The organism is Actinosynnema sp. ALI-1.44, assembly GCF_001984155.1.
GTDB lineage: Bacteria > Actinomycetota > Actinomycetes > Mycobacteriales > Pseudonocardiaceae > Kibdelosporangium.
In genome coordinates, this window is record NZ_MTQO01000037.1 from 56,107 (window position 1) to 238,642 (window position 182,536).

182 protein-coding genes and 3 pseudogenes (1 of these 185 cut by a window edge) are annotated in these 182,536 nt (G+C 68.3%); 109 read left to right on the top strand and 76 right to left on the bottom strand.

Going from position 1 to position 182,536, the window contains the following annotated elements; genetic code table 11:
* Positions 1 to 376, bottom strand: the start of a protein-coding gene (locus ALI144C_RS10770; RefSeq protein ID WP_076986912.1) for an MFS transporter. 863 nt of this gene lie to the left of the window's left edge; the window shows 376 of its 1,239 coding nt (coding positions 1-376); it begins with the start codon at positions 374 to 376; the stop codon falls past the left edge of the window.
* Positions 373 to 960: a winged helix-turn-helix domain-containing protein gene (locus ALI144C_RS10775; RefSeq protein WP_076986913.1), complete on the bottom strand. Its 588-nt coding sequence runs from the start codon at positions 958 to 960 to the stop codon at positions 373 to 375. Before ALI144C_RS10775 ends, ALI144C_RS10770 begins: the two co-directional genes overlap by 4 nt.
* A 747-nt stretch (positions 961 to 1,707) precedes the next feature.
* Here ALI144C_RS10775 and ALI144C_RS10780 point away from each other — a divergent pair.
* The gene (locus ALI144C_RS10780) at positions 1,708 to 2,538 is read left to right on the top strand and encodes a TetR/AcrR family transcriptional regulator (RefSeq protein WP_076986914.1); all 831 of its coding nucleotides are present in this window, start codon (positions 1,708 to 1,710) and stop codon (positions 2,536 to 2,538) included.
* Here the strand turns inward: ALI144C_RS10780 and ALI144C_RS10785 are convergent.
* Positions 2,492 to 3,418, bottom strand: coding sequence for an NAD-dependent epimerase/dehydratase family protein (locus ALI144C_RS10785; protein WP_202818919.1), 927 nt, complete (start codon positions 3,416 to 3,418; stop codon positions 2,492 to 2,494). The two genes, ALI144C_RS10780 and ALI144C_RS10785, sit on opposite strands and share 47 nt — an antisense overlap.
* Before the next feature lie 55 nt (positions 3,419 to 3,473).
* On the opposite strand from ALI144C_RS10785, the gene ALI144C_RS10790 reads away from it, so the two are divergent.
* Positions 3,474 to 4,043, top strand: a complete 570-nt coding sequence (locus tag ALI144C_RS10790) for a TetR/AcrR family transcriptional regulator (RefSeq protein ID WP_076986916.1) — start codon at positions 3,474 to 3,476, stop codon at positions 4,041 to 4,043.
* A 53-nt stretch (positions 4,044 to 4,096) separates the two neighbouring features.
* Here the strand turns inward: ALI144C_RS10790 and ALI144C_RS10795 are convergent, their stop codons facing one another.
* Genes ALI144C_RS10795 through ALI144C_RS10820 form a run of 6 tightly spaced genes read right to left on the bottom strand, consistent with a single transcriptional unit; the run spans position 4,097 to position 13,346 of the window.
* On the bottom strand, positions 4,097 to 7,915 hold the full coding sequence (locus tag ALI144C_RS10795) for a ThuA domain-containing protein (protein ID WP_143230567.1): 3,819 nt from the start codon (positions 7,913 to 7,915) through the stop codon (positions 4,097 to 4,099).
* A 9-nt stretch (positions 7,916 to 7,924) separates the two neighbouring features.
* Complete coding sequence (locus ALI144C_RS10800; protein WP_076986918.1) at positions 7,925 to 8,764, bottom strand: sugar phosphate isomerase/epimerase family protein; 840 nt, start codon at positions 8,762 to 8,764, stop codon at positions 7,925 to 7,927.
* 4 nt (positions 8,765 to 8,768) lie between these two features.
* Complete coding sequence (locus ALI144C_RS10805; RefSeq protein WP_076986919.1) at positions 8,769 to 9,923, bottom strand: substrate-binding domain-containing protein; 1,155 nt, start codon at positions 9,921 to 9,923, stop codon at positions 8,769 to 8,771.
* Complete coding sequence (locus ALI144C_RS10810) at positions 9,920 to 10,891, bottom strand: ABC transporter permease (protein WP_076986920.1); 972 nt, start codon at positions 10,889 to 10,891, stop codon at positions 9,920 to 9,922. Before ALI144C_RS10810 ends, ALI144C_RS10805 begins: the two co-directional genes overlap by 4 nt.
* Positions 10,888 to 11,889 (bottom strand): ABC transporter permease, encoded by a 1,002-nt coding sequence (locus ALI144C_RS10815; protein ID WP_076986921.1) that lies wholly within the window; start codon positions 11,887 to 11,889, stop codon positions 10,888 to 10,890. Before ALI144C_RS10815 ends, ALI144C_RS10810 begins: the two co-directional genes overlap by 4 nt.
* The gene (locus ALI144C_RS10820) at positions 11,886 to 13,346 is read right to left on the bottom strand and encodes a sugar ABC transporter ATP-binding protein (protein WP_076986922.1); all 1,461 of its coding nucleotides are present in this window, start codon (positions 13,344 to 13,346) and stop codon (positions 11,886 to 11,888) included. Before ALI144C_RS10820 ends, ALI144C_RS10815 begins: the two co-directional genes overlap by 4 nt.
* 238 nt (positions 13,347 to 13,584) lie before the next feature.
* Between ALI144C_RS10820 and ALI144C_RS10825 the strand changes: the two genes are divergently transcribed.
* The gene (locus tag ALI144C_RS10825) at positions 13,585 to 16,569 is read left to right on the top strand and encodes an AfsR/SARP family transcriptional regulator (RefSeq protein ID WP_143230568.1); all 2,985 of its coding nucleotides are present in this window, start codon (positions 13,585 to 13,587) and stop codon (positions 16,567 to 16,569) included.
* Here ALI144C_RS10825 and ALI144C_RS10830 read toward each other — a convergent pair.
* The 8 genes from ALI144C_RS10830 to ALI144C_RS10865 are packed head-to-tail and all read right to left on the bottom strand — an operon-like array spanning position 16,566 to position 24,127.
* Complete coding sequence (locus ALI144C_RS10830) at positions 16,566 to 17,042, bottom strand: hypothetical protein (protein WP_076986924.1); 477 nt, start codon at positions 17,040 to 17,042, stop codon at positions 16,566 to 16,568. The two genes, ALI144C_RS10825 and ALI144C_RS10830, sit on opposite strands and share 4 nt — an antisense overlap.
* Before the next feature lie 13 nt (positions 17,043 to 17,055).
* Positions 17,056 to 17,916 (bottom strand): STM4011 family radical SAM protein, encoded by an 861-nt coding sequence (locus ALI144C_RS10835; protein WP_237774101.1) that lies wholly within the window; start codon positions 17,914 to 17,916, stop codon positions 17,056 to 17,058.
* 14 nt (positions 17,917 to 17,930) lie between these two features.
* A complete protein-coding gene (locus ALI144C_RS10840) occupies positions 17,931 to 19,214 on the bottom strand; it encodes an STM4012 family radical SAM protein (RefSeq protein WP_076986925.1) in 1,284 nt (427 codons plus the stop codon).
* Positions 19,211 to 20,026: an STM4013/SEN3800 family hydrolase gene (locus tag ALI144C_RS10845; protein WP_076986926.1), complete on the bottom strand. Its 816-nt coding sequence runs from the start codon at positions 20,024 to 20,026 to the stop codon at positions 19,211 to 19,213. Before ALI144C_RS10845 ends, ALI144C_RS10840 begins: the two co-directional genes overlap by 4 nt.
* The gene (locus ALI144C_RS10850; protein ID WP_076986927.1) at positions 20,023 to 21,120 is read right to left on the bottom strand and encodes an STM4014 family protein; all 1,098 of its coding nucleotides are present in this window, start codon (positions 21,118 to 21,120) and stop codon (positions 20,023 to 20,025) included. The genes ALI144C_RS10845 and ALI144C_RS10850 overlap by 4 nt, the downstream gene beginning before the upstream one ends.
* Complete coding sequence (locus ALI144C_RS10855; protein ID WP_076986928.1) at positions 21,117 to 22,052, bottom strand: STM4015 family protein; 936 nt, start codon at positions 22,050 to 22,052, stop codon at positions 21,117 to 21,119. Before ALI144C_RS10855 ends, ALI144C_RS10850 begins: the two co-directional genes overlap by 4 nt.
* A gap of 36 nt (positions 22,053 to 22,088) precedes the next feature.
* On the bottom strand, positions 22,089 to 23,000 hold the full coding sequence (locus tag ALI144C_RS10860; RefSeq protein WP_076986929.1) for a cobalamin-binding protein: 912 nt from the start codon (positions 22,998 to 23,000) through the stop codon (positions 22,089 to 22,091).
* The gene (locus ALI144C_RS10865) at positions 22,997 to 24,127 is read right to left on the bottom strand and encodes a metallophosphoesterase (RefSeq protein ID WP_330359579.1); all 1,131 of its coding nucleotides are present in this window, start codon (positions 24,125 to 24,127) and stop codon (positions 22,997 to 22,999) included. Before ALI144C_RS10865 ends, ALI144C_RS10860 begins: the two co-directional genes overlap by 4 nt.
* Positions 24,128 to 24,361: 234 nt before the next feature.
* On the opposite strand from ALI144C_RS10865, the gene ALI144C_RS10870 reads away from it, so the two are divergent.
* On the top strand, positions 24,362 to 25,030 hold the full coding sequence (locus ALI144C_RS10870) for an LppU/SCO3897 family protein (RefSeq protein ID WP_076986930.1): 669 nt from the start codon (positions 24,362 to 24,364) through the stop codon (positions 25,028 to 25,030).
* Positions 25,031 to 25,087: 57 nt separating this feature from the next.
* Here ALI144C_RS10870 and ALI144C_RS10875 read toward each other — a convergent pair whose 3' ends face one another.
* The 3 genes from ALI144C_RS10875 to ALI144C_RS10885 all read right to left on the bottom strand — a co-directional run bounded on the left by ALI144C_RS10875 (position 25,088) and on the right by ALI144C_RS10885 (position 29,373).
* Complete coding sequence (locus ALI144C_RS10875; RefSeq protein ID WP_076986931.1) at positions 25,088 to 26,476, bottom strand: hypothetical protein; 1,389 nt, start codon at positions 26,474 to 26,476, stop codon at positions 25,088 to 25,090.
* A gap of 30 nt (positions 26,477 to 26,506) precedes the next feature.
* A complete protein-coding gene (locus ALI144C_RS10880; RefSeq protein ID WP_076987069.1) occupies positions 26,507 to 27,100 on the bottom strand; it encodes a TIGR03086 family metal-binding protein in 594 nt (197 codons plus the stop codon).
* A 293-nt stretch (positions 27,101 to 27,393) separates the two neighbouring features.
* Positions 27,394 to 29,373 (bottom strand): amino acid transporter, encoded by a 1,980-nt coding sequence (locus tag ALI144C_RS10885; protein WP_076986932.1) that lies wholly within the window; start codon positions 29,371 to 29,373, stop codon positions 27,394 to 27,396.
* Positions 29,374 to 29,695: 322 nt separating this feature from the next.
* Here ALI144C_RS10885 and ALI144C_RS10890 point away from each other — a divergent pair, with 322 nt between their 5' ends.
* Genes ALI144C_RS10890 through ALI144C_RS10920 form a run of 7 tightly spaced genes read left to right on the top strand, consistent with a single transcriptional unit; the run spans position 29,696 to position 37,614 of the window.
* Positions 29,696 to 30,706, top strand: a complete 1,011-nt coding sequence (locus tag ALI144C_RS10890; RefSeq protein ID WP_202818921.1) for an ABC transporter permease — start codon at positions 29,696 to 29,698, stop codon at positions 30,704 to 30,706.
* A gap of 35 nt (positions 30,707 to 30,741) precedes the next feature.
* Entirely contained in the window at positions 30,742 to 32,511 is a 1,770-nt protein-coding gene (locus tag ALI144C_RS10895) for an ABC transporter substrate-binding protein (RefSeq protein WP_076986933.1), read from the top strand.
* A gap of 59 nt (positions 32,512 to 32,570) precedes the next feature.
* Positions 32,571 to 33,554 carry an ABC transporter permease gene (locus ALI144C_RS10900; RefSeq protein WP_076986934.1) on the top strand — a complete coding sequence of 328 codons (984 nt, stop codon included), beginning with the start codon at positions 32,571 to 32,573 and terminating at the stop codon, positions 33,552 to 33,554.
* Positions 33,551 to 34,567, top strand: a complete 1,017-nt coding sequence (locus ALI144C_RS10905) for an ABC transporter ATP-binding protein (RefSeq protein ID WP_076986935.1) — start codon at positions 33,551 to 33,553, stop codon at positions 34,565 to 34,567. Before ALI144C_RS10900 ends, ALI144C_RS10905 begins: the two co-directional genes overlap by 4 nt.
* A gap of 7 nt (positions 34,568 to 34,574) precedes the next feature.
* On the top strand, positions 34,575 to 35,600 hold the full coding sequence (locus tag ALI144C_RS10910; RefSeq protein ID WP_076986936.1) for an ABC transporter ATP-binding protein: 1,026 nt from the start codon (positions 34,575 to 34,577) through the stop codon (positions 35,598 to 35,600).
* Positions 35,601 to 35,650: 50 nt separating this feature from the next.
* Positions 35,651 to 37,189: an amidase gene (locus ALI144C_RS10915; protein WP_076986937.1), complete on the top strand. Its 1,539-nt coding sequence runs from the start codon at positions 35,651 to 35,653 to the stop codon at positions 37,187 to 37,189.
* Positions 37,190 to 37,233: 44 nt separating this feature from the next.
* Entirely contained in the window at positions 37,234 to 37,614 is a 381-nt protein-coding gene (locus ALI144C_RS10920) for a hypothetical protein (protein WP_083752925.1), read from the top strand.
* 156 nt (positions 37,615 to 37,770) lie between these two features.
* On the opposite strand, the gene ALI144C_RS10925 is transcribed toward ALI144C_RS10920, so the two are convergent.
* Entirely contained in the window at positions 37,771 to 38,154 is a 384-nt protein-coding gene (locus ALI144C_RS10925) for a GntR family transcriptional regulator (protein ID WP_076986938.1), read from the bottom strand.
* The gene (locus ALI144C_RS10930; protein WP_076986939.1) at positions 38,151 to 39,047 is read right to left on the bottom strand and encodes a hypothetical protein; all 897 of its coding nucleotides are present in this window, start codon (positions 39,045 to 39,047) and stop codon (positions 38,151 to 38,153) included. Before ALI144C_RS10930 ends, ALI144C_RS10925 begins: the two co-directional genes overlap by 4 nt.
* A gap of 78 nt (positions 39,048 to 39,125) precedes the next feature.
* On the opposite strand from ALI144C_RS10930, the gene ALI144C_RS10935 reads away from it, so the two are divergent.
* From ALI144C_RS10935 to ALI144C_RS10950, 4 genes are all read left to right on the top strand, one after another.
* Positions 39,126 to 39,887, top strand: a complete 762-nt coding sequence (locus ALI144C_RS10935) for an ArsR/SmtB family transcription factor (RefSeq protein ID WP_076986940.1) — start codon at positions 39,126 to 39,128, stop codon at positions 39,885 to 39,887.
* A gap of 171 nt (positions 39,888 to 40,058) precedes the next feature.
* On the top strand, positions 40,059 to 41,987 hold the full coding sequence (locus ALI144C_RS10940; protein WP_083752926.1) for a hypothetical protein: 1,929 nt from the start codon (positions 40,059 to 40,061) through the stop codon (positions 41,985 to 41,987).
* Positions 41,987 to 43,030: a right-handed parallel beta-helix repeat-containing protein gene (locus ALI144C_RS10945; protein WP_076986941.1), complete on the top strand. Its 1,044-nt coding sequence runs from the start codon at positions 41,987 to 41,989 to the stop codon at positions 43,028 to 43,030. The genes ALI144C_RS10940 and ALI144C_RS10945 overlap by 1 nt, the downstream gene beginning before the upstream one ends.
* Before the next feature lie 85 nt (positions 43,031 to 43,115).
* Positions 43,116 to 43,865 carry an SIR2 family NAD-dependent protein deacylase gene (locus ALI144C_RS10950; RefSeq protein ID WP_076986942.1) on the top strand — a complete coding sequence of 250 codons (750 nt, stop codon included), beginning with the start codon at positions 43,116 to 43,118 and terminating at the stop codon, positions 43,863 to 43,865.
* 151 nt (positions 43,866 to 44,016) lie between these two features.
* On the opposite strand, the gene ALI144C_RS10955 is transcribed toward ALI144C_RS10950, so the two are convergent.
* Entirely contained in the window at positions 44,017 to 45,102 is a 1,086-nt protein-coding gene (locus ALI144C_RS10955; protein WP_076986943.1) for a damage-control phosphatase ARMT1 family protein, read from the bottom strand.
* Between the two features lie 112 nt (positions 45,103 to 45,214).
* On the opposite strand from ALI144C_RS10955, the gene ALI144C_RS10960 reads away from it, so the two are divergent.
* From ALI144C_RS10960 to ALI144C_RS10970, 3 genes are read left to right on the top strand one after another with little or no spacing between them, the layout of a single operon-like run.
* Complete coding sequence (locus ALI144C_RS10960; protein ID WP_076986944.1) at positions 45,215 to 45,814, top strand: DUF1989 domain-containing protein; 600 nt, start codon at positions 45,215 to 45,217, stop codon at positions 45,812 to 45,814.
* A complete protein-coding gene (locus tag ALI144C_RS10965; protein ID WP_237774089.1) occupies positions 45,811 to 46,932 on the top strand; it encodes an NADH:flavin oxidoreductase in 1,122 nt (373 codons plus the stop codon). Before ALI144C_RS10960 ends, ALI144C_RS10965 begins: the two co-directional genes overlap by 4 nt.
* Entirely contained in the window at positions 46,929 to 47,783 is an 855-nt protein-coding gene (locus ALI144C_RS10970; RefSeq protein ID WP_076986945.1) for a polysaccharide deacetylase family protein, read from the top strand. The genes ALI144C_RS10965 and ALI144C_RS10970 overlap by 4 nt, the downstream gene beginning before the upstream one ends.
* Positions 47,784 to 47,792: 9 nt before the next feature.
* Here the strand turns inward: ALI144C_RS10970 and ALI144C_RS10975 are convergent, their stop codons facing one another.
* Entirely contained in the window at positions 47,793 to 49,352 is a 1,560-nt protein-coding gene (locus tag ALI144C_RS10975) for a PucR family transcriptional regulator (RefSeq protein ID WP_076986946.1), read from the bottom strand.
* 146 nt (positions 49,353 to 49,498) lie between these two features.
* Between ALI144C_RS10975 and ALI144C_RS10980 the strand changes: the two genes are divergently transcribed.
* The 12 genes from ALI144C_RS10980 (at position 49,499) to ALI144C_RS11035 (ending at position 61,245) form a co-directional block, all read left to right on the top strand.
* On the top strand, positions 49,499 to 49,774 hold the full coding sequence (locus ALI144C_RS10980; protein ID WP_076986947.1) for a hypothetical protein: 276 nt from the start codon (positions 49,499 to 49,501) through the stop codon (positions 49,772 to 49,774).
* Complete coding sequence (locus ALI144C_RS10985) at positions 49,761 to 51,170, top strand: sensor histidine kinase (protein WP_076987074.1); 1,410 nt, start codon at positions 49,761 to 49,763, stop codon at positions 51,168 to 51,170. Before ALI144C_RS10980 ends, ALI144C_RS10985 begins: the two co-directional genes overlap by 14 nt.
* The gene (locus ALI144C_RS10990; protein WP_076986948.1) at positions 51,167 to 51,826 is read left to right on the top strand and encodes a response regulator transcription factor; all 660 of its coding nucleotides are present in this window, start codon (positions 51,167 to 51,169) and stop codon (positions 51,824 to 51,826) included. The genes ALI144C_RS10985 and ALI144C_RS10990 overlap by 4 nt, the downstream gene beginning before the upstream one ends.
* Positions 51,827 to 51,886: 60 nt before the next feature.
* Positions 51,887 to 53,188 (top strand): SLC13 family permease, encoded by a 1,302-nt coding sequence (locus tag ALI144C_RS10995; protein WP_076986949.1) that lies wholly within the window; start codon positions 51,887 to 51,889, stop codon positions 53,186 to 53,188.
* On the top strand, positions 53,185 to 54,336 hold the full coding sequence (locus ALI144C_RS11000; RefSeq protein ID WP_076986950.1) for a glycerate kinase family protein: 1,152 nt from the start codon (positions 53,185 to 53,187) through the stop codon (positions 54,334 to 54,336). Before ALI144C_RS10995 ends, ALI144C_RS11000 begins: the two co-directional genes overlap by 4 nt.
* Positions 54,337 to 54,503: 167 nt before the next feature.
* Positions 54,504 to 55,232 (top strand): class I SAM-dependent methyltransferase, encoded by a 729-nt coding sequence (locus ALI144C_RS11005; RefSeq protein WP_076986951.1) that lies wholly within the window; start codon positions 54,504 to 54,506, stop codon positions 55,230 to 55,232.
* A complete protein-coding gene (locus ALI144C_RS11010; RefSeq protein ID WP_237774090.1) occupies positions 55,225 to 56,265 on the top strand; it encodes a FecCD family ABC transporter permease in 1,041 nt (346 codons plus the stop codon). The genes ALI144C_RS11005 and ALI144C_RS11010 overlap by 8 nt, the downstream gene beginning before the upstream one ends.
* Positions 56,265 to 57,038 carry an ABC transporter ATP-binding protein gene (locus tag ALI144C_RS11015; protein ID WP_076986953.1) on the top strand — a complete coding sequence of 258 codons (774 nt, stop codon included), beginning with the start codon at positions 56,265 to 56,267 and terminating at the stop codon, positions 57,036 to 57,038. Before ALI144C_RS11010 ends, ALI144C_RS11015 begins: the two co-directional genes overlap by 1 nt.
* Entirely contained in the window at positions 57,035 to 58,015 is a 981-nt protein-coding gene (locus ALI144C_RS11020; RefSeq protein WP_076986954.1) for an ABC transporter substrate-binding protein, read from the top strand. The genes ALI144C_RS11015 and ALI144C_RS11020 overlap by 4 nt, the downstream gene beginning before the upstream one ends.
* Entirely contained in the window at positions 58,012 to 59,058 is a 1,047-nt protein-coding gene (locus ALI144C_RS11025) for a cysteine synthase family protein (RefSeq protein WP_076986955.1), read from the top strand. The genes ALI144C_RS11020 and ALI144C_RS11025 overlap by 4 nt, the downstream gene beginning before the upstream one ends.
* A 214-nt stretch (positions 59,059 to 59,272) precedes the next feature.
* The gene (locus tag ALI144C_RS11030; protein WP_237774103.1) at positions 59,273 to 60,457 is read left to right on the top strand and encodes an ATP-grasp domain-containing protein; all 1,185 of its coding nucleotides are present in this window, start codon (positions 59,273 to 59,275) and stop codon (positions 60,455 to 60,457) included.
* Between the two features lie 5 nt (positions 60,458 to 60,462).
* Positions 60,463 to 61,245, top strand: coding sequence for an alpha/beta hydrolase family protein (locus ALI144C_RS11035; protein WP_076987076.1), 783 nt, complete (start codon positions 60,463 to 60,465; stop codon positions 61,243 to 61,245).
* On the opposite strand, the gene ALI144C_RS11040 is transcribed toward ALI144C_RS11035, so the two are convergent.
* Positions 61,217 to 62,389, bottom strand: coding sequence for an MFS transporter (locus ALI144C_RS11040; RefSeq protein WP_193441169.1), 1,173 nt, complete (start codon positions 62,387 to 62,389; stop codon positions 61,217 to 61,219). The genes ALI144C_RS11035 and ALI144C_RS11040 overlap by 29 nt on opposite strands.
* A gap of 95 nt (positions 62,390 to 62,484) precedes the next feature.
* Between ALI144C_RS11040 and ALI144C_RS11045 the strand changes: the two genes are divergently transcribed.
* Positions 62,485 to 63,006 carry an Lrp/AsnC family transcriptional regulator gene (locus ALI144C_RS11045; protein ID WP_076986957.1) on the top strand — a complete coding sequence of 174 codons (522 nt, stop codon included), beginning with the start codon at positions 62,485 to 62,487 and terminating at the stop codon, positions 63,004 to 63,006.
* Positions 63,007 to 63,010: 4 nt separating this feature from the next.
* Here the strand turns inward: ALI144C_RS11045 and ALI144C_RS57345 are convergent, their stop codons facing one another.
* Entirely contained in the window at positions 63,011 to 63,580 is a 570-nt protein-coding gene (locus tag ALI144C_RS57345; protein WP_083752927.1) for a CGNR zinc finger domain-containing protein, read from the bottom strand.
* Positions 63,581 to 64,149: 569 nt separating this feature from the next.
* A complete protein-coding gene (locus tag ALI144C_RS11055; protein ID WP_076986959.1) occupies positions 64,150 to 64,362 on the bottom strand; it encodes an LPXTG cell wall anchor domain-containing protein in 213 nt (70 codons plus the stop codon).
* A 62-nt stretch (positions 64,363 to 64,424) separates the two neighbouring features.
* Between ALI144C_RS11055 and ALI144C_RS11060 the strand changes: the two genes are divergently transcribed.
* The gene (locus tag ALI144C_RS11060; RefSeq protein WP_143230571.1) at positions 64,425 to 64,658 is read left to right on the top strand and encodes a hypothetical protein; all 234 of its coding nucleotides are present in this window, start codon (positions 64,425 to 64,427) and stop codon (positions 64,656 to 64,658) included.
* On the opposite strand, the gene ALI144C_RS11065 is transcribed toward ALI144C_RS11060, so the two are convergent.
* The gene (locus tag ALI144C_RS11065) at positions 64,655 to 64,846 is read right to left on the bottom strand and encodes a hypothetical protein (RefSeq protein ID WP_076986961.1); all 192 of its coding nucleotides are present in this window, start codon (positions 64,844 to 64,846) and stop codon (positions 64,655 to 64,657) included. The two genes, ALI144C_RS11060 and ALI144C_RS11065, sit on opposite strands and share 4 nt — an antisense overlap.
* A 181-nt stretch (positions 64,847 to 65,027) precedes the next feature.
* On the opposite strand from ALI144C_RS11065, the gene ALI144C_RS11070 reads away from it, so the two are divergent.
* Positions 65,028 to 65,576: a TetR/AcrR family transcriptional regulator gene (locus ALI144C_RS11070; RefSeq protein WP_076986962.1), complete on the top strand. Its 549-nt coding sequence runs from the start codon at positions 65,028 to 65,030 to the stop codon at positions 65,574 to 65,576.
* A complete protein-coding gene (locus ALI144C_RS11075) occupies positions 65,573 to 66,736 on the top strand; it encodes an FAD-dependent oxidoreductase (protein ID WP_076986963.1) in 1,164 nt (387 codons plus the stop codon). The genes ALI144C_RS11070 and ALI144C_RS11075 overlap by 4 nt, the downstream gene beginning before the upstream one ends.
* Before the next feature lie 10 nt (positions 66,737 to 66,746).
* Here the strand turns inward: ALI144C_RS11075 and ALI144C_RS11080 are convergent, their stop codons facing one another.
* Together ALI144C_RS11080 and ALI144C_RS11085 are read right to left on the bottom strand one after the other, a co-directional pair.
* Positions 66,747 to 67,382: a response regulator gene (locus ALI144C_RS11080; RefSeq protein ID WP_076986964.1), complete on the bottom strand. Its 636-nt coding sequence runs from the start codon at positions 67,380 to 67,382 to the stop codon at positions 66,747 to 66,749.
* Positions 67,379 to 68,506: a sensor histidine kinase gene (locus ALI144C_RS11085; RefSeq protein ID WP_076987077.1), complete on the bottom strand. Its 1,128-nt coding sequence runs from the start codon at positions 68,504 to 68,506 to the stop codon at positions 67,379 to 67,381. Before ALI144C_RS11085 ends, ALI144C_RS11080 begins: the two co-directional genes overlap by 4 nt.
* Positions 68,507 to 68,747: 241 nt before the next feature.
* On the opposite strand from ALI144C_RS11085, the gene ALI144C_RS11090 reads away from it, so the two are divergent.
* Positions 68,748 to 69,392: a right-handed parallel beta-helix repeat-containing protein gene (locus ALI144C_RS11090; RefSeq protein ID WP_168211227.1), complete on the top strand. Its 645-nt coding sequence runs from the start codon at positions 68,748 to 68,750 to the stop codon at positions 69,390 to 69,392.
* Here ALI144C_RS11090 and ALI144C_RS11095 read toward each other — a convergent pair.
* Positions 69,327 to 69,992: a CDP-alcohol phosphatidyltransferase family protein gene (locus tag ALI144C_RS11095; protein ID WP_237774091.1), complete on the bottom strand. Its 666-nt coding sequence runs from the start codon at positions 69,990 to 69,992 to the stop codon at positions 69,327 to 69,329. The genes ALI144C_RS11090 and ALI144C_RS11095 overlap by 66 nt on opposite strands.
* A 72-nt stretch (positions 69,993 to 70,064) precedes the next feature.
* On the opposite strand from ALI144C_RS11095, the gene ALI144C_RS11100 reads away from it, so the two are divergent.
* The 6 genes from ALI144C_RS11100 to ribA are packed head-to-tail and all read left to right on the top strand — an operon-like array spanning position 70,065 to position 74,875.
* Positions 70,065 to 71,033: a zinc-dependent alcohol dehydrogenase gene (locus ALI144C_RS11100; protein ID WP_076986966.1), complete on the top strand. Its 969-nt coding sequence runs from the start codon at positions 70,065 to 70,067 to the stop codon at positions 71,031 to 71,033.
* A 30-nt stretch (positions 71,034 to 71,063) separates the two neighbouring features.
* Positions 71,064 to 71,498 carry a 6-pyruvoyl trahydropterin synthase family protein gene (locus ALI144C_RS54260; protein ID WP_076986967.1) on the top strand — a complete coding sequence of 145 codons (435 nt, stop codon included), beginning with the start codon at positions 71,064 to 71,066 and terminating at the stop codon, positions 71,496 to 71,498.
* Positions 71,489 to 72,547, top strand: a complete 1,059-nt coding sequence (locus tag ALI144C_RS11110) for a glycosyltransferase family 4 protein (protein ID WP_076987079.1) — start codon at positions 71,489 to 71,491, stop codon at positions 72,545 to 72,547. Before ALI144C_RS54260 ends, ALI144C_RS11110 begins: the two co-directional genes overlap by 10 nt.
* Positions 72,535 to 73,341, top strand: a complete 807-nt coding sequence (locus ALI144C_RS11115; RefSeq protein ID WP_202818922.1) for a methyltransferase domain-containing protein — start codon at positions 72,535 to 72,537, stop codon at positions 73,339 to 73,341. Before ALI144C_RS11110 ends, ALI144C_RS11115 begins: the two co-directional genes overlap by 13 nt.
* Positions 73,338 to 74,255 carry a lysylphosphatidylglycerol synthase transmembrane domain-containing protein gene (locus ALI144C_RS11120; protein WP_076986968.1) on the top strand — a complete coding sequence of 306 codons (918 nt, stop codon included), beginning with the start codon at positions 73,338 to 73,340 and terminating at the stop codon, positions 74,253 to 74,255. Before ALI144C_RS11115 ends, ALI144C_RS11120 begins: the two co-directional genes overlap by 4 nt.
* On the top strand, positions 74,252 to 74,875 hold the full coding sequence (gene ribA / locus ALI144C_RS11125; protein WP_076986969.1) for a GTP cyclohydrolase II: 624 nt from the start codon (positions 74,252 to 74,254) through the stop codon (positions 74,873 to 74,875). The genes ALI144C_RS11120 and ribA overlap by 4 nt, the downstream gene beginning before the upstream one ends.
* A 34-nt stretch (positions 74,876 to 74,909) precedes the next feature.
* Here the strand turns inward: ribA and ALI144C_RS11130 are convergent, their stop codons facing one another.
* Positions 74,910 to 75,593 carry a creatininase family protein gene (locus ALI144C_RS11130; protein ID WP_076987081.1) on the bottom strand — a complete coding sequence of 228 codons (684 nt, stop codon included), beginning with the start codon at positions 75,591 to 75,593 and terminating at the stop codon, positions 74,910 to 74,912.
* A gap of 25 nt (positions 75,594 to 75,618) precedes the next feature.
* Here ALI144C_RS11130 and ALI144C_RS11135 point away from each other — a divergent pair, with 25 nt between their 5' ends.
* Positions 75,619 to 76,524 carry a nucleoside hydrolase gene (locus ALI144C_RS11135; RefSeq protein ID WP_076986970.1) on the top strand — a complete coding sequence of 302 codons (906 nt, stop codon included), beginning with the start codon at positions 75,619 to 75,621 and terminating at the stop codon, positions 76,522 to 76,524.
* Here the strand turns inward: ALI144C_RS11135 and pdxR are convergent.
* Positions 76,493 to 77,986 carry a MocR-like pyridoxine biosynthesis transcription factor PdxR gene (gene pdxR / locus ALI144C_RS11140; protein WP_076986971.1) on the bottom strand — a complete coding sequence of 498 codons (1,494 nt, stop codon included), beginning with the start codon at positions 77,984 to 77,986 and terminating at the stop codon, positions 76,493 to 76,495. The genes ALI144C_RS11135 and pdxR overlap by 32 nt on opposite strands.
* 29 nt (positions 77,987 to 78,015) lie before the next feature.
* Between pdxR and ALI144C_RS11145 the strand changes: the two genes are divergently transcribed.
* Entirely contained in the window at positions 78,016 to 78,630 is a 615-nt protein-coding gene (locus tag ALI144C_RS11145; RefSeq protein ID WP_076986972.1) for a LysE family translocator, read from the top strand.
* Positions 78,631 to 78,632: 2 nt separating this feature from the next.
* Here the strand turns inward: ALI144C_RS11145 and ALI144C_RS11150 are convergent, their stop codons facing one another.
* Positions 78,633 to 79,226 (bottom strand): DJ-1/PfpI family protein, encoded by a 594-nt coding sequence (locus ALI144C_RS11150; RefSeq protein ID WP_237774092.1) that lies wholly within the window; start codon positions 79,224 to 79,226, stop codon positions 78,633 to 78,635.
* Between the two features lie 94 nt (positions 79,227 to 79,320).
* Positions 79,321 to 80,490, bottom strand: coding sequence for a cytochrome P450 (locus tag ALI144C_RS11155; RefSeq protein ID WP_076986974.1), 1,170 nt, complete (start codon positions 80,488 to 80,490; stop codon positions 79,321 to 79,323).
* A gap of 89 nt (positions 80,491 to 80,579) precedes the next feature.
* Here ALI144C_RS11155 and ALI144C_RS11160 point away from each other — a divergent pair, with 89 nt between their 5' ends.
* Positions 80,580 to 81,233 (top strand): TetR/AcrR family transcriptional regulator, encoded by a 654-nt coding sequence (locus ALI144C_RS11160; protein ID WP_076986975.1) that lies wholly within the window; start codon positions 80,580 to 80,582, stop codon positions 81,231 to 81,233.
* Here the strand turns inward: ALI144C_RS11160 and ALI144C_RS11165 are convergent.
* A complete protein-coding gene (locus ALI144C_RS11165) occupies positions 81,178 to 82,788 on the bottom strand; it encodes an AMP-binding protein (RefSeq protein ID WP_076987082.1) in 1,611 nt (536 codons plus the stop codon). The genes ALI144C_RS11160 and ALI144C_RS11165 overlap by 56 nt on opposite strands.
* Positions 82,789 to 82,955: 167 nt before the next feature.
* On the opposite strand from ALI144C_RS11165, the gene ALI144C_RS11170 reads away from it, so the two are divergent.
* A complete protein-coding gene (locus ALI144C_RS11170) occupies positions 82,956 to 83,759 on the top strand; it encodes a putative protein N(5)-glutamine methyltransferase (RefSeq protein ID WP_237774093.1) in 804 nt (267 codons plus the stop codon).
* 93 nt (positions 83,760 to 83,852) lie between these two features.
* On the opposite strand, the gene ALI144C_RS11175 is transcribed toward ALI144C_RS11170, so the two are convergent.
* Positions 83,853 to 84,569, bottom strand: coding sequence for a class I SAM-dependent DNA methyltransferase (locus ALI144C_RS11175; RefSeq protein WP_076987084.1), 717 nt, complete (start codon positions 84,567 to 84,569; stop codon positions 83,853 to 83,855).
* A 41-nt stretch (positions 84,570 to 84,610) separates the two neighbouring features.
* A complete protein-coding gene (locus ALI144C_RS11180) occupies positions 84,611 to 85,258 on the bottom strand; it encodes an RraA family protein (RefSeq protein ID WP_076986976.1) in 648 nt (215 codons plus the stop codon).
* A gap of 71 nt (positions 85,259 to 85,329) precedes the next feature.
* Between ALI144C_RS11180 and ALI144C_RS11185 the strand changes: the two genes are divergently transcribed.
* Positions 85,330 to 86,481 (top strand): metallophosphoesterase, encoded by a 1,152-nt coding sequence (locus ALI144C_RS11185; RefSeq protein ID WP_076986977.1) that lies wholly within the window; start codon positions 85,330 to 85,332, stop codon positions 86,479 to 86,481.
* 22 nt (positions 86,482 to 86,503) lie between these two features.
* Here the strand turns inward: ALI144C_RS11185 and ALI144C_RS11190 are convergent.
* A pseudogene (locus ALI144C_RS11190) lies at positions 86,504 to 86,844 on the bottom strand (F420-dependent methylene-tetrahydromethanopterin reductase); the annotation flags it as partial.
* A 160-nt stretch (positions 86,845 to 87,004) separates the two neighbouring features.
* Here ALI144C_RS11190 and ALI144C_RS11195 point away from each other — a divergent pair.
* Positions 87,005 to 88,120 carry a sulfite oxidase gene (locus ALI144C_RS11195; RefSeq protein ID WP_237774094.1) on the top strand — a complete coding sequence of 372 codons (1,116 nt, stop codon included), beginning with the start codon at positions 87,005 to 87,007 and terminating at the stop codon, positions 88,118 to 88,120.
* Here ALI144C_RS11195 and ALI144C_RS11200 read toward each other — a convergent pair.
* Positions 88,107 to 88,631 (bottom strand): NUDIX domain-containing protein, encoded by a 525-nt coding sequence (locus ALI144C_RS11200; RefSeq protein ID WP_076986980.1) that lies wholly within the window; start codon positions 88,629 to 88,631, stop codon positions 88,107 to 88,109. The genes ALI144C_RS11195 and ALI144C_RS11200 overlap by 14 nt on opposite strands.
* A gap of 98 nt (positions 88,632 to 88,729) precedes the next feature.
* Between ALI144C_RS11200 and ALI144C_RS11205 the strand changes: the two genes are divergently transcribed.
* On the top strand, positions 88,730 to 89,551 hold the full coding sequence (locus ALI144C_RS11205) for a patatin-like phospholipase family protein (RefSeq protein ID WP_193441171.1): 822 nt from the start codon (positions 88,730 to 88,732) through the stop codon (positions 89,549 to 89,551).
* Here ALI144C_RS11205 and ALI144C_RS11210 read toward each other — a convergent pair.
* On the bottom strand, positions 89,548 to 90,681 hold the full coding sequence (locus tag ALI144C_RS11210) for a 4-hydroxybenzoate 3-monooxygenase (protein WP_076986981.1): 1,134 nt from the start codon (positions 90,679 to 90,681) through the stop codon (positions 89,548 to 89,550). The genes ALI144C_RS11205 and ALI144C_RS11210 overlap by 4 nt on opposite strands.
* Positions 90,682 to 90,768: 87 nt before the next feature.
* Here ALI144C_RS11210 and ALI144C_RS11215 point away from each other — a divergent pair, with 87 nt between their 5' ends.
* Together ALI144C_RS11215 and ALI144C_RS11220 are read left to right on the top strand one after the other, a co-directional pair.
* The gene (locus ALI144C_RS11215) at positions 90,769 to 91,347 is read left to right on the top strand and encodes a winged helix-turn-helix domain-containing protein (RefSeq protein ID WP_083752934.1); all 579 of its coding nucleotides are present in this window, start codon (positions 90,769 to 90,771) and stop codon (positions 91,345 to 91,347) included.
* Positions 91,344 to 92,039 carry an SRPBCC domain-containing protein gene (locus ALI144C_RS11220; protein WP_076986982.1) on the top strand — a complete coding sequence of 232 codons (696 nt, stop codon included), beginning with the start codon at positions 91,344 to 91,346 and terminating at the stop codon, positions 92,037 to 92,039. Before ALI144C_RS11215 ends, ALI144C_RS11220 begins: the two co-directional genes overlap by 4 nt.
* Before the next feature lie 9 nt (positions 92,040 to 92,048).
* Here ALI144C_RS11220 and ALI144C_RS11225 read toward each other — a convergent pair whose 3' ends face one another.
* A complete protein-coding gene (locus ALI144C_RS11225; protein WP_083752935.1) occupies positions 92,049 to 92,330 on the bottom strand; it encodes a hypothetical protein in 282 nt (93 codons plus the stop codon).
* A 170-nt stretch (positions 92,331 to 92,500) separates the two neighbouring features.
* Between ALI144C_RS11225 and ALI144C_RS11230 the strand changes: the two genes are divergently transcribed.
* Entirely contained in the window at positions 92,501 to 93,709 is a 1,209-nt protein-coding gene (locus ALI144C_RS11230; protein WP_143230572.1) for an MFS transporter, read from the top strand.
* On the opposite strand, the gene ALI144C_RS11235 is transcribed toward ALI144C_RS11230, so the two are convergent.
* Complete coding sequence (locus tag ALI144C_RS11235; protein ID WP_076986985.1) at positions 93,678 to 94,643, bottom strand: D-2-hydroxyacid dehydrogenase; 966 nt, start codon at positions 94,641 to 94,643, stop codon at positions 93,678 to 93,680. The genes ALI144C_RS11230 and ALI144C_RS11235 overlap by 32 nt on opposite strands.
* Positions 94,644 to 94,678: 35 nt before the next feature.
* Between ALI144C_RS11235 and aroQ the strand changes: the two genes are divergently transcribed.
* Positions 94,679 to 95,266 carry a gamma subclass chorismate mutase AroQ gene (gene aroQ, locus ALI144C_RS11240; protein ID WP_076986986.1) on the top strand — a complete coding sequence of 196 codons (588 nt, stop codon included), beginning with the start codon at positions 94,679 to 94,681 and terminating at the stop codon, positions 95,264 to 95,266.
* A 5-nt stretch (positions 95,267 to 95,271) separates the two neighbouring features.
* Here aroQ and ALI144C_RS11245 read toward each other — a convergent pair whose 3' ends face one another.
* Entirely contained in the window at positions 95,272 to 95,703 is a 432-nt protein-coding gene (locus ALI144C_RS11245; protein WP_076986987.1) for a cupin, read from the bottom strand.
* A gap of 382 nt (positions 95,704 to 96,085) precedes the next feature.
* On the opposite strand from ALI144C_RS11245, the gene ALI144C_RS11250 reads away from it, so the two are divergent.
* The 3 genes from ALI144C_RS11250 to ALI144C_RS11260 all read left to right on the top strand — a co-directional run bounded on the left by ALI144C_RS11250 (position 96,086) and on the right by ALI144C_RS11260 (position 97,645).
* The gene (locus tag ALI144C_RS11250; RefSeq protein ID WP_076986988.1) at positions 96,086 to 96,346 is read left to right on the top strand and encodes a LuxR C-terminal-related transcriptional regulator; all 261 of its coding nucleotides are present in this window, start codon (positions 96,086 to 96,088) and stop codon (positions 96,344 to 96,346) included.
* An 85-nt stretch (positions 96,347 to 96,431) separates the two neighbouring features.
* On the top strand, positions 96,432 to 96,746 hold the full coding sequence (locus ALI144C_RS11255; RefSeq protein WP_143230573.1) for a hypothetical protein: 315 nt from the start codon (positions 96,432 to 96,434) through the stop codon (positions 96,744 to 96,746).
* Positions 96,747 to 96,793: 47 nt separating this feature from the next.
* Positions 96,794 to 97,645 carry an LLM class F420-dependent oxidoreductase gene (locus tag ALI144C_RS11260; RefSeq protein WP_076986990.1) on the top strand — a complete coding sequence of 284 codons (852 nt, stop codon included), beginning with the start codon at positions 96,794 to 96,796 and terminating at the stop codon, positions 97,643 to 97,645.
* Positions 97,646 to 97,785: 140 nt separating this feature from the next.
* Here the strand turns inward: ALI144C_RS11260 and ALI144C_RS11265 are convergent, their stop codons facing one another.
* Both ALI144C_RS11265 and ALI144C_RS11270 read right to left on the bottom strand, forming a co-directional pair.
* On the bottom strand, positions 97,786 to 99,159 hold the full coding sequence (locus tag ALI144C_RS11265; RefSeq protein ID WP_076986991.1) for an aspartate aminotransferase family protein: 1,374 nt from the start codon (positions 99,157 to 99,159) through the stop codon (positions 97,786 to 97,788).
* Positions 99,160 to 99,268: 109 nt separating this feature from the next.
* A complete protein-coding gene (locus ALI144C_RS11270; RefSeq protein WP_076986992.1) occupies positions 99,269 to 99,763 on the bottom strand; it encodes an Lrp/AsnC family transcriptional regulator in 495 nt (164 codons plus the stop codon).
* Positions 99,764 to 99,917: 154 nt separating this feature from the next.
* Between ALI144C_RS11270 and ALI144C_RS11275 the strand changes: the two genes are divergently transcribed.
* The 3 genes from ALI144C_RS11275 to ALI144C_RS11285 all read left to right on the top strand — a co-directional run bounded on the left by ALI144C_RS11275 (position 99,918) and on the right by ALI144C_RS11285 (position 103,822).
* Positions 99,918 to 101,297, top strand: a complete 1,380-nt coding sequence (locus ALI144C_RS11275) for an APC family permease (RefSeq protein ID WP_076987087.1) — start codon at positions 99,918 to 99,920, stop codon at positions 101,295 to 101,297.
* Positions 101,294 to 102,742 carry an aminobutyraldehyde dehydrogenase gene (locus ALI144C_RS11280; RefSeq protein ID WP_143230574.1) on the top strand — a complete coding sequence of 483 codons (1,449 nt, stop codon included), beginning with the start codon at positions 101,294 to 101,296 and terminating at the stop codon, positions 102,740 to 102,742. The genes ALI144C_RS11275 and ALI144C_RS11280 overlap by 4 nt, the downstream gene beginning before the upstream one ends.
* Positions 102,743 to 102,997: 255 nt before the next feature.
* Positions 102,998 to 103,822: a lipase family protein gene (locus ALI144C_RS11285; protein ID WP_193441172.1), complete on the top strand. Its 825-nt coding sequence runs from the start codon at positions 102,998 to 103,000 to the stop codon at positions 103,820 to 103,822.
* Here the strand turns inward: ALI144C_RS11285 and ALI144C_RS11290 are convergent.
* Positions 103,819 to 104,967, bottom strand: a complete 1,149-nt coding sequence (locus tag ALI144C_RS11290; protein ID WP_076986993.1) for a trans-sulfuration enzyme family protein — start codon at positions 104,965 to 104,967, stop codon at positions 103,819 to 103,821. The genes ALI144C_RS11285 and ALI144C_RS11290 overlap by 4 nt on opposite strands.
* Before the next feature lie 60 nt (positions 104,968 to 105,027).
* Here ALI144C_RS11290 and yczR point away from each other — a divergent pair, with 60 nt between their 5' ends.
* Entirely contained in the window at positions 105,028 to 106,443 is a 1,416-nt protein-coding gene (gene yczR / locus ALI144C_RS11295) for a MocR-like transcription factor YczR (protein WP_076986994.1), read from the top strand.
* Here yczR and ALI144C_RS57350 read toward each other — a convergent pair.
* On the bottom strand, positions 106,424 to 109,402 hold the full coding sequence (locus ALI144C_RS57350; RefSeq protein WP_076986995.1) for a glycoside hydrolase family 2 TIM barrel-domain containing protein: 2,979 nt from the start codon (positions 109,400 to 109,402) through the stop codon (positions 106,424 to 106,426). The genes yczR and ALI144C_RS57350 overlap by 20 nt on opposite strands.
* 139 nt (positions 109,403 to 109,541) lie before the next feature.
* Positions 109,542 to 110,531 (bottom strand): LacI family DNA-binding transcriptional regulator, encoded by a 990-nt coding sequence (locus ALI144C_RS11305; protein WP_143230575.1) that lies wholly within the window; start codon positions 110,529 to 110,531, stop codon positions 109,542 to 109,544.
* A 151-nt stretch (positions 110,532 to 110,682) separates the two neighbouring features.
* Between ALI144C_RS11305 and ALI144C_RS11310 the strand changes: the two genes are divergently transcribed.
* The 7 genes from ALI144C_RS11310 to ALI144C_RS11335 all read left to right on the top strand — a co-directional run bounded on the left by ALI144C_RS11310 (position 110,683) and on the right by ALI144C_RS11335 (position 115,961).
* Positions 110,683 to 111,231, top strand: coding sequence for a hypothetical protein (locus ALI144C_RS11310; RefSeq protein ID WP_143230591.1), 549 nt, complete (start codon positions 110,683 to 110,685; stop codon positions 111,229 to 111,231).
* Positions 111,228 to 111,350, top strand: a complete 123-nt coding sequence (locus ALI144C_RS58380) for a hypothetical protein (protein ID WP_269086668.1) — start codon at positions 111,228 to 111,230, stop codon at positions 111,348 to 111,350. The genes ALI144C_RS11310 and ALI144C_RS58380 overlap by 4 nt, the downstream gene beginning before the upstream one ends.
* A 30-nt stretch (positions 111,351 to 111,380) precedes the next feature.
* Positions 111,381 to 111,782, top strand: coding sequence for a fibronectin type III domain-containing protein (locus ALI144C_RS11315; RefSeq protein ID WP_083752937.1), 402 nt, complete (start codon positions 111,381 to 111,383; stop codon positions 111,780 to 111,782).
* Positions 111,783 to 111,794: 12 nt separating this feature from the next.
* Complete coding sequence (locus tag ALI144C_RS11320; protein WP_076986996.1) at positions 111,795 to 112,193, top strand: hypothetical protein; 399 nt, start codon at positions 111,795 to 111,797, stop codon at positions 112,191 to 112,193.
* 597 nt (positions 112,194 to 112,790) lie between these two features.
* The gene (locus ALI144C_RS11325) at positions 112,791 to 113,963 is read left to right on the top strand and encodes an MFS transporter (RefSeq protein WP_202818923.1); all 1,173 of its coding nucleotides are present in this window, start codon (positions 112,791 to 112,793) and stop codon (positions 113,961 to 113,963) included.
* Between the two features lie 11 nt (positions 113,964 to 113,974).
* Positions 113,975 to 114,862: a LysR family transcriptional regulator gene (locus ALI144C_RS11330; protein ID WP_076986998.1), complete on the top strand. Its 888-nt coding sequence runs from the start codon at positions 113,975 to 113,977 to the stop codon at positions 114,860 to 114,862.
* Positions 114,863 to 114,905: 43 nt separating this feature from the next.
* Positions 114,906 to 115,961, top strand: coding sequence for a tartrate dehydrogenase (locus ALI144C_RS11335; protein WP_076986999.1), 1,056 nt, complete (start codon positions 114,906 to 114,908; stop codon positions 115,959 to 115,961).
* Between the two features lie 5 nt (positions 115,962 to 115,966).
* On the opposite strand, the gene ALI144C_RS11340 is transcribed toward ALI144C_RS11335, so the two are convergent.
* Positions 115,967 to 116,320, bottom strand: a complete 354-nt coding sequence (locus ALI144C_RS11340) for a YybH family protein (RefSeq protein WP_076987000.1) — start codon at positions 116,318 to 116,320, stop codon at positions 115,967 to 115,969.
* Between the two features lie 70 nt (positions 116,321 to 116,390).
* On the opposite strand from ALI144C_RS11340, the gene ALI144C_RS11345 reads away from it, so the two are divergent.
* On the top strand, positions 116,391 to 117,263 hold the full coding sequence (locus ALI144C_RS11345) for a LysR family transcriptional regulator (protein ID WP_076987001.1): 873 nt from the start codon (positions 116,391 to 116,393) through the stop codon (positions 117,261 to 117,263).
* A 48-nt stretch (positions 117,264 to 117,311) separates the two neighbouring features.
* Here the strand turns inward: ALI144C_RS11345 and ALI144C_RS11350 are convergent, their stop codons facing one another.
* Positions 117,312 to 119,132, bottom strand: a complete 1,821-nt coding sequence (locus ALI144C_RS11350) for a M64 family metallopeptidase (RefSeq protein WP_076987002.1) — start codon at positions 119,130 to 119,132, stop codon at positions 117,312 to 117,314.
* Between the two features lie 112 nt (positions 119,133 to 119,244).
* Between ALI144C_RS11350 and ALI144C_RS11355 the strand changes: the two genes are divergently transcribed.
* On the top strand, positions 119,245 to 119,844 hold the full coding sequence (locus ALI144C_RS11355) for a TetR/AcrR family transcriptional regulator (protein WP_168211228.1): 600 nt from the start codon (positions 119,245 to 119,247) through the stop codon (positions 119,842 to 119,844).
* A gap of 237 nt (positions 119,845 to 120,081) precedes the next feature.
* Here the strand turns inward: ALI144C_RS11355 and ALI144C_RS11360 are convergent, their stop codons facing one another.
* Together ALI144C_RS11360 and ALI144C_RS11365 are read right to left on the bottom strand one after the other, a co-directional pair.
* Positions 120,082 to 121,074, bottom strand: a complete 993-nt coding sequence (locus tag ALI144C_RS11360) for a LacI family DNA-binding transcriptional regulator (protein WP_076987004.1) — start codon at positions 121,072 to 121,074, stop codon at positions 120,082 to 120,084.
* 39 nt (positions 121,075 to 121,113) lie between these two features.
* Positions 121,114 to 121,752: a winged helix-turn-helix transcriptional regulator gene (locus ALI144C_RS11365; RefSeq protein ID WP_193441173.1), complete on the bottom strand. Its 639-nt coding sequence runs from the start codon at positions 121,750 to 121,752 to the stop codon at positions 121,114 to 121,116.
* 65 nt (positions 121,753 to 121,817) lie between these two features.
* Between ALI144C_RS11365 and ALI144C_RS11370 the strand changes: the two genes are divergently transcribed.
* Positions 121,818 to 122,507 carry an alpha/beta hydrolase gene (locus ALI144C_RS11370; RefSeq protein WP_076987005.1) on the top strand — a complete coding sequence of 230 codons (690 nt, stop codon included), beginning with the start codon at positions 121,818 to 121,820 and terminating at the stop codon, positions 122,505 to 122,507.
* Here ALI144C_RS11370 and ALI144C_RS11375 read toward each other — a convergent pair.
* Both ALI144C_RS11375 and ALI144C_RS11380 read right to left on the bottom strand, forming a co-directional pair.
* Positions 122,496 to 123,131 carry a YidC/Oxa1 family membrane protein insertase gene (locus ALI144C_RS11375; protein WP_076987006.1) on the bottom strand — a complete coding sequence of 212 codons (636 nt, stop codon included), beginning with the start codon at positions 123,129 to 123,131 and terminating at the stop codon, positions 122,496 to 122,498. The genes ALI144C_RS11370 and ALI144C_RS11375 overlap by 12 nt on opposite strands.
* A 68-nt stretch (positions 123,132 to 123,199) precedes the next feature.
* A complete protein-coding gene (locus ALI144C_RS11380; RefSeq protein ID WP_076987007.1) occupies positions 123,200 to 123,484 on the bottom strand; it encodes a DUF6412 domain-containing protein in 285 nt (94 codons plus the stop codon).
* 104 nt (positions 123,485 to 123,588) lie between these two features.
* On the opposite strand from ALI144C_RS11380, the gene ALI144C_RS11385 reads away from it, so the two are divergent.
* The gene (locus ALI144C_RS11385; RefSeq protein WP_076987093.1) at positions 123,589 to 124,062 is read left to right on the top strand and encodes a PaaI family thioesterase; all 474 of its coding nucleotides are present in this window, start codon (positions 123,589 to 123,591) and stop codon (positions 124,060 to 124,062) included.
* Here the strand turns inward: ALI144C_RS11385 and ALI144C_RS11390 are convergent.
* Positions 124,039 to 124,704, bottom strand: a complete 666-nt coding sequence (locus ALI144C_RS11390) for a TetR/AcrR family transcriptional regulator (RefSeq protein ID WP_076987008.1) — start codon at positions 124,702 to 124,704, stop codon at positions 124,039 to 124,041. The genes ALI144C_RS11385 and ALI144C_RS11390 overlap by 24 nt on opposite strands.
* A 97-nt stretch (positions 124,705 to 124,801) precedes the next feature.
* Between ALI144C_RS11390 and ALI144C_RS11395 the strand changes: the two genes are divergently transcribed.
* Entirely contained in the window at positions 124,802 to 125,470 is a 669-nt protein-coding gene (locus tag ALI144C_RS11395; protein ID WP_076987009.1) for a DUF998 domain-containing protein, read from the top strand.
* Positions 125,471 to 125,475: 5 nt separating this feature from the next.
* Positions 125,476 to 126,255, top strand: coding sequence for an alpha/beta fold hydrolase (locus ALI144C_RS11400; RefSeq protein WP_076987095.1), 780 nt, complete (start codon positions 125,476 to 125,478; stop codon positions 126,253 to 126,255).
* On the opposite strand, the gene ALI144C_RS11405 is transcribed toward ALI144C_RS11400, so the two are convergent.
* Positions 126,230 to 127,669 carry a carboxylesterase/lipase family protein gene (locus ALI144C_RS11405; protein WP_076987094.1) on the bottom strand — a complete coding sequence of 480 codons (1,440 nt, stop codon included), beginning with the start codon at positions 127,667 to 127,669 and terminating at the stop codon, positions 126,230 to 126,232. The genes ALI144C_RS11400 and ALI144C_RS11405 overlap by 26 nt on opposite strands.
* Before the next feature lie 109 nt (positions 127,670 to 127,778).
* Here ALI144C_RS11405 and ALI144C_RS11410 point away from each other — a divergent pair, with 109 nt between their 5' ends.
* The 7 genes from ALI144C_RS11410 to ALI144C_RS11440 all read left to right on the top strand — a co-directional run bounded on the left by ALI144C_RS11410 (position 127,779) and on the right by ALI144C_RS11440 (position 135,437).
* Positions 127,779 to 128,297 (top strand): DinB family protein, encoded by a 519-nt coding sequence (locus tag ALI144C_RS11410; protein ID WP_076987010.1) that lies wholly within the window; start codon positions 127,779 to 127,781, stop codon positions 128,295 to 128,297.
* A 27-nt stretch (positions 128,298 to 128,324) separates the two neighbouring features.
* Positions 128,325 to 129,788 (top strand): FAD-dependent oxidoreductase, encoded by a 1,464-nt coding sequence (locus ALI144C_RS11415; RefSeq protein ID WP_076987011.1) that lies wholly within the window; start codon positions 128,325 to 128,327, stop codon positions 129,786 to 129,788.
* Between the two features lie 29 nt (positions 129,789 to 129,817).
* The gene (locus ALI144C_RS11420) at positions 129,818 to 131,272 is read left to right on the top strand and encodes an aminotransferase class I/II-fold pyridoxal phosphate-dependent enzyme (RefSeq protein WP_076987012.1); all 1,455 of its coding nucleotides are present in this window, start codon (positions 129,818 to 129,820) and stop codon (positions 131,270 to 131,272) included.
* Positions 131,273 to 131,417: 145 nt separating this feature from the next.
* Positions 131,418 to 132,233, top strand: coding sequence for a hydroxypyruvate isomerase family protein (locus ALI144C_RS11425; RefSeq protein WP_076987013.1), 816 nt, complete (start codon positions 131,418 to 131,420; stop codon positions 132,231 to 132,233).
* A 13-nt stretch (positions 132,234 to 132,246) separates the two neighbouring features.
* Positions 132,247 to 133,125, top strand: a complete 879-nt coding sequence (locus tag ALI144C_RS11430; protein ID WP_076987014.1) for a 2-hydroxy-3-oxopropionate reductase — start codon at positions 132,247 to 132,249, stop codon at positions 133,123 to 133,125.
* 47 nt (positions 133,126 to 133,172) lie between these two features.
* The gene (gene gcl, locus ALI144C_RS11435; RefSeq protein WP_441297549.1) at positions 133,173 to 134,870 is read left to right on the top strand and encodes a glyoxylate carboligase; all 1,698 of its coding nucleotides are present in this window, start codon (positions 133,173 to 133,175) and stop codon (positions 134,868 to 134,870) included.
* Between the two features lie 225 nt (positions 134,871 to 135,095).
* Entirely contained in the window at positions 135,096 to 135,437 is a 342-nt protein-coding gene (locus ALI144C_RS11440; protein ID WP_076987016.1) for a hypothetical protein, read from the top strand.
* On the opposite strand, the gene ALI144C_RS11445 is transcribed toward ALI144C_RS11440, so the two are convergent.
* Together ALI144C_RS11445 and ALI144C_RS11450 are read right to left on the bottom strand one after the other, a co-directional pair.
* Positions 135,414 to 136,874 (bottom strand): amidohydrolase family protein, encoded by a 1,461-nt coding sequence (locus ALI144C_RS11445; RefSeq protein ID WP_143230577.1) that lies wholly within the window; start codon positions 136,872 to 136,874, stop codon positions 135,414 to 135,416. The genes ALI144C_RS11440 and ALI144C_RS11445 overlap by 24 nt on opposite strands.
* Positions 136,875 to 136,995: 121 nt before the next feature.
* Positions 136,996 to 137,436, bottom strand: a complete 441-nt coding sequence (locus tag ALI144C_RS11450; RefSeq protein ID WP_076987017.1) for a MarR family winged helix-turn-helix transcriptional regulator — start codon at positions 137,434 to 137,436, stop codon at positions 136,996 to 136,998.
* A gap of 91 nt (positions 137,437 to 137,527) precedes the next feature.
* Between ALI144C_RS11450 and ALI144C_RS11455 the strand changes: the two genes are divergently transcribed.
* Complete coding sequence (locus tag ALI144C_RS11455) at positions 137,528 to 137,935, top strand: nuclear transport factor 2 family protein (RefSeq protein WP_076987018.1); 408 nt, start codon at positions 137,528 to 137,530, stop codon at positions 137,933 to 137,935.
* A 54-nt stretch (positions 137,936 to 137,989) separates the two neighbouring features.
* Here the strand turns inward: ALI144C_RS11455 and ALI144C_RS11460 are convergent, their stop codons facing one another.
* Together ALI144C_RS11460 and ALI144C_RS11465 are read right to left on the bottom strand one after the other, a co-directional pair.
* On the bottom strand, positions 137,990 to 138,346 hold the full coding sequence (locus ALI144C_RS11460; RefSeq protein ID WP_083752956.1) for a YciI family protein: 357 nt from the start codon (positions 138,344 to 138,346) through the stop codon (positions 137,990 to 137,992).
* 77 nt (positions 138,347 to 138,423) lie between these two features.
* Complete coding sequence (locus ALI144C_RS11465) at positions 138,424 to 139,308, bottom strand: DMT family transporter (RefSeq protein ID WP_076987020.1); 885 nt, start codon at positions 139,306 to 139,308, stop codon at positions 138,424 to 138,426.
* 217 nt (positions 139,309 to 139,525) lie between these two features.
* Between ALI144C_RS11465 and ALI144C_RS11470 the strand changes: the two genes are divergently transcribed.
* The 11 genes from ALI144C_RS11470 to ALI144C_RS11520 are packed head-to-tail and all read left to right on the top strand — an operon-like array spanning position 139,526 to position 148,006.
* A complete protein-coding gene (locus tag ALI144C_RS11470) occupies positions 139,526 to 139,942 on the top strand; it encodes an NADH-quinone oxidoreductase subunit A (RefSeq protein ID WP_237774097.1) in 417 nt (138 codons plus the stop codon).
* Positions 139,939 to 140,466 (top strand): NADH-quinone oxidoreductase subunit B, encoded by a 528-nt coding sequence (locus ALI144C_RS11475; protein ID WP_330359580.1) that lies wholly within the window; start codon positions 139,939 to 139,941, stop codon positions 140,464 to 140,466. Before ALI144C_RS11470 ends, ALI144C_RS11475 begins: the two co-directional genes overlap by 4 nt.
* Positions 140,463 to 140,948 carry an NADH-quinone oxidoreductase subunit C gene (locus ALI144C_RS11480; RefSeq protein ID WP_076987021.1) on the top strand — a complete coding sequence of 162 codons (486 nt, stop codon included), beginning with the start codon at positions 140,463 to 140,465 and terminating at the stop codon, positions 140,946 to 140,948. Before ALI144C_RS11475 ends, ALI144C_RS11480 begins: the two co-directional genes overlap by 4 nt.
* Positions 140,945 to 141,904 (top strand): complex I subunit 1/NuoH family protein, encoded by a 960-nt coding sequence (locus ALI144C_RS11485; protein WP_076987022.1) that lies wholly within the window; start codon positions 140,945 to 140,947, stop codon positions 141,902 to 141,904. The genes ALI144C_RS11480 and ALI144C_RS11485 overlap by 4 nt, the downstream gene beginning before the upstream one ends.
* On the top strand, positions 141,901 to 142,359 hold the full coding sequence (locus ALI144C_RS11490; protein ID WP_083752943.1) for a NuoI/complex I 23 kDa subunit family protein: 459 nt from the start codon (positions 141,901 to 141,903) through the stop codon (positions 142,357 to 142,359). The genes ALI144C_RS11485 and ALI144C_RS11490 overlap by 4 nt, the downstream gene beginning before the upstream one ends.
* A complete protein-coding gene (locus tag ALI144C_RS11495) occupies positions 142,356 to 142,880 on the top strand; it encodes an NADH-quinone oxidoreductase subunit J family protein (RefSeq protein WP_076987023.1) in 525 nt (174 codons plus the stop codon). Before ALI144C_RS11490 ends, ALI144C_RS11495 begins: the two co-directional genes overlap by 4 nt.
* Positions 142,880 to 143,194, top strand: coding sequence for an NADH-quinone oxidoreductase subunit NuoK (nuoK, locus tag ALI144C_RS11500; RefSeq protein WP_076987024.1), 315 nt, complete (start codon positions 142,880 to 142,882; stop codon positions 143,192 to 143,194). Before ALI144C_RS11495 ends, nuoK begins: the two co-directional genes overlap by 1 nt.
* Complete coding sequence (locus ALI144C_RS11505; protein WP_076987025.1) at positions 143,191 to 144,873, top strand: NADH-quinone oxidoreductase subunit 5 family protein; 1,683 nt, start codon at positions 143,191 to 143,193, stop codon at positions 144,871 to 144,873. Before nuoK ends, ALI144C_RS11505 begins: the two co-directional genes overlap by 4 nt.
* Positions 144,870 to 146,357 carry a complex I subunit 4 family protein gene (locus ALI144C_RS11510; protein ID WP_076987026.1) on the top strand — a complete coding sequence of 496 codons (1,488 nt, stop codon included), beginning with the start codon at positions 144,870 to 144,872 and terminating at the stop codon, positions 146,355 to 146,357. The genes ALI144C_RS11505 and ALI144C_RS11510 overlap by 4 nt, the downstream gene beginning before the upstream one ends.
* On the top strand, positions 146,357 to 147,802 hold the full coding sequence (locus tag ALI144C_RS11515) for an NADH-quinone oxidoreductase subunit N (RefSeq protein ID WP_076987027.1): 1,446 nt from the start codon (positions 146,357 to 146,359) through the stop codon (positions 147,800 to 147,802). The genes ALI144C_RS11510 and ALI144C_RS11515 overlap by 1 nt, the downstream gene beginning before the upstream one ends.
* Before the next feature lie 15 nt (positions 147,803 to 147,817).
* Entirely contained in the window at positions 147,818 to 148,006 is a 189-nt protein-coding gene (locus ALI144C_RS11520) for a hypothetical protein (RefSeq protein WP_202818924.1), read from the top strand.
* A gap of 73 nt (positions 148,007 to 148,079) precedes the next feature.
* On the opposite strand, the gene ALI144C_RS11525 is transcribed toward ALI144C_RS11520, so the two are convergent.
* The 4 genes from ALI144C_RS11525 to ALI144C_RS11540 form a co-directional block, all read right to left on the bottom strand.
* The gene (locus tag ALI144C_RS11525) at positions 148,080 to 148,307 is read right to left on the bottom strand and encodes an AbrB/MazE/SpoVT family DNA-binding domain-containing protein (RefSeq protein ID WP_076987029.1); all 228 of its coding nucleotides are present in this window, start codon (positions 148,305 to 148,307) and stop codon (positions 148,080 to 148,082) included.
* 131 nt (positions 148,308 to 148,438) lie between these two features.
* Positions 148,439 to 149,785 (bottom strand): S8 family serine peptidase, encoded by a 1,347-nt coding sequence (locus tag ALI144C_RS11530; RefSeq protein ID WP_202818925.1) that lies wholly within the window; start codon positions 149,783 to 149,785, stop codon positions 148,439 to 148,441.
* Positions 149,786 to 149,912: 127 nt separating this feature from the next.
* Positions 149,913 to 151,061, bottom strand: coding sequence for an NADH-quinone oxidoreductase subunit D (locus tag ALI144C_RS11535; protein WP_076987031.1), 1,149 nt, complete (start codon positions 151,059 to 151,061; stop codon positions 149,913 to 149,915).
* On the bottom strand, positions 151,058 to 151,996 hold the full coding sequence (locus ALI144C_RS11540) for an SAM-dependent methyltransferase (RefSeq protein WP_076987032.1): 939 nt from the start codon (positions 151,994 to 151,996) through the stop codon (positions 151,058 to 151,060). Before ALI144C_RS11540 ends, ALI144C_RS11535 begins: the two co-directional genes overlap by 4 nt.
* A gap of 116 nt (positions 151,997 to 152,112) precedes the next feature.
* Here ALI144C_RS11540 and ALI144C_RS11545 point away from each other — a divergent pair, with 116 nt between their 5' ends.
* Positions 152,113 to 152,301 (top strand): hypothetical protein, encoded by a 189-nt coding sequence (locus ALI144C_RS11545; protein WP_143230578.1) that lies wholly within the window; start codon positions 152,113 to 152,115, stop codon positions 152,299 to 152,301.
* 218 nt (positions 152,302 to 152,519) lie between these two features.
* On the opposite strand, the pseudogene ALI144C_RS58655 reads toward ALI144C_RS11545, so the two are convergent.
* Both ALI144C_RS58655 and ALI144C_RS11555 read right to left on the bottom strand, forming a co-directional pair.
* Positions 152,520 to 152,576 (bottom strand): annotated as a pseudogene (locus ALI144C_RS58655) (hypothetical protein); the annotation flags it as partial.
* A 21-nt stretch (positions 152,577 to 152,597) separates the two neighbouring features.
* Positions 152,598 to 153,677 carry a M20 family metallopeptidase gene (locus tag ALI144C_RS11555; RefSeq protein ID WP_076987034.1) on the bottom strand — a complete coding sequence of 360 codons (1,080 nt, stop codon included), beginning with the start codon at positions 153,675 to 153,677 and terminating at the stop codon, positions 152,598 to 152,600.
* A gap of 92 nt (positions 153,678 to 153,769) precedes the next feature.
* Here ALI144C_RS11555 and ALI144C_RS11560 point away from each other — a divergent pair, with 92 nt between their 5' ends.
* Entirely contained in the window at positions 153,770 to 154,111 is a 342-nt protein-coding gene (locus tag ALI144C_RS11560; protein ID WP_083752945.1) for a helix-turn-helix domain-containing protein, read from the top strand.
* Between the two features lie 50 nt (positions 154,112 to 154,161).
* Positions 154,162 to 154,623 carry a VOC family protein gene (locus ALI144C_RS11565; protein WP_076987036.1) on the top strand — a complete coding sequence of 154 codons (462 nt, stop codon included), beginning with the start codon at positions 154,162 to 154,164 and terminating at the stop codon, positions 154,621 to 154,623.
* A 115-nt stretch (positions 154,624 to 154,738) separates the two neighbouring features.
* On the opposite strand, the gene ALI144C_RS11570 is transcribed toward ALI144C_RS11565, so the two are convergent.
* The 3 genes from ALI144C_RS11570 to ALI144C_RS57360 all read right to left on the bottom strand — a co-directional run bounded on the left by ALI144C_RS11570 (position 154,739) and on the right by ALI144C_RS57360 (position 159,515).
* Positions 154,739 to 156,772, bottom strand: a complete 2,034-nt coding sequence (locus tag ALI144C_RS11570) for an NHL domain-containing protein (protein WP_168211229.1) — start codon at positions 156,770 to 156,772, stop codon at positions 154,739 to 154,741.
* Positions 156,773 to 156,926: 154 nt separating this feature from the next.
* Positions 156,927 to 158,477, bottom strand: a complete 1,551-nt coding sequence (locus ALI144C_RS11575) for a DUF4331 domain-containing protein (protein WP_076987038.1) — start codon at positions 158,475 to 158,477, stop codon at positions 156,927 to 156,929.
* Positions 158,478 to 158,561: 84 nt separating this feature from the next.
* Positions 158,562 to 159,515, bottom strand: a complete 954-nt coding sequence (locus ALI144C_RS57360) for a hypothetical protein (protein WP_237774098.1) — start codon at positions 159,513 to 159,515, stop codon at positions 158,562 to 158,564.
* Between the two features lie 80 nt (positions 159,516 to 159,595).
* Here ALI144C_RS57360 and ALI144C_RS11585 point away from each other — a divergent pair, with 80 nt between their 5' ends.
* Genes ALI144C_RS11585 through ALI144C_RS11595 form a run of 3 tightly spaced genes read left to right on the top strand, consistent with a single transcriptional unit; the run spans position 159,596 to position 162,787 of the window.
* Positions 159,596 to 160,402 (top strand): hypothetical protein, encoded by an 807-nt coding sequence (locus tag ALI144C_RS11585; RefSeq protein WP_237774099.1) that lies wholly within the window; start codon positions 159,596 to 159,598, stop codon positions 160,400 to 160,402.
* Positions 160,399 to 162,168, top strand: coding sequence for a serine/threonine-protein kinase (locus ALI144C_RS11590; protein ID WP_076987040.1), 1,770 nt, complete (start codon positions 160,399 to 160,401; stop codon positions 162,166 to 162,168). The genes ALI144C_RS11585 and ALI144C_RS11590 overlap by 4 nt, the downstream gene beginning before the upstream one ends.
* Entirely contained in the window at positions 162,101 to 162,787 is a 687-nt protein-coding gene (locus ALI144C_RS11595) for a hypothetical protein (RefSeq protein WP_143230579.1), read from the top strand. Before ALI144C_RS11590 ends, ALI144C_RS11595 begins: the two co-directional genes overlap by 68 nt.
* Before the next feature lie 14 nt (positions 162,788 to 162,801).
* On the opposite strand, the gene ALI144C_RS11600 is transcribed toward ALI144C_RS11595, so the two are convergent.
* Entirely contained in the window at positions 162,802 to 163,716 is a 915-nt protein-coding gene (locus ALI144C_RS11600; protein ID WP_076987042.1) for a sensor histidine kinase, read from the bottom strand.
* Positions 163,717 to 163,857: 141 nt separating this feature from the next.
* Here ALI144C_RS11600 and ALI144C_RS11605 point away from each other — a divergent pair, with 141 nt between their 5' ends.
* Positions 163,858 to 164,463 carry a GNAT family N-acetyltransferase gene (locus ALI144C_RS11605; RefSeq protein WP_076987043.1) on the top strand — a complete coding sequence of 202 codons (606 nt, stop codon included), beginning with the start codon at positions 163,858 to 163,860 and terminating at the stop codon, positions 164,461 to 164,463.
* A 90-nt stretch (positions 164,464 to 164,553) separates the two neighbouring features.
* Here the strand turns inward: ALI144C_RS11605 and ALI144C_RS11610 are convergent, their stop codons facing one another.
* The gene (locus tag ALI144C_RS11610) at positions 164,554 to 165,528 is read right to left on the bottom strand and encodes a ketopantoate reductase family protein (protein WP_076987044.1); all 975 of its coding nucleotides are present in this window, start codon (positions 165,526 to 165,528) and stop codon (positions 164,554 to 164,556) included.
* Positions 165,529 to 165,633: 105 nt separating this feature from the next.
* On the opposite strand from ALI144C_RS11610, the gene ALI144C_RS11615 reads away from it, so the two are divergent.
* From ALI144C_RS11615 to ALI144C_RS11650, 8 genes are all read left to right on the top strand, one after another.
* Complete coding sequence (locus ALI144C_RS11615) at positions 165,634 to 167,322, top strand: SelB domain-containing protein (RefSeq protein WP_076987045.1); 1,689 nt, start codon at positions 165,634 to 165,636, stop codon at positions 167,320 to 167,322.
* Entirely contained in the window at positions 167,319 to 167,585 is a 267-nt protein-coding gene (locus ALI144C_RS11620; RefSeq protein WP_076987046.1) for a DUF6457 domain-containing protein, read from the top strand. Before ALI144C_RS11615 ends, ALI144C_RS11620 begins: the two co-directional genes overlap by 4 nt.
* An 82-nt stretch (positions 167,586 to 167,667) precedes the next feature.
* Positions 167,668 to 169,401 carry a thiamine pyrophosphate-binding protein gene (locus tag ALI144C_RS11625; protein ID WP_083752948.1) on the top strand — a complete coding sequence of 578 codons (1,734 nt, stop codon included), beginning with the start codon at positions 167,668 to 167,670 and terminating at the stop codon, positions 169,399 to 169,401.
* Between the two features lie 13 nt (positions 169,402 to 169,414).
* Entirely contained in the window at positions 169,415 to 170,644 is a 1,230-nt protein-coding gene (gene frc / locus ALI144C_RS11630) for a formyl-CoA transferase (protein WP_076987047.1), read from the top strand.
* Between the two features lie 4 nt (positions 170,645 to 170,648).
* Positions 170,649 to 172,778: an acetate--CoA ligase family protein gene (locus ALI144C_RS11635; protein WP_076987048.1), complete on the top strand. Its 2,130-nt coding sequence runs from the start codon at positions 170,649 to 170,651 to the stop codon at positions 172,776 to 172,778.
* Between the two features lie 184 nt (positions 172,779 to 172,962).
* Positions 172,963 to 174,369 (top strand): Nramp family divalent metal transporter, encoded by a 1,407-nt coding sequence (locus tag ALI144C_RS11640; RefSeq protein ID WP_143230580.1) that lies wholly within the window; start codon positions 172,963 to 172,965, stop codon positions 174,367 to 174,369.
* Complete coding sequence (locus ALI144C_RS11645) at positions 174,369 to 174,920, top strand: hypothetical protein (protein WP_076987050.1); 552 nt, start codon at positions 174,369 to 174,371, stop codon at positions 174,918 to 174,920. Before ALI144C_RS11640 ends, ALI144C_RS11645 begins: the two co-directional genes overlap by 1 nt.
* Positions 174,917 to 175,903 carry a TerC family protein gene (locus ALI144C_RS11650; RefSeq protein WP_330359581.1) on the top strand — a complete coding sequence of 329 codons (987 nt, stop codon included), beginning with the start codon at positions 174,917 to 174,919 and terminating at the stop codon, positions 175,901 to 175,903. The genes ALI144C_RS11645 and ALI144C_RS11650 overlap by 4 nt, the downstream gene beginning before the upstream one ends.
* A 32-nt stretch (positions 175,904 to 175,935) precedes the next feature.
* Here the strand turns inward: ALI144C_RS11650 and ALI144C_RS11655 are convergent, their stop codons facing one another.
* Both ALI144C_RS11655 and ALI144C_RS11660 read right to left on the bottom strand, forming a co-directional pair.
* Complete coding sequence (locus ALI144C_RS11655; RefSeq protein WP_076987052.1) at positions 175,936 to 176,121, bottom strand: hypothetical protein; 186 nt, start codon at positions 176,119 to 176,121, stop codon at positions 175,936 to 175,938.
* Positions 176,122 to 176,446: 325 nt separating this feature from the next.
* Positions 176,447 to 176,776, bottom strand: a complete 330-nt coding sequence (locus tag ALI144C_RS11660; protein ID WP_143230581.1) for a hypothetical protein — start codon at positions 176,774 to 176,776, stop codon at positions 176,447 to 176,449.
* Between the two features lie 708 nt (positions 176,777 to 177,484).
* On the opposite strand from ALI144C_RS11660, the gene ALI144C_RS11665 reads away from it, so the two are divergent.
* Entirely contained in the window at positions 177,485 to 178,843 is a 1,359-nt protein-coding gene (locus tag ALI144C_RS11665) for an OFA family MFS transporter (protein WP_076987054.1), read from the top strand.
* Positions 178,844 to 178,905: 62 nt separating this feature from the next.
* Here ALI144C_RS11665 and ALI144C_RS11670 read toward each other — a convergent pair whose 3' ends face one another.
* Positions 178,906 to 179,658, bottom strand: a complete 753-nt coding sequence (locus ALI144C_RS11670) for a GntR family transcriptional regulator (RefSeq protein ID WP_076987055.1) — start codon at positions 179,656 to 179,658, stop codon at positions 178,906 to 178,908.
* The gene (locus ALI144C_RS11675; RefSeq protein WP_076987056.1) at positions 179,655 to 180,998 is read right to left on the bottom strand and encodes an OFA family MFS transporter; all 1,344 of its coding nucleotides are present in this window, start codon (positions 180,996 to 180,998) and stop codon (positions 179,655 to 179,657) included. The genes ALI144C_RS11670 and ALI144C_RS11675 overlap by 4 nt, the downstream gene beginning before the upstream one ends.
* A gap of 49 nt (positions 180,999 to 181,047) precedes the next feature.
* Here ALI144C_RS11675 and sucC point away from each other — a divergent pair, with 49 nt between their 5' ends.
* Together sucC and ALI144C_RS11685 are read left to right on the top strand one after the other, a co-directional pair.
* A complete protein-coding gene (sucC, locus tag ALI144C_RS11680) occupies positions 181,048 to 182,169 on the top strand; it encodes an ADP-forming succinate--CoA ligase subunit beta (RefSeq protein WP_076987057.1) in 1,122 nt (373 codons plus the stop codon).
* Position 182,170: 1 nt separating this feature from the next.
* A pseudogene (locus tag ALI144C_RS11685) lies at positions 182,171 to 182,536 on the top strand (succinate--CoA ligase subunit alpha); the annotation flags it as partial.

Sequence of the window (182,536 nt, forward strand, 5' to 3'; positions counted from 1 at the left end):
CGATCCGTTCGCCGCGGACGATCTGGGGGATCAGGGCGGTCCGCGCGGGTTCGAACATGGTCGCCGCCGACGACTGCGCCACCATCACCGCGTAGATCAGCCAGACCTGGTCGTGCAGCAGCAGCGGCACGGCGGTCAGCGCCTGGCCCGCGCACACCAGGGACAGCGTCCGGCCCCGGTCCCAGCGGTCGGCGACGTATCCCGCCACCGGGCTCAGCAGGATCATCGGCAGGACGCCCGCGGCCATCGCCAGCGCGGTCGACCCGGCCGATCCGGTGGCCCGGTAGATGTACACGGGCAACGCGATCTGCAGCATCCACTCGGCGATCTCCGAGAACAGGCTCGCAGTCCACAGCCGGGCGAACGCCCTGGTCACGAGCTCGGCTTTCCGTCGGCCTCGATCCTGGGGAACGCGCGCCAGCTCGCGTGCACCGGCCGGGCGTCCGGTGGTGCGTCCGTCCTGATCGTCGTCACGTAGGGCCGGAGCAGATCGTCGACGGCCTTGGTCAGCTCGGCGAGCTCGGCCGAGTTGACCCGCAACGAGTAGGTGCTCATGCCGGACGCCGTCTGCCATTCCGGCTCAAGCGTTTCGACCGTGTCGACGAACCGCTGTGTCAGGGCTTGGTCGCCCGCCACGTTCGCACCGAGGACGGCGAGCTGTGCGGCCTGGGTCGCCGGGTCCGGGCTGAACTCCTCGAACTCAAGGCCCACCTGCGTGGCACGCCACGGCTTGTCGCGGCTGTTGTCGCCGTCCGCGCGTTCGACCAGGCCGAACCCTGCCAGCTGGCGCAGGTGCCAGCTGCAGTTGGAAGCCGTCGAGCCGACCGCGGTGGCGCATTCGCTCGCCGTTCGCGGCCCGACCGCCATCAGATAGGTCAGCAGCTCCGCGCGCAGGGGATGGGCCAGTGCACGCATCAGCTCGGCGTCGCGGACTCGCATCCGGGCTGGCAACTCGGTCATGGCACCTCCAACGTGAAAGGACTCTTTCGAAAGGATCCTTTCAAGTGGGGGTCAAGTCAAGAGACGCCGAGCAGTCGAAGGGCGGCGGTCGCGGCGGCCGCGCCCGAAGCGTCGGCCCGGCGAGCCGGAAGGCGAACGTGCCCACGCGTCCCGGAGAACCGTCAGATTGCCGCCGACACCGTCGACTGGAACTCCTCGATCCTGATGTCCGGTTCGAGCCGTGCCCATTCGGATCGCGTCGCCTCGACGACCTCGGCGACTCGCGGAAGTAGGCGAATTCGACATCGACACGGTCGCCGTCCGCGACGGCGCGCGTGGTGTCGGAATGGCCGGCTTTCCGCTTGCCACCGGTCAGTGCCTCGGGTCCGGTTGCGCCGTTCTTGACAGTTGTTGGACGTGCCCGGAGGAGGCCGGAAATTCACGTATTGCCCTGTTGCTATGTCTCACTCGCTCGGCGGTACGGCATTCGGGCGTTGCGGTGGCACCGTCGAATGGCTGGGCAGAGTCGAGCAAGGGAGTAACGACATGAACCATTGCGGGTGCAGTTCGTGTAGCGGTCCTGGGTGCGGCTGCTGCGGAAGCTGCTGACTGGCAGTTCTGACAGGGCAGTTCTGACAGGGCAGTTCTGACAAACACTGAGCCCTCGTTCCGTGCCGTGCGCGGTGCGAGGGCTTGCTATCGGCCTGGCTCGGCGGTGCGGTGATCGGCCTGCTAACCTCTTACGGTGTAATGGGTTAGGAGTGTCGAGTGGTCGTCTACGCCGGTCAGGGCGAGAACAAGCGGACCATGGCCTTGTTGTGGCGTGCGCACGGGGCGGTGCAGGACGCCGACAAAGTGAGCCCGGGGCCGAAGCAGGGCCTGAGTGTCGACGAGATCGTCGACGCGGCCGTCGAACTCGCCGACGCGGAGGGCATGAACGCGGTGTCGATGCGCACCGTGGGCAAGGTGCTCGGCCGTAGCGGCATGGCGCTCTACACCTATGTGCCCAGCAAGGGTGAACTCGTCGACCTCATGTACGACCGTGCGCTCGGCGAGCTGCCGACGCGGTACGACGTGTCCCAAGGATGGCGGTCGGCCGTCGTGGCCTGGGCGGACGACTACTGGGCGTTCTTCCTGCGCCACCCCTGGGTCCTACAGGTCTCGTCGGCGCGGCCGGTGCTGGGGCCCAACGAGTTCGCCTCGATGGACACGGTGGTCCGGCTGTTCGACGGCGTCGAGTTGCCCGCGTTGCTGCTGCGCCGGATCGTCGGCACGCTGGCCAACTTCGTGCGCGGTTGCGTGCAGACGATCGCGGAGTCCCGGCAGGCACCCGGCGCCACCGGGATCTCCGACGAGGAGTGGTGGTACGCCCGGTCCGCGGCGCTGGCAGCGGTCGTCCCCGACTTCGCCCAGCGCTACTCCGCGCTGATCCGGCTGGAGACCGAAGGCGCGACGCCACCGGACGACGACTGCACGCCCTACATGGAACGGGAGAGCACCGAGCAGTTCAAAGCCGGGCTCGAGGTGCTGCTCGACGGGATCGACGCCTCGATCACGAAGGCAGCAGCGAGCGCCGCGGGTTCTGCCGGTGCCACCTGAGTGATGCGGCGATGCCCTCGCGCAGGTCCGACGCGGTGCCGCCGAACTGGGACGTGAACCTGGTCGAGTCCACTATGAACGGCTGCTCGAACTGGTAGAGGACCTGGTTGCCGTGCCGGGCCACTGTGGACACCAGGCCGAGCGCTTTCGCCGCGGTCGTCGGCATCGCGCGTACGGCCGCGCGCCCGGCGAGCTCGGCGAACCGCCGTGCGGTGGTGGGTTCGCTGGACGGTACGTGCCAGACCTCGCCCCACGCGTCCGGCTCGCCCGCCAGCGTGATCATGGTGGTGGCGAAGTCGTCGATGTAGGTCGGCGTGATGGGCAGGTCCGGGTCGCCGAACCAGATCGGCCGCTTGCCCGCGAACATCGTCGACCCGAACAGCGACTCCACCTTGGGCCCGTACAGCTCCCCGGCGCGGGCGATCGCGACACGCACGTCGCCGCGGTGGTGGGCCGCGAGCGTCATCTCCGCCAGCCAGGCGCGGATCAACCCGAGGTGTGCCACGGGCCGGTACGGCATGTCCTCGGTCATCGGCCGGTCGACCCTGCCGTACATCCACGTGTCGTCGGCGAACACCAGCACGGCACCAGCCGTGCCCGCGGCGCTGATCAACGCCTGCTGGACCCGCGGGTACAGCTCGAGCCACTCCGGCAGCGGCGGCCGGACGCAGTGGTAGACGGCCGTCGCTCCCGCGCAGATCTCCGTCATCTGATCGGCGTCGCTCGCGTTGGCCCTGATGAATTCGACACCGTTGAGCTCCACGTCCGGTAGGCCCACGCGCCCGCTCCGGTTGACCGCGCGGACCTTCTCGCCGCGCCGCAGCAGCTCCCTGACCAGGACCGAGCCCGTGGCGCCGGTCGCGCCCACTACAACGTGCATGATCCCCACCTCCGTTTCGCTACACTACCGTAGCGGAATCTGGAGAGGAGCGCGGATGGCGAGACCACCGGACAAGGACCTCGACGACGCGATCAGCCGCGCGACACTGCGGCTGCTCGGTCAGGTCGGCTTCGGCCGCCTGAGCATCGCGGCCGTCGCCACCAGTGCGAACACCGCAAGGACGTCGGTGTACCGGCGATGGCCGGACAAGGAGGCCCTCGTGCTCGCCGCCGTCCGGCACGAGTTCGCCACACCGCACGCCACGATCGACACGGGCACCCTCCGCGACGACCTGCTGGCCCAGGCCCGTGCGCTCGCCGAACGTCTCGGGCAGCACGCCGGGGTGCTGTCCGGGCTGCTGACCGCGATCAGGGACAACGGCGAGCTGGGCCGTCTGGTCCGGGCAGGCATCGTCGAACGGGACCGGGAGATCATGACCGGCGCGATCGACCGGGCGATCGCCCGGGGCGAGTTGCGCGGACCCGTCGACGAGATCGTGACCAGCGTGCCGATGTCGCTGCTGTTCGCCAGGATCGTGCTGCTGGACGAACCGCTGGACGAGCCGTACCTGATCCGCATGGTGGACACGGTCGTCATGCCGTTGTTCCCGCTGTGTCGTGAGTAGCTGTCGTGAGTGGAACCGGGGTCAGAACCCCGGCAACCACTCACGACCGCCATTCATGACCGCCATTGCTCGGCCAGCGCCCGCGCGTCCCGGTCGAGCAACGTGGACACGGGCCTGTCGGCGATGGTCAGCCGGACATCGATCCGGAACGCCGTCATCGCCACCGACGCCGCCCGTTTCTGGCCCGACACAGCCAGTTTCTCCGCCTGGTCGACCAACGGGACGAGGTCGTCCGCCCGGCTGGGCGCGAACCGCCGGACCAACGTCCGCAGATCCGCCGCGGACGTCCCGACGCTGAAAGCGATCCGGTACAACGACGTGCGCCCGGCCTTGTCCACCGCGGTGATCTCGGCGGAGTGCCCGCCCAACGCCAGCGCGTGCAGCGAAAGCTTCCCTTGCGGGAGAGGGGCTCCGTCGAGAGTCACCGAGCTGGACGCCAGCCCGGAACCCGCGTCGGTGGCGTTCCACGCGATGTCGAGCTGGCCGGAGGACCCGTACACGCCACTCGGATCGATCCCGGTCAGCGACAGCACGGGCGGTGCCGTGTCCACCTTGAACTCGGTGACGCGCTCGGCCTCCACGTTGCCCGAGATGTCCGTCGACCGGTACCGGACGACGTGTGTCCCGTCGGACACCGTGAACGGCGCGGTGTAAGCCGTCCACGCCCCACCGTCCACACTGTACTCAGTCGACGCCACGGCGGAGTCGTCGGTCGCGGCGAGCGTGACCGTGGGCGTGGTGACGTACCAGCCGTCCTTGCCGTCGGGCGTGCCAGCGGACAGCGCTGTCGCCGGGGCCTGCCGGTCGACGACTCCGTTGCCCACGAACGTCATCGAGTCCAGGTCGAACGGGCTCGGCCGGTCGCCGCGGAACACCATGAACAGCTCGGTCGTCCCGGTGGGCTTGGTCAGGTTCACCGGCGGGAGGAGCACGTAGTTGTCCCAGCCGCCCGTGGTGGGCACCGGCACGGTCGTCATCAGCTGACCCGTGGCCGAACCGGCCCGCAGTTCCACCGAGCCGCCGCCGGTCGGCGACGAGACCCGCAGCCTGACCAGGTCGATCCCGGTGAAGTTGACCGGCTTGAAGGAGATCCAGTCACCGTCGGAGATGTCGCCGATCCGCCGCCCCGACTCCGCGCCGGACTGCGACACGATCCGGATACCGGACGAGCCGTTGAAGTACTCGGCCTGCTTGTGCTTGGGCTGCAACACATGTGCCACGCGTGACGTCAACGGCGGCACGCCATGGCTGCCGTTGTCGGTGTACGAGGCGTCCAGCGAGTAGAAGATGTTCGCGTCCGCGTGCCCGGAGTCGAGCACAGTCGGGAACGACCCCTGGCACGCCTTGATCGGATCCGTCGGGTGGGCGTGCGAGTCGTGCCCGAGCGCCGGGCTGACCGTGACACGCGAGCAGTCGATCCGGCCGTCCTCCGGGTCGGTCACCTTGATGTCGAACGGAACCCGGTCGCCGAAGTCGAAGAACCCGCCGTTGACCGGCCGTGTGATCGCCACGGACGGAGCCGTGTTCCCGACCGACACGGTCACGTTGGTCGACCCGGATTTCCCAGTCGCGTCCGTGACCACCAAGTGCACGTTGTACGCGCCACGCGTGGTGAACGTGTGCGTCGGGTTGGCCTCGGTCGACGTGGCGCCGTCACCGAACGTCCACGCGTACTTGATCGGCGTGCCTTCCGGATCCGACGACCCCGCGCTGGAGAACTTCACCTGCAACGGCACACCACCGGACGACGGGGTCGCCGACGCCTGCACGACCGGGCGGCGGTTGCCCTGGTTGTAGTCGATCCGGTAGAGCCCGGAATCGGGGTTGTCACGGCCGTAGCCCTCGCCCCACTCAAGCAGGTACATCGCGCCGTCCGGGCCGAACCGCATGTCCATCGGCGCGAACAGCCGCTGGCTGGTCAGCCACGGGTCGATCTTGAGCAGCTTGCCCTGCGCGTCCATGCCGAAGTTGAAGATCCGGTTGCGGGCCCACTCGTAGAAGAACGGCTTCCCGTCGTAGTACTGCGGGAACTTGCGCTCCGACTGCAGGTTCGGGTCGAACCGGTACACCGGCCCGGCCATCGGCGCGCCGCCACCCGTGGCCAGCTCGGGGAACTCCGGTGAGGCACCATAGCCGTACCAGACGTCCGCCGCGCGCGCCGCGGGCAGATCAATCAGGCCGGTGTTGTTGGGCGAGTCGTTGCGCAACGCGGCGCAGTCGAACTTCGCGCCGGAGGTGTTCGTGGCGAAGTTGAAGTCGTTGTACGGGATGTTGTTGGCCACGCAGTACGGCCAGCCGTAGAAGCCGGGGGAGCGGATGACGTTCCACTCCACCTTGCCGTCCGGGCCCCGGGTGGGGTTGCTCGCCTGCGCGTCGGGCCCGTAGTCCGCCATGTAGATCGCGCCGTCGGTGTCCACGGAGAACCGGAACGGGTTGCGGAACCCCATCGCGTAGATCTCCGGCCGCGTCTTCGCGGTGCCGGGGGCGAACATGTTGCCGGCCGGGACGGTGTACCCACCGGCGGCTTCGGGGTGGATCCGGAGGATCTTGCCGCGCAGGTCGTTGGTGTTGGCCGCGGTCTTCTGCGCGTCGAACAGGTCACGGCCCGCGCGCTCGTCGATCGGTGCGTAACCGCTGGACTGGAACGGGTTCGTGTCGTCACCGACGCCGACGTAGAGGTTGCCGCCCGGCCCGAACGTCAGATACCCGCCGGTGTGCCCCGGCTCCTCTTGTCGTGACGCGGGCACCTCGATGATCTTCACCTCGGACGCGGGGTCGATGTGGTTTCCGTGCGCGGTGAACCGCGAGACCCGGTTGATCTCGGCGCTGCCCGGCGGTGAGTAGTTGATGTAGAGCCAGTGGTTGGTGGCGAACGCGGGATCGACCGTGATACCGATGATCCCGTCCTCGCCGCCGGAGTACACCGGCAGCTCCAGCGCGACCGGCGTGGTCCCGGTCGTCGGGTCGTACACCTTGATCTGCCCGAGGATTTCGGTGTAGTACACCCGGCCGTCCGGTGCGACCGTCAACGCGGTCGGCGCCTTGGTGTTGGTGTCCAGCGGCACCTTCTCGAACGCGCTGTCCACAGTGGCCGAACAGTCCGACGGGACCGCCTTCGCCGCGGTCTTCACCCCGCCGAGCAGGTGCTGGGCGAACAACGGCTCGCTGTACGCGCCCTGCGGGTGGCCCATCGCGGTGGACCAGACCTTGGCGAGCCCGACGTCACGGCACCACGAGATCGGGTGGTCGGCGCCCATCTTGTCCGGCCCGGGGTTGTAGGTGGTCTCGTCCGCGGTCACCAGGACGTGTGCTTTGCCGCGGATGTTCTTGTCGAAGTTGTACCACTCCTCGGCGCGCTGCCAGCGGTCCGGCAGATGGGCGGTCGAGGCGTGCTGGTGGTCGGCGACCTTCGCGGTGCCCTGCAGGACACCGGGGGAGTGGGTCGGCATGTGCGCACCGGCGTTCACCAGGTCGTCCCACCACGGGAACGTGTCCTCGATGCCCATGTCGGTGGCGTTGTGGACCGCCGCGATGCCACCTCCGTTGGCCACGTACTTCTGCACGGCCTGGCGCTGCGCGTCGGTGTCCCACACCATGCCCGAGGTCTGGAACATGATCACGACCTGGAACCCGGCCAGGTTCGCGTCGTTGAAGACCGTGGCGTCCTCGGTGTGCACGAGCTCGAAGTTGTTGTCGGCGGCGAGTTTCTTGAACAACTCGACACCGGCGGGGATCGAGTCGTGCCGGTAGCCGACGGTCTTGGTGAACAGCAGGGCACGAAAGGCCGGTGCCAGTTGTGCCTGCGCCAAGGCTGGCAGCAGGCCGAGGACCAGCAGCACCGCGGTGAGCACCGCGGTCATACGTCTGCGCATGTGGCTTCCTTACAGGGATTTGAGGAACGCGAGGCCGTCGGCGGCCAAGTCGTCCTGGCTGACGGCAAGCGGGCGCCAGATCGACGCGGCCTTGGCGATGCTCGCGTTGTGCGCGGTGAACGATTCGATGCACAACGGACCGTCGTATCCGGCGTCGTCGAGCGCGGCGATCATGGCGGGCCAGTCCAGGTGGTCGCGTCCCGGTGTGCCGCGGTCGTTCGCGCACACCTGGACGTGGGCGATCCGGCCCGTCGCGGACCTGATCGCCGCCGGGATGTCGGCCTCTTCGATGTTCTGGTGGTAGAAGTCCAGCGCGACACCGCAGGCGGGCAAGCCGTCCAACGCGGCGAGCGTCTGGCCGACGGTGTTGAGCATGCTCGTCTCGTACCGGTTGAGCGGTTCGACCGCGACGGTCACGCCCGCTTGGCGCGCGTACTCCAGCACGGGCGTGAGGTTCTCCCGCAGTTCGGCGATGTCGTTCGCGCGCTCGCCCTCGGTCGCCCGCCACGTCCGGCCGACCGACGTGTACGCCGGGCCCGCGATCACCGCGGCCCCGACCTGGGTGGCGACGTCCACACAGGACCGCAGGTAGTCCTGTGTGGACGTCACCGTACCGGCGTCGGCTCTGACGAGCTCACGCCCCGGCGACATGACGAGCACGACGGACGCGACCAGGCCGAGATCGGCCAGCAGTGCCCTCGCCGCGTCCGGTGCCCAGTCGCCGGGGTTCTCCACCGGCATCTCGATCGTGTCGAAGCCCCACCCGGCGATCCTCGGCGCGAGCTCCCGAAGTGCCCCGTCGTCGAGTGGTGACGTCCACACCCACGTGTTCACCCCGATCCTCCGCATCGGGTCACTTCCACTTGCCGGGGTAGCCCGGCATCTGCTGGCAGCCGCACAACGCGTAGTGCAACGGCGGCATGCCCTGGCCGCGGTACGAGTCCAGCGTGGTGTCCGTGATCACCGGCTGCGGCAGGATCCACTCCTTGGGCACCTGCTCGCCCTTGAGCACCTTCACCGCAGCGATCACCGGTGTGCGCCACTGGTAGGTCGGGTACGTCGGGGCCTGAGCGGTCAGCTTCTCGCCGCGCCACTTGTCCAGGAACTGCTGCTGGTCCTCGCCGGAGATCGCGGGCAGCGGCTTGCCCGCGTCCTCGAAGGCCTCCAGCACCGGGACCGCCGCTGTGCCGTCGTCCATCCAGATCCCGTTGATGTCGCCGCGCTGCAGGTAGTCCGAGACGATGCTCTTGGCCTTGGCGCCGTCGTTGCCGGTGAACTCCACCCCGGCGACGGTGACGCCCTTGGCTGCCAGGATCCGCTGGCCCGCAGCCCACCGGTGTTCGAGCACGTCGACACCGGGCAGCACCCGCAGTGCCAGAACTTTGCCGCCCTGGCCCACTTTCCCGGCCAGGAACTCGGCCGCGGTCGCGCCGAACGCGTAGCCGCCGATCGGGTGGATGAACGTGACCGGGCACTTGGTGTTCACGCCGCGGTCGAAGACGATCACCGGGATTCCCTTGGCGCACGCGGCCTCCACAGCCGGAGTCAGCGTCGCCGTCGTGTTCGGTGAGACGATCAACGCGCTGCAGCCGCCCGAGGTCAGCTGCTGGATGTCGCTGATCTGCTTGTCGTCCTTGGCTTCCGCGTCCAGTACGGTGAACTTGCCGATCTCCGGGTGCAGGGTGGCCTCGACCTGCATGGTCTTCCAGCCGACCTGCCGCCACGGGTTGTCGACCGACGCGTTGGCGAAGCAGATCTCGTACGGTCCCGGCTTGGCGAACCTGGCGGTGTCGGCCATCTCCGGGTTCAGCGCCTGTTCCCACGGCTTGTCCGCGGGCCCGACGGGTTTCGCGTCCCGCAGCGCCAGTTGCCGGTCGTACTCGGCCTGGTCGAAGAACTCCGACGTGGCGGGCGCGCCGGACGAGCCGGGCGGTGCGGCATCCGGCAGGTCCGTGGAGCACCCGGCCAGGACGAGAAGAGCGAAGCCGGCGGCGAGCAAGCGTTTCAAGCTCTCTTCCTCCTCCAGTCGATCGCGGCGTATGCCACCGCCGCGATGATGATCACGCCCTGCACGGTGGATTCCAGCCCACCGGACACACCGAGCAGGTTGAGCAAGGAGAACAACGACTCCAAGGTCAGCGCCCCGGCCATGGCCGCGACCACGGATCCACGGCCGCCGCCGAGCACCACGCCGCCGAGCACGACCGCGGTGATGACCCGGAACTCCAGGCCGTCCCCGACCTGCGCGGACACCCCGGCGAACCCGCCGAGCAGGATCGCCGCGACCGCGGCGGACAACCCGGACAGCACGAACGCGAGCGTGCGCAGGCGTTCGACCCGTCCGCCGCCGAGCCACACCGCGGTCTCGTTGTCGCCGACCGCGACCAGCGTGCGCCCGGTCGGGCCGCGCATGAACACCACGGCCATGGTGACGAGCACCGCCAACACGACCACGGACCACGGCACCTGGCCGATCACCGGCACGCCGTCGATGCCTTGCCTGCCGATGGTCCGGAACGAGTCGGACAACGCGCCGCGCGGTGCGCCGCCGGTCCAGAGGAACACCGCGCCGTCGAGCACCAGCAGCATGCCCAGCGTCACGATGAACGACGGGACCAGCAGCCGGGTGGTGATCACCCCGTTGACCAGGCCGACCACCGCCCCGATGAGCAGCAGCACCAGGATCACCCAGCCGGTCGCGGAGTCGTCGCCGTCGATCAGCCGGGCCGCGATCACCACCTCGGCCGTGACCAACGACCCGACCGACAGGTCGAACCCACCGCTGACGATCACGAAGTACTGCCCGATCGCCAGGATCATCAACGGCGCCGCACGCTTGAGCAACGCCAGATACCCGGCGGGTTGCTGGTACGCCGTACCCACGAAGGCAAGCGCCACAAGCAAAACAGCGAGCACCACGAGCACGGGAACGGTCCCTGGTGCGAACCTGGTTCGGCGGGCCTGAGTACGGGTCACCGGGCCCTCCTCGCGAGCTGGCTGCGCGCGTACAGGGCGACCGCGACGATCAGGACCGCGCCACGGACGACGTCCTTGAGGAACGGCGTCACGCCGAGGTCGTCGAAGACGGTGTCGAGTGTGGCGAGGATCAGGACTCCGCCGATGGTCCCCGCCACACCGCCTCGACCGCCGGACAGCAGCGTGCCGCCGAGCACCACCGCCGCGATCGACTCGAGGTCGTAGCCGCCGTCCGCGCCGACGAGGGGCGCGCCCGAGCCGAGCCTGCTCACCAGGAACAACGCCGCCAACCCGGCCATCACCGAGCACAGCACGTGCGTCATGACGATCGTGCGCCCGGTCCGGATTCCCGACAGGCGCGCCACTTCGGCGTCCCCGCCGACGGCGTAGACGTGGTAGCCGCCCTTGGTCCTGGTGAGGTACCACCACACGGCGACGGCGATCACGAGCATGACCACTGTGGACAGCGGGACCGGGCCGATCCGGTCGTACCCCAGGTGCTGGAAGCCGCGCGGGACCGAACCGGCAGGCCCGGTGTACGTGTTCTCCAGGTAGCCCCGGATGATCAACGCGACGCCGAGGGTGGCGATGAACGCGTTGACCTTCAGCGCGGTGATCACCAGACCGTTGACCAGGCCGACCAGGGCGGCGAACCCGACGGTGAGCAGCACGGCTGGCACGACCATGCCGGGGTCACCGGCCATGGTCTCGGCCGCGATCAGCGAGCACAGCCCGATCAGGTACGCAGGCGAGAGGTCGAGAGAACCGGTCAGGATCACCATCGTCTGGCCGATCGCGACCAGCCCCAGCACGGTGCTGCGGGTCAGGATGTTGAGGATGCCGCCGTGGTCGAGCAGAACCCCGCCACGCATGGCGACCAGGACACTGCCGACCACCAGCAGGACGACGAGAGCCAGGTAGACCATCAGCGTCGGCGTCACCCGGCCCCTGCTGGTGGCGTTGTGCCGCACCGGTTGTGCTGCCTGGGTCGCCGTCATGCGCCGCTCCCGGTGGCCAGCGCCATCACGGCTTCCTCGGACGAGCCCGCGGGCAGTTCCCCGGCCAGGTGCCCGTCGCGCATGACCAGGATCCGGTCGCTCATCCCGATCAGCTCGGGCAGTTCGCTGGAGATCATCAGGATCGCCACACCGGAGCAGGCCAGTTCGCGTAGCAGCTCGTAGACGCCCCGCTTGGCGCCGACGTCGATCCCGCGCGTCGGTTCGTCGGCGACCAGGACCTTCGGCGCGACCGCGAGCCACTTGGCCAGCACGACTTTCTGCTGGTTGCCGCCGGACAGGAAACGCACCTCCTGGCCGGTGCGCCCGGCCGCCAGACCGACCGAACCCAGCAGCCGGTCGACGTCGATGCGGCTACGACCGAACACGGCGTTGCGCACCAGCATCGTGTTGTCGCGGACGGTCTGCCGCAGTGCGAGCCCCTCGCCCTTGCGGTCCTCGGTCACGTGCGCGATGCCGTGCCGGATCGCCGCGCGCGGCGAACGGATGCGCACCGGGCGGTCGTCCACCTCGACCTCGCCCCTGGTCAACGGGTCGACGCCGGTCAGCGCGCGGGCCACGGCGGAGCGGCCCGCGCCCTGCAGCCCCGCGAGCCCGACTATCTCCCCGGCGGCCAGGTCGATCGTGATGTCACGCAGGCGTTCGTTCCCGCCGCCGCGGACGGACACCCGGACCGGGCCCCGCGTCTTGGCCCGGTCCGGGAACATCGCGTCCAACGGCCTGCCGACCATGGCCCGGACCAGTTGGTCCGGCGTCATCTCGGTCGTGGCGGCCGATGTGACGAGCGCGCCGTCCTTGAGCACGGTGATGCGCTGGCTGAGGTCGAAGACCTCGCGCATCCGGTGCGAGACGTACAACACCGCGATTCCGTCCGCACGCAGCCGGCCAACCAGGTCGTAGAGCAGTTCGACCTCGTGTTCGGCCAGCGCGGCGGTCGGTTCGTCCATGGCGATCACGCGCGCGTCCATGGACAGCGCCTTGACGATCTCCACGACCTGCTGCTGTGCCACCGGCAACCGGCGGACCGGGGTCCGCGGCGTGATCCCGCGCTCGCCGAGCCGGTCGAGCAGGTCCGCGGTGGCTGCTTGCATCCGCGCCCGGTCGACGTGCCCCCGGCGGACCGGTTCCCGGCCGAGGTAGACGTTCTCGGCCACGCTCCGGTCCGGCAGCAGCGTCATTTCCTGGTGCACGATCGCGATTCCCGCGCGCTGGGCGTGCACCGGCGACGCGAACGACACCAGTTGTCCATTGAGGACGATCGTGCCGGTGTCGGGGCGGTGCGCGCCCGCGAGGATCTTCATCAGGGTCGACTTGCCCGCGCCGTTCTCGCCGACGAGCGCGTGCACCTCACCCGCGTGCAGTTCGAGGTCGATGTCCTTGAGCGCGTCGACGCCAAGGAACCGCTTGTTGATCCCGTTCATCCGGACGATCGGCGCCATTGCCCACCTCGGTTCCCGACGGTCTTACCCCAACCGAGTGACTACGTGATCGCTCACAGTCATGATCGGGAACCTAACCGAGCACTTACGCATGCGTCAAACGAAAGTTCTGTCAAGTTCGACAAAACTGACCAAGGTCCCTCGAATGCACTAGTGGTCACGACAGGCTGCCGGTCGTGACGACCGGCCCCGTTAAGGTGTTTCGAAATGTCCTGCGGCGGGGGTCTGGGGAGGTGCCGTGGAGTTTCGGCTACTGGGGCCGGTGCGGGCGATCAGCGACGGCAAGCAGATCGACCTCGGCGTGCGCAAACAGAGATTCGTGCTGGCGATGATGTTGCTGGACGCCAACAAACTGGTGCCCGCCGAGCGGCTGGTCGAGCTGACGTGGCCCGACGAGGCCCCGCGCAGCGCACGAGGGGTCATCCACACGCATATCAGCAGGCTGCGGTCGGTGCTCAACGCGGCGGACGCCGAACGGCACGGTGTCGCGTTGATCAGCAACGGCCCGGGATACGTGCTCAGGTGCGACCCGAAGAGCATCGACATCAACAGGTTCATGGACCTGTGCACGACCGCACGCGGCTGCCAGGACGACGAGGACCGCATCCGAATCCTGGACGAGGCGCTGGCCCTGTGGGACGGCCCGGCGCTGGCGTCGGTCGCCGCCGAGGAGGTTCGGACCAGGCTGACCCGGCACCTCGACGAGGCCAGGCTGCTGGCCATGGAGGAGCGCATCGACGCCCACCTGCGGCTCGGACGGCACGCCGAGGTGATCCACGAGCTCACCGAACTCGAAGCCGAGCACCCGTACCGCCAGCAGATCGTGGCACAGTTGATGCTCGCGCTGCACCGCAGCGACCGCGGCCCGGACGCGCTCAGCGCGTACCAGAAGCTCTACCACCGGCTGGACGCCGAACTCGGCGTGGAACCCGCGCCCGCGTTGCGTGACCTGCAGACCAGGATCCTGCGTGACGACCCGGCGTTGAACCTCAGCCCACGCGAGAAACTCAAAGCAGGTCCACGCCAACTGCCGCCCGACGTCGACCACTACATCGGCAGACGACAGCACGTCGAACAGATCTGCCAACTGCTCACCCCGCACGACGGCGGCGTGCTGCCCGTTGTCGCGATCACCGGCAAACCCGGACTGGGCAAGACCGCCCTCGCGGTCCGCGCCGGGCGGCGGGTGGCGGGCGAGTTCCCCGACGGCCAGCTGTTCATCGACCTGCAGGGAAACGGGCCGCGCCCGCGTGGCCCGAGCGAAGTCCTCGCCAGGTTCCTGCGCGACCTCGGCGTGGACGGCGCCGACGTGCCAGCCACACTGGAGGAACGGGTCGGCTTGTTCCGCGACCGCACGGCAGGGCGGCGAATCCTTGTCGTTCTGGACAACGCGGCGACCGAGCAGCAGGTCAGGTCGCTGATCCCCGGCAACTCCGAATGCGCCGTGCTGATCACGAGCAGGCGCAGGCTGACAGGTCTGGACATGCGCAGACTCGTCGACCTCGACGTGCTCAACCAGGTCGACGCGCTGGCGTTACTGGCCGATCTGGTCGGCGACGGCAGGCTGGTAGCCGCCGACCCGAGCGTGCGCAGGATCGTCGAACTGTGCGGCGGGCTGCCGTTGGCGTTGCGGATCGTGGGTACCAAACTGCGCTCCCGGTCACACCTGACGGCCGCGGCCCTCGCCGCGCGCCTGGAGGACGAGCGGACCAGGCTCGACGAGTTGGTCGGCGGCGACAGGGAGATCCGCGCCAGCTTCCTGCTCAGCTACGACAGCCTCGACGCCGACCACCAGCGCGCGTTCCGGCTGCTGGCGCTGATGCCCGACAACGGCCTGCCACCGTGGGCGGCCGCGGCCGTGCTCGACGTGGACTTCCGCACCTCGGAACGGCTCGTCGAAGACCTCGTCGACGTCAACCTGCTCGAAGCCACCCCCGGCCGGTACCGTTACCACGACCTGCTCCGCCTGTACGCACAGGAAAAGCTTGCGACCGACGACGAACGCGACGCCGCGCGGACCAGGATGGTCAACGCCTACCTGAGCCTGGGCAAGCGCGCCGACGCGCTGCTGGAGTTCGGCGGGCTCTACCAGTTCGACGCGCCACCGTTCACAGTGGACGCCCCCGGCGTGCTCGACGAGCTCGACCGGGCACCGGCGGCCTGGCTCGACCAGGAACACCCGGCGATCCTGGAAGCCATCGAGCACGCCGCCGCCAACGACCACCACGACCTGACCTACCACCTGGCGGCGACCGTCGCGGCGTTCCTCGAACTGCGGGCGCAATGGGCGGACCTCAAACGCGTCGCGGAACTGAGCCTCGCCGCGGCCCGCAAGTCCGGCAGCCCGTACTGGAAGGCCTACGCGCTGTTCGCCGTCGGTCTCGCGGCAAGGGAGACAAGGGACTTCCGCAACGCCGAGGAGTACTTCCGGGCCGGACTGGAAATCCTCCCGCAGGCCAACGACCCGCTGCTCGAAGTGGTCACCCTGCTCTCGGTCGGTGTGGCCCAACGGCTGCAGGGGCGGTGGAACGACGCGGCACGGTACTTCGACGGATGCCTGTCGGTGCTGGACGCCCTGGACACACCCCGCTGGCGGGCCTACACACTCCGCGAGTCCGGGGTGCTCGACCGCTACCGCGGTGAATGGGACCGTGCCGAGGAACGGCTGCGCGCGGCGGTGGACACCTTCGAACGCCTCGGTGACCGGCGCTGGATCGGTGCGACACTGCGTGAGCTCGGCATCGTGCGGCGCGGAGTCGGCGACCTCGAAGGCTCCCTCGAAGTGCTGATCAGAAGCCGGGACGCGCTGCGCGGCGCGGGCGACCTGCGCCGGGAAGGCGCGGCGCTGCGCTGCCTCGCCGAAACCCACCGTGCCCTCGGCGCGCTGGCGGAGGCCCAAGCATGCGCCGAACGCGGACTCGACGTCCTCGAACTGACGCTGGACTCCCACGGCCTGGCGTGCACCCAGGTGGTCCTCGCCGAGATCCTGATGGACGTCGACGACCTCGAAACAGCCGGAAAGTACCTGGACAAGGGCTACGCCGCACTGAGCGTCAGCGGCGACCCCCGGTGGCACGGCAAGGCGTTGATCACCCGGGGCCGCTACCTGGTGGCGTCCGGCGACGCGAACGGAGCCCAGGCAGCCTGGGACACCGCCCGGCAGATGCTGTCCGAGCTGGGCGCGGTCGAAGCCGAACACGTCGGTGAGCTCCTGGGACGTTAACGCCCGCCACGCGTTGACGGTGGACCCTGAGGTGGCAGCCAGCCCTGCTGCGTGGTCTGTGGCTGCGCTTGCTGGGGCTGTTCTGGGTGCGGCCAGCCTTGTTGCGTGGTCTGTGGTTGTCCTTGCTGGGCCTGTCCCTGCTGGGGCCACGGGGCTGCGGTGGCTGCCGGGGCCTGAGGAGCACCTGTCCTGCGGTTGCGCAGGCCGATCCGCAGGTTCTGGAACCCGATCACCGTGATCAGCACGCCGAAGCCGATGCCGATGAAGGTCCCGATCTTCTCCGATGTGCGGGTCTCGTCGATGCTGTCCTCGGAGACGACTGTGCCGCTGCGGTTTTCCCGGACGCAGATGTCGCCGTCGGTCATCGTCTTGCCGCCACAGCTGACCTTGTCGTCGAGCAGGGCGAAGGTCGCTGCCACGACGAACAGGACACCGAGCGCCAGCGCGACGCACGACCATACGATTCGCTTCACCCGGCCGATGCTGTCAGCGGACCCTTTCGGTTTTCTTCCAGTCACGTTCAAGGGGGATCCGCTCCAGGATGCCACCCGCGAACACGTCGTACAGACCAGTTGGTTCCAGGTGGACATAGCCGATGTGGCAGTCACACGTGGACATCGGGCACGGCCGGGGCTTGAGGGCGGCACGGAACGAACCGTCGTACAGGTTGCCGATGGTCCGCGGGACGAAATGGCATCGCCGGACCGTCCCGTCGCCGAGCACTGAGACGACAGTGTCCCCCGTGCGGCACGGCAGGCCCCTGCTGACGTGGGGGTGCCTGCTGTAGTGGAACAGCGGGTCGACGGACTGCCACTCGGCGGCCTGCTCGTCGGTGTACTCGTGGCCTTCGGCGGCGTTGACCCACAGGTAGACGCTGTCCGGCAGCGCCGCCCGCAACTCGCGGGCCTCGGCGAGGTGCTCCGGGACGCCGACGATCCCCACGCTGAACCGGGCGCCCAGCCGCGTCAACTCCGCGCATTGGCCGAGGAAACGGTCCCGCGTGACCTGGGTGGGGTGGTAGGTCACCCAGAACGCCACTGTGTCCAGGTCGCAGTCGGCGACCCAGGTCAGCCTGCAGCTGAGGTTGGTCTGGATCGCCACCCGCCGGACGTGCGGCATCCGGCTGAGGCTGACCATCGCGTCGCGGTACCAGGACCGCACCAGGCCCTCGCCCCACGGCGTGAACAACACCGACAGTTCGTCCGAGGTGTTCTCCCCGGCCCAGCCGGTGAACCGTTGTAACGCGGCGCGATCCGCGCGCAGCTGTTGGGTGCTGTCCCGCCTCTTCGCGAACGGGCAGTACGCGCAGTCATAGTCACAGGAAGCCAACGGGCCGCGGTAAAGCATGGTCAAGTGCACGGTCACCTCCGGTCGTACGCGGCCATGGCCGCACGGACAGCCGGGGAGAACAGCGACGGGCCGATCGCGTCCGACCAGGCGAGACCTTCAGGCGTCAGCCGTAGGCGGCCCTCGGTATCGGCGAGCCAGCCGCGATCAGCCAGCACGGCCAGCTCAGGGAAGTCCGCCGTGACGTCCGCGCCGAAACGTTTGCGGTACAGCGCTTTCTCCAGACCGTCGGCCTGGAGGACGGACTGCAGCAGATGCCGTCGTCGTTGTTCGGCGTCGTCGAGCCGGACACCCACCTCGGCCATGGCGAAGTCCGCGATCGGCCGTGACACGTAGTCGTCGATGATCCCGCGCACAGCGCGAGGGCCGACCGCGTAGTCGAACGAGTAGTGCATTCCCCTTGTGTACGAACGCGCCCCGCAGCCCAGCCCGACCATGCCGTCCGACTGGCACGAGTAGTCGTCCCCGCCCAGCGACGGCGCGTCCGCCCGCCGGAACATGCGCATGGACTGCTGTTCGTAGCCCGCGGCCAGCAGATGGTCCCGGCCCAGCCGGTACAGCCGCATCCGCTGCTCGTCCCACTCCTGCGGGGTTTCCCGTCCGGCGAGGCCCGTCAACGGACGAACGTACAACGGGTACAGGTAAAGCTCCTCCGGCCGCCACGCGAGCGCGGCGTCGATGGACGCCAGCCAACTGCCGTCGGTCTGACCTGTGATGCCGTAGATCAGGTCGATGTTGAGCACGGGGACACCGGCGGCCCTGATCGCGTCCAGCGCCGTCTCCACCACGACCCGCTTCTGCGGGCGCACCGCTGCTTTGGCCTCGTTGTCGTCGAAACTCTGTACGCCGCAACTGATTCGCGTGGCGCCGCGTTCGGCCAGCACCGCGAGCCGGTCCGGTGTCGCGGTGTCCGGTGACGTCTCGACCGAGAACGGGATCCCGGGCAGGTCGACGATGTCCAGCAGGCGTTCCAGCTCGCCCGCGGTCAGGTACGTCGGCGTGCCGCCGCCGATCGCCGCCTGGACGAACGTGGCCCGGCCGTCCAGCTCCGCGCGGACAGCGGACGCCTGCCGCTCCAACGCGTCGAGGTACCGGGTGACCAGTTCGGCGGGCGCCCCTGTCCGCGTGAACAGGTTGCAGAAGCCGCAGCGGATCTCGCAGAACGGGATGTGCACATAGTGGAACAGTGCGTCCCGTGGCTCGCCCGCCCAGATGTCCCGCAGCCGGGGGCGCGGGTCCAACGGGCGGTACGCGGTTTTGTGCGGGTACGCGTACACGTAGTCCTGGTAGGGGGTCATGTGGAGTCCTCCACCACGAACTGCGCGTACGGCACCGTCCAGACGACCTCATGTCCCAGCCGGTGCCCGGTGTAGCCGTCTTCGCCGTAGGCGGTGCCGTGGTCGGAGCAGACGATCACGAAACTCGGCCTGCGCAGCGCGTCGAACAGCCGGGCCAGTTCGGCGTCGACGTACTCCAGCGCCGCGGCGTGACTGGCCAGGGTGTCGCCGTCCGCGGCGGACGCACCGGACAGGTGGAACCAGTTGGGCTGGTGCAGGGCGGACACGTTGAGGAACAGGAACAACCGCTGGTCCCGCGGCTGCCCGGCGATGATCTCCCGCGCCTTGTCCACTTGGGATCGTGTGGAGTGCGGCGCTGTCACGCCGAACTCCGGTGACCAATGGCTCTCCGCGAACATGCCGGGCAGGACGGACCCCAGCGCGCCCTGGTTGGTGAAGAACCCGACACCCCCGAGGCACACCGTGTGGTACCCCGCGTTGGCCAAACCGCCGACCATGTCCGGCGCGTCGTACACCCAGGTGCCGTCCGCTGTGCTCTCGCTGCCCGAGAACCGGGCGGCGAACAGCCGGGAATGCGGCCCCTGGCTCGCCGGTGTCGGCAGGAACCCCGCGAACATCGCAGCGTGCGAGGCGAACGTGAAGCTGCCCGGCGCGTGCCGCCGCTCCCACCGGCCACCCGGGATCAGCCCGGCCAGCACCGGCGTCCTGCCCTGCTCGGCAAGGGACTGCGCCACGTCGTAGCGCAACGTGTCGAGCGTGATCATGACCAGGTCGTGGCTGCCCACGACGGCGTTCATGTCGACCTTGCTCACAGGCGATCCGATGTCCTCGGCACGGCCAAGTCCACCCAGTCCGCGCAGGCGGCGATCTGGGCCTCGTACGTGCTCATCCCCGCCGCCGGACCGTCGGGCAGGCCGGTGAGCCGCGGCAGCAGGTCGCCGAAGGCGTTCACCTCGCCGACCACGTGCCGCCGCCATCCCAGTCCCGGCAACAGATCCACCCCCACCATCAGCGTGCGGCCGAACTGCGCCGCCGCTTTCTCGCACGTGTCCAGCCATTCCCGCCACCGGGCCGCGCCGATGACCGCGCGCAGTTCCGCCACGTCGACCCGCGCACCGCCCAGGTGCAGGTTCGTGATCGGATGGCTGCTGGCGCGCGCGACCGCGTGCGTCGCCTTGCCCGCGATCACCACCACACGCAGGTCGACGCTGCGCCCGCCGAGCGATGCCTTGGGAAACCAGCGTTCCACGTGCACCGGGTCGGCACACAGCCGATCGATCAACGCCGCCGCCTGCTCGTCGCGATAGGTCTGCACACGCAGGCTGTTCATCAGGCCGTCCGGCGTCACCGCGACCGACGTCGTCGCCGCCACCCGCGAGCCCACCGCGGTCAGTGCGACCACACCGGACGCGGACGAACCGTGCGCGGGTTTGACGAACACCTTGCTCCAGCGCCGTTCCCGCATCTGCTCGCGTAACGACTCGTAGCCGTCGACATCGCCGATGGTCGGCGGCACCGGACAGCCCGCCCTCGTCAGCACCTCGTGGCAGCGCCGCTTGTCGAACATGACGGCTATGTCTTCGAGGTCGTTGAGCAGCCGCGCGCCCGGCGTTCCCGCCACGGTTTCGCCCAGTCGCCGCAGGCCCCCGGTGAACCCCTCGTACCAGGCGCCACTGCCGTCCGCACGGTACGGATGGGCCAACGACCCGCGTAACAGCCGGTCCACGTGCTCGTCCTCGCCGGGCGAGTCGACCCGGACGAGCGAATCGGTCGGGACCGCGCACGTCCCGGCCAGGATCTCCCGCCAGGCCACCACTTTCGCGGGCGGCAACCCGGCGGAGCGGACCGCGTCGGCGAACATCGCCACCCGCCGGTTGCCGGGATTGCCGACGACGACGAACTTCATTCCGAGATCGCCGTGTAGTAGTAGGGTTCCGAGTCGCCGTCGTAGCGGTCGGGCTGCTGGACATCGTCCACATTGACCTCCACCCCGGCGCCACCGAGCGCCGAGACCAGCTCGGCGGACATCTCCTCGGACAGGAAGTGGTGGTGCAGATCGAGACTCTTCAAGTGGGTCAGGGAGAGCAGGTGCCGCGCGCCTTTGTCGGTGAGGATGCCCATCGACAGGTCGAGCGTCTCCACCTGCCGCACGATGGCGGACTCGGCGACCAGTTCGCAGATCTCGTCCTGCCTGTCGCTGTTCTGCAGACCGAGCACACGCAGACTGGCGAACTTCCCGCCGTCCAGCAACGGCCGCAGGTCCTCGCGCTGCCAGTCGCCGCCGTACTCGTCCACACCGAGCCACAGCCGCAGATCCCGCAACGCCGGCAGCTCCGACCGGGACACCCCGCTCACCACGCCACGCGGCAGGCCGCCGGTCTCGATGCGCAGGATTTCCAAAGCGCTGTGCCGCACCGGTTCCAGCTCAAGACCGTCGCCGCCGCGGACACCGAGCTCGGTCAGCTTCGGCAGCGCGGTGAGCAGCGGCGTGATGTCGCTCTGCTGGATCCACGAGATCTCGTTCTCCTCCATCACCATGTCGCCGAGGAAGATCCCGGTCAGCGCGGGCAGCCGGTCCTTCGCGGCCAGGATGTGGTCGATCACCTGGTTCGACCGGTCGTCGTCACCGGGCTCACCCCACTGGCCGACGACGAGGGCCGTCACCGCCGACGTGTCCACTGTGGTGAGAAAGCGGTCCCAGAGTTCGGCGAACGTCTCATCGCCGTCCCACGGCTCGATCGCCAGGCGCCACGCCACCGGGCCGGTCGGCGGCTGCTCGGCGGGGAACGCCACCACCGGCAAGCCGTGGAACGTGGTGAGGTGTTCGTGGATGGTCATCGCTGGCCCCTCGGTGATCGACTGTTGCTGGGAGCATCATGCACCCGGCCACCGACACTTTTCGCGCGTGCCCGCTGACCAGCCGATATCCGTGTCGTGCAGCAGAGCGGAGATGATCTCGGCGCCGCGCACGACCCGGGGACCCGGCCGGTTGAAGTAGGCGGGCCCGTCCAGGACCCACACGGCACCGTCCCGCACGGCGGGGATGTCGGCCCACCCCGGTCGGCCGGTCAGCGCGTGCATCTCGGCCCTGGTCCGCTCCGGCGGGAAACCGCACGGCAGCACAAGCAGCACGTCAGGCTGGGCGTCCACCACCACCTGCCACTCGACCGGACTGGTGTGCTCACCGGGGGAGGCGAGCAGCGGAACGCCACCGGCGTGGGTGATCTGCTCGGGAACCCAATGACCGGCGGGCCACACCGGGTCCAGCCACTCGATCGCGGCCACCCGCGGTCTCGGCCGCCCGGCGACCCGCGCACGCAGGTGCTCCAGCCGTGCACGCAGGGACTGGACCTGCTCGGCGGCGACGTAGGCGACACCCAGGATCTCACCGACCTGAGCGACGCACGCCAGGATCTCGTCGACAGTCCGTGGTTCGAGGCTGACCACCCGCGGGCCGACGTCCAGTACCCGCACGGCGTCCGACACCTGGCGGTACGACAGTGCGCACACGTCGCACAAGTCCTGCGTCAGCACGAGATCCGGCGACAGTTCGGCCAGCAGACCGGTGTCCAGCCCGTACAGCGACGAACCGTGGTGAGCACCGCCGACAGCCGCGAAATTCTCCTTGCTGGTCAACGAATTGTCCACGCCGCTCGCGGTCACGACCGGCACGGCGGCGACCTCGCGCGGCCAGTCGCACTCGTGCGTCCGGCCGACCAGATCCGGTGTCCGGCCGAGGACGTGCACGATGTCGGTGGCGGCGGGCAGCAGCGAGACGATCCTCATCCGGCCGCCCGCAACGTGATGACGGTGATCTCGCTCGGCGCGAAGATCCGGAACGGCGGACCCCAGAACCCGGTGCCGCGCGTGGTGTACAGCATGGTCCGCGAACCGTGCCGGGACAGGCCGTGCACCGCGCCTTGGTCGAGCCGGACCAGGTAGTGGAACGGCCAGATCTGGCCGCCGTGGGTGTGGCCGGATATCTGCAGGTCCACCCGGTCGACGGCCTGCCTGATCTGCTTGGGCTGGTGCGCGAGCAGAACGACCGGCAGGTCCGGGTCCGCGCCGTCCAGCGCGGCGACGAGGTCGGCGCCGTGACCGTCCACGCCGGAGGCCTTCGCGGTCGCGTCGTCCACACCCGCCAGCACGAGCCGGGCCGAGCCGCGTTCGACGACGATGTGCCGGTTGTGCAGGGGTTCCCAGCCGAGATCGGCCATGTGGTCCAGCCAGGCCTGCGCTTCGCTGAAGTACTCGTGGTTGCCGGTGATGTAGGCCTTCGCCAGCCGGGCGCGAACGGTGCCCAGCGGAGCGGCTTGGTCCTTGCGGCGGGCAGGCGAGCCGTCGGCGACGTCACCGACGTGGCAGACGATGTCCGGGTCGAGCGCGTTCACCGCGTCCGCGACCGCTGCGGACCAGCGCGCCCGGTCAAGCGGGCCGTAGTGCGTGTCCGAGATGACGACGATCTTCGTGTCGGCCAGATCGCCACCCAGGCCGCGGATCGGGACATCGGTGTGCCTGATCCGCGGGAGCCGCGTCGCCTCGTGGAAACCCCACGCCAGCAGGCCCACCGCGGCGACGGCGACGAATCCGGCGACGATCCGGGACCGCAGCGGGTCCGCCACACCGAGCAGGACGACGCCGAGCAGTTGGCCGAGCACGGACCAGCACAGCAGGACCCAGATCGCGCCGAGGGTCGTGTCCCCGATCCGTGCCGCCCAGTCCCGGCCGTGCCTGCTGTGGCCCAGGTACATCATCACCGGGAACGACACGAGTGCGGCGACGAACAACACGGTCCCCACCGCGGTCACGGCGCCGGGCCAGTCCGGCCCCGGTCCGAACAAGGTCAGCCACGGCACCCCGAACATGACCGACAACAGGGCGACCAGGACCAGTATCCGGACGATTCTTCGCACGATGACAACGATATCCGCGTGGGGAGTCAGCGGGTGACCGTCGCCGTCGGCGGCTCTCACCTGCGGTGACCGCGACACCGATTCTTAACGCGTTCGAGTCCGGGAAGGTATGGACACTCGACTATCGCATTCGGACAGTCACCCCGGTGACGGCGCCGTATCCGGTTGGTCTACTGTTCGCTCGCTACAACCGCCCAGGGGGGTCCTGGCGCCGACAAGAGGGGAACTGTCCGTATGACCAATGATCCGAACGCCCAGCCTGGCCAGCCCGCGCCGATGATGCCACCTCCCGGGCAGGGCGCGCCGTTGCCGCCGCCGTCCGGCCAGCCAGGCGCGCAGTTCCCGCCGCCCGGACAGCCCGGTGCCCCGTTGCCGCCTCCGGAGCCGAAAAAGAAGGGCTTCCCCAAGTGGGCGATCAGCCTCATCGTGCTGATCGTGATCGGTGGTGGCATCTACGCCTTCAGCTACTTCTCCAACGACGCGGCGCAGGCCAAGGCCGGTGAGTGCGCCAAGGTGTCGGGCACCAAGTCGAAGCCGGACTACAAGACGGTCGGCTGCGACTCGGCCGAGGTCACGCACGTCGTCGGCAAGGCGCTTGGCAAGACGTCGGACTCGTGTGGTGCGACCGAGAAGTACGACGAGTTCACGCTGACCGGCCGCGGCCCGGACACGAAGCTCTGCCTGATGCCCAAGTGGGGCGAGGGTGACTGCCGCAAGGCCGACGAGGCGACCGTCGACTACCCGAAGGTCGACTGCGCGTCGGCGAAGGGTGACAGCAACGTCGTGAAGATCGTGAAGGTCATCTCCGGCCCTTCGGCTGAGGAGTCGCAGTGCCCGAAGGAGACCGGCCCGGTGTTGTTCCCCGAGCCGAAGACCGTTTACTGCGTCGGCCCAGCCGAGTAAGCGAGCCAGCAAGAACCACTGCCAGCTGACGCCCTCCGGTGAAGCCACCGGAGGGCGTCAGCGTTGTTTGAGGTACAACACGGCGGGGCCGCTGAACGGCGGCGTGAACTGCGTACCGGGGTCCGCCCGCAGATCCGACACGGCCGTGGTCCGGTTCGTCTTCGGGTCGAACCACTGCCCCTCGTACGCGCCCGGCGTGACGCTGATGGTGAACTGCTTTCCCGGGGTGAACACCAGGAACTCCCGTGAACCGGCGAGGCAGTACCCGGTCGAGCACAATTCCGGCTGCGGCTTGGCCGTCCTGAGGTCCATCGAGGCCGCCCATGCCCGGACGTTGCCGAGGTTGGCCCTGATCGAGACCTGGGTGCTGTCGTCCATCTGGCCACCGATGCCGTACGCGCCGTCGTACGGGTCCATGTAGATCGGGTTCTCGCCGCGGATGAACGACCGCCACGGCCACGTGCTGTCGCCGCACAGGCCGCACAGGTGGTCGGTGTCCGACAGCACGACCTTGGTCCCGTCGTTGACCGGCGGGTTGTCGATGTCGCCGTTCGGGGAGATCCAGTCGGCGGGGGACGAGCGCAGGTCGGTGTTGTCGCCGCCGGGGTACGCCGACGTCATTCCGATCGGGTGAACCTTGCCGCGGCTGCGTTCGTACGCCCGGACGACCTCGATCATGTGGTACTGCCACTGAACCGAGGCACCGGGGGATTCGTTGGAGATCTCGTACAGGACGTTGTCCAGGTCGCCGACCGTGTCGACGACCTTGCGCGCGTAGGCCTCCTGGCGCGCGGTGACCGCGGGGACGGCCAGCGTGTGCGTTTCCTCGCCGCTGTTGTTGCCGTTCAGGTCGCCGTCGATCCCGTTGACGTTGTTGTCCTTGTTGAACGGGTGACCGCGCCACGGGTTGTTCTCGCAGAACTGCCCCTTGCAGGATTCGATGCTCCAGCCGTTGAACAGCATCACCGAGACGTAGATCCCGCGCTTGCCTGCCTGCCCGACCCGGTCCCGCATCCGCGCGAAGTAGTCGGGGTCGAACGCGTCGAGGTCGAACTTCGGTTGCCTGTCCGCGCTGCCGGTCCGCACATACGGCATGGGCGCGGTGAAGTAGTCGTCACTGCGGATCTCGTTGGAGTACCGCGCCTGTTCCCAGGTCCACAGCCGGAAGAAGTTGTGGTTGTTGCGTTGCAGGAAGTCCAGGTAGCCCGGGTAGTCGAAGGCGGGTGGCGGGTTCGACGGGCCCGTGTCCTGGAGGTTCTGCCAGGTGTGTGCGCCGGTCAGCAGCACCGGGCGGCCGTCGGGTGTCGCGAAGTACCTCGGGTTGTCCACGCTGCGCCGCAGCGGGCCGATGGCGCTCGCCGGTGTCGATGGCACGGCGGGCGACTCGCCCACGAGCATCACTCCGATCAGGACAAGGCAGAGCAGGAGCGGGACAAACCGGACCATGGCGTGAACAGTAGCCACACGCGTGTCAACTCACGGTGATCGACGCGTCCAGCGCGGGTCACGGCCGATGAACCCCAGAAGCCGGTCCTGCAGCGAGGCGCTCGCGTCCACCGGCACCTCGGGGCCGAAGACCTCGATGCCGGGGCCGAACGCCCCCGGCGTGCGGAACTGGGCCATCGTCTCGGCCGGGACGGCGGTGTTCGCCGCCCACAGCCGCTCGACCTCGGCCTGGTCCATCGTCGCGTCGCGGCCGAGTGCCATGGCCAGGTCCCAGCCGTGCAGGATCAGGTCGTCGGTGAGGACCTGGTCGACGTGCTGGGCCGCCGTCATCGTCCCGGTGGGTGTGCGGCACTCGGTCGCCGCGGCTTCGGGATCGTCGAGCAGGGCCGTCACGTCCGCACGCGCCGCGCGGAAGGCGCCGAGCGCGTCGGCGGGCGGTGGCGTCAGTGTCCGGTCGAGTGGCGTGAGCATGGCGCCGTGCATCATGATGACGTGATCGACCACGTCACGTGCCGTCCACTTCGCACACGGTGACGGATCGTTCCACTGGTCCGGCCGTGCGGCCGCCACGGTGCGTTCGAAGGAATCGGCGTGCCTGCGATAGCGGTCGGCGATGGCGTTCACGGGCATGACCGTAACCAAAACGTGTGTCGGTAGATAGACAGTGTGACTCCCGCGCCCGAAGGGTAATCATGGGCATGCCGGGGAGGAGAGAGCCATGACGAGGTCGCGATGACAAGTCATTCCAGGCGATTCGCACGCCGCTGCCGCGAGCATTTCGCGGACGGTCAGCCACAACAGAGCGTCAGCGCGGCAGCCGACACCCAGGACGCCGCCGAGGCGCCCGCGCAGCCCGCACCTGAGGAAGCAACCGCACCTCCGGGGGACTGACCCCGGGAGTGACCCGGCCGGCTCGGTCAGCCGACGTGGACGCGTGGCCTGCGGGCGGTCTCGGGTTCGGCCGTGCGCAGGATCTCCCGGACGACCGGGGGAGTGTCGCCCTGCCCGAGGATCAGGTAGCGGAACAGGTGCCCCAGCGGGCTGCCCTCCGACCACTCGAAGTAGCAGTGCGGCAGCACACCGGTCGAGTCGCGCAGCGCCAGCAGGATCGCCGCGATGGCGTTGGGCACCGCGGTGCTCTGCACCCGCAGGATCCGGTGGCCGCCGATCTCGACGCCGTGCACGTGCAGCACACCGCTGAATTCGGACGGGTCGGTGACCTCGATCTCGAGGAAAATCACGTCCGAGGCGCCGGGCACCCGATTGAGCCCGCGTTGTTCGTGTTCTTTGGCCAGGTACTCGGCGTTGTCCCCGGCCTGTTTCTTGTTGGCGATGATGTCGAGCTGGCCGTTGTGCGCGAGAGAATCCGTGACGAATCCGCGGGCGGTGTCGTCGAATTCGATGTGGTCAGCGCGCAGTTCAGTGGTGCGCGTCACCCTGGACACCAGCGAGACGATCACGATTCCGGCGATGAACGCGGCCGAAATCGCGATGCCATCGGGTTTCTCGATGACGTTCTCGACCAGTGCGTACAACAGCACCAGCGTCAGCACGGTGAACCCGGCGGTGGCCAGACCCTGCCGTTTCTTGAGCGCGGAGATCGTCACCGCGAACGCACCGGAGACCATCATCGCCAGAATGCCCGTCGCGTACGCGCCCGCCTGCGCGTTCACGTCCGCGCCGAACACGATCGTGATCAGGATACTGATCACCGTGTAGACGATCACGACCGGGCGGACCGCGCGGCCCCAGTCCGGCGCCATGCCGTAGGACGGCAGGTAACGCGGCACGATGTTGATCAGGCCGGCCATCGCCGACGCGCCCGCGAACCACAGGATCAGGATGCTGCTGACGTCGTAGACCGTGCCGAACACCTCACCGAGCTGCTCGTGCGCGAGGTACGCCAAGGCGCGGCCGTTGGCCTCGCCACCCGGCTGGAACTTCTCCGCCGGGATCAACACGGTGGTGATGAAACTGGTCGCCACCAGGTACACCGACATGATCAGCGCGGCGACGGTGAGCAGCTTGCGGGTGTTGCGGATCCGCGATTCGAGCTGCTCCCGCGGCGTTTCGCCCTTCGCGGCGACCAGCGGCATCATGCTCACGCCGGTCTCGAAGCCGGAAAGCCCCAGCACCAGCATGGGGAACGCCAGCACGGCGGGCCCTGCGATGTCGAAGAAGCCGCTGCCGCCCTCGGTCAGCCGCTCGACCCAGCGCGACATCCACTCCGGGTGCGAGAACACGTCGACAAGGCCGAAGCCCGTGATCACCGCGTTGAGCCCGAGGAAGATCGCGACGAGCGGGATGGCGACGCCGACCGCCTCGCTGAAGCCGAGCAGGAACACGCCGCCGAGCACCAGCAGCAGCACGGATGTGACCAGGACCTCCTGGCCGTGCAGGAAACCGGGGGAGATCGGGTTCTCGAGCAGGTGCACCGTGGCGTCGGCCGAGGACAGGGTGATGGTCACGATCCAGGACGTGGCAACGAAACCGAGCAGGACGAGGACGAAGATCTTGCCGCGCCAGAACGGCAGCAGGTCCTCGAGCATCGCGACGGAGCCCTGGCCGTTCGGGCTTTCCCGCGCCACCCTGCGGTACATCGGCAGCATGCCCAGCAGGGTCAGCGCCACGATCAGCAGTGTGGCCAGCGGCGAGAGCGCGCCTGCCGCCAGCGCGGCGATAGCGGGCAAATAGGACAAGGTGGAGAAGTAGTCGACGCCTGTCAGGCACATCACCTTCCACCACGCCTGTGGTTTGGCGTGATTTTCGCCGCTTTCCGGGCCGACCGGGCCGACCCGGTGTTCCAGCAGCCATCGGCCGAGGGGTTTCTTCGGTCGCGTCTCGGCTGCCGGACTTGCCACCTTCGCCGGGATCGCGTACTCGAAATCGCTGGTCATGTGGCGTTTCTCCTGGCTGGGGATCCACGGTCGCTGGCCGCGTCAGGATGCCGTACGGGCGCTCGCCGCCTGTTCTCAGGTCGTCCGTTCACAGTGGACGAAGCCGGTGTGAACGAGCCGGAAGCATGCGAACGCGTGTATGGGTCGCGCCAATTTGGACACCGACTGTGCTCGATCGGGTACTGTCCGGGCTATTTCCCTCGAATCGAACAATCGTGGCCCGTTCGTGACTTGACGCCCGTGGCCGGGTCGCTTGACGATGCCAAGGGGCGGGCCGTAAATTTCCGCCGAATCTTTCGACTTAATGGATATCGGGGGGCACGTGGCCGACCTGGTTCAGGCCGAGCTGACGACGGCAGACGCTTCGTCTGTCCCGACTGGTAGGAGCAAACCCCCGGTCGGCAGGTCGCCAGGACAGCTGGCATGGCGTCGTTTCCGCAGGGACAAGACCGGAGTGATCTCCGGCTGTGTCGTTCTTTTCTTCTTCCTGGTCGGCCTCGGCGCGCCGCTGATCTCGCTGCTCTACGGAAAAGACCCGGACACGCAGTACGGCCTCGAGCGGCCGGGCCTGCTCAGCGACACCGGAATTCCCATGAAGCCCAACGGGGGCATCGACGGCGAATTCTGGCTCGGCCTCGAGCCCAAGCTCGGCCGGGACGTGCTCATGCAGCTGGTCTACGGCATCCGGACCTCGCTGCTGATCGCGCTCGTCGTGGTCTTCATCGTCACCGCGATCGGCGTGATCATCGGCATCACCGCCGGTTACCTCGGTGGCAAGGCCGACTACTTCATCGGCCGGGTGATCGACACGCTGCTGGCGATCCCGTCGACCCTGTTCTTCCTGGCGTTCACGCCGATCGCGCTGGCGCTGTTCATCGCCCCGGGCAAGGAGGCGCCTGCCTGGCTACGGGCCACCGCGCTGATCCTCGTGCTGTCGGTGTTCGGCTGGACCAGGGCGGCCCGGCTGCTGCGCGGCCAGGTGCTCTCGCTGCGTGAACGCGAGTTCATCGACGCCGCCCGCGTGTCCGGTGCCAGCTCGCGCCGGATCGTGCTCAAGGAGCTGCTGCCCAACCTCGTCACGCCGATCCTCGTCGTGGTCACCCTGGACGTGCCCGCCATGGTCACCACCGAGGCCGCGCTGTCCTACCTCGGCGTCGGCATGGTCGAGCCGACCCCCGACTGGGGCCGGATGATCCACACCGGCGGCGACTACATCCAGACCGTGCCGACCTACCTGGTGTTCCCCGGTCTGGCGCTGCTGATCTTCGTCCTCGCGTTCAACCTGCTGGGGGACTCCGTGAGGGACGCGCTCGATCCGAAGTCGCACCGCTGAACCGGGTACCGGGTGCATCGAGAACAGGGAGATGAATGTTGAAACGCAAACCGATCCTCGTGGCGTCCGCATTCGCCACGAGCGCGGTCTTGATCGCGTCCGGGTGCAGTGCGGGTGGCCAGAACGCCGGCAGTGACCCCAACCGGGCACAGGCCGAGGTCGCCAAGGTGTCGATCGACAAGGACGGCTCGCTGTCCAAGGGCCCGGCGCCGGAGATCAAGGACTCGCGCAAGGGCGGCAACGTCAACATCCTGTGGCGCCAGGACCTGGCCCACTACGACCCCGCCGTGTCGCAGTCCTCGCCGGACAACACCGTGCTCGAGATGATCTCCCGCCGGCTGACCCACTACCGCATCGAGGGCGACAAGACCACGCTGGTCGGCGACCTCGCCACCAACGCCGGTGAGTCCACCGACGGCGGCAAGACGTGGAAGTACACCCTCAAGGACGGGATCAAGTACTCCGACGGCACGCCGATCGTCGCCAAGGACGTCAAGTACGCCGTGGCCCGGTCGTTCTCGACGCTGTACGCCCGCGGCTTCCCGTACATCCAGACCTGGCTGGCCGACAGCGAGAACTTCGCCAAGGTCTACCCGGGTCCGTACGAGGGCGGCGAGCTCTCCAACGACAAGGTCGAGGTCCAGGGCGACAAGACCATCATCTTCAAGTTCTCCCAGCCGCGACCGGACTTCCCGTTCGCGGCCGCGCTCGGCGCGACCGCCCCGGTGCCGCAGGCCAAGGACACCAAGGAGGCGATGGACCAGGCTCCGATCACGTCCGGTCCGTACAAGATCGGCTCGCACGAGCCGGACAAGAGCCTCAAGCTGGTCCGCAACGAGAACTGGGACCCGTCGACCGACTCGATCCGCCACCAGTACGTCGACAGCTTCACCTTCCAGTTCGGCCCGCAGGTCGGCGAGGTGACCGACCGGCTGGCCGCGTCGGCGGGTGACGACAAGAACAGCGCCAGCATCTACCAGGCCGTCGCACCTGAGCGCTTCGAGCAGGTCATGAACGACCCGAAGATCAAGCAGCAGATCATCGACAAGCCGACCGCCCAGGTCGACCTGTACGCGATCAACACCACCCGCGTCACCGACCTCAACGTCCGCAAGGCGCTGCTGGTCGCGTTCCCCAAGGAGCAGGCGCGGCTGCAGAAGGGCGGCCCGTACCAGGGCGACTTCGCGACCACCCTCGGCTCGCCGAGCACGCTGGGCTGGAAGAAGTACGACCTGCCCGGTGTCACCGACGTCGACCCGAAGGGCGACCCGGAGAAGGCCAAGAAGATCCTGACCGACGCTGGCAAGCTCGGCTACTCGATCTCGCTGGGCTACAACCAGACGCCGACCAGCGAGAAGGAAGCGCTGGCGATCGCGGAGGGCCTGACCAAGGCCGGGTTCAAGGTCGAGAAGATCCCGATGCAGCCCAAGACCTTCAACGACACCCGCGACAAGATCAACAACAACCTGGACTTCTACTGGTCCGCGTGGGCGGCCGACTGGCCGACCGGCGTCACGGTGTACCCGGAGCTGTTCGACGGCCGCAAGGTCGCCGACGGCAGGCCGAACAACACCCACTTCAACAACGCGGACGTCAACGCCGACATCGACCGGATCCTCAAGATCACGGACTCGACCGAGCAGGGCGCTGAGTTCAACAAGCTGGACAAGAAGATCATGGAGAGCGTGCCCGCGGTGCCGTACGTGTACCCCCGCAGGCAGCTCATGTTCGGCACCAACGTGGGTGGCGCGTCGTTCGACGTCCACACCGTGATGAACCTGACCAACCTGTTCCTGAAGTCCTGACACCGTAAGGGGGACGGGCCGCGAGGCCCGTCCCCCTCCCCGTTGGAGAAGCCCGTTCGATGCTGGCCTTCCTTGTCCGCAGGGTGATCGGTGCGCTGCTGATCCTTTTGGTGATCAGCGCCATCACGTTCCTGCTCTTCTTCGCCGTACCCGGCAACGAGGTCGCGGCACTGTCCTGCGGAAAGTCCTGTACGCCCGCGTTGATCGACGAGATCAAGCGCGGCCTCGGCCTCGACCAACCGATCTGGCAGCAATACCTGACCTATCTCGGCGGGATCTTCGGCGGTCGCATGATCGGCGACAAGATGTGCGAGGCGCCGTGCTTCGGCTATTCGTTCGTCAACCGTCAGCCGGTGTTCGACACGGTCGTCGACCGCCTGCCGGTCACGCTGTCGCTGGCCATCGGCGCGGTCGTGCTGTTCCTGATCTTCGGCGTCGGCCTCGGCATGCTGGCCGCGCTGCGCAAGGGCAAAGCCGCCGACAAGATCGCCATGGGTTTCGCCCTCGTCGGCGGGTCCATGCAGATCTACGTCCTGGCCCCGTTCTTCCTGTACATCTTCGTGTACAGCTCGGACCTGCTGCCGCGGCCGCACTACGTCTCGTTCTTCGACAGTCCGCTGGACTGGGCGGGCGGGTTGATCCTGCCGTGGATCTGCCTCGCGTTGATCCACACCGCCTACTACGCGCGGTTGACGCGATCGTCCATGGTGGACGTGCTCAACGAGGACTTCATCCGCACGGTCAGGGCCAAGGGTCTGAGCACGCGCGAGGTGTACGTCAAGCACGCCTTCCGCGGCGCGATGACCCCGATCGCGACGATCCTCGGCCTGGACATCGCGACCCTGTTCGCGGGCGCGATCATCACCGAGACGTCGTTCAGCCTGGTCGGTGTCGGCCAGTTGGCGGTGAACTCGGTGCTCGCGTCCGACCTGCCGATGATGATGGGCGTGGTGATGCTGGCCTCGTCGGCGGTCGTGGTCGCCAACATCATCGTCGACGTGGTGTACGCCGCCATCGACCCGCGAATCAAGGTGACCGCATGACCATCCTGTCCGTACGCGACCTCAAGGTCCACTTCTCCACGGAAGACGGCGTGGTCAAGGCCGTCGACGGGCTGTCGTTCGATCTCGCCAAGGGCAAGACGCTGGGCATCGTCGGCGAGTCCGGCTCCGGCAAGAGCGTGTCGAACCTGGCGATCCTCGGTCTGCACAACCCGAAGACCACCACGATCGGCGGCGAGATCCGGTTCAACGACCAGCAGTTGGTCGGGGCGAGCGAGAAGGCCATGCAGAAACTGCGTGGCAACGGCATCTCGATGATCTTCCAGGACCCGCTGACCTCGCTGTCGCCGTACTACACGGTCGGCGAGCAGATCGCCGAGACCTACCGCAGGCACACGGGTGCCACCAAGAAGAAGGCGTGGGCCCGCGCGGTCGAGATGCTCAAGAAGGTCGGCATCCCGCAGCCCGAGCGCCGTGCCAAGCAGTACCCGCACGAGTTCTCCGGCGGTATGCGGCAGCGCGCGATGATCGCGATCGCGTTGTGCTGCGACCCGGCGCTGCTGATCGCCGACGAGCCGACCACCGCGCTGGACGTCACCGTGCAGGCCCAGATCCTGGACCTGCTGCGGGAACTGCAGTCCGAGTTCGAGACGGCGATCATCCTGATCACCCACGACATGGGCGTGGTCGCGCAGATGGCCGACGACGTGCTCGTGATGTACGCGGGCCGCGCGGTGGAACGCGGAACCGTCCGCGAAGTGCTCAAGACCCCGGAACACCCGTACAGCTGGGGCCTGCTGTCGTCGATCCCGCACCTGGGTGGCGATGTGGACGTGCCGCTTGTGCCCGTCCGCGGCACGCCACCCAGCCTGATCGATCCGCCGACCGGCTGCCCGTTCAACCCGCGTTGCGACTACCGCGACCGCGTGCCGGACAGCCGGTGCACCACCGAACGGCCGCTCCTGGCACCCGCGGACGGGCACGGGTCCGCGTGCCACCTCGCCGCGGCGGACAAGAAGCTCATCCGTACCGACGAGCTGCAACGACTGGGCTGAACGACACATGACCGAAGTAGCTGCTCCCACCAAAGAACTGCTCACCGCGAGTGGGCTCCAGATGCACTTCCCCGTCCGCGCGACCGGCCTGTTCAGCCGCAAAGCCGGTGTGGTGCAGGCGGTCGACGGGATCGACCTGACCGTGCACGAAGGCGAGTCGTTCGGCCTGGTCGGCGAGTCCGGCTGCGGCAAGTCGACGACCGGGCGGCTGATCGCCCGGCTGCTCGAACCCACCGGCGGCTCGATCACATACGACGGCAAGGACATCACGCACGCCACGCGCAAGCAGCTGGCACCCATCCGGACCGAGATCCAGATGATCTTCCAGGACCCGTACTCGTCGCTGAACCCGCGGCACACGGTCGGGTCGATCATCGCGGGGCCGATGGAGGTCAACGGGATCAACCCGCCGGGCGGCAGGCAGAAGCGCGTCCAGGAACTGCTGGAGACCGTCGGCCTGAACCCCGAGCACTACAACCGCTACCCGCACGAGTTCTCGGGCGGCCAGCGGCAACGGATCGGGATCGCCCGCGCGCTGGCGTTGCAGCCCAAGCTGATCGTCGCCGACGAGCCGGTGTCCGCCTTGGACGTCTCGATCCAGGCGCAGGTGGTGAACCTGCTGCAGCGGCTGCAGCGGGAACTGGGCATCGCGTTCGTCTTCATCGCGCACGACCTCGCGGTGGTCCGGCACTTCTCGCAGCGCATCGCGGTGATGTACCTCGGCAAGATCGTCGAGATCGCCGACCGCGCCGACCTCTACAACAACCCGCACCACCCGTACACCCACGCGTTGCTCTCGTCGGTGCCGGACGCGGATCCCGACAGCGAGAAGCACCGGGAGCGGATCAGGCTGACCGGTGACGTGCCGTCGCCGATCAACCCGCCGTCCGGCTGCCGGTTCCGCACCCGCTGCTGGAAGGCCCAGGACATCTGCGCCTCGGAGGAACCGCCGTTGGTGCAGCTCAGCGGCGCGACCGAGGGGCACAGGGCGGCGTGCCACTTCCCCGAGGCGCGCCAGGTGATGCCTGAGTAGCGACGAAGGTCGGGTTGACCCGATCAGGCCAGGGGGAGTGGGGTGCTCGTATGCGCCTGCCACTTGTACTGCTCGCCACGGCCGCGCTGGTCGCCGGACCGGTACCAGCGTCGGCCTCGTCGTCGGTGGATCTCGACGGGTCGACCATCCCGGATCTGCAGCGCCAGATGGACCGAGGGCGGCTGACGGCCGTCGCCCTGACCAAGGCCTACCTGAACCGGATCAAGGCGGTCGACGGGAAGATCCGTTCGGTCCTGGTGCTCAACGACCGCGCCGTCGCCGAGGCCGCGGCCAGTGACGCACGCAGGCGTGCGGGCCGCGAGCTGGGCCCGCTCGACGGCATTCCCGTGCTGCTGAAGGACAATGTCGACACCCGGGCGATGCCGACGACGGCGGGGTCGCGGGCGTTGCGGTCCAAGCCCGCCGCCGACGCGCATCTGGTCGACCGGCTCTACCGGGGCGGCGCGGTGGTCCTCGGCAAGGTCAACCTGTCGGAGTGGGCGAACTTCCGCTCGACCCGCTCGTCGTCGGGCTGGTCGGGTGTCGGCGGGCAGACCGCGAATCCCTTCGTGCTGGACCGGAATCCGTGCGGCTCGTCGTCCGGCTCCGGAGCGGCGATCGCCGCGAGCCTGGCACAGGTGGCGATCGGGACCGAGACGGACGGGTCGATCGTGTGCCCGTCCGGTGCGAACGGGATCGTCGGGCACAAACCGACACTGGGCCTCGTCAGCCGGTCCGGCGTGGTGCCGATCTCGGCGGAGCAGGACACCGCGGGCCCGATGACCAGGCACGTCGTCGACTCGGCGATCACGCTGGCGGTCATCCAGGGCCGTGACCCGTCGGACGCCGCGACCGGGGACATCCCGGCGAACCAGCCACGTGACTACGCGGCGTCGTTGAAGCCGGATGCGTTGCGGGGAGCAAGGATCGGTGTCTGGCGATTGTCCGGAGCGGACACAGCTGTCGACCGGGTCGTGTCGGACGCGGTGCGGACGTTGCGGGCGCGCGGTGCGACCGTGGTCGATGTCGACCTGCCGTTCCAGAACGAGATCGGGCAGAACGAGTTCGCGGCACTGGTCACGGAGTTCAAGCGCGACCTACAGGCCTACCTGGCCAAACGCCCCGGCGGGCCGGACACGTTCGACGAGCTGATCGCGTTCAACCGGCAGGATCCCGTGGAACTGTCCAAGTTCGGCCAGGAGATCTTCGAGCAGGCAGCGGTCGCCCCACCGACCACGGATCCCACGTACGTCAAGCAGCGCACCACGGCGACCACGCTCGCCCGCCGCTCGATCGACGAAACCCTGGCCACACACCGGCTCGACGCGATCATGGCACCGACGAACAGCCCGGCGTGGAAGACCGACTACGCCGCTGGTGACGCGTTCGTGCTCGGCTCGTCGGGACCGGCGGCGGTGTCCGGCTACCCGAACATCTCGGTTCCGGCGGGGTTCGCGGGGCCGCTGCCGATCGGTGTGTCGTTCTTCGCGGGCCGCTGGTCGGACGCGAAAGTCCTCGCATTGGGAGCGGCTTTCGAACGAGCGGCCGACGCGCGCAAGGCTCCCCGGTTCATCCCGACCATCGGCTGAACCGGTGATGATCCGACGGCAAGTGCTGTCGCTACGCTGTCGGAGTGGGGCAACGCAAGGGTGCGCGCGTGCTGCTTGTCGAACAGGCGACGTACCGGTGGACCGTGTCCCATACCCACCGCGCGGACGACGGCTCGCCGACATACCACGACTGCACTGAGCACCTGACGATTCGTCGCGACGGCGACCCAGGGCGGCTGGAGATCGTCTTCGCCGTCGGCCCGGGAAAGTCGGTGGCCGACCCGGTGCACTCGGGCGGCGTGAAACGCGGTGACGACTACCTGAACCTGCACCGGCCAGGCGTGGTGCGGGCACTGCTCGACGAGGCGATCGACCGGGGCTGGTTGCCTGCCGAGCCTGGCCGGTGTGAGCTCGACGGATGGGCTCTGGTCGACTCCGTGCTCGCTCGGTTGGCCGAACAATGAACACCGCGGAGCTCGGGTGAGGGCACCGGTAGTTCGGCTGCTGTTGTCATTCGTAGTGCCCTTTCTGTTCGCTCGATCCGGTGATCCACTCTCCCGCGCGGCTTCTTCGCGACTACATTCCTCGTTGCGGCAGATCCAGTCTCCCGGCTCATCTCGTCAAGTAGGCCAGGTCTGCTGCTCCCACGCCTGACTGACAGCCGCGATCGCGTCGTCGAGTGTCACGCCAAGGGTCTTTGCCTGATCGGCGAACTGGGACGCGGCGGTGGTCAGCGCGGTACCGGGCTCGACGGGTTCACCGGGAACCGCTGCGACGACAGTGCCCTTCCGTCGGGCTGTCCGCAGCACGCCGGAGCCTTCCAGTTCGCGGTAGACACGGGCGACCGTTCCGGCGGACAGGCCGAGGTCGTTGGCCAGTTGCCGGATGGTCGGAAGTGGTGTGCCGAGCGCGAGTTCGCCGGACCGGATCAACCCGACGAGCTGGTCGCGAACCTGCCGCCATGGCGGGACGCCGTTGTCCGGGTCGACCAGGATCCGCGTCACGGGTCGGTTCGCGCTCTCCGGACGAACGGCATCCTCGTGTCCGGGTTGGCCACCCAGATCCACCCGGCGATGCCGAGGATCAGCATCGGCACCGTGATCGACTCGAGCCAACCGGTCCCCGCCAGCCACGAGGGCATGGGCTCGGGCCAGTGGATGTCACGGATGTGGATGAGCTTGTTGTTGGCCTGCTGGACGCACATCGACATCCACGCGATGCCGATCCCCACGGCGACTCGCGCGGTACGGGTGCGCAGCGCGGCGTCAACGCTCGGATCGGTGCCGGAGCCCCGGTAGACCGCGAGCCACACGATGCCCAGCACGGCCGCGGTCGCCAGGAACACAGCGACGAGGACCAGCAGCCAGTCGGAGTTGTCGAGGACGCGGTTCGCGTCCGCGACGTTCGTCACGATGCCGTCGGCTGTCCGCCAGGAACCGCCGGGCGGGTACTTGTCGACCACTCCCGTACCCCAGTGCTTGCCGATGCCCTCGGCGACAGCGAGCAGCACCGCGAACCCGGCGAGTACGAGCATGGCGACGACTGCCCAGCGTGGCACGAGATCGCTCCACGTCCGCCGGGTGAGCGTGGCGGTGCGCGGTCCGCGGCTTGGTCGGAGCATCGCGAGGATCTCGCCGAGCAGCAGCGCGGTGATCAACGCAGGCAACGGGTTGTTGTCACCCAACGTGATCAGCGACGCGGCGAGGAAGAGCGGCGGGTAGAGCACTCGCCGGTGCAGCAGGTACCTCCTGGCGAGCAGGCCCTGCTGTTCGGTCGGGTCGCCGACACCCCATCGCTTGAGGAAGCGCTGGCCGACTTTCACGGTCGGCCACAGGATGACCAGCAGAACAAGGCCGCTGAGTCCGTACGCCAGGACGTTCCACCAGTCCAGGTTCATCACGCGCCCCTTTGTATCGAGTGCTTGGTACAAAGTAGCACGGTTGACATGCAGGTGTTTACCTGCGTAACTTGACGTGTGGACAAGGTTTTCAAGGCCCTGGCCGACGAGACGCGACGGCACCTGCTGGACAGGCTGCACGAGCAGAACGGGCAGACGCTGGGGGAGTTGTGCGACCGGCTGGACATGGCGCGCCAGTCGGTCACGCAGCACCTGGCGGTGCTGGAGGCCGCGAACCTGATCAACACTGTGCGCCGCGGCCGGGAGAAGCTGCACTACCTCAACCCGGTGCCGTTGCAGGAGATCCAGGAGCGGTGGATCGACAAGTTCGAGCGCCCGCGCCTGCGTGTGCTCAGCGCTGTCAAACAACGAGCTGAGGAAAAGATGAGCGACAAGCCGAGTTTCGTGTATGTCACCTACATCGAGAGCACGCCGGAGAAGGTGTGGGAGGCGATCACCGACGCCGACCTGAGCGCGCAGTACTGGGGGCACCGCAACGTCTCCGACTGGCAGGCCGGGTCCATCTGGGAACACCAGCGGCTCGACGATGCCGTCGCGGACGTGACCGGTGTCGTCGAGGAATGCACGCCACCGCGCCGCCTGGCCTTCACGTGGGTCGATCCCGCCAAGCCGGACGAGACCTCGAAGGTCACGTTCGACATCCAGCGCTACGGTGAGGTCGTCCGACTGACCGTCACGCACGAGGACTTCGTCGACGAGGCGCAGCAGCGCGCCGCGGCGGCGGGTTGGGCGGCGGTGCTGTCGAACCTCAAGTCCTTCATGGAGACCGGCAAGCCGTTGTCCCTGCCGCCGTGGCGTGCCCAAACCGGCAAAGAATAGCGTACGCGCACTTTGTGAACCGGTCAGCACTTTCCTTACCTATTTCACGTACGTGGAAAGGAAACGCATTTCATTGACGACGTGCCGTCTGGTGGGCTACAACAGGTACACCTCGGGTGTGAGTGCCGCCGCACATCTGCCGTCCCTGCCCCGCCGCCACCGGAGGGTTTCATGTCGTGGAAACATCGCGGTTTCCTCGCGCTCGCGGTGAGCTCGGTGCTCACTGCGAGCGCGACGGTCCTACCGTCTCCAGTTGTCCGTGCCGCGCCCGGCGCTGGTGCTTTGACCAGCCTTGATCTGTCGCCAGGAAATCGGCGGGCCGCTGTGTCCGGTCTTTACGACTGGTCGAAAGCCGGATACCGGGGCGGTATGAACCTGCCCGGTGCCGGTGACATCAATTCCAACCAGACCTGTCAGATCACGCCGCAGGAGTTGAGCAGTCAGTACAATGTCAAACCCGATGACGGCGCGGATGATTCCGCTGGTCTGCAGGCCGCGATCGACGCGATCAAGTCGTCGTGTTCGGGTTCGGCGAGCTATACCGAACTCAGCCTGATCACGCTGCCCGCGGGCGAGTTGATTGTCAGCCACGAGGTGCACGTGGACGCCGACTACCTGGTGATCCGCGGTGCGGGGACGACCGCGACGAAAGTCGTGTACCGGCCGGATTCGAACACCCTGTACGACACGCTGACCGAGGACAAGTCGGACTGGGACGAGGACGGGATGACCTCGGGCAGCGGCAAGGGCGGCTGGTTGTGGCCGGGGCGAGGGTTGTTCCGGGTGCAGTCGCGTGGTGTGCACTCGAGCTACCAGAGCGACTACTCGTCCGCGCCCGCCAACCGCAAGGACATCTTCGAGGGCACGGTGAACGTGCACTGGAAGTCCGGCGTCAAACTGCGCGCCAAGGCCGGTGACACCGGGTTCTCCGCCCGTATCGGCGACCGCGTGGTGCACCTGGCGTCCAGTGGTTCGATCACCTCGTTGACCGCGGGCTCGCTGGTCAACATCCGCGCGGCGAACACGCGGAAGTTCTACGCCGAGCAGCAGGCCCTGCCGACGACGTTCCCGTTGCTGAACATGCACATGCGCCAGCAGATCTTCACCATCGCGTCGGTGAACACCTCGCAGCGCACGATCACGCTGGACAAGCCGCTCGAGTTCGACGTGCCGGTGAACTCGACGTCGGACGGTTCGGCCGCGATCGGCGGCGCGACCTACGACTCGAAGGCGGCACCGCTGGTCGACCCGGTTGTGGGCGTGGGGTTCGAGAACTTCGGCTTCACGCAGGACATGCCGAACCTGACCAAGGCCGAGGCGATCGACAACTACGGCAACATGGACCCGCGCGCCGAGATGCACGGCATCGTGTTCAAGTGGGCGGCGAACTCCTGGGTCCGCGGCATGAAGGCCGAGATGACCGGATCGCACCCGATCGTCACCGAGGAGGCCAAGAACCTGCAGATCGTGAACAACGAGCTGGACGGTTCGTGGAACAAGGGCAAGGGCGGCAACGGCTACTTCCGCGGTTCACGCGTGTGGGACTCGGTGTACGCGGGCAACACGTCCCGCAACCTGCGGCACTTCACGTTCCAGTGGTCGGCGTCGGGCAACGTCGTGGTCGGCAACGACTTCGACTCGGACCTGAACCTGCACGGCGGCTGGGAGCGCAACAACCTGTTCGAGCTCAACACCGTGAAGGTCGACTACGGCCACCGCTCGGGCAACTGCCGCGCCAACTGCGGTGACGAGGGCGGCGGCGGGCCGGACGACTCGAACTGGTTCCCGATCTGGTGGGGCGCGGGCAAGAAGGCGGTGAAGTGGTCCGGCGCGTCGGGCTACCGCAACGTGTTCTTCAACAACACCATGACCAAGCAGGTGGCCACCAACGGCCCGTTCCAGGAGTACTACCCGGACAAGCAGCGGATCTACGTCTTCGGCTGGAACGGCAGCGCCTACAAGCACCTGGACATCGGCGGCGCCCCGATCGCGGACTGGGCGAAGAACGAACAGCGCGACTACACCGGTGGTCACGGTGTCGACGCGACCAAGACCGACAGCGCGAAGTCGCTGTTCCTCAAGTCCGTGGGAGGCAAGTGATGAAGGGCGGGATCCTCGTCGCGGCGGCCGCGTTCACCGCGCTGGTGGTCACGCCGCAGGCGGCGACAGCGGCCCCTGTGGACGTTTCGACTGCCGCGCAGCTCCAGGCGGCGCTGGCCGGTGCCACACCGGGCACGGTGATCAGGATGGCGCCGGGCACGTACCGCGGTTCGTTCGTGTCGCAGAAGGTCGGGACGTCGTCGCAGCCGATCACGTTGACCGGCCCGGCGAACGCCGTGCTGATCAACGACGGCCCGAGCGGGCAGGCGCCGTCCTGCCCGGTCCCGACCGCGGGCTGGGACTCCGGTTACGGCCTGTGGCTCTACGGCGCGCCGTACTGGAAGCTGACCGGTTTCACGGTGGCGGAGTCCAAGAAAGGCATCGTCCTGGACAACTCCCACCACACCACGGTCGACGGGGTCACCGTGCACCACGTCGACGAGGAAGCCGTGCACTTCCGGCGTTCGTCGGCCGACAGCGTGATCCGCGACTCGAAGATCACCGACACCGGCCTGGTGCAGAAGGGGTACGGCGAGGGCGTCTACATCGGATCGGCGAACTCCAACTGGGGCTGCCACGGCAACTCCGGCGGCGTCGACAGGTCCGACCGGGTGCAGGTGCTCGACAACACGATCGGGCCGAACATCGCGGCGGAACCGATCGACGTGAAGGAAGGCACGCAGTCGGGCGTGATCCGCGGCAACACGTTCAACGGCCAGGGCATCACCGGCCAGAACTCCGCGGACTCGTGGATCGACGTGAAAGGCGTCGGATACCTGATCGAGAACAACACAGGCACCTTCGCCAAGCCCGGCACGTTCGCCAACGGCTACGAGACCCACAACCCGAGCACGTCGCCGTCGTTCCCGAACGGCTGCGGAAACACGTGGCGTGGCAACAATTCCGACCTCGGTGGCGTCGGCGGGTACGCGATCAGGATCACCTCGACGTCGAAGTGCAAGGACCGCCCGAACGTGGTCCACGCGTCGAACACCGTCACCAGGGCGACGAAGGGACTGACGAACGTCCCGGTCACACCCTGACGGCGGCCCGTGAGCGGCCCGGCCGGGCCGCTCACGGGTGTTCGGCGTGCCGCAAATCGATAGCCAGGTTCCCTATGCTCGACGCATGGAATGGGCAAGGGGCGTGACAAGGGTGTCGGTGCTGACCGGCGCAGGCATCTCCACGGACTCGGGAATCCCGGACTTCCGCGGACCGGACGGTGTGTGGACGAAGAACCCGCGGATGGCTGACCTCTTCACCTACCGCAACTACATGGCTGACCGGGCGGTGCGCGAGCAGTTCTGGGCGGCTTACAGCGGTCACACGGCATGGACGGCGGAGCCGAACGCGGCCCACCGCGCTCTGGCCGACCTCGACCGCGAAGGCCTGGCGGTCCGAGTCCTGACGCAGAACATCGACGGACTGCACCAGCGCGGAGGAATGCCGGACCGAAAGGTCCTGGAACTGCACGGCTCCATGCACAAGACGGTCTGCGTGGGCTGCGACGCGTCCCAGCCGAGCGAGAAGGTGCTCGCGCGGGTCGCGGCGGGGGAGAAGGACCCGGCCTGCCAGGACTGCGGCGGCATCCTCAAACTCGGCGTGATCCTGTTCGGACAGTACCTCGACGCGGCGGTGTTCTCGAAGGCGGAGGCAATCGCCGCGGCGAGCCAGTTGTTCATCGCGATCGGCAGCACGCTCGAAGTCGAACCAGCGGCGTCGCTGTGCCGGGTGGCCGTCGACGCCGGTGCTCGACTGGTGGTCGTCAACCGCGATCCGACGCCGTATGACCACCTCGCCGACGAGGTGATCACGGAGCCGATCGGGACGGCTGTTCCGAGAATCTGCCGGGCCGTGCTGGACGGCCGCACCAGCTGAGCTCAGTGAGGTCGAGCACAGCCGGGCGCCTGTCGCGAATGAGGATGTCCTTCGGGGCATCCCTTGCCGTGCGGGCCGCGTGCGGGAGTCGCATGCCGGTAAGGTGGCTTGAGTTCCGAGGGGTGCAACACCCTTTCTGAGCTGGGGCGGTTCAGGGCTGGTACATCTGGATCGAGGCGTAGGTCCCCGTGGTCTGCCAGCCGGGTTCGCGGTCTCGGCCGTCCGCGCCGACGACGACCTCGGACTTCAGGATCCGCAGTGCCACGGCGGGTCCGGGCAGGTACGACACGGCACGGTGGAACGGGGTCGACGGGTCCCAGTAGCAGTCGCCGACCAGCCGCCGGTAGTTCAGGTCCCCCTTGAACACGGTCACCCCGCGCCCGAGTTCCCCGGCGAGGTCGGCTGGCATGTCGTGGAAGGACAGCGGGGCGCAGTGGAACGGGTGGGTGCGGATTCGCAGCCGTCCGTCCGCCGCGGCCTCGTGCAGCCTGCGCCCGGAGTCGCCGGGCAGGTCCCGCAGCCGCCGCAGGCAGTCCCCGACGTCGGTCAAGGTCGCGTCGGAGACGAAGTACGGGTACGGCTTCGCGTGCAGCGTGACCGAGCTGGCCAGTCCGCCGGTCAGCAGGTGATCGGCGAACACCAAGTCGGACAGCAACTCCCTGCCCGCATTGTCCAGGACGAACGTCACGGGGACGGGCCCGCCGCGGTGGAAGAACTCGCGCACGGCCCCGCTGTCGTCGGCGACCAGCTGGTCGTGGACCGCGGCCGTGTCCCCGGCGACGAGCTGGAACCCCAGGTCCGCTCGATTGCCGTACAGCGACGCCATCAACGCGGCGTCGAAGTCGAGCCGCTCGGTCAGCCAGCCGTATTCGGCGTCCAGTGTGGACGAACGCAGCTCCGCGGTCTTGAAGGGCCCGAACGGGTCCACGCCGGTCTCGAAGTAGCCGACCGCGCCGAGCAGCAGCCGGTAGAAGTAGCTCTCCGCCCACAGGAACGGCGCCTTCGCCCACGACGTGCCGAAGTGGCGCCGGTCCCAGCCCAGCCACGTGTCCCGGTCGAACGCGTCGTCGGCCAGCGAGATCGTGCCCTTCTGCGTCTCGGTCAGCAACGCCTCCAGTGCCGCGCGCTCGGCGGGACCGTACGGATGGGCGTCCATCAGCCGCCGGAACAGCTCGGGATGCCGCTGGTGGAAGACCTGGTGGGCGAACGGGCTCTCGAGCGTGATGACCGATGGCACTCGGCAAGCCTATTCCGTGGGGAACGCCTATGGAGGATCCTCCAGTCGATCGCGTTATTCGTGGAGGATCCTCCATAGGTGTTGTACTCGGTGTAGTGGTGAACTGAGTGGCATGGAGCTGACAAAAGTTCACGTCCCCGCCCGCGAGGGCCGGGCCGTGCGGGTCGCCGCCGGACAGCTCGTCCGGGTGAGCACCCCGGAGGGAGCGCAGGTCAGCGACTTCTTCGCCTTCTGCGCGGCAGACACGACCGAACACCTCAGCGCCGCGCACACCCGCGGTCACACCAGTCGCTTGTTCCCCAGGTTGGGCGAAGCGTTCGTCACCGACCGTAGGCGGCCGATCCTCACGTTGGTCGACGACACCTCGCCAGGCCGTCACGACATGCTGATCGCCGCCTGCGACCCCGCTCGCTACGAACTGCTCGGGTACGAGGGGTGGCACGCGTCCTGCGCGGAGAACCTGCGGTCGGTCATGCGCGAGTTGGGTGTGGGCGTCACCACGGTGCCGCAGCCGGTGAACTTCTTCATGGACATCCCGGTGACCCTGCAGGACGTGATCGAATGGCGGTCGTCGCCCGCCGCGCCCGATGCCGCCGTGACGCTGCAGGCCGAGATGGACTGCCTGGTGGCGGTGTCCGCCTGCCCGCAGGACCTGGTCGACATCAACGGCATGCGACCCGGCCCGCTCGAGATCGAAATCCTGGACAAGTGAAGCGAGACACCGCGATGAACACGATCCACCCCGCACTGACACCGACCCGCATCGGGGCCAACGAACTGGCCTCGCGGTACGCGGTCGCCCCGATGACCAGGGTCTCGGCGACCCCCGGCGGCGTCCCGACCGAGGAAATGGCCCGGTACTACAAGGAGTTCGCCGAGGGCGGCTTCCCGCTGGTGATCACCGAGGGCACGTACATAGACACCCTGCACAGCCAGTCCTACCTCAACCAGCCCGGCCTGGCCACCGCCGAGCACGTCGCAGGCTGGCGGACGGTGACCGCGGGCGTCCATGCCGCAGGAGCGGTGATGGTCGCACAGCTCATGCACGCCGGGGCGCTGTCGCAGGGCAACCCGCACACCGCCGAACGCATCGGGCCGTCCGCGATCCGGCCTCGCGGGGTGATGATGCCGGAGTACCACGGCAGCGGTCCGTGGCCGGTACCCCGCGAGATGACCACACAGGACATCGACGACGTGGTGGCCGGATTCGCCGCCGCCGCGAGGAACGCCGTCGCCGCGGGGTTCGACGGCGTCGAGATCCACGCGGCCAACGGTTACCTCCTGGACCAGTTCATCACCGACTACACCAACCAGCGCACGGACGAGTACGGGGGCCCGATGGCCAACCGGGTCCGGCTGACCGCGCGGGTCCTCGATGCCGTCAAGTCCACGGGTGTCCTTGTCGGAGTCCGGCTGTCGCAGACGAAGGTCAACGACTTCACCTACCGCTGGCCGGAGGGCGAACGCGACGCCGAGACGATCTACGCGGCCCTCACGGCGGCCGACTACCTGCACATCGCCAGCGAAGGGCGCAACTGGCTGGACACCGCCACGTTGGCCGGCGGCAGGACCGTGACCAGCATCGCCCGTGAGGTCACCGGTCTGCCTGTGATCGTCAACGGCGGCATGCACGACCCGGTGCTGGCCGCGAAGGTGCTCGACGGCGGTCATGCCGACGTGCTGTCCGTGGCCAGGGGCGCGCTCGTCAACCCCGACCTGCCACGCCGGGTCGCCGCGAACGCCGAGCTGGAACGGTTCGAGCACCGCATGCTTGACCCCATGGTCACCATCGCCAACGTGCGCCGGTGGAAGGAGAGCAGGCAGGGATGACACCACCAGGATGGCGGGGTGGGGCGGCCGCGGTGGCCACCCTCACCTTCGACGTGGACGCGGAAAGCCCGGTCCTCGCGGAAGGTGCCCGGTTCGCGCACCACCTGTCGACGATGTCACACCAGGCCTACGGGCCGGAGGTGGGCGTGCCGCGCATCCTCGACCTGCTCGACGACCTGGCCGTGCCCGCGACGTTCTTCGTCCCCGGCTGGGTGGCCAGGCGGTACCCGGGCCTCTCCTCCTCCATTGTGGAGCGCGGCCACGAGGTCGCGCACCACTCGTACGCCCACAAGGCACCTACAGCGATGACCGAACGGGAGGAACGGGACGACTTCGCCATGGCGATGGACGTCTTCACCTCGCAGGGCATCGAGATCCTCGGCTACCGCGCGGCGATGTGGGGCGCGCGGTGGCAGACACCGGAGCTGGTCGCCGAGCACGGACTGCTGTACGACTCGTCGCTGATGGCCGACGACCGCCCGTACAGGATCCTGACCGCCCGCGGGGAGATCGCCGAACTACCGGTGCACTGGTCACTCGACGACTGGGAGCAGTACGCCTTCCTGCCGGAACCGCACATCGGCTCGGTCATCGAGTCCCCGCTGAAGGTGCTGGAGATGTGGCGTGCGGAGCTGGACGGGATGCGCCACTACGGCTGCCTGTTCAACCTGTGCTGCCACCCTTTCCTGTCCGGGCGGCCGGGCAGGATCATGGCGTTGCGGCGGCTGGTCGAGTACGCGCTGGAGTGCGGCGACGTCGCGTTCATGCGGTGTGGTGACCTCGCGCGTGCCGTGCTGGATGATCAGACGCTGGACGCTCGCCCCTTGCCCGAGCCGCCGAGCTATCCGTAGCGCCCGTGGCTATCTGTAGTACTCGGATGCTGCCAGTGCCAGGAAGAGATCGACCCGGTCCTCCGTGCGCGCGACGTCCCGGCCGGTCAGTTCCGTGACCTTGAGCAGCCGGTTGCGCAGCGTGTTGACGTGGATGAACAACGCCTCCGCGGTCGCGGCCCACTGTCCGCCGTTGTCCAGGAACGCCCGCACTGTGCGCAGGAGCTCACCGTCGCGGTGCTCGTCGTGCCTTCTCAGTGGCGCGAGGACGACGTCGGCGAAGTCCCGCACCGTGTCCGCGTCGTGCAGGCCGAGCAGGAGCCGGTGTGTGCCCAGTTCCGCGAACGTGGCCACGTCGAGTTTGCCGTTGCGGTTCCGCAGTACACGGCAGGCGTCCCGGGAACGCACCAGGGGCTGTTTCAACGCGGCGGAGTTCTCCGCTGTGCCGCCGATGCCGACCGCTGTGCGGCGGTTGGCGAAGCGGTACTCGATCGCGTCCGCCAGTTGTACCGCCAGCTCTCGCAGGTCCGCGTCGGTGTGGCGGGACGGCAGCACGGCCACGACGTCACTCGTGCCGCCTGCCACGGCCGCCGGTGTGTTCTTGGCCAGGAAGAACTCCGCCACCGCTTCGGCCATGCCGGGCAGGGTCGGTTCGTCCTCGCCCGCGAAGGCGAGCGCGTACACCGCGAGCGGGCCGTCGGGGTCCACACCGAACGCGCGGAGCCTGCCGGGAACCTCCGCGGCACGGTGCTGCCCGGAGAGGATCATGTCGAGCAGTTCGCTGGCGAAGCGCAGTTCTATCGCGTGCACCGCCTGCTGTTTGGCGACCTCCAGGCTGAGGAACCTGGCCGCCTGGTCCAGCGCGTCCCGTTCGGCACGCGTGAGTTCCCCGGACGGTCGCAGGCACAGCAGGGCCGCGTCCACTTCGCCGACCGCGCCGACGAGGAAGACACTGGCCTTGTCGGCGCCGAGGTCGATCTCCAGTGGCGGCGGGTGGCCGTTCAGCCGTTCGGCGACGACACGCAGGTGCTCCCTGCTCGGCTCGGCCCCCGCGGCGGCGAGCAGGCGGCCGGTGCGGTCGACGACGGCCAGCGGCAGTTCGTGGTCACGGCGAAGGACCTCCAGCACCCCGAAAGCACCCGCGCCCTGCGTCAACGCGTTCGCGAGCTCGTCACCCCGGCGCACCATGTCCACCAGCGACGACTGGCGAGCCTCGGCGTAGTGCCGGGCCGCGGCGCGTGTGACGGCGGTGAACGGCACCTTCGCGGAGATCTCCAGCAGCGGCAGGTCCAGCAGCTCGCACATGTCGATCATCACCTTCGGCGTGCGGGGCGACTGATCCCGCAGTCCGAACACGATTCCGGCGCCACCGGCGCGGGCCACGTTCTCCACGAAGTCCATCGCGTCGGCGTTCGGCAGCCACATCCCGTTGGTGAGCACCAGTTCGCGTTCACGCAGATACGGCGACGGGTCCGGCAGTTCCGTGTTGTGCACCCACACCACGTTCTCGTCCAGCGCCTGCGGGCTGCCTTCGACGAGCAGGCGCAGCTCGAGTTCGGGGTCGTCGAGCAGAGCACGAATGGTGAGCACGCCCTGACCGTATACGGGCGTCACAGACGCCGGGCAACACCCCGGCGCGGGCTGTTGAACTGCGGGTTTGCCGTTGTCCGACGATGATGAAAATGTTCTCATCTTGATCTCATCGAGGGATCACCCCCGGGACGCAAGGTAGGCGCATGGCGCGGATCAGGAGCATCGTGGCGGTGATCGCCGTCCTGGCGCTGCCGGGTCTCGCCGCGCTCACCGGATTGATGCTCGCGCCGGCCGCGCCGCCGCCGAACGTGCCCTCCGTCGTGCGGATCGGTGAGTCGAACACGCCTCGTCCGGCGACATCGGCACCACCCACGACCCGGACGACCTCAGCGCCGCCGCAACTGCCCCCGCCCCCGCCCGTCGACGACAGTGATGACGGTGACGACGGGCCGGACGGAGCCGACGATGACGACGGGTAGCAGGCTGCCCGCCCGCGTGCGGATCATGGGCTGGCTCGTGCTGCTGATGCTGTCGGTGCTGACCACCGTTGTCCTCGTGGTGCGCGAATACCAGCTCCAGGAGATCGACGACCGGGTCAACCGGTCGCTGGAGCAGGACGCCGAGGAGTTCCGGATCTTCGCGGCCACCGGCGTGAACCCGGTGAACGGCCGGGTCTACGACCACCGGCACGAACTGCTCGAAGCCCACCTGCGCGGCCAGTACACCGACACGGCCGAAGTGCTGATCGGTGTGCGTGTGCGCGACGGTGTGCTCACCAAGCAGGCGCAGGGGCAGCCGTCGTCGACCGCGGTCCCGATCGGCAACGACCTGTTGTGGTCCATCGTCCGCGACACAGCCGTCGTCGGCACGTCGGCGACGCCCGGTGGCACCATGCGATGGGTGAAAGTCGGTGTGCTGGCACCCGGCGAACCGCCCGATGCCCAACCCAGCGCGTGGCTGGTCGCCGGGTACTTCATGGACCAGATCCGGGCAGGCGTCACGTCGACACTGCGCACGCTGATCGTGGTGAGCGCGATCGGTCTCGTCCTCACCGCGGGGGTGGCGTGGCTGGTCGCGGGCTGGATCCTCGCGCCCGTGCGGACAGTGCGCGCGGCCGCCGCCGACCTGACCGAGCACGACCTGACCAAACGCATCCCCGTGCAGGGGCGTGACGACATCGCCGCGCTCGCCGAACAGTTCAACGCCATGCTCGACCGGCTGGAACACGCCTTCACCACCCGGCAGCGGTTCCTCGACGACGCCGGCCACGAACTGCGCACCCCCATCACCATCGTCCGCGGCCACCTCGAGCTGATGGGCGACGACCCGGCGGAACGCGCCGAGGTGGTCAGGCTGTGCACGGACGAGCTCGACCGGATGGCCCGGATGGTGGACGACCTGCTGTTGCTGGCCAAGACCGAGCAGGCGGACTTCGTCCGGTTCGCTCCGGCGTCCGTGCCGGAACTGACCAGCGACATCGACGCCAAGGTGCGGGCCATGGCCGACCGGCGCTGGGTGCTGGAGTCGATCGGCGAGGGCGAGGCGGTCCTGGACGAGCACCGGGTCACCCAGGCCATGGTGCAACTGGCCCAGAACGCCGTGCAGCACACGCGACCCGGCGACGAGATCCGCATCGGCTCGGCGATGACCGGCACCCGGCTGGACTTCTGGGTGGCCGACACCGGCCACGGCGTCGACGAAACCGAGATCGACCGGATCTTCGACCGGTTCGCCCGTGGTGCCGACAGCACGCGGGACGGTGCCGGACTGGGCCTTGCCATCGTCAAGGCCATCGTCGACGCACACCACGGCACGGTCACCGTACGACCGACGCCGGGCGGTGGCGCGACTTTCCGATTGGAGCTGCCGAGATGAGCCGGATCCTGATCGCCGAGGACGAGCAGCGGATCGCCTCGTTCGTCGACAAAGGACTGCGGGCCAACGGTTACAGCACGGTGATCGTCGCCGACGGGGACGCCGCGCTCGCCACCGCGATCACCGGCGACTTCGACCTGGTCGTGCTCGACCTCGGCCTGCCGAGGCGGGACGGCTTCGACGTGCTGCGGGGAATGCGCAAGGCGAACGTGCTGACCCCCGTGATCATCCTGACCGCCCGGGATTCGTTGCGCGACACCGTCGCCGGTCTGGAAGGCGGTGCGGACGACTACATGACCAAGCCGTTCCGGTTCGAGGAACTCCTGGCCAGAGTGCGACTCCGGCTGCGCACAGGGGACCGCACGCCGGAGCTGACCGTGCTCAACCACGGCGACCTTTCCCTGGATCTGCGCACAAGGCGCGTGACCACCAAACAGTCCACAGAGGACCTCACGGCGCGCGAGTTCGCGTTGCTGGAGCTGTTCCTGCGGCACCCGGGCCAGGTGCTGACCCGGGAACAGATCCTATCGCACGTCTGGGGATACGACTTCGACCCCGGATCCAACGTCGTCGACGTGTACGTGCGGACGTTGCGCCGCAAGATCGGTGCGGAGCACATCGAGACCGTCCGGGGAATGGGTTACCGGCTGTCCTGATGAAGATCCTCTCATCCGCCTGTCATCTGGGCTTCAGCGCCGCTGTGCACAGTGGACTGCATGACAGGCACGGCAGTCCTCACGCTGGTGATCTTCGGCGTCACCGTTGCCGCGTGGATGGTCGGCAGGCTTGACGACACGTTCGTCGGCCTGGTGGCAGCGCTCACGTTGGTGCTCGCCGGGGTCATCCACCGTGACGACCTGTTCGGGGCGCTGGGCGGCGACACGATCTGGTTGCTGATCGCCGCGTTCGTGATCGCACAGGGGCTTGCGGCGACAGGACTACCCGAGCGGGTCGGGGCCGCGCTGATCGCGCGGGCGAGATCGGTCCGTCAACTCGCGCACCTGGTCACGGCGGGTCTTGTGCTGACCGCTCTCGCGGTTCCGGCGACGTCAGGACGCGCGGCGTTGGCGTTGCCCGTGTTCATGGCACTGGCCGAGGCGTTGAAGGAGCGGCCCGCGGTGGTCAGGGCGCTGGCGCTGCTGATGCCGTCGGTGATCCTGCTGTCGGCCATCGCCACCCTGATCGGCGCGGGCGCCCACCTGATCACCAGCCAACTGCTCACCGGCCTGACCGGTACGGGGATCGGGTTCGGCCAGTGGCTGCTGCTCGGCCTGCCGTTCGCGGTCATCAGCTCGCACCTGGGTGCCGAACTCGTCGTCCTGCTGATGACCAGGCGGGAGCACCGCCGCGCGGCGCTGCCGCCCGTGCACCTGAACAAGCAGCCGTTCACCGGTGCGCAGAAGCGGGTCACGGTCGTGCTCACGGTGGTGATCGCGTTGTGGTGCACCGGTCTCCTGAATCCCGCACTGGTCGCCCTCGTCGGCGCGGTCGTGATCACCTCGCCGAAGGTCGGCACGATCGGGATGAGCGCCGCCCTGGCGAAGGTCCCGTGGTCGCTGCTGCTGTTCATGGCGAGCACGGCCGTGATCGGCACCGCACTGTCCCACTCGGGCGCCGCGCAGTGGCTCGGACACGCCGCTTTCGGCGGCGCGGCGGGCAACGCGATGCTGCTGCTGATCACGGTCGTGGTCGTGAGCGCCGCCGCGCACCTGGTGCTGCAGTCGCGGTCGGCCCGGTCCGCCGTCCTCGTCCCGCTGGTCGTCCCGGTGGCCGTGGCGACCGGTCTCAACCCGGCGGCGCTGGCGTTCGCGTCCACCGCGGCGGCCGGGTTCTGCCACACCCTGCCGTCCTCGGCGAAACCGGTCGCGATGTTCGCGACCGCCGAGGACGTCCCCACATACCGCAAACGCGACCTGGTCAGGCTTTCGCTGGTGCTCGGACCGTTGATCGCCGCACTGGTCGTCGCGTTCGCGGTGTTCGTCTGGCCGGTGTTCGGCCTTCCGATGGAGGTGTCATGAGGTTCACCGTCGCTCCCAGCGGTTTCAAGGAATCACTGGACGCACCCGCGGTCGCGGCGGCGATCGCCCGTGGCATCCGGCGTGTCGTGCCCGGCGCCGTGGTCGACGAGGTCCCGCTCGTCGACGGGGGCGAGGGCTCGGCCAAGGGACTCGCCGCCGCACGCGGTGGACAGGTCGTGCCGGTGACAGTGACCGGGCCGGTCGGGACGCCCGTGGAGTCACACATCGCACTCCTCGGCGAACACACGGCCGCGCTCGACATGGCCGCCGCGGCAGGACTCCGTCTGGTGCCCGGAACACACCGCGACCCAGGGCTGACCACGACGTATGGCGTCGGCGAGCTCATCACGGCCGCGCTGGACCACGGCGCGCGCACGATCCTGATCGGCTGTGGCGACTCCGGCACCTGCGACGGGGGAGCGGGTGCGCTGGAGGCGCTCGGTGCCCGGATCTTGGACGCCGACGCCCAGCCCATCGGCAGGCGCGGCGGATACGCGCTGCGCTCGGCGGCCAAACTGGACACCTCCGCGATGGACCCCCGGCTCGCTCGCACCGAGATCGTCGCCGCCGTGAACCCGCACAACCTGCTGACGAGCGTCGCTGCCGTGTTCGGGCCGCAGAAGGGCGCAACGCCGCCACAGGTCGACGCCCTGTCGGACGGAATGGACCGCTGGGCAGGCGTCCTCGCCGGGCACTGCGGTCTGGACCTGCGCACACTGCCCGGCAGCGGGGCGTCGGGAGGGCTGGGCGCCGGGCTGGCCGGAGCGCTCGGCGCCGCGCTGACACCCCGGTTCGACGTACTGCTCGACCACACCGGACTGGACGCGCGACTGGCCGAAGCGGACCTGGTGATCACCGCGGAAGGCGCCATCGACCACCAGACACCCCACGGCAAGATCCCCGCCGAAGTGGCCGTCCGCGCCAAACGACACGGCAAACCGGTGATCGCGCTGGCCGGGACGATCGGCGACGGCGCCCGGCACACCTATGACATCGGCATCGACGCCTACGCCGGGATCCTGCCCGCCCCGGTGGCCCTCGCGGAGGCCATCGACCACGCGGCCGAACTGCTCACCGACGCGACCGAGCGAACCCTCCGCCTGATCCTCCTCGGCGCGGCTATGCGCCCCGCCCCATGTCGTGAGTGATGGGCAGGGCCAGAACCCCGATAACCGCTCACGACACCTGGGGGTGTCCGGATGGTGGACACCGGGTCGCGTCGGGCTGGGAATTTCGGTGGGTTGGGAACCAGTCGGCCTTCGCGTCCGACTTGTACACCGGAATCAGTCTGGCGAGCGCGGGAGGCTCCGGCGGGATGCGGTGGTACGAGAACGACGATCTGTGGTCGGGCTTTGCCGAGGCGATGTTCCCGCCGCGCCGGGGTGCGGAAGCGGCCGAACTGGTCGACACCTCGCCGCTGCTGCGGTTCCAGCCCGGTGCGCGGGTGCTTGACCTGTGCTGCGGGCCTGGGTTGTGGTTGGCTCCGCTGGCCCGTCGCGGGTATCGGGTCACCGGTGTCGACCTGAGCCAGGCGATGCTCGCGCAGGCCAAGGCCGCGTGCCCGGACGCGGACCTGGTCTGCGAGGACATGCTGGAGTTCCGCCGACCCGGGCAGTTCGACGTGGCGCTCAACGTGTTCACCAGCTTCGGCTATCTCGCCGACGCGGGGGACAACCTGCAGGTGCTGCGCAACGCGTACACGTCGCTGGCACCAGGGGGTCAGCTGATCGTCGACGTGATGGGCAAGGAGGTGCTCGCCGGGTGGATCGGCAGGCCCAAGACCGTCGACGTCGACGGCGGCTACGTCGTGATGCGCGACACCGTCCTCGATGACTGGACGCGGTTGCGCACCGACTGGACACTGGTGCGTGGCGACACCGCACGGCACGCCGTGATCGAGTGTTTCCTGTACAGCGCGGCCGAGTTGAGGGAGTTGTTCCGGCAGGCGGGATTCCAGGACGTCGAGTGCTTCGGTGACTTCGACGGCGGCTCGTACGACAACCACTCGAAGCGGTTGATCGTTCGTGGCTACCGGCGTGGCTGAGCGGGTCCGGCTGGTCCCGGTCCTGCTGACGCTGTCCGTGGCGCTCGTGGTGTCCGTCGCCGCGGGCATCGCGCTCGGTTCGTCCGTCATCCCCATCGGCGACGTGCTGCGCTACCTCGGTGCCGCGTTGACCGGCGGCACGATCACCTCGGACGAGCTGTCCGGCTACACCATCGTGTGGGAGGTCCGGACCCCTCGGGTGCTGCTCGCGGTTCTGGTCGGAGCCGGTCTGAGCGTGGTCGGCGTGGTGATCCAGGCGTTGGTGCGCAACGCTTTGGCTGACCCGTTCGTGCTGGGTATCTCGTCGGGGGCGTCCGTCGGCGCGACCGCGGTCGTGGTGTTCGGCGTGTTCGCCAGCCTGGGCGTGTACGCGTTGTCCGCGGCGGCTTTCCTGGGTGCCCTGGGTGCTTCTGTACTGGTCTACATCGCGGCCATGAGCAAGGCCGGGCTGACGCCGCTGCGGCTCGTGTTGACCGGAATCGCCCTGGCGTACGGCTTTCAAGCCGTCATGAGCGTGCTTGTGTTCCTCGCGCCGGACGGCCAGGCGGCGCGCACCGTGCTGTTCTGGCTGATGGGCAGCCTCGGCGGGGCGAACTGGGGATCGCTGCCGATCGCGGCGGTCGCCGTGCTGCTCGCGATGGTCGTGCTGCTGCGCAACAGCAGGCCGTTGGACGTTCTCGCGATGGGCGACGAGACCGCGGCGAGCCTCGGCGTCGACGCGGTCCGGCTGCGGCGGTGGCTGTTCGTGCTCACCGCGGCGGTGACCGGGCTGCTGGTCGCGGTCAGCGGGGCGGTCGGGTTCGTCGGCCTCGTCATGCCCCACCTGGTGCGGATCGTGGTCGGGTCGGGGCATCGGCGGGTGCTGGCGGTCGCGCCGCTCGCCGGTGCGGTGTTCATGGTCTGGACCGACCTGGTGGCACGGACCCTCGTCGCGCCGGAGGAACTGCCGCTCGGCGTGATCACGGCGGTGATCGGGGTCCCGGTGTTCATCACGTTGATGCGCCGCCGCGGCTACCTCTTCGGAGGTCGTTGATGGACGTCGCGCTCACCGGTGTCTCGGTCGACATCGCGGGCAAGTCGCTGATCAGGGACCTGCACCTGGAGGCCGACTCCGGGCAGGTGGTCGGACTCGTCGGCCCGAACGGCAGCGGCAAGTCCACCGCGCTGCGGTGCGTCTACCGCGCGCTGACGCCCAGTGCCGGGGCGGTGTACCTGGACGGCACGGACGTGGCCACGTTGACCTTGCGGGACAACGCGAAACACGTCGCCGCGTTGACGCAGGACAACCGCACGGACCTTGATTTCACGGTGTCCGAGGTGGTGGCACTCGGCCGGACACCGCACCTGCGGGGAAACCAGCCGTTGTCGGCCAAGGAACACGACCTGTGCCGTGAAGCGATGGACCAGACGGATGTGCTGCACCTCCAGGACCGCAGCGTCCTGACGCTGTCCGGTGGCGAACGGCAACGCGTGTTCATCGCCAGGGCTCTGGTCCAGGAGCCCAGGGTGCTGGTCCTCGACGAACCGACCAACCACCTGGACGTGCGCCACCAGGTGGAGCTGTTGTCGTTCCTCGGCAAATCCGGGCTGACGGTGCTCGTCGCCATTCACGACCTGAACCTCGCCGCTGCCGCGTGCGACCGCCTCGGCGTGCTCGCCGGAGGTGAACTGGTGGCCGCCGGGGCCCCGATCGACGTGCTCACACCAGACCTTGTCCGCAGGGTGTTCGGCGTGGACGCGACCGTCGTCGCCCACCCGCGGACCGGTGTCCCGCAGTTGCTGTACGACCTCAAGGAGAAAGCGTGACCAGGATATCGGCCCTCGTGCTCGCGGTGGGCCTGCTGGCCGGGTGCGGGGCGTCCGTGCAACCGACGGCGGAGGCGAACGCACCGGTCACGGTCACCAACTGCGGCAAGGAAGTCAGCTACCCGCTGCCGCAGCGACCGGTCGCGTACGACGTCAGCGGTGCGGAGAAGATGTTCTCGCTCGGCCTGGCCGACCGCATGCGCGGCTACGTGATGAACAAGCTCGGCGACCCGTCGATCGCCGGATCGCCGTGGCGCGAGGACTACACCAAGGTCCAACGGCTCGGCACCGCCAGGATCACGCGGGAGATCGTGGTCGACGCCAAGGCGGACTGGGTGCTGGCCGGGTGGGGGTCGGGGTTCAGCGAGGAGCGCGGGATCACGCCGCAACTGCTCGACCAGGTCGGCATCCGCAGCTACATGCACACCGAGACCTGCTGGAACTACGGTGACAAGAAAACCGACGTGCCCGCGCTCGATGCGCTGTACGCCGACCTGGAGAACCTCGGGCGGATCTTCAAGGTCGAGCAGCGCGCCACGGACCTGGTGGCCGAGTTGAAGGGCCGCGTGGCCAAGGTGCGGCAGTCGGTCCCGGCGAACACCCAGCCTGCCAAGGTCTTCGTGTACGACTCCGGCACCGACCAGCCGTACACGGCGGGCAGGCACGCCGCGCCCACCGACATCATCAACACCGCCGGTGGCCGCAACGTCATGGACGGCTTGGGGAAGGGCTGGGCGACGGTCGGCTGGGAACCGGTCGTGCAGGCCGCGCCCGATGTGATCATCATCGTTGACTACGCCGACCAGCCAGCCGCGGACAAGCGGAAGTTCCTCGAATCGCTGCCCGCCCTGAAGTCCGTCCCGGCAGTGCAACAGGGCCGCTACTTCGTCATGTCCTACGGGGACGCTGTCAGCGGCCCGCGCAACGTCAAGGGCGCCGAGGACTTCGCCGCGTACCTCAGGTCGGTCGGTCGATGAGCCCAGGTCCGACCAACACCGTCCACGAGCACATCACCGACGCGATCAAGCAACCCGACCTGGTACGCCTGACCGACAACGTAGTGCTCGCCCGGTTCGAGACCATGAAGGTGTACGCGGCGCTCGGCGCGGTCCGTACGCTGCTCGACCGCGGGGTCGTCCGCCCAGGACAGACACTTGTGGACAGTTCCAGTGGTATCTACGCGTTGGCGCTGGCCATGGCGTGTCACCGCTACGGTCTCAAGTGCCACATCGTCGCTTCGACCACTGTGGATGCGGGAATGCGGGCGCAGCTGGAGTTGCTCGGCGCTACGGTCGACCAGATGCCGCCGTCGCAGTCGCTGCGGCTCGACCAGGAACGCCGGGTGCACCGGGTCAGCCAGCTGCTGGCGCAGCGCCCGGACGTGCACTGGATGCGGCAGTACCACGACAGTGTTCACTATGAGGGCTACAAGCACTTCGCGGAGCTGATCACTTCCGCGCTCGGTGACGGCCCGTTGACCGTGGTCGGCGCGGTGGGAACGGGCGCGTCCACCGGCGGGGTCGTCGAGCCCCTGCGCCGGGCCGACCCGTCCGTGCGGCTGTTGGGGTTGCAGCCGTTCGGCAGCGTCACGTTCGGCAGCGAGGGGTTCACCGACCCCGAGGCGATCATCGCCGGGATCGGCAGCTCGATCTGGTTCGACAACGTCCGCCACCACCTGTACGACGGTCTCCACTGGGTGGATTTCCGGCACGCCATGGCCGGGACGATCGGGTTGATGCGCGAGCACGCGGTGTTCGCCGGACTGTCCACCGGTGCGGCGTACCTGGTCGCGGGCTGGGAGGCGGCGCGAAACCCGGACCGGACCCACGTCGTGATCGGCGCGGACACCGGACATCGATACGTGGACAGGGTGTTCGCCCGGCACGAGGAAGCGCCGGACATGGACTCGTTGAGTCCATTGGAGATCACGTCACTGGAAGACCTCGCGATGCCGTGGTCGACGATGGAGTGGCACCGCCGGGCGTGGCCGGCCGTGCGACAGGAAGAACAGGCATCATGACAGCGACATCGTCTCCGTGCACACCGTGCTCAGCGACCGCACCCGCGGCCACCCCTTGTGTCAACCTCGAGGCCCGACGCGGGCCGCGTGGCAGCCGACCGCACCTCAGGGGAACGTGGCGCAAACCAGCCATCGGTACGCAACGAACTGAATGGTGCCAGCCCAAGGTGACCAAGCGCCGAAATTCCGGGGAGGCGGAACTGCCTTGACCATTGTGGCTCTCGAAGCACTCACGTTCGGCCTCGGGCACATGGTCCGCGCCGCGGCCGAGTCCGGCGAACGGCTGTGCCTGCTGACCGGTGTCCGTGAGATCTACCGGCACGAACTGTCCCGGCTGTCCGCCGACGCGCTGGACGTCTTCGACGTCGACACCACCGACATCGATGCCTGTGCGGCGATCCTCAAGCAGATCCCGGACCTGCACGGCCTGATCAACTCCACCGACACGTGGCTGGTGCCGGGCGCCGAACTGGCGGAACGGTTCGGCCTGCCCGGACGGTCCGTCGACTCCGCGCTGTTCCTCCGTGACAAGCGCGAAGTGCGCGAAAGGCTTCATGAGCACGGCTTGAGTCCGGCGCCGGGCGACACGCTTCCCGCTGTGCTCAAGGATTCCTCGGGTACCTCGTCGCGCAACGTGTGGCTGGTGCGTACCCGGCAGGAGCTGGACACGGCACGCGAGGAGGCGGCGAACGGCGACCTGAAAGGCGAATTGTTCGCCGAGCCGCTGTTCGAAGGCCCGGTGTACAGCGCCGAGACGATCACGTGGGGCGGACGGACGCGCCTGCTGGGTGTGCTCAGCCGTCAGGTGACCGGGGTCCGCGAGGACGCGGCGGCGTTTCCGGTCGTGTTCCCGCCGGAGGACTCGGTGGCCGGGTGGGTCAGTGAGGTGCTCGACGTGGTGGAGTTCGAACAGGGCTTCGCGCACGTGGAGTTCGTGCTCACTGTGGACGGTCCGCAGCTCGTCGAGATCAACCCGCGCATCGGCGGTGCTCTGGTGGGCGAGGCGTTGTGCCGCAACCTCGGCACGAACGTGTACGAATCGATGATCGACATGGCGCTCGGCCGGGCGCCAGCTCTGCTCATCGGCGCTGAACCGACCGGCCCCGGCGTGGCCTTCGCGCTGGTTTACCCGGCACAGCAAGGTGTTCTGACTGCTGTCGACGGCGTGGACCGGCTCGCGGCGTACCCGGGAAACCCCGAGTGGTACCCGACCAAGGCCGTGGGGGATCACATCGAGCACGTGACCGACCAGCGCGGCTGTGTCGGCATCGTGCTGGCCGAGGGACCGACCGCGGAACTGGCGATGCACCGGGCGCTGGCTGCGGCCGCCGCGATCACTGCCGTGGTTACGCCGACAGCAAAACCAGGAGCTCAGGGGACCGCGCTGCCTTTAGGGTGACCGGCATGGGCGACGTGATCACTGGCACTGCCGCGGGCGTGCCGTACACAGCATTGCGACCAGCGGTCGAGACCGACGCGTTGCTCGTGTCCTGGCACATGATCGACGCACCGAAGTCGGACGCCGCCTTCGCCGCCGCGTTGCCGTTGCACGACGTCCCGGCGTGGCGCGTGCACCTGGGCCTGCCGTTCTGCGGCGCGAGGATGGTCGACGGCAGCATGGACGCGGTGATCGAGCGAGCACGGCGTGACGCGGTGCTGGAGTACTTCGCGGGCTTCACCGTCCAGGCCGTCGAGGAATTTCCCGCCGCGCTGACGGAAGTTCGCAAGCAGTTGTCCATTGGTGACGGCCCGCTGTTCGCGCTGGGCGGGTCGCTCGGCGGTCTCGTCGCCCTGCGGAACATGACCAGGGCGGAGTTCAAGGCTGGCGCCGTGGTCAACGCGTTGATCAAGGTGCGGACGGGAGTCGCCCTGATCGAGGAGATCGTGGGCATCCCGTACACGTGGACCGACGAGTCGGCTGCCGCAGCCGACGCGCTGGACCTCGTCGCGCGTGCGGGCGAACTCGGTAATGTCCCGCTGCTCGTGGTCAGCGGCGAAGAGGACTACCCGATTTTCCGCGAGGACGCCAAGAACCTGGCCGATGCGGTGCCCAACGGCGAACTGGCCACCATCCCTGGCCTCGCACACCCGCTCGCGCAGGAGCCTGGCATCGAGCCCGCGCCGCAGACCCCGTCGGCCAAGCTGGTCGACGACCTGCTCACCCAGTGGTTCCGGAAGCACGTGTGACCAGCAGGAACACAGGCAGCACAGCGAGGACTCCGGCCACCGCGGCCACGAGCGGGTAGCCGCCGTGGCCGAACAGGTGGCCGGAGCCGATGCTCGCGAACGCCGACGACCCCCAGATCACCGCGTCCACCGCGCCTTTCGCGCGTGTCTGCACCGACGTGCTCAACAGGCTGCTGCCGCCGACGAACATCAGGTTCCAGCCGTACCCGAGCAGGAACAACGACACCGGCAGACCGGATTCGTGCGAGGTGGGCAGGAAGTAGGCGAGCACAGTGGCGGCCACCAGGACGGCGATGCCGATGCCGATGGTGCGCCGCCCGCCGATCCGGTCGGCGATCCGACCGGTCAACGGCGACAACGCGAACATCCCGAAGATGTGCGCGGCGAGGATCCAGCCGACGACGTCGAGGCTGTGACCGAGGTGGTGCAGTTGCGGTGGCGTCATCGTCATGACGGCGACCATGGTGATCTGCGCGGCCACCATGGCGCCCAAGGGAAGCCGTAACGAACGCCGCCGGAACACCCGCCACCCTTCGTGTGTGGCCTGTTCGCTCACCTCGTCGGCCGGGAGTGCGAGAGCGGCGGCGACCGCGGCGCACGCCACCGCGACCGTCGCGGTGAGGATCGGCCCGGCCAGTTCGGGCAGTCCGAGCCACCCGGCGGCATGCGCGGTCGGCGAGATCATCAACGGCCCGGTCAACGCGCCGATCGTACCGGCCCACACCACCGAGGACAGTGCGAAACCCTTGCGCTCCAACGGGTACATGTCGGCGGCCAGATAGCGGGACAGCTGGGCGGCGCCGTTGCCGAGCCCCAGTGCGACCAGCCCGACGAGCAGCAGGAGCAGTTCACCGGCGGCAGCGCCACCGAAAGCCAGCAGCCCGCCGACGGTGGCAAGACCGTACCCGGTCAGCAACGCGAAACGCCTGCCGCGCCGCGCGGTCAACGCCCCGGCCAGCAATGCGCCGACCGCGGTCCCCGCGACCCCGGCGGCGCTGGGCAAACCGCTGGCCGCCGGTCCACCGGCATCGGCCGCGATCAACGTCCCGGCCGTGTTGGCCAGCACGGTCGCGGTGTTCATGAGCGCGACAGTCACGAAAAGCGCGGACATCGACCGCCGCCGAGTCCGGGTCCCCAGTTCCATGACCGTCGATGTTATGCAGGCGCAAGCCGTTTTCGAATGACTACAGTACGGAAAAGCGCACGCCGCACCGTGCGGACGCAAGGAGGATGCGGCCGATGACCTTCCGAACGGAAAGAGACCTCGACGAGCTGGACTGGCGCATCGTCGAACGGCTGCAACACGACGGCAGGCTTTCGTTCAAGGAGTTGGGCAGGAGGGTGAACCTGTCCGCGCCCGCGGTGGCCGAACGAGTCCGCAGACTGGAGGAATCCGGGGTGATCACCGGGTACCACGCCAGAGTGGACCCGCGGACGGCGGGCTACCCGATCTCCGCCTTCATCGAGATGCGCTGCTCACTGGGCAGGTGCCTGCTGAAGACAAGCGCCGCGGCCGACTACCCGGAGGTCGTCGAGATCCACAAGCTCAGCGGTGACCACTGCTCGATGCTCAAAGTACGCGCCGCGTCACTCGAACACTTCGAGGGCTTGCTGGAGCGCATCGGCAAACACGGCGAGATGCGCTCGTCGGTCGTGCTGTCCACGCAGTACGACGGCCGCCCGGTCGAGCGCCCGGCGGCGGACTTCTTCCGTGCCACGACAAGCCACGGCTGGTCCAAGCCGGACAGCCGTCCGTCCTGACGGGTCACTCCGGGTGGGCGCGGTGGCGTGTGGCGAAGGTGCGTTGTTTGGCGCGAGCGCCGCACACCTGCATGGAACACCATGTCCGGGACCGGTTGCGTGTCGTGTCCCGGAACGCCTCGCGGCAGTTCAAGTCGGCGCACACCTTGGCACGCGGCCAGGAGCCGTCGGCGCGCCCCAGCGTCACCGCTACCAGGAGCCACGCCAAACCCGTGCGGGCAGTCCCGGTCTCGGCAGGGCGGAGGAACGCCACGTCGTCATCCGGATCTGCCTGAAGGCGTAGTTCCACGGCCAGTGTGCGCATGGCGGCCAATGCCCCCTCGTCTTCGGGTCCGGCCGCGTCGTTGTGCTTGGCCAGCAGAGCGCGTAGCCCTTCACGCATCACGTGTGCTTCCGTGACGTCCTCATCGGCTGTGCCGATGTCGGTGAAACCTTGCTTTTCCCACCATGCCGTGAGCGTGTCCGGCGTGTCGATCTCCTCGCGGGCATGGGGATTGTCGGCCAGGATGCCGCGCGTGTTGACGAACCGGCAGACCAGATCGAGATCTGCCCGCACCCCGGGTTGTCGGGCCATGCCGTCACCTTACCGGCTAATCGGCATAGATGGTTGCAACCGACTATCGTGAATAGATGGTTGTCGTGCTGGGATGTGCCGCACACGGAACAGCCGCTCGCCCACCAGCGGTAGTACTTTCACAGCACGGTTGCCCGTGCTGACCGTGGCCACAAAGCCGCCGAAGGCGCCCGGAGCATCCCTCATATCGATATGACCCGGGCAGGTTCAAACGGACTGGACAACCGGCAAGGAAAGGGCGGTTGCCCATGACCTGCGTGAGCGCCGCCTAGCTCACCACGTTGAGAGCCAAAGGGTCTGAACGGTGTGGCGTGGCGGTCGTCGCCTTTTTACGGAGATGACCTGCGGCGGTGCGGCCCTGTTCGCGCTCGACGCGGGATTCTCGCATCAGATGCGAAGTCGGGAGGCGAGTTGATGGTGAGATCGACGAAACCGGTGGCCGGTGTCCTGTCTCATCGATGTTGAGGCAGTCTCGCTGAAGTGATGTAGCCGACGCGTCGTACCGCCAAGACCCGACGCGACGGTGGGCAGACTGATCACCCGCTACACGGCAAGGGGACGCTGACCGCTCAGCTCTCTTCGGACTTGAGGGCCGCATCGAGGGCGGCGTCATAACGGGCGTCCCTGCGGCGTCGAACCACAAAAATGATCCCCGTGCCGAGAAGGGCGAGCACGGCGATCCCGCCGAACAGCCACCACTGCCAGGTCGACGGGGTGTGCCCGGTGACGGCGACGACCTCGCCCTCGCCGGGCACGGACGTGATGTCCCGCAGGGTCAACATCGTGTCGCCCTGGGTAAGCAGGCCGTTGTTGGCGCGGAAGTCCTCCAGATCGGTGTAGGTCCGTGCCCGTTGTGCAGGCGCGCGTGTACCAACTCGGAGGTAACCGCGGCGAGGCCGCTGTGTCCTACGCCATCGCCGCGTTCAACTTCGGGATCGTCGCAGGTGTCACGCTCGGCGGCCTCGCGTTGACCATGGGCGGGTTTACTGCGGTCGGCGCGGTCTCAGCGTTCTTCACCCTCGTCGCGATCGGACTCGCCGCCGCCGTGAACACTGCCGTATCGCGCTCGTCCCTTTAGTTCTCACGGTGTTGGTGCGCGTCGATGCGCTCGTCGAGCTCCGCCAAGTCGTTGTGCAGCGCGGTCAGCTCGCGAGCGTGTCTGGTGAGTTGCTTGGATTGCTGGTCGATGCGGGTACGCAGGTTGTGCAACTCCTTGCCGGTCTGCGACTCAGGGACGGCGGAGGGGTCGTCGGTGTCGTCGGTCATACATATCTCCCAGCAGTGCAGATCGTGTCGTCCATGCCAGGGCGTGGAGACCCAGCACGGGTTCCCCGCGTGATCGCGAACTAAACGCCTGGACTCCACGAGTGCCGAAAGGTAGGTTGGTCATACGCCTTGGACGGTCGTCCAAGGCGAGTGTCCAAGACAATTGCCCCGGGGAGTGTGCATGGAGTCGTCGATGGCCGCGCGAGGCCGGGACGTACGGCAGCGGCTGATCACGGCGGCGACCGAGTTGATCGTGCACAAGGGCTGGTCAGCGGTGAGTACCCGAATGCTCGCCGAGCGCGCGGGCGTCGCTCCCGGCGTCGTCCATTACCACTTCGCGTCGCTGCGGGCGTTGCTCACCGAGGCCGCCATCGGCACCATGCGGGCGGCCGTCACCGGCCTCGAACCCGGGCAGGACGTGATCGCGGCCCTGCTCGACCCGTTGGACGAGTACTCCGGTGACGACCCGACGTCGCTGCTGTTCATCGAGACCTACCTCGCGGCGACCCGGGACGACGAACTGCGCTCGGCGATCAGCGCACTGGTGGCCGAGTTCCAGCACCGGCTCGCCGAGTGGCTGGCCGACCGGGCAGTGGTCGCGCCACAGGAGACAGCGGCCGTGATCGTGGCCGCGATCGACGGTCTGATGCTGCACAGGGCGCTGAACCCGGCCGCGAGAACAGATCTCCGGCCGGTGCTGCGCCGGCTGGTGGAAGGGGGAACCCGGTGAGAGTGGTCATCTGCGGCGCGGGGATCGCCGGACTGACCCTGGCCAACCACCTGGCGGACCGGCACGACGTGACCGTGCTGGAGAAGTCACCCGGACCGCGGCCACAGGGCTACATGATCGACTTCTTCGGCCCCGGCTACGACGCGGCGGACAGGATGGGCCTGTTGCCGAGGCTCGAATCCGTCGGCTACCGCGTGAGCGAGGCGGCGTACGTCGACGAGACCGGCCGGCGAAGGGCAGGGCTGCCCTTCGACACCTTCGCCAAAGCCGTCGACGGCAAACTGATCAGCATCATGCGCCCGGACCTGGAAGCGGCGCTGCGCGAACACTTGCCGGACACGGCGCACCTGCGGTTCGGGACCTCGATAACCCACATCGAGCGGGCACCGGAGCACGTCACGATCACCCTGTCCGACACGAGCACGATCGTCGCGGACCTCCTGGTCGGCGCGGACGGCATCCACTCGGCAGTGCGCGCCATGACCTTCGGGAACGGCGACAGCGTGCGTTACCTCGGCTTCCACACGGCGGCGTACGTCTTCGACAACGACGCCATCCACGCCCAGGTCGGCGACCGCTTCTGCCTGACGGACACCGTCGGCAAACAGTTCGGCTTCTACGCGCTCAGAGACGGCCGGGTCGCCGCCTTCACCGTGCACCGCGCACCACACGCCACCCTGCCGCAGGACCCGGCGGCAGCGATCCGTGAAACGTACGCGGACCTGGGCTGGGTTGTCCCCCAAGCCATCGACGCCTGCCCGGACACCCAGGACATCTACTACGACCAGGTCGCTCAGACAGTGCTGCCGACGTGGAGCAAGGACCGCGTCGTGCTCATCGGCGACGCCTGCCACGCCGTCTCGCTACTCGCAGGCCAGGGAGCGTCACTGGGCATGGCGGGCGCGTACCTCCTCGCCGCGCAGTTGAACAAGAAAGCCTCCGTACCCGAGGCTTTGGCTCGCTATGAGGACATATGGCGCCCGGTCGTTGAGGAGAAGCAACAGGTAGCCCGCAACGGCGCCCGCTGGTTCCTGCCCGCCTCGGAGCACCACCTCCGCATCCGCCGCGCCGCGATGCGCCTGGCCCGGGTCCCCGGTTTCAGCCGCTACCTCGCCGGAACGATCGCGGGAAAGACCACAGCGGTGATCAAGCAGCTCTAGTGGTTGCGAACTAGCACAGACCCGCGTCGTAGGCGAGCAGTCCGGCCTGAGTCCGGTTGGCGCAGCGGAGTTTGAGCAGGATCTGCGAGATGTAGTTCTTCACTGTGCCCTCGCTCAGGTGGACCCTGGTGGCGATCTGGGCGTTGGACAGGCCGTTGCCCAGGCACGCCAGGATCTCGGACTCCCGCTCGGTCAGGGCGGCGAGCAACTCCGATGTGGACGAACGGCGGTCCGCCGCGTGCGCGACGAGCTTGCGGGACACGGTCGGCGACATCACCGTGTGGCCGTCGGCGGCGACCCGGACCAGGCCGATCAGGTCCTTGGGCGGCGTGGATTTCAGCAGGTACCCCGCTGCTCCGTTGCGCATGGCGCGCAGGATGTAGTGGTCGCCGTCGAACGTCGTCAGCGCGACCACCGCGGGCGGCTGGTCGAGTTCGCTGATCCGCTGGATCGCCGTGAGTCCGTCCACGCCCGGCATGTGCAGGTCCATCAGCACCACGTCCGGCTTGTGCCGCAGGACGGCCTCGACGGCTTCGGCGCCGTCGTAGGCCTCCGCCACCACAGTCACGCCTTCCGCCGCGCGGAGGATCGTGCGGAGGTGGCCGCACACCAACGGGTCGTCGTCCACGACGAGGACGTTGATCATGATGCGGGCTCCGTCAGGGTTGCCGACACGTGGAAACCGCCCTCTGGGGACGGTCCGGCGTCCAGTGTTCCGCCGATCATGCTGACCCGCTCGCGCAGGTTGTCCAGCCCCGATCCGGAGCCGGCCGAGGTCAGGTCCGGGTCTGCCGGGCGGTCCGGCGCGGTGTTGCGCACCGACACCTTGGTGTCCGACGGTCCGTAGTCGATCTGCACGCGCACAGCCGCGCCGGGCGCGTGTTTGCGGACGTTGGTCAGCGCTTCCTGGACGATCCGGTGCGCCGCGCGCCGCACGACCGGTGACGCCTGGTCCGCGGCGCCTGCCTCGACCAACTCCACCGGGACACCGACCGAGGTGGACTCGGCGACCAACGTGGACAACTCCGGCACCGGGGCCTGTGTCACCGTTCCCTGGCCCTCGCCGACGTCCGCGCGCAGGATCGCGACGACCTCACGCAGTTCCTCCAGCGCCTGGCAGCCGTTGGCCCGCAGTTCCTCCGCCGCGCGGCGGGTCTCGGCGTCCTTCGCGGTCATCTCCAGCCCACCGGCCTGCAACACCATCAGGCTCACGCGGTGGGTGACGACGTCGTGCATCTCGGCCGCCAGCCTGGCGCGTTCCTCCGCCCTCGCCGACTCCATCCGCAGCTGGTACACGCGATCCCGCGCCCCGAACGTCATGCCCATCACCGAAGGCACGGCGATCAACAGCAACGACGTGGCCAGCCGGGCGCCGGTGAGCTCCCATGGCCGCACCGCCAGCACCAGCAGCAGCCCGGCGGGCAACCACGCCGCCCGGACGTGGGTGGAGGCCATCGCGGTGCACACCACGAACGGCGTGACTGCCTGCGGTATCCACAGTGTGCTTTCGTCACGGGCGAGGTCGATCACCGTTCCCGGCGCGGCCAGTTCGGTGATCGTCATGCCCGCCGAGGTCGCGACCGTGAACCAGAGGATCCCCAGCGGTGCCTTGCGGCGGAACACCAGGATCCCCACGGCCATCACCTGGATCGCCGTGCCCACCGCGGTGTAGGCGACGCCACCTGGCGAGCCGACCAGCGACACGACCAGCAACGACGTCGCTCCGGCCAGGGAGAGGACGTCGAACAGCCGGTCTCGGGTCACGGTCACGAACCCCACGTTATTCGCCGCGCCCCCGCCGGCGACGGGGTTCGCCGCAAGACCTGACGAAAGTCATCCGGTCGATGACCTTCGGCCGTGCCGTTGGTGAGCTAACGGACTGCCGGTGTGACCCGGTCACCCGCTGTGCTTGAGCGGTCGGTTCGAGACGAGCCATTCCGAGATGGGGGGAACCACAGGTGCACGTCATCGCCCACTGGTGCGTCCAGCACCGATACCTGGTGATCGGCCTGTGGCTGGTCGCACTGCTGGGCCTGGGGGTGCCCAGCAGTCGACTGGACCGGCCCGCACCGGCACCTTCGCCATCCCCGGCTCGGCGTCGACGAAGGAATGCCAGGCGATGATCACGTTGCGCAGCACACTGCACCTGACCGGCCTGACCGGCGTGACGATCGAGGACATGGTGATCGACACCGACGGCGACGGGATCGTGCTGGACGACTGCCGTGACATCACCATCTCCCGCGTGCTCGTCAACGCGTGCGGTGGTCACGGGATCCGGCTGACCAACTCGGCTCACGTGTCCATTGAGGACTGCGCGGTCTACGGCTACGACACGGGTTCGGTCGCTGCGGGGACGTTCACGTTCCTGCACCCGCGACCGTGCGGCGGGATCAGGGTGCTCAGCGGTTCGCGCGACATCACGCTGACCTCGACGGTGATCGAGCACAGCCGCGGTCTCGTGCTGGACACAGTGGACGACGTGGTGGTGCGCGGCCTGCACATGGCCGACGTCCTCGGCGTCCCGCTGGTCGTGCGCGGCCGGGGACGCCGGGTCGACATCGGTGACATCGACATCCTCAACGTGCTGTCAGACGTCGCGCGACCGGTACAACCAGTGCACATCCCGGCCGAACGACCACGACAGAGCGCCTAGCGCGATGCCCGTGACGATGTACGACACCGTGGCGGGCAGCAAACCGGACGCGGCGGCCACGAGCACAACTCCTTGCATCGCGGCGACGGTCTTGCGCGCCATGCTGTGCGGCAGTGCGGCGGTCAGCCACGGCAAAGCCCAACTGGCCGCGACGAACAGGTACCGCATGGCACCGATCAGCAACACCCACGGCCCGAGGAACTTCGCCACGAACAAGCTCAGGATGAGGATCAGGAACGCGTCCACTTCCATGTCGAACCGTGCGCCCAAAGGCGTGACGCATCCGGTCCGGCGGGCGATCTGGCCGTCGATCGCGTCGCCGACCAACGCGACTGCCGCGATCACCGCCAACAGGGTCAGGGGAACAGGCCGCCAGAACGAGTCGATCACGATGGCGGTCACGCTGCCGACGAGCCCAGCCCGAGCCAGCGTCACCCGGTTGGCCGCGCCGACCGTCTCCGCTCCGGCACGGAACAACGCCGTCATCAGCCACCCGCCCAGCACGACCGCGTAGGTCGCGCCGGCCAGCCACCCCTCGAAGCCCAACGGCGTGACCATGGCCAGCGCGGTTACCAGCAGTAACTGCGCTACCACCCCCACGAGGGGCTCGTAGGCCAACGCGGCCCTCCCACTACTTAAGGTGATCGAAAGCCTCAAGGGAGGGTAGAACGGATGGAACGGGCGTTCTGGGTGCGTTCGGCTGGTCACGGCGAGATCGAACCTGCTCATGTGCATCAACACGCGTCAGACGAAGTGTTGGTTCGAACTCTTTTCAGCGGGGTGAGCCGCGGCACCGAAACCCTTGTTTTCCGCGGCGAGGTGCCGCCGAGCCAGTACACGGCGATGCGAGCGCCGTTCCAGGAGGGCGACTTCCCCGGACCGGTCAAGTACGGCTACCTGAACGTGGGCGTGGTCGAGGACGGACCCGCGCACCTCGCAGGCAGAACGGTGTTCTGCCTCTATCCACACCAGACACGTTACGTCGTGCCGGTGACGGCGGTCACCGTCGTGCCGGACACCGTCCCGGCGGAGCGAGCGATCCTGGCAGGCACCGTGGAGACGGCCGTGAACGCGGTGTGGGACGCCGCGCCACTGGTCGGCGACCGGATCGCCGTCATCGGCGCTGGCATGGTCGGCGCGTCCGTCGCCAAGATCATCGCCGGTTTCCCCGCGACGAGGGTGCAACTGGTCGACTCCGACCCCGCCAAGGCCGAGGTCGCCGCGGCGCTGGGCGTCGAGTTCACCTCGCCGGAGGACGCCGAAGGCGGGTGTGACCTGGTCGTGCACGCCACCGCGTCCGAAGCGGGCCTGGCCAGGGCACTGGAACTGCTCGCCGAGGACGGCGAGGTGATCGAGCTGAGCTGGTACGGCGACCGGCGGGTGAGCGTGCCGCTCGGCGAGTGGTTCCACTCCCGGCGGTTGACCATCCGGGCCAGCCAGGTCGGGGCGGTGGCCCAGGCGCGGCGCGGCAGCCGCGGTTACGCCGACAGGCTGGCGGTCGCGATGGACCTGCTGGCCGATCCGGGTTTCGACATCCTGATCAGTGGGGAATTCCCGTTCGGCGATCTACCTGCGGTGCTGAGTTCTCTCGCGAGCGGTGAACTACCCGGCCTTTGCCACCGTATTAGGTACGACGGTTGACGAGTTCGAACCGAATGGGAGGGCCCCCGGGTGTTCAGCATCACCGTCCGCGATCACGTCATGGTCGCCCACAGCTTCCAAGGCGAGGTCTTCGGACCCGCGCAGCGGCTGCACGGCGCGACGTTCCTCGTGGATGCCACGTTCCACCGTGCCGAGCTCGACGACGACAACATCGTCGTCGACATCGGACTGGCCACCGAGCAGCTCAAGGACGTGCTCGCGCCGCTCAACTACCGCAACCTCGACGACGAGCCGGAGTTCAAGGGCGTCAACACCTCCACCGAGTTCCTGGCCAAGGTGATCGCGGACCGGCTGGTCGAGCGGATCGGCGACGGAAAGCTCGGCGAAGGCGCGCGTGGGCTGGCGGAGATCACCGTCACCCTGCACGAGTCGCATGTGGCGTGGGCGAGCTACCGTCGTGCCGTGGAGTCATCCCCGGAGTCATCCCCGGAGTCATCACTGTGATCGGCTTCGTCGTTCCGGGCGACATCGACGACAGATCGGTGCCCAGCGGCGGCAACGTCTACGACCGACGGATGAGCACCGCCCTGGGCGCCAACGAGGTCGCGGTCGCGGGGACGTGGCCGACACCGGACGGCACCGCACGCCGGGAGTTGGCGAACGTCCTCGCCGGATTCGACGATGACGCCACGGTGCTGATCGACGGGCTGGTGGCGTGTGGCGTCCCCGATGTCGTGGCCGCGCAAGCCCGGCGGTTACGCCTGGTGGTGCTGGTGCACCTGCCGCTCGCGGACGAGACCGGCATCGAACCCGACCTCGCCGCGGACCTCGACGCCCGCGAACGCCAGACGTTGCAGGCCGCGACCATGGTCATCGCGACCAGCCCGTGGGCGGCACGGCGTGTCGTGTCACACCACCGGTTGGACCCAGGCCGCGTGCACGCCGTGCCGCCGGGCACTGATCCCGCGCCGCTCGCGCTCGGCACGGACTGCGGCTCGCGGTTGCTGTGCGTGGCCGCCGTGACGCGGCGCAAGGGTCAGGACCGGCTCGTCGAGGCGCTGGCCAGCGTGCGTGACCTGCCGTTCAGCTGCGAACTCGTCGGCTCGCTGCGGCGCGACAGCGAGTTCGTGCTGCGGCTGAGCACGATGATCAAGGAACACGGGCTGGCCGACCGGGTCACGCTGGCCGGGCCGAAGACCGGCGCCGAGCTGAACGCGGCGTACGCGGCAGCGGACCTGTTCGTGCTGCCGTCCCGCACCGAGACCTACGGGATGGTCCTCACGGAGGCGCTGGCGCGGGGGATCCCGGTACTGGCCACGAACGTCAGCGCGATCCCGGAAACCGTCGGGCACGCGCCCGACGGGACCGTGCCCGGCATCCTCACCTGGCAGTTCGCTGACTCGCTGCGCCGCTTCCTGACCGACGAGCAACTGCGCGACGCGCTGCGGGCGTCGGCACACGCCAGGCGCGCGACGCTGACCGACTGGGACACCGCGGCGCTGCACCTGCGGGATGTACTGGCAGAGCTGGAGGAACCGGCATGTCGCAGATAAGCAACAGCACGATGTACCCGGCCGAGTGGCTGTCGCTGCGCGAGGACGCGGACGCGGCGGCCCGGTCGGACGAGCTGGCCCAGTCGCTGCGGGCGCACTTCGGCGACCGGCCCGGCCTGATCATCCGCGACCTGGGCTGCGGGATCGGCTCGATGGGGCGGTGGCTGGCCGCCCGGCTGCCCGGCCCGCAGCACTGGATCCTGCACGACCGCGACCCCGGTCTGCTGTCGCGTGCGGTGGCCGGGATGCCGCGTGGGGTGACCGTGACCGGTGAGCTCCAGGACATCACGCGGTTACGGGTCAATGACCTGAGCGGGACGTCGCTGGTGACCGCGTCGGCACTGCTCGACCTGCTGACCGCGGAGGAACTGGCCGCGTTGGCCGAGGCGTGCGCCAAGACCCCGGTGCTGTTCGCGCTGTCGGTGGTCGGACAGGTCGAGCTGGACCCGTTCGACGAGTTCGACGACGAGGTCTCGAAGGCGTTCAACGCCCACCAGCGGCGGGTCACGCAAGGCAGGCGCCTGCTCGGGCCGGACGCCGCCGGTACCGCGGCGGAGCTGTTCCAACGACAGGGCGCGACCGTGCACCGCAGGCCCAGCCCATGGCGGCTGGGCCGCGACGACGCCGCCCTGATCGCGGAGTGGCTGCGCGGCTGGGTGGCGGCCGCGGTGGAAGAACAGCCGGAGCTGGCCGAACACGCCGATGCCTACCTGGAACGCAGGCTCGGCGACAGCGAGCTGGCGATCGTCGTCCACCACGAGGACCTGCTCGCGCTTCCGGCGGGTGCGGCATGAAGAAGAACGTCTGGGCGTGGGCGAAGCTGCTGATCGGCGCGGGAATCATGGTTGCGTTGTTCCTGCAACTGGGTACCAGCAGCTTTGTGGACGGGCTGCGCGTGATCACCTTCGGCGAGGTGTTCGCGGCATTGGGGATCGGCTTGGCGACCACTGTGCTCAGCGCGTGGCGCTGGTGCCTGGTGGCTCGCCGCCTTGGCTTGAACTTGTCGCTGTCGCGGGCGGTGCTGGACTACTACCGTGCGTTGTTCCTCAACGCGGTGCTGCCCGCGGGCGTGCTCGGTGACGTACAACGCGCGGTCGAACACGGGCAGCAGGAAGGCGACCTCGGGCGAGGCGTGCGAGCTGTTGTGCTGGAACGGATCGCGGGTCAGGCCGTGATCATCGTCGCCGGGGTGGCCGTGTTGCTGGCAGTGCCGTCGTTGGGATTGCCGCGGGACATCATCCTGATCGTCCTCGGTGTGATCGCGGTGATCGCGACGGCTTTTGTCGCCGCGCGACGCTGGGCGCGCGCCAACACCGGACTGTCCCGGACCATCGCCGACATCCGCGCGGGACTGCTCGCCCGCGACGCGTGGCCCGGAATCACGCTACTGTCGGCAGCGGCACTGGCGGGGCACATCACCCTGTTCGTCGTGGCCGCGCACGCGGTCGGGTCGACCGCGCCGATCGCGCAACTGGTGCCGCTGATGGTGCTGTCGCTGCTGGCGATGGGACTGCCGGTGAACATCGGGGGTTGGGGGCCCAGGGAAGGCGTTGCCGCGGTGGTGTTCTCAGCCGCCGGGCTGGGCGCCGCACAAGGATTGACCACAGCGGTGGTGTACGGGGTGCTGGCGCTCGTCGCGAGCCTGCCCGGTGCCGGAGTGCTGCTCCTGCGTACACCGGTGTTGCGGAGATTGGAAAAGGCACTATGACCGAACTTGCCGGATTCACCCGACGTGCGGCGGAAACACGCCTGCCGACCCGCTACGGCGACTTCAACGCGGTGGGCTACCAGGACCCGACGTTCGGGCACGAGCACATGGCGCTGGTGTACGGCGACGTCACGAAAGGGCGCGATCCGCTGACCAGAGTGCACTCGGAGTGCCTGACCGGTGACGTCTTCGCGTCCACCAGGTGCGAGTGCGGGGACCAGTTGGCCGCGGCGATGCGGGCGATCGTGGCCGAGGGCGCGGGAATCCTGATCTACTTACAGGGCCATGAAGGACGTGGGATCGGCCTGCTGGCGAAGCTGAAGGCGATGCGCCTGCAGGAAGAAGGCATGGACACCGTGGACGCGAACGTGGCGCTCGGCCTGCCGGTCGACTGCCGCGACTACCAGGCGGCCGCGGACATCCTGCAGGACCTGGGAATCCAGTCGATCCGGCTGCTGTCGAACAACCCGCACAAGGTGGAGTCACTGAGCGAGTACGGGATCAGGATCTCCGAGCAGGTGCCCCTGCTGATCGAGGTGAACGACGACAACCTGCCGTACCTGAAGGCGAAGCGGGAACGGCTCGACCACCACCTGCCCCAACTCGACGACATCCTCTGAGCACCCGCGCCACCCTGGCGGGGGCGGCGCGGTCTCAGCCCAGGGCTTCGAGGACTCCGGCGAACGTCGTGACCAGACTGTCCAGGACCTTGCTTCCCTTGTCCTTGCTTGCTTTGGACGGGCGGCCGATGACGCCGGCCGTCGTGTAGGGCGCGAGACCCAGTGTCAGCATGTGGTCGCGCTCGTCCGCCAGGTGGTCGTGATCCGCGTAGTCCGCTTTCACGACCTCCGGGTGGGCGTGCAGCAGGATCGACACTTCCAGTTCGCCCGCGTGCATGTCGCTGACCATCGGCGTCTCGATCCCGCCCGCGGTCCGCGCCTTCTGCCAGTCCGCTTCTGTGGGGAACAGGGCCATGCCGCTGGATTCCTGGACCAGATTGGACAGGACGTAGTTGCCGCCGTGCCCGTTGATCAGCACCAGTTTGTCCACCCCCGACCGGCGCAGCGAGTCCGCGACGTCCCGCACGACGGCGTACAGGGTCGGCGCCGTGATGCTCACGGTTCCCGGCCACGCCGCGTGTTCGTGGGAACAGGACATGGTGATCGGCGGCAGTTCGAACACCGGGTAGGCCGTGCTCAGCGCGCGGGCCACGGTCGACGCGATCATCGTGTCCGTGGCCAGCGGCAGGATCGGCCCGTGCTGTTCGTGGCTGCCGACGGGGAGGATCGCGACTGCCGGGTCCCGGACGTCCAGCGTGGTGTGCGACGGGAGGAACATGGCCCGCACTCTATCGTTGCCGACCATGATCCCCGTGGTGCTCGACTGCGACCCCGGCCACGACGACGTGTTCGCCATGCTCCTCGCCGCCGCGCACCCGGCGATCGACCTGCGCGCGATCACGACCGTGGCGGGCAACGGCCCGCTGGACAAGGTGACCACCAACGCGCTGCGCGTCTGCGCCTTGGCGGGCATCGACGTTCCCGTCGCCGCGGGTCTCTCGCAGCCAGCGGCCGGGAACGCGCCATCCATCCACGGCGAGAGCGCGCTCGACGGCACCGACCTACCCGAACCAGCCGACCTGCTGGCCGACGAGGACGCGGTGACCCTGACCGAGCGTTTGCTCGACAAAGCCGGGCCGGTGACCATCGTCGCGACCGGGCCGTTGACGAACGTGGCCGCGTTGCTGCGCAAACGGCCGGATCTGCGGCCACGCGTCGCGTTCATGGGCGGCAGTTGCGGTCGTGGCAACTGGACGCCGTTGGCGGAGTTCAACATCTGGGCCGACCCGGAGGCCGCGGACGTCGTGCTGTCCAGCGGCCTGGAGGTCACGATGTGCGGACTGGACGTCACCCACCAGGCCACGGCCACACCGGACGTGTTCGAGCGCCTGAGGGCGATGCGGACGCCGATCGCCGACCGCATGGGCGACCTGCTCCGGTTCTTCGCGTCCACCTACGACGAGGTGTTCGGCATGCCCGACCCGCCGGTGCACGACCCGGTCGCGGTCGCCGCGGTCGCGGCGCCCGAGTTGCTGAGGTTCGTCGACGCCCCGATCGCCGTCGAGTTGACCGGGACGCACACCCGTGGTGCGACGGTGGTGGATCTGCACGGTGTGACCGGGAAACCCGCCAACGCACGCGTCGCGCTGGACCTCGATCGCGCGGAGTTCTGGGATGTCATGCTCGCCGCTGTCGAACGGCTCGGATAGCCCGGCCGATCGTGGCGACGCCCGCGGCGATGTCGCTCGGTGTGTTGGCCGCGTAGCCGAGGATCAGGCCCGGCGGGTGCGGCCGTTGACAGTGCCAGGAAAGCGGCTGCACCTTCACGCCGTGCCGTAGCGCCGCGGCGGCCAGGTCCACATCGGAACGCGGGGTGTCCAGTGTGATCATCAGGTGCAGCCCGGCGGCGGCGCCGTGCACCACAGCACCCGGCAGGTGGGCGTGGACGGCGTCGACCATCGCGTCGCGGCGCCGGACGTGGCGCCTGCGCAGGTACCTCAGCTGTCGTTCCAGTTCGCCGGACGACATCAGCTCGGCCAGAACCAGTTGGGGCAGGGCGGCGTTGCCGAGGTCGGCGAGGCGTTTCGCGGCGATCACGGCGTCCCGGTACCTCGCCGGGACGAGCAACCAGCCGACCCGCAGCGCCGGAGCGAGCAGTTTGGACACACTGCCCGCGTAGAACACGCGCTCGGACACCATGGATCGCAGCGCGGACACGGGCGGCCGGTCGTAGCGGTGCTCGGCGTCGTAGTCGTCCTCGACGATCAGGCCGTCCCATCTCATCAGCTGGCGCCTGCGTTCGCCGTCGAGGACGACGCCGGTCGGGAACTGGTGCGCCGGGGTCATCATGACCGCGCCGACTCCGCTGTCCCGCAGGACATCCACGCGCAACCCGGCATCATCCACCGGAACAGGAGGGGTTTCCATGCCCGCGTTGCGCAGGTGCTGCCGTACGCCCAACGATCCCGGGTCCTCCACCGCGATCTGCGTGATGCCGTCCTCGCTCAGCACCTTGGCGACCAGACCGAGCGCTTGCGCGACACCGGCGACGATGAGGACCTCGGCCGGGTCCACCCTGATCCCACGGGTCCGCGCCAGCCAGGTCGCCACGGCGAGCCGCAACGCCGGAGTGCCACGGGGATCGCCGTACCCGAGCGCCGCGGGCTCCACCGCGTTGAACACCGTCCGCTCGGCACGCAGCCACGCCGAACGGGGAAACGCCGCGAGGTCGGGGACACCGGGGGAGAGGTCGAACCGCGCGGCGGCGGCGCGGAACGAGTCGAAGACGTCGTCCGCCGGGTCGGTCGCGAACACGTCCGCGGTCGACGGCGGCTGGTACGTCCGGACGGTCGGCGCCGCGACGGGCACGGCGACGACCACGGTCCCGCCACGACCGCGACCGGCGACGTGGCCGTCCTCGACCAGGCGTTGGTAGGCCTCGGTGACCACGCCCCGCGAGACCTCCAGATCGGCCGCGAGCACCCGGGTCGCGGGCAGCCTGCTGCCCACCGGCAGCCGCCCGTCGGAGATCGCCAGCCGCAGTTGTCCGGCCAGCCACTCGGCGCGGCCGCCGGCGGGCGCGTCGGCGATGGTGAGCTGGAGGAAGTCCGACCCCCGCGTTGCGGACCCCGTTATGGACCCCTCAGCGGGGCGTGGTTTGGCCCTACTCATCGGGCCATTGTGGCAGCACAGTGAACGCCATGAGCATCGCTTTCCTGGTCACGACCCTCATCGCCGTGGCGACGCCCGGCACGGGCGTGCTCTACACACTGGCCACGGGCCTGGCCCGGGGCCACCGGGCGAGCGTGATCGCGGCGTTCGGCTGCACACTGGGCATCGTCCCGCACATGGTCGCCACCATCACCGGCCTCGCCGCGTTGCTGCACACCAGCGCGCTGGCGTTCGAGCTCGTCAAGTACCTCGGCGTGGCCTACCTGGTCTACATGGCCTGGAGCACCCTGCGGGACAAGGGCGCGCTCGTGGTCGAGCAGGCGCAGACGCAGCCCGTGTCCGCCACGAAGGTGATCGTCTCGGCGGTCCTGCTGAACCTGTTGAACCCGAAGCTGACGATCTTCTTCGTGGCGTTCCTGCCGCAGTTCGTCAGCGTGGGCGACCCGGGGCAGCTCTGGCGGATGGTCGAGCTGAGCCTGGTGTTCATGCTGCTGACGTTCGTGGTGTTCGCGCTGTACGGGATCTTCGCGGCGGCCATGCGCGACCACGTGATCTCACGGCCCCGCGTGATGGCGTGGCTGCGAAGGTTCTTCGCCGTGTCGTTCGTCGCGCTCGGTGCGAAGCTCGCGTTCACCCAGGTGTGAGGTCAGCTGCTGCGCCAGACGCTGCCGCGGCGCTCGTACTCCAGCACCGTCTCCACCCGCTGGGCCTGCTTGGCGCCGACGAACCGTTCGACGAGCCACAGCGCCACTTCGAGACCGGAGGTGATGCCGCCGCCGGTGATCAACGTCCTGTCGTCGACAACACGGGCGTTGACCAGCTTGGCGCCCTGCGCCTGGAGTTCGGCCTTCGCCCCGGCGTGCGTCGTGGCCGGGCGGCCCCGGGTGATGCCTGCCGCGGACAACACCATCACACCGGTGCAGATCCCGACCGGCAACGCCTTGACGGCCGCCAACGTGGCAAGGAAGCCCTTGTCCGCGATGAGCCTGTGCACCCCGGGACCGGTGCGGTCGGTGTACCCGCCGCCGGGGACGATCAGGATGTCCGCGTCCTGCGGCGACCACCCGTTCGGCACCTCGACCCGGGTACCGTGCATACAGGTCACCGTGCCCGGTGGACCCGTGGTCACCAGCTTCGAGGTGAACCCCGCGCCCATCTTCCCCGCCAGCCCGAGCACTTCGACCGGCGCGATGAAGTCCTGTTCCTCCACACCGTCGAAGAGCAGCGTCTGCACCCGCACTGGATCACTCCTTCGCCTCGTCCACCCCACAGGTCGGCTGGCGCGAACCGATGGTTCCCGGCGCGGGGACCTGATCCAGTGCGGGCATGTGCCGCTACCAGGTCAACGGCAGCGATTCCACGCCGTGGATGAACGAGTACGACCGGAACGGCACCTCGTCGTAGTCCACGGCCAGTGCCAGCTTCGGGAACCGGCTCAGCAGTGCGGGGTAGGCGATCTTCATCTCCATCCGGGCGAGCGGTGCGCCGAGGCAGTGGTGCAGGCCGTGCCCGAACGCCATGTGGGCGGAGATCTTGCGGGTGATGTCGAACGTCTGCAGGTCCTCACCCAGCGCCGGGTCGCGGTTGGCCGACGGCAGCGAGCACATCACGATGTCCCCGGCGGCGATCCGTTGCCCGGACAGCTCCACGTCCTCGATCGCGGTGCGGAACACTCCCGTGTGGACGATCGAGAGGTAGCGCAGCATCTCCTCGATGGCCTCGTCGACGCGTTCCCCGTTGCGCACGGCCGCCGCTTGTTCTGGGTGGCGCAGCAACAGCAGTGTGCCCATGGCGAGCATGTTCGACGTTGTCTCGTGCCCGGCCAGCAGCAGCAGGTCGGCGACTCCGGTCAGTTCGCGGTTGTCGACGTCGTCGCCGTGGTCGCGGACCAGCATGCCGATCATGTCGTCGCCCGGGTTCCTGCGGGCCTCTTCGACGAGCTTGGCCATGTAGGCGCGGGACGCCTCCATCGCCGCCACCCGCTCGCTCATGTCGCGGCCCATGTCCAGCCGGACCTTCGCTGTCTCCTGGAACTCGTCGCGGTGCTCGTACGGCACGCCCAGCAGTTCGCAGATCACCAGCGACGGGATCGGCAGTGCGAACGTCGGCACCAGGTCGGCGGGCGGGCCCGCCTGCTCCAGCGCGTCGAGGTGTTCGGTGACGATCGCTTCGATCCGCGGTTGCAGCCTGCGGATGCGCCGGACGGTGAACTCGGGTGTGAGCATCCTGCGCAGCCGGGTGTGCTCGGGCGCGTCGTAGCCGAGCAGGAACCCGCTGCGGCCCTTGTTCCCTTCGCTGAACGGGCCGATCGGGGCGTTGCTGAACCTGCCGGACCCGCTGAGCACCTCCCTGATGTCGCTGTAGCGCGTGACCAACCAGGCTTCCCCGCCGATCGCCAGTTCCACCCGCGTGACCGGCTGCTCCTCCCGCAGCCTGATCAGTTCGGGAACCGGGGCGAACTTGTCCCGCCTCGCCTGGATCGGGATTTCGGGCGCTTGTGTCATGACCCCTCCGATAAGTGATATGGACCTATCGTTTACAGCCACGCTAGCACAAGTGGTAGTTGGCTATCAGTCTGTTAGCGTTGCCGGATATGAGCGGCCCATCGCAGCGCCCGTTGCGGGTGGACGCGGCGCGCAACGCGGAACTGATCGTGCGCGCGGCTTGGCGCGCCTTCGGGGAGTCGGGCGCGGAGGTCCCGCTCGAGGAGATCGCCAGGCGCGCGGGAGTCGGCGTCGCGACTCTCTACCGGCGCTTCCCCAGCAAGAGCGACCTGCTCCTGGCGATCATGGAATGGCGATACGCGGACTCTATCCAGCCCGCGGTGGCCAGCGCGCTCGTCGATGAGGACCCCTGGCGGGCAGTGGTCACTGCCCTTGAGGCCGCGCTGACCGTCATGGGGCAGGCCCACCCGGTGATCAAGGCGGTGCACGACCCCCGGTCGATGCTGGTCGGGCTGAAGAACCGGTTCCTCAACGACTTCACCACCATCGTGGGACGCGCTCAGGCCGCCGGGGTGGTCCGCCCGGACCTGCGCCCGAGCGACCTGCCGATGGTGGTGTACATGCTGATCAGCACGGTGCGCGCGACCACCGACCCGGCCGACGGCTGGCGCCGTCCGCTCGCTCTGCTGCTGGCCGGGTTGCGGTCGGGCTCGGACGTCCCGCTACCCGACATCTCGGCGGTGGACGTCATGCCTTGGGGCCCGGCCAAGGGTGGGGACTGCTCGGACCACGGCTCTCGGTGAGCTGGCGCAACTTGAAGCGCTGGATCTTGCCGCTGCTGGTCTTGGGCAGTTCGTCGAGGAACTCCACCGCGCGGGGGTACTTGTACGGCGCGATGGTCCGTTTCACGTACTCCTGCAGTTCGGCGACCTCGGACTGCCCCGCGCGGACGCCGGGGTGGAGCACCACGAACGCCGTGACGATCATGCCGCGGTCCGGGTCCGGCGCGCCGACCACCGCCACCTCCGCCACGTCCGGGTGCGCCGCGAGCACGCTCTCCACTTCGGGCCCGGCGATGTTGTACCCCGCCGAGACGATCATGTCGTCGGTCCGGCCCTGGTACCAGAAGTAGCCGTCGGCGTCCCTGACGAACGTGTCGCCGGTGATGTTCCAGCCGTTGTGGACGTACGTGCGCTGGCGGTCGTCGGCGAGGTAACGGCAGCCGGTGGGGCCCTTCACGGCCAACCGCCCCGGTGTCCCGTCGGCGACCGGCTCGCCGTCGTCGTCCAGCACGGCGGCCTGGTAACCGGGAACGGGTTTTCCGGTGGAGCCGGGCCGGATGTCGTCGTCCGCCGCGGAGATGAAGATGTGCAGCAGTTCCGTTCCGCCGATGCCGTCGATGATCCGGACGCCCGTGGTGCGGTGGAACGACTCCCACACCGGCGGCGGCAGGTGCTCGCCGGCCGACACGCACCTGCGCAGGCTCGTGAGCCCGGATGCCCTGCCGGTGGCCAAGATCGCCTTGTACGCCGTGGGCGCGGTGAACAGCACGCTGACCCGGTGGCGGGCGATGGCGTCGACGAGGTCGTCCGGTGTGGCGCGTTCCAGCAGCAGGGTCGACGCGCCGACGCGCATCGGGAAGATCACCAGGCCGCCGAGGCCGAACGTGAACCCGAGCGGCGGGGTGCCGGTGAACACGTCGTCCGGCTTGGGGCGCAGCACGTGGTCGCCGAACGTGTCGGCGATCGCCAGCACGTCGCGGTGGAAGTGCATGGTGGCTTTGGGTTTCCCGGTCGTGCCCGAGGTGGCGGCGAGCAGGGCGACGTCGTCCGCGGCGGTCTCGACGGCGTCGAACGACCCGGGTTTGGCCGCCGCGGCCGCTTCGAGTTCGCCGGGGTAGGTCACGACCGGCAGGTCGGCCTCGGCCAGGTCGGCGGTGAACCGGTCGTCGCTGACGATCAGGCGCGGCCGGGTGATCTCGACCATCGTGGCGATCTCGCCCGCGCGCAGCAGCGGCATCGTGGTCACCACGACGCCGCCCGCCTTGAGCACACCGAACCACGTCGCCACCAGCCATGGGTTGTTCGGCCCGCGTAACAGCACGCGGTTTCCCGGTACCAGGCCGTGATCCTCGGTCAGTACGTGTGCGATCTGGTTGCTGCGCTTGTCCAGTTCGCCGTAGGTCCAGACCTCGGTGCCGGTCCGCAGGCACGGGCGGTCCGAGTGGGCGGGGTCAAGCAGGGCCGTCGCGCAGTTCAGTCGTTCGGGCACGGCCGGGTCGAGCAGGAACTCGGGCTGCTCGTCGGCGGGCGGGAGGTTGTCCCGGCAGAACGTGTCCACGTGGGCGGTGCCCGCCATCGCACCCTCCTGCGGTCGGCGGTGTGTCACTTTGGCGACGGTCGTCATGCTCGCGCTACATGCAGGCGGGTGTCAAGGGCGTGTACTGTCGCCGGGGAAGGACCGATCGAGGAGGTGAGACCCATCAACGTCATGTCAGACCGGGTGCTCGCCGAGGTCCGCCGAGGGTGAGACAGCGAGCGCCTGCGCAGCATCGAAAGGCGCTTGAGATCCACACCGAGATCGTTGGCAGGCTTCGTGCCGCCGGCTGCGTGTTCGCCGAGGACGAGGCCCAGTTGCTCATCGACAACGCACACGGCCCCGAGGACCTGGCCGCCATGGTCGACCGCAGGGTCGCGGGCCTGCCGTTGGAACACGTCCTCGGCTGGGCGGAGTTCTGCGGACTGCGGATCGTGGTGCACCCCGGCGTGTTCGTGCCACGCCGCCGCACCGAATTCCTGGTCGCCCAAGCCATGGCGTTGATGGACGGCACACATGTGGTGGTCGACCTGTGCTGCGGCTCCGGTGCGGTCGGCGCCGCCCTGACAGCGGCGGCCCCCGAGTTGCACGCCGTCGAGTTGCACGCCGTGGACATCGACCCGGCCGCGGTGGAGTGCGCGCGGCACAACGTCGCCAACGTCCACCTCGGCGACCTGTACACGCCTTTGCCCGCCGAGTTACGCGGCCGCGTCGACATCCTGGTCGCCAACGCGCCCTATGTGCCGACCGACGCGATCGCCCTGATGCCGCCGGAAGCCCGCGACCACGAACCGCTCGTCGCGCTCGACGGCGGCGCGGATGGCCTTGCCGTGCAACGCCGTGTGACCGCGCAGGCACGGGACTGGCTCGCGCCGGGCGGTCACCTGCTGATCGAAACCAGCGACCGGCAGGCCGCGCACACCGCCGCCGCTTTCGTCGAACACGGCCTGGCGCCGCGGATCGCCCGATCCGACGAAGCAGGCGCGACCGTGGTGATCGGCCGCACCCCCTAGCGCTCGTGCCCCTGTTGGCAACCAATGTGGCCTTCGTTGCGAAATCCGCTACCAATGTGGCCTTCGTTGCGCCCCGGGCACACCGCTAGAGCGTCATAGCTTCTGCCAGACGGACACGTGTTTGCCGCTGTCGCTGGTGAACGGGCCGCGGTCCCAGTCGGTCACGCGTTCGTGCAGCCGCATCCCGGCCATCCGCGCCATCAGGTCGAGTTCAGCGGGCCAGACGTACCGGAACGGCATCGAGACCGTGCGGGCGGCGCCGTCGACTATCCGGTAGTGGTGGGAGATCAGGCCCTGGGTGGCGATGTCGTACTCGTCGAAGCCGAGCCGCTCGGGGGTCACGGCGAACGGGCGGACCGTCTCACCGGCCGGAAGTCGTTGCAGGTCCGGCACTTGCACCTCGATCACGAAGAACCCGCCAGGTTCGAGGTGCTCGGCGACGTTGGCGAAGCACGCGACCTGGTCGTCCTGCGTGGTCAGGTTCATGATCGTGTTGAACACCAGGTACGCCAGCCGGAACGGGCCGGGCGCCTTGGCGGTGGCGAAGTCGCCGACCGTGACGCCGATGCGTTCGGCCCCCGGCTTGGCGCGCAGGCGGTCGAGCATCTCCTCCGACAGGTCGATGCCGTGCACGGCGACCCCGGCCCGGCTCAGCGGCAACGCGATCCGGCCGGTGCCGATGCCCAGTTCCAACGCGGATCCGTCGCCTGCCAAGCCTTTCAGGAAGTCGACGACCGGTTGGACCGGCATGGGCTCGCAGTCGGTGTCGTAGTCCTTGGCCACTGCTTCGCCGAAGTGGTTCACACGCACACCGGCCACTTTGGCACCGCCGAACACCTGCCACCACTCAATTACTTGAAGCTGAGCTTGCTCGGTTCGCCACGCTCCAGCGCCGCGACGTGGTCGGCGAGGTTGGTGCCCTCGCTCAACGTCCTGCCCGCGGCCAGGTGCGCGGCCAGCTCGGACTCCGCCTGCTTCACCGCCGCCGCGGCGTCGAGCAGACCCTCGACACGAGCCGGATCGGCGACGAGCACGCCTTCCTCGTCGCCCAGGATGATGTCGCCCGGGTTCACCACGACCCCGCCGCACGTCACCGGCACCTGCAGTTCGCCGAGTTTCACGGTGGTCCCGGCCATCGGCGTGACGAACCGGCTGTAGATCGGCAGCGCGCAGCTCGACACGTACGCGATGTCGCGGTAGCCGCCGTCGATGATGATGCCGCCGAGCCTGCGGACCAACGCACCGCGTGCGAACATCTCCCCGGCGAGGGCGAGTTCCCGTCCGCCGCCGTCCACCACGACCACGTCACCCGGCTGCGCGGTCTCGATCGCCCGCAGCACACCGAGGAAGTCGTCACGACAGCGGACCGTGAACGCCGGGCCGAGGACACGCGGCTGCGCCGAACGCGCCCTGATCCCGCTGTCCATCACCCTGGTCGTCTTGTCCGCGTCGCAGATCGCCGTCGTGTCCACGTCGGCGAAGCGGTCGATCAGTTCCATGCGGTCAGGCTAGGGGAGAACACCGGGTAGTTTGGTGTCCTGAAGGTCATCTTCGCCCGGAAGGTCGTTCTTTGTTCCTGTTGTTGCTCGGTGTTCCCGCTGCGCTCGCGCACTACTACCTGTGGCGGAGACTCGTCCGCGACACGACGCTGCGCGGTGGCCGCGGCAGGCTGTTCGGCACGGTCGCGCTGGCCGGGGCGTTCGTCCTGATGATGGCCGCCGTGACGTTGTCACGCAGCATGCAGTGGCTGGCCTGGCCCGGCTACCTGTGGCTGGCGGTGATGTTCTACCTGACGCTCGTGCTCGGCGTGCTGGAGATCCCCAGGCTGCTGGTCAACCGGCGGGTCAAGGCGCCGGTGGTGGCCGGTGTCCAGGAGCCCGCGGCGGTCCCGCTGCCGAGCAGGCGGGTGTTCATCGCCCGCACGTTCGCCGTCGCCGGTGGCATCACCGCGGGCGGCATCGTCGGCTACGGTGCCACGAAAGCGCTCGGCGCACCGGAGATCACGTCGGTGCCGGTGCCGATCAGGCGGCTGGGCCCGTCGCTCGACGGGTTCCGGATCGCCGTCGTCAGCGACATCCACCTCGGCCCGTTGCGCGGCCGCGGACACACCGAGCGGATCGTCCGGATGATCAACGAGCAGCAGCCGGACCTGGTCGCCATCGTCGGCGACCTGGTCGACGGCACGGTCGACCTGCTCGGCGACGACGCGGCACCGTTGAAGGACCTGGTCAGCAAGCACGGCAGCTTCTTCGTGACCGGCAACCACGAGTACTACTCCGGCTTCCAGCCGTGGCTGGCCGAACTCGAACGCCTCGGCGTGAACCCGCTGCGCAACGAACGGGTCGCCATCCAACGCGGTGGCGCCACCTTCGACCTCGCCGGGGTCAACGACGTCACGGGCAAGCAGTTCGAAGACGCCCCGGACATCGCCCGTGCGCTGGACGGCCGCGACACCGGCAACCCGGTCGTGCTGCTGGCACACCAGCCGGTGCAGGTCGAGGAGGCCGCCAGACACGGCGTGGACCTGCAACTGTCCGGGCACACCCACGGTGGCCAGATGTTCCCGTTCCACCTGGCCGTCCCGCTCCAGCAGCCAGTCACCGCCGGGTTGGAGAAGATCGACGACACCTGGGTGTACGTGACCAGGGGAGCCGGTTTCTGGGGTCCGCCGGTCCGGGTGGGCGCGCCGCCGGAGATCTCCATGATCCGGCTGTCGGCGTAGGGGCAGGGGGAAGTTTCGGGGCGTCCTGCGGGCGCGGCACGACGGCGTCGGCGAACTCGTCCAGGCCGCCGCGAGTCACGTGCGGTACGAGGATGAAGCCGTGCATCCGCACGCTGGCGCGTCCCTTGGCGACGGTGTTCTCGCCGACCAACGGGTCCACTTCGGGCAGTGGACCGTCCGGGTCGTGACCGCTGAGGTCCCTGTTCCACAGCTGCTCAGCAGTTTGATCGCCGTCTGCCCGCTGACCTGCTGGCGCCGCACGATCGCGGCGTTCTGCCGTGCGTCCGCGTCGGTGTCGCCGAGCACGAACGTGGCCGCGGGCAGGATCTTGAGCTGCTCGTGGGTGCGACCGTACTTGGCCAGGCCCGTGCTGTTCGCGGCGGCGTCCGCTATGTGGACGCGCTGGATCCAGCCGTTGTTGATGCGGTGTGGTGTGCGCATGCGCGAGGCGACCTACGATCGATCACGTCCGCACTTGTCCCGGCGTACAGTGCTGCGTCTCTCCGCGATGGGAGGAGCCGCGATGGCTGTCGGTGTGACGTCGGCAGCGCAGGCGTCCGCGGCGAGCTCGATCGTGAAGCCGCTCCCGCCCGAGTTGTTCGAGGTGTACGGGACCAACGCGGAGACGAGGTGGGAAGCCCTCAGCGGACAGGGGTTTCTCACGCCGGTCGACCGCTTCTTCGTACGCAACCACACGTCGACGCCGCTCATCGACGCGAGCACCTGGCGGCTGCGGCTGTTCGGCACCGGACTGCGGCACGGCCCGGTCGAGTTCGGCTACCGCGACCTGCGGTCGCTGCCGTCGGAGACGATCACCGCCGCCGTCGAGTGCGCGGGCAACGGCCGCAGCTTCTACACCAGCCAGCAGGGCCAGCAGGTGACCGGCACGCCGTGGAAACTCGGCGCGATCGGTGTCGCGCGCTGGCGTGGCGTGCGGCTGTCCACCTTGCTGGCCAGGGCCGGGCTGAGCAGGCGGACCGTGGACGTGCAGCCGTCCGGGCTGGACGCGGACTACGTGACCGGTGGCGTGAACCTCGGCAAGGTCCGCAGGCCGCTGCCGATCGGCAAGGCACTGGAGGACGTGCTCGTCGCGTACGAGATGAACGGCAGGCCGCTGCCGCCCGACCACGGGTACCCGGCGCGTCTGGTGGTCCCGTCGTGGATCGGCATCTCGTCGATCAAGTGGCTCGGCGAGATCGAGGTGTCCGACACCCCGCTAGCCTCGCCGTGGAACACGCAGTTCTACCGGCTCGTCGGGCCGTCGTACCCCGCCGAGGGCACAGTGATGGGCCGACAGGTCGTCAAAAGTGCGTTCGAACTGCCCCGTGCGGCCGTTTTCCGAGCGGGCGAGCGGCACGTGCTGCACGGCCGTTCGTGGTCGGGCAACGGCCGGATCCGCAACGTCGACGTGAGCGTGGACGGTGGCGAGCGCTGGCACCCCGCCAGGCCGACGAGCACAAGGCACGAGAACGGCTGGCTTCAGTGGGAGTTCCCGTGGCGGCCGAAGGACCCGGGCGCGTACACGCTGCGTGCACGCGCGACGGACTTCACCGGCGCGACCCAGCCCGAGACCACGCCGTACAACACGCAGGGCTACCTGTTCGACGGGATCGTGGCGCACCCGGTCACAGTGGTGTGAACTCGGCAGGTCCGTCGAAACCGAGATACTCCTGTGCGACCACCTCGTGCAAGGGGAACACGAGGCCACGTGGCCCGAAGACCACACCGCGCTCGGACACTTCCCCGTTCAGCGCGAACGGCGGCAGGTCCGAGACATCGACCGGGGGCGTGACGCCGAACAACAGCACGAGGTTCGGGTTGGGTGTGGTCGAGGAGAACGACAGCGGCCGCAGGGCTGCGGAGTCCACGACCAGGCCTGTCTCCTCGTACACCTCGCGCGCGCCCGCTTGCTGCCATGTCTCGTCGAGGTCGATGAACCCGCCGGGCAGCGCCAGCCCACCGACCGGCGGGATCGCCCGCCGGATCACGAGCAACCCCGTGCGGTCCGCGACGACCACGGGCACCAGCACGACGGCGACCGGTTTCGGGTTCGCCCACACCACGGCACCGCACGCGGCGCACTCGCGGGGATAGCGAGTGGTGTCGTCGTACTGCGTGCCGCAGGACGAGCAATAGGCATCACGACTCATGGTGGGAATCTACGGTAACGATGATCGTGCGTAGCCGCGCTCGATGAGGAGCCCAATGTCGCACGTGGACACCGTTCGTGACCGCTAGAGTCGCTGTTGTGACTGGACAAGCGCTTGTGCTGGGTGGCGGCGGTGTCGCGGGGATCGCGTGGATGACCGGACTGCTGGCCGGGCTCGCCGACGCGGGCAAGGACGTGACCAACGCGGACCTGGTCGTGGGGACGTCGGCCGGGTCGACCGTCGCCGCGCAACTGGGCAGTGGGCTCAGCCTGGACGAGCTGTACGCCCGGCAGGTCGATCCCGCGCTGCGGAGCAAGGAGATCGACCCGGGCGTCGACATGGAAACCTACGGGGCGCACCTGGCTGCGGCGATCGAGGCCGCGTCGTCGGAGGTGGATGCCCGGCGGCGGGTCGGGGCGCTGGCCCTCGCGGCCCGCACGGTCCCCGAGGCGGACCGGTTGGCTGTGGTCGCTTCGCGGCTGCCGTCGCACGAGTGGCCGTCGTTCCGGTTGCGGATCGTCGCGGTGGACGCGGAAACCGGCGAGCCGCGCGTGTTCGACAACGACTCGGGCGTGCCGCTCGTCGACGCGGTCGCGGCGAGCTGTGCCGTGCCCGGGATCTGGCCGACCGTGTCGATCGACGGCCGCCGGTACGTCGACGGCGGTGTCCGGACGATCGACAACGCCGACCTGGCGGCGGGCTTCGAGCGTGTGGTGATCCTGTTGCCGTTGGGAACGCAGTCGCTGTTCCCGTTGGGGAAGCCGCTCGACGAGGTCGTGGCGGACCTGTACGCGGACGTCACCGTGATCAGCCCGGACGAGGCGTCCGCCGAGGCGATCGGCCTGAACCCGCTGGACCCGGAAACACGGGCACCGGCGGCGAAAGCAGGCCGCGCGCAGGGCAGGCGTCGGCTAGGCTAGTGGTCGGCGTGCTGTCCGATGTAGATCTCGGCGAAGGACTCCGCCGCCTTGCGTGAGTTCAGCAGGCGGCGCAGCCGGGCCTGGATGAGCTGGTGGGTGAACGGGTCGCGCGAGCCGTGGAAGAGGTCCGACAGCCACTGGGAGAACTCCTGGTACTGCCAGACGCGGCCGAGGCACGCCGCCGAGTAGCCGTCCAGCGCGGACTTCTCGCCGTCGTACCACGCGGAGATGCCTTGGGCGAGCAGGACGGCGTCGTGGATGGCGAGGTTCATTCCCTTGGCCGCGATGGGCGCGACGAGGTGGGCGGACTCACCGGCGAGGTGGAGCCGTCCCGCGGACATCCGGTCGAGGACGTAGTTGTGCATCCGAAGCACGCGCTTCTCGATCAACGGGCCTGCCACGATCGGTTCGCCGGGCAGGGCCAGCCGAGCGCGGAGTTCCGTCCAGACCCGCTCGTCCGGCCAGTCGTCGGCGGTGTCGTCGGCCGAGCATTGCAGGTAGTAGCGGGTGACCGACGGCGTGCGCGCCATGTGCCCCGCGAAACCGTTCGGGTGGATGCCGAAAACGACGCTCTCCGCCGACGGTGGCGCCTCGGCCAGCAAAGCCAGCCAGCCGATGCCGTAGTCGTGCCGAGCGACAGTGGCGGGAACGTGGGATTGGCAGACGCCCCGCGCGCCATCGCACCCGGCCACGAAATCGCAGTCGACCCGCTCGCCGTCGAACGCGACGTACGGGCTGCTGTCCAGTGAACGCAGCTGGATGTCGCCGACCGAGAACCGGATCGGGCCGGGGTAGCAGGCGAGCAGGTCCTTGACCAGTTCCTGTTGTGGGTAGACGAAATGCCGGTGGCCGGTGAGATCGGCGTAGTCGAACCGGTGACTCGTGCCGTCGACCCGGAACTCGAATGAGCCCTGCGTCGCGGCCCGCCGGAGCAACCGGTCCGCCAGGCCGTTGCGCTCCAGCGCGCGGACGGCCCACTCCTCGACGAACCCGGCACGCGCCCGGTTCTCGATGAACTCCCGGGTCTCCCGCTCCAAGACCAGACAGCCGATGCCCGCCCGGTGCAGCAAGTTGGCGACGGTCAGCCCGGCGGGCCCGGCTCCGATGACGACGACGTCGGTTCGCCCCATCGCCCGAACGTAACACCGCCGCCCGAAAACGCACACGGATCCACAACCGCCTTGACAACAAACCTTGTCCGGACGACGATCACTGTCGTGAAGGCGATAGCCGAGGTCATCGACACCGACGCGCTGCAGGCAATGGCGCATCCCATGCGGCTGGAGATCCTGGCCGCGTTACGCGAGCCCAACTCCGCGGCGGCCGTGGCGCGCGGCCTCGGGCAGCCGCGTCAGAAGGTGAACTACCACGTCAAAGAGCTCGAACGGGCCGGTCTGGCGCACCGGGTGGGGGAGCGGCGCGCGGGCAACCTCGTGGAGAGCCTCTACCAGGCCACCGCGGCCACCTACGTCGTCTCACCGCGGCTGGCCTGGGTCGACCGGCCGCGGATCGACGCGCTCGCCGAGCAGGTCGCGTTGGAGAACCTGGTCGCGGTCGGCGAACGGCTGCAGCAGGCCGCCGCGCTGCTGCTCGACCGGGCGGCGTTCGACGGCGAGCAGATCGCCAGCGCCGCCGTGGAGGCCGAGGTCCGCTTCGCCGACGCCGCGCAGCGCAAGGCGTTCCTCGCCGAGTACGTCTCGGCCATCGGCCCGTTGTTGAAGAAGTACGGGGACGCGCAGGGGGATTCGTATCGCCTCGTCCTCGCCGTACACCCGGATTCCAAGGAGACGTCGTGACATACGGCAAGTTTCGCAAGACCTTCTCGCTGTCGGTCCCGGTCGAGCGCGCGTGGCAGGCGTTCACCGATCCGAAGGACCTCGAGGTGTGGCAGACCGGCACGGTCGAGCAGGCCGACGTCCGCCCCGGCGGCCGGATCGCCTGGACGGCCGACGAATACGGCCAGCTCGTCTGGGACATCGTCGAAGTCGACCCGCCGAACACGTTCGTCTACAAGGAAGGGGCGACGTTCCTGCCCGCCGAGAGCGAGGTGACCGTCACCTTCGAGCACGAGGACACCGGAACGCGGGTCACCGTGACACAGGCGGGTTTCGGCGACGACGAGGACTGGGAGACGCACCTGGAGAACGTCGGCCTCGGCTGGGTGCAGACGCTGGCCGCGCTGGACCTGTACCTGCGGACAGGGGTGCGCTACGACAGGTTCTTCACGTTCCAGTCGGGGCTGGGCATGATGACCGACGACGTGCTCGCCGGTTCGCTCGTCCGGTCGGTCGTCGACGGCGCGTTCGCCGCCAAGGCGGGAATCCGGCCGGGCGACGTCATCCTCAAGCTCGGGACCGCGCCGGTGTTCTCGCGCACGGACCTGTGGATGTACACGCGAGAACACGCTATCGGCGAGGAGATCGACGTGGCGTTCGCGCGCGACGGCGAGGTGATCACCGCCCGCGCCGCGTTGACCGAACCGATGTGAGCCCTCCTGCTATTCGGTCCGGGTGAAGTCCATGGTCCAGTTGGTGCGCCAGGTGGCTCCGCCGTCATAGGAGAACGCCTGCTCCCAGCGGGCGGTGTCGGCGGTGGGGTTGGTCCACTCGACATGACCGAGACCGCCGAGGATCGGCTCGGTCGCGGCGGCGGAGTCGAATCCGACCCACTCGTCACAGGTCGGGTCGACGACGTCCACCAGCTTGCGGTTGCGCACCTGCCAGCGGCCGAAGACGAAATCGAAGTCGGAACGCCCGTCGGCGGGCACAGGTGAAGTCACGGTCGAGCTCCTCGGGAGGTGGTCCACGCACAGCCTGTGGGGTGCCGGGTATGGCCCGGCACCGACAGTTTCGGTGCCGTCCGGTCATCCCTTCTCTTCCGGCGTTCCACGCCTGATTCGAACATGCGTTCGACGTCGTGCTAGGGTCTGCCCTCGACCAAGGGGGAGAGATGGACCGCGGCACGGCTTGGCCCGCTGGAGTGGTGTTTCTGCTGGGACTCAACCTCCGGCCCGCCGTGACCGGGCTGGGGGCGGCGTTGCCGGACATCGCCACCGCGAGTGGTGCGGTCGCGGCGGTTCTTGTCGCGCTTCCCTTGTGGGTCTGTGGAATCGGTGGCCTGCTGGCGCCGAGGCTGCAAGCCATGAAGGGGACACAGAGGACGGTACGGGCCGCGTTGGTGCTGCTCGCCGCCGCGCAGGTGGCCCGGGTCGCGGGTGGCCCGGTTCTGTTGGTGGTGGGAACCGCGTTGGTGTGCGTGGCGATCGCGTTGATCGCCACCATGCTTCCCTTGCTGGTCGGTGGGAAGTCAACGGTGTTCAGCGTGTGCTACACCGTTTCACTCGGGTGTGGCAGCACGGCCGGTGCGCTGGTCACGCCGTGGATCGTCGGTCACTCGTCGTGGCGGTTCGGCCTGGCCGCGTGGGCGCTTCTCGCGGCCGTCACGATCCCGGTGGCCGGGCGGTTGGACGAAGCCCCGCCGCGGTCGGGAATCCCGCGCCTGCGGACAGTGGCTGGGTCCCGGGTCGCGCGCGGTCTGACCGTCTATTTCGGACTTGTCTCGACGGTGACGTTCCTCGTGATGGGGTGGTTGCCCGCGATCCTGCGCGACGCAGGCGTACCTGCCGATGTCGCCGGTGCCTGCCTGAGCCTGTGCATGGTGCTTGGGTTACCGATGATGTGGCTTGTGCCGTGGTGGCTGCACCGGCGGCGCAGCCAGCCGGTCCTGCTGGCGGTTCTGGTGCTGCCGAGCATGGTCGGCGTGACGGGCCTGCTCGTCGCGCCCGCTGCGGCACCGTGGTTGTGGGCTGCTGGGCTCGGTGTCGGCATGGGTGGGGTCGCATTGGTGCTGACCAGCATTCACCGCCGCGCGGCAGGCAATCCGCGAATCACCACCACGCTGTCGGCGATGGTGCACGGTTGCGGGTATCTGATCGCGGGCGTGTGCGCGCTCGTGTGCGGACTGGTCCACAGCGCGACGCAGTCATGGCAGGTCTCGCTCGTGATGGTGCTGATTGTCCTGTGTGGACAAGCTGTCGCCGGGTTCAACGCGGTCCGGCCCGGCTCGATCCGGCCGGACGCGCTGCCCCGGCAACGCGTCCCTGACCGGCTGGATCGAGCTGACCGGTTCAGTGCCAGTGTTGCTTGTCGACCACGTTGATCAGCGGGTCGCCTGCGGCGAACCGTTTGGCGTTCTCCTCGATGACGGCGAACCTGCGTTCCTCGCTGTGCGGCCCGGCGCCCGCGACATGCGGCGTCAGCAGCACGTCCGGCCGCGTCCACAACGGGTGATCCGACGGCAGCGGCTCGGTCTCGTAGACGTCCAGCGCCGCGCCCGCGAGTTTTCCCCGCTCCAGCGCCTCGTTGAGGGCGTCCAAGCGCAGCGTCGGGCCCCGTCCGACGTTGATCAGGTAGGCGTCCGCGCGCAGCCGTCCGATCCGCTCGGCGTCGAACATGCCCTCGGTCTCGGGGGTGTGCGGCACGGTGACGATCACCAAGTCGGCCTTGCCGAGCATGCCGTCCAGCTCGGTGGTCGGCAGGACCTCGGCGAACCCGGGCGCGTCCTGCGGACGTGCGTCGACGCCGACGACCCGGGTGCCGAACGCCGACAGCATCCGGCCGACCGCCCTGCCGATCGCGCCGACGCCGACGATCAGCGCGGTCGTCTCAGCCAGGGTCAGCACCGAAGCCGGGTTCCAGTCCGGCGCCCAGGTGGACCGGGCCTGCGCGCGGACGTACTGCGGGATGCCACGGGCGAGCGCCAGCACCAGCGCCATCGTGTGCGTGGCGACGTGGTCGGTGTAGGTGTCCCGCATGTTGGTCACCACGACCGGGTGCTCGATCAGCCGGGGGTGGTAGAAGCCGGCGGGCGGCCCGGCCTGCGGCGCCTGCAACCAACGCACGTTCTCGGCGTGCGCCAGCAGGTCCTCGGGCAACGCGCCGTACGCCGCGTCTGCCTCGCGCAGCGCCACGGCGGCCTCCTGCACGGTGTCAGGACGCAGCACGCGCAAACCGGGCACGGCTTCGGCAAGTCGTCGCGGCCAGGTCGCGGTGTCGTCGTGATGCGGAGGCACCATCACCAGGGTCAAGCTCATGCCGCATTATCGGCCGGGCCTGTACCGTTGACGGCATGCGGGTGCGGTACCTGTTCGTAGTGGTCCTGACCGCGGTCGTCGTCGGCGGTGCGGGCGAGGCGGTGGCGTCGCCCGCCACCGAACAACTCGGCCGAGTCGGGCCGTTCGGCCAGCTCGCCGAACTGGCCGTGCGCCGGATTCTGCTGGGTGACCTGGTCGCGGCCGCGAAGTTCGGCACGACGCAGCCGATCGACGACCCGGTCCGCGAGAAGCAGGTGCTCGACACGGTCGCCGCGGAGTCGGTGCGGCTGGGGATGGCGCCCGAGCCGAACGTCCGCTTCTTCCAGGCCCAGATCGACGCGAGCAAAGTTGTCCAACGTGGACTGTTCGCCCGGTGGGAACGGCACCCGGCGCAGCGGCCGAGTCACCGACCGGACCTGGCCAAGGAGGTCAGGCCGCAGCTGGACCGGCTGACCACGCAGCTGCTCGACGAGCTGCGCGCCACGCTCCAGGCGCGTAGACCCACCGTGGTGTGCCGGATCTGGCGGATCGAGGCCGAGACGTTCGCCGATTTCGTCCACCGACTGGACAAACTGCACCGGGATGCGGTGTCGGTCTCGCTGCGTCCCGTTTGTTCCCGTTGACCGGACTACTGGTAGTCGCAGCCGGGGTTCGGGTCGTCGACTGACAGCGGTGCGCCTTCCGGCAGGACGTACAGCACATCCAGCACAATCGGTGTCGGGCCCAAGTTCCGGCCGACGTGCACGTTGTCCGTGCCGGGCTGTTCGACGATGGGATCACCCGTCTCGTAAATGCCGTCGAGCGAGCAGTCCGACCGGTTGTGCGTCAGCGTCCCGCCGCGCACCACGCCGTAGAGGGTGCCCAGGTGGTGGTGCCACCCGGTCGACCCGCCCGGGGCGATCGTGATCTCCCGGAGGATGTAGTCCTTGCCGTTGGCTGTCGTCTTGCTGATGATCGTGCCCGTGACACCGCTGGGCGGGGTCGCGCCCGCCACGGGCGCCGTCGAGGTCAGCGCGCTGACGGCCACCGCTGCGGCCAGGGTCATCGCGGTCCTACGCATTCGGTGTCTCCTTCCGCTAGGGTCCATTGTCCACGCGGGTGTCCGTGCGGCTGCCGGGTGGCAACCATCGTGGACTGTCCACTGTCGACGGTCTTCCTGGGCGAATGCCCGAATGGCCACCACACTTTGCGCGAAAACTCCAGGCCGAACGCCTTGTCGACCGTCTTTGGCGGTGTAGCGTCGTTCTTGTCGCACTGCGATGGAGTGCGACAGCCTCCGTAGGCGCTTCGAACGGGTATGAGGGCAGGGCTCGTATCCGTCGTTTCCCGCTGCCGATACCCCCTTCGGTGCCGGGGGGAGCGCGCGAGGCATGGCCTGGTGTGGTGTCGGCGCTGGCGCCACACCAGGTGACATACCGACGTCGTATCGGGAGCCAGGCGAGATGAACCCCACTACTTCTCCACGTGTCGTTGTCCTCGATCGCGAGCAGCGGGAGCTGTTGCGCCTGCTGGCCACCGGTCTGCCGGACACCGCGATCGCACGCCGGATGTCGCTGGCGCCACGCACTCTCGCGCGCCGGATCTCCAGCCTGTACCAGACTCTCCAGGCGGACAACCGGTTCCAGGCCGGTGCGGCGGCTGAGCGGCTCGGCCTGCTCGCCGGTGCCCGTGCGGACGGCCGGGCGGACTCGGTAGCCGTCTGAGCGCATTCGTTCGAACACGTGTTCGACTTGTGATATTTTCTCCGTCGGTGCTGTGGTGTTGATGAGCCGACGGGGATGGACGGACATGCGTAGTCGAGTGATCAGGGTCTACCAGCCGTGGCCGACGCCCGTCCGGGCTGCCTGCTACACCGAGCCCGCCGTGTTACCCGAGATCGACGCGTGGGTGGACCGGCTGCGGGAGCAAGGGCTGGTTCCGCCGGACGTCGACTTCGTGATCAGGGACGGCGGCGGTGGCCCGGTGGGCGTGCTGGACGATCACGAGGGTGAGCACGAGTTGCACCCGGCCGGTTTCCTCGTCTTCGGGCGCGGCAAGCTGCGTGTGCTGGACGAGTCCGCGTTCTTCGGGCAGTACCACGACCCGGCGCGCGAGGAGATCTGAGATCGACCATTGCAAAACTGAAACGTGTTCTAATACTGTGCGGAGCTGTGCGGTACGGAATCGTTCTGTTCACCAGTGATCGCGGCATCGCGCCCGCGGCGGCGGCGGCCGCTGCCGAACGGGCCGGATTCGACTCGTTCTACGTCCCGGAGCACACCCACATCCCGATCAAGCGGGAGTCGCCGCACCCGCGGACGGGCGACGCGTCGCTTCCCGACGACCGGTACATGCGGACGCTGGATCCGTGGGTGGCGCTCGCTTCCGCGGCGTCGGTGACCACGCGGATCAGGCTGGCGACAGCGGTCGCCCTGCCGGTGGAAAGCGATCCGATCACACTAGCCAAGACCATCGCCAGCCTCGACCACCTCTCCGGCGGCCGGGTCACCCTCGGTGCCGGGTTCGGCTGGAACGTGGACGAACTCGCCGACCACGGCGTGCCGGGCGCGAGACGCCGGACCGCGTTGCGCGAGTACCTGGAAGCCATGCGTGCGTTGTGGACGGACGACGAGGCCAGCTACGCCGGGGAATTCGTGTCGTTCGGCCCGAGTTGGGCGTGGCCGAAACCCGCGCAGGCCAGGATCCCGGTGTTGATCGGTGCGGGCGGTACGGAGAAGACCTTCGCCTGGATCGCGCGTTCGGCCGACGGCTGGATCACCACCCCGTACGAAGTGGACATCACCGCACAGGTGGCGTTGTTGCGGGACATCTGGCGAGACGCCGGGCGGCGCGGTCAGCCGACGGTCGTCGCCCTCGGCGGCCGGCCGGACCCAGATCGCCTGGCACACTTGGCATCCATCGGGGTGAGCGAAGCGGTGTTCGGCCTGCCGGACCGGGCCGCGTCGGACGTCGAACCGTGGATCGGCCGCCTCGGCGGCAAACTGGGCCTCCAGGCGAGTTGATCCACACACAGCGCGGGGCACGAAGGCGTGCGGCAGGGCAACATCGACCTTGACCTCGTGAGCGGTTTGTTCGTGTACAAGCATGCGCAATATCCGACAAACCACTCACGAGGGCCCCTCGCGACAAACCACGCACGAAGTCAGAGCAGGTGCTGGGCTTCGGTGAGGACCTTGCGCAGGATCTGTTCGATCTCGTCGAACTGCGGCTGGTCGCAGATCAGCGGCGGGGAGAACTGGATCACCGGCTCGGCCCGGTCGTCGGCGCGGCAGTACAGCCCGGCGTCGAACAGCGCCCCCGACAGGAAGCCGCGCAGCACGCGCTCGCTTTCCTCGGCGGAGAAGGTCTCCTTCGTCGCCTTGTCCTTGACCAGTTCGATGCCGTAGAAGAACCCGGCGCCGCGCACGTCGCCGACGATCGGCAGGTCAGTCAGCTTGTCCAACGTGGACTTGAACGCGGCTTCCTTCGACAGCACGTGGCCGTAGAGGTCCTCGTTCTCCATCAGGTCGAGGTTGGCCATCGCCACCGCGCAGGACACCGGGTGTCCGCCGTAGGTCGAACCGTGCAGGAACGTGGTGGTGCCCGTCAGGTACGGCTCCGTCAGGCGGTCGCTGACCAGCACCGCGCCGAGCGGGGCGTAACCGGAGGTCAGGCCCTTGGCCACGGTGATCATGTCCGGCTGGTAGCCGTAGCGCTTCGCGCCGAAGTCGTGGCCCAGCCTGCCGAACGCGCAGATCACCTCGTCGGACACGAGCAGGACGTCGTACTGGTCGCAGATCTCCCGGACGCGTTCGAAGTACCCGGGCGGCGGCACGAAACAGCCGCCGGTGTTCTGCACGGGCTCGAGGAACACCGCGGCGACGGTGTCCGGGCCTTCCATCTCGATGGCCTGCGCGATCTGGTCGGCGGCCCAGCGGCCGTAGGCCTCCGGGTCGTCGCCGAACACCGGCGCGCGGTAGATGTTGGTGTTCGGGACCTTGATCGCGCTGGGCACCAGCGGTTCGAAGTCCTGCTTGGCCGCCGGGATGCCGGTGATCGACAACGCCCCCTGCGACGTGCCGTGGTAGGCCAGCGAGCGGCTGATCACCTTGTGCTTGGTGGGTTTGCCGGTCAGCTTGAAGTAGTGCTTGGCCAGTTTCCACGCGGTCTCGACGGATTCGCCGCCGCTGACGGTGAAGAACACCCGGTTGAGGTCGCCGGGCGCGGCGGCGGTCATGCGCTCGGCCAGTTCGACGGCGGTCGGGTGGGCCGTGCCCCACAAGGGGAAGTAGCCGAGCTTGCGGGTTTGCTCGGCGGCGGCCTGGGCGAGTTCCTCGCGGCCGTGCCCGACCTGGACGGCGAACAGACCGGCGAGGCCGTCGAGGTAGCGCTTGCCTTCCGCGTCGAACACGTAGGCACCTTCACCGCGCACGATCACCGGCGGCGGCGTGTCGGCGAACGTCGAGTGGCGGGTGAAGTGCATCCACAGGTGCTCGCTGGCGGAACGGGCCAGGTGGGCGGCGTCGTAGGCGGTCATATCTGCTTTATCGCACACCGGCAGCCAGGATGCAAGTGAATCAGTCGTCATTCACCCTCGCGACTACGAAATCCGTCATTCAGGTCGCCTCAAACTACAGATTCCGTTGTCATCGCGTGCCCCACTGGTACGACTGCTTGCGCAGCTTCAGGTAGACCAGCGTCTCGGCCTTGCGCACACCGGGGATCGCGCGGATGCGGGTGGAGATCAGTTCGAGCAGGCTGGCGTCGTCGCTGCAGATCGCCTCGCAGAGGATGTCGAACCGGCCCGCGCACACCACCACGTAGTCGATCCCCTCCATCTCGGCGAGGGCGTCGGCCACCGGGTCGAGCGGGCCGTCCACGTTGATCGCGATCATGGCCTGGCGGAACAGGCCGACCTGCATCGGATCGGTGACCGCGACGATCTGGATCACGCCCGCGTCCGACAGCCGCTGCACCCGTTGGCGCACCGCGGCCTCGGACAGCCCGACGATCTTGCCGATGGTCGAGTACGGCATCCGGCCGTCCTGTTGCAGCTGCTCGATGATCTGTTTGGCGATGTCGTCGAGCAGCGGGGCCGTCGATCGCTCCGGTGCCGTGTTTTTCCGGTTCACGCCGGGCATTATGACCGCTCGGTCAGGCCCCGTTCGGGACGGACGTATCCGGGACGTGTCGCGATGTGAACAACGAAATTCGTAGTTGACGACCGTTGACATCGCGGGATTCGCGTTGTTCGATGCCTCACACCACGGTGTCGTGATGCGAGGAGGCTGGTGGATGACCGAAACAGCGTCTCCCGTCGAGGCCGCGACCGGTGAATCCGGCCGCCCGAGGGCTTTGACCAGGTCGATCGGGGTGTTCGGGGGAACGCTGTTGACGTTGAGCTGTCTGACGCCAGCGTCGTCGTTGTTCGTCGTGGTGCCACCGTTGCTGGGAGAGACGGGCACCGGCACCGCGCTGACGATCGGGTTGGCCGCGCTGCTCTGCGTCGGCGTCGCGCTGTGCTACTCGGAGTTGGGCACGCTCGTGCCCAGCGCGGGCGGCGAGTACGCGATGGTCGGGACAGTCGCCGGACGGTTCGCCGGATGGATGATGTTCGTGCTGTCCCTGATCATCGTGTTGATCATCCCGCCGATCATCGCACTGGGCACCGCCGACTACCTGCACGCGGTGCTGGACGTCGACCCCCGCGTCGCCGGTGCGGTGGTGATGCTGCTCGGCACCCTGATGGGCCTGCTGAACCTGCGTGCCAACGCGTGGATCACCGGCATCTTCCTGGCGCTGGAGATGGTCGCGATCGCCGTCGTGGCGTTCCTCGGGTTCGGCAACGCCCAGCGCCCGGTGTCGGTGCTGGTCAACCCGACGGTCACCGACACGGCCGAGCCGTTGAAGGCGATCACGATCATCGCCGGGCTCGCGGTGGCCCTGTTCGTCCTCCAGGGTTTCTCCACAGCGGTCTACCTGTCCGAGGAAATGCACAACCCCCGTCGTACGGTCGTCCGTACGGTGTTATGGACGTTGGGTATCGGCTCGCTCGTCGTGCTCGTCCCTGTCGTCGCGATCACGTTGGGAGCGCCCGACATCGCGACACTCACCGGCGGCGACATCGCCGCGATGGTGACCGCGTGGAGCACCAGCGGCCTGGGTGTGTTCGTCAGCCTCAGCATCGCGCTCGCGATCATCAACGCGGTCATCGTGATGGTCATCCAGAACTCCCGCGTGCTGTACGCCTCCGCACGCGACCAAACCTGGCCGGACGCGTTGAACAAAGCTCTCAGCACGGTCGGCAACCGGTTCTCGTCGCCATGGGTGTCCACTTTGGTCGTCGGTGTCGGCGGCGCCGCCCTGTGCTTCGTCTCCGTCGACACGCTCAACGGCGTGACCAGCGTTGTCGTCGCCGCTCTCTACCTCGGTGTCGCCGTCGCGTCGCTCACCGGCCGCCGCCGGGCACACCGCGACACACCGGCGTGGCGGATGAAGGGCTGGCCGGTCCTGCCCGCCGTCATCGCCCTGGTGCTGATCCACGTCGTCGTCCAGCAGGCACCGCAGGACCTGTTGATCACCCTCGGCGTGCTGATCGCGGCTACCGTGTACTGGGTGGCGTACCTACGCCCACGCTCAGCCAACCGCTTCCTCGTCACTGTACCGACCGAATGACATCGGAGAATCTGTTGTCCGACAAGCAAGTGTTCCGCAACTTCGTCAACGGCGAGCACGCCGACGCGGCCGACGGGCGCACGCTCGACATCGTCAACCCCGCGACCGGCGAGGTCTACGCCACGTCACCGCTGTCCGGCCAGTCCGATGTGGACGCCGCGTTCGCCGCGGCCGGGACGGCGTTCGACACCTGGCGGGACACCACCCCGGCGGAACGCCAGCTCGCGCTGCTGCGGATCGCCGACGCGCTGGAGGCCCGCGCCGAGGAGTTCGTCGTCCGAGAAGGCGAGAACACCGGTAAACCGCTGGCGGTGACCCGGGTGGAGGAGCTGCCCGTCGCGGTCGACCAGATCCGGTTCTTCGCAGGCGCCGCCCGTGTGCTGGAAGGCAAGTCGGCGGGCGAGTACATGAACGGCTTCACCTCGTACGTCCGCCGCGAGCCGGTCGGCGTGTGTGCGCAGGTCACGCCATGGAACTACCCGCTGATGATGGCGATATGGAAGATCGCGCCCGCCATCGCGGCAGGCAACACCCTGGTGCTCAAGCCGTCGGACACCACCCCGGCCACCACCGTGCTGCTGGCGGAGCTGGCCGCCGAGTTCCTGCCGCCGGGCGTGCTCAACGTCGTCTGCGGCGACCGGGACACCGGTCGTTCACTGGTCACGCACCCCACGCCGCAGATGGTGTCCATCACCGGCTCGGAGCGCGCCGGGATCGAGGTCGCGGGCGCGGCCGCCGCGGACGTCAAACGCGTGCACCTGGAACTGGGCGGCAAGGCGCCGGTCGTGGTGTTCGCCGACGCCGACATCGCCGCCGCGGCCAAGGCGATCGCCGCGGCCGGGTACTTCAACGGTGGCCAGGACTGCACCGCGGCGACCCGTGTGATCGCCGCGGCCGAGGTGCACGACGACTTCGTGGCCGCGCTCGCCGAGGAGGCCAGGCAGACCACGACCGGCACCCCCGACGAGGACGTCTACTACGGCGCGCTGAACAACGCCGGCCAGCTGGACAGGGTCAGCGGCTTCATCGACCGGCTGCCGGACACCGCGACCCTCCACAACGGAGGATCACGGGTCGGTGAGCGCGGCTACTTCTACGCGCCGACCGTGGTTTCCGGGCTGAACCAGGGCGACGAGATCGTCACCGACGAGGTCTTCGGCCCGGTCATCACGGTCCAGCGGTTCGCTGACGAGGCAGAGGCCGTGCGCATGGCCAACAGCGTGCGCTACGGCCTGGCCTCGTCGGTGTGGACGCGCGACCACGCCACGGCGATGCGCACGTCACGGCGGCTGGACTTCGGCTGCGTCTGGGTCAACACCCACATCCCGATGGTCGCCGAGATGCCGCACGGCGGGTTCAAGCACTCCGGCTACGGCAAGGACCTGTCCATGTACGGCCTGGAGGACTACACCAGGATCAAGCACGTGATGTCCGCATTGGACTGAATCTGTCGTTGCTGTACCGGGTGACCCACGAGGCGAGCGTGAGCGCCTCGCGGGTCACCCGCGTTTCTCCGTCGGTCGGTGTGGGGTGACGCGGTGTTGTGATCGTCGCCGAGCCGGGTGAGAAACAGCTGGATGTGGTCACCTGTTCGGGCCGAGTTGTGGTCGGAGCCTGGTATTCCGCGGCGGGGTCTGTTGATGCTTTTGGACATCGGCAGTGTGTCGAGCCATCACATGAACTCCCGAAAGGACTTGTAGATGCGAGTGCAAACGCTCGACCATCACGCCACCGGATACAGCCTCCGACTGGCGTACGGGATGGCCGAGGCCGCGAAACTTGCCTACCAGCCGCGGGACACGATCGAGCGCACCGTCCACGACTGGGGCTTCGACCGCGTCCACCACCACGAAACGACCTTCCGGCCACCGTTCCCCCTTGAGGACACACAGGCCTACACCGCGGCCAGCGACCACATGATCATCACCGCCTTCCGCGGCACGGAACCCAGGAAGATGCAGGACTGGCTGTCCGACGCCACCACACCGCCGTGGCCGGGACCGGCGAACAAGGGGTTCGTGCACTACGGATTCGGCGAAGCCCTGCAATCGATCCACCCACAGGTACGCGACGCCGTCGACGAGTTGTACGACAACGACCAGACGATCTGGTTCACCGGCCACAGCCTCGGTGGCGCCCTCGCCGCACTGGCGGCCATGCGACTGCACTTCGAGGAACCCCACCTGCTCGCCGACGGCGTCTACACGTTCGGCCAGCCACGAGTGTGCGACCGCACGCTCGCCCAGGCACACGACGACGCGTTCCGGGACCGTACTCACCGCTTCGTGAACAACAACGACGTCGTTCCGCAGATGCCGCCGGAACCGGCCTTCCACCACATCTCCGCCACGCACTACATCGACTCCGGCGGCAGGATCCGCGACAAGATGTCCGTGCTCGGCGGCGTCACCGACCGTGCCAAAGGGTTGACTGCGGACCCCTTCGCCCCGGCCAGCGACGGTATCCGTGACCACTCCATGGACCGCTACCTCGATGCGTTGAAGAACGCCGTCCAGGCCGACTAGAGCGAGTCCAGCGCCTGCTCGATGTCGGCCCACAGGTCGTCGGGGTGCTCGACGCCCACGGCGATCCGGACCATGTTCTCGCTGACCCCGGCGGCTGCCAGCTCAGCGGCGGACAGGCCCTTGTGCGACGTGGTCGCCGGGTGCATCACCGTGCTGTCCGTGCCGCCCAGGGACGGCGCGTTCAGCACCAGTTTCAGACTGGTCATGAACTTCGGCGCGTCGGCGACCTCGACGGCGAACGTGGCGCCGTAGTCGCTCAGCAGCTTGGTCGCCCTGCCGTGGCTGGGATGCGTCGGCAACCCCGGGTGGTGCACGGCAGACACTGCCGGGTGCTTCTCCATCCGCTCGGCCAGCGTCTGGGCGCTCTCGCACTGCCGGTTGACCCTGAGCGCCAACGTCTTCAGGCTGCGGATGATCAACCACGCGGTGAACGGATCGACAACCACACCGAGGTTCGTCGCGCGTTTCCACGCATCGAGGTAGAGCTCCTCGGTTGCGAACACGACAACACCGGCGATCACGTCATGGTGCCCACCGAGGTACTTCGACGCCGAGTGGATCACGATGTCGGCGCCGTGCTCGATCGGACGGCACAGCAGCGGTGTCGCGAACGTGCTGTCGATGGCGGTCAGCACGCCGTGGCGGTTGGCTTCGGCGGCGAGCCCGGGCAGGTCGGGGACGAGACCGATCGGATTGGCGATCGTCTCCAGGTACAGCAGCTTGGTCGTCGGTCGCAGTGCGTCAGTCAACTCCGCCGGGTTCACGCCGTCGATGTAGGTCACCTCGACGCCCCACCGCTCGACGAGGTTGTTGAACATCGAGACCGTGCCGCCGTACAGCGCCTTCTGGGCGACGATGTGGTCGCCGTGCCGCAGCGTCGCCTGCAGGACGGCGCTGATCGCGCTGCTGCCCGACGACGTGACCAGCGCGTTCGTGCCACCTTCCAGGTCGGCCATGGCTTCCTCGAGCGCGCGGACGGTCGGGTTGGTGTCACCGCTGTAGCCGAAGCGGTTCGGCGACCCCAGTGCCTCGGCGACCTCGTCCGGGTGCCCGAACCGGAAGTTCGCCGTCTGGTACAGCGGGACGGACACAGGCTGGCCTGGGGAGGGTGCGGTGATCTTCGCCGCTCGGGTTTCTCGGTGCATGATCCGAGTCTGGCCGGAGAATTGGCCCTATGGCAGAGCCAATCTGGCAGAATTGGTCTGGTGACGAGACCGGATGACCTGGTGACCCGGCTCGGCCGCTGGTCGGCCGGGCGCGGTCCGCTGTACCTGCTGCTGGCCGGCCGGATCCGCCGCCTGATCGACGAGGGCGAGCTGCAACCCGGCAGCCCGCTGCCGCCCGACCGCGCGCTGGCCACGGCGCTGGCGGTCGGCCGGACCACGGTGGTGTCCGCGTACGACCTGCTGGCTCAGGAAGGCAAGATCGTCCGGCGCCAGGGCAGCGGGACCAAGGTGTCCACGGCGCCGCTGCGGCCGGACCGACCGGCGGACACCACGAACCCGCTGTTCGTGCACCTGCTCGACCCGATGGACAAGATCGTCCAGCTGACGTGCGCGGCCCCGAACACGATGCCCAGGCCCGTCACGGACGCGTACCGCGCGGCCCTCGACATAGAGATCACCGACGACATCGGCTACCACCCGCTCGGTTACGAAGGCCTGCGGACCGCGCTGGCCGACCGCTACACCGCACGCGGGCTGGCCACGACACCGAGTCAGATCCTGGTCACCACGGGTGCGCAACAGGCGCTGGCGCTGCTCGCCCGGCTCATGATCACGCCGGGTGACAAGGTCGTGGTCGAGGCGCCGACGTACCCCGGCGCCCTGGAGGCGTTCCGCGAGTCCACGGCGGACTTCGTCGGCGTCCCGGTCGGCGACGGCGACGCCCTCGTCCGCGCGATGCGGCAGCGCCCCGCCATCGCGTACGTGATCCCCACGCACCACAACCCGAGTGGTGCGGTGATGCCCGTGCTGACCAGGCAACGCGTCGGCGCCGCCGCCGAGGACCTGGGCGTCCGGCTGATCGAGGACGAGGTGCTGGCCGAGCTGAGTTTCGACGCGGCGACACCGTTGCCGATCGCGGCGTTCGGACCGGCGGTGACGATCGGCTCGCTGAGCAAGGTGGTGTGGGGCGGGCTGCGCGTCGGCTGGGTCCGTGCGCCCGCGTCGGTGATCATGCAGCTGGCCCGGCTGAAGGCCGTGCACGATCTCGGCAGCAACTACATCGGTCAGGTCGCGGCCGTTTCGCTCGTGTCTTCGCTGGACTCCCTGCGGGCGACACGGGTGTCAGCGCTGCGCGCACAGCACAACGCGTTGTGCGCTGCCTTGCACAAGCACCTGCCGTCGTGGACGTTCACCCCTGCGGTCGGCGGCCAGAGCATCTGGGTCCGGCTTCCGCACGGTGACGCGGTGTCCTTCGCGCAACTGGCGCTGCGCCAAGGCGTCGCGGTGCTGCCCGGCGGTTCGCTGGATGTCACCGGTGGCGGCAACGACCACCTGCGGATCCCGTTCATGGAACCCGCCGACGTCCTCACCGACGCTGTCGTCAGGCTCGCCGCGGCCTGGAACGACTACGTCCCAGGCGTGCCTTCGGCCTCGCTCACGACCCTAGTGGTCTGAACGTCAACTCGATGCTGGCCGCGTGTGCGTGCAACTCGTGCTGCGGCAGCACACCGGGGCCGCACGACGCCGTGCCGAGCCCGTTCTGGGCGATGTCCAGGTTCAGGTGGATCCATTCGCCCGGTTCGAGATCGGTGGTGTGGTCCGCGGCGTCCAGGTCTTCCGACGTCCAGCGCCTCGCGGTGAACTCGAATGTCGGTGCGCCTTCGATCCTGATGCCCCTGCCGGTGTCGTCGGTGAGCTCGGCCCAGCGGACTTCCGCGCGGTTGCCGTTCTCCTGCGGGAAGACGTACGGCGTCTGCATCTCGTCCACCGTCGACTGGAATCTGCCAACGCCCGCGGCTTGCTTGCTGTCCGCGTAGGCCTCGCCGGGGCCACGGCCGAACCACTCGACGTTGCCGAACTGCCGCGGTATGGCCATTTTGAGGCCGAGCCGGGGGAGTGTGCACGGCCATTCGCCGTCCGGCTCGATGTCGGCCTTCAGGTGCAGTTCGGCTTCGTCACCGGTCCAGGTGTAGGTGACCAGCATGCCTTCGGCGCGAGCAGGCGCGGCGACTCGGGTCTGTTCGTCGCTGATCACCCTGTGCTGCAAGCGGTGCAGCCCGGCTTTGCGCCAGTGCGGTTCGCCTTCGGCCCGGTCGTTCTCGGTCGGTGCCCGCCAGAGATCCAGCTTCGGCGGGACGATCGGGATTCCGCCGATGCTGTGGGGTGTTTTCGTTCTCGGCTTCGGGGTGGTGTTCCTGCTTTGCTGACGGGGTTTGACGTTGAGTTGTCCCCATGCGATCGGGTGATTCGCACTCGCCCAGGCCGTGTCCTTGGCCAGCGCGGCCGTGACCGTGACCCAGGACTCACCTGTCGTCTCGGGCAGTTCCGGCAGGTCGAGCGTGATTTCCTGGCCTGGCCGGAGCCGGGGCACCGGCAGGGTCCCCGCAGCGATCTCGACCCCTTCCTCTTCGAGTTTCCACGCGAAACTCAGGTGCTCAAGGCCGGAATAGTCGTAATGATCAGCCACCACAACTTCCCACTTGCCCACACCCAGCCCGGATCCCGCCTCCGCCGCCCCTTGCCCCGGTAGGCTGGACAGGGGACGCCCCCCGGGAGTGGCGGGGGATGCCTTCTGGGGGTTTGGGGGCGAATCAAAGGCTGTCGGGCCTGGGTTTCGGGGTGCTTCAAGCGTTGTCGGGGTGGCGTTTTGGGGCGATTCCAGGGTTTCCGAGGTGAGGTCTTGGGGCGGTTCGGGGGTTTCCGGGTTGTCCGATCGCGGGGGCGCTGGGCTGATTCGGACGGGTTCGAAGATCTTCTTGAGCTCGCGCAGGCCGGGTGAAGGGGTGCGGTCCGGGAACACCAGGCCGTCGATCACGAAGCTGCCGTCGTGGATCGTCTCGCCGAAGTCGCCACCATACGCGTAGAACGTGCGGCCCGCCGAGTCCTGTTGTGCGATGCCGTGGTCGAGCCATTCCCAGATGAAGCCGCCTTGACAGCGCGGGTACTTCTCGAACAGCTCCCGGTACTCCAGCAGCCCACCGGGCCCGTTGCCCATCGCGTGCGCGTACTCGCACTGGATGAACGGCATCGTCGTGGTGCGGCCGATTTCGTCGACTTCCGCGTGGGTGGCGTACATGCGACTGTAGACGTCCACGTATTCGCACGCGGCGTCGCCTTCGTAGTGCACCGGGCGGGTCGAGTCGCGGGATCGGGTCCAGGCCGCCATGGCCGCGAGGTTGCGGCCGGTGTGGGATTCGTTGCCCAGTGACCACATGATGATGCTGGGGTGGTTCTTGTCGCGCTCGACCATCCGCCTCATGCGGTTCAGGTACGCGGCTTCCCAGCGTGGGTCGTCGCTGGGGTTGCGGTCCCAGTCCACCTCGGAGAAGCCGTGGGTTTCCAGGTCGCACTCGTCGATCACCCACAGCCCGTACTCGTCGCACAGGTCGAGGAACGCCGGGTGGGGCGGGTAGTGCGAGGTTCGTACCGCGTTGATGTTGTGTTGCTTCATCAGCAGCACGTCGGCGCGCGCGGTCTCGTACGGCACGGCGCGACCCAGAGTGGGGTGGTGCTCGTGCCGGTTGACGCCTCTCAGCATGATCGCCGTGCCGTTGACCTTCAGCTGTCCGTCCTCAATGGTCACGGTGCGGAAGCCGATCCGCAGCGGCACACGCTCGTAATCGGACGCCAGGTATCCGTCGTACAGGCGTGGGTTCTCGGCGGTCCACGGTTCGACAGGGCCCGCGTCGATCGGCGCGTCGACCGGCGCACGCAAGATGCCCAGCTCCGGAATGGACAGCCGTGCCACGCCGTCCACCTCCACCCGCAGCTGCCCTTGGCCCGTGGTGTGGTCGTAGTCGGCGCGTACCCAGTAGTCCGAGATGCCGCCCGCGGGTCTGGCCAGCAGGGTGACGTCCCGGAAGATCCCGGACAGCCACCACATGTCCTGGTCCTCCAGGTAGCTGCCCGACGACCACTGGTGCACGCGTACCGCCAGCACGTTTGCGCGTTCCCGCAGCAGGCCGGTCACGTCGAACTCGACGGGTAGCCTGCTTCCCCGTGTCACGCCCAGTTCAGTCCCGTTGAGCCAAATCCGGCCGCACGAGTCGATACCGTCGAACCGCAGCACGGCGGGTTCTCGTAGCCAGGACGCGGCCACGTCGAACGTCAGGCGGTAGTCACCTGTCGGATTGTCCGACGGCACGTGCGGCGGGTCGACCGGGAACGGGTACTGCACGTTGGTGTACGCGGGTTTGCCGAAGCCGTGCATCTGCCAGTTCGACGGCACCGCCGAAGTGGACCAGCCCGAGTCGTCGAACGTGTCCCGCTCGATGCCTGCGGGCGCGTCCGCCGGGGTGGGGGACAGGTGGAAGCGCCAGTCGCCGTTGAGACTCAACGACGGCGCGTCCGACGAGAAGGCGGAACGGGGTGGCAGGGCGCCGTGCCCCGGGGACACGTCGTCAATGTAGGACATGCTCACCTTTTCAGCTCTTCGCCGCTCCTGCGGCACCGCGTGTCCACCGTTCCAGCACGTGCTTCCGGCACGATGTGATCGGTCACGTGACCGGTCACGTCTGGTGAGTGTGGAACGGCCCCCGCCTCGCTGTCAAGGATTACGCGGAGCCCCGCAGCAGGAGCGTGCCTTTGACCGTGGCGATGTCCGGTTTCGACCCGGCGAGCAACTGGCCGACCTGGCCGATCGCGATCGCGCCGACCTCGCGCGTGTCGATCCGCACGCTGGACAGCGGCGGTTCGACCATGCTGCCGATCACCAGCCCGTCGAACCCGATCACCGCGAACTCGGCGGGGACCCGCCTGCCGAGCAGCCGCGCCTGGAACATCGCGCCGATCGCGATCACGTCGTTGTACGTGAGGATCGCGTCCAGTTCCGGGTGCTCGCCGAGCATGGCGGCCATGGCACGCTGGCCGCCCTCGATCGACTGCGCCGCCACGCCGGCGTACGTCGGCAAACCGCGTTCCGCCATGGATTCCCGGTACCACGTGTACCGGACGCTGGCCTTGCCGTGGTGGTCGTGGTCGAGCATGCCGATGTGCCGCCTGCCGCTGTCGGCCAGGTGGGCGACGGCCGCGCGCACCCCGTCCTCGCCGTCCACCCTGATCTGGCCGAACCGGGAGCCGACGACCTCGCGTCCGATCTGGACGACCGGCATCCCGCCGGTGTACCGGTCGATCACGTCGTCGGGCTGGCCGAAGTACCCGACCACAGCGTCCACTTGCGACCCGAGCATGCCGAGTGTGGACAGTTCCTGTGCGTCGTCGTCGGCGGTGTCGTAGACGACGACGTGCCAGTCGCGCCGCCGCGCGGCCTCCAGCGCGCCCGCCGCGACCTCGGTGAAGTACGGGTTGAGCAGGTTGGGGATGACCAGGCCGACCGACGTGCTGTCCTGCCGGACGAGCCCGCGTGCGAACCGGCTCGGCCGATACCCGAGGCGTTTGGCGGTGTCGAGCACGCGCTGCTTGGTGGTCGTGTCGATTTCGCCTTTGTCGTTCAGCGCTCGCGACACCGTCTGGTATGACACCCCGGCCGACTTCGCGACGTCCCGGATCGTTATCCGTTTGCCCGGCACCGGCCCACCCGTCATTTCGTCGACGTTAGCAGCACGCCTCTTGATTCGCGCCGATCGCTGCGCCTACGCTGAGGACCCCGCCGCCTCTGGGAACCCTGCACCGGAGGATTCTGTGGCAAAGAAAATCCCCATTCTCGCCGCCGTGCTCGTCGGCGCCGGCAGTCTCATGCTGTCGGCACCCGCCGCGACCGCGCAGGTCGACGGATCGGGCTGGTCGTCCTACTCTCCCGGATACTCGACCCAGCAACAGGGCTGCGGCACGGTCAGCGGGCTGACCTTCAGCCTCAGCTGCACCTCCACCAGCGGCGTGCAACGAGCCGAGCGCCGCTACGACACCTACTGCGGTGGAAACCGCCAGTTCCAGGGCACGTTCAAGGTCAACAGCATGTCCGGGGACCGGATCAGCCTGAAGCAGACGTTCGGCCCGTCGGACGCGGACTTCATGCTCGCGGTCGACAGCGGGCGCAGGCTGTACTCCGTGCGCGGGGGTGGCGCGACCATCGCACCGGCCGGAACCGCCCCGAACGGCCGGTCGGTCACGGTCAACACGGTGCACTCCGGCTCGACGCACAAGATCTACGTCAACGGCCAGCTGAAGCTGACGTACGGCGGACTGAGCGGTTGCCACTACGACAAGTTCGGCGCCTACCGCACCGACAGCGGAAAGGGCGCCATTTCGGTGACCTGGAGCAACATCAGGTTCTGGCAGAAGTGATCAGGCAACTGGTGGCGGTGTCGCTCGTGGTGCTGGCCGGGTGTTCGGCCGGCCCCGCGGGCGACGCCCCGAACCTCACGGCGACATTGGTGGCACCTGTCGACGTCGACCTGGCGTGACGCGCCGCGGACGCGACGGCGGCCGGTCAGGTGGTCGAGTACGCCAACGAGGAGAACGGGCCGTACACAATCCTCGATTTCCTCCCGGTGACCACGACTTCCTACCAGCACACGGATCTGATCCCGCGGACGAAGTTCTTCTACCGGGTCCGGCCGTACTACGGCGCCGCGTCGCCGCCGTCGTCAGCGGTCGCGACGGCGGACAGCGTGACGTTGACGTGGAACGACAAGAGCACCGACGAGGAAGGCTTCATCGTCGAGATCAAGGCCGAAGGCGCGCCGGACTTCACAATGGCCGCGATGGTGGATCCGAACGTCACGACCTACGAGTTGAGCGTGCGCCCGGAGGAAGGAAAAGGGACATATCGGATACGGCCGTACGTGTTCGGCGCGTCGACCAACATCGCCAACCAGACAACGGGTTCGGCTTAGTAGGGTTCTCGTGTGGCGACTTGGGATGAGCTTGCGGCGTACGTCCGGACCGAATACGACGTCATCTCCGACGAACCAGGCGAGATACGCCTGGAGTACACCTTCGACGAGGAAAGCGACCGCACCCAGGTGATGATCGTGGTGCGCGAGGAACTGGACCGGAAGTACGAATGGGTCCAGATAGCCACCCCGCTCGGCCTGGCCAAGGACTGCGACCTGCACCGGTTGCTGGAAACGATCGGTCACACGACGGTGTCGGGTGGCGCGGCCATCATGGGCGAGCACATCGTGATCCGGCACTCGCTGCCGCTGGAGAACCTCGACATCAACGAGTTCACGGACCCGTTGGCGCTGATCGCGGGGGCGGCTGACGAGCTCGAGTCGGAATTCTTTGGCGGCGACTACTACTGACCGGGCATACTGGCGTCGATCTGGCCACCGGCGGAGGGAGTCGAAGTGCGCGTGACCGTGGGTGTGATTGCCGCTTCGATTCGAGGGTTCTGACGGTTCTCGGTTTTGGTGTCTGTCTTTGGCCCTCTGTGGGTTGAAGACGGTCCCTCGCCGGGGGGCTGACCTCTGGGCAGGAGGTTCTTCGCGGGGGTGTTCTTCCGCCCAGGCCGACGGGCAGGAGACACCCCCGAAGCACCACTCTGCGCTGGCGCGCAGGGCCGCAAACCCCTCTGCTTGCCCGCACCCCCCGGGGCCGGGCTGCGGTTGCTTGCCTGGTTGAAGTCGCAGGCCTGGCTGCGGTTGCTCTGCGCTGGCGCAGGCCGTGAACCTCTGCGTTGGCGCATGGGCTGGTTGTGCGCTTGCGCAGGCTGGCTGTGGTTGTGGACAACCGGGCGTAGTTGATCACTGCGTGGCTGGCGTTGTCGGCACCTGCCGATAGGCTGGATTCCGGGGGCCGGAGGCTGCTCTTCCCGCCGCCGCTTTCCTCGTGTCGAAGCGGTCATCCGTCATGACCGTTTCGATTGACTGAGGAGCTTTCTTTTGTGTGCCCGGATTTCGGTGCGGTTCGACTTCGCCAAGTTGTGGACCGCTTCCGCTGTTTCCAATATCGGTGACGGGGTGACCATGGCCGCGGGGCCATTGTTGGTTGCTCAACTGACGGATGATCCCGCGTGGGTCGCGGGTGCTGCCTTTGTTCAACAACTGCCGTGGCTGTTGTTCGCACTGGTGAGCGGGGCTTATGTCGATCGGGTTGATCGGCGGCGGCTCATCGTCGTGGTCAATGTTCTCAGGGGCCTCGCTCTTGGTGGTCTCGCCGCCGCGATCGCCACTGGCGTGGCTGTGATTCCCGTGATCTACGTCGTCTTCTTCATGCTCGGTGTCGGGGAGAGCTTGGCGGACACGGCCTCCGCCGCGCTCCTGCCAGCCATCGTGCCGCCGGAAAGACTGCCGTCGGCCAACGCGAAGCTGATGGCCACGTTCACCGTCAACAACCAGTTCATCGCGAAACCGTTGGGGGCGTGGCTGTTCGCCTCGGCCGCCGCGTTGCCGTTCGCCTTCGACGCGGCGACGTTCCTGCTCGCGGCGGGCCTGCTGGCGACGCTCCGGCAGGTTCCCGGCAGGCCGGAACCCAAGAACACCAACCTGAGGGCCGACATCGCCGAAGGCGTGAACTGGTTGATGAACCACCGTCTGCTCAGGACCCTCGCGTTGACGATGTCCGCGGCCAATGTCGTCTTCTGCGGTGGGTTCGCCGTGTTCGTGCTCTACGTGAAGCAGCGGCTCGGTCTCGACGACCTCGGCTACGGCCTGCTGCTCACGACCTTCGCCGTCGGCGGACTGGTCGGCACGTTGGTCACGCCACGGCTGGCGCGTCTGGTTCCCGCCAAGGTGCTGCTCAGGGGCGGTCTTGTTGTCGAGACCCTCACGCACCTCGCACTGGCCGCGACGCAACTGTGGCAGGTCGCGGCGGCGGTTCTGGTGTTGTTCGGTGTGCACACCATGGTGTGGGGCACCATTGTCGTCACCATCCGACAGCGGGACGTGCCCAGCGGCTTGCTGGGACGGGTCACCAGCGCCTACTCGCTGGTGGACTTCGGGGGAGCGGCCGTCGGTTCGTTGCTCGGCGGGGCGTTCGCCCGGATGCTCGGCATCACAGCCCCCTACTGGATCGCGGCGGTGGTGATGGTGCTGATCAGCGCGGTGGCGTGGCGGCCGTTGCGGGAAGCCTGAAAGATTCCCGTATGGACGCCAGGCAGTTGGAGTACTTTCTCGCGGTTGTCGACCACGGTGGGGTCAACCGGGCCGCGTCCGCGCTCTTCCTGACGCAGCCGTCGCTGTCCCAGGCGATCCGGGCGTTGGAGCGCGACCTCGGCCAGGAGCTGTTCCACCGGGTCGGCCGCCGTCTCGTACTCACTGATTCCGGGCGGGCGCTCGTCGAACCCGCCCGGAACGTGATGAGGGGACTCGCGGTGGCCAGGGACAGCGTGTCGCGTGTCGGGGAGCTCGCCACCGGATGTGTGGAGATCGCCTCCATGCCCTCACAGGCGGTCGAGCCGTTGAGCGGGATGATCAAGGCCTTCACCGCACGCCACCCCGGGATGCGGGTGTCCATCAAATCCGCGTTCACCGCGCCCGGCGTGCTGGAGATGGTCCGGACCGGCGTCACCGAACTCGGGCTGCTCGGCAGCAGCGAGCCGCCCGGCGCCGTCGGTCTCACCCTGCGGACGCTGGGGCGGCAGCGGTTCGTCGTCGTCGCGCCCGCCGGTCGGTTCGCCGGGCGGCGGGCGCTCAAGGGCGAAGACCTGCACGGCGAGTCGGTGATCGTCGGCCAGCCGGGTACCGGGATGCGCCGGGTCGTCGACCGGATCCGGGCCGGCGGTGTCGACCTGCGGCTGGTCGTCGAGTCCGAGCACCGCGAAGCCATCCTGCCGCTGGTCCTCGGCGGCGTCGGGCTGGCGGTGCTCACCGAGTCGTGGGCGTCGCTGGCTCGGCAGGCCGGGGCGGACGTGCTCGACCTCGACCCGCCCGCGTACCTGCACATCGCGTTGGCCTGCCGGGACACGTGGCTCAGTCCGGCGGCCGACGCGTTCGTCCAGGTGATAGGCACTGCCTATAAGCCCGGCCGTTAACGTCAGTTGGACGTGGCACCGTCCGCGGTGGTGCTATCGGATCATGAAGACGCACCGCATCGCGCTCATCCCCGGCGACGGCATCGGCCAGGAGGTGACGCCCGCGGCGTGCGCCGTCCTCGACACCGTGGGCAAACGCCACGGCTACGTGCTCAGCTACGACACCTTCGACTGGTCGTGTGCCCGCTACCTGAGCGAAGGCGCGATGATGCCCGGCGACGGCATCGACATGCTCCGCCACCACGACGCCATCTTCCTCGGCGCGGTCGGCGATCCCGCGGTCGCCGACCACATCTCGTTGTGGGGCCTGCTGATCCCGATCCGCCGCCGGTTCGACCAGTACGTCAACCTGCGGCCGATCCGTGTCTTCGACGGTGTGCCGAGTCCGCTGCGCGCGGCCGGCTCCGACGTGGACTTCGTCGTCGTGCGGGAGAACGTCGAAGGCGAGTACAGCGAGATCGGCGGCCGGATGAACCGGGGCCTGCCCTCCGAACTGGCCGTCCAGGAGGCAGTGTTCACGCGGACAGGCGTGTCCAGGATCGCCGACTACGCCTTCACCCTCGCCCAGGGCCGCCGCAAGCACGTCACGTCCGCGACCAAGTCGAACGGCATCGTGCACACGATGCCGTTCTGGGACGAGGTCGTCGCCGAGCGCGCCGCGGCTTTCGACGGCGTGGAGTGGACACAGGAACACATCGACGCGTTGTGCGCCAAGGTGGTTCTCGATCCCGCGCGGTTCGACGTGATCGTCGCGTCCAACTTGTTCGGTGACATCCTCAGCGACCTGGCCGGGGCGGTCGCGGGGAGCATCGGCATGGCTCCCGCGGCGAACCTCAACCCCGAGCGGGACTACCCGTCGATGTTCGAACCGGTGCACGGCTCCGCGCCGGACATCGCCGGGCAGGGCGTGGCCAACCCGGTCGGCATGATCTGGACCGGTGCGATGATGCTGGAGCACCTCGGCCACGAGGAGGCCGCGACCGAGATCCGCGAGGCGATCGCCCGCGTCTTCGCCACCACCCCGCTGCGCACCCGTGACCTGGGTGGAACAGCGACGACAGCCCAGTTCACCGACGCGGTGCTGGACTCGCTCGGGTGAGTTCCTCAGTTCGTGCCGGACCGTTCCGGCCGGTCGATGATCCGCAGCCAGGAGCCGTCCGGCTGCCTGCGGGCGACCTGGGTCCGCCCGCCTGTCCCGTCGGCCGGGACGGTCGAGGTCAGCGCGATGTCACCGGTGATCAGCGTCGGCAACGGTGGCTCGACGGTGAACTGCGGCCGGGCAGCCACCAGTTGCTTGAGCACGGCGCGGATCGCGTCCCGGCCGACAGTCGGGTTGCCCGCGGGGAAGTCGATCACGGCGTCCTCGGCGTACAACTGGGCCATGCTGTCGGCGTCACCCGCGTTGGCGTACTCGACGAACAGGCGGGCCAGGTCTTCTGGGTGCGTCGCTTTCTTCATGACTTCAGCCTGCGCCGAACTTGATCAGAAGTCCAAGAGCTGGATCGTCTGATAGCTAGAATCATCGCTTATGGAACTCAGGCAGCTGGCGTACTTCGTCGCGGTGGTCGAGGAGGCGGGCTTCACCAGGGCGGCCGAGCGGATGCACGTCGCCCAGCCCGGGATCAGTGCGCAGATCCGCCAGCTGGAGAAGGAGTTCGGCCACCAGCTGCTCGACCGTTCCGGACGGACCGTCCGGCTGACCGAGATGGGGGCGGCGGTCCTGCCGTACGCCAAGGCAGCGCTCAAGGCCGTCGAGGACGCCCGACTGGCGGTGGACGAACTGGCCGGGCTGGTGCGCGGGCACGTCGCGATCGGCATGGTCACGTCCCACCCCGTGGACATCCCCACGCTGCTGGCGGACTTCCACGACGAGTACCCGGCGGTGGAGATCACACTGGTGGAAGCCAACTCCGGCAAGCTGGTCGACGACCTGCACGGCGGACGACTGGACGCGGCGATCATCGGCGTCGCCGCCGACCTGCCGGGACTGGACCTGCACGTGCTGTCCGACGAGCGCCTCGTCGCGGCTGTCGGCCACGGCGATCCGCGCGCGACAGCCGGTCGGATGGCGCTGGCGGACCTGCGTGACCAGCCGCTGATCTGCCTGCCGAGCGGGACGGTGATCAGGGCGATCCTGGAGAACGCCTGCACCGCAGCGGGTTTCCGGCCGCGCGTGGCGTTCGAGGCCGGTACCCCGCTGGTGCTGGCCGAGTTGGCCGCCCGCGGCCTCGGGATGGCGATCCTGCCGGAGTCGTTCGTGCACAACCGGCCTGACCTGAGTCCGGTCGCGCTGACCGGCGGTGGACTGCGTGGGCGGCTGGCGTGGGCGTGGCGTGCGAACGGCCCGTTGAGCCCTGCTGCCAGGGCATTCACGACCCGGCTGGCGGGTGAACCCTCGTGAGTGTTCTGCCGGGTTGGAACCCGGCAGAACACTCACGGCGTCAAGACGTCATGGGCGGTTCAGCGTGACGACGAACTTGCCCGTCTCGCCGATGTTGCCCGCCGGGTCGACCGCGCGGTACTCGACGGTGTGCCGTCCGTATCCCGGCGGCACGTTGTCCCAAGGGGACAGTCTTGGTTCGCCGAGTTTGCCGTACACCAGGTTGTCGATGGTCGTTCCCGCCGCGGTGAACCGGAAGGGCGCGTTGGCGTCGGTCGGCCAGCCGAAGTAGTTGTACCAGCCGTCGCCGTCCACGCGGAACTCCAGTATCCCGGAACCCGGAGTGTCGTCCGTGGACGTCAGCTTCATCGTGAAGGGGCCGTCGAAGACGTACTCGGTCGGGCGGCCGTGGCGGTGGATCGTCCTGACCGCCTTGGACAGTTCGAACTTCGCGACGGGGTCGGTCGCGTCGACCTTCCACATCAGCGTCCTGCCGGGGATCGACGCGGTCAACGTGTGCGAGCCCTTGAGGTCCAGGCGCTTCAGTTCGAGGTCCCGGTCGTTGCCACCGGTGCGGACCGGGCGGCCGTCCACCGCCCACGACACCGCGACCGGCTTGCTGGTCTCGACGTACACGACGTCTTCCGCGCCGACGGGCCGGTCGGCCGGAGTCGACGAGGTGAACCCGAGCGGCGTGGTGTCCGGCGGGGTCTTGATCGCCGTGTCCACGGTCCACGTCCGGGTCTTGGTCAACGACGCCCGGATCGCCGGGTCGCGTACGAACGGCGTGGGGTCGACCACGGTCGCGGTCAGCGAGTGCTTGCCGGGCTTGAGCCGCTGCCGGCTGAGATCCACGCTGCGACTGCCGTTGGTGTGCAGGTCCCTGCCGTCCAGTTGCCACGTCACCGCCAACGAATGACCGGCCGGGTGCAGCGTTTCCACCCAGACCACCCGGTCCGCCCCGATCGGCGCCGTGTTCGGCGTCCCGCCCTGCAGGATCGAGGTCTTGGCCGAGATCCGCTGGGTCATCCGCTCCCGGCTGATCTGGTCGAAGTAGTACCCGAGCGACTTCATCATCGAGTGCTTGCTCGGTCGCCACACACCGGTCCCGCTGTACAGGCCGCCTTCGAACCGGTCGATGGTGCCGCCGGACTCGCTCGGCTCGCCCAGCCAACGCCACCACTTGGCCCGCTGCGCCCGCATCTGCTGCGTCGTGAGGAGGCTGTGGTGGATAGAAGACGGCTCGGCGCCGCTGTACTTGTCGCCGCGGACCCCGCGTGAGTAGTAGTCGTACTCGTCGTCCAGCCCGCCGAGCGAATGGCCTAGTTCATGTGGCGTGATCAGCGCGGACAACGCGTTGCCGCCCGACGCGGTGGCGTATGTGCCGCCTGCCCCGCCATAGGTGTTGCTGTTCCCGATCGCGAGCAACTGCCGGTTGCCCGAGTTCGTACCGGTCACCAGATCGGCGTAACGCGTCAGCGCCGCGTTGTCGACAGTGAGCAACCGTTGGACGCTCGACGAGTTGCATCCACCCCAGAATCCCATGCCGAGCGGGGTGTTGCGGCGTGGCGAGGTCAGGTCGGGGTCACAGCTCACGCCCGACTCGGTCGACGGGACCTCCACGGTGTACACGTTGAGATAACTGCGGTACGTCTTGAACGGCTCCAGGGTCAGCAGCACGTTCACGTGCCGGTCGACGTGTTCCCGGAACTTCGGCATCTCCGCGGCGGTGTACCCGTCGCCGACGATCACGATGTTGAAGCGTTTCGCTGGGTCGCCGGTGATCCGTACCGGGACGACGGTCGCGGCCTCGGCAGACGCCTGAGCCGGTAACGCCACCAGGAAGGGGATCATGACGACGCCTGCCATCACGAGCGCGCGTCTCCACATGTGCGCGCACGCTATGCAGGACCCGTCGTGGTTGTGCAGAGCCGAAAGTAGCGACTTCGCAGGTGTCTGCGAACGCCGGTGGTGCGGCATCGACGCAGGTTATGCTCTTGCGGTGGCGCGTGTCCCTGCAGAACAACGTCGCCGGCAATTGCTTGCTGCCGCCCTGCGGGTAGTCGCCGCGGAAGGCGTGGCCGCCGCGAGCACGCGCCGGATCGCCGGTGAGGCCAGGCTTCCGCCTGCCGTCGTGCACTACTGCTTCCGTTCGGTCGAAGATCTGCTCGACGCCTTGACGGCGTCGCTTTTCAGTGAGATGGCCGAAGTCGCGGCCGTCGCGCTACGGGCAGGCGGCGCGGTCGAGCCTTCCGTGCGCGCGGCCGTGCACCGGCTGTGGACGCCCTACCGCGTCGACCCGGCCAGGTACAGGGCGGTGCTGGACCTGATACCGTACGCGCTGCGCCGTCCGTCCGCGACGATGGCCGTGCGCGCCTATGAGGCCAAGGTGTGCGCACTCGCCGAGCGGTTCCTGGTGGATGTCGCCGCCCACAACGACATCAGGTGGCTGGACCCGACCGAAGTGGTCGGCCGAGTCCTTTTGTCCACTGTGGATGGACTGTTGCTCGCCTGGCTGATCGACAAGGACGACGGCAGGACCGAGGCCGCGCTCGACTGGCTCGCGGCCTCGATCGCCGCCCGCGTCACGGATAGTCGGTGACGTCACTGACCTGATTGGCGGTGTTGGCCGTGGGGCCGCTGTCGTTGACGACCCGGTCGATCGTGCCGACGCCAACGTTGTCAAGACGGTCCCTCGCCGGGTGGCAGACCTCTGGGCAGGAGGTCTTCGCGCCGCGACGGGCAGGAGACACCCCCGAAGGCCCTCTCTGCGCTTGCGCGCTTGCCGTTGTGGGTTGCTTTGCGCTTGCGCGCAGGCCTGCGTTGTGATGGGTCTCTGTCAGGCCGATTCTCTGATCACCAGGGATGTCGGGATGATCTCGGGTTGCTGGGACAGTGTTTCCCCGGCCAGTCTGGACAACAGCATTCGCGCTGCGGCCTCGCCCATCTCTCGTGATGGTTGGCGGACAGTGGTCAGGGCGGGTTGGGTGTGCGAGGCGATCGGGATGTCGTCGAACCCGATCACGGCCACGTCGTCCGGCACGGTTCGCCCGGCGGCGCGCAGTGCGTCGAGGACTCCGACGGCCATCAGGTCGTTCTGGGCGAACACGGCGTCGACCGGCACATCGGAATCCACAAGGGACTGCACTGCTTCCTTGCCGCCTTCCCTGGTGAAATCGCCTTCCAGCACCAGACTCGCGGGCAGCTTCCGGCCGTAGCCGTCCACAGTGCTCCGGAAACCCTCGGTCCGGTCACGGGTGCAGCCGAACTCCGTTGGGCCGGTGATCACCGCGAGGTTGGTGCGGCCGTTGGCCAGCAGGTGGTGGGCCGCTGAGGCCGCGCCCTCGCGGTTGCTTGTCGCCACGGACGGGAACTCCGGGTGGTGGCCCCGGTCGTCGATCATCACCATCGGGAAGCCGGACTCGTGCAGGCCGCTGATGTAGCTCAGGGTGTCCGGTGGTTCGATCAGCAGCAGGCCGTCGAACGCGTTGGCCGACACGTGTTTCGCGAACTGGGTCAGTGATTCCGCGCCGCGGTTCATCGTGTTCAGCAGCAGGCCGTATCCCTGTGCTTCGAGGACGTCCGCCACGCCTTGCAGCACGTCGCCCACCCACGGCCAGGTCAGCCCCGGGACCAGCATGCCGACGGTCTGGGTGCGGCCTTTGGCCAGGCCGACGGCGCGGGCGCTCGGGGTGTAGCCGGTCGCGGCGATCACCTCGCGGACACGGATCGCGGTCGCGGCGTCGACATCGCCCTTGTTGTTGAGCACGCGCGAGACCGTCGCCTTGCTCACTCGTGCCCGGCGGGCGACTTCGGCGATGGTGACGCGCACGTGATCAGGATAGCGAGTGCCGCTCACCGGCAAACCGGTTCAGCCCGGCACCACCCCTGGTCGTGGGAACAGGCCGAGGAATCTGACGGCCGAGCGTTCGTCACCCGAGACTATCTCCCCGGTTGCGCCTCGTCCGCCGAAGACGATGCCACGCAGCGTGGCCGCGTCTGTCTCGACCACGGCGTCGGGGTTTTCGGCGCGTCCCGGGGTGATGTCGATGTGGCCGTCGGCGACTGCCGCGCGGAAGTGCTCGCCCGACACGCGTAGTTCATACGTCGCGTTCAGGTCTCCGGCGAGGTCGGGGGAGAAGGTCGTCAGCAATGCGATCATCAACGCCGCCACGCTCAACGGCGCCGCGGAGGCGGTCGGCGCGTGGCAGCCCCATTTGGCCAGTTCGATGATCACGGGTCGCAGGTCGTAGCCGCGGTCAGTCAGCTCGTAGACCGACGCGCCCACGGGCGGGCCGAGCTTGGCGCGCCGGACGACACCGCTCTCCTCCAACTCCTTGAGCCGGTGGGAGAGCACGTTCTGGCTGGCTGTCGGCAGGCCGGCGCGCAGGTCGGTGAAGCGCTTCGGGCCGAACAGCAGTTCGCGGACCACCAGCAACGCCCATCGCTCACCGACCAGGTCGAGCGCTCGGGCGATCCCGCAGGGGTCGTCGTAGCTCCGGTCCGACATTGATGCTCCTCTTTTAGGACTGCCTGGTGCTAGTGTAGGAGCAACAAGCGACGGAAGGAACTGTGATGAGCACCTACGTCCTGATCCCAGGCGCGGGCGGTAGGTCCGACTACTGGCGATTCGTGGCACCGGAACTGCGTGACCGTGGGCATGACGTGGTCGCGGTCGACCTGCCCGCGGGCGACGACAGCGCCGGTATCGAGGAGTACGCGGACGCGATCGTGACCGCCATCGGCGATCGGCGTGACCTGATCCTGGTCGCCTCGTCGCTCGCGGGTTTCAGCGCCCCGCTCGTGTGCGAACGCCTCAAGGTCGACCTGCTCGTCCTGCTCGCCGCGATGACGCCGAAGCCCGGTGAGTCGGCGGGGGAGTGGTGGTCGGCGACCGGCCAGGACCAGGCCGAGCGGGACCTCAAGCAAGCGCTCGGCTATGCCCGGGACAGCGAGTTCGACCCGGTCTACTCCTTCCTGCACGACCTCCCGGTGGAGCTCGCCGTCGAGATGATGGCCGAGGGGGACATCGTGCAGTCGGGCACGCCGATGGTGAAACCGTGGCCGCTCACGGCATGGCCGGACGTGCCGACCAGGTTCCTGCTCGCCAGGGACGACCGGCTGTTCCCCGCCGAGTTCCAGCGCCGGATCGTCAAGCAGCGCCTCGGTTTCGTGCCGGACGAGATGCCCGGTGGGCACCTCGTGGCACTGGCCCGGCCGCTGGAACTCGTCGAACGCCTTGAGGCGTACCGGCTATCGGCGTAGGTACGCCCGCTCCACCACGGTCCACGTTGTCGTGGTGAACAGGTACAACCCCGCCGCCAGCGGGATCACCGCCACGGCGAAAGACGTGCCGAACGGCAGCAACCGCAGGAACCTGGGGGTTTCGACGGGCATCGCGCGTGACGAGAAGTAACCGACCACCAGCAGCGCGAGAAACAACCCGACGAACACGAACGCGTCAGCCCCTGAGCCAGGGAAATGGCTGCCGAGCGGCGCCCCGAACAGCACGTCCGACAAGAGGTTGTTCGGTGTGCCGTCGAACGAACCGGCCGTGAACAACCGGTACAGCACCATGAAGAACGGCAGTTGCAGCAGCATGGGCAGGCAGCCCGCGAACATCGACACGTTGTTTTCCTGGTATAGCGCCATCAACTCCCGTTGCATCCGGTCGGGGTTCTTCCTGTGCTTGTCCCGCAGCTTCGCCGCCTGCGGGGCGAGCGCGGCACGAGCCTTCTCGCCACGGACCGCGGACCGGGCGAGTGGGTGCAGTATCAATCGGACGGCCGCGGTGAACAACACGATCGCCGCGGCGGTTCCCGTCGCACCGGCGATCAGGGAAACCAGGTGGTACGCGCCGTTCGCGGGCACGTCGAGGAAATCGAACACAGGGCAGCACTCCGGCATGTCAGAAAAAGGACAAGGACAGGCGGAAAGCGGCTGCTCGGCGGGAAGTGTCAGGCAGCCGCGCGGGCTGCGCCAGGCGCTCGGGGACGCGGACGACCGGCGGCGTCCGGATCCCGCAGGCGCAGGAAAACGCTTCTCCGTGCGCGTTCTCGCAGCGAGACGGCCCGGATCCCGGCCGGGCCGCCAGTCGGGGCAGGCAGGACGCGGATCGTCAGCAGCAGCGCGATACCCGCGGTCAACGCGGTCGCGAGCGCGGCTGAGAAGAGGGTGTCGACCGTCAGCAGGATGAACGCGGCGGGGAGGAACACGGCCAGCAGCAACTGAAACCGCAGCACGGCGCCTCCTCTCGAACTACTTGGACACCAGCCTAGCGCGCGCCAGCCGCGACTTCGGCGGCACGCGGCACTTGGCCACCGCGTCGTCCGGCATAGTCACGGCCATGCCGACGCCAACGGGCTTCTTCTGGGACATGATGGCCGGCCGCACGCCCGCACCCGCGGCCGCCGACACGCTGGGCTGGAAACTGCGGGCGGTCGACCCGGACGAGGGGACCATCGAAGTCGAGTTCGCCGCGACCGACAGGTTCACCAACCCCGCCGGGCACGTGCAGGGCGGTTTCCTCGCCGCGATGCTCGACGACACGATGGGGCCCGCGCTGGCCGCGACGCTCGGGCCAGGCCAGTTCGCGCCCACACTGGACCTGCACGTGCAGTTCCTGCGGGTGGCGTGGCCGGGCACGCTGATCGGCAAGGCGACAGTTGTGCGTCGGGGCAAGCAGGTCTGTCATCTGCGTGGCGAACTCAGCGACAACGCGGGCCGTGTGATCGCGACGGCCGTGGCGACCGCGATGGTGCAACGCGGCGAGCGGGTCCGCGACCGCAGCAGGACGTCAGCCGAGTCGCTGATCGGCTGAGACCCCGTAGGCGGCAAGGAAAACGCGTGCGCCCTCGTCGGCGAGGTGGTCGAGCTCCGCGCTGGTGAACCCGGTGTCGTCACCGAAGAACATGGCCTTGTCCAAGGGGACACCCAGCACCAGGAACGCGAAGTGCTTGGCCGCCAGCGCCGGATCTGGCACGCGCAACAAGCCGCGCTCGTTCAGGTGCGCCAGTTCCGGCGCCAGCGCCGTCAGAACCCGTTCGGGCGCCTGCTCGTAGTAGGTGCGCGCGAGTTCGGGGAACCGTGACGCCTCGCCGACCAGCAGCCGCCGCATCTGCAGCACTTGCGGGCGCATCACCGAGTGCAGGTACTGCCGTGCCAGTACTGGCAGTTCCGTGCCCAGGTCCTTGGCGTTGTGCAGTTTGTCCCCGATCAGCTTGATGAAGGCGTCGACCGTGCTCGCGACGCCCATGATGATCTCGCTGAACAGCGTTTCCTTGTCGGTGAAGTTCTTGTAGACCGTCTGTTTGGACACCGCCGCGAGCGCGGCAACCTCGTCCATGCTGGTGCCCTGGTAGCCGTTGCGCAGGAACAACGTGGCGGCCGACTCCATGATCAGCCGCCGTTTGCGAGCCGAGCGGCCTTCTTCGTTCCCGACACCCACACCCGCGATTCCCATGATCGGCCTCCTCGCCAGAAGAGTACTAGACGGACCAGTACCCGGCAGAGTACTGTACGGTCTAGTTCTCAGAAACCCGCTGACCAGGGGAAATGTCATGATTCATGCCATCTGGACGCCGCAGACCGTCGGGACCAACGTCGAACGCGCAGTGCACATCACCAAGTCGCTGCTGGGCTACGGCGTGCTCGCGGGCCCGTTCTACGTCGTCGTCTCGCTGATCCAGGCGGTCACCAGAGACGGGTTCGACCTCACGAAACACCCGTGGAGCGTGCTGGCCAACGGTGACATCGGCTGGATCCAGACCACGAACCTGATCCTCACCGGCCTGATGGTGCTCGCCGCCGCGGTCGGCATGCGCAGGCTGCTCACCGGAGGCGCGGGCGGCACATGGGGACCGGTGCTGATCGGTGTGTTCGGCCTGAGCATGGTCGCCAGCGGGATCTTCACCGCCGACCCGGTCGACGGATTCCCAGCCGGGGCGTCCCTCCCCGCGGAGCCGAGCCTGTCCGGCACACTGCACTTCGCCTGTGGTGCGGTCGGGTTCGTGTGCTTCGCGATCGCGTGTTTCATCATCGCGCGCCGGTTCGCCGGGCACGGCTGGGCGCTGTACTCCCGGATCACGGGCGTGGCGTTCCTGCTGTCGTTCGGGGCGATCGCGGCAGGTCCGGGCGCCGGGGTGCTGATCTTCACCGCCGGTGTCCTCGCCGCCTTCACGTGGCTCGCGACGACCTCGGTCCGGTTCTACCGCGGCGCGGACAGGTGATCGACATGGGAACCGTGATCTCCGCCGACGGCACACCGATCGACTTCGACCGCACCGGTTCCGGACCGGCCGTGGTCGTGCTGAGCGCGGGACCGAACGACCGGTCGCCCAACCAGCCGCTGGTCGACGCGCTCAAACCGTTCCTCACGGTGTACACGTACGACCACCGCGGCCGGGGCCGCAGCGGCGACACACCCCCGCACACCGCGGAACGCGAGTTCGAGGACCTCGCCGCGGTCATCGCCGAGGCCGGCGGGTCCGCCGGGGTGTTCGGCAGTTCGGGCAACGGCAACATCGCGATCGAAGCCGCGCTGCACGGCGTGCCGATCAGCCGGATCGCGATGTGGGAGCCGCCGTACATCGTGGCAGGCGCGCGGTCGGCCGTCCCGCCGGACTGGGGCAAGACCGTCCAGCGGGCGATCGACGCGGGGAAGCCGGATGAAGGCATCTACTACTGGCTCACCGAGGTGATCGAGGTCCCGGCGGAGTTCGTCACGCAGATGCGGGGCACACCGTTCTGGGACAGCATGACCGCAGCGGCGCAGGGCCTGGTTTACGACGCGGAAGTGTTGCGGGGCTTCACTTTGCCCAGCACGGCTCCAGATGTCCCCGCCTTGGTGCTCGACGGCGGCAGCACGGCGCTGCCGTGGCTCAGGACTGGCATCGAGGCACTGCTCGAGTTGCTGCCCGACGCCCGCCACGAGTCGTTGGAAGGGCAGCCGCACGACGTCGCCCCGGACGCGATCGCGCCGACGCTGATCAAGTTCTTCGAACCAGGTCCATGACGCCGAACCGCCGGTCGCGCCAGATCTCGCGTGAGCGTTCTTCGGGGTACGGGCCGACTGTGGGCGCGGTGTCGTAGACCCGGGTGGCTCGTCCGCGCGGTTCGTAGCGCGGCCAGCCGGGGTCACCCGTCGCGGCGAAGGCCACGTGCTCGGACCGGATCAGCTCCGAAAGATCCCGCGCCTGCGTCATCGTGTCCGGCCCTTCTTGAGTGAGCCCGGTGTTGATGTGGGTCGTGCCGAACACGAGCAGGGTGTCCAGGCCGTGTGTGGCACCGGCAGCGTTGAATCCCCAGCGCAGCTCGTACAGCCACACCCGTGCCCCGCCAGCGTGCGCAGCATCGGCGAGGTGGACGGCGGGCATCCGGAACAGCCAGTCCGACAAAGCCGTTTCGCGCAGTGCGCTGGGAGACAAGGTGGGATAGGCCGCCCGATAGCGCTGTGCGCCAGGTGTCGTCGGCAGGCCGTCGATGAGCGTGTCCACCTCGGTGTCGCTGATGTCGCCGAGCCTGGTGGCGAGCAGGCTGAACTCGTCACGGGTGTGGCCGACCAGCAGTTCGACACCCCGGGCCGCGCCGCCGCTGAGCGCGGCCCACGGACTGTCGACGACCGGCGAGAAGGGCGTGGGTGTGTGGGCGACGGCGCCCCACCGGTCCAGCCGTCGGGCAAGGCGGACGGTCACGTTCCGGGTGGCTTCCACGAGATCCGCTGGTGGTACCTCGGCGAGGTCGTCGGCTCGCGGCGCACGGCCGAGTTCGGCGCTGATCTCGGTCGCGATGTCGGTGGCGAGCTCGGGGGTGAAGAAGGTCCCCGGGATGCTCTGCGGGATGGCGCGGCGAATGAGCCCGGCCGCCGCGGGCATCGTCAGCAAGGCGGCGATGGAGCCCGCTCCCGCCGACTGCCCGAGGAGGGTGACGTTTCCCGGGTCGCCGCCGAAAGCGGCGATGTTGTCGTGCACCCACCGCAGCGCGGCGAGCTGATCGAGCAGGCCGCGGTTGTCCGGTGCGCCACCGAGGCGGGCGAAGCCTTCGAACCCGCTGCGGTAGTGGGCGCTGACCACGACCACACCGGCTTTGGCCAGAGTGGTGCCGTCGAGGTGCGGGTTGGCGCTGTCGCAGTCGAGGTACCCGCCGCCGCTGATCCAGAAGACGACGGGCAGTCCGGTACGGCCGGGCGACGGCGTCCAGACGGCCAGGTTCAGCCAGTCGTCGCCCGTGGTCGGGCGGCTCGGCTGCGGCGGTGGCGGGCCGAACGCCGTGGCGTCCCGGACCCCTTCCCACGGCACCGGCGGGCGGGGTGCGGCGAAACGAAGCGGTCCGACTGGTGGTGCGGCGAAGGGAACGCCGCGGAACGCGGCCACGCCGTCAGCCTGAAGCCCTTGGACAGTACCGGCGGTGGTGCGCACCCGGGGACTCATGATCTCCACCTTCCCGGCGCCGTAAAGTTCTTTTCGATTGAGGACGGAAACTGACCGCTATCGCTCGTAGAGTTGCTCTCAACAGGGAAAACGAGGAAGGCGGAAGACGATGAGCAGCACCTACACTGAGCCGGTGACCACCGTGACAGGCGAGCGGGCCGACTTCCTGCAGATGTTGGCCAAGCACCGCGGCTTCCTGAAGTTCACCGTTCAGAACCTGACCGACGAGCAGGCCAACCAGCGCACCACGGTCAGCGAGCTGACCCTCGGCGGGCTGATCAAGCACGTGGCCTCGACCGAGCTCGGCTGGACGAACTTCATCATCGGCGGCGCCGAGAAGATGTTCTCCGAACCGGTCGACTGGGAAGCGCAGTTCTCCATGAAGGACGGCGAAACGCTCGCCGGGCTGCTCGAGCGCTACGAGGAGGTCGCGCGCAGGACCGACGAGCTGGTCGCCACCGTCGACCTGGACGAGTCGCACCCGTTGCCCGAGGCACCGTGGTTCGAGCAGGGCGCGTCGTGGTCCAACCGCCGCGTGCTGATGCACATCATCGCCGAGACCTCGCAGCACTCCGGCCACGCCGACATCATCCGTGAATCCCTGGATGGTGCGAAGACCATGGGTTGACGGGCCAGGACTGGGTACACGGATGCCGTGACCACCACCACGGCAACCCAGTCCCTTTGGCTCGAAGCGCTTTCCCCGGACGGTTTCCCGCCGCTGCAGGCGGACGAGACGTTCGATGTCGCCGTGATCGGCGGCGGCATCGCCGGGATGACCACCGCCCTGCTGCTCACGCGAGCCGGCCTGGGGGTCGCCGTGCTCGAGGCCGGTCTGGTCGGCGCGGGCGTGAGCGGCAACAACACCGCGAAGGTCACCGCGCTGCAATCCACGGTGCTCTCCACGATCAGCCAGAAGCACGGCGAGTCCGCCGCCAGGGACTACGCCACCGCGAGCCTCGCGGGCGTCGAGAAGGTCGCGGAGCTCGGGGCGGACATCGACTGCGACCTGCAACGACGCCCGGCCTTCACCTACGCGCTGAGCCCCAGCGAGGTCGAGGCCGTCGAGCAGGAGGCGGATGTCGCCGCGCGGGCCGGGCTGCCGGTCACCAGTGGTCCGATGGACGTGCCGTTCCCGGTGCACGCCACGGTCGAGTTGGCCGACCAGATCCTCATCCACCCGGTGAAGTACGTGCGCGGCCTGGCCGCGCGGTTCGCCGCCGCGGGCGGCCGGATCTTCGAGCACACCAGGGTCGTGCAGGTGGACGGCAACCGGGTGGTGACGTCGACCGGGACCGTCCGAGCCGACCGGATCGTCGTGGCCACGCACTACCCGATCCTCGACCGCGGGCTGTACTTCGCCCGGATGGAACCGACCCGTGCCTACTGCGTCGCCGCGAAACTGCGGTCGGGATCACCGCCGGAGGCAATGGCCATCAACCCCGGCACCCCGTCCCGCTCGTTGAGCTCGTCCGGTGATTCGCTGATCGTCGCGGGGGAGAGCCACCCGACCGGTGAACGCGGTGTCGACGCGGGCCGTTACGACAACCTGGCGAGGTTCGCCCGTGAGTACTGGGATGTCGAGGCGATCACGCACCGGTGGTCCGCGCAGGACCCGATCCCGTACGACAACCTGCCGATGATCGGCCCCTACACGCCGAAGTCCGGCCGTCTGTTCGTGGCGACGGGCTTCATGAAGTGGGGACTGGCGACCGGCACCTTCGCCGGGATGATCCTCGCCGATCTGCTGACCGGCAAGGACAGCCCGATGGCCGAGCGGTTCGCCCCGCAGCGGCTGACGCTGAAGTCCGTGCCGGACCTGGTGAAGATGAACGCGAAGGTCGCCGCCGACCTGGTCGGCGATCACCTGCGGCCGGACGACCCGCCCGCCGACAACGTCCGGATCGTCCGTGACGGCCTCGGCAAGACCGGCATCTACCGCGACCCGGACGGCAAGGAGCACGCGGTTTCCCTGCGGTGCACGCATCTCGGGTGTCTCGTGCGGTTCAACGCGGCCGAGACCAGCTGGGACTGCCCGTGCCACGGTTCGCGGTTCGATGTGGACGGAAACGTCCTGGAAGGACCGGCGACCAAGCCGTTGCCGCGCCGCGACGTTTGAGAAGCGCACGCGCTGGTGACCCGGAGGGCATGGACCACAGCAGGGCACCGGTGCTGGAGGCACTGCACCGCTACCACCAGGATGGTTTCACCCCGTTCAGCGCTCCCGGCCACAAGCAGGGCCGCGGCATCGACTCGCGTGTCCTCGACGTCCTCGGCGAAGGCGTGTTTCGCTCCGATGTGTTGACGCCCAACGGACTCGACACTCGCCGGGTCGAGAACGGGGTGCTCCAGGAGGCACAGGACCTGATGGCCGACGCGGTCGGCGCGGACCAGACGTTCTTCTCCACGTGCGGCAGTTCGTTGTCGGTCAAGAGCGCGATGATCTCGGTGGCCGGTCCAGGGGAGAAGTTGCTGGTCGTGCGGCACGCGCACAAGTCGGTGATCGCCGGTCTGATCATCAGCGGCGTCGACCCGGTCTGGGTGCACCCGCGTTGGGACACCGAGCGGCACCTGTCGCATCCGCCTGGCGTGGCTGACGTGCGAGCGGCGTTCGAGACGGAGCCCGAGGCCAAAGGCATGCTCCTGGTGACTCCCACCGACTACGGCACCTGCGGGGACATCAGCGCGATCGCTGACGTGTGCCACGAGTTCGACCGGCCGCTGATCGTGGACGAGGCATGGGGCGCGCACCTGCCGTTCCACGCGGATCTGCCGCCGTGGGCCATGGACTGCGGCGCGGACCTGTGCGTGACGAGCGTGCACAAGATGGGCGCGGCCGTCGAGCAAAGCTCGGTGTTCCACCTGCAAGGCGACCGCGTGGACCCGGCGGTGCTCAAGATGCGTGAGGACTTGCTCGGTACGACCAGCGCGTCGTCGCTGGTGTATCTGGGCCTGGACGGTTGGCGCAGGCAGATGGTCCAGCACGGCAAGGAACTCCTCGGCATCGCGCTGTCGCTGGCGCGGTCCGTGCGGTCCGAGATCGACCGGATCCCGGGGCTGCACGTCGTCGGCGACGAGGTGGTGGGACCGGACCGTGCCGCGTCTCTGGACCCGCTCAAGGTGATGATCGACGTGACGGAGCTGGGGATCAACGGCTACCAGGCCGCGGACTGGCTGCGTGCGCACCAGCACGTCACGGTCGGTCTGTCCGATCACCGCAGGATCGTCGCGATGTTCACCCACGCGGACAACCAGGAAACGGCCGAACGGTTCCTGCACGCGATGCGTGAACTCACCAGGGCCTCGTTGCCGACACCCCCGAAGGTGGATCTCCCCTCGCCGGACGAGTTGGAGCTTCGTACAGAGATCCTGCCGCGGGACGCCTTCTTCGGGGAGACCGAGCAGGTTTCCGTCGACAAGGCCGTCGGCCGCGTGGCGGCGGAGATGATCACGCCGTACCCGCCGGGTGCCCCGGCTGTGTTGCCCGGTGAGGTGATCAACCAGCCGGTGCTCGACTACCTGCGGTCCGGTCTGGCCGCTGGGATGTACATCCCAGACGCCGTCGACCCGGAGCTCAACTCAGTGCGGGTGGTCGCGAAGTAGTCGCGTTTCTCCAGATCAGCCCATACGAGACAAGTTCTCGTATGGGCTTTTTGGATGTCGGGACAGTTGACGCGCGCACGGTGTCGGACGTACTGTTTCGTCAGATGGAAGGTTAATTCCGCAAGACGAAAATCAAGGAGCGACGGTGGACCATCGCTTCCGGTACGACGTGAACCTGTCGATCTTGTTCACCGAGCTGGATGTGCACAGCCGGGCGGCCGCGGCCAAGGCGGCCGGGTTCGACGCGGTCGAGTTCTGGTGGCCGTTCGACGTGGCGGTGCCGAAGGACTCCGCAGTGGACGCTTTCGTCCGCTCGGTCCGCGACGAGGGTGTCCGGTTGGTGGGCCTGAACTTCTTCGCGGGCGACATGCCCGGCGGCGAGCGGGGCGTGCTGTCCGCGCCCGCGCGCACCACGGAGTTCAGGGAGAACGTCGAAGTCGCCGTCGAGATCGCCGACCAGCTCGGCTGTCGCGCGTTCAACGCGTTGTACGGCAACAGGCTCGACGGCGTCGCGGCCGAGCGGCAGGACGAAGCGGCACGCGAGAACCTGGTGGCCGCGGCGAAGGCCGCGAGCCGCATCGGCGCGACGATCCTCGTCGAGCCGCTGAGCGGGGCTCCGGCGTACCCGCTCAAGACCGCCGCGGAGGCGCTCGCTGTGATCCAGCGCGTCCGGGCCGACGGCGGCGTCGACAACGTCAGCCTGCTCGCGGATCTCTACCACCTGGCCGTGAACGGCGACGACCCGGCGAAGGTCATCGACGAGCACACCGCCCGGTTCGGCCACGTCCAGATCGCGGACGCCCCCGGCCGCAACGAGCCCGGCACGGGCGGGCTGGACTTCCCCGACCTGTTCGACCGGTTGGCGGACAACGGATACGACGGCTACATCGGCTTGGAGTACAAGCCAAGCGGTGCCAGTGCCGACAGCTTCGATTGGGTGGTTCGCGATCCGCGGGCCTGACACCGGAGGAATCATGACGACGGTGGGATTCATCGGCCTGGGCATCATGGGCAGCCCGATGGCCGCGCATCTGGTCGACGCGGGACACGAGGTGATCGGCTACGACGTCGTGCCGGAATCGCTCGCCGCGCTCGCCGACGCGGGCGGGAAAGCGGCGGCGAACGTGGCGGAGGCGGTGGTGAACGCCGATGTCGTGATCACCATGCTGCCCAACCACCCGCATGTCGAGTCCGTCGTGCTGGGTGACGACGGCGTGTTGCGCAACGCCAAGGACGGCGTGTTGCTGATCGACATGAGCACGATCCGCCCGGAGAGCTCGCTGGCGATCGCGGAAGCCGCGAAGGCGAAGGGGATCCGCGTCCTGGACGCACCGGTCTCCGGCGGCGAAGCGGGAGCCAGGACCGCCGCGCTGTCCATCATGGTCGGTGGGTCGGCCGAGGACTTCGCGGCGGCGAAGCCGTTGTTCGACGTACTCGGCAGGACAGTCGTGCACGTCGGCCCGCACGGCGCCGGGCAGGTCGTCAAGGCGGCCAACCAGCTCGTCGTCGGTGGGACGTACGCGCTTGTGGCAGAAGCGATCGTGCTGCTGGAGGCGTCCGGCGTGAACGCGCGGACCGGTCTCGACGTGCTGGCCGGTGGCCTCGCCGCCAGCCGCGTCCTCGACCTGAAGCGGGAGGCGATGGTGGCGCGGCAGTTCCAGCCGGGCTTCCGGATCGACCTGCACCACAAGGACATGGGCATCGCGCTGGCCGCCGCACGGCAGGCGGACGTGTCGCTGCCGGTCACCGGTCTCGTCGCACAGCTGGTCGCCGCGGCAAGGGCGATGGGACACGGCTCACTCGACCATTCCGCTCTGCTCAAGGTCACCGAGCGGATCTCGGGCCGAGGCTGATCAACACTGGGGTCAGGAAAGGACGACCGATGCCCAAGGTTCCCGTCATGCAGGCGGTTGTCGAGGTCCTCAAGTCCGAGGGCGTCGACACCGCGTTCGGCTGCCCCGGCGCCGCGATTCTCCCGCTGTACAAGGCACTCGAGGTGGTCGGCGGGATCGAGCACCTGATCGTGCGGCACGAGGAGGGCGCGACCCACATGGCCGACGGCTGGGCGCGCACCAGCGGAAAGGTCGGGGTCGCGATCGGCACGTCCGGTCCGGCGGGCACCAACATGATCACCGGTCTGTACACCGCGCAGGCCGACTCGATCCCGATGCTGTGCATCACCGGTCAGGCCGTGTCGAGCAAACTCCACCAGGAAGCCTTCCAGGCGGTGGACATCGTCGAGATCGCCAAGCCGGTCACCAAATGGGCCGTGCAGGTCAAGGAAGCCGCGCAGGCGCCGTGGATCTTCCGCGAGGCGTTCCGGATCGCGCGGTCCGGCCGCCCCGGCCCCGTGCTCATCGACCTCCCGCTGGACGTGCAGAAGCAGGAGATCGAGTGGGACGGGACGATCGACGCGCCGCTGCCGGTCAACCCCGTCGAACCGCACCGGCCGAGGGTCGAGCGCGCGCTGGACATGCTGCTGGCGGCGGAGAAGCCGTTGCTGCTGGCCGGTGGTGGCGTGATTCTCGGTGAGGCGCACGAGCACCTGCGTGACCTCGCCGAATACCTGCAGATCCCCGTGCAGGCGACGCTGATGGGCAAGGGCGCGTTGGACGAGGATCACCCGCTGTACGCCGGGATGACCGGAATCCAGACGTCCCAGCGGTACGGCAACGCGTCGTTCCTCGAAGCCGACCTCGTGCTCGCGGTCGGCGCCCGCTTCGGCGACCGGCACACCGGCGACCTGGCCACCTACCGCGGCGAGCGCCAGTTCATCCACGTCGACATCGAACCGACCCAGCTCGGCAAGGTGTTCGCGCCGGACCTGGGCATCGTCGCGGACGCGAAACTGTTCCTGCGCGCCGTTCTCGACCTCGCTCGGCAGCGCGGGGCCCGGCGGGCGGCAGGGCAGTGGGTCACCCGGATCCAGGAGCTGAAGGCGACCATGACCCGCCGGGAGGACTTCGACGCGGTTCCGGTCAAGGCGCCGCGGGTGTTCAAGGAGATCAACGAGTTCTACGGCGCGGACACGTACTTCGTCACGGCGATCGGCCTGTACCAGATCTGGTCGGGACAGCACCAGGTGGCGCACAAGCCAAGGCACTACCAGGTCTGCGGTCAGGCAGGCCCGCTCGGCTGGGAGATCCCGGCGGCGATCGGCGTGAAGAAGGCGCTGAAGCACACCGAGCCGGACGCGGAAGTGGTCGGCGTGGTCGGTGACTACTCGTTCCAGTTCCTGGTGGAGGAGTTGGCGGTCGCGGCGCAGTACGACGTGCCCTTCGTGCTGATCATGCTCAACAACGAGTACCTCGGCCTGATCAGGATGGCCGAGGACCACGGTGGCTACGACATGAACTACGAGGTCGACATCCACTACGACACGGTCGGCACGGACAACGTCAAGATCATGGAGGCCTACGGCTGCTCCGGCCGCCGGGTGACCCAGCCGGGGGAGATCCAGGACGCGTTGGCGTGGGCCAGGAAGCAGGCCGAGGCCACCAGCAGGCCGGTGCTCGTCGAGATCATGATCGAACGGGAGGCCAACACGGCCAACGGTGTCTCGATCGCGGCGATGCGCGAGTACGAACCGCTGCCGTGAGCGGAACTTGGGTGGCTGCCTCGGTCGGATCCGCGGCAGCCACCCCGGGCACGGTAACCGGGCACCGGGTGCACCGGTTACCGGGGCTGACCACGATTCCGGCGCGAGACGCGGGAATTCACCGATCCCAGGCTGTCGCTGCGCACGCGATCATTGTGCGACCGGCAGGCGATTCCACGTCCGCGTAGCGCCAATGGTTCACCCGGATAGCCTACGATTTCCCCCATGAGCCTGATAGCCGACGCGACGAAGAAGTCCGGGCTGATCTGGATCACCCGTCCCGGCGCCGCCCGAGCCGTACCGACCTGGCACCACTGGCACGACGACGCCGCCTACGTCGTCACGGATCTGTCCGACGTGGACCGTGTTTCAGTCATCGTGCGCAGCAAGACAACGGGCGCACGCGCCGTCGAATGGACGGCGGTTGTCACCCGCGTGACAACCGGCAGCGCGGAGTGGGACAAGGTGGTCCCGGAAATCCACGCCGCCCGCCTGAACTCGGCACCACTGGACGAGACGAGCCCCTTGTTCCGTCTGAATCCATCAACCCGGGAGACCGAAGGCTGAGCTTGACTGTTCGACGTCGGCGAGCATCTTCGCGCGCTGCTCGGCGGAGATGAAGCGGCCGCGCGCGACGACGGCGTGGATCCGCCGGGTGTTGCCGATGTCGTCCAGCGGATTGGCGTCGAGCACGACGAGATCGGCGAGCTTTCCCCGGTGGACGGATCCGATCTCGTCGTGCAGCCCGAGGGACCTGGCCGGTTCGACGGTGGCGGACTGGATCGCCTGCATCGGGGTGAGCCCTGCCTGGACCAGCGCGGCCAGTTCGTCGTGCAGGCCGAAGCCGGGGAACAGGTAGGCGACGCCGGGCCCGTCGGTGCCTGCCAGGATCGGCACCCCGGCGTCGCGCATGGCGGCGACGAGCCGCAGCCGGTGGCCGAACAGGTCACGACGCCGGGCGACCTCCTCGGGTGTGCGCTGGCGGATGATCCCGTCCATGGTCGCGTTCCACATCCGCGTCAGCGAGGCGGGCAGGTACTTCAGGCGTTCGTCGTCGCGTACGACATCCTGGGGCATGTCCATTCGCTGGAACATTGCCATGGTCGGCACCTGGTGCGTTCTGTTCGCGGCCAGCCGCGCGAAGACGGAGGCCGCCTTGGCCGGGTGGTGGTCGGCCGCCGCCCGTAGTTCCAGCGCGCTCATCTGCCGGAGCGGGTCCACCGGATCGATCCTGGCGTCCCGCATCGCGACGAGGAACTCGGCCTCGTGGCCGGAAGTGGCGAACAGCATCCCGAGCAGGTGCTCGAACGTGCTCTGCCCGGCATCGCTGGCCTCGACGAGGGGCACGACGTTGGGACAGTGTCCCGCGAACGGGATCCGCCTGCGTCGTGCCTCGTCGGCCAGGGCCAGGTACTGCGGGCGGGTCAGCTGCGAGTACACCTTGACGAAGTCGGCGCCGTCCTGTTCGGACTGTCGCACCGCCGCCCGTGCCCCTGCCTCGTCCGCGACCTCGTGGAAGGGCAAACCCCGGCCGCGCCAGAAGGAAGGGGAACCGTCGACGACCATGCCGCCGATCACCCAGCGCGGGCCGATCAGACTGCCGTTCTCGACGCGGTCACGCCAGTGGTGGTGGATCGGCATGCCCCACATTTCCCTGACTGTGGTGACCCCGTTGGCGATGTAGAGCGGCGGGAAGATCTTGTCCGAGCCGAATGCTTCGAAGTTGTGCACGTGCATGTCGCACAGTCCGGGGATCAGGAACTTGCCTGTCAGGTCGACAACCGTGGCACCAGCAGGGATCGGTACATCGCGGTGCCCGCCGAGCTCGGTGATCCGTCCGCGACCGACGACCACGGTCTGGTCGGGCCGGGGTCGCGCTCCGGACGCGTCGATCACCGTGACATGGGTGAGCGCGATGTCCCCGCCGACGCTGTCCACGTCGACACTGTCCACGGTGGGCTCGGCGTCGGCGAGCGCGCTCCGGCGAGATCGTTGTCGGGACACGGGAAACCTCCTGGAGGAAGCGCTGATGTCCCATGACCCTTCCTCGCCGGCGGCCCGTAGTCAGTAAGCCTGGCTCCCCACGAGCGGGTGGCGCCATCCCCACCCGACGTCGTTGCCGCGGTCATTCCGGTTCGTGGTGAACCAGTGTCCGGCTGAGCAGGCGGGTCAGCGTCTGCCTCTCCTCGGCGGACAGCGGGCCGAGCAGATCGTCCTGCACCTGGTCGAGGACCTCGTCCAGGTGTCGCAGTCGCCGTGTGCCGTTCTTGGTGATGGTGACCTTGTTGCGGCGTCCGTGCTCCGGGTCCGGTGACCGGTCGACGAGGCCCGACTCGACCAGTTCGTTGACCGCCGCCACGACGTCGCTGCGGTCGACACGGCACCTGCGACCGAGTTGGGCCTGGCTGGCCGGGCCGAACTCCTCCAGCGCCGCCAGGATGCGGTAGTGGTACCCCCGTGCCCCGGCCGCCGCGAAACCGTCGGTCACCAGCCGGCGTACGTGCACGGCCAGTTGGGTGAGCAGCCAACTCGGCTTCGCCGCCAGGCGCTGAGGGGTCTCGTCCATGGGCGCCACCCTATCGATGTTGGCCGGACCAACACTCTGCGATAGTGTTGGTCTCACCAATGTTGGAGCGACCATCACCAGAGGGGGAGTCGTGTCCACGACCACCACCGCCGACCGCGTCGAGATCGCCGAACTGTTCGCCCGCCTGGCCGACCTGCTGGACGGCCACCACGACGACATCCGCAGCGTGTACGCCACCGACGTCGTGGTGCGCTCACCGCGTGCGGGCGAACTGCACGGCATCGACGAGGTGCACGCCTACATCAAGCGAAGTCAGGTTGAGGGAGAGCACACCCAGCACGTGCACGGCGATGTGCTGGTGGACGGCGACGGCGACCGGACGCAAGCCACCGCGAACCAGCTCGTGTACTTCTACCGGGACGGCGCGCCGCCGCACCGGACAAGCGGCCTGCGGTCGGCGTGCACGGCGGTGCGGACGGGGGAGGGCTGGCGGTTCAGCGAACTCCGGATCTCGCTTCTGTGGACGCGCGAGGCGTGACGCGGGCGGTGGCGCCGGGGGAGACCGGCGCCGCCGACGGCGTTCCGCGAGAATTCAGGCGCCGAAGTCCTCGGCTTCGAAGACCTGGCGGACCTCGACCTCACCCTCCTGGAACGGGATCCGGCGCGCCCACTCCAGCGCCTCCGCGCGGGACGAGACCTGGATGATCCAGAAGCCCGCGACGAGCTCCTTGGCCTCGGCGAACGGGCCGTCCGTGACCGTGGTCTTGCCGCCGGCCGCGTAGGTCACGCGGAAACCCTTGGAGCTGTCGTGCAGGCCGTCGGCGGCCAGCAGCACGCCCGCCTTGGTCAACTCGTCGTTGTACTTGCTCATCTCGTCGAGTTCGTGCTGCGACGGCATGGTGCCCGTCTCGGACTCGGGGCTGGCCTTCACGATCATCATGTACCGCATGTCGTCCTCCTGGTTCTCGGTCTGACACTGACGTCGAACGACCTCACCCCGGATCGACACTTCAGTTCCAGGATTTTTCAGACGGACACGAGTTCTCTGGTCGGAGGCGTCTGCGGGGCTGCGGGGGCGTGCTGGTGCGGGTGCAGGCGAGTCAGCACCACGACACCGGCGATGGTGATCGCGCACGCGGCGAGCACGCCTACGTTGGCGATGAACGAACTCGGCAGTTGCTCGTTCAGCACGATCACACCGATCAGTGATCCGGTGATGGGATCGGCGACGAGCAAGGTGGCGTAGCTCAGCGCGAACCGGCCGGTGCGGTACGCGTTCTGCTGGAACAGCAGGCCGAGCGCGCAGAACACCACGGCGAGGCCGATCACCCAGAACACCGACGCGGACATGTCGTTGACGACCGTGCTCCCGCTGACCCTGGTCAGCGCCGCGAACACGCCGTACGAGATGCCCGAGCCGATCGCCAGGAACAAGGCGTTCACAGCGCCGACGCTGCGGCGTGCCATCACGGCGGCGCCGAGGACGATGGCCAGCGTCGTGCCGCACAGGACGGCCGCCGAGCCGCCGTCGAGCGTGGGGCGGGACGATTCGTGCGGCAGCAGCAGGAGCAGGCTCACCAGGCCCAGGCTCACCGCGAACGTCCCGAACATCTCCGCCGCGCGCACGCGCCTGCGGTCGATCGCCGCCGCGATCAGCACGGCGATCGGCAGGCCGCTCATGCCGAGCGGCTGGACCACCGTCAGCGGGCCGTTGGACAGCGCGAGGATGTGCATCATCGCGCCGCACAGGGTCGTGGCCGAGCCGAGCAGCCATTTCGGCCTGCGGGCCAACTGACCCAGCAGGCGCAGGCACCCGAGGCTCTTGCAGTGCACCGCCGCGTTCTGCTGCAACGCAGCACCGAGTGCGACGAGCGGGGCTCCGGCTACGGCCGCCACGAGCCAGAACGTCACGCCGTTGCGTCCAGGGGCGTGACAGACCGTGAGGCCTTAAGTAGTGATCGGTTCGAGATCGAATCGAAATGCACGCCGAGACTCTAATGGGTGACCCCTACGGGCAATGTGAAGTGGGTCCCTTGACATCGCTGACCAGTAACAAGCGCTATGAGCATGTCGAATCGCTCCAGCTGGTGACTTCCGGTGGACGAAACGGTGCGAAACCCACCATGATGTGATCCAACACACAGTGGCGCAGGCCCTCGGCGGAGGTGACCCCGTGCACGGCTACTTCGGAGCATACGGACTCATCGCGTTGCTCCTGGTAGTCGGCGCTGTGTTCGTCACGGTGGCGTTGACGGCCAACCGGCTGCTGCGGCCCGCCCGGCCCACGCCGCAGAAACTGCTCACCTACGAGTGCGGCGTCGACCCGGTCGGCGGCGGCTGGGCGCAGTCGTACGTCCGGTATTACGTATTCACCTTCCTCTACGTGGTCTTCGCCGTGGACGCGGTGTTCCTGTTCCCGTGGGCCACGGTTTTCGCCGCTCCCGGTTTCGGCGCCGCCACCTTGATCGAAATGTTCGTCTTCCTGGGATTCCTCGCTGTCGGAATCCTCTATGCCTGGCGCAAGGGGGTCCTGTCGTGGGCGTGACCGATCTGGGAATGATCAACCAGGTTCCGAAGCCGATGCGGTTCCTGCTCAACTGGGGACGCCGGTACTCGCTCTGGGTGTTCAACTTCGGGCTGGCGTGCTGCGCGATCGAGTTCATCGCGACCTCGATGAGCAGGCACGACTTCATCCGGCTCGGCGTGATCCCGTTCGCGCCGAGCCCGCGGCAGGCCGATCTGATGGTCGTGTCGGGCACGGTCACCGACAAGATGGCGCCCGCGGTCCAGCGGCTCTACGAGCAGATGCCCGAGCCGAAGTACGTGATCTCCTTCGGCGCCTGCTCCAACTGCGGCGGCCCGTACTGGGACTCGTACTGCGTCACCAAGGGCGTCGACCAGTTGATCCCGGTGGACGTGTACGTACCCGGCTGCCCGCCCCGGCCGGAGGCGCTGCTGCACGGGATCATGAAGCTCCAGGCCAAGATCGGCGACGAGGAGTGGTCGGACAGGGGATCACCCCAGGAAGAGAAGGCGCAGTACCCGACGTTCGAGCGGCTCGACGGATGAACGAGACCCAGGACGTCGAGCCCGCCGAATGGATCGCCGCGCTCACCGCCGCGCGGGATGCCCGGCACTGCGACTTCTTCGACTTCCTCACGGCCGTCGACGAACTGGAAGACGGCATCCGGATCGTCGCCCACGTCTACTCCACGAGCACCCGACAGCACCTGTTGATCCGCACCCTGCTGCCGCCGGACGCGCTGGTGCTGCCGACGGCCACCACCGTCTACAAAGGTGCGAACTGGCACGAGCGGGAAACCTGCGAGATGTTCGGCGTGCAATTCGACGGGCACCCCAACCTGATCCCGCTGCTGCTGCCGGACGGCTTCGAGGGAACGCCGTTGCGCAAGGACTTCGTGCTGGCCAGCCGGGTGGCCAAGCAGTGGCCCGGTGAGGTCGACCCCGGCCAGTCGCTCACCGAGCTCAAGAAACCCAAGCGCCGCCGCAACCTGCCGCCGGGTGTGCCCGAGGACTGGACGCGGCCATGACCTTCCTGGAGATCCTGCTACGGCTGGCGCTCGTGGTCGCGGCCTTCCTGCTGCTGCCGTTGCTGGTCGGTCAGCTCGAACACAAGGCCATGGCCCACATGCAAGCCCGGCTCGGGCCGATGCACGCGGGCGGGTTCCACGGCTGGGCGCAGCTGATCGCGGACGGCGTGAAGTTCGTGCAGAAAGAGCATGTCGTGCCCGCACAGGCCGACCGCACGGTGTTCTCACTCGCGCCCGCCATCGCCTTGTTGCCGTACCTCGTGATCCTGGTCGTCATCCCGGTCGGTCCCGGCTTGGTGGCGCTCGACCTGGACATCGGGTTGTTCTTCGTGCTCGCCGTGATGAGCGTGAGTGTGCTGGGCTCGGTGATGGCGGGGTGGTCCAGCGGCAACAAGTACGCACTGCTCGGCGGGCTGCGCAGTGCGGCCCAGCTGATGGCGTACGAACTGCCGTTGGTGCTGGCGGCGTCGTCGGTCGCGATGGCGGCGGGCACGTTGTCGTTGTCCGGCATCGTCGAGGCCTGGTCGCCGTGGTGGCTGGCCTGGCAGGCGCCGGCGCTGCTGATCTTCTTCGTCGCCGGGCTGGCTGAACTGCACCGGCCGCCGTTCGACATGCCGGTGGCCGACTCGGAGATCGTGCTCGGCCCGTACACCGAGTACACCGGGCTGCGGTTCGCGCTGTTCCTGCTGGCCGAGTACGCCGGGATCGTGGTGCTCTGCGCGTTGACCACGGTGTTGTTCCTCGGCGGCTGGCGCGGCCCGTTCGGCGACGAGGCACTGGGCCCGATCTGGTTTCTGATCAAGCTTTTCGTCCTGGCTTTCGTGGTGATCTGGCTGCGTGTCAGCAACCCCCGCCTGCGTGCCGACCAGCTGCAGAAGCTGGCGTGGCAGGTGCTCGTGCCGCTGAGCCTCGGCCAGCTCGCCCTGACCGGTGTGGTGAAGGTGGCGATGGTATGAAAGGGCTGCTCAAGGGCCTCGTGGTCACGTTGCGGACGATGACCCGCCGGTCGGTCACCCGGCAGTATCCCGAGACCAGACCGGACCTGCCGCCGCGCAGCCGTGGCGTGATCGGGCTGCTGGCCGAGAACTGCACGTCCTGCATGCTGTGCGCGCGGGAGTGCCCGGACTGGTGCATCTACATCGAGTCGCACAAGGAGACGTTGCCCGCGGTGGTCGAAGGCGGCAGGGAACGCAGCCGCAACGTGCTCGACCGGTTCGCCATCGACTTCTCGCTGTGCATGTACTGCGGGATCTGCATCGAGGCGTGCCCGTTCGACGCGCTGTTCTGGTCGCCGGAGTTCGAGTACGCCGAGCACAGCATCGGGGCGCTGACCCACGAGATGGACCTGCTCGGCGAGTGGATGAAGACAGTGCCACCGCCACCAGCCATCGAGCCGGGTGAGCCCACGTGACCGCGGCGGAGATCGTGTTCGTCCTGCTCGGCGTGGTCGCGCTGGCCTCGGGAGTCCTCGTGGTGACCACGCGCCAGATCGTGCGGGCCGCGTTGTACCTCGTGGTGAGTTTCGGCGCGATCGCCGCGTGTTTCCTCGTGCTCACGGCCGAGTTGGTCGCGTGGGTGCAGGTACTGATCTACGTCGGCGCGGTCGTGGTGCTGCTGTTGTTCGGGATCATGCTGACCCGTGCGCCGATCGGTCCGTCGTCCGATCTGGACAGCCGCAACAAGCCCGCCGCTGTCACGGTCGCCGTGGCCGCGGCCGGTGTCCTGGTGACGGTGGTGGTCAGCGGGTTCGGTGACGCCTACTTCGAGGTGGGCGAGTCGCGTGCCGGCTCGGCGAGCGTGATCGGCTCGGGCATCTTCCGGTACTGGGTGCTGCCGTTCGAAGTGCTGTCCGTGCTGCTGCTGGCCGCCTTGGTCGGTGCGATCGTGTTGTCCCGCACGGACATCGGGCCGCCGAAGGACGGTGACGGCTGATGCACGTCGTCTACCCGGCCGTTCTGGCGGCGCTGTTGTTCGCCATCGGCGTCTACGGCGTGCTGGCGCGGCGCAACGCGATCCTGGTGCTGATGTCGGTCGAGTTGATGCTCAACGCGGTCAACCTGAACCTGGTCGCCTTCGACGTGTGGCTGGCCGACAGGCTCGGCTCCGGGCAGATCCTCGGGCTGTTCGTGATCGTCATCGCCGCCGCGGAGGTCGGCCTCGGCCTGGCCATCGTGCTGCAGGTGTTCCGCAACCGGGCCACGATCGCGGTCGACTCGCTCGACGAACTGGCCGAGGACAAGCAATGACGGCGCCACTGGCGATCCTCGGGACCGCGATCAGCGCCGCCGGTGCCGTCGTCCTCGCGTTGCTCGAGTCGTTCGAGACGCGCGCGACCCTCACCCCGACCGGGACGATCCCGATCACCATCGGCCTGCGCGTGGACGACCTGTCGTCGACGGTCGCCGTCATGGTCACCCTGATCGCGCTCGCCATCCAGGTCTACTCGGTCGGTTACATGAAGCACGACGTGCGATATCCGACCTTCGCGACCCTGGTCGGGCTGTTCACCCTGGCGATGCTGACCGTCGTGCTCGCCGCCGACCTGCTGATGTTGTACGTCGGCTGGGAGATCATGGGCGTGTGCTCGTACTTCCTGATCGGGCACCACTGGGAGAAACCGTCGGCGACCGCCGCCGCGATCAAGTCGTTCCTGATGACGCGGTTCGGCGACGTGGGGTTCCTGTTCGGGATCTTCGTGCTGGGCGTCGGGGCCGGGTCGTTCCGGATCACGGACGTCATCGCGGCCGTGCCGACCATGTCCTCGGGCACGGTGCTGACCGGTGCGTTGCTGTTGCTGGTCGGGGTTGTCGGCAAGGCAGCCCAGTTCCCGCTGCACAGTTGGCTGCCGGACGCGATGGCCGGTCCCGCGCCCGTCAGCGCGCTGATCCACGCCGCCACGATGGTCGCGGCGGGGGCGTACGTCGTCGCCCTGCTGTACCCGGTGTTCCTGGCGGCTCCGCTGGCGTTGGACGTCCTCGCGGTGATCGCGGTGGTGTCCATGATCGGCTCGGCCCTCGCCGCACTGGTCACCGACGACCTGAAACGAGTGCTCGCGTACTCCACGATCAGTCAGCTCAGCGTGATGTTCGCGGCGCTGGCGGTCGGCGGCCGGACACAGGCGATCTCGCACCTGTTGTCCCACGCGGTGTTCAAGGCCTTGCTGTTCCTGTGCGCGGGCGCGGTGATCATCGCGGTGGGCAGCAACCTGATGTCGGAGATGGGCGGGCTGAGACGGCGCATGTCGTTGTCGTTCCTGACCATGACCGTCGGGTTCGCCGCACTGGCCGGGATCCCGCCGACCGCGGGGTTCTTCAGCAAGGACGCCGTTGTGGCGTCAGCCGAACACGCGCACAACTGGTTCGTGTTCGCCGGGCTGCTGCTGACCGCCGGGCTGACGGCCGCGTACACGACTCGGGCGTGGCTGCGGACGTTCTTCGGCCCCGGGCCGGATGTCCGTGAAGTGTCGAAGCTGATGACGGTCCCGTTGGCGTCGCTGGCTGTGGTGGCGTTGGGGCTCGGGTTCGTCGGGTTGTGGTTCGACGAGCTCAGACCCGAGTTGATCAGCACTGTGCTGTCGCTCGCCATAGCCGGGATCGGTGTGGTGGCGGTGTTCCTGATCTGGCGCCGGGACCCGGCCAAAGATCCAGCGGACTCGATCGGCAGACTGCGCGGTGTGTTCGGCTCCGCGTTCGGCACGGACACGCTGTACGAGCGAACGGTTGCTCGCGGCGTCATGCGACTCGCTGACGAGGTGGCGCGTGTCGACGATTCCGTTGTCGGGCGGTCGGTTCGTGGCACCGGAAGCGGAGCGCGTGCTCTTGGCGGACTGCTCCGGTTGACGCAGAACGGGAATCCGCAGTACTACGTCACGGCCGTGCTGGCCAGTGTCGTGCTGATCGCGGTGGGGGTGGTGGTCATGCGATGAGCGTCCTGCCCATCCTGCTGCTCGCGGTTCCGTTGGCCGGATGCCTTGCCGCGCTGGCAACACACCGCACGGCGACAGCAGTCGGACTGGTGACCACGGGGATCACGTTCGTGCTCGCGGTGGTGACCGCGTTCTCGGTCGACTACGTCCGGCCGGGGACACACCTGATCACGGACGTGCCGTGGATCCCGCCACTGGGCATCCGGTTCCACCTCGGCGTGGACGGTGTTTCGGTTCCGCTGGTCGTGCTCACCGCGTTGCTGTGCTTCCTCAGCATGATCTACGGGGCGCGCCGGGGAGGAACACCGGATCGGCCGCATGCGTTCGTGTCACTGTTGCTGCTGACCGAAGTCGGTATGCTCGGTACCTTCGTCGCGTTGGACCTGTTGCTGTTCTTCGTGTTCTTCGAAGTCGTGCTGATTCCGATGTACGCGCTGATCGCGGGCTGGGGCGGTGCCCAGCGCGGGCCCGCGGCCAGGCAGTTCATCCTGTACACGCTGCTCGGCTCCGGTGTGCTGCTTGTCGGGCTGCTCGTCGTCTACCTCCACACGTCCACTCTGGACATTGTCGCGCTGGCGGAGCTTGGTGGCACCGGGATGAGCCACACGGTTCAGGTGGCCGCGTTCGTCCTGGTCGCGGGCGGCCTGGCGGTGAAGGTGCCGATGTGGCCGCTGCACACCTGGCTGCCGGACGCCCACAGCGAGGCACCGACGGTCGGGTCCGTGCTGCTGGCCGGGGTTCTGCTCAAGATGGGGACGTACGGCCTGATCCGGATCGCTCTGCCGATCCTGCCGGACGGCGCACGGGCGGTGGCGCCGTTCCTCGGCGCGCTCGGCGTCATCGGGATCGTGTACGCGGCGCTGGCGTGCCTCGCGCAGCGCAACCTCAAGCGGCTGATCGCGTTCTCCAGCGTCGGGCACATGGGGTTCGTGCTGCTCGGGATCTCCACGCTGACCGCGGCGGGGATTAACGCCGCGCTGTTCGCCAACATCGCGCACGGGCTGATCACCGGACTGCTGTTCTTCCTGGTCGGCGGGATGGCGGAGCGGTTCGGCAGCACCGACATGGACAAGATCGGCGGTGGCACGCTCACCCTGGCGCCCCGGTTGAGCGTCCTGCTGGTCATCGCGGCGGTGGCCAGTTTCGGACTGCCAGGCCTGGCCGGGTTCTGGGGCGAGATGCTCGCCATGTTGGCCGCGTTCGACCCGGCGCCGGGCCTGAACCGACCACTATATCTGGTCTTCATGGTCGTCGCCGGGATCGGCGCCGTGCTGACGGCGGCCTACTTCCTTGTCATGCTGCGCCGCGTCGCACAGGGGACGTTCGCCGCGTGGCGCAAGGACCAGGGTGTCCTCGACGTCACCCGAGCCGAGTCCTTGGCGTGGTCGCCGTTGGTGGTGCTGGTGTTCGTGGTCGGGATCTGGCCGGGCCTCGTGCTCGCCCCGACCGCCGAGGCCGTCGGCTTCTACCTGGGAGGCCGGTGATGGTCCAGTCGGTCGACTACCTGGCCATCGCGCCGCCGTTGACCCTCGCCCTGACCGGGCTCGTCTCGCTTTTCGTGCCGCGCGTCGTGCCCTTGTCGGGGATCGTGGCCGCGAGCGCCTTCGAAGTGGTGCTGCTGGCCGGAAGCCCACGCCGGACGTTCTGTGTGGACAGTTCGTGCTCGTTCGTCGTCGACGACTTCACGGTGCTGGTGCAGACGGTGATGCTGGTCGCCGGTGCCGTGGTGCTCCTGATGGCGCAGACGGAGATCCGGGACACCCGGCTGCCCGCCGGTGAGTTCCACTTCCTGGTGTTCGCGGCGTTGTCCGGCGCGTTGACGCTCGCGGCCGGGCGTGACCTGGTGACGTTGCTGGTGTCACTGGAGGTCGTGTCGCTGCCGTTGTTCGCGTTGGTGGCGTTGCGCCGGTACGATGGCAGGTCGTCCGAGGCCGGGGTGAAGATGTTCCTGGTGTCGGTGGTGTCGACGGCGGTGATGTTGTTCGGCATCAGCCTGGTCTACGGCGCGACGGGATCGTTGTTCCTCGACCGGATCGGCGCGGCGCTGGCCACACCGTCGCCATTGGCGTCGGTGGCCGCTGTCGGAGTGGTGCTCGTCCTGGTGGGCTTCGGGTTCAAGGTGTCCGCGGTGCCGTTCCACTTCTGGGCGCCGGACACGTATCAGGGAGCGCCCGTGGCGGTGGCGGCATTTCTGTCGGTCGTGTCCAAAGCGGCGGGATTCGCCGGTCTGGTCCTCGTGCTGAGCATCGGCTTCGCGCCGTACGCCACCGTTTGGGGTCCGCTGATCGCGGTGCTCGCCGCGGTGTCCATGACCGTCGGCAACCTCGTCGCGCTGCGCCAACGAACCGCCATGCGGCTGCTGGCGTGGTCGTCGATCGCGCAGGCCGGGTACATGCTCGCGCCGCTGGGCGCGGCGGGCGGAGATGCCCCGCTCGACTCCCTGGTCGCGGCCACGATCGGCTATGTCGCGATCTACTCGGTGATGAACATCGGTGTGTTCGCCGTGGTCGCAGTCGTCGGCTGGGTCGACGGGCACGGCGGGGGAGAGCTGGACGACTACCGCGGCCTGGCGCGGCGGCATCCACTGGTTGCCGTGGCCCTGGCGTTCTTCCTCGCGTGCCTCGCGGGGCTGCCACCGGGACTCGCCGGTCTGTTCGCCAAGATCGTGGTCTTCCAAGGCACGATCGTCGGCGGCTTGGGCTGGCTGGCCGTGGTGATGGCGGTGAACACGGTGATCGGCCTGTTCTACTACCTGTCATGGGCGACCCGGTTGTTCGCCCCGCTGCCGGACCGCGCCCACTTCGGCGGGATCGGTGGGATCGGTGGGGTCGCTCGCCCGGTCGCGGTGGCGATCGCAATCGCGGCAGTGGGCACCATCCTGATGTCGATCCTGCCGCAGTTCGTCCTCGGCATCACCATCGGAGGCTGACCGATGCAGGCGACAGTGGCAACCTTCTCCCCGTCAACCCGCAGCGGCACGGTGTTGCTCGACGACGGCACCCGGATGACGTTCGACGCGGACGCGTTCGACCACAGCGGACTGCGCATGCTCCGCCTCGGCCAACGCGTGGTCATGCGAGTGGTTGATGGCCGCGTGACAGCCATCAACCACATCGCACTACCGCTGAACTAGGAGTCCGGCGTGATCAGGTTCAGTCGGGGGAAGTACGGAATTGCCGACATCGGTGCGGACTGGGCGTGAGTCGTCAATCAGCTCGCAGGAGGCCCATCAGTTCGTCGGTCGTGAGCGTGGTTGTGGCTTTCCCACGAATTCGCCGTGCCAGCAGGCGACCACGGGTTGGGTTCCCTTCGCGCCGGACGATTCGAAGGTCGGCGCCGTCGTCAACGACGTCGACCTCGTCGCCTGCACGGAGGTCGTACTTCCTGCGGAGCTCGATGGGGATCGTGACCTGCCCATTGCTGTTCAACCGCACACCGACCTCCTTCCTCCATAGCTTACCGTGGGCACGTCGCGACGCTTCCAATGAGACTCATGCGAGTGGTTGATGGCCGTGTGGCAGCCATCAACCACATCGCACTACCGCTGAACTAGCCGAACCAATCGCTAAGCGGCGGCTACGCTCGCGCGAGCGTCAAGGAGGCCGATGCCGCATCCGCCGACGCAGCTGCCGGGCATGGCCCGTGCCCGCAGACGCGCCGTCACCTGGGCGGGGGTCAGCAGGGCGACGCCTGCTGCCAGTTTCTTGTGCTGCATCAACGCGACGACACCGGCGACGTGCGGTGCGGCCATGCTGGTGCCCTGGTAGAAGGCGTAGGACTGGGCGGCGGGCACGGTTGTGCCTGCGTTCAGTGTGGACAGCACGCCGCCGGACGCCGCCGGGGAGGTTTCGCCGCCGGGTGCGGTGATCTCCACGGTCGCGCCGAAGTTCGAGTACACCGCGCGGTTGCCCTGGCGGTCGCTCGCTGCCACCGTGATCACACCGTTGCAGTTGGCCGGCGTGGCGTTGGAGGCGTTGACGTTGCTGTTGCCCGCTGAGACCACCACTGCCGAGCCGCGGTTGTTGGCGGCGGTGATGGCGGCCTGGAGGCTGGCCGGGCACGCACCGCTGCCACCGAGGCTCATGTTCAGCACACGGGCAGGGTTCGGGTTGTTCGGCACGCCCGCGACCGCGCCGCCGGATGCCCAGGTGATGCCGTCGATGATGTCGGCGAACGAACCGCCGCAACGGCCGAGCACCCGCACAGGAACGACCTTCGCGGCCGGGGCGACACCCGCGACACCCGCCGCGTTGCCGCGCAGTGCGGCGACGGTGCCGGACACGTGGGTGCCGTGCCAGCTGCTGTTGCGTGCCGGGGTTCCGGCGCCGCACTCGCCCGCGGCCTGCCAGTCGCCCTGGTCCTGCGGGTTGTTGTCACGGGCGTTGCCGTCACGGGCGGCGGCGGCGTTGCTGATCATGTCGTAGCCGCCGAGGTAGTTCGCGTTCAGTTCGGTGTGCGCGGTACGGCCCGTGTCGATCACCGCCACACGCACACCCGCGCCCGTGAGACCGGAGTCCCACGCCGTGTCGACGCGTGCGCCCGCGGCGGCTTCGTAGTAGTGCCACTGCTGCGGGTACATCGGGTCGTTCGGGGTGAGGTCCGCGTACATCTTCCCGTTGACCTCGGCGTACTCGACGTCACCGCGTGCCCGCAGAGCTGCGAGCGCCGTGTTGGTGTCGAGTGCCTTGTCCGGCGAAACCAGAACAGCGCCAACGGAAACCTCGCCGACGACACGCAGTCCGTTCGACGCTAACGCGTCCGATCTCGCCGCGACACCGTCGCGGAACTTCACGATGAACTCGGTTCCCGTCGACGAAGCCGGGCCCGCGTTCGCCACCACAGGGCTTACGACAAGCAGGGTCAGCGCCGCACCGAGGCCGGTCACAGCCAGGCGGCGGGCCATTCCACTCATAGACAGTCCCATCCGTTGCCAGTGGAGACGCTCGTGTCGTCTCCCGGCATTCAGGACGGCCTTGGCAGAGCCCAGATACACAACTGGCAAACGTAAATGTGGACTTGTCCCGGATGGAGCAATCCGGCTACTTGTCTATGTCACCGACGACGAAGAACATCGAGCCGAGGATGGCGATCATGTCGGCGAGCAACGAACCTCGCATCAGTTCGGGGATCGCCTGCACGTTGTTGAACGACGCCGAGCGGAGTTTCATCCGCCACGGTGTTTTCTCGCCACGGGACACCAGGTAGTACCCGTTGATCCCGAGTGGATTCTCCGTCCACGCGTACGTGTGTCCGGCAGGGGCCTTGAGGATCTTGGGTGTGCGTACGTTGATCGGTCCGGCGGGCAGTGTGGACAGCCGGTCGGCGCACGCGGTCGCCAGGTCGAGCGAGACGTGGACCTGGTCGGCCAGGCACTCGAACCGGGCGAGGCAGTCGCCTTCGGTCCGGGTCACCACCGGGACGTCCAGTTCGCCGTACGCCAAATAGGGTTCGTCGCGGCGCAGGTCGAAGTCCAGTCCGCTGGCGCGGGCGATCGGACCGGAAACACCGTACTCGGCGGCTTGGTCCCGGGTCAGGACACCGATTCCGCGCGTGCGGGCGTGGAAGATCTCGTTGCCGCGGATGAGGTTTTCGATGTCACGCATGCCACGCCGCACGTCTTCCACGGCGACGCGCACGCGGTCGAGCCAGCCGAGCGGAAGGTCCTCCTTCAACCCGCCGACGCGGTTGAACATGTAGTGCATCCGGCCGCCGGAGACCTCCTCCATCACCGCCTGGAGGGTCTCGCGCTCCCGGAACGCGTAGAAGATGGGCGTGATGGCGCCGAGTTCGATCGGGTACGAACCGAGGAACATCAAGTGGTTGAGCACCCGGTTGAGCTCGGCCAGCAGCATCCGCGCCCACACCGCGCGCACCGGCGGTTCGATGCCGGTCATCCGCTCGACGGCCAGCACGACGCCGAGTTCGTTGGCGAACGCCGACAGCCAGTCGTGCCGGTTGGCCAATACGATGATCTGCCGGTAGTCGCGCACCTCGAACAGCTTCTCGGCACCGCGGTGCATGTATCCGATGATCGGTTCGACGTCGGTGATCCGCTCGCCGTCCAGGACGATCCGCAGCCGCAGGACGCCGTGCGTGGCCGGGTGCTGCGGCCCGATGTTCAGCACCATGTCCTCGCTGCCGAGGTGCGTGGCGCCCGAGCCGATCGCGACAGTGCGTTCCGTGCTCATACCGCGATCCTTGCACTGAACGCCCCGGGGAGACAGGTGTCGATCGAGTACACCAGCCAGCCGAACGAGCCGAGCCCGTCCCGGCTGATCAACTCGCCTTCCTCACCGGCCTGCCGCAGCTCGCGCAGGTACCTCGGCGGGTCGGTCCTGGCGACCTCCACGGACGGTCGCGCGCCCAGAATTCCCAATGCCCGCAACGCATCCCGCTGCGTGGTCAACGCGGTCCCCGGTGTGCTCGCGGCACACGAGTCGAGGGCGACGTGCGCGGTGATGTCACACGAGCCGTCCGGCACCGGCGACACCTGACAACCGTTCTGGTAACCGGTAAGGGAACCGTGGAACGGCCGGGCCTCGATCGTGTGCCCGTAGTCGGCGGCGACCACGACACCGCGGCGCACCCGGCCGGTCAGGTCGGCCCACGCGTCGTCTCGCGGGCGTCCGATCTCGGCGCGTTGGCCGACATCGGTGAGCGGCCACCAGCGCTCCAGCCAGGCCAGGTCGTCGGGTCCGGGCGCGTCACCGAGCCGTTCGGTGCCGTCGGCGGACACCAGGACGAGCCGGGGTCCGCCGGCGGTCAGCTCGACCACGTCCACCGGGATGTTGTCGAGCCATTCGTTGGCGACGACCAGGCCGTCGACGCTCTCGGGAAGCTCGGTGGCCCAGCTGATCCGGCCGGGCAGGCCCGCCGGGCGCGGTGCCTTCTCCACCGCGAGCAGCCGGGCGTCGGTGTCGAGCGCGGCCAGCAGTTCGCCGTTGCCCGCGCCGACGTCCACGATCTGCGGTGCGTCCGGCATCAGCCGGAGTATCGCCGCGCCGAACAGAGGTGAGGCGTGCACCGACGTACGAAAGTGCCGTGCTGGTTGCCCGGCGTGCCGGTAGAAGCCGTCGTCGGCGTACAGCGCCCTCTCGGCCGCCGCACGCCACGACACCCACATGCCTGGAGCGTAGCCGGTCGTCCTCCTCGGCCGTGGTCATCAACACCAGCGACACCCGGCCGGGATTCGGCGTCACGAACGCGGGCGCCGGGACGACACGGTCACCCGGTTCACCGGTGACCAGAGTGACTCGGCCGCCGCTCACCAGGCCGGGATCATCGACGACCACCCGACCGGCCCGCAACGCGGCACTGGCGTTCGGCACGTCGGCAGCCGGGATGCCGGTGACCGCCTCGACAGCCTCCGGTGCGATGACCACAACCAACGACACTCCGTTGCCGCGACCGGAGCGGACACCGAAGTAGTCCGCCTCGCCTCGTGCGCGTGCACAACGCGGATCGGACAGCGCCGCCCGCTGCTCCTCGCCGGACACGTCCCGCAGGAACACCACGCGGTCGGCCCACGCCGCGTGCCGCGGGTCGTGCGTCACCACGATCCCGGCCGTCCCGGCATCCACCTTGGACCTGAGCAGCCGCAGTACGGCCTCGCCCGTGTGCGAGTCCGGCGCGCCGGTCGGTTCGTCGGCCAGCGCCAGCCGCCGGTCGCCGATCAACGCGCGGGCGATCGCGACGCGCTGTTGCTGACCGCCGGAGGCCCAAACTCAGTATGTATGGGACAAGAGGAAGTCGGTCAAGGCCCGGTGGAAGGGCTCGATGGTGGTGATGTCGGCGTACTCCTGCGGGCCGTGCAGCCCGTCGCCGCCGATCCCGAAGATCACCGCGTCGATCCCGCGCTGGTAGTAGAACCGGCCGTCCGCGGCGCCGTGTTTGATCAGGAAGTCACCGTCGTAGCCCTGGTCGCGCGCTGCCTGCTGCAACGCCACGACCTCCGGGCGGGCGCGGTCGGCCTTGTGCGGCGGGTCCGCGTAGATCACCTGCGGGGTGACTCCCGGCTCGCAGAAGCCCCGCAGGTACTCGGTGATCTCCGCCTCGGTGCGGCCGTCCAGGTCGGTGTCCTGTGCCGGGAACCGGATGTCCAGCCACGCCTCGGCCTGCGCCGGGACCTGGTTGCGCGCGGTGTTCGGGGTCTCGATCCGTGCCACGTTCACGGTCGTGCGCCACGCTTCCTCGTCCGGCACCGGGTACCGGTCGAGGAGGTTCTCGATGCTGCGCATCAGCTTGAGCACCGCGTTGTCCCCGATCCACGGGTACGCGCTGTGCCCGGTCCGCCCGGACGCCCGCAGGTTGGCGCCGAGGATGCCCTTCGACTCGGTCACCAACCGCAGCCCGCTCTGCTCGCCGATGATCACGAAATCACCGGTGACACCCTGGTCGAGCTGGAACTTGGTGCCGTCCCTGCCGCCCACCTCCTCGTCGGTGACCAGTTGCAGCGCGATCGGCACCCGGTGGCCGAGCTCGCGGAACACCAACGCCTCCACCAGCGCCGAGATCTTCATGTCCTGCGCGCCCCGCGCGTACAGCCGGTCGCCGTCCACCCTCGGCACGAACTGGTCCGCCCGGCCCGGCACCACGTCGAGGTGGCCGTTGAGGATCACCGGGAACCGCCGCCGCCGCCCGGAGTAGAGCAGGGCACTGGGTTTGCCGTTCGACTCGAACCGTTCCACCGTGAAGCCCGGCCCGACGAAATCGAGCACGAAGTCCAGTGCGCGGCGCAGTTCGTCCGGCCGGTCCGCCGTCGACGGGATGGCGAGCAGGTCGGTCGCGGGCGTCAACAGGTCCATCGCGCCAGGTTAACTACGATGAGCGCGTGGCACCTGGTTATCTCAGCCCGGGGGAGGAGCAGAACCGGCGGCTGCTGCGGGCCAGGGACGCGATGGACCGGGACTTCGCGTCTCCGCTGGACGTGCCCGCGCTCGCCCGGATCGCGCTGATGTCCCCGACGCACTTCACCCGCTCCTTCCGGGCGGCCTTCGGCGAAACGCCACACCGCTACCTGCAACGCCGCCGGATCGAACGCGCGATGGCGCTGCTGCGCTCCCCGGCGGTGACCGTCACCGAGGTGGCCGACCGAGTCGGCTTCGAAAGCCTCGGCACGTTCAGCCGGACGTTCCGGACGATCGTCGGGCTCTCGCCGACCGAGTACCGGACCAAGCACCCGCCGCTGGACGTCCCCGTGTGCTTCGTGAAGGCGTGGACCAGGCCGAGCCGTTCGTAAGGTTGTTTCGGATAAGCCGTCCCGGCCGGGCCGGTCGTAGTGTTCCCGGCATGTTCAACAGCATCCGCATTCACTCCGTGATGGTCCTCGACCAGGACGAAGCCCTCGACTTCTACGTGGGCAAACTGGGCTTCCAGGTCGAGGCCGACGTCGACCTCGGCTTCATGCGCTGGCTGACGATCGTACTGCCGTCGGATCCGGGACGGGAGATCCTGCTCGAGGTGCCGGGGCCGCCGTCGCAGAGCGACGAGATCGCCGCGCAGCTGCGTGACCTGGTGACCAAGGGTGCGATGGGGGTGGCCGCGATCCTCACCACCGACGACTGCCAGAAGACCTACGACGAGCTCACCGCCAAGGGCGTCGAGTTCACCGAGAAGCCGACGCAGCAGCCGTACGGCATCGACTGCGCGCTGCGCGACCCGTTCGGCAACCACATCCGGATCACCCAGCCCGTGACAGGCCCGGTGGAGGTCACCGAGGAGGACAAGGCCCGCTGGTGCGGCAACGCATAGGTAGCCTGGGCGCGTGTCGCCCGCCAGTGCCGTGATCGCCGAGGCCAAGGCACAGGACGAGGAAGAAGCGAAGTGGGTGTGGGGTGCTCCACACGGGAGCACCCCACACCGGCGCTCAGGACACGCCAACCTTGCGGATCCGGTTCGGTTCGCCGTTGGAGAAGTGCAGATACCCCGCCTGGTCGAAGGCCATCGTCGTCGCCATCGCGCTGGCCAGCAGCGCCGGGCCGCCGTCACCCTTGTGATCGGTCTTGCCGTTGCCCGCAAGCGTGACCACGACTCCCGCCGCGTCGATCTTCCGGATGTAGGCGACCCCGTCACTGAAGTACAGCGTGTCGTCGGGCCCGACCACGATCGCGGACGGGTACATACCGGTCTGCGTGGCCTTCTTGCCCTCACCGGCCAGCGTCCGCTCGCCGTTGCCCCCGATCGTGGTGATCACGCCTGCTGGGGTGACCTTGCGGATGCGGTTGTTCTGCTCGTCGCTGATGTACAGGTTGCCCGCCTTGTCCAGCGCGACCTCGCGGGGAGCACTCAGTTTGGCGGCCGTCGCGGGGCCGCCGTCCCCGCCGAATCCCTTCTCACCGGTACCGGCGACCGTGGTGATGATCCCCGCTGTGTCGATCTTGCGGACACGGTTGTGGTTGATGCTCGTGAGGTAGATGTTCCCGGCCGGATCGACGACCAGGTCCGTCGACGCGACCATCGCACTGGTGGCCGGGCCGCCGTCGCCCGAAAAGCCGTACGTTCCGGTTCCCGCGACGGTCGTGATGATCCCGGTGGTGCTGATCTTGCGGATCCTGGAGCCGCGCCATTCCGCGACGTAGATGTTGCCCTGCCGGTCGACCGCGACACCGTCCGGTGCCACCTTCGCCTGGGTGGCGGGCTTGTTGTCGCCGTCGTAGCCCTCTTCGCCGGTGCCGCCGATCGTCGTGATGACGCCGTTCGTGCCGATCCGGCGGACCCGGTTGTTCACCATGTCGGCGACGATCAGGTTGCCGTGCGGGTCGAAGGCGATGCTGTTGGGACCGGCGAACTTCGCGGTCATGGCCGGGCCGCCGTCGCCGCCGAAGCCCCATTCGCCGGTGCCAGCCACCGGGTAGACGATCGAGTCGATCTGCTTGCCGGTGATCCGGCGGACCTTGCTGTTGTCGTGGTCACCGATGAGGATGTCGCCGGAGCGGGTCACCGCCAGCCCGCGAGGGGAGTTCAACTGCGCGGCGCTCGCCTGACCGCCGTCGCCCGCGGCACCGGAGGTCCCGGTTCCGGCGAACGAGGTGGCCGTTCCGTTCTGGGCGAGGCGTTGGACGCGGTTGTGACCTGAGTCCGCGACGTACAGGTTGCCCGCGGTGTCGAGAGCCAGCCCGGTCGGGTGGTCCAGGTTCGGCAGAACCGTGGTGAACGCGCCGTTGACGAGCTTCTGCACCTTGTTGTCGTCGGTGTCCGCGATGTACACCGCGCCGTCAAGCGCGTTCACGGCGACGTCCGTCGGGTAGTTCACCTTGTCCGGCGCGGCGATCGTCTCGAGCTTGTTCGCGGCGAGGTCGACCAGCCGGATCCGGTCGTTGTCCTTGTCAGCGAAGTACAACCGGCCCGACGAGTCGAAGGCGAGACCCATCGGGCCGCTCAGGTTCGTCGCCCTGGGCGCGAGGTCGCCGTTGAAGCCCTCGGTACCCGTGCCGACCACCGTCGTGATGAGACCGTCCGTGCCGACCTTGCGGATCCGGGCGTCGTAGGCGTCCGCGACGTAGACGTTCCCGGCCCTGTCGACGGCCACACTGGCCGGGGTCTTCATCGTCGCGGACGTCGCCGGGACGTTCTCCTTGTCCCCGGTGGCGTAGTCACCTGTGCCCGCGAAGGTCGTGATGACGCCCTGCGGACTGACCTTTCGGACCTTGGAACCCCACCAGTCGGCGATGTACGTGTTGCCCGCGGCGTCCGTGGCCACGTCGGCGGGTGATCTCAGCTTGGCGGCGGTGGCCTGGCCACCGTCGCCCGCCGAGTCGTAGTCGCCGGTGCCCGCGAAGGTGCTGATCACTCCCAGGTCGGCGGCGAGGGCAGGCGCGGCGGGCACGACCAACGCCAGCACCGTGCTCAACGCGGCCACGGCACAGACGTGGACGGGGCCGCGTGCGGAGACTCTTCCCATGTGGATATTCCTCATTCGGCTGACAGCGGTGACGAACCACGATCACGGCGCCGTCGGCCGAACCGGAACCCCCCAAGATTGAGGGGTTGCGCGCTTCGGCCGCGGCCCGCAGCGGCGATCAGCGCCACTGCCGCGACCACGAGAACCAGCTTCCTCATGCCTGGCGCCTGCGCCTGCGCATCATCCAGAAACCCCCGCCGACCAACGCGAGCGCACCGGCGACACCGCCGAGCACCGGCCCGACGGGCATGTCGTCCGTGGCGTTCGCGCTCGGGGTGAAACCGACCATCGCCGTATTCGAATTGACCGCCGTGTTGGCGGGCAAAGCGACGTACGGGAACTTCTGCTCGAACCACCGGTCGTTGGCGTCCACCTTGTCGCCCGCGGCCAGTTCCGGCACGATCTGACCGGTCTGCGCGGCACCGGCGAGCACCTGCAGTTCGATGTCGACCACGTCGTCGGCCAGCCTGCGACCGTTGGGGAAGCCCTGCAGGTCACCGCCGATCAGCCCGAGCCGGTTGGGCTTGTCGGTCGGTGCGATCGACGTGTTGAGCCGCAGCATCTCCGACGGCACGAACTTCTTCGGGTTCACGTCGGCGTTGTTCAGCTGCGAGTTCAGGTCCGCCTTGATCGGCCCGCCCGCCTTGGTGGTGATACCCGTCAGGAATATCTCGACCAGGTCGTCGCGCGGGGTGGCCGGTGCCTTGAGCTTGTGGGCCGCTTCGAGCAGCTTGGCCACCTCCGGGTTGGTCACCCTGTCCAGCAACGGTTTCACTGTTCCGTCACGGTCCGGGGTGAGCCCGTTGAACGCGTCCTTCAACGCCGCCGACGACACGACCTCGTTCACCAACGGGTTGCCCAGGCGGGAAACCTGCACGTACGGGCCTTCCGCCTTGGCCTGGCCGGGCGAGAGCCGCATGGTCCGCCGCTCGGTGTCGCTCCAGACGCCGATCACGGGGTTGCGCCTGGCGTCACCCTTCAGCGACACCACGGACTTCGGGACCTGGATCGCGATCGTGTTGACGTTGTAGCCGCGCAGGGTGTCCTGGCCGACCTCGCTCAGGTTCCCGCCGTACAGCCCGTCGAACACGCGCAGGTCGAGGAAGAACGAGTCCTCCGCGGCCCCGACGTACGTCTGCCCGCCGCCCGGCAGCTTGGCGACCGCCTGGTCGCGCAGCACGCGGTAGTCGGGCATGGACGCTGGGCCCACAGTGGACGGTGCAACCCTGCCCTTGCGGATGAGGGTCTTGTCCTTGCCCTTGTCGTCGATCACTTCGAGCTTGTAGTTCTGCCGGAACAACAGGTTCTCGTCGTCCAGCGACGTGACGGGGCCGTTGTTGTACAGGAACGTGCTCTTACCGCGCCGGTCGTCGTTCTCGAACGTCCACCGGTAGGTCAGGTCCGGCTTGGCGTCACCGTCGTTGTCGATGTTGATGTCGTAGTTCGCATCAGTCGCCCACGGGTAGAAGTTCGGTCCGCCATTCGGCTCCTGCAAACCGAACCAGTTGGCCACCACCGTGACTGTTTCCGGGTTGTCCGGGCTGACGAACGCGTACACGTCGGTGTTGTCGACGGTCGGGTCGGCCGCGATGAGCGGGGCCTCCCGGTGGCTCGATGCGGTGGCCGAACCGGGCATGAACCCGGCGAGGGCGACGCCGATCAGCAGTGTCCCGGCCATTGCCAGCGGCTTTCGCAAGGCAATCATGACTTTCCTCCCCGCCCCGGCGCGAAGAACCGGGTGCACCAGACTCTTCGGTGCACCCGGCCGGGCGGATTGGGGACCTGCGGATTATCTGAACCGCAGCACGCTGACACCGGCGAGGACGAAGAACACCAGGATGATCAGCGAACTGCTCTGCCCACCGGTTGAGCTGGTCAGCAGGTGGTCGACAGCGGCGGTGAGCACCACACCGCAGTTCGCGGTGACCCAGTGCCTGCCCGCTTCGAAGCGGTCGAACTGGACCGCCGCGGTGAACGCCCCCTGCGCGTCGGCGATCGTGCCGCCGACACGTTCGCCCTTCGACATCAGCGTTACGGGTGCGCCGGGCGTGCATCCCTTGCCAGTCGCCGACAACGCGTCACCTGGCGCCATGGAGACCTTGTCGAGCACGAGGTCGCCGTCCGCGTTCGGTTTGGGGTCCGCTGTGGACAGAGGGGGCAGCTCGGTCGACGTGATCGGTGGCGGTGTCGGGGGCTGCGGTGTGGTCGCTGGTGGCCGGGACGTCGTCGTCGGTGGGCGACGGGTGGTCGTCGGCGGGATGACCGGCGGCTGGCCCGGTGGCACCGTCACCGGAGGAGTGACCGGTGGGATGACGGGTGGAACCGTCGGCGGAATGGTCGTCGGCGGCGGCGTCACGGTGAAGACGGCGTCGTCGAAGAGTTCCAGACTGGTGCACGTCGCGGTGACTTTGTGGCCACCGAGTGCGGCATTCGCCGGAACTTTCGTACCGACCGAACCAGCTGCGGGCGCACCGGTCTCGCCGCCACCCGCACTGGCCAGAGTTGTTCCGTCAAATGCGAAAATGATCTGCTTGCACAGATATTTCCCGCCGCCGCGGGAGAACCCGGTCCAGCCGATGGTGAAGCCGGAACCGGCTGTTCCACTGGCTGGAGCGAGTGCGATCTGCGGATTGGGTAACGGTGGTTGGTTACTGCTGGTCTGCGCCTCCGCGATCGGAGCGGCGGCCAAAAGTACGGCAAGTCCGCCCGAAAGGGCAGCGATTCTTCGCGATCCAGTGCGCATTGCTACTACTCCCCTGAATACGTCCGCCACAGGTTGTAGCATCCTCATCCAGATATCACTACTTCCAATCGGGATGCCCAATGAGACGCGTGATTGCGGCAGGGGTTGCGCTCGGGGTGTGCGCCGTCCTTTTCGGTGGGTCGCCAGCGGCGGCCGCCGAACCATTGAGGATCGCGATCGCCTTCGACGGCAAGGACATCACCGGAAACACTGTCATGGTCGAGCCGAGCAAGCCGGTCGAGCTGACAGTGACGGCGACCAACGAGGGCGACTCGACGGTCAAGGTCCGCAGCGTGCGCGTCTCCGGCGTGGCGCTGGCGTTGACCTTCTTCTCCTATGACACAGTGATTCCGTACGACGTACCAGCACGTCAGACGGTGACGCGGACGCTCGTGCTCGACCTGGCCGAGCTCTCGGGACAGGCGATCGGTCTGCTGCCGACGACGGTGGAAGTCCTGAACACCGAACGGGAAGTGATCGGCAGCTCCAAGACGGTCACCGACGTGCGTGGTTCACTGTGGTCGGTCTACGGCGTGTTCGGGCTGGCGTTGCTCGCGCTCACCGCGTTCATCTGGGTGACCGCGTTGATCGCCTTGGCGCGGCACAGGCTTTCGCCGAACCGGTGGAAGCGCGCGCTGCGGTTCCTGCCCGCGGGCATCGGAACAGGCCTGGTGGCAGTGGTTTCGCTGTCGGTGCTGCGGCTGGTGCCGCCGGAACCGACGGTGGAGATCCCGATCGTGATCGCCGCGGCGGCGATCGGGCTGGTGCTCGGGTACCTGACCCCGCACCCGATTCCGCCGCCACCGCCGCCGATGGGCGGCCCGGATGATCCGACGATCGCAACGACCACCCGCAGGATGGACAGCACCACCGAGGCCTACGGATGACAGCGCCGCTGAGCATGGTCAACGCCTTGCCGCAGTACACAGTCGGCGGGCAGATCGGCTCCGGCGGGATGGGCGAGGTCTTCTCCGGCGTGCACCGCACGCTCGGCCGCCAGGTGGCGATCAAGCAGTTGCCACCCGACATCGCCGGGCGCGTCGGTGCTTTCGTCCAGTTCGACCGGGAGGCGCGGGTGCTGGCGAGCCTCGACCACCCGCACATCGTGCCGGTCTACGACTACGTGCAGAACCTGCTCGTGATGGAGAAACTCGACGGGGGAACGGTGTTCGACCGGTTCCACGCCGGGAAGATCGACCACGAGCAGGCGTGCGCGATCACGCTGGCCATGTTGTCGGGGCTGCACGCCGCACACGTGGCCGGCGTGTTGCATCTGGACGTGAAGCCGAAGAACCTGCTGTTCAACACGGCCGGGGTGGTGAAGGTCGCGGACTTCGGGATCGCGCAGGTGATCAGCGAGGGCGCGACACTCGTCACCCACGGCGGCCAGATCCTGGGCACCCCCGCGTACATCGCGCCGGAACAGGCGATGGGCAACGCGTTGTCGCCCGCCGCGGACGTGTACGCGGCAGGCACGATGCTGTACGAGCTGCTCACCGGTGACCTGCCGTTCGACAGGGAACGCGGTGCGCTGGCGCTGATCCGGCAGCACATGTTCGCCGATCCCAAGCCGATCGAGGGCGTGCCCGAGCCGCTGGCGACCGTGGTGATGCGCAGCATCGCCAGGGAACTGCCTGCCAGGTACCGGGAGGCGGAGGCGTTCGCGACCGACCTCGCGTCCGCGGCGACCAGCGCGTTCGGCCAGGGATGGCTGGAACGATCGGGGATCCCGGTCCTGCACCTCGCGCCGCGGGTGGTCGCCAGCCTGGCGACCGGCGCGGCGCCGCACGAGGACCTGACGGTGGTCACGCCGAAGGCCAACGGCGCGACGGCCGATCCGACCATTGTGGACCCGGAAGGGCCCGCCCTGAAACGGCCGAGGGTGCCCGCGTGGATCGCGGCGGCCGCGCTGCTTGGCGTGATCGTCACGGCGTTGCTGACCCCGTCGGTCCTCTCGCACGACACCACGTCGACCATGTCGGTGCGTGGCGCGCCCAGCATCGGCCCGGCCGTCGTCGACCTCAGCAAACCGGTCACCGTGACCGGGAAGGACGTGGTCAGCGGCAACCTGACGTTGAGCATGTCCGGCGGGGGGATCCCACTCGGCGAAGGAACCAGCCCCGTCAAGGCCGATTACGACCGCAAGTTCGAAGCGGGCATCACCCTGCCGCCGATCAGCCGGTGGATCGTCGGCGGAACCGTCACCGGCGAACTTCGCTGGACACCGAAAGACGGCGGCGCGCAAGAAATCCAGACGTTCACGCTGCGCACCGAGCAGCACCCGCTCGCCACCCTGATGGGCACGGGCAGCCTGCTGCTGGCCCTGTTCGCCGTGGCATACCTGGAATCGACCGCGCGGACACTGCGCCGTGGCTACCGCCGCCCGTCCGCGCGTTACAGCGCCGGTCTGCTCGGCGCGCTGCTCGGGCTGGCGATCTGGCTGTTCACCTCGGCGATGCTGGGGCACGAACTGGCGATGGGGTTCGGCATCGCGTCGGTGGCCGTCGCGGCGGCCGGGGCGGTCTGTCTGATCGTGGCGACCGAACGGGCGGTCCAGATCGCCCGTCATCGGGCACTATGGCGGGATGGACGGCCGGGCGTACTTGGAGAAGCTGATCAGCGACCGACTGCGGGGAGCACGGGAGCTGCCTGAGGATCTCCGGGGCGCGTTCGTCAACCTGGCCGAGATCCGCGGCGTCGTCGTGGGGCTGATCGCCGCGGGTGCGGTGACCCAGGACGACGCCGGCCAGTTGCTGCACGACCTGCGCGCGACGATGGAGCGGGCCGGGTGGCTGAAGACGGTCACCCTGCACGCGTCTGGCTCCAACCAGGTCGAGATCCCGACGGCTGTCCGCCGTTCCGGTGAACCCGCGGCCGAGCGCGTGGAGCGCAGGCCAACCGGTTCACCCGAACTGCTCAGGGTCGTCCCGCTCGTCGGCCGCGAGATCGGCAACGGGGACGTCGTCAGGAAGTTCATCAGCATCGAGGTCTGGAACGCCGTGCTGATCGTCAGGTCGGCGTTTGCCCGTGACAGCTGGGAGCCCGGTGCCCGGCACCGGTTGACCGACTCCCGCTGGCGGTGGCGTGCCTGGGACGAGCAGGGCACGCAGTACCGCAGTACGGGCATGTCCGGCGGCGGCTCGTCCGGTACCGGCGACCTGTACTTCGAGAACCGCGCGTTCTTCCCGAGCCCGCCGGACGACGCCGAAACGCTGACCCTGGTCGTGGAACACCCCGAGCACCAGGCATCCGTGGAGCTTCCCCTGCGGTGAACCGGGTGCCACCACTAGCGGCGGAAGTGGATCCGGATGGTCGTGCCCGCCGGGGTGCTGTGCGTTCTGACCAGGTCGGCGAGGTGGTTGACCAGCAGCAGGCCACGGCCGCCGAGCTGGTCGGCCGGTGCCGGGACCCGGCCGATCAGCGGGTCCCGCAGGTAGCCCGCGTCGCTGATCTGGCACACCACGTCGTCCGGCTCGGTCCACAGGTAGACCACACCCGTGCCGCCGCCGTGCCGTGCGCTGTTGGCGGCCAGTTCGTCGACCGCGAGGACGAGGTCGCCGGTGCGGGCCGAGTCGAGCCCGGACTGGGCTGCGAACTTGGTCACGAACTGGCGCAGGTCCGTCAGGCTGGACGAGTCGGCCATCCGGCATCGTGCGTTCGACGGCGCAGGCAACGGCTGGTTGTACGTGGCGACAACGGAGTCGGGCGCGAACATGGTGCTTGTGTGCTGACCGTCCGTGTCGATCACACTCGGGTGGGTGCGCAACGCGTCCGCCAGGACAGTGGGGGACAGGCCCTCGGTGTCGTACGGGCACAGGATGGTGGCCCTGCGACCGGCGAAGGCACGGTTGATCAAGGCTTCGTGCTGCGCGCACGCCGGGTATTCGACCACCGAGCGGTCCGGCCAGATCGGCTCGCCCACGATCCGCACGTGGCCGCGGTACCGGTCGGCGAACGCCCGCAGCACGCCGGGGATGATCCGGCCGGGGTTGCGGCCGGCCTCGGTCATGTCGGCCATGTGGACGCGGGCGGCGTCGGCACCGAGCGAGGCCCGGAGCAGTTCCAGCCGTGAGCCCGGCACGGCGACTGCCACCGGTTCGCCCTTCGCGAGTCCTTCCGCGATGAACGGCACGATTCCGGTGACGTACTCGTCGCAGCCGCGGTAGAACAGCGCCGGGTGCGCGAACGGGTCCGCTGCCATCAAGCCCCTTCACCATCGGCCCGGCTGATTTCGGGCCAAGTCTACGATCCCACGCATCGGGGGCCGTCGCATGACGCGGTCGGAGCATGTTCGGAAGGTCACCGGCCATGCGCGTTGGGTGCGCGAAGTAAGTTGTGCGACGTGATCAACGTCAGGCCAGCCCGGCTGGACGACCTCGACGCGCTCTACCGGATCTGCCTGCAGACCGGTGACGCGGGTCAGGACGCCACCGCGAACTACCAGGACCCGCAACTGCTCGGCCACGTCTTCGTCGGCCCGTACGCGGTGCTGGAGCCGTCGTTGGCGTTCGTCGCCGAGGACGACGAAGGCGTCAGCGGTTACGTGGTCGGCGCGCTGGACACCGCGGAGTTCGAGGAGTCCCTTGAGCAGAGTTGGTGGCCCGAGTTGCGCGAGCAGTACCCGTTGCCGCCGGACGGGCTGTCGACGTCCGAGGACCAGAAGCTGATCAAGCACATTCACGATCCGGAGCGCACGTCGTCGAAGTACCTCGACAAGTATCCCTCACACCTGCACATCAACCTGCTGCCGCGCACACAGGGGCAGGGCGTCGGCGCCCGCCTGATGACGACCTTGGTCGACGCCCTGCGGGCGAAGGGATCGCGCGGGCTGCACCTGGACGTCTGGGGCGTGAACACCAGGGCGATCGGTTTCTACCACCACGTCGGTTTCGCCGAGATCGACCGGACCGGCACCGGGTTCATCCTCGGCAGGGACCTGCGCGACTGAGCGGCGGCCGGCCGGTGCGCCCCGACCCGGAGCGCACCGGCCAGTCTTCTTCCATTGTGGACAGCGGGCGCTGCGGGGACGACCGTGTGGTCAGGCGGCGGTCAACTGCTCGTTCAACAGGTCGGCCACGGCGCCGATCGCGCGCAGCGTGGGGACCCGGACTCCGGCCACGTCGGCCAGTTCGACGACCGCCTTGACGATCACGTCCAACTCGAGGGGCTTGCCCTTCTCCAGGTCCTGGAGGGTGGACGTCTTGTGCTCACCCGCGCGCTCCGCGCCCGCGAGCCTGCGCTCGATCGAGATCGCCGGTGTGCAGCCGAGGGCCGCGGCGACGTCGAGCGTCTCGGTCATCATCCTGACGACCAGTTCACGGGCCTCCCGGTGGCGGCAGATCGATGCCATCGTGGCCCGGGACAACGCGCTGATCGGGTTGAACGCGATGTTGCCCATCAGCTTGATCCAGATGTCGGCGCGCAGGTCGGGCTCGATCGGGCACTTCAGCCCGCCCGCGACCATCGCGTCGGAGAACTCCTTGCAGCGCGCGGACATCGTGCCGTCCGGTTCGCCGATGGAGAACCGGGTGCCTTCCAGGTGCCGGATCACGCCCGGCTGTTCGACCTCGGTCGCCGCGTAGACCACGCAGCCGACGGCGCGCTGGACCGGCAGCGCCCGGCTGACCGAACCGGCCGGGTCGACGCTCTCGATCCGGCGGTCGCGCAGCGGACCGGGCAGCCCGTGGAAGTACCAGTAGGGGATGCCGTTCTGCGCGGTGATCAATGTTGTCGTGTCGTGCAGCAGGGGCTTGACCATCGGCCCGGCCGCGGCGTACTGATTGGCTTTGAGGCCGAGAAAGACGTGATCGACCGGCCCGACCTCCGCCGGGTCGTCGGTGGCGTACGGATGGACCTCGAAGTCCCCGCGCGGGGACAGTACCTTGAGACCCGATGACTTGATCGCGCGCAGATGGGCTCCACGGGCGATCAGGTGAACCTCGACTCCGGCTCGATGGAGTCCGGCTCCGACATACGCGCCGATCGCGCCGGCGCCAAGAACAGCAACTCTCACGGGCGGCTCCGTTCTTGCGTCGATAGTGTATTCAGTATACCGTATGAACACCTTCGGTCAACGGTGTCGAGGAGGCATGCCCATGCCTGGTGCGAGGCGATATGCGTGCGGCTGATAGCCACGGCCGGCCACGCCGACCACGGAAAGTCGACGCTGGTGCAGCGGCTCACCGGGATGGCGCCCGCGTTCGGTTCGGCGTGGACTGAGCTGCCGTCCGGGCGCGTGGTCGAACTGGCCGACCTGCCCGCGGCCCGGACGCTCGCCGGCATCTGTCCCGTTTCCGCCGTACTCCTGGTGGTCGCCGCGGACGCGGGCTGGATGCCGCAGTCCGGCGAGCATCTGGCGGCGCTCCACGCGTTGGGAATCCGCCAGGGGCTGCTCGTCATCACGCGCAGCGATCTCGCCGACCCGTTGCCCGCGTTGCGCCGGGCGCGCGCGGAGTTGGCAGGAACCAGCCTTGCCGCGGCCGAGCCCGTTGTGGTCAGCGGCCTGACCGGGCAAGGGATCCCGGGCCTGCGCGAGGCGCTGGACCGGCTGGTCGATCGAATACCACCGCCGGATCCCGCTGCCACGCTCCGGTTGTGGGTCGACGACGCCGACGGGCCGCTGGTGACAGGGACCCTGTCGGCCGGAACGGTGCACACCGGCGACGAACTGGTGGTCGCGCCGACCGGGCGCCGGGTCCGTGTCGAATCGATGGAGTCCCTTGGTCGGCCGGCCATGGCGGTGGCCGGTGCGGGGCGGGTCGCGCTGAAGGTCGACGGGGCCAACCCGCGCCGGATGCGCAGGGGGCAGGCGCTCGTCGCGGTCGGCAGCTGGCGGTTCGTCTCCGTCGTCGACGTGCGGCTCAAGACCCTGGACAAGTCCGGGATGCCCGTGCGGGAACTCGTCCTGCACGTCGGGTCGGCCGCGATCCCCGCCCGAGTCAGGCATTTGGGGCCCGGCGTGGCCAGGTTGACCCTGCGGTCGCCGCTGCCGCTGCGGATCGGCGATCCCGGTTTGCTCCACGATCCGCGAAAACACGTCGTGGTGGCTGGCGTCACCGTGCTCGACATCCTGCCGCCCGATCTGCGGCTGTCCGGTGGTCTGGCCGAACGGGCCGTCGAGCTGTCCCAACGGGAGGTCAGCACGGACGGGATGGCGGAACTGCGCAGGCGGGGGATGGTGCGGCGGAGCGACCTGATCGCCATGGGCTGCACGGTTCCGCGCGCCCCGGCCGTGGGGGAGTGGATGTTCGACCCGGACCGGTTCCAGAAGCTGCGCCAGTCCCTGCTCAACGTCGTGCGCGAGTACGCCGCGCGGCACCCCGAGGATCCGGGCATGCCGAAACCCGTTGCCGCGCAGGAGATCGGACTGCCCGATCGGCGACTGGTCGAACCGCTGGCACGGGCGTCGCGCGGGCTCGGCGTGCGGATGTTGGGTGGCCGCCTCGTACTCGGGCCGCGGGACGCGTTGGAGAGGTTGGTCGAGGACCTCGCTGTCGACCCCTTCGCCGCCCCGGAACAACCGCGGCTCGCTGAGCTGGGACTTACCGTCAAACGCTTGAACACCGCCGTGACAAGGGGAATGCTGGTCCGGCTCGCCGACGGCGTGTACCTGCGTCCGGACGCGATCGACCTGGCCGAAGCCGTCTTGACCGAACTGCCGGAGACGTTCACCGTCGCGCAGGTCCGCACGGCGCTGCGGACGAGCAGGCGGGTCGCCGTTCCGCTGCTGGAACTGCTGGACGCCCGGGGGGTGACCGAGCGGCTGGACGCGAGTCGACGACGACTGCGGAAGGGGCGGCGGACATGAGGTTCTCACAGACGCACGCGGGCGTCCTCGACGAGTGGACGCGACTGGCGGCCGAGGAACTCGGCGTCAGCCCGGACGAACTGGACAAAAAGGCGCTGGTGTCGCTGGCGCGTTGTGTCGCGCGGGACGTCGGCGGGACGGCCGCGCCGCTGGCCTGCTACCTGCTCGGAATCGCGGTCGGACGTGGGATGCCCTTGTCCGAGGCGGTATCCCGTGTGTCCACAGTGGTCGAACGGTGGCGCGGACCCGACTGGGCCGACTGAGGACTCTGGACAAGTGACCCGGCCGAGGTCCACTATGAAGTACATACGGTATGCAGTATGCGACTCGAGGAGATGACCATAGATGGCGCAAACGGCGCAGGCGGTGCCCGAGAACGCGAGCATCGAGGCAACCAACGGTGCCGCCGAGCCGGAGGTGATCTCCGGTGGTCACCTCGTGGCCAAGGCACTCAAAGCCGAGGGTGTCGACGTGATCTTCACGCTCTGCGGCGGCCACATCATCGACATCTACGACGGCTGTGTCGACGAGGGCATCGAAGTGGTCGACGTCCGCCACGAGCAGGTGGCGGCACACGCGGCTGACGGGTACGCCCGCATCACCGGCAAACCGGGCTGTGCGGTCGTCACCGCCGGGCCGGGCACGACCGACGCGGTCACCGGCGTGGCCAACGCGTTGCGCGCGGAGAGCCCGATGCTGCTGATCGGCGGCCAGGGAGCGCTGAGTCAGCACAAGATGGGCTCGCTACAAGACCTCCCGCACGTCGACATGATGACCCCGATCACCAAGTTCGCCGCGACGGTGCCGCACACCGAGCGCGTCGCCGACCTGGTGTCGATGGCGTTCCGCGAGTGCTTCGCGGGCGCCCCCGGCCCGTCTTTCCTGGAGATCCCGCGCGACATCCTGGACGCGAAGGTGCCCGTGTCCAAGGCCCGGGTCCCCGAAGGCGGCCGCTACCGCGCGTCGACCCGCTCGATCGGCGACCCCGCCGACGTCGAGCGCCTCGCCGACCTGATCGTGCACTCCGAGAAGCCCTGTGTGCTGCTCGGCAGCCAGGTGTGGACCACGCGGGGCAGCGACGACGCGGTCGACTTCGTGCGCACGCTCAACATCCCGGCGTTCATGAACGGCTCCGGCCGCGGCACGCTGCCGCCCGGCGACCCGCACCACCTGCAGCTGGCGCGCCGCTACGCGTTCCAGAACTCCGACCTGATCATCATCGTCGGCAGCCCGTTCGACTTCCGGATGGGCTACGGCAAGCGCTTGTCGCCGAGCGCCACGGTCGTCCAGATCGACCTGGACTACCGCACGGTCGGCAAGAACCGCGACATCGACCTCGGCATCGTCGGCGACGCGGGCGCCGTGCTCGCGGCGGTCACCCAGGCCGCTTCCGGCCGCACCAGCACCGGGGCCGCCAACCGCAAGGCGTGGCTGGAGGAGTTGCGGGGCGTCGAGGATGCCGCGTACCAGAAGCGCCTGCCGCGCCAGCACTCCGACGCCAGCCCGATCGACCCGTACCGCCTGGTGCACGAGATCAACGAGTTCCTCACCGAGGACTCCATCTACATCGGCGACGGCGGCGACATCGTCACGTTCTCCGGCCAGGTCGTGCAGCCCAAGTCGCCGGGCCACTGGATGGACCCCGGTCCACTCGGGACGCTCGGGGTCGGTGTTCCGTTCGTCATGGCGGCCAAGTACGCCCGCCCGGACAAGGAGGTCGTCGCCCTGTTCGGTGACGGCGCGTTCTCGCTGACCGGCTGGGACTTCGAGACCCTGGTCCGCTACAACCTGCCGTTCGTCGGCATCGTCGGCAACAACTCGTCGATGAACCAGATCCGCTACGGCCAGATCGCCAAGTACGGCGCCGACCGCGGTCGTGTGGGCAACACGCTCGGCGACGTCCGCTACGACGAGTTCGCCAAGATGCTCGGCGGTTACGGCGAGGAAGTCCGTGATCCCAAGGACATCGGCCCGGCGCTGCTGCGTGCGCGTGAGTCCGGCCTGCCATCGCTGATCAACGTCTGGGTCGATCCCGAGGTGTACGCGCCCGGCACGATGAACCAGACCATGTACAAGTAGGAGGGCACCTGTCATGGCCAAGGCACTCGACGGCGTTCGCGTCCTCGACTTCACCCACGTCCAGTCCGGCCCCTCCGCCACCCAGATCCTGGCGTGGCTCGGCGCGGACGTGGTCAAGGTGGAGTCACCGACCGGCGACATCACCCGCAAGCAGCTGCGGGACCTGCCGGACGCGGACTCCCTGTACTTCACGATGCTCAACTGCAACAAGCGCAGCATCACGCTGAACATGAAGAGCGACAGGGGAAAGCAGCTCTTCACCCAGATGATCGGCAACTTCGACGTCATGGTGGAGAACTTCGGCCCCGGCGCGGTCGACCGGATGGGCTTCCCGTGGGAGAAGCTCCAGGAGCTCAACCCACGCCTGATCTACGCGTCCATCAAGGGATTCGGCGAAGGCCCCTACACGCACTACAAGGCGTACGAGGTCGTGGCGCAGGCCATGGGCGGCTCGATGAGCACGACTGGCTTCGAAGAGGGCCCGCCGCTCGCCACGGGTGCGCAGATCGGTGACTCCGGCACAGGCATGCACGCCGTGGCAGGCATTCTCGCCGCGCTGTACCAGCGTGAGCAGACCGGCCGGGGGCAGCGTGTGACGGTCGCGATGCAGCACGCCGTGCTCAACCTCGCCCGCGTGAAGCTCCGCGACCAGCAGCGCCTGACCCACGGACCGCTCAAGGAGTACCCGAACAAGGAGTTCGGTGACACGGTTCCTCGTTCCGGCAACGCTTCCGGTGGCGGACAGCCGGGTTGGGCGGTCCGGTGTGCGCCGGGCGGGCCGAACGACTACGTCTACGTGATCGTCCAGCCCGTCGGCTGGGAGCCGATCACCCAGCTGATCGGCCGTCCCGAACTGGTCGACGACCCCGAGTGGGCCACGCCGGAAGCCCGGCTCAACAAGCTGGACAAGATGTTCCAGCTGATCGAGGAGTGGTCGATCAGCCACAGCAAGTGGGATGTGCTGGCGATGCTGAACAAGCACAACATCCCCTGTGGACCGATCCTGTCCACCAAGGAGATCATCAACGACGAGTCGTTGCGCGCCAACGACATGGTCGTGGACGTGGAACACCCGCAGCGCGGCCGGTTCACCACCGTCGGCATGCCGATCAAGCTGTCCGACTCGCCTGCGCAGGTCGAGCGTTCACCGTTGCTCGGCGAGCACAACAAGGACATCTACGTCCAGGAACTCGGCGTCGCCGAGGAAGAGCTGTCCGAGCTCTCCGCGAACGGAGTGATCTGAGGTCATGACTTACGACGCCGACACTGTCCGGGAGATCCTGGGCAAGGTACGGGCCGAGGGCCGGGAGGCGCTGACCGCGCCAGAGGGCAAGCGTGTGTGTGACGCCTACGGCATTCCGACTCCCGGCGAGGGATTGGCCGCGACCGCCGACGAGGCGGTCGCGCTGGCCGAGAAGATCGGCTTCCCGGTGGTGCTGAAGATCGTCTCGCCGGACATCCTGCACAAGACCGAGGCAGGTGGCGTGCTCGTCGGGGTGTCCGATCCGGACGCGGCGCGCGCCGGGTTCGAGAAGATCGTCGCCAACGCCAAGGCGTACAAGGCGGATGCGCAGATCGACGGCGTGCAGGTCCAGCAGATGGTCGGCGGCGGGCAAGAGGTCATCATCGGCGCCACCACGGACCCGACGTTCGGCAAGGTCGTCGCGTTCGGACTCGGTGGCGTGCTCGTCGAGGTGCTCAAGGACGTCACGTTCCGCCTCGCGCCGGTCACCCAGGCCGAAGCGGTGTCCATGCTGGACGGGATCGCGGCCGCCGAGGTCCTCAAGGGAGCTCGCGGCGCCGACCCGGTCGACGCCGGCGCGCTCGCCGACGTGATCCGCCGGGTGTCGGAACTGGTCGCGGAGTTCCCGGAGATCGCCGAGTTCGACCTGAACCCGGTGTTCGCGGCCAAGGACGGCGCGGTCGCCGCGGACGTGCGGATCATCCTGCAGAGCGGTGCCGTGGCCGAGAAGCCGCGGATCCCGCACGACGAGATCCTGCGGGTGATGACCAAGCTGATGAACCCGGCCGCGGTCGCGGTGATCGGCGCGTCCGACCAGGACGGCAAAATCGGCAACTCGGTGATGAAGAACCTGATCAACGGCGGCTACGCCGGTGAGATCCACCCGATCAACCCCAAGGCCGACGAGATCATGGGCCGCAAGGCCTACGCGTCGGTCAGGGACATCCCCGGTGACGTCGACGTCGCTGTGTTCGCCATCCCGGCCAAGTTCGTGCCCGGTGCGCTGGAGGAGTGCGGCGACAAGGGGATCCCGGCCGCCGTGCTCATCCCGTCCGGCTTCGCCGAGACCGGCAACCACGAGGCGCAGGACCAGATCGTCGAGATCGCGCGGCGGCGCGGCATCCGGATGCTCGGTCCGAACATCTACGGCTACTACTACACCCCGCGGAACCTGTGCGCCACGTTCTGCACGCCGTACGACGTAAAGGGCGGCGTCGCGCTGACGTCGCAGAGCGGCGGCATCGGCATGGCGATCCTGGGGTTCGCCCGGTCGACCAAGATGGGCGTGTCCGCCATCGTCGGGCTCGGCAACAAGTCCGATGTGGACGAGGACGACCTGCTGACGTACTTCGAGCAGGACGACGACACCAACGTCGTCGCCATGCACCTGGAAGACCTCAAGGACGGCAGGGCGTTCGTCGACGCCGCCAAGCGGATGACCAAGAAGAAGCCGGTCATCGTGCTCAAGGCAGGCCGCACCGACATGGGCGCGCGTGCGGCCAGCTCGCACACAGGTGCGTTGGCGGGCAACGACAAGGTCTACGACGACGTGCTCAAGCAGGCCGGTGTGATCAGGGCGCCCGGCCTCAACGAGATGCTCGAGTTCGCCCGTGGCGTTCCGCTCCTGCCGACGCCGCGGGGCGAGAACGTGGTGATCATCACCGGCGCTGGTGGCTCCGGCGTACTGCTCTCCGACGCCGTCGTCGCGGAGGGGCTGTCCCTGATGGACATCCCGCCGGACCTGGACGAGGCGTTCCGCCGGTTCATCCCGCCGTTCGGCGCGGCGGGCAACCCGATCGACATCACCGGCGGCGAACCGCCGTCCACCTACGAGGCCACGATCCGGCTCGGCCTGGAGGACCCCCGGATCCACGCGTTGATCCTCGGCTACTGGCACACCATCGTCACACCGCCCATGGTGTTCGCCGAGTTGACCGCGCGGGTCGTGGAAGAGGCGAGGGCGAAGGGCATCGACAAGCCGGTGGTCGCGTCGCTCGCCGGTGACGTCGAAGTCGAACGCGCCTGCGAATACCTCTACGACAGGCGCATTGTGGCGTACCCGTACACCACCGAACGGCCGGTGGCTGTGCTGGGCGCGAAGTACCGGTGGGCCAGGGCAGCGGGCCTGCTGTAACACCAAAAAGCCCCTCGTGGGTGTTCACCGGGGTTCTGACCCCGGTGAACACCCACGAGGTCACAGGGGTTCGAAATTCCTCAACGGAGAGGGGTCTGAGATGGAGACCTCGAAAACCCCGGCAGCCGGGCCGAACTTAGTCGCCGGCGAGCAGCGAGTGTGGCGGGCCGGTCGGCTCGATCCCATGCCCATCCGTACCCTGCCCGAGGCACCTCCGTCGATCCACCTGTTGGGACCGACGGTCTTCCTGGTCGCCCTCGGTGTCGGGATGGGCGAGTCCTACATGTGGCCGAGGCTCGTGCTGGTTTTCGGCCCCGAGATCAGGTGGCTGTTCCTGATCGGTGTCACACTGCAGGCCGTCGTGATGCTGGAGATGGCCCGTTACGCGATGGCGACCGGCGAGAGCATCTTCACCGGCGCCGCGCGCGTGTTCAAACCGATCATGTGGTTCTTCTTCGTGGTGGCGATCCTGGTCTACATCTGGCCCGGCCACCTGTCCGCGGGAGCGGCGGCGTTCGAGGAGATCACGGGCATACCGTGGGTGGTGACCGCCTGCGTTGCCCTTGTCCTGGTGGGGATCCTGTTCAGCCTCGCCAGGGTGATCTACAACCTGCTGGAGAACGTGCTGGCGATCCTGATCGGACTGCTGGTCGTCGGTACGGCCGTGATCGCGTCGATGGTCGGCAACTGGTCGGACCTGGCGTCGACCATCGGCGGCATGTTCTCGTTCGGCTACTTCCCGTCGGGCGCGATGACCGACCAGTGGTTCCCGATCGTGGTCGGCGCGATCGCGTTCGCCGGGCCGTCCGGGATGCAGCAGATGTGGTATACCCTGCACCTTCGCGACAGCGGCGCCGGAATGGGCGCGCACATCCCGAAGCTGCGCGGGTTGCGGCACGCGGGCGAAGAAGAGGAGATGCCCAACCGCGGGTTCATGTTCGACACGGACAACCCGGACGAGATGCGCAAGTGGCGGGGGTGGCGGCGCTGGGTCACCTTCGACGCCCTGTTGCTGTTCTGGGGCATCACGATGCTGGTGACGATCTCGTTCACCGTGCTCGCCCAGTCGGCGGCACGGTCCAACCCGGACGTCAAGACCCTGATCGAGGGCGGTGACCGGGACGCCGCGCTGTCGGCGATGTCGGACGCGTTCGCCCAGGCGGGCGGGCCGGTGCTCGGTGGGTTGTTCTTCGGCTTCATCGCGCTGATCGGCCTGAACGCCACGCTGGGCCTGTTCGACTCGTTCTCGCGCGGCCAGGCGGACATGACGTACTTCTTCGTCAAGGGCGCCAAGCGGTTCAAGATGGCACACCTCTACGCGGGTTTCCTGTGGGGTGTGATCACGTTCGGCATCCTGATCCTGCTGTTCGGGCCTGCCGACGGACCCGAGTCGGTGCTGGACATCCTGGCGTTCCTGTCCACGTTCGCGATGGGCTCGTACTGCGTGGTCCTGTTGCTGGTGAACAACAAGATGCTGCCGAAACCGATCAGGCCGAAGTGGTGGAGCAACGCCGTCATCGGCTTCGGTGCCGTGTTCTACCTCGGCATGCTGTTCTACTCGTTGTTCCGCTTCGGGGTGGTCGTCGGCTGATGGACAGAGTCGTCACGGCCGGTCCGCGCGAGTGGGCCGAAGTGGGTCTGCCCGGCTTCGCCGTCGGGTTCCTGGCGGGTACTGTCGCGGGCCTGATGGCCCTGATCGTCGGCCAGCCGGTCGGCTGGGCGATGGTGGCGGCGCTGGCGTTCGCCTTGCCGCTCGGTGCGTTGGGCGCCGTCTACAGCATGTTGCTCGCCGCAGGCAAGGTGCGAATGGGTGGCTTCGCGCCCGCATGTTTGTTCTGGCTGGTCGGTTTCCCCCTCGCACGCCTGGTGCAGGAGGTACTGACCCGCCTGGTGCTGACCGGTACACCCGGATTCCCGCCCGATGCCCTTGGTTTCCTGGCATACCAGGGGATCATCAGCGCGGGATTCGCGATCGGGTTCCTCTGGACGCACGAACGCCTGGCGCCCCGCTGGTGGCACCGGATGTCCGGCCATAATCCCGCGGCGGCGCGGGTCTATGATCGCTACGCCTCACATGCGCGTGTCATGTGGGAGGCGCGAGAGGCCCGTAACCGCAGGCGGGAGGCGAGCAAGTCACGATGATGAACATCCCCACATGGGTTTGGCTGGTCACTGTGGCCGGTCTGTCCGCAATGATCATGTTCGACTTCTACCTGGTGTCGCGCAATCCGCGGAAACCCTCGATGCGGGAGTGCGCGCTGTGGGTGTGCGCGTACGTGGGCCTTGCGGTCCTTTTCGGACTCGGTGTGACCGTTGTCGCCGGTGGCAAGTACGGCGGTGAGTTCTTCGCGGGCTGGGTGACCGAATACTCGCTCTCGGTGGACAACCTGTTCGTCTTCATCATCATCATGGGCGCCTTCGCCGTGCCGAAGCAGTACCAGCAGAAGGTGCTGTCGATCGGGATCGTGCTGGCGCTGCTGATGAGAGGTCTGTTCATCGCGGCGGGTGCCCAGATCGTGTCCCGGTTCGACTGGGTGTTCTACATCTTCGGTGCGTTCCTCATCTACACGGCCTGGAAGCTGGTGCGCCACCAGGACGACGACGAGGACGAGTTCAAGGAGAACGCGGTTCTCCGTGTGGCGAAGAGGTTCCTGCCCGCCACGGACTCCTATGACGGGGCTCGGATCACCACCAGGGTGGACGGGCGCAAGATGGTCACGCCGATGCTGATCGTGATGATCGCGATCGGTACGACGGACCTGTTGTTCGCGCTCGACTCCATCCCGGCGATCTTCGGCCTCACCAAGGAGCCCTACCTGGTGTTCACCGCGAACGCGTTCGCGCTGATGGGCCTTCGGCAGCTGTACTTCCTGATCGGCGGCTTGCTGGACAAGCTCGTCTACCTCAGCAAGGGGCTGTCGATCGTGCTGGCGTTCATCGGCGTGAAGCTCGTGTTCGAGGCGCTGCACCACGACGGTGTGAGCTGGGCGCCGGAGATTCCCATCCTGCTCTCGCTCGGCATCATCCTCGGCACACTGGCAGTGACGACGGTGGCGAGCCTGATCAAGGTGCGGCGCGAACCCGGGGAATCGGAGCCGGAATCGGTGACCGTCAACGGTGGCTGACTGCCCGTCGAAGAAGGTGGGCGTTCGAGGCGTCAGTGCGCCTCGGCGTCCGCCTTCTTGGCGTCGGAACCACGCAGGTAGCTCTCAACCTCATCGGAGAGACCCCGCTCGGACCGCGCCATGGCGGCCGAAAGGCCCACACCCATCCTGCCGCCGTCCGCGCTGGCGCCCAGCGGACCGCGGGTGAGAGTCTCGAAGATCTCCCGGATCCTGCTCATCTGACCTTCACTCCTCCTCTGTGACTGGGGCTGATCCTGTGATCATCTGGTCGACTGCCTACAGCATACAATCCGTACGGTCATCCCAGGCGGTGCGACCAGTCACATCACTCAAAGTGACCAATTGTCGCGCTTGCCCTTGCTTGTCTGGGCGATACCTGTTAGCCGGTTATGTCCGGTTAGGGCGCTAGCGTCTCTTCTTCTTGTGATTACCCGTTGAGCTGTGGCGGTAACCGGATGCGCGCGAGCACGACAGGGCGCGGAAGAGCTGATCTGCTCGTGCCGACCGGTGTCCGGCGCTGCGGCCGGACACCGGGTTCCGGGGTCAGTGGCCGCCGTTGTCCTGGAGGACGCCGGAGGAGCACGAACCGGTTTGGCCGGACGGGCTGAGCACGTCGACCAGCACGGCCACCAGGATGCCGACGTTCACGTTGGTGTCGTTCAGGCACACCGGGATGGTGACGGTGTCGGCGACGCTCAGTTCGCCGGTGTTGAGCACGCCGAACTGCTCGGTGTGGTCATTCGTGGTGTTGACCGCACCGACTTGCGCGTCACCGGGCCCGGCCAGCGGATGTGTCGGTGCCGCGAACGCGTGGGCGGCAGGTATCAGCATTCCGGCGGTGGCAAGCGCCACCACACCTGCTTTTCTCAACAAGGGGCACACCTCTGAGTGGATAAGTGGTTCTCGATGAGCCGGGACGTGTGGCTCACGCGCAACTTATCAGTGCTTTTCCGGTGTTCCGGTGACAACACGGGGTCGTCGGAGCAGTGGATGAAATGTCCACCGGTCGTGGACGTGGGGGATAACGGATCGTGAGAAAACCGGCCTGATTTGAATGGAAATCACACGTTCGGGGTGCGCTGGTCCGCAAGCGGATGATGGCCTGTGAGTGACAGGGACTGGCCACCGTCACTGATCCACGACAGCGACGCCGCGACCGTCGGACGGTGCCGTTGCCCCAGTGAACGCTCGTGGCCATCGCGCTGGTCGAAGAGAGTGTTCGCGTCGCCGTCGCAAACCGATCGTTGGCGCCCTTTCTCTGTTTTCCGGTAGAACGCCCCGGGTGGTGATCAATCGGTCAAAAGGCTTCACTCGGACGATTTTATGTCCCGTTTTTCGTGATTGCGGGTCCCGAGGGGCATTTCTGGAAAGAGGACTGGACATCCACGGTGGTTGGGGCCACTATCGAAGTTGACCTCATTCAGTATGCAATCCGTGACGGGAGTGTGGTCGCGAACGGTGTCGCCACGCTGGGCGGCGCCGTTGTTCTGTGGCGTTTTCCGTGAACGGGAAACGCCTGCCTGCGGTCGTGGGCGCGTTGATCCAATCCGATTCTCTGTGATTCGGCCGGGAGAGGCTTGCATGACGACCAGTTTCAAGCAGATCACGGACTCCAACGGGCGGGTGTACCGCGTCGGCGAGACACCGACGGATTTGATGGGGCGTTCGCGGGCGTGGATGGTGTTTCTTCCGTGGCTCGCGATGATGGCGGTGAGCGTTTTCGAATACGGGTGGGGTGCGGCTGAGGAAACCTTGGAGCAGGTGCACGGCTGGTCGTTGAACGACGCGTTCTGGCTGGCCAGCGTCTGGGCCGTGTTCCAGGCGGGGGTCGCGTTCCCCGCGGGCAGGCTGCGGGAGAAGGGCATCATGTCCGCGCGGACCGCCATGCTGATCGGTGCGGTCTGCAGCGGCCTCGGCTACTTCACCATCGCGCACAGCGATGATCTCGTCCTCGCGTTCATCGGGTACTCGGTACTCGGCGGGACCGGTGCGGGTCTGGTCTACGCGACCTGCATCAACATGGTGGGCAAGTGGTACCCGGACAAGCGCGGTGCCCGCACCGGGTTCGTCAACGGCGGATTCGCCTACGGCACAGTGCCGTTCATCTTCGTCTTCTCCTACGTCTTCACGCCGGACAACTTCACGCTCGTGCTGGACCTGGTCGGCTTCTACATGCTCGTCGTCGTGGGTGTCAGCGGCCTGTTGTTCCGTGATCCGCCGAAGAACTGGTGGCCCGCCGAGGTCGACCCGTTGACGTGGAACAGCGGCAAGAACAAGACCCTGGCCAAGAACCCGCCCGCCGTCCGGCAGTTCACCCCGATGGAGGCCATCAGGACCGGCATGCTGCCGCTGATGTGGGTGTGCCTGGTGATCATCGGCGGTGTCTCGTTGTTCGGCATCAACTTCCAGGTGCCGTTCGCCAAGGTCAGCGGGTTCGGGCCGTTCATCGTCGCGTCTTCGGCCGGTGTGCTCGCGGTCGTCAACGGCGTCGGCCGCGGCCTGTGCGGCTGGTTGTCGGACAAACTGGGTCGCCGACAGACCCTGACCCTCGTGCTGCTCGTTGCCGCTGTCGCCCAGTTCGGCGTGCTCTACGCGGGCAACACCGGGAACCTGTGGCTGTTCATGATCTTCGCGTTCATCAACGGTTTCGGCGGCGGCGCGTTCTACCCGTTGTTCGCTTCGCTGGTGCCGGACTACTTCGGCGAGAACAACAACGCCTCCAACTACGGCCTCGTCTACAGCGCCAAACTGGTCGGCGGGATCGGCGGGGGAGGCCTGGCGGCGGGCGTCGTCACGGCATGGGGCTACACCGGCGCATACGTGCTGGCCGGGTGTATCGCATTGGTGTCCGCTGTGCTGACGTTGTTCCTCAAGCAGCCGGGGCACACGCGTGACGAGAAGGCGCAACGGTCCGCGGTCGGGGAACTCGCCGTCTCTTAGAGCTGTCTCCTGGAGCAAGCTCCCTGCCTGGGAGTCCGCCATCTCCGGACTCCCAGGCAGGATCATGTCTGCTGTTCGGCCGACGCTTCCGCCACGCGCTGGTCGTGGTACGCCTGCCGGGTCCGCTCGGTGTGCCGGTTCATGATCATGCTCGCCAGGTCCGCGTCGTGCGCGGCGATCGCCTTGATCAGCTCGGCGTGCTCGTTCCACGCGTCGTGGCCGCGCGGGCGGGCGATCGGCCGGTAGTACCACCGCACCCGCCGCTCCACCAACGCGATGTGCTCGGCCAGCACGGCGTTTCCCGAGATCTGCGTGATGTACGCGTGCAGCTTGGCGTTCGCCGCTGTCACGCCTTCGGGGTCGTCGGCCTCGACCAGGGCCTCACCCTCGCGCTGCAGTTCCCACAGCCGGGCGATCTGCTCTTCCGTCGCACGGTCCGCCGCCAGCCGCGCGGAGTGCGTCTCCAGCACCGAGCGCACGCTCAGCAGTTGGTCAGCTTCCTCCTCGGTGGGGGTGTGCACGAACGCGCCCTGCGCCGGACGCAGGTCGACCCAGCCTTCGGTTTGCAGGCGCTGCAACGCTTCACGCACCGGCTGGCGGCTGACTCCCAGGTACTGGGCCAGTTCCAGCTCGACCAGGTGCTGCCCCGGCTGCAGTGTTCCGTTGATGATCAGCTCGATCAGCGCGGTGTGGACGGCTTCGCGCAGCGGAGCGGGCCGCTCGACCCGTTGGGTGGCGGCCCCGCTCAACGCGCCACGTCCACCCCGTTTGCCGCTCCCGAGCGGCTCGGGAAGCTGGATCACGGGCTCATTCACCGGGGTCCTCCCGAACCGAGCGACGACGACATCGTTGTGTCTACAACATACATTATGGGAAGCGTGGTCACATGGCCTGGACGGCGCAGGCGCACGCCTAGTATCGCTGATCCACAGGCGATGAGCCCGGACATGAGGAAAACGGCCGGAAATCCCCAGCCCGCGACGGCCTGGGCGGCGAGTCCCACGCCGATCACACCGCCGAACGCCTTGGCGCTGTAGACCACCCCGTGTGTCTTGGCGACGTGCTCGTCACCGAAGAACTCCCTGGCCAGGCTGGCGAACAGCGGGTAGAACGCGCCACCGCCCGCGCCTGCCGGGATGGCCGCGACCAGCAGCAGGAAGACCGATCCGGACGACGCCGCGCCGGCGAGGAACACCTGTCCCACGGCCTGGGCGACCAGGACGGCCCCGATCGCGCGCCTCCGGCCGAAGCTGTCCGACACCCGGATCGCCAGCGACCGTCCGGCGCCGTTCGCGCCGAGCAGCACGACCATGCCGACCGCGACAACGGCAAGACCGACGCCCATGTGTGCGCCGAGCACGACGAAGAACGTGACGGTGAACAGCGAAACCGCGCTGGCGGCCAGGAGAACCAGGTACATCAAGGGGAGAACGCCGGTGCGCAACGCTTCCCGTAGTGAGAACTGCCTTACGGCCCGTGCCGGGCTGCGCCTGCGGTCGACGGCCCACTCCTGCGGGTCGATGGCGGGCGGCCACCAATCGGCAGGCGGGTCGCGGAAGAACACCCCGGTCGCGGCGACCACGACGGCGACGATGACGGCGGTGACGTCCAACGCGATCGCGGGTGGCGTGAACAGGAAAGCCACGGCGAACGGGACGGCGCCGTACGCGAACGCGCCCGTCACGAAGCTGACCCGGGACGCTATCTGCTCGGGATGCCACTTCGCCACGGTCGACGTGCACGTCGCGTACACGAGCCCGGCACCGGTGCCGCCGAGGACCGAGTAGCCGAGCAGCGCCATGAGGTACGAATCGAAGTGCGCCAACGAAAGCAGCCCCGCGAGCATCAGCACCGCGCCGAGCACCATCACCGCGCGCGGCCCGAGTTTGCCGCGTTCGCGCAAGTAGGCGGTGGGGAATCCGGCCACTGCCTGGAAAACGGCCCACGTCGCCAGCAACCACACCGTTTCCGTGACACTCCAGCCGCGATCCGCCAGCCGGGGGACGAGCGAGCCGAAGGCGTACTGCATGATCCCGGTCGCCGCCATCGCGGCCCACGGCAACCAGGCCATCCAGGCGCGTGAGCGGCCGATGAGTTCCTCGGGAACCGGGCCGACCTGATACGTCCTGCCGAAGCAGTCCCTTACCGACTCCATCTCGCCCTCCCTCTGGACAGGCTGTTCCATACTGCATACAGTCTACAGCGTGGACCTGTACGAGTATCAAGCCAAAGAGCTCTTCTCGAAGCACGGCGTCCCGGTCGGCTCGCAGCGGGTCGTCACCTCTCCGCCGGACGCCGTCGCCGCCGCCCGCATCCTCGGCCTGCCGGTCGTGATCAAGGCCCAGGTGAAGACGGGCGGGCGCGGCAAGGCGGGTGGCGTGAAGCTGGCCCGGACCACCGACGAGGTGATCGCGCACGCCGAGGCGATCCTCGGGCTGGACATCAAGGGCCACACCGTGCGCAAGGTTCTCGTCACCCCCGCGTCCGAGATCGTGCGGGAGTTCTACTTCTCGTTCCTGCTCGACCGGGCGAACCGCACGTTCCTTGCCCTCGCGTCGGCCGAGGGCGGCGTGGAGATCGAGGACAACGCCGACACGCTCGTACGGGTGCCGGTCAACGCGGTGGACGGCGTCGATCTCACGAAAGCGCGGGAGATCGCCGAGGCCGCGGGCATCCCGCTGACCGCCGCGCCGGTCATCGTCCAGCTCTGGCGGGCCTTCGTGGCCGAGGAAGCCACGCTGGTCGAGGTCAACCCGCTGGCGAGCGACTCGAACGGAGACGTCGTGGCACTGGACGGCAAGGTCACCCTCGACGACAACGCGGCCTTCCGCCACCCGGCGCACGAGGGACTCGTTGACGCGGCGGCGGAGGACCCGCTGGAAGCCAGGGCGAAGTCGAAAGGCCTCAACTACGTCAAGCTCGACGGGTCCGTCGGCGTCATCGGGAACGGCGCGGGCCTCGTGATGTCCACTCTGGACGTGGTCGCCCACGCGGGGGCCCAGCCCGCGAACTTCCTGGACATCGGCGGCGGGGCGTCGGCGGACGTGATGGCCAACGGGCTGGAGATCATCCTGTCCGATCAGGACGTGCGCAGCGTGCTGGTGAACGTGTTCGGCGGCATAACGGCGTGCGACGCCGTGGCCAACGGCATCGTGCAGGCGATCCGGTTCCTTGGCGGGGTCGAGAAGCCGATCGTGGTCCGGCTGGACGGCAACAACGCGGAGGAGGGACGCCGGATCCTCGCCGACGCAGCGCTGCCCGGCGTCGTGCAGATGGAGACGATGGACGCCGCGGCGCGGCACGCGGCAGAACTGGCGGGGGTGTGACATGGCGATCTTCATCGACGAGAACTCCAAGGTCATAGTCCAGGGCATGACCGGATCGGAAGGACGCAAGCACACCGCGCGAATGCTGGCGGCGGGCACGAACATCGTCGGCGGCGTGACACCGGGCAAAGGCGGTCAGACTGTCGAGATCGGACAGTCCCAGTTGCCGGTGTACGACTCGGTCGGCAAAGCCGTGGCGGACACGGGCGCGGACACAACGGTGGTCTTCGTGCCGCCGCGATTCGCCAAAGGTGCTGTAGTGGAAGCAATCGACGCGGAGATCGGGCTGGCGGTCGTGATCACCGAGGGCATCCCGGTGCACGACTCGGCGTACTTCTGGGCGCACGCGGGTGCCAAGGGCAACAAG

Bases quoted from the DNA above. Each gene is read 5' to 3' on its own strand.
- ALI144C_RS10840 (WP_076986925.1), bottom strand. From the start codon at position 19,214: ATGACCCCCTACCAGGACTACGTGTACGCGTACCCGCACAAAACCGCG.
- ALI144C_RS57360 (WP_237774098.1), bottom strand. From the start codon at position 159,515: ATGCGCACTGGATCGCGAAGAATCGCTGCCCTTTCGGGCGGACTTGCC.
- ALI144C_RS11430 (WP_076987014.1), top strand. From the start codon at position 132,247: ATGACGACGGTGGGATTCATCGGCCTGGGCATCATGGGCAGCCCGATG.
- gcl (WP_441297549.1), top strand. From the start codon at position 133,173: ATGCAGGCGGTTGTCGAGGTCCTCAAGTCCGAGGGCGTCGACACCGCG.
- ALI144C_RS11395 (WP_076987009.1), top strand. From the start codon at position 124,802: ATGATTCATGCCATCTGGACGCCGCAGACCGTCGGGACCAACGTCGAA.
- ALI144C_RS11405 (WP_076987094.1), bottom strand. From the start codon at position 127,669: ATGAGTCCCCGGGTGCGCACCACCGCCGGTACTGTCCAAGGGCTTCAG.
- ALI144C_RS11255 (WP_143230573.1), top strand. From the start codon at position 96,432: ATGCGTAGTCGAGTGATCAGGGTCTACCAGCCGTGGCCGACGCCCGTC.
- ALI144C_RS11045 (WP_076986957.1), top strand. From the start codon at position 62,485: ATGACCTTCCGAACGGAAAGAGACCTCGACGAGCTGGACTGGCGCATC.
- pdxR (WP_076986971.1), bottom strand. From the start codon at position 77,986: ATGAGTAGGGCCAAACCACGCCCCGCTGAGGGGTCCATAACGGGGTCC.
- ALI144C_RS10855 (WP_076986928.1), bottom strand. From the start codon at position 22,052: ATGACCATCCACGAACACCTCACCACGTTCCACGGCTTGCCGGTGGTG.
- ALI144C_RS11665 (WP_076987054.1), top strand. From the start codon at position 177,485: ATGACGACCAGTTTCAAGCAGATCACGGACTCCAACGGGCGGGTGTAC.
- ALI144C_RS11590 (WP_076987040.1), top strand. From the start codon at position 160,399: ATGACAGCGCCGCTGAGCATGGTCAACGCCTTGCCGCAGTACACAGTC.
- ALI144C_RS11285 (WP_193441172.1), top strand. From the start codon at position 102,998: ATGCGAGTGCAAACGCTCGACCATCACGCCACCGGATACAGCCTCCGA.
- ALI144C_RS11635 (WP_076987048.1), top strand. From the start codon at position 170,649: ATGACTTACGACGCCGACACTGTCCGGGAGATCCTGGGCAAGGTACGG.
- ALI144C_RS11640 (WP_143230580.1), top strand. From the start codon at position 172,963: ATGCCCATCCGTACCCTGCCCGAGGCACCTCCGTCGATCCACCTGTTG.
- ALI144C_RS10870 (WP_076986930.1), top strand. From the start codon at position 24,362: ATGACCAATGATCCGAACGCCCAGCCTGGCCAGCCCGCGCCGATGATG.
- ALI144C_RS11335 (WP_076986999.1), top strand. From the start codon at position 114,906: ATGAAGACGCACCGCATCGCGCTCATCCCCGGCGACGGCATCGGCCAG.
- ALI144C_RS10900 (WP_076986934.1), top strand. From the start codon at position 32,571: ATGCTGGCCTTCCTTGTCCGCAGGGTGATCGGTGCGCTGCTGATCCTT.
- ALI144C_RS11210 (WP_076986981.1), bottom strand. From the start codon at position 90,681: ATGGGGCGAACCGACGTCGTCGTCATCGGAGCCGGGCCCGCCGGGCTG.
- ALI144C_RS11065 (WP_076986961.1), bottom strand. From the start codon at position 64,846: ATGACCGACGACACCGACGACCCCTCCGCCGTCCCTGAGTCGCAGACC.
- aroQ (WP_076986986.1), top strand. From the start codon at position 94,679: ATGCGGGTGCGGTACCTGTTCGTAGTGGTCCTGACCGCGGTCGTCGTC.
- ALI144C_RS10885 (WP_076986932.1), bottom strand. From the start codon at position 29,373: ATGACCAGCGATTTCGAGTACGCGATCCCGGCGAAGGTGGCAAGTCCG.
- ALI144C_RS11080 (WP_076986964.1), bottom strand. From the start codon at position 67,382: ATGATCAACGTCCTCGTCGTGGACGACGACCCGTTGGTGTGCGGCCAC.
- ALI144C_RS11265 (WP_076986991.1), bottom strand. From the start codon at position 99,159: ATGACCGCCTACGACGCCGCCCACCTGGCCCGTTCCGCCAGCGAGCAC.
- ALI144C_RS11310 (WP_143230591.1), top strand. From the start codon at position 110,683: ATGCTGTCGGCACCCGCCGCGACCGCGCAGGTCGACGGATCGGGCTGG.
- ALI144C_RS10785 (WP_202818919.1), bottom strand. From the start codon at position 3,418: ATGCACGTTGTAGTGGGCGCGACCGGCGCCACGGGCTCGGTCCTGGTC.
- ALI144C_RS10915 (WP_076986937.1), top strand. From the start codon at position 35,651: ATGCGCCTGCCACTTGTACTGCTCGCCACGGCCGCGCTGGTCGCCGGA.
- ALI144C_RS11365 (WP_193441173.1), bottom strand. From the start codon at position 121,752: ATGTCGGACCGGAGCTACGACGACCCCTGCGGGATCGCCCGAGCGCTC.
- ALI144C_RS11165 (WP_076987082.1), bottom strand. From the start codon at position 82,788: ATGGCGGGCACCGCCCACGTGGACACGTTCTGCCGGGACAACCTCCCG.
- ALI144C_RS11515 (WP_076987027.1), top strand. From the start codon at position 146,357: ATGGTCCAGTCGGTCGACTACCTGGCCATCGCGCCGCCGTTGACCCTC.
- ALI144C_RS10940 (WP_083752926.1), top strand. From the start codon at position 40,059: ATGTCGTGGAAACATCGCGGTTTCCTCGCGCTCGCGGTGAGCTCGGTG.
- ALI144C_RS11535 (WP_076987031.1), bottom strand. From the start codon at position 151,061: ATGAGCACGGAACGCACTGTCGCGATCGGCTCGGGCGCCACGCACCTC.
- ALI144C_RS11340 (WP_076987000.1), bottom strand. From the start codon at position 116,320: ATGAAGAAAGCGACGCACCCAGAAGACCTGGCCCGCCTGTTCGTCGAG.
- ALI144C_RS10930 (WP_076986939.1), bottom strand. From the start codon at position 39,047: ATGAACCTGGACTGGTGGAACGTCCTGGCGTACGGACTCAGCGGCCTT.
- ALI144C_RS11585 (WP_237774099.1), top strand. From the start codon at position 159,596: ATGAGACGCGTGATTGCGGCAGGGGTTGCGCTCGGGGTGTGCGCCGTC.
- ALI144C_RS11305 (WP_143230575.1), bottom strand. From the start codon at position 110,531: ATGACGGGTGGGCCGGTGCCGGGCAAACGGATAACGATCCGGGACGTC.
- ALI144C_RS11655 (WP_076987052.1), bottom strand. From the start codon at position 176,121: ATGAGCAGGATCCGGGAGATCTTCGAGACTCTCACCCGCGGTCCGCTG.
- ALI144C_RS57345 (WP_083752927.1), bottom strand. From the start codon at position 63,580: ATGGCCCGACAACCCGGGGTGCGGGCAGATCTCGATCTGGTCTGCCGG.
- ALI144C_RS11560 (WP_083752945.1), top strand. From the start codon at position 153,770: ATGGACCGGGACTTCGCGTCTCCGCTGGACGTGCCCGCGCTCGCCCGG.
- ALI144C_RS11410 (WP_076987010.1), top strand. From the start codon at position 127,779: ATGAGCAGCACCTACACTGAGCCGGTGACCACCGTGACAGGCGAGCGG.
- ALI144C_RS11135 (WP_076986970.1), top strand. From the start codon at position 75,619: ATGATCCCCGTGGTGCTCGACTGCGACCCCGGCCACGACGACGTGTTC.
- ALI144C_RS11555 (WP_076987034.1), bottom strand. From the start codon at position 153,677: ATGGACCTGTTGACGCCCGCGACCGACCTGCTCGCCATCCCGTCGACG.
- ribA (WP_076986969.1), top strand. From the start codon at position 74,252: ATGACCGAACTTGCCGGATTCACCCGACGTGCGGCGGAAACACGCCTG.
- ALI144C_RS11490 (WP_083752943.1), top strand. From the start codon at position 141,901: ATGAAAGGGCTGCTCAAGGGCCTCGTGGTCACGTTGCGGACGATGACC.
- ALI144C_RS10980 (WP_076986947.1), top strand. From the start codon at position 49,499: ATGGCGCGGATCAGGAGCATCGTGGCGGTGATCGCCGTCCTGGCGCTG.
- ALI144C_RS11330 (WP_076986998.1), top strand. From the start codon at position 113,975: ATGGACGCCAGGCAGTTGGAGTACTTTCTCGCGGTTGTCGACCACGGT.
- ALI144C_RS11440 (WP_076987016.1), top strand. From the start codon at position 135,096: ATGAGCCTGATAGCCGACGCGACGAAGAAGTCCGGGCTGATCTGGATC.
- ALI144C_RS11145 (WP_076986972.1), top strand. From the start codon at position 78,016: ATGAGCATCGCTTTCCTGGTCACGACCCTCATCGCCGTGGCGACGCCC.
- ALI144C_RS11345 (WP_076987001.1), top strand. From the start codon at position 116,391: ATGGAACTCAGGCAGCTGGCGTACTTCGTCGCGGTGGTCGAGGAGGCG.
- ALI144C_RS11620 (WP_076987046.1), top strand. From the start codon at position 167,319: ATGAGGTTCTCACAGACGCACGCGGGCGTCCTCGACGAGTGGACGCGA.
- ALI144C_RS10995 (WP_076986949.1), top strand. From the start codon at position 51,887: ATGACAGGCACGGCAGTCCTCACGCTGGTGATCTTCGGCGTCACCGTT.
- ALI144C_RS11290 (WP_076986993.1), bottom strand. From the start codon at position 104,967: ATGCACCGAGAAACCCGAGCGGCGAAGATCACCGCACCCTCCCCAGGC.
- ALI144C_RS11480 (WP_076987021.1), top strand. From the start codon at position 140,463: ATGAACGAGACCCAGGACGTCGAGCCCGCCGAATGGATCGCCGCGCTC.
- ALI144C_RS11130 (WP_076987081.1), bottom strand. From the start codon at position 75,593: ATGTTCCTCCCGTCGCACACCACGCTGGACGTCCGGGACCCGGCAGTC.
- ALI144C_RS11245 (WP_076986987.1), bottom strand. From the start codon at position 95,703: ATGCGTAGGACCGCGATGACCCTGGCCGCAGCGGTGGCCGTCAGCGCG.
- ALI144C_RS11625 (WP_083752948.1), top strand. From the start codon at position 167,668: ATGGCGCAAACGGCGCAGGCGGTGCCCGAGAACGCGAGCATCGAGGCA.
- ALI144C_RS11370 (WP_076987005.1), top strand. From the start codon at position 121,818: ATGAGCACCTACGTCCTGATCCCAGGCGCGGGCGGTAGGTCCGACTAC.
- ALI144C_RS11100 (WP_076986966.1), top strand. From the start codon at position 70,065: ATGGAACGGGCGTTCTGGGTGCGTTCGGCTGGTCACGGCGAGATCGAA.
- ALI144C_RS11055 (WP_076986959.1), bottom strand. From the start codon at position 64,362: ATGTTGACCCTGCGGGACATCACGTCCGTGCCCGGCGAGGGCGAGGTC.
- ALI144C_RS11565 (WP_076987036.1), top strand. From the start codon at position 154,162: ATGTTCAACAGCATCCGCATTCACTCCGTGATGGTCCTCGACCAGGAC.
- ALI144C_RS11270 (WP_076986992.1), bottom strand. From the start codon at position 99,763: ATGCCCGGCGTGAACCGGAAAAACACGGCACCGGAGCGATCGACGGCC.
- ALI144C_RS11235 (WP_076986985.1), bottom strand. From the start codon at position 94,643: ATGAGCTTGACCCTGGTGATGGTGCCTCCGCATCACGACGACACCGCG.
- ALI144C_RS11595 (WP_143230579.1), top strand. From the start codon at position 162,101: ATGGACGGCCGGGCGTACTTGGAGAAGCTGATCAGCGACCGACTGCGG.
- ALI144C_RS11460 (WP_083752956.1), bottom strand. From the start codon at position 138,346: ATGCGGTACATGATGATCGTGAAGGCCAGCCCCGAGTCCGAGACGGGC.
- ALI144C_RS10815 (WP_076986921.1), bottom strand. From the start codon at position 11,889: ATGACGGCGACCCAGGCAGCACAACCGGTGCGGCACAACGCCACCAGC.
- ALI144C_RS10945 (WP_076986941.1), top strand. From the start codon at position 41,987: ATGAAGGGCGGGATCCTCGTCGCGGCGGCCGCGTTCACCGCGCTGGTG.
- ALI144C_RS11540 (WP_076987032.1), bottom strand. From the start codon at position 151,996: ATGTGGGTGTCGTGGCGTGCGGCGGCCGAGAGGGCGCTGTACGCCGAC.
- ALI144C_RS10910 (WP_076986936.1), top strand. From the start codon at position 34,575: ATGACCGAAGTAGCTGCTCCCACCAAAGAACTGCTCACCGCGAGTGGG.
- ALI144C_RS11120 (WP_076986968.1), top strand. From the start codon at position 73,338: ATGAAGAAGAACGTCTGGGCGTGGGCGAAGCTGCTGATCGGCGCGGGA.
- ALI144C_RS11000 (WP_076986950.1), top strand. From the start codon at position 53,185: ATGAGGTTCACCGTCGCTCCCAGCGGTTTCAAGGAATCACTGGACGCA.
- ALI144C_RS11040 (WP_193441169.1), bottom strand. From the start codon at position 62,389: ATGGAACTGGGGACCCGGACTCGGCGGCGGTCGATGTCCGCGCTTTTC.
- ALI144C_RS11005 (WP_076986951.1), top strand. From the start codon at position 54,504: ATGCGGTGGTACGAGAACGACGATCTGTGGTCGGGCTTTGCCGAGGCG.
- ALI144C_RS11015 (WP_076986953.1), top strand. From the start codon at position 56,265: ATGGACGTCGCGCTCACCGGTGTCTCGGTCGACATCGCGGGCAAGTCG.
- ALI144C_RS11420 (WP_076987012.1), top strand. From the start codon at position 129,818: ATGGACCACAGCAGGGCACCGGTGCTGGAGGCACTGCACCGCTACCAC.
- ALI144C_RS11400 (WP_076987095.1), top strand. From the start codon at position 125,476: ATGGGAACCGTGATCTCCGCCGACGGCACACCGATCGACTTCGACCGC.
- ALI144C_RS11650 (WP_330359581.1), top strand. From the start codon at position 174,917: ATGATGAACATCCCCACATGGGTTTGGCTGGTCACTGTGGCCGGTCTG.
- ALI144C_RS11645 (WP_076987050.1), top strand. From the start codon at position 174,369: ATGGACAGAGTCGTCACGGCCGGTCCGCGCGAGTGGGCCGAAGTGGGT.
- ALI144C_RS11390 (WP_076987008.1), bottom strand. From the start codon at position 124,704: ATGGGAATCGCGGGTGTGGGTGTCGGGAACGAAGAAGGCCGCTCGGCT.
- ALI144C_RS10960 (WP_076986944.1), top strand. From the start codon at position 45,215: ATGGAGCTGACAAAAGTTCACGTCCCCGCCCGCGAGGGCCGGGCCGTG.
- ALI144C_RS10790 (WP_076986916.1), top strand. From the start codon at position 3,474: ATGGCGAGACCACCGGACAAGGACCTCGACGACGCGATCAGCCGCGCG.
- ALI144C_RS11450 (WP_076987017.1), bottom strand. From the start codon at position 137,436: ATGGACGAGACCCCTCAGCGCCTGGCGGCGAAGCCGAGTTGGCTGCTC.
- ALI144C_RS10850 (WP_076986927.1), bottom strand. From the start codon at position 21,120: ATGAAGTTCGTCGTCGTCGGCAATCCCGGCAACCGGCGGGTGGCGATG.
- nuoK (WP_076987024.1), top strand. From the start codon at position 142,880: ATGCACGTCGTCTACCCGGCCGTTCTGGCGGCGCTGTTGTTCGCCATC.
- ALI144C_RS11485 (WP_076987022.1), top strand. From the start codon at position 140,945: ATGACCTTCCTGGAGATCCTGCTACGGCTGGCGCTCGTGGTCGCGGCC.
- ALI144C_RS11035 (WP_076987076.1), top strand. From the start codon at position 60,463: ATGGGCGACGTGATCACTGGCACTGCCGCGGGCGTGCCGTACACAGCA.
- ALI144C_RS10835 (WP_237774101.1), bottom strand. From the start codon at position 17,916: ATGCTTTACCGCGGCCCGTTGGCTTCCTGTGACTATGACTGCGCGTAC.
- frc (WP_076987047.1), top strand. From the start codon at position 169,415: ATGGCCAAGGCACTCGACGGCGTTCGCGTCCTCGACTTCACCCACGTC.
- ALI144C_RS11350 (WP_076987002.1), bottom strand. From the start codon at position 119,132: ATGTGGAGACGCGCGCTCGTGATGGCAGGCGTCGTCATGATCCCCTTC.
- ALI144C_RS11180 (WP_076986976.1), bottom strand. From the start codon at position 85,258: ATGGAACTGATCGACCGCTTCGCCGACGTGGACACGACGGCGATCTGC.
- ALI144C_RS10800 (WP_076986918.1), bottom strand. From the start codon at position 8,764: ATGCGGAGGATCGGGGTGAACACGTGGGTGTGGACGTCACCACTCGAC.
- ALI144C_RS11385 (WP_076987093.1), top strand. From the start codon at position 123,589: ATGCCGACGCCAACGGGCTTCTTCTGGGACATGATGGCCGGCCGCACG.
- ALI144C_RS11230 (WP_143230572.1), top strand. From the start codon at position 92,501: ATGGACCGCGGCACGGCTTGGCCCGCTGGAGTGGTGTTTCTGCTGGGA.
- ALI144C_RS10820 (WP_076986922.1), bottom strand. From the start codon at position 13,346: ATGGCGCCGATCGTCCGGATGAACGGGATCAACAAGCGGTTCCTTGGC.
- ALI144C_RS11675 (WP_076987056.1), bottom strand. From the start codon at position 180,998: ATGGAGTCGGTAAGGGACTGCTTCGGCAGGACGTATCAGGTCGGCCCG.
- ALI144C_RS11025 (WP_076986955.1), top strand. From the start codon at position 58,012: ATGAGCCCAGGTCCGACCAACACCGTCCACGAGCACATCACCGACGCG.
- ALI144C_RS10775 (WP_076986913.1), bottom strand. From the start codon at position 960: ATGACCGAGTTGCCAGCCCGGATGCGAGTCCGCGACGCCGAGCTGATG.
- ALI144C_RS11160 (WP_076986975.1), top strand. From the start codon at position 80,580: ATGAGCGGCCCATCGCAGCGCCCGTTGCGGGTGGACGCGGCGCGCAAC.
- ALI144C_RS11250 (WP_076986988.1), top strand. From the start codon at position 96,086: ATGAACCCCACTACTTCTCCACGTGTCGTTGTCCTCGATCGCGAGCAG.
- ALI144C_RS10795 (WP_143230567.1), bottom strand. From the start codon at position 7,915: ATGCGCAGACGTATGACCGCGGTGCTCACCGCGGTGCTGCTGGTCCTC.
- ALI144C_RS11155 (WP_076986974.1), bottom strand. From the start codon at position 80,490: ATGACACAAGCGCCCGAAATCCCGATCCAGGCGAGGCGGGACAAGTTC.
- ALI144C_RS57350 (WP_076986995.1), bottom strand. From the start codon at position 109,402: ATGTCCTACATTGACGACGTGTCCCCGGGGCACGGCGCCCTGCCACCC.
- ALI144C_RS11195 (WP_237774094.1), top strand. From the start codon at position 87,005: ATGGCTGTCGGTGTGACGTCGGCAGCGCAGGCGTCCGCGGCGAGCTCG.
- ALI144C_RS11280 (WP_143230574.1), top strand. From the start codon at position 101,294: ATGACATCGGAGAATCTGTTGTCCGACAAGCAAGTGTTCCGCAACTTC.
- ALI144C_RS11275 (WP_076987087.1), top strand. From the start codon at position 99,918: ATGACCGAAACAGCGTCTCCCGTCGAGGCCGCGACCGGTGAATCCGGC.
- ALI144C_RS10990 (WP_076986948.1), top strand. From the start codon at position 51,167: ATGAGCCGGATCCTGATCGCCGAGGACGAGCAGCGGATCGCCTCGTTC.
- ALI144C_RS10905 (WP_076986935.1), top strand. From the start codon at position 33,551: ATGACCATCCTGTCCGTACGCGACCTCAAGGTCCACTTCTCCACGGAA.
- ALI144C_RS11200 (WP_076986980.1), bottom strand. From the start codon at position 88,631: ATGAGTCGTGATGCCTATTGCTCGTCCTGCGGCACGCAGTACGACGAC.
- ALI144C_RS10970 (WP_076986945.1), top strand. From the start codon at position 46,929: ATGACACCACCAGGATGGCGGGGTGGGGCGGCCGCGGTGGCCACCCTC.
- ALI144C_RS10875 (WP_076986931.1), bottom strand. From the start codon at position 26,476: ATGGTCCGGTTTGTCCCGCTCCTGCTCTGCCTTGTCCTGATCGGAGTG.
- ALI144C_RS10860 (WP_076986929.1), bottom strand. From the start codon at position 23,000: ATGAGGATCGTCTCGCTGCTGCCCGCCGCCACCGACATCGTGCACGTC.
- ALI144C_RS11575 (WP_076987038.1), bottom strand. From the start codon at position 158,477: ATGATTGCCTTGCGAAAGCCGCTGGCAATGGCCGGGACACTGCTGATC.
- ALI144C_RS10985 (WP_076987074.1), top strand. From the start codon at position 49,761: ATGACGACGGGTAGCAGGCTGCCCGCCCGCGTGCGGATCATGGGCTGG.
- ALI144C_RS11070 (WP_076986962.1), top strand. From the start codon at position 65,028: ATGGAGTCGTCGATGGCCGCGCGAGGCCGGGACGTACGGCAGCGGCTG.
- ALI144C_RS11600 (WP_076987042.1), bottom strand. From the start codon at position 163,716: ATGGCAGCGGACCCGTTCGCGCACCCGGCGCTGTTCTACCGCGGCTGC.
- ALI144C_RS11570 (WP_168211229.1), bottom strand. From the start codon at position 156,772: ATGGGAAGAGTCTCCGCACGCGGCCCCGTCCACGTCTGTGCCGTGGCC.
- ALI144C_RS11115 (WP_202818922.1), top strand. From the start codon at position 72,535: ATGTCGCAGATAAGCAACAGCACGATGTACCCGGCCGAGTGGCTGTCG.
- ALI144C_RS10950 (WP_076986942.1), top strand. From the start codon at position 43,116: ATGGAATGGGCAAGGGGCGTGACAAGGGTGTCGGTGCTGACCGGCGCA.
- ALI144C_RS11530 (WP_202818925.1), bottom strand. From the start codon at position 149,785: ATGAGTGGAATGGCCCGCCGCCTGGCTGTGACCGGCCTCGGTGCGGCG.
- ALI144C_RS11510 (WP_076987026.1), top strand. From the start codon at position 144,870: ATGAGCGTCCTGCCCATCCTGCTGCTCGCGGTTCCGTTGGCCGGATGC.
- ALI144C_RS10895 (WP_076986933.1), top strand. From the start codon at position 30,742: ATGTTGAAACGCAAACCGATCCTCGTGGCGTCCGCATTCGCCACGAGC.
- ALI144C_RS11505 (WP_076987025.1), top strand. From the start codon at position 143,191: ATGACGGCGCCACTGGCGATCCTCGGGACCGCGATCAGCGCCGCCGGT.